The organism is Paenibacillus sp. J23TS9 (assembly GCF_018403225.1).
Taxonomy (GTDB): Bacteria; Bacillota; Bacilli; order Paenibacillales; family Paenibacillaceae; genus Paenibacillus_AQ.
The window spans coordinates 3,108,663-3,334,824 of record NZ_BOSG01000001.1 but is presented as its reverse complement, the minus strand read 5'-3'; the positions used below and the strand labels follow the sequence as shown (position 1 = coordinate 3,334,824).

The following is a 226,162-nucleotide window of genomic DNA, read 5'->3' as shown; positions in this document are numbered from 1 at the left end:
TCAAGATGAGATTTCCCAGTATGTAAGACCCCTTGAAGACGACGAGGTAGATAGGTTGGAGGTGGAAGTGCAGCAATGCATGGAGCTGACCAATACTAATCGGTCGAGGGCTTATCCTAAAAAGTTTACCGTAGGGAAACTTGCTTCGGAAGCGTTACGCTTTGCAACGGAGTGAGGGCTACGGAGACCATTTCTAAACACACAAATTCGTTTCGTATCTAGTTTTCAGGGAGTCAATAAAGCTTTTTAAGGCTCTAGCAGCTTTAAAAAGAAAAAAATGGCTTTTGGCATTTGGCGATGCTGATTCCTGAATATAAGCATTTTGAAAAGAATGCTCCGTTTGGTGGCGATAGCGGAGGGGTTCCACGCGTACCCATCCCGAACACGACCGTTAAGCCCTCCAGCGCCGATGGTACTTGGACCGAAGGGTCCTGGGAGAGTAGGACGCCGCCAAGCGGAAACCACATCTTTGTGGTATTTTTTTTGCCCAACACTTGCATTTACATAGTAATAATGTTCCCTGATAGCTCAGTTGGTAGAGCACTCGACTGTTAATCGAGTTGTCACAGGTTCGAGTCCTGTTCGGGGAGTCAAATCCTCAGAAAGTGAAGAGTGGCTTTGAAGCATATTCTGATCACTTTCTGGGGAACCCATAAGCATGTGGAGAGGTGTCCGAGCTGGCCGAAGGAGCACGATTGGAAATCGTGTAGGCGCCAAAAGCGTCTCGAGGGTTCGAATCCCTCTCTCTCCGCCAGCATTCATCTCTTATATATAAGGCCCGTTGGTCAAGGGGTTAAGACACCTCCCTTTCACGGAGGTAACAGGGGTTCGAATCCCCTACGGGTCACCATTAAATTTACGCTTCGATTGGGGATGAGAACCCATAAGGGTTCGTCGGAGCATGAACTTCGGTAGCACTGCATCGCAGTCTTGAGCGAAGTGAGAGTATCCCTACGGGTCACCATTTATTATTGCTTATCAAGTAATACGAATCCCATGGAGGCTTAGCTCAGCTGGGAGAGCATCTGCCTTACAAGCAGAGGGTCGGGGGTTCGAACCCCTCAGCCTCCACCATAAAACTTTATACTTTTATTACTGACGCGGGGTGGAGCAGCCCGGTAGCTCGTCGGGCTCATAACCCGAAGGTCGCAGGTTCAAATCCTGCCCCCGCAACCAATTATCTTTCTTACATAGAAAGTGTGCCTCTGTGGAACCGTGGTGTAGAGGCCTAACATGCCTGCCTGTCACGCAGGAGATCGCGGGTTCGAATCCCGTCGGTTCCGCCATTTAATTTAGCTTCAGGGATGAGAATCCTGTATTAAACAATTACACTTCGCCGGTGTAGCTCAATTGGTAGAGCAACTGACTTGTAATCAGTAGGTTGGGGGTTCAAGTCCTCTCGCCGGCACCAGATTTTTTATATGGCGGTCGTGGCGAAGGGGTTAACGCACCGGATTGTGGCTCCGGCACTCGGGGGTTCAAGTCCCCTCGATCGCCCCATTATTTTTTGACTATTGGGGATTAGCCAAGCGGTAAGGCAACGGACTTTGACTCCGTCATGCATAGGTTCAAATCCTATATCCCCAGCCATTTTTCACCTCGGTGAATATTTGAGCCATTAGCTCAGTTGGTAGAGCACCTGACTTTTAATCAGGGTGTCGAAGGTTCGAGTCCTTCATGGCTCACCAGTTATTTAAAAGTGTGCGCGTGTGGCGGAATTGGCAGACGCACTAGACTTAGGATCTAGCGTCTTTGACGTGGGGGTTCAAGTCCCTCCACGCGCACCATGTTTATGCGGACGTGGCTCAGCGGTAGAGCATCGCCTTGCCAAGGCGAGGGTCGCGGGTTCGATTCCCGTCGTCCGCTCCATTTAACTGTATTACCTCTGCATCGGGATGTAGCTCAGCTTGGTAGAGCACCTGGTTTGGGACCAGGGGGTCGCATGTTCAAATCGTGTCATCCCGATACTTTCTTTTCGATGCGGGTGTAGTTCAATGGTAGAACTTCAGCCTTCCAAGCTGATAGCGTGGGTTCGATTCCCATCACCCGCTCCATACATAAAACATAACGCCGAAAGGCGTTTTTTTATTGAGCGGTTGTGTGGGAGAGAACCCACGCAGCGTGGGGGCGACCGTCCGAGGCCTGCTTCACCGGGTAGTCCCACCGAGGACGCGCGTCAACATTTCCTCTATACCGCGAGCTGGAAGCTCGCATTTGAATCAAAATGTTGAGTATTCCCATCACCCGCTCCATACATAAAACATAACGCCGAAAGGCGTTTTTTTATTTGAGCGGTTGTGTAGGAGAGAACCGACGCAGCGTGGGGGCGACCGTCCGAGCCTGCTTCACCGGGTAGTCCCACCGAGGACGCGCGTCAACATTTCCTCTATATCGCGAGCTGGAAGCTCGTATTTGAATCAGGATGTTGAGTATTCCCATCACCCGCTCCATACATAAAACATAACGCCGAAAGGCGTTTTTTATTTGTATTGCTTATATTAGATCATAAAAAGGGCCAGTGGAGTTATCATTCCAGAGGCCCTTTTTGTGTCGTCCATGCAAAGCTACATCATAACGCGTGTGTGACCCAGAAAATGTATGGCTGCTGAAAAGCCAGCACCGATCATTGCTGCACGGCTGCCGAGTGTGGAAAATGCGATTTCAAGCTGCTGCTTATGATAGGGAAGCGTACACCTTGCTACAACTTGCTGCATCGGACCTTCTAACCATCCCCGGGCTTCGGAGAGCGCGCCTCCGATGACAATCAGCTCAGGATTGAAGCTGTTAATAAGATTGGTCAGTCCAATGCCAAGATAGGTGCCCATCACGGCGAACTGCTGGCATGCAGCGGCATTACCTTGATCGGCGTAACGGATAAGCTCGCGTGTATGATAAGCAGGCAGCTCCAAAGCTGCAAGATCATAGGCTTTTTCGGATGCATACAATTCCCAGCAGCCTCGGCTGCCGCAGCTGCACGGTGTTCCTTCCGCTTCGATGCACATATGTCCGGTCTCACCGGCGTATCCTCTGGAACCCTTGTAGAGCTCTCCACCGATAATGATCCCGGAGCCGATTCCTGAGCCTGCGCTGATATAGAGCAGATGCCTTACATCTTCACCTCTGCCAAAATTGAGCTCTCCAAGAGCACCGCTGTTGGCTTCATTGTCAATAATAACGGGGATCGAGAAGTTTTCCTCTAGCAGCTCACGCAGATGAATCTTCTCCCAACCGAGATTGGGAGCAAAGAGTACCACCCCATGCTCATCTACCATGCCTGGAACACCGACACCGATGCCTACAATACCGTAATGAGTTAATGGAGCCGCGTCTATAAGTGTGGCGATCATAGTCTTCATGGCTTCAAAGACATATGGAAGATCATGCTGGTAAAGAGGAGACTCAGCTTCGCGAAGCACGGATCCGTTCAGATCGCACAGCACAGCGGTAAGCTGTTTGACGCGGAGCTCCATGCCGATCACACAGCCGGCCATGGCATTAAAATGCAAGATGAGCGGCTTTCGTCCGCCGCTGGATTCTCCGGGTCCGGCTTCCAGCACAAGCTGATCTTCCTGCAGCTCGGCAACTAGGTTGGACACGGTTGCTTTGTTCAAGCCTGTCATTTCCGATATCCTGGCGCGGGACAGCTCGGCATGCTTGCGAATGGTATGCAGGATCAGCGATTTGTTTATTTTCTTGACGAGCGCCTGGTCACCAGTGACTTTCACGACGTATAACACATCCTTCAGGAACGTTACGATTTTTTGTATGACCCCTAGTCTAGAGTTTTCTTGCGTAAATTGCAATACAGATTACCGACGTTAACGTGAAGGTATAAAGTGCTCCAATACTTTGAACAAGGGAAATAAAATCCAGATAAAAAAACTTTGTTTAACCAATATACAAAGTGATTACATTGTGTTAGGATGTTGTTGTAAACGTTTGCGTTCAAGGAAATTTAAGGAGGAGCATACACATGGCATATTTTGAAAACGTCGGAAAAATCAATTACGAGGGCAGTCGTTCTACCAACCCCTTTGCATTCAAATACTATAATCCGGAGGAAAAGGTAGCCGGAAAAACGATGGAAGAGCATCTGCGTTTCGCCATGGCTTACTGGCATACATTGACCGCAGGCGGATCAGATCCGTTCGGTACGGATACGGCAGTCCGCAGCTGGGATCATCTTAGCGGTATGGACAAAGCGAAGGCACGTGTGGAAGCGGCCTTTGAATTTATGGATAAAATGAATCTGCAGTACTTTTGTTTCCATGATATTGATATTGCACCGGAAGGCAGCAGTCTGAACGAATTCTACGGCAATATTGATACCATTGTGGATTTGATCGAGCAGGGCATGAAGAGCTCGGGTAAAAAGCTGCTGTGGAATACAGCGAACATGTTCACGAATCCGCGTTATATGCATGGTGCCGGCTCGACATGCAATGCGGATGTATATGCACATGCAGCTGCCCAGATCAAGAAGGGCCTTGAAGTCGGCAAACGGCTTGGAGCGGAAAACTATGTATTCTGGGGCGGCCGTGAAGGCTATGAAACCCTTCTGAACACCGACATGAAGCTGGAAATGGACAATATGGCCCGCTTGTTCTCCATGGCAGTCGATTATGCGAAGGAGATCGGCTTTGATGCTCAGTTCCTGATCGAACCGAAACCGAAAGAGCCGACCAAACACCAATATGATTTTGATGCAGCTACGACGATATCATTCCTGCAAAAATACGATTTGGACCAGCATTTCAAACTGAACCTGGAAGCTAACCATGCAACCTTGGCGGGTCATACTTTTGACCATGAACTGCGTGTGGCACGTATTAACGGCATGCTCGGTTCACTGGATGCCAACCAGGGCGATATGCTATTGGGCTGGGATACGGATGAATTCCCGGTTAACATTTATGATGCTACCCTGACTTTATACGAAGTGCTGAAGAATGATGGACTTGGCAAAGGCGGCATCAACTTCGATGCAAAAGTACGCCGTCAATCCTTCGAACCCGAGGATCTGTTCCACGCTCATATCGCAGGCATGGATACCTATGCGAAAGGGCTTAAGGTAGCGGCCAAAATGCTGGAGGACGGCGCATTCGATAACTTTGTTGAAAAACGTTACAGCAGCTTTAAGGAAGGCATTGGCGCCGATATCGTATCCGGAAAAGCAACCCTAGCTTCTCTGGCTGAATATGCTCTGAATAATAATCAACCGCGTAAAAATGAATCCGGCCGCCAGGAAATGCTGAAGGCGATGCTGAATCAATATATTTTGTCTGAATAATCAAAAATATCGTACAAGTAACATGCAGCGGAGGTTGCCTGAAGACAGCATTCTTCGGCAGCCTTTTGCTTGTTTAATGGAACCGATTTAGGATATTGAAATACAACACCTTGAGCCTTAGGAGGCGGAATATGAAATATGTAATTGGAATCGATATCGGGACGAGTGCGGTTAAATCGGTGCTTGTCTCCGCGGAGGGCAAGGTGGTATGCGAGCATTCGGAGAACTATCCGCTTCACAGACCTGAGCCGGGCTGGAGTGAGCAAAATCCGGAAGATTGGGCGGATCGTACCATTGCAAGTCTTCGCAGGCTGATGGAGAAATCCGAAGCTGATCCAGCTGATGTGGAGGGCTTGAGCTTCTCGGGACAGATGCATGGACTTGTATTGGTGGACTCGAAAGGCAAAGTTCTGCGTCCGGCCATTCTATGGAATGACACTCGGACAACGCAGCAGTGCCGCAAGATTGAAAAGACGCTTGGAAGCAAGCTGCTGGATATTGCACGAAACCGTGCGCTTGAAGGGTTCACACTTCCGAAAATCCTATGGGTTCAGGAGCATGAGCCTGAGATTTTGTCACAGGCGGATTTGTTTCTGCTGCCGAAGGATTACGTGAGATACCGCTTGACGGGCAGCTTTGGTATGGATTATTCGGATGCAGCAGGTACGCTTCTGTTGGATGTAGCGAATAAGGTATGGAGCTCTGAAATTGCTGAGGCCTTTGATCTGCCGCTGTCTTTATGCCCTCCGTTGGTAGAATCCTCTGAACTGACAGGAACGCTGCTGCCGGAAGTGGCTGAAGCTGCCGGATTGCTTCCATCGACCAGGGTGTTTGCAGGTGGCGCGGATAATGCCTGCGGTGCGATCGGGGCGGGAATTCTTGGAGAAGGAAAAACGATGTGCAGTATCGGCACGTCAGGGGTTGTCCTCTCCTATGAAAGCCGCAAGGATATCAACCCGCAGGGAAAAATGCATTTCTTTAACCATGGCGAAGAGAATGCTTTTTACGTTATGGGGGTCACACTGGCCGCGGGGCATAGTCTTTCCTGGTTCAAGGATACCTTTGCCAAGGAAGCTTCCTTTGATCGCTTGCTCGAAGGCATTGAAGCTGTTCCTGCCGGAAGCGGGGGATTGTTGTTCACGCCATACATCTCAGGTGAGCGCACGCCTCATCCGGATGCGGATATCCGCGGCAGTTTCATTGGAATGGATTCCGGCCATACACTTAAGCATTTTGCGCGTTCGGTCATGGAAGGCATTACTTTCTCGCTCCGTGAATCCATAGATATCATCCGGCAATCCGGCAAGGATATCACCGAAGTGACGGCGATCGGTGGGGGAGCACAAAATGAAGTTTGGCTGCAAATGCAGGCGGATATTTTCAACGCAAATATCATTAAGCTGGAAAGCGAGCAGGGACCTGCCATGGGCGCTGCTATGCTGGCGGCATACGGATGCGAATGGTTTTCGTCTCTGGCGGAATGCGCCGGAGTGTTTATTCGTCCTGCTAAGACCTACTCCCCCGATCCCGAACAGGTAGAAGTGTACTCTGGCCTGTTTGGAATTTACCAGGATGTGTACGGGAAGACGAAAGATTTGAATGATAGACTTGCAGCTTACCGCAAGTAGGATATACAGTTGAGAGAGCTGAAGTGACAATACCTGTGAGGTTGCAAGCTTCCGGCTGAATAGAGGCCATGGGGGAAGATAGACATGTGGCATCGGATCGTCATGCTGCTGAATGATATCAAAATACGAAACAAGCTGCTTTTGTCTTTCCTGCTGGCAGCACTGCTGCCAGTGCTTCTGGTCGGTGGTTATCTAACCGTTGAAATGAAGCAAATGGCGTTTAACAATGCGATGGAGCAGGCTTCAACCAACGTGGACCGGATCAAGAAAAGAACGGAAGAAGTCATTCGCGTTTCTCTCGATATTTCGTACCGGTTATCCAATGATGCCAGACTCAAAAAGCTTGCCAACAAGCAATATGAAAGCGTTTATGATGTGGTCGAGGCCTACAGGGATTATCCCGACATGCGGGAATACCTTCGCCTTTATAAGGAAATATCGAATATTCGGCTGTATACGGACAATGCAACACTGCTGAATAACTGGGAGCTGATCAATGCTTCGGATGATATCAAGGCCAGTGAATGGTATCAGAATGCCCTGCGGCATGAAAGTCTGGTCAGCTGGAGGTACATTGAGGATGAACGGGACCATCATAAATATTTGAGCCTGGTCCGGAACATCGAGCTGGAAAGCTTGAAAAAGTATGGAGTTCTGGTGCTGAATGTCAATACCAGTATGCTGAACTCCATCCTTAACCAGGAAACCTTCGATACGATGATCGTGGACGATCAGGATTATATTATTGCGGCAAACCGGAGTGACTGGAATGATAAGAAGCTGACAGATATCTCGCTGGACAAAAACATTATGTCTCAAAGAAGCGGTACTTTCGAAGCCACATTAAACGGGATCCCTTCAAAAGTACTAATAGACGAGCTTAAGCCAGTTTCCAGCGAAAACGGTGTGCGTATCATTTCCGTGTTTTCGATTGGAAGCATTGTCAAAGAGCCGAACCAAATCATCAGACTTGCGCTTACAGTGATCGTGATCAGTATTGTCCTTGCCTTCCTGCTCATCTACGGAGTTTCTTCTCTCTTCTCGCGGCGGATGCTCAGACTCAGCAGGCATATCAACCGGGTAGGGCTCGGGGATTTTGATACGACCCTGCAAATTGACGGCAAGGATGAAATTGGTCTGCTGTCACGGCAGTTTAATTCCATGGTACGAAGCATTCATGACCTGATGGAAGAAGTTACACACTCTAATGAACAGAACAGGCTGCTAGAGCAAAAACAAAGCGAGATCCGTTTCAAAATGCTGGCAAGTCAGATTAATCCCCATTTCCTGTTTAATGCGCTGGAATCGATTCGTATGGAGGCGCATATGAAGGGTCAGACTGAGATTGCGAGGGTCGTCCGTCTGCTTGGTAAAATGATGCGGAATAATCTGGAGGTTGGCAACAGCAAGATCCCGCTCAAGCAGGAGCTCGAGATGGCCCGCTGTTATCTGGATATCCAGCAGTTCCGTTATGAAGAGCGGCTGAGGTACGAGTTCATTGTCGATCCGGGTCTTGAAGCCCTGCATGTCCCGCCGCTGATCATCCAGCCGCTTGTGGAAAATGCGGTTGTGCACGGTCTGGATAACAATGCTGAAGGGGCACTCGTCAAGGTTGAAATTACGAGGAATGGCAATGAAGCCAGATTTACGATTACGGACAATGGTATAGGCATTACAACGGAGAGACTGAGCAAGGTCATAAGTACGCTGGAAGATTCAGAGGAACGTGAAGGTGAACGGATCGGGCTGCGAAATGTGCATGTCAGATTAAAACTCACGTATGGAGAACCCTATGGCTTGTCCATATACAGTCTCCCCGGCGATGGGACGGCGATCTCCTTTAGCATTCCAATGGAGGGATAATACCCGATGATTAAAGTGTTAATTGTAGACGATGAACCCAAGCTTCGTGAAGGACTAAGAACGCTGATCCCGTGGAATGAAAAGGGGTATCAGGTGGTGGATACAGCTGCCAACGGACATGAGGCCTTGGAAAAATATAATTTGTATAAGCCCGAACTGATTATCGCCGATATCCGCATGCCGGGAATGGACGGATTGGAACTGATCCAGGAGCTTCGCAGCCAAGGCGCAGACAGCCATGTGATCATCCTGAGCGGTTATGCCGACTTTGAATATGCGAAGCGTGCCATCACATATCGTATCGATGGTTATCTGTTGAAGCCTGTGGATGAGGAGGAATTGATCTCCTATCTTGATCAGCTGAGAGATACCCTTGAGAAGGAGCATCAGTTCAGCCAGTGGCAGGAGGCGGAGCCTACCCGCAACAGGGAAGCGATTCTCAAGGAGTTACTCCAGCCTGAAACCGGTAAGGGCGATGCGGCGCAGATGCACAGCTATGCCGAATCCCTGGGTATTCCAGAGGGGCCTTGCGAAGTGGTGCTGCTCAAGCTGAAGCGGATGAATACCATCAGTGAGGACAGATTGTCAGACATCCGCCAGAATGTAGAGCAGATGATCAAGCGTAAGAATCTCGGCATGGTCTTTAATTATTCCTCCCATATTGGTATTCTTCTCATCCGGCCGTTGCAGGAGGCGGAGCGGGAGCTGTATCAGGAACTTACGCAGATCATCCACCGGGAGCATCTGGAATTCAGTGCGGCGGCTGGAGGTACTGTTTCAGGAGCCCAGGAAGCATATCGATCCTTGTCTGCAGCCAGCGAGGCCCTCAAAATGAGCTTTTTCTGCTCGAAGGATACATTCATTCGCGACATTTCTGTAGAAGCATGCGTCGATACTGGAGAAGATTTTCAGGAGATGCTGGATTATGCCGAAGCGGAAAATAGGCTGCTGCTTGTTCTTGAAACCGGCAATCCGTCCAAATTGGAACCGCTCGTTGCAAACATATGCCGCACAATGGCGCTAGACGGGATGGATGAACTGAAGCTGAAGGAGAATCTTATCCGGATGGTGGGGAGCATTCTTGCCAGGCTGGAGTCAACACATTCGGATTTGCGCCCTTTTCTGACCGAGCATGCCGCTCCAGTTGGAGCCTTCTATCAAAGCGGGCATATCCGTGATCTGATGGAGGAGACGGTTTCCTTTCTGCAGCAAGTCTCCGAACAGATCAACCGTGGAAGCAAGGGAAATGATATTCAGAAAATGATGGAGCTGATCCACAGGCGTTATCATGAGAATCTAAAGCTTGAAATATTGTCCGATTTGTTTAATTATAACAGCGCTTACTTGGGGAAAATGTTCAAGAATACAACAGGTGAGTACTTCAATACGTATCTGGACAAGGTTCGGATCGAGAAAGCGAAGGAATACCTGGAGCAGGGCATGAAAGTCTATGAGGTGGCTGAAAAAATCGGCTATATGAATCCGGATTATTTTAATATGAAATTTCGTAAATATGTCGGGGAATCCCCAACCTCTTACCGTAAGGGAAAATGACGGTAAGGGGTTTTTATGATTTTAGGGGGGAATGGATGTGATTTACCCTGTAAAATGTCTAATTTTAATATGATTTTATAACTAATTTTGAGGGTACTGCAATCGCTTACAACAGTTTAGAATAAGGGCATAGAGAGGAGGGCATTCACATTGAAAGCGGCAACAATCATACCAGACAGCACTCCGGTCAACAGAGAAAAGCCCGGAAAACCGCCTACATCACGAAAACGTTTTTGGAGGACTTTTAAGAATCAGAAGTATTTGTATTTGATGTCACTACCATTCGTCATTTGGGTGTTTGTATTCAGTTACCTTCCTCTTTGGGGATGGACGATGGCATTTCAAAAATATAAGCCGGCGCGCAGCTTCTTTGAGCAGGAGTGGGTGGGCTTCGAGCATTTCAAAACACTCTTCCACGATGACCAATTTTTATTGTCATTGCGCAATACGCTGGCGATGAGCACCATGGGGCTGATTGCGGGATTTGTTTTCCCGATTCTGTTCGCCATTCTGCTGAACGAGGTGCGCATCAGCTTCTTTAAACGTTTTGCACAAACGATTTCGTATCTTCCCCACTTTGTATCATGGGTCGTGGCCGCAGGCATCGTCACCAAGATGCTGTCTACCGATAACGGTCTGATCAATGATCTGCTGATGGGACTGGGCTTTACTCATCAGCCGATACAATTTATGGCACAAGGGCATCTGTTCTGGGGAATTGTAACCTTGTCGGATGTCTGGAAGGAAACAGGCTGGAATGCAATTATTTATCTCGCCGCTATCGCGGGAATCGGCCCTGAGCTGTACGAAGCAGCCCGTGTGGACGGAGCAAGCCGATTGCGCCAGATGTGGCATATTACACTCCCGGGAATCAGGCCGACCATTATCGTTTTGCTGATTATGTCTGTCGGCAACCTGCTGAACATCGGCTTTGAGAAGCAGTTCCTGCTCAGTAACAATCTGGTGACAGATTATTCGCAGGTGCTCGATATGTACTCCTTGAAATACGGACTCGGTATGGCACGCTATTCCTTTGGTACGGCCATTAACATATTCAACTCGGTGATCAGCGTTGTGCTCTTATTCACCATTAACGGCATATTCAAGCGTACAACCAAGGAGAGCCTATTATAACGAGGATTTTGTAATAACCTGATCGTAGGATCGCAGCATTGATCTAACATTTATGGAAAGGGGGAACGTGATTGTGGGCAAAACAGCGTTGGCACGCGGCAAATCCTGGTCTGACCGGATATTTGATGCGCTGGTGTACATTGTCGTCCTTCTCGTTGTCGTGATCACTGTCTATCCGTTCCTGAACGTGCTCGCCATATCGTTAAACGATTCCATAGACAGCGTGCGCGGCGGAATTACCATCTTTCCCCGGAAGTTTACCTGGGACAATTATATTAAAATCTTCACATTCAGTGGTTTGATTACTGGATTTAAAATTTCTGCGCTCCGTACGATCTTTGGTACGCTGCTCGGGCTGCTCAGCGCATCGATGCTGGCTTTTACGATCAGCCGTGAAGATTTTCAGGGCCGCAAATTTGTTTCAACATTTCTTGCACTGACCATGTACGTTTCCGGGGGACTCATCCCGACCTATATGCTCATGAAAGACCTGGGGCTGATGAACACGTTCGCTGTGTATATTTTGCCAGGCATCGTAAGTGCGTTTAATGTGTTCGTTATCCGTTCCTTTATTGATGGAATTCCATATGCGCTTCAGGAATCGGCCAAGCTCGACGGGGCTAACGACTTTACGATTTACTGGCGTGTGATTCTGCCGCTTACCAAGCCGGCTCTGGCGACGATATCACTCTTCCTGGCAGTAGGACAGTGGAATGCTTGGCTTGATACTTATCTGTATAATGGTTCAAGTGAATCACTGACCACACTTCAATATGAGCTGATGAAAGTATTGCAGAGCACGACAGCCGGCAGCGGCGGAGACTATCGTACGAATGTCATATCTTCAGCTGTGAATCAGGTATCTCCGGAATCGATTAAAATGGCAATCACGATCATCGTTACAGTGCCGATCCTGCTCGTGTATCCGTTCTTGCAAAAGTATTTTGTTAAAGGCATGACGCTTGGTGCGGTAAAAAGCTAAATGTGGTATCACCAGGGGTGTTTCCGGGATATCCCTGTTATACGAATAGATTTGATCGAATTCGCAATCATTCAAATCCATCAGGAGGGGTGTAAGTATGGAAAGCAAGAGAAAAATAAAAACAAAAGCTTCCGTCTTACTGCTCGTTTCTGCCCTGTTCGTCGGCATGCTTGCCGGCTGCGGCGGAAACAGCAGCAATAGTGATTCGGCGGAAAAGGATAACGGATCAAACAGTAACCAAACCACAACAAAAGATGATAATGCACCTGTTAAGTTCTCCTTATTCAGTGCCGACCCGAGTCCAAACTGGACCGGAATGAAAGATGAAGTCGGTAAGATTATTACGGAAAAAACGGGAGTAACACTGGATGCTGAATTCGCCGTCGGCGATCCACAGCAAAAGGTGGCCCTGATTGCTTCGAGCGGTCAATATCCGGATCTTATCAGCGCCAAAAATGATATCAGCAAGCTTGTGGATGCAGGAGCCATGCTGGATTTGACAGACCTGATCGACAAGTATGCACCGAATATTAAAAAAGTATTGGGCGATTCCATGAAGCGTGCACGATATAGCGATGATGACCATGCTATTTATGCTATCCCGACTTATGCCGGCGTGGATCAACAGAACTTTAAAGTAAGCGGCGGATTTGAGCTTCAGCACCGCGCCGTTGCTGAAGCGGGATATCCTGAAATCAAAACTGTGCAGGATTATGAGAACGTTATCAAAGCGTATATTGAGAAGCATCCAACGGATGAAAATGGCAATAAAAACATCGGTCTGACCCTGAATGCGGATGACTGGTACATGTATATTACGGTAACCAACCCGGCCTTCTACACCACCGGATCTCCGGATGACGGCGAATACGCTATTGATGTGGACACCCAAAAAGTAACCTATCACTTCAAACGCCCTGTGGAAAAAGAATATTTCCGCTGGCTCAATCACATGAATGATATCGGGCTTTTGGATCCGGAAAGCTTCGTGCAAAAGTACGACCAGTATAAAGCCAAAATCGCAACCGGCCGTGTCATTGGTCTGATCGATCAGGACTGGGCTTATGGCGATGGTGAGAAGGCACTGAAAACAGCTAAAAAATTCGATCAAGGCTATGGTCATTATCCTGTGACCCTGTCCAAGGAATACAAAGAAACTTCCTTCTGGCCTACTGGCTTCATGGCCGGATACGGTATCGGCATCAGTAAAGATTGCAAGGATCCGGTACGTGCAATTAAGTTCCTCGACTACCTTGCATCCGAAGAAGGCCAAGTGCTGATGAACTGGGGCGTGGAAGGCAAAGACTACAACGTTGAGAACGGCAAGCGTGTTATTCCTAAAGAAGTTAGTGACCGTAAAGTGAATGATGCAACGAACTTCATGAAAGAAACAGGCATAGGTTTATATCAAACACTTGGCGTTCACTATGGCGATGGTGTGAAGGATGCGACGGGAAACTACTACACGACGAACTTCCCCGAGCAAATCGTTACCGAATTCAACGATGTGGAAAAGAAAACGCTGGCTGCATATAAAGTAACCTCGTGGAGAGAGCTGTTCCCTAAAGAAGACGAGTTTAAAGTTAGACCATGGGGGGCTGCATGGAACATCAACATTCCTGGAGACAGCGAAATTGTTGTGCTGGATAACAAGCTGAAAGACATCACATGGAAGAAAATCCCTGAGGCCATCCTGGCGAAACCGGCCGATTTCGATAAGGTCTGGGATTCTTATATGAATGATCTGGATAAAGCAGGCGTTGCCAAAGCGGAAACACTGCGCGAAGAACTAGTAAAACAACGCGTTAAACTGTGGAATGAATAATATCATTCATTGATACTCTGAAATTCGCAAAAAACCATATGGCGGGAAGTTTTGGGGCTTGCGCCGAGGCTTCCCGCCGATTATTGAGGTGACCTTGAAATGAAATTTAGTGATGGCAACTGGTTAACACTGCCCGGCTTCGAGATTATGAGTCCTGTTCAGGCCTATGATCCGCGAGCGCAGGAAAAAGCGGTAAGTGTATATGCTTCGCCGCGTGATTTGGAGCCCCGATGGGCAATGCTCGATGTTCCTTTATTGACGGTCCGCTTATCGTCCCCAATGGAGGACGTTATTCGCGTTTCCGTTCATCATCACAAAGGAGGAGCACCGCTGAAGCCTGAATTTCAGATTCATGAAGAAGAGGACGTTCCGGTAGAAACGGGATTGAATGAGGAAGAACTGTGGATTCAAAGTGGAAATCTGAAAGCAAATATCCGTCGTGGAGGCGATTGGGGTATTTCATTTTATAAAGATGGCAAGCGGATAACAGGCAGTGGATTAAAATCACTGGGCTATATCACACGTGAAGATGGCCAGACTTTTATGCGCGACCAGCTTGATCTTGGTGTAGGTGAAAATATATACGGGCTTGGAGAACGGTTTACGCCTTTCGTTAAAAATGGGCAATCGCTGGATATTTGGAACCGTGATGGCGGGACAGGAACGGAACAGGCCTACAAAAACATTCCATTCTACCTGTCAAGCAAGGGCTACGGCGTGTTCGTGAACAACCCTGGGCTCGTTTCCTTTGAAGTTGGTTCTGAAAAAGTCTCAAAGGTTCAGTTCAGCGTCGAAGGCGAGAAGCTTGAGTACTTTATCATCAGCGGTGAGACGCTGCGTCATGTGCTGCAAAATTATACGGCTTTGACTGGAAAGCCAGCATTGCCTCCGGCCTGGACTTTTGGTCTGTGGCTGACGACATCCTTTACGACGAATTACGATGAAGAGACGGTTATGAGTTTTGTGGATGGCATGAAGGAACGTGATCTTCCGCTGCATGTATTCCATTTTGACTGCTTTTGGATGAAGCCGCTTCACTGGACAGACTTTGAATGGGACGAAGCCGTATTCCCGGATCCACGCGGGATGCTTGAGCGTTTGAAGGAAAAGGGACTGAAAATTTGCGTCTGGATCAACCCGTACATCAGTGAACAGTCAAGATTGTTTGATGAAGGGGAGCAGCGCGGCTATTTCCTGAAAAACAAAGATGGCGGGGTATGGCAGTGGGACCGCTGGCAGCCAGGCATGGCAATCGTCGATTTTACCAATCCGGAGGCCTGCCGCTGGTACGGGGATTACCTGCGTGAGCTTGTGGATATGGGCGTGGATTCCTTCAAGACGGATTTCGGTGAGCGGATTCCGACCGATGCGGCATACTTCGACGGTTCGGATCCGCACCGGATGCACAATTATTATACACAGCTGTACAACAAGGTTGTATTCGAGGTGCTGGAAGAAAAGCTTGGCAAAGGTGAAGCGGCACTGTTCGCCAGATCTGCTACAGCCGGCGGGCAGCAGTTCCCCGTACATTGGGGCGGCGATTGCTCGGCCAACTATGATTCGATGGCGGAAAGTCTCCGCGGTGGCCTGTCCTTAGGCTTATCCGGCTTCGGCTTCTGGAGCCATGACATTGGCGGCTTCGAAAGCACGGCTCCTGCGGATGTGTACATGCGCTGGGCAGCCTTTGGATTGCTATCCAGCCACAGCCGGCTCCATGGGAATCAATCGTACCGTGTGCCATGGCTGTTCGGTGAGGAAGCGGTGGATGTGATGCGCTTTTTCACGAAGCTCAAATGCCGCCTCATGCCTTATTTATTCGGAACAGCTGTAGACGCATCTAAGCTCGGATTGCCGGCGATGCGGGCGATGGTGCTTGAGTTCCCTGAAGACCATGGATGCCATACGCTTGACCGCCAGTATATGCTCGGTGATTCCTTGCTGGTTGCACCGGTCTTCAGCGAAGACGGACAGGTGGACTTCTATCTGCCCTCGGGTACATGGACTTCGTTTCTGACTGGTGAGACCGTACAGGGAGGAGGATGGTTATCTGAGCAGCACGGCTTTATGAGCCTGCCGCTTTATGTGCGTCCAGGAAGCATTATCCCGGTTGGCGCAGCGGAAGACAAGCCTGACTATGACTATGCAGACGGTGTGGAGCTTCACATTTTCGCTCCGGAGGAAGGAAAAGAAATGCAAGTGACTGTTCCTGATATGAAGGGACAGCCAGCATTAACAGTGACTGCAGTGCAAACCAGTGGTAAGCTTTCCGTCAAAGTAGAGGGTGCCGGGGCGAGGGCTTGGAAAGTGCTGCTTCGCAGCAGTAAGCGAGCTGCAAGCGTAGACGGAGGCATTATGGAAAGTACAGATCAGGGACTGCGGGTGATGCCAAATTCCGGGGTCACCGAGATGTCGATACAGTATTGATATTCATCCAAACCCGTAAGAATTGCCGAGTATGAATCCGCGAATCAAGGCAGGAAACCTTCACACTCCTATGGAAGACCCATGGTAGTATCGTGAGTTCTCAAATCACATGGGAAGGAGATGCAGCATGAACATTAGCAGAAAAAGGCTTTGGTATACCAAACCTGCTGAAGTATGGGAAGAGGCGTTGCCCATTGGAAGCGGCAGAATAGGAGGAATGGTCTTCGGGGGTGCCGGCAAAGAGCTGATCCAGCTGAATGAGGATACATTGTGGTCCGGTTATCCGAGAGACACGATGAACTACGAAGCTCTCCGTTATCTGGCTCCGGCTAAGGACCTTGTGGTGCAAGGCAAGTATGCAGAGGCCGAAACGCTGATTGAAGCGAAAATGATTGGGCGCCGGAGCGAATCCTATCAGCCACTCGGAGATCTTCATATCGTCTGGAATACAGACGGGACCTATCAAAACTACCGCCGCATGCTGGATCTGGAGGAAGCCGTCGTATCAGTCAGCTATGAAACAGGAGATGTCAGAGTCATCCGTGAAATGCTGGCCAGCCATGCGGATGATGTTCTGACCGTACATGTCCGTGCCGAGAGAATAGACGGAAGCGGAGCTGCAGTGATACCTGACATGGAGGTATGGCTATCGTCACCGCATCCTTGCCATGTGGAAGGCGAAGACGCCGGCAGGCTTGTTATGACAGGACGTTCGCCATCACATGTGGCTAATAACTACCAGGGAGATCATCCACGCTCCGTTCTTTATGAGGATGAGCTGGGGCTCAGTTTTTCGGCCCTCCTAACGGCCCGAAATAAAGGCGGAGCAACGGAATTGAGGGAAGGACGCCTGAGCATTCGTCATGCGGAATCGGTAACGCTGCTTATCACTGCCGCTACCGATTTTGCGGGCTATGATGTCATGCCTGGGGAGGATGGCATTCAGCCATTGTCCGTGTGTTCGAATATTATGCGGAAGGTGCCCGCTGGATATGAGGAAGTGCGGGAGCGCCATGTCATGGACTATCGTTCTTTGTTCGACCGCTGCGATTTGAACCTTTTTTCCGGAAAGGGACAGGAAAGTGCTGGGGAGCTGCCGACGGATGAGAGGCTGAACGCCTATCGGGACGGAGCAGCCGATGCTGAACTGGAAAGCCTGCTTTTCCATTATGGGCGATACCTGATGATTGCCGGCTCGCGTCCGGGAACGCAAGCCCTGAACCTGCAGGGAATTTGGAATCCGCATCTACAGCCGCCATGGAACAGCAATTATACGACCAATATCAATGCCGAGATGAATTATTGGCCTGCTGAAATCTGCAGCCTTGGAGAATGCCATGAGCCCCTGCTGGATCTCATCCGTGAGCTGAGCATCAGCGGCAGTCGTACGGCAGCGATCCACTATGGATGCCGGGGCTGGGCTGCGCATCATAACACAGATTTATGGCGTATGTCTACGCCGTCTGACGGGCATGCGATGTGGGCGTTCTGGCCGATGGGAGGCGTATGGCTTTCTAGGCATCTGTGGGAACGCTACGCATTCCGTCCGGACAATGAATTTTTAAGGGAAACGGCGTATCCCATTCTGAAGGGAGCCGCGCTCTTTTGTCTGGACTGGCTTGTGATGCGTCCGGATGGGAAATGGACAACGCCGCTGTCCACGTCACCGGAAAATGTTTTCCGAACAGCTGACGGAACTCCTTGCAGTACAGCCGCAGGCTCCGCTATGGATATGGCACTGATTGGGGAACTATTTGCAAATTGTGTGCAGGCATCGGAGCTTTTGGATACCGACAAGGAGTTACGAGACGAGTTGATCGCTCGTGCAGGTCATCTTGCTCATCCGGGAATCGGTCCCGATGGACGACTGCGGGAGTGGAGCGAGGACTTCGCTGAGCATGAGCCAGGCCACCGCCATGTCTCTCATTTATACGGTTTGTTCCCTGGCAGTTCCGTGAGTATGCATGAAACACCAGAACTTGCGGAAGCCGCTGTACGCTCACTGTCAGCCAGATTGGCAGCGGGCAGCGGCCATACCGGATGGAGCGCAGCCTGGCTGATCAACCTGTTCGCCCGGCTGGGTGACGGAGACAGCGCCTACCGCTGTGTACGCCGGATCCTGACCGATTCGAGCCTGCCGAATATGTTCGGCAATCATCCGCCTTTTCAAATAGACGGTAATTTTGGCTCAGCGGCAGGCATTGCCGAGATGCTGCTTCAAAGCCATGCGGGCGGAATACATCTGCTGCCAGCTCTGCCTGACGCCTGGATGGCCGGCGAAGCTAACGGACTGGCTGCGCGCGGCGGATTTACCGTTGATATCGCATGGGAAGACGGCAGGCTGACATATGCCCGAATTACGTCTGCACATGGCCAGACATTCCGTATGCTAAACGGGACAGGTCTGATCGTGCATAGGCCTGACGGCATCGCCATATCAGTTGAAGCAGAATTTGCGACAATGGCCGGTGACATATTTACGGTTACACCAATACATGCCGAAGAAACCAGATAAGCATATTTCAATGCAGCGGAATAACTGCCGGATACATCAAAGAAACGTCCAACAGATGTCTAGCTGATTAGCCTGAAGGATAAAGGGGAAGGAAGTGCTGAGCTTGATCAATAAAAAACTGCCGAAAATGTGGTACGGGGGAGACTATAATCCGGAGCAATGGGGACCTGAGGAGTGGAAAGAGGATCACCGCATGTTTAAGCTGGCCGGCATCGATGTCGTGACGATCAACGTATTTTCCTGGGCGCTTAATCAGCCCGGCGAGAATACATATGATTTTGCCTGGCTGGATGAAACGATGGACCGGCTGCATGCGGAGGGACTTGGAGTGGTTCTGGCCACCAGTACAGCAGCTCATCCGGCCTGGATGGCCAAGCGCCATCCGGATGTGGCCCGGGTTGATTTTTACGGGCGTAAACGGTCCTTTGGCGGGCGTCATAATTCCTGTCCGAACAGCCTTACTTACCGCAAATATTCCGGCCGGATGGCCAGCAAGCTGGCAGAACGGTATCAAGACCATCCGGCGCTGCTGCTGTGGCATGTTTCGAACGAATACGGCGGATATTGCTACTGCGATCATTGCGCGGCCGCCTTCCGCGTGTGGCTTCAGGAGCGCTATGCCACACTGGAGGCCGTTAACAAGGCGTGGAATACGCGCTTCTGGGGACATACGTTTTACGATTGGGATGAGATCGTTCTTCCAAACGGGCTGAGCGAGGAAGGCGAAGGCAATGTCAGCGCATTTCAAGGGATTTCCCTTGATTTCCGGCGCTTTATGTCAGATAGTTTGCTGGATTGCTACAAAATCGAAGCGAATGCGATCCGCGAGTACAGCAAGGATGTACTGATTACAACCAATCTGATGGGAACATTCCCGCAGCTGAACTATTTTGACTGGGCCAAAGAAATGGACATCATTTCATGGGATAACTATCCTTCGCTTACGACACCTGTCAGTGAAACCGCGATGGTGCATGATTTGATGCGAGGACTTAAGGACGGTGCGCCATTCATGCTGATGGAGCAGACGCCAAGCCAGCAGAACTGGCAGGCCTACAATTCCTTGAAGCGTCCCGGGGTTATGCGTCTCTGGAGTTATCAGGCAGTCGCGCGTGGAGCGGATACGGTGATGTTCTTCCAGATGCGCCGCTCTGTCGGTGCATGCGAGAAGTATCATGGCGCTGTAATCGAGCATGCGGGGCATGAGAACACAAGGGTATTCCGCGAAGTGTCTGAGCTTGGCGAGGAGTTAATGCAGCTTGGCGATACGCTTCTGGATGCACGTTCCGATGCTAAGGTAGCCATCGTGTATGATTGGGAAAACCGCTGGGCCATCGAGCTTTCGAGCGGACCAACCGTCGAGCTGCAGTATGCGAACGAAGTGCATAAATACTATGATGCACTCTTCAAGCTGGGTATTCAGGTAGACATGGTTCGTGTGGAAGCCGATTACAGCAAGTACGATATCGTGATTGCGCCGGTCATGTATATGGTCAAATCAGGCTTTGCCAAAAAAGCAGAAGAATTTACTGCCGCGGGCGGGACATTCGTAACGACCTTCTTCAGCGGTATTGTCAATGAAAACGACCTTGTTACGTTGGGAGGATATCCAGGAGAACTCCGCAATCTGCTTGGCATCTGGGCAGAGGAGATCGATGCACTGCCAGCGGGTCAATTCAACCAAATCGTGATGAAAGAGCCTGTAGGCCAACTGGAGGGCTCCTATAACTGCGAGCTTCTCTTCGACCTTATCCATACGAAAAGCGCCGAGGTGCTGGCTGAATATGGCTCCGATTTTTATAAGGGCATGCCTGCTGTAACGGTCAATTCATTTGGCAAAGGCAAAGCCTACTACGTGGCGACCAGTGCATGTGCAGACTTCCTGCAGCCATTCCTGGCGAAGCTGTGCTCTGACCAAGGGATTCAGCCCCTGGTAGAAGATGTCCCTGCAGGGGTCGAAGCCGCTAAACGGGTAAAAGAGGGACGATCATTCCTGTTCCTGCTGAACCATAACGCCGAGCATACAAGCGTCAATATTGGAGAAGGCAAGCTCCGGGATCTCCTGTCCGGAGAAATACTGCAGGGGACAGCCAATCTTCCTGGCCGGGGAGTAATGATTCTGGAAGGCATTGAATAAACAAGACGGATAAAGCTTAATATATCAAGACCATACCTGATTGACCGGGGATGGTCTTTTCTTTTCAAAGGTATTAAAAAAATGCGGGCTTTCCATCTACGGGGAAATTTGTTAGAATGTCATCAAGCATCTCATCCTAATGAAAAGAGGTAACCACACATCCGATGGATACACATGACTGTTCTCTCTAATCTGCATGCCAACATCAAAATGTTGCAAACAGGCAGCTCTGCGCTTGCGTAGGGAAGAGGATTGTTATGTCTATTTTAGGAGACTCGTGGACCTTGTTCATGGATGCGGGAATGCTTTTTTTTTTCTGCGTTCTTCAGCGGATCGTCTAGGCTTTTACATGCCAAAGCGATGAATGCCGCTGGTCCGCTTGTTCAGTCATAGACATCTAAATTCCAAATCCCTACCGTAGGCAGCCCTGCCTGCGGTTTTTCCATTTCTACTCAAAAGGGTGATGCGTTTATGATGAATATTTTAAAAGCGAAAAATTTGGCCAAAGAATTTAAAGGTAAAACCATCTTTGAAAAGGTGGATTTTGAAATATATGAAGGTGAAAGACTGGCTCTGTTCGGCGTTAATGGAGCAGGGAAAACTACGCTGTTGAAGGTATTGACCGGGCAGCTTGAGCCGGATCGGGGAACCGTGGAACGTGTTTTGCCGCTGGCGCAGTGGGGGATGATGGAGCAAAGCTCCGAATCCTTACTTTCCTTGACGACGCTTGCGGCGGCTGGCTTCGACAGCGGCGAGCTGTATGAAGTGAAGCAAAAGCTCAACCAGCTGGAAAAAGAGCTGGCGGATTCCGAAGCTTCGGAGGACAGTAAGCTGCTTGAAGCTTATGGTCAAGCGCTCGAGCGCTATGAACAGCTGGATGGCTTCCAGTGGGAAATTGAAGTAGAGAAGGTACTCAACATGCTGAACATCAGGGCGGAATTATGGCAGGTACCCTTTTCCGAACTGAGTGGCGGGCAGAAGACAAGAGTCCGGCTTGCAGCCCTGCTCGTCAAACGTCCAGCGTTCCTGCTGCTTGATGAGCCGACCAACCATCTGGATGGAGACAGTATGACCTGGCTAGAAGAGTGGCTGAACCGCTATGAAGGCACCGTGCTGTTCGTATCGCATGACCGGATGTTTCTGGACCATGTCGCGACGGGAATCTGCGAGCTGACGGATAGCGGGGTAAAGAAATATAAAGGCGGTTATTCGGATTACAAACGGGAAAGGGAACGTGAGCTGAAGGAACAGGAGGCGCTTTACAAGAAGCAAAAGCAGGCGAGGGAAGCACTGGAGGAGTCGATTCGCCGATACCAGGAATGGTTCCACAATGCCGAAAAGTCGGCAGATAAAAATACCGAAACCAAAGCGGCTACTCCTTATTACAAAGCGAAGGCCAAGAAAAACATTTCCAGGTATCATGCCAAGCAAAAAGAATTGGAACGTCTCGAGCAGAATAGCGTGCAGAAGCCGAAAAATGCTCTCACCATGAACATGCAGCTGGGCGAAGGAGGATTCGCTGCCCGCGTACTGCTGCGACTTGAACATATCTCTTTTGGTTATGAGGGAAGGCAGCTGTTCAAGGATTTGAATCTGCAGCTGTCCCGCGGCGACCGGCTTGCGGTGCGAGGACCGAACGGAAGCGGGAAATCAACGCTGTTGAGGCTGGTACTTGGCGAATTGGAGCCGACCGAAGGCAGGGTGTGGATGCATCCTGGCGTAAGCACGGGATATTTTTCACAGGAGCTTGAAGGCTTGAGGGAAGACGAGACGCTGCTGGACAGTTTGCTTCGCCTGCCTGAAATGACGGAGACACATGCGCGTACGATTCTGGGTTGTTTTCTCTTTTCCAGGGAAGATGTGTTTAAAAGGATTGGTGACCTCAGCATGGGTGAAAAATGCCGGGCTGCTTTCGTACAGCTCTATTTCAGCGGTGCAAACCTGCTCGTGCTGGATGAGCCGACGAATTACTTGGACATTTCGACACGTGAGGTAGTGGAGGAAGCGCTAGCCGCATATCCAGGGGCACTTCTCGTTGTGTCGCATGACCGTATGCTCGTCCGCAAGCTGGCCAACCGTCTTTTGACGCTAGCCCCCGAAAAAAAAGAGCCGGAGCTGTTTGAAGGCACGGTGGAGGAAGAGGAGGAACGGCTGATACGGCATCGCGGCGGTTTAAAGGAAGATACGGAGAAGGAGAACCGGAGGCTTGCGCTGGAGTGGGAAATTACGAGGCTGCTTGGCGTAGAAGAACCGGAAGGCAGTCAGGAGCGCATACTGGAAATCCGTGAGCTAAGAAAGGAATTGGAGGGCTTGTAAGCAACCAGCAGCAGGTACACAGGATGACTTGCCAGAGCCGCCTTTTTTACTTATAATAGTTGACTATAGTGTGTCGCTTGAATATAACGCAGATAAGAAGAGTTTTGACAACAATATAAATGCCATGATGGAGACAAGTAAGCAGTACCACTTTACAGGGAGGAGACGCCGCAGATTGAGAGCGTTTCTACAGTAACAGGCTGCTGAAATTCCCTCCGGAGCAGTTCCTTGAACCCTTTGACCGATATAATCGGTTTAATGCCAGTAGGGGATACCGGTCCTCGAACCGTTACAACGATTAAAGTGAGAACATGCATATTTACCGACTAAGGGAATCATGCTGTTCTAACAAGGGTGGTACCACGGTCTTTTCGTCCCTTTTTCGGGAGAAAAGGCCTTTTTTGTTTTCTGCAAAGCTTTGGAGCTAAAGTGCATCACTCGTTGATCCGCTTTTTTGAAGCTCTGAATATGCGGTACGTTTTACTTTGAGAAGGAGGCAGGAAGAGATGAAGGAAAAACTCGAAGCGCTGCGGCAGGAGGCCCTCGATCAGCTGCAAGGAGTAGAGGATGTACAGAAGCTGAATGATCTGCGCGTTAAATATTTGGGTAAAAAGGGCGCGCTGACTGAAATTTTGCGTGGCATGGGCGCGCTGAGCGCAGAAGAACGTCCTGTGATCGGCCAAGTAGGCAACGAGGTGCGCGGGGCCATTGAAGCATTGATTGAATCCAAACAGGATGCATTTCAGAAGGCTGAGACCGAGCAGCGCCTGCAGGCGGAAAAGATCGACGTTACATTGCCTGGACGCAAAATGGCTCAAGGCGGCGTTCATCCGCTGAACAAGGTTATCGAAGAGATCGAAGAAATCTTCATCGGGATGGGCTATCACATTGCCGAGGGTCCCGAGGTGGAAACAGACTATTATAACTTTGAGGCACTGAATCTTCCGAAAAACCATCCTGCGCGCGATATGCAGGACACGTTCTATATTACGGAAGAGCTCCTGATGCGCACGCAGACTTCCCCTGTGCAAATCCGTACCATGGAAAAAATGGAGGGCGAAGTGCCTGTGAAAATCATTTGTCCGGGCAAGGTTTACCGCCGCGATGATGATGATGCCACGCATTCCTTCCAGTTCAATCAAATTGAAGGTCTGGTTATTGGCGAAAACATCCGCATGAGCGATCTGAAAGGCACGCTGCTTCAGTTCGTACAGGAAATGTTTGGACCTAACACGCAAATACGCCTTCGTCCCAGCTTCTTCCCGTTCACCGAACCAAGCGCGGAAGTGGATGTCACTTGCGTAAAATGTGGCGGCAATGGATGCCGGATGTGCAAGCAAACCGGATGGCTGGAGATTTTGGGCTGCGGCATGGTGCATCCGAAAGTGCTCGAAATGGGCGGCTATGATCCGGAGAAATACAGCGGATTTGCATTCGGTATGGGTGTGGAGCGGATCGCAATCTTGAAATACGGCATTGACGATATTCGTCATTTCTATAGCAGTGATTTGGCATTTTTGAAGCAGTTTGCCCGCATGTAAAGCGGACCTCGAAAAGGCAAGCGAATAAGGAAAGAAGGAAGGGATCGGCATGAAAGTATCAACAGAGTGGTTAGCGGATTATGTTTCGCTTGAAAATGTGGCAGCCGAGGATCTGGCTGAGAAAATTACGCGTGCAGGGATCGAAATCGACGAGATTGAAAACCGCAATAAAGGGGTAACCAAGGTCGTTGTCGGCTATGTGAAAAGCAAAGAAAAGCATCCGGATGCGGATAAGCTTAATATTTGCATCGTTGATGCCGGTCAGGAAGAAGAGCTCCAGATCGTATGCGGCGCCAAAAATGTGGATGCCGGCCAAAAGGTGCCTGTAGCACTTGTGGGAGCGAAGCTTCCGGGTGGACTGGAAATTAAAAAAGCCAAGCTTCGCGGTGCTCTTTCCCAAGGCATGATTTGCTCGGCCAAAGAGCTTGGAATGAATGATAAGCTGCTGCCAAAGGAACAGCAGGAAGGCATTTTGGTGCTGCCTGAATCAGTACATGTCGGAACGCCAATCAGCCAGGTGCTGGGACTCGATGATGAGGTACTGGAATTCGATCTAACGCCGAACCGTTCGGACTGCTTGAGCATGATTGGTGCGGCTTACGAGGTTGGAGCGATCCTGGGACGCGATGTCAAGCTGCCGGATATTGAAAAGGAGCTCGTGGAAGTCAGCGATGCAGCCGGGGACCATATTTCTGTGAAAATCAGCTCCCCGGAACATTGCAGCCATTATGCCGCCAGATATATCACCGGCGTAAAGATCGGTTCGTCGCCGCTCTGGATGCAGAACCGTTTAATGGCCGCAGGAGTGCGTCCGATTAATAATATCGTAGATATTACCAACTATGTGATGCTGGAATACGGGCAGCCGCTGCATGCATTTGATGCGGACCAGCTGACGAACGGAGCCATCGATGTCCGTCTTGCCAAGGAAGGCGAAACGATGGTTACACTAGACAACCAGGAACGCAAGCTTGAACCGCATATGCTGCTGATTACCGACGGTGTGAAGCCTGTTGCTCTTGCCGGTGTCATGGGCGGTTTGAATTCCGAAGTGACGGACAATACGGTGAATATTTTACTGGAATCCGCCAAATTTGACGGCGGTACCGTACGTAAGACCTCAAGACAGCTGGGTCTCCGTTCCGAAGCGAGCCTTCGTTTTGAGAAAGAAGTAGATCCGGGGGCTGTTATACCTGCTTTGAACCGTGCAGCTGCATTAATATCACGTTATGCAGCGGGAACCGTTCATAAAGGCATCGTGGAATCCGAGTCGGTTTCTGTGGAGGACAAGGTGATTGTGCTTTCTTTTGACAAGCTGAACCGCTTCCTCGGCACGGATCTTTCGATGCTTGAAGTGAAAACCATCTTCAACCGTCTGCATTTCAGCTGTGCGGATACAGCGCAAGGTATTTTGGAGGTTCAGGTGCCAACACGCCGCGGGGACATCACCAGTGATGTGGATCTCATTGAAGAGATTGCCCGTTTGTACGGGTATGACAATATCCCGACAACAGCGATCGAAGGACCGACAACGCCAGGCGCTTACACGAAACCGCAGGCTCTGCGCCGTGATGTCCGTAAATTGTTCACGCATGGGGGATGGCAGGAAGTGATCAGCTATTCCTTTACGCATCCGGATCTGACAGCCCTATTCCCTGCTTTGACAGAAGGAAGCCATGCGATCAAGCTTGCGATGCCAATGAGCGAGGAGCGGAGCGTGCTTCGAACCAGCGTGATCCCTCAGCTTCTGGATGTTGCTGCCTATAACGCAAACCGCAAGCAGCATGATCTTGCGATGTTCGAGATGGGAAATGTATTCTACAGTCAAGAGGAGCAGCTGACTGCACAGCCGAAGGAAATCTCTGTGCTTACCCTTCTGCTTTGCGGCAGCCGTGGCCAAAAGCAGTGGAATCAAACACCGGAAAAAGTGGATTTCTTCGATCTGAAGGGTGCGCTGGAAACATTGTTTGAATATCTGGGACTCCAGAATTCGGTCAGCTATGTGGCCAACAAGCCGCAGGGCTATCATCCAGGCCGGTCAGCATCTGTATATCTGACCAATGATGGCGGTGAGCAGCTGCTGATTGGTACACTCGGTCAAGTCCATCCTCAGCTTCAGCAGGATCGTGGTCTGAGCGATGTATATACGGCGGAAATTCTGCTTCAGCCGCTCTACGATTATGCGAGCGAAGATATCCGGTACCGCGAACTACCTCGCTTCCCGGCCTCCGAGCGTGATATCGCCGTGGTCGTTGAGGACAGCGTTGAAGCGGGTGCGATGCTATCCGTCATTCGTGAAGCTGCCGGGGAATTACTGCAATCTGTACAGGTATTCGATGTATTCACAGGCAGCAAGCTGGGTGTAGGCAAAAAGAGTGTAGCCATCGCTCTTGTGTACCGCCATAACGAGCGCACGCTTACGGATGAAGAGGTTTCAGCCGCGCATGCAGCCGTAGTCAGCCAGCTTGAGCAAACTTTTCATGCAGAATTGAGAAAATAGCAGGAATTGAATGAAGTCACATCGAATCCATGTACATAAAGATTCGATGTGGCTTTTTTGCAGAATAACAGACATCTCAGAGTCAACACACACATATGAAGGAGGGCACAACTGTGACTACACCTGATCGTACACGTGTCTCCGTAGAAATCTACGGGACTTCTTATAAACTGGTAGGCAGCAGTGCCGACTATATGAAAAAGGTTGCCACTTATGTCGATGAGCGAATGAACCTCATATCCAAGAGCCATTCCCGGTTGGATACGCCAAAATTGGCCGTATTGGCTGCTGTACATATGGCTGAGGAAGCGATCCAGATGCAGGATATTCGCAACGAAGTCAAAATGCTGACCGGAGAAAGAAGTGAGCTCCGGAGTGAGCTGGCTCAGCTTCAGGCTGCGCGGACAGAGCAGCAGGAATTGTATGCGAAGCTTAAGGAAGAGCATTCGACGGGCATAAAGGAGAAGGAAGAGCTCCGCAAACGGTGGGAAACCGAGAAAGCGGGACTTGAGAAGCAGCTCGAGGAAATAAAGGCGTCGTTGACGGGAGAGCTTCAGAAAACCCGGACAACGCTAAGTAAAGAACTCGAGGATACCCGTATTTTATTGAAAAAGGAAACGGAAATAAAGGAGTCCCTGCAGCGCAAGGAGAAGCAAGCCGCAGAACAGCTGCAGCGGGACAGGCAGTCCCTGGAAGCAAAGCATAAAACGGCCATGCAGGAGCTTGAGCGCGGGCATGCCGCGACACTTCAGTCAGCGCAGCAGAAGCATCAGGAACTTCTGAAGAGTACGGAGGAGAAGCATCAAACCGTATTGAGAGAATCCCAGCAGAAGTATGAGACTTCTCTGCAGGAATCGGAGAAAAAGCATAAGGCAGCTGTTGATGGGCTGAACAAGCAGCTTGATGAATTAAGGGGAGGAAGCTCTCAGCTCCAAGGCAAGCTTCGGAGTTTGCAAGAGGAGCTGCAGCAGGCGAAAAATGCATATGCCAAGCTTCAGGAGCAGCATCAGGCAGCACTGAAGAAAGAGGAGGTCTCCCAGACCGAGCTGAAGACGCTCAGAGAGCAGCAGATCCGTCTGAATGGACAGGTGGGCCGTTTGAAGGAGGAAGCTGTACACTCGGAAGAGGAGCATCGTCGGATGCAAAAGCTGCTTGAAGAATATAGTACTTCTTCCAATAAACAGAAGTCAGAGCTTGAGGAGCTGCACACAGAAGCGGCATCCTGGCGGACTCAAGTCGAGAAGCAGAAGGAAGAGATCGGTGAGCTGGAGCTTCGCGTTCTGGAAGCAGGAGAACAGAACGATGCACTTGAAGCCGGTATGAAGTCGCTTCATGACGAGCTCAGCGTATTGAAGGAACAAGCGGATAAAGATTCGCAGAAGCTCGCATCTGCAGACCAGAAAGCCTTGGAATATCAAGGTAGACTCGATGAACAGCAGCAGCTGATCCATTCGCAGAACAAGAAGCTTGACGATCTGGATGAAACGCTACAACTGCAGGAGCTTTCGATTGAAGAACAGAAGGAACTTCTGGTGGAGAAGGAAAAGCAGCTTCGGGAGCATCAGGCCAAACTCGAGTCGAATGAGGCACTGGTACAACAGTTGCAGCAGTCCTTGAAGGAGAAGGAAAACCAGCAACAGCAGCTAGAGCAGGCGCTCGAGGACAGAGAAGAGCGGTATCTCAAACTGCAGCAGACGCTGGAAGCAAGCGAAACGCAATCTTTGGAGCTGCAGCAGACGCTGGAAGCAAGCGAATTGCAAACTCTGGAGCTGCAGCAGTCGCTGGAGGCAAGCAGAGCGCAAACTCTGGAGCTGCAGCAGACGCTGGAAGCAAGCGAATTGCAAACTCTGGAGCTGCAGCAGTCGCTGGAGGCAAGCAGAGAGCAAACTCTGGAGCTGCAGCAGTCGCTGGAGGCAAGCAGAACGCAAACTTTGGAGCTGCAGCAGACGCTGGAGGCAAGCAGAGCGCAAACTCTGGAGCTGCAGCAGTCGCTGGAGGCAAGCAGAACGCAAACTTTGGAGCTGCAGCAGACGCTGGAAGCAAGCGAATTGCAAACTCTGGAGCTGCAGCAGGTGTTAGAGGCTGCAGAGGAACAGTATCTAGAGGCCCAGCAGACAGCAGAACAAAAAGAAGTCCAGCTTCTGAAGCTGCAGAAGTCCATGGAAGAAAAGGAAGAACAGTACCGGAAACTGCAGCGGCAGCATGGCGAAATTTTGCAGCAGCATGAGGTGCTGACAGATCAATATGAGCTGCATATGCTCGAGCATGAAGAACTGCAGGAGGGCATTGCAGAGAACAAACGGAAATACGAACAGCTCGGCGAAGAGCTCGCAGAGCGGGAATCGGCTTATCAGGAGGCCAAACGCCAACTTAAGGAAGCAGAACAAAACCATGTGAATATGGACCGGCTCTATCAGGAGCATCTGAAACAGTATGAACATTTGAAGCAGCAGTATCATGGCTTGCAAAAGCAGTATGACGAGCTTCAACAGAAGGGCAGCGATATGAAACGCCAGCAGGAGGATGCCGAAATCGAGTACCTGATGGTACTGGAGGAGAAGGATCAGGCACAACAGAAGGTGAATGAGCTTACCCGGCTGCTGGATGATGCTGCGAGCAGAGAAAATGAACAGCGTGAGCTGATGCGAAATGCGGAGCATTCGATGCAGACCTACCAGGAAAAGCTTGAGGATATGATGAACCGTCAGCAAAACTGGAACAGCAGGGAACAGGAGCTGCAGGATGAGCTGGAGGAATGGAGACGTCAAATTGCAGCAGGCGAAGATCAACTGGATAATCTGCAAAATGAGAAGGAACAGACATCTGCCCAGCTTCGGGAGGTTGGCGAGAACTTTGAATTGATGGCCAATCAGTACCGACTGCTTCAGGCGGAACTCGAGCTTCAGCAGGAAAAGACAGATAAGCTGCAGGAAGAACACAGCCAGCTACAGGATGAATACGGCAAGCTACAAACGGAGTATAACGAATGGATCGAGCTTATTGAGCAGGATCAAAGCTGATTGCTGTTGCAGAACAGACTAAAAAAATCCCCTCACAGACCGCAAGGCAGGAACATTAAGGCATTCGTTCCTTTTGACGGAGCTGGAGGGGATTTGCTGTGCTGCTAGGGGAGAAGACTATTCGTCCACAATGACTTTGGCGAGCATGGCCGTATGTCCCGCGCCGCACATGACGGAGCAGGTCATTTCGAAAGTGCCGGCTTTCTCCGGCGTAACGACCATGGACTTATGTTTGTTGTCGAGCTGTAATTCAAGTGCGGGAATCAATACGCCGTGGGTACCTTGCTCGTTGTCGAGCGAAATTTTTACGGGAACTCCCTTTTTAAGATGATATTCTTGTTTATCAAACGCAAAGTTCTTTGCTTTGATGACTAATTCTTCGCTAGGGGCAACGCCCGTGTCGCTGACACCGCTGCTTGCAGTCGAAGCGTCTTCCTTTGCTGCCCCGCAAGCGGAAAGTACCAGAAGAAGCATGCAGGAGAGAACAAAAGCTAGGGTCTTCTTCAATGTGATCCTCCTCAAACTTTAATTTTTTGTGACAATTCTAGTAGTCATCATACCCCAAAAATGGAATTCCGGAACATTACTGTTTTGAATAATTGGTGAACTTGCCGATAAGGTTCAACCAAACCAGGCATAACAGGGGTATATTTCAAATTCCTTACAGATCCAATGATGTATTTGTCTTTCCATTAAGATATAATTATAATCACAGTTTATATTGGTTGTTGTCATTTGAATTTATTCTTTCCTAGAGTAGGGGATTGACTTTTCAATGGACAGGAAAAATATTATTTTGGAGGACCGGTGGCACCGTAAAATTCTGAATGCCTACTGGATCGTTATGCTAATGTTCCTTGCGGCACAATCCGTTTTTTTACTGTCGGGCGGAGTCTTTCCTGATACAGTAGGAATGGATGCAAGCTCATGGACCCGACTGGCGGGATCCAATGGTTTTACCATGCTGATTCTGGTAGCAACCGAAATATGGTTGAGATATTGGCCGAAGCATCATAAAAAAGCTATTGTGGGTTGCGGTTTTTTGTTGTCTTACATGTTCTATTTTATTATAGAACCGTCAGCAGACGGGGCACAGATGGCTTTGCTGCTTCCTGTGTTGATTTCTATTGTTTATTTTGATCGGAAGATGTTGTACGGATTCGGTGTGTTTACGATTCTGATCTATGGATTTTTATATTTCCTGATGGAGCGTCCATGGTATCACAAGCCTATTCAGGAATTTATTCAAGTAGAAAGTGTATTCATAGTCAGTCTGATTATCGGACGTACTATTTTGGTCAGGGTAAAGGAATTTATCAGCTATCTGAAGTCTGTAATGAAATCCGAGCAGCAGCTGCTCGTGGAGAAAACCATATCGGACAAGCTCCTGAAGATGGATGCTTTGACCGGACTCTATAACCATAAAACGTTTCATGAATACCTTGATGCTCTGCTGGAGCACTCAGAAAAATATCATCTACCTCTGCAGCTGGCGATTATTGATATCGATGCCTTTAAAAAGGTAAATGATACATATGGACATTGGGTGGGAGATCTGGTGCTCAAGCAAGTGGCCTCTACCATCACGTTGATTATGATGCCGAATGATTTTGCCTCACGTTATGGCGGAGAGGAATTCGCGGTTATTTTTGCAGATAAAACTTTGGCGGAAGCACAGTCGATAACAGAAGATCTGCGTAAGGGGATTTCCATTGTAGAACATTCGAATATGAAAGGCAGACCGGTTACGGTAAGCATCGGTTTATGTGATTACCAGCCTGGAGATGATAAGGAATCCCTGTTCCGCAAGGCGGACAGTGCTCTTTATCAAGCAAAGCGAACGGGTAAAAATAAAGTGGTGACAGCTTCTGATTCGATACTTTCGGACTCGCTTGAGGGCAAGGTTGCTTCCATCTGATCCATGACAGGCTAACCATGAAAACCCCCTGTTCCGTGGGAACAGGGGGTTTTTGGAGCGGATATCAGCTTCGCTAGATGGTGATATCCATTCCTGGTGTAGAATGAACTACAACTTGTTTCGTTCATTCCATACAGCCGGGATGGTTATTTATGGTCTTTGGCTGCATTGAAAGGAGTTACCGGAATGAACAGGTCGATGATCCCGATGACGAGGGCAGCGAGGACGGCACCTAGGATGGTGACGCTAACGCCTCCAACGATAAACTGGGCGATGTATATGACCACCGCACTTACGATAAAGCCGACAATGCCTCGACCGAATGGCGATACTCTTTTCCCGAAGATTCCTTCCACAACCCAACCGAGCAAAGCAATGACCAGAGCCAGCAGTAAAGCGCTCCAGAATCCGCCCACGGAGAATTGCGGAACGATCCAGCCGACAATCATAAGCACGATCGCGGAAACGATAAATCGTACAACATGCCCTAGAAAATGCATGCAATTGGCCTCCTTTTGTGTAAAAGATACGTTGATAAATCATTTCACAATGCTTCGCTTCATTCATTATGAAATGGATTCAAATATCATGTCATAATGCGCCCGCTTGTATCATTATGAAATGATTCTATATGCAAGGTTTATTGTATTCAAATCGTGAAATCTTATGTATCAGAATGATGGATTTTGCTGGAATTTGATAAGACTGGCTTTCGTAAATAGCGAAGCCACAGAAGTTTCGTATATAATAAAGGCAATGTATGAGAGGAGTAGTGAAATTCTTGGACGATAAGATTTTGCATACGCTGGAATACCGCAAGATTTTAAATAAATGTGTCAGCTATGCCCAGACTCCCATGGGTAAACAAATAACGGAAAGCCTGAAACCCGATACAGATCTAGAATCGGTAAAACGGCTGCTACAGGCGACCGATGAAGCATACACTGTGGATCGGCTGAAGGGAACGCCTTCCTTCGGTGGGATCAGCGATATATCAGCTGCGTTGAAACGGGCAAAGATTGGCGGCACATTAAACCCTCATGAGTTGCTGGCAGTTAGTAACACGACGAATGGGTCAAGACGTATTAAACGTTTTATCACCCAAATGAATGAAGATGAGCCACTGAAGCTGCTTATGGACATCAGCGAAAATATATCGGAACAAAAAGTGCTTGAGGATGCCATTAAAGCATGCATATCGGATGAAGCTGAAGTGCTCGATTCGGCGAGCCCTGGCCTTGCTCAAGTTCGGCGTGAGCTGCGCTCCGGTGAAGTGCGTATTCGTGAAAAGCTTGACAACATGATTCGCTCATCCTCTGTGGCCAAAATGCTGCAGGATCAGCTTGTAACCATTCGTGGTGATCGGTTCGTTATTCCTGTAAAGGCAGAATACCGTTCTTATTTTGGCGGAATTGTCCATGACCAGTCCGGCTCCGGCGCAACCTTGTTTATCGAGCCTGAATCCATTGTGGCCATGAATAACAAGCTGCGCGAGACCCGGATGAAGGAAGAACGCGAAGTTGAAATTATTTTACAGAAGCTGACGGCATTAGTTGGCGACGAGGCTGATCTGATCGTATTTGATCTGGATTTGGTGGGACAGCTTGATTTTATATTTGCAAAAGCCCGTTTGGCTCATGTGATGAAAGCAACAATGCCAAGAATGAACGACCGCGGATATTTAAAGCTGCGTAAGGGGCGGCACCCCCTCATAGAGATGGACAAGGTTGTTCCGATCGATGTGGAGCTTGGAAATTCGTATACTTCTATTATCGTGACCGGCCCAAATACAGGTGGTAAAACGGTAACGCTGAAGACAATCGGTCTGCTGAGCTTAATGGCGATGTCGGGTTTGTTTGTACCGGCCGAAGAAGGCAGTCAGCTCTGTGTATTTGATGCCATTTATGCCGATATTGGGGATGAGCAAAGTATCGAGCAAAGCTTGAGCACATTCTCCAGCCATATGACCAATATCATCCGGATTCTGAAAAATATGACGCCTAAAAGCCTTGTTCTTCTGGACGAGGTTGGTGCAGGTACGGATCCGGCTGAAGGTTCCGCACTCGCCATCTCCATTCTGGAGCATATTCATCAGACGGGCTGCCGCATGATCGCTACGACTCACTACAGTGAGCTGAAGGCTTATGCTTATGAGCGGAAAGCGGTCATTAACGCAAGCATGGAGTTTGACGTCAATACCTTAAGCCCGACTTACCGGCTGCTTGTAGGGGTACCAGGCCGAAGCAATGCATTCGCGATTGCCGAGCGGCTCGGACTGCCGAACCAAATCCTGGATTATGCGCGCGGAGAAGTCAACGAAGAGGATCAGCGCGTTGAACATATGATTGCTTCCCTCGAGGAAAACCGCCTGGGTGCTGAAGTGGAGCGCGGGCAGGCGGAAAAGCTGCGTCAGGAAATGGAACAACTGCGCACCCGTCACCAACAGGAGCTGGAGAAACTCGAGCAGCAGCGAGAGCGTATGATTGAAAAGGCATCGGCAGAGGCGAGAGAGGTCATTGCCAAAGCGAAACGTGAAGCTGAGGAGATCATCACTGACTTACGGCAGCTGGCGAAGGAAGAAGGAGCTTCCGTCAAGGAGCATAAGCTGATTGCTGCTCGCAGAATGCTGGATGAAGCCGAACCGCAGCAGCGTAAGAAAACACCTGCACGGAACAAGGTCAAGACTCCTCGTAAGATTGAAGCAGGGGATGAAGTCATGGTCTACAGCCTGAACCAGAAAGGTAATGTTGTAGAGCTCGCAGGCTCAAAGGAAGCAGTCGTGCAGCTAGGCATTATGAAGATGAAGGTCAGACTAGATGATCTGGAACTCGTCCAATCGCATGAAGCTATAGCCAAGCAAGGACAGAAGCAGGCTACGATCGTGAAACGTACACGAGACGAGAATATCCGGAGTGAACTGGATTTACGCGGAGCGAATTTGGAGGAAGCATTAATTGAGGTGGATCGCTTTATAGACGAAGCCTTCCTTGGCAATTTAGGCCAGGTTTATTTGATCCACGGAAAAGGAACAGGCATACTCCGAAACGGTATTACAGATTACCTGCGTAAGCATAAGCATATAAAAAGCTTCCGTCTAGGCAATTATGGCGAAGGCGGCACAGGTGTAACCGTAGCAGAACTGAAGTAAAGCTGCGAATATGCTCAGGGCAGATATGAAGGGGGCAGGAACATGAAGAATTGGGTTGATCAGCTGCTGGCTCATCCCCTGGGAACGCTGATCGGTTATTTCTCGGTGGCCATATTGGGCTTAATTGTATTTTTGTACCTGTTTGAGCTCGTGGCCAGGTATAACTGCTGGAATGAGATCGGCCGCGGAAATGTCGCGGCTTCTCTGGCTACCGGCGGCAAAATTTTCGCCATTTGCAATGTGCTAAGGTATAGTATTGAGGCGAAAACCTCCATTTACGACACGATGAAGTGGGCATTTTTCGGCTTTATTCTTCTTTTTGCAGCGTATGTACTGTTTGAGTTTTTAACTCCTGTTTTTTCGGTTGATGAGGAAATTCGGAAGGATAACCGGGCTGTAGGGATCATCTCCCTGCTGATTTCCGTATCGCTGTCCTATGTTATAGGAGCTTGTATTTTTTAGAATTATCATTGAGCTCGTTTTTCTGGGAGGAAGGCATGAAAAATCTGACGAGAATTCTATTTGTGGTGGCTGTAATCTTTTTTGCAGTCGGCATCTTTTATTTAATGAAACATTGAGGAGATGAATGGCAATGGAAACCACCGTTTGCCCATGGTGCCAGACAGAGATTGTCTGGGATGAAGAAATTGGACCTGAAGAGAATTGCCCTTACTGTCACAATGAGTTGAAGGGATACCGCACCTTGAGTATTCAAATCGGTGACGAGGAAGAAGAAGAGGGCACGGAAGAAAGCATGGATTGGGAAGAAGATGCGGAGGAAGGAGATGGATCTTCTTCATTCTGGGCGCAAGAGGATATGCAGCATCAACTTCCGCCATCCATCCGCACATTGGATAAATTTGAAGAAAGCCATGACCTGATGAATTATGAAGAGAGCGTGGAAAAGATTTTGGATGAACAGGAAGAGGTTCCCGAATGTCCAAAATGCCGCGACTACATGATTCTTGCAGGAGCGCAGGAAATCTCGGGTCAAGGCTTTGTCCCAACTCAGTTCAGCGCCCTGAAGGCACCGGTTATACAGCCTCCTTTCCGTGTCAATGTGTATATCTGCACAGGCTGTTTTCATGTGGAAACCAATTTGATGGAAGAAGACCGTTTGCGTATGGTCGATCATCTGAGCCGTCAAAAATCCTGAGCAAGATTTAACGGAAATTAAGCTCTGCCTGAAAATGATATCCCTTCCTTTGGGGCATGTTAAGACAGAACATGTCCGGTAAGCAAGGGGGGACTTATGAAAACGACGGTACATTTAGACCGCCAATCGCAGCTGTTGCTGGCTGTTAATGGGTTGATTGTTCTGGCGGGAGCCCTTTCCGGTACCTTTTTGAATGTGTACTTATGGAAAAGCAAACAGGACTACGCCATGATCGGCTGGTTTACGGTAGCCCAGCAGGTAGCCGTAGGCCTTACGTTTTGGCTGGGCGGCAAGTGGGTAAAGGAATACAACAAAATGAACACCCTGCGTGCAGGGATTGTTCTCTCGGGAATGTTTTATTTACTCGTATTATGGGTCGGTTCGGATGTGGTTCGCTTTATTTGGCCGCTGGGGATATTACTCGGTATTTCGATCGGACTGTTTTGGGTCGCGTTCAATGTCGTTTATTTTGAAGTGACAGACCGTGAGAACCGTGATTTATTTAATGGCTGGGTAGGCCTGCTGGGCTCGTTCACCGGAATTGTGGGACCATGGTTCTCAGGAACTTTGATCACATGGCTGAAGGGTGACAAGGGGTACAGGCTCATATTTACGATTTCATTGGTCATATATGCGATATGTGTGGTACTCAGCTTTTTTCTTAAAAAGAGGGAGAAGGGCAGCAGCTATCACTGGATGGAACCAATCACGCAGCTGCGTAGCAAGGACAGCCCATGGCGTCTTATGTCTTTAGGGCTTGTGGCGCAAGGGATTCGTGAAGGCGTATTTGCTTTTCTGATTGGTCTGCTGGTGTTTGTCGCTACCAAGCAGGAGGCTAGACTAGGGCAATTTACGCTGATCACATCCGCCATATCACTATTGACTTACTGGTTAGCAGGAAAATGGTACAAACCTAAATTCAGAAGCCCGGGTATGCTCGTCGGTGCATTACTTTTGTGGATTGTGATTATTCCACTGCTCTGGAAGACAAGTTATGGAACACTGCTAATTCTGGGGATCGGCTCTTCGTTGTTTATGCCGCTATATATTTTGCCCATGATCTCATCCGGTTTTGATCTGATGGGAACCAGCGATGAAACCGTAGGTAAGCGTGTCGAGCTTGTCGTGCTGCGTGAACTTAGCTTGATGGTTGGGCGTCTGGCGGGTACCTTCATTTTTATTATCGTATTAATGATAAGCAAAACACCTCTGACGATTACGATACTCATGCTGATCCTTGGAGCATCGCCGATTTTAAGCTGGTTTTTCATAAGAAAACTACTGCAGGGCGAACGATCGGCATAAGCTTGGCCGGCAACCATTTTTTAATAACGGGAAATATGAACCCTCAGGGTAGCACTGTAAAGTGGCCCTGAGGGTCTTTTTGTGCTGCCGATTTTTAAGGATCATTGATATTACGTTGTTCGTATTTTTCATATTTAAGGTTTATGTAAGGATTGCATTAAAATGCTGTAAGGTACAGACGTTATGATTACATCTGTGTTCGTTATTACATGCCATTTAAGGAGATTCTCATATGAAAAACATTCTGCAAGCAATCAACGTTAACAAAACATTTGGTGCAAAAGGAAACATATATACGGCTCTGCAGCATATTAACCTGCAAATTCAGGAAGGCGAGTTTGTGGGCATCATGGGCCCATCCGGGGCGGGGAAATCCACGCTACTGAACATATTTTCTACCATTGATACACCAACTTCCGGTGAGATTACAATCGACGGTCAAAATATTGTAACTATGAGTGAAGAGAAGCTGTCGGATTTCCGCCGGAATAAGCTGGGTTTTATATTTCAGGATTATAACCTGCTTGATACATTGACGGTCAAAGAAAACATTTTGCTGCCGCTAGCCTTGTCCAAAGTGCCGCCTGCAGAAATCGAGGTTCGGGTAAACGAAATCGCCGACACATTTGGCATTCGTCAAATTCTTGATAAATACCCGTATCATATCTCGGGTGGCCAAAAGCAGCGGGCAGCGGCTTCAAGGGCGATCGTCGCCAATCCCAGTCTGATCCTGGCAGACGAGCCGACCGGTGCACTTGATTCGAAATCGGCAACTAGCCTGCTGGAGAGTCTGAGCAAGCTCAATGACTCTAATCAATCGACAATTATGATGGTTACTCATGATGCGTATGCCGCCAGTTACTGCAAACGCGTCATCTTTATCAACGATGGTCAGCTCTTCAAAGAGCTGCATAAGCAGCATAAGACGCGGAAAGAGTTTTTCCAACAGATCCTGGAGGTTCTGGCGTCACTCGGAGGTGGGCAACATGACGCTGTTTAGTATTGCCGGGAAGAATATCCGGAAGAATTTTACCAACTACTTCCTTTACTTTGCATCCATGATTTTTAGTATTGTGATCTACTTCACCTTTGTTTCACTGAAGTATGACAGCACCATACAATCAGCATCGGACTCATCGCCTAAAATAAGCTCTGCCTTTAGCGGCGCTGCCGTTGTGCTTATTATTTTCGTTGCGATTTTCATCTGGTACTCGAATTCCTTTTTTACACGAAAGCGTAAGAAAGAGGTCGGACTGTATTCTTTACTGGGAGTCCGGAAAAAGCAGATCGGACGCATGTTGTTTTATGAAAATTTCCTGATGGGCGTACTTGCGCTTATTGTGGGGATTGCTCTAGGCTCTCTGTTAAGCAGGTTTTTCGTATCGATCCTGATGAAGGTGATGGGTTACGATGCCATAAGTCATTTCTCTATTTCTGCGGCAGCGATCTTGAACACGTTCATTGTATTCATGGTCATTACACTCATAACCTCGCTTCAGGGCTACCGGCTGATCTACCGTTTCAAATTAATTGAACTCTTCCATGCAGACCAGCAGCATGAGAAGGAGCCGAAGGCTTCCTTGCTGACCGCCCTTTTATCTCTGGTTCTCGTAGGCCTGGGTTACTGGCTGGCTCTGCAAAATCTTATGAATTCGAAAGCATGGGCGGCACTTGGTTTGATGATCACACCACTTGTTATTCTGATCACCGTGATTCTTGGTACGTATTTGCTGTTCAATACGTTGACAGTGACTTTACTGAAGCTGTCCAGAAAAAACAAGAAAAGCTATTGGAAAGGTCTCAATATCATCGGGACCTCCCAGCTTTTGTACCGGATTAAAGGCAATGCCCGTACGTTAACGATCATCGCCGTACTGAGTGCAACCACATTAACCGCTGTCGGAACAGCCTACAGCCTGTATTACAGCAACCGAAGCGCTGTCTCGCAGGTTAATCCAAACAGCATGATGTTTATTAACACAGACAGTAAGGCAGTGAGCCAGGCCGATAGAATCATCCAGGATTCTCCGGATCACAAGGTTCTTTACCATGCTTCGCTTCAACTGCTCGGGGTGGATGCCAATACCTCCGGACTGGATCAAAACAGCAGCTCGGATGAACAAACCTTCACCGTCCTGTCCAGTCATGACTTCAACAAACTGGCTAAGCTCCAGGGAAGGGAGGATTCATTGAGCCTGCAGGGGGACGAAGCCGCTGCGCTGGATCCGATGTATATCAAAGGGATTTCTCCACAATATGTAGGTTCGGCAATTACGATAAGCGGAAAAGGAATCAATGAAAAGATCAAGTTTAAGGAACTGAAAAAATACAGTGTTCTGAACCAAGGCACCGTATATTCCACCATCGTTGTTAGTGATGAACTGTTTGCTGAATTGAAGCCCAAGTTCCCAATGATGGTCGTTGAGGCTTACGGAATCACACATCAGGACAAAGCCAAACAATTATCGAAGGAGCTGAAAGGCGTTTTACCCGAGAAAGCTGAATTCTCAAGCTTTTACGGTGATTATGCCCGGGGAATGGAATCATCCGGATTGATGATTTTTATGGGCGGATTCCTTGGACTTGTCTTCCTGGCTGCGACTGGCAGCATCATTTACTTCAAACAGTTAACCGAAGCTAATTCCGATAAAGAGAGATATCAGATTTTATATAAAATCGGCGTGAAGAAAAGAGAGATCCGCAAAACGGTTGCTAAGCAGGTTCTGTTTATCTTTGCACTGCCTCTGATTGCCGGGATCGCCCACTGTGCGGTAGCTTTATCTGCGCTATCCAGACTGATGCAAACAAACCTGGTCATTCCAGTGGTCGTTTGCATGGGGATTTACACTTGCATTTATCTGATCTATTACTTCATGACAGTGAATGCTTACTATAAAATCGTAACGAATGCAAAATAACTTAAACATAAGGAGTAAAACAATGAAAAAAGGACTTATTGTTGGTGTTGTGATCTTAGTTATTCTCATCGGAGGTCTTGTATTCATTCAAAATGTGAATCTGAACCGTCTCGGCGCGGACCAATATTACGTGCAAATCCAGGACGGCAAGAAAATGGAAGACAAAGCGAATGACGGCAAAAAGTATATCTACTACGAATACACTCTGGAGGGCTTCGACAAAAACGGGAAGGAAAAGACCGTAACCTTTACAGCAAACAAGGAGCTGCGCAAGGAAGCGTACCTGAGTGTTTACATGAAGGGCGATAAAGCAGGTTCCTACCAAGAGGTGCAAACAAGCGAACTGCCGGTGCAGGCGAAGCAGAAGCTGGAAGAGCTAGGGAAGTAGTGCAGCCTGCCATCATGGAGTAATCAGCGATCGGAAGAATGATCATGGATTGAGCGGACGTAAGAGGAAGTTTTTTAGTTGAATTACATGGCAAAGGGAGAGAACCAAATGAACAATCTCAATTGGACATCCATATCCAAAAAAGCAATGACATACTCGCTGGCATTCATGCTGGCAGCGTGTCCTGTGGCAGCTGGCACAGGACACGCACTGGCAGATCCATTCTCTGCTTCCCAGCAGTCTGCGGACAGCGCCATGACGCACACGCCAATTCAATATCAGATCAATGCCCGCCTGGACGAGAAAAGCATGCATATCCAGGGAAGTGAAACGGTCACGTACCTTAACACTTCGAGTGACACGCTGAAGGAGCTGGTGTTCCACACCTTTGCCGATGCTAACCGCTCTAAATCTACCCAGGCCAGCATGTTCCAGAGAACCAATGCAGAAATCCTGAAGAACAATCCCGGCCTCAAGCCGGAGGTCTTTCTAGGCGGCATTGATATCCAGGTTGTGAAAGTAGGGGGGCGATCCATAACATTCAACAACTCCGACCAGGCGCTGACCGTTCAGCTTCTGCAGGGACTTAAGCCCGGCGAAGCGGTAACGCTTCAAGTAGAATTCGAAGTGAAAATTCCATATGGCTCCGAACGGTTATCCTATTATAAAGACATCATCAACGGCGCTCACTGGTTTCCGGTGATGTCCGTGTATGACGAATCCAAGCATATGTGGGATAAAACGCCTTATAGCACTTCCTTTGAAACCGACTATTACACCTCTTCGGACTTTGAGGTTCACTTTAATGTCCCCGCAGCGTATCAAGTATTGATGCCAGGGACGATCAGCACTCAGGAAGATAGGGAGGCCGGTCGCAAAATCGTCTCCACGGTGGCCAACAACACGCGGGAATTTGTCTTTTTCGCAAGCCCGAACTATAAAGTAGATAGCGTGACCCGAAATGGCCTGACCGTCGAATACTATTATTTTGACAACACGCCGAACAAGAAAAAGATCGTTGACGAATACGTGGACCAAGCCTTCAAGGCGATCGAATTCTTCAATGACAAGTACGGAAAATATCCGTATCCCGAATTTCGCATTGCTGAATCGTATGTTGAGGGATTGGCGGTGGAATTTGCCCGCGTGATTCAGATGGGCATGATCGGTAATAATGCGGATCCGGTGCATGATTCGGTATTCGTGCACGAAATCGCTCATCAATGGTTCCATGCCGTGATCGGCAACAACTCGGAGAAGGAATCGTTTCTGGATGAAGGCTTTGCCGACTTCTCAAAAATCTATTTCTCCGAGAAACAAGGCGATAAGCTGAACGGGTTCAAAGCGCTCCAGTTTGATGACACTTCCTTCGATGTGCCCATCGCTTCGACCAATCAGGAGGTTGGTGATAATGCCAGTCCTGTCTTTTATGAAAAGGGCCGCCAGGCCATTTACCAGCTGTATCGGATGGTTGGCGAAGAGAAATTTGATGCGTTCATGAGAGAATATGTCAAGCGGTATGCATTTAAAAATGCAACGATGGACGGGCTCCTCCAAACCATCGAGGATACACTGGGGAAAGAAGCCCGAAATGAGATGGACAAGTCCCTGCATCAGCCTAATTTTGTCCTGAAGCCTGAATACCGCTTGAGCAAGCAAGAGACAGCCGCATATTTTCATGAGCAGTTCAAAGAGCTATACCGTTCTTCTCTCGCACAGATCCCGGAACTACCGTTTGAGACGATGAGCCGGATTGAGGATAAAGCGCTCCAGGGCGAACCGCTGACCATTGTACTGAGTGACCAGGCGAGTAGCAAGGCGAAAAAGCAGCAAGAGATAATTCTGAATCAGCTGATAGGAACGTTTGAGGTTTCGGGCATTAAGCCAGTCATTATTACGGAGCGTCAGGTATTGAAAAAACAATTGGAAAAGGAAATCGGAGGCAGCAATCTGATCGTGATCGGCAGCGCTCAAACAAATGGTCTGATCCAAGCGCTGAAACCTGGTATTATTCTAAAATCCAAGGATATAGGTTTTGATTGGAAGAGCATGATGAATAAAAAAGACACAGCGGGCGCTTATATCATCAAGCATCCATTGAACAAGAACCGTTTATTGCTCCATTTCTATTGGAACGGGGATGCGCTTGCGGACGGGATGGTTGAGCCGTTTGGGAAGCAAGTGCTGAATGCGCTCAGTTTTACCACTGATTTTTATCAATATTACGAGATGAACAAGACAGGGAAAGTGACTTCAGATCAGAAGACGGCTAACCCAATGTCCAAATTTTTCGCGGAGGAGTAAACAAGCAGGGCTCGTGTTACGATAAGAGCTTGTATAGTGATTTTTGGGGTGAGGAAGCTGAGTATTGCTTAAGCTGTTCCGGTTAAGGCAGTTTTTCCGGATGCTCACCCACGGTAAGGGGGGGGGATAGTTTTGACGTTCAATCAAAAAATCCTCATCGTGGATGATGAGGCGGATATCGTGAGACTTCTTCAAACTGTATTGATTAAAGAAGGCATCGAGCAGGTATACACAGCCGGTACGGCAGAAGAAGGATGGACCGAATTTCAGAAGAGGCAGCCTGACATTGTCGTACTGGATATCATGCTTCCGGATGGAGAAGGCTATGATGTATGCAAAAAAATTCGCAGTGTTTCCAATGTTCCTATATTCTTTTTATCCGCAAAGACAGAAGAGATTGATAAAATTCTAGGCTTTGCCATTGGCGGGGATGACTATATCACTAAGCCTTTTAGCCCGAAAGAGGTGGCTTACCGGATCAAAGCCCGTTTTAGAAGAAATGATATTCCCCAAGATGGAGAGAAAATGGATCATATCATCAAGGCTGGACCTTTCGAATTGGATGAACAAAAAATCGAGCTGAAAAAGAACGGAAGTATCATTGAATTAAAGCCAAAGGAGCTTGGCTTACTCACCCATTTATTGAAGCATCCCAACCAAATCATCAGCAAGGAAAGCCTATATGATCATGTTTGGGGCGAAGAGTTTTTTGGATTTGACAATACGGTGATGGTACATATCCGGAGGCTTAGGGAAAAGATTGAGGAAGACCCTTCAAATCCGCGGTATCTGGTTACGGTGAAGGGACTGGGTTACAAGCTTGCTGTAGAGGATGAGTAATCGATGAAATGGAGGTTAACCGGGAGGTATTTGGTATCCGTTGTCCTTATTGTCGTGATCGTCATTGTCATCAATATCATGGTTATACTGGGGTTGTATATCTTGCAAATGGTAAACAAGGATCTCTTGTTTTCCAGCCATGAATCCTCTGCCGATGCGATAACACGCTCCTTTCAAAATGACATCGTCATCAATCCGGATGGGATAAGTATTACGGAAAAAGGTAAGAAGGTGCTCGAGCAGAATCAGGCATGGATTCAAGTTTTGAATGAGGATGGCAAGCAGGAGTACGGCTATCTTGTCCCTAAAGAGGCGAAAGTGAAATATACACCCATGGACATGATTCAGACGTATAAGTATTTCGAAAAAGAGTTGCTTTCGACTGTGTTTGTTGGAGGGAAAATAGCGCAGAATCACCAATACAGTTATTTGATAGGGTTCAAAAGTCGATATATACAGAGGCAGGTTCTGACCTTCGATTATCGGAAAGTCGGACAGGCACTTAAAATGGGAAGTATCATCCTGATCATTATTGATGGACTCATCGCACTTTGCATTGGCTACATCTTCAGTAAAATACTGACGAAGCCGATTCATACATTAATTGACGGGATCAAACAGCTGGCCAACAAAAAATACAATAAACATTACAAGCCTGCGGGTGTTTATAAAGATGTTTTCCATAATGTTAATCTATTGTCGGAAGAGCTTAGGGCAGGTGAAATGGAAAGAAAGAAGCTGGATCGGATGAAGGAAGAATGGATCGGCAATATATCGCATGATATAAAAACGCCATTAGCTTCGATTCAGGGTTATGCAGAAATGATGAAGGATAAGGATTATCAGTTCTCTATCGATGAAATGAGGGACTACGCCGAGATTATTGAACGCAAGTCACTGTATTTGACGGAGTTGATCGAAGACTTGAACCTGTCCACTCGTCTGAAAAATAAAAAAATGACGCTGAACAAAAAGACCGTGAACATCGTGAGTCTTCTCCGTAATGCCGTGATTGACACGTTAAATGACTCCCGTTATGCGAACCGAAATATTGTCTTTCAGTGCAGTGACGAGGTTATCAAAATGAGCGTCGATGAAATTCTGATCCGCAGGGCGATCAATAACCTCATTTACAATGCGATTGTGCATAATGATGAAACGGTTGTCATTGAAGTGAGTGTGGAGAAGAGCGGGGATCAGGTATTCATCCGTGTCCAAGATAACGGTAAAGGGATCAGACAAGAAGAGGTCGAGCGGATTTTTGACCGCTATTACCGGGGAACAAATACGGGAGAACTGCATAAGGGCTCCGGGCTCGGCATGGCCATTACGCATGATATCGTCGAAGCGCATGATGGAGAGATTAGCGTACACAGCAAGCTGCATGAAGGAACCCGAATGGTCATACGAATGAATGTATAAAGAAGCAGGCAATCTCTTTTAAAGGGACATGCCTGCTTTCTTTATATCTCGGTTCAGGGACCTGCTTCCAACGGTAAACCTTTTTTTATCTCAAAGTCAGCGGCTTATGAGGCGATGGCTTGCTGGTCCGCTGCAAAGAGAGCAACTCCAGCTCAGGCCGATCTTTTCCGGTCAGCACATCACCCAATATATCCGCAGCAATCATGCAGTATACTGTCCCGTTTCCGCCGTACGCCTCTATAAAATAGCTGTTTGGATAATCAGGATATGTGCCGATCATCGGCAGTCCATCATGTGTTGAGCCGAAGATAGAGGCCCAGGCGTAGTCAGCCTTAAGCTCCTTATAACGGGGAAACAGCTTTCTTACCTCGTCCAGCAAAGCCTCGCTTTTATGCAGAGCGCGGCCATCGCGCTCCTCCGGAGCTGGAGGATGCTCGTCCATTCCACCCACAACGATGCGGTTATCCGGTGTAGTTCGCATATACAAATAGGGTCTGGCTGTTTCCCAAATCAAGCAGCGTTCATGCCAGTCGGATAGATCCTTTACCGGGTTGGTAAGCACCGCATAGGATACCTTGAGCACGGCATTTCTGTCCTTTTTGATTTCCTGGGTTTCATACCCCATCGTATAAATGACCTTTTTGGCACGGATCCTATGGGTTTGAGTATGGCATGTAACGCTGTTCTCATCATAATCAAAGTGAACGGCTTCCGTATGCTCGAATACCTGTGCTCCATGCCGGGCAGCTGCTTCAACGAGCGCATGTACCATTCGAAACGGATTAACCTCAGCATCTCCATGGGTATAAAGCGCTGCAGGCTTCGAGAAAGGCATGTTTTGTTCAATCTTGGCTCGATCCCAGTAATCAACATGAAATCCGTATCTTCTGAAATTCTCATACTCCTCCTGCAGCATAGCCACATCATCTTCATGACTGGCGTAGTAGAAGCTGCTGCGGGGGATGAGATGAGGATCGATATTTAAACGGCTGCCTGTATCAATCAGCTTTTGCATTGCGCGTTCACACAGCTTGTAAAATGTAACACCGATCTCCTCGCCGAATGTGTTCATCATTGAGGTGAGCGTTTTGTCATTGGAAAACTGAAGTAGGCCTGTATTCGCTGAAGAGCTGCCGCCCCCGATACTTCTTTTGTCGATCACTATCGTGCTCAGTTTCCGCTTGGTTAGTTCATAGCTCAAAGTTGCTCCGCTCATGCCGCCGCCAACGACGAGAACATCACAGTCCAGATCTTGGTTCAGTACTGGGTATTCAGGAACGGGGCTCAGTGTATGGGGCCAAGCCAGTTTTCCACTATTCAAGATCATCGTACTTCGCTCCTTTTCTTCATTCATGCTTCAGTATTTGCTATTTAAAAGCTGTTTATTGGTAGGTACATAGAAAAAAAAGCCCGGGACATAATATGCATGAGTTAAACATCCCCAGAGGAGGCAAAACACATATGCAATCCGGTCAAATGCAGGCAATTACGGGCAAAGAGCTCGAGTATATTGTCGATTCGATTTCCAATGAAGATTTGCTGATTAAGCAGTGTGCGGCAACGGCTGCAACCAGTCAAAATCCAACCATCCAGCAGGCATGCCAGCAATATATCCGTTCTATGGACCATCATCTGGAGATGCTGGTTCAGGCTCTGCAGCAGCATCAGTCGCTGGCTCCGAACCAGCCTCAACAATAATCCATTACGGGAGGTACGCCGAATCATGTATTATCAAAATCAAAATCAAAACAACTCTGCTTTCATGCAGGATGAAGACCTGCTATATACCATCCTCGCGGATTTGAAACGAACCGTTAGAGAATATACGACAGCTACCACTGAATCATCATGTCCGACTGTACGCCAATTGTTTACACAATTGACCAACGATACGCTGCGGATGCAAGGGGAGCTCTATAATTTGATGAAACAGATGAACATGTACTCTACTTCTTCCAAGGCGCTGCGCCAGGACGTGGACAAGCAGATCCAGGATGCGCGTAATACGCAGCAAAAGGCACGGCAGTTTGTCCAACAAAAAACAGGTGGAATGGGTCAATACGCCCAAACTCCGAATGTTCCGCTTCATCAGCCGAATATTCACAATCCGTACTATATGTAACCGTCGTTCTGTGGGCAACCCAAAAAGCAAAATTGCTATAATATATGTAACCCTCAGGTACTTGCGGTGAAGCATGGCACTTTTTAACCGTCTCTATTTCGGCCCACGCCGTAGAGACGGTTTTTCTTTGCATGCTTCATAAAGTATTGTAATATTAATATTAATCTCTTTCCCGGGTATGACATGATCTGTAAGCAACCCGTGAAATGAATGCTGGAGGATACTGTATGAAAGAACTGACTGAATTGAAATTAAAGGTTCTCGACCTGTTGAATGAAGACGCGAGACGGTCTCCCCAACTTCTCTCAACGCTGATTGGTGTCGAGGAGGAAGCGGTTAAAGAGGCGATTGCCGAGCTTGAGGCGGACCATGTCATTGTAAAATACGCGGCCGTGGTCAACTGGAGCAAGATCGAAGAAGAAACGGTTACAGCGCTCATTGAGGTACAGATTACCCCAGAACGCGGCCGCGGTTTTGAAGGAATTGCCGAACGTATTTATTTGTATCCACAGGTCAAATCCGTATATCTGATGTCCGGAGCATATGATCTGCTGGTCGAAGTAGAAGGCCGCAACTTGCGGGAAGTAGCGAACTTTGTTTCCGAGAAGCTTTCCCCGATTGATTCTGTGCTGTCCACGAAAACCAATTTTATTTTGAAAAAATATAAACAAGACGGAATTATTTTTGAAGACCGTGAAGAAGATAACCGTCTCATGGTCTCACCGTAAAGGAAGATGTTGTCATGATCGTGAATGAAGATACCAAACAGCAGCAAGTCAAATCGATGAATTCTTATCTTGCCCCACTGGTCAGGGATATTCCCCCATCCGGGATCCGCAAATTTTTTGATCTGGCCAATGGCAGCAAGGATATCATCACACTTGGGGTGGGTGAACCCGATTTCACGACTCCTTGGCATGTGAGGGAGGCCTGTGTATATTCCCTGGAACGGGGAGTAACAGCCTATACCTCCAATGCCGGAATGATTGAGCTCCGTGAAGCCATCTCGCAATATTTGCATGAAAGCTTTGAGGTTGGGTATGATCCACAGAATCAGATTATCGTAACGGTCGGCGGCAGTGAAGCCATTGATCTGGCGCTGCGTGCACTCATAGAGCCAGGCGACGAAATCTTGATTCCGGAGCCTTGCTACGTATCCTATTCTCCGATTACATCGATTGGCGGCGGGGTGCCTGTAGGCATTGAAACCTATGCAGAGGATAATTTCAAGCTGACTGCGGAAGCGCTTGAAGCTCAAATTACACCGAAATCCAAAGTATTGATTCTTTGTTATCCAAGTAATCCGACCGGCGCGACTATGACCTATGAGGATTGGCTCCCCATTGCCAAGGTAGTTGAAAAGCATGATTTGATCGTCATCTCCGATGAAATCTATGCAGAACTGACCTATAATCAAAAGCATGTCAGCTTTGCGGCGATTCCTGGCATGATGGATCGTACCGTTCTGGTCAGCGGATTCTCCAAGGCGTTCGCTATGACCGGCTGGCGGATGGGATATGTATGTGCCCATCCGGATATCATTGCCGCAATGCTCAAAATTCACCAGTATACTGTAATGTGTGCGCCGGTGATGGGTCAGGTAGCCGCACTGGAGGCACTGAAGAACGGCATGGGGGAGAAGGACCGTATGGTCGAATCCTACAACCAGCGCAGACGGCTGATCGTTCAGGGATTCCAAGATATCGGACTTCAGTGCCATGAGCCTCAGGGAGCATTTTATGCTTTCCCAAGTATTGTTTCAACGGGACTCAGCTCGGATGAATTTGCCCAGAGGCTGCTGCTTGAAGCCAAGGTTGCCGCTGTACCGGGTACGGCTTTCGGAGCAGGAGGCGAAGGATTTTTACGTTGTTCCTATGCGACTTCCGTAGCCCAATTAACGGAAGCTCTGGATCGGATCGGAGCATTTCTACACAAGCTTAAACAGGAATCATGATTCAAGAATGGACTGGAGCCTATATGAGCTCCAGTTTATTCATTCTTTATAACGTTTTATTCTGTTTTTTGTATAATTTAACAAAAAATTCACTTTATTTTATGGATTTGTATGTTATAATTTTGCTTTAGGAGCAAGAAAAGACTTACCAGGGAGGGATTACCTTTGTTTTGTGCTGAATATGATTTGCCCTCATATCGCGGTGACTACACTGCCGAAGGCGATCAACGCGGTGATTGGTCAACCAAAACGACGGATTCTATTAAGAATATATCCTTGGAAGATGAAATTCTGATGCTCCGCAAAAAGATGGAACAGATATTTCTGCAGGAGCAGTCCTTTACTTCGGAAATCGTCATCGAAATCAGCAGCCTGCTGGATTTAAAGATTAATGAATATATGAAATTATGTCCCAAGAAGAGTAAAGCTTAAAGTACATATAGAATTACAATCCCCCCCGGTTTGGCAGTAAGCCAGAGTTCTCGTGATGAATTCGGTACTGCTGGCCGGAGGGGATTTTTGTGTCATTCACATTTGGTTCGGGGTAAGTTTCATGATACAATATTAATCTGTTTTCAGATTCAGGGAGCAGATAAATCTACAACCCGGAGGGATTGGCCATGGTAAAGTATCAGGATATTATCCCCTATATGGATCAAGTTCGAGCCCAATTCATGCAAGTATTGAACTCCTTCGGACCGGAAGAAAAGCAATTACGCGAGAAACCGGATGGCTGGAATGTAACAGAAGTGGTAGAGCATCTGGGTAAGCTTGAAGGTGTCATTCAATATCAAATCAAGCAAATGTTGGCCAAAGAACCGGTTCTGCCATCTGAGCCGCTGGATGAGAAGAAGACGGATGTCATGGATATCGTGAAGAGCAGCGGCATTATTGGCGCCAAGATCGAAGCCCCCGCTCCGACCCGTCCGAGTGGAACACTTAGTTATGAGGAAGCGATTGAAAAGCTGAATGAGGTACGCTCAGCAACAAAGGCACTAATCCCTAAACTGGCCGAGCGGAACACAGACGAACTTCTTTATCGCCACCCGTTCGGTTTTGAATTGAACGCATCGCAGTGGGCGCATTTTATTGCGATTCATGAGACAACCCATATCCGACAGCTCCAGCGTATTCGTGAAGCAAACCAGTAATATTGTTGCATTACTATATATAAAAACAGAGTCCGGATGCCATCGATCCGGGCTCTTCTTTTTTGTCTCTGCCAGGTGTGATATATTGAACCTATTGGAGAAAAGAGGGGGAGCAGAGATTGAAGGCATACGGTAAACTGATGCTGGTTATACTTGCTGTTTTTATGCTTGCAGGTTGTGGGAAAGATGACAAACCAGGTGTTTCGGTATTTATGATTGATCAGAATTCCGATCCAACGGAGGTGTCTGAGCAGCTGCAGAAGACACTTCAGGATAAACTCGGTCCTGACATCAAGGTTGAAGTGGTGGCAAGTCCCTTGTATAATCCGCAGAAGCTGATGGTTGAATATGCTGCGGGCGGACATGATATTATGATTTTACCCGAAGATGACATGAAAAATTACGGTAAACTTGGCGGCCATGTCGCACTGGATGACCATTTCGATACCAAAAAGTATCCAGACGGCGTCTTTGCCAGCCAGGAAGAAAAGGATGATAAGACCATCGATAATACCAAGCATCTGTATGGCATCCCCGTAAAACAATTGAAAGTTTTTCAGGATCTGAAATATACGCCTGAAAAACTGTATGTCACCATTCCTGTCTCTTCAAAACATGTGGACGACGCATTGAAGGCAATTCAGGCTATGACGGAATAAATAACGGTATCTTTTGCATAGGGGGATTCTGAAAAATGAAAGTGTATACAAGAACAGGCGATGAAGGCCAAACATCCGTAATTGGCGGACGTGTATCCAAGGACGATCTGCAGGTAGAGACCTATGGCACGATCGATGAGCTGAACAGCTATGTCGGACAGGCTGTCAGTCTTATGGAGGGGGAAGCGTTCGAAGATTTGCGCCAGAATCTGCTGGAGATTCAGCATGAATTATTTGATTGTGGATCGGATCTTGCCTTTGTTAAATTAAGTGAGATCAGATATAAAGTAAGCGCCGAAATGGTGGAGCGGCTGGAACAATGGATGGATGCTTATGAAGAAGAGAATCCGGAGCTGGAACGTTTTATTTTACCGGGAGGATCTCTGTTATCGTCTACTCTGCATGTTTGCAGAACCGTATGCCGCAGGGCTGAGCGCAGAGTTGTAACCTTGGGTCAAGCGAAGGATATTAATCCGGAGGTCCGTCGTTATTTGAACCGTCTGTCGGACTACTTCTTTGTGATTGCCCGTACGGCCAATGTCCGCAGCAACGTCCCGGATATCGAATATATCCGTAGTAAAAAGGTGTTTGGCAACAAGAAATGACATCCTATTATCCGCCCATTACTTATATCATACCCGAGGCTGAGGATGGCTGGCTGCTCAAGACCATCCTGTTTCGGCGCATGCATGTGTCACGCAAGCTGCAGTCCCGTCTGAAGCAAACAGAACAAGGCATTACATTGAATGGCAAGAGGGTATACATCAGTGTGCATGTTCAGGCCGGAGATGTGGTAGAAATCAGGATGGAGAAGGAAACCTCCGAAGATATTCTGCCCCAGCCAATCCCTTTTGAGATTATATATGAAGACGAGCATATCTTAATTGTAAACAAAGAAGCGGGGATGATTGTCCATCCTACACATGGCCACTATACAGGCACGCTCGCGAACGGAGTCGTGGACTATTGGCTTAAGAAGGAGGAAGCATTCCGTTTTCGCGCAGTTCACCGCCTGGATCAAGAGACAACCGGCGTGCTTGCGATTGCCAAAAATCCTTATGTGCATCAGCATATTTCCGAGCAGATGATTGATAATCGCGTGGACAAGAAGTACCTGGCAATGGTGCATGGTACGCCGAATCCGGAGCAGGGAGAGATAGACGGCCCGATTGACCGGGATCCGGAAGAGCCTCACCGCCGGATTGTCACACCTGACGGATATCCTTCGCTGACGAAATATACGGTGCTGGAAAGCTGGGGTAAGGGATCGCTTGTTCAACTCAAGCTGGAGACGGGAAGAACGCATCAAATCCGTGTACATATGACAAGCATCGGCTGCCCTTTGATCGGTGATAAATTGTATCGCCACTCCGTTTATGAGGAGATTGAAGGAACCGTTGATCCGATTCTCGCGGATGAAGCTTTACTGGATTCATTGGCTGAATCCGCCCAGGAAATTGTCCGGCTTGATCAATCCATGCCGCGGCAGGCTCTGCATGCTTTCGAGCTTTCCTTTGAGCATCCGGTGACGCATGAGATGATGACTTTTCAGGCACCGTTACCTGAGGACATGAAAGAGCTGCAGCGCAGGCTGGATTCCAGGTGAAAGAGCTGTCACCCGTAATAAATACGACAGAGAGAGTTGACTACGATGAGCAAACTAGAAGTTTACCAATATCCGAAATGCGGCACATGCCGCAGCGCCGTGAAATGGCTTCAAGCTCACGGACATGAGCTGGAGCTTCATCATATATTCGATGAGCCGCCTAAACCGGAAGTACTGGCTGAACTGATTAAGCTGAGCGGACTTCCGCTTAAAAAGTTTTTTAATACGAGCGGCGAGGTTTACAAGGAGCTGGGTCTGAAAGACAAGCTTGCCGGCATGGACGAAAAGGAACAGATTGAGCTTCTGTCATCGAACGGCAGATTGATCAAACGTCCGATCGTAACGGATGGCAGCAAAGTGACGGTTGGGTATAAAGAAGACCAATACGAATCCACTTGGAGATAACAGGAAAGAGCCCAAAAGCTCCCCGGAGTTGTGTTATACTAGAGGCAGAATTGCCGGACCCTGTAAAGGGAATAGGGCAGACAAGGGGAGAAACGAAGATTGATACCTAATGCTAAACGCCAATCTGTCATGCTCGTTGATGGGATGGCCTTATTATTCAGAGCTTATTATGCGACCGCCACCAGCGGATATATCCGCCGTACCAAATCAGGAATCCCGACGAACGCGATTTACGGATTTATACGGTATTTTTGGGATGCTGTTCAGAATTTTGACCCAAGTCATGTCATCTGCTGTTGGGATCTCGGAGGCTCGACCTTCCGCGGACAGCAGTTTTCCGCATACAAGGGAAACCGTCCGGAAGCGCCGAATGATCTGGTGCCGCAGTTTTCCATCATCCGTGATGTCATGGATAGCATGGGGGTACCGAATATCAGCGCCGAGGGATACGAGGCCGACGATTGCATCGGTACGCTGGCTACGCAGTTCAGTGAAGAAATGGATGTCATGATTTTAACAGGTGACCATGATCTGCTGCAGCTTGTCAGTGACCGTACGACGGTTATTATTATGAAAAAAGGCCATGGCAATTATAAGGTCTACACACCGGAATCCTTGTATGAAGAGAAACAGCTTCAGCCGCGCCAAATTATAGATGTAAAAGCCCTGATGGGGGATGCCAGCGACAATTATCCGGGCGTCCGCGGCATCGGTGAGAAGACAGCCCATAAGCTGGTTCAGGAATATGGATCGGTTGAAGGTATTCTGGACAATCTGGATCAGGTAACGAAGAGTGTCCGCGTCAAAATTGAAACGGATCTCGAAATGCTGCATCTGTCCCGTAAACTGGCGGAAATTCATTGCTGTGTGCCTGTGGCATGCGAGCTGGATATCTGCGAGCTGTCACTTGACGAGCAAATGGTAGCGGATAAATTCGAGGAACTCGAGATGAAGAGCCTTTGCCATCTTCTCGGAGTTGTTGTCTAAGCAGAATATTGCGGTACAAAACCATGCGCTGGGGATGCTGGCATCAACGCCGGCATCTCCTTTTGCATTTTAACTGCGTATCATTGGAATGGTTAAGTAGGTAAGATGTGCGCGGTTGAATTGACTTTTTTTGATAAACTGGGCTATAATGCCCGTGGTTATGGATAGGATTCATACTTGATACCTCATAAAAAACAGACAATGAGAATGGTGCAGGAGGGTTTACAAACGATGAGTATTCTGGGAGCAATTGAAGCCGGGGGAACTAAATTTGTATGCGGAATCGGCAAGGAAGACGGAACTGTGCTTGAACGGGTAAGTTTTCCAACGACAACACCGGAAGAAACGATGGCACAGGTGGTCGCGTTCTTTCAAAATAAAGGCGTGGAAGCCATTGGTGTCGGCTCGTTCGGACCGATCGATCCCGTCAAAGGAAGTCCTACATACGGACGAATTACAACAACACCGAAACCACATTGGAGCAATTTTGATATTGTAGGGCATTTGGAATCCTATTTTGAGGTGCCTATCGAATTTGATACCGATGTGAATGGAGCAGCGCTTGGCGAATATACATGGGGCGCAGCGCAAGGATATGACAGCTGTCTCTATATCACAGTAGGAACCGGAATCGGAGCTGGAGCTGTGGTCGGCGGCGAGCTGGTCCACGGGCTTTCTCATCCTGAAATGGGACATATTCTGGTACGCCGTCATCCGGATGATAAGTTCGAAGGCTTTTGCCCGTATCATGGCGACTGCCTTGAAGGCGTGGCTGCGGGTCCTTCTTTGTCGAAAAGATGGGGAGTTCAAGGCGTGGAACTCACTCCGGATCATCCTGCATGGGAAATGGAAGCCTACTATCTTGCGCAGGCTCTGATGAATTATATCCTGATCCTGTCCCCGCAAAAAATTGTTATGGGCGGCGGAGTGATGAAGCAGCAGCAGCTGTTTCCGCTGATTCATTCCAAACTTCAGGAGCTGCTGAACGGTTATGTCCAGCTTCCTGCGATTAATGATCAAATTGCTGATTACATTGTTTCTCCGCAGCTTGGAGACAATGCCGGACTATGCGGAGCGCTTGCACTGGCCAAAAAGGCCTTGGCAGCCGTTTCTGTGTAAGCTTATAAAAAGCAAACAAAAAAAAGGACAAGGTCACCTTCAAAGGGGCCTTGTCCTTTTTATATCTGTCCTAATCCGTAAAATACGGTATGCCGACGACCATGCTCAGAAACTCCCGGAGCTCCGCTGCCTCCGCTTCAGAAAGCTTGAAGACGGATTCGAGATATCCAGGCTCCTCCACATCATCCGCACCAATAACGGCACTGATTCCCTGCTGTAAATCAGCCACAAGGCTTTTTCCGTAGAATAACGCTGTGTTGGTTACGGCGAGATCAAAACGTTTGAGGGATGGGCCCAGAAAAGTGACAAACCTTGTAGAGGTCTGCTCTGTGCTGTCCGCTAAAAAATCCAGTTCTCCATGCTGAGGCATGCTGTTCATATCACTCCTTGAATCTAAAGGTTTCATCTTCCTGTTATTATAAAGCAAAAATCACAGTTTTTCATTGACCAATTATGATGATGTGGTATGATCTTGAATAACAGCATAATCTTATTTCGGGGAAGCACCTCTCTTGCATTTTAAGAGAGGTGCTTTTTGTTGTGCTGATTTTATGATGGAGGTCACAAGAATGCAGATTGTTTTTATGAATCGTTTGGTCAAGGAAAGCGGGGGCGACGAAAGCAAGGCAGAAGTATGGATTGGAGAAGCCGAAGGTGCTTGGAAACTGGGCTGGAGGGATATGCATAGCAGCGGGGAGGTTCAGGAAAACATTTGGTATGAAGGCGGCTCGTGGAATGAAATGCTATACATTTACCGACATGAGCTCGCGGTTAGGCTTGGTCAAGGCTTCAGGCCATTAATCGATGGCATGCTGCTTGATGAGGAGGGTCAGAAGGGGAGAAGCCAGCCCATCCAGAAGCTCTACTGCTACAGTGAACTGAACTACCAAGAGGCGCTATACAATGAGCTATGTGCCTGGAGACGCAAAAAAGCAGCGTCAGAACGAAAGGCACCCTATTTCATTGCGACCAACAGGCTTCTAAGACTCATCAGTACTTTTATACCGATGACTTTGGAAGAGCTGCTGCAGCTTCCGGGCGTAGGAGAGAACAAGGCTGTGGAATATGGAGCGGATATTCTGAACTTGACTTCAGGCCATGCGCGCAGCCATAGCTTCCCGCTGGACTGGGCTCTGGACATGCTGGATGAGCATACTTATGAATCCTGGGTTTACAAGCAGAAGGAGCTGAAATACAAGCAGGACCTGGATAAATACCGGACCAAGCAAATGCTGCTAAGAGGCATTAGTGAAGGCAAACGTCTGGAGCAGATGGAGCAGGAAAGCAGTCTGACAAGACGTGAGCTGGTGGAATCGCTGGAACAGTTGGAGAAGGAAGGCTATGATGTGGATCCTTTGATCGCAGGAGAACTGCAGGAGATGCCGCAGTCAGAACAGTCAGAGGTCTGGAACGCCTTCGAAGAACTGGGTGATGGGCTTTTGAAGCCAATCCTGCAACGGGTATACGGTCAGGAAGCAGCGGCAGGTTCTGTGATGGAGCTGCGCTATGAACGTTTGCGTCTGATCCGGATGCGTTTCCGCAGGGAAGGCGAGAGCAGAAGAAACGCGGGATAATCAGGAGCGGCTGGAGTCGAGGCATCTTGGAAACGCAAAAAGGACGAAGTAGCTTTTATTGTTAAAAGCATAACTTCGTCCTTTGTACGTGGGAATCCGAATTCTTTCAGATCCAGTCCTTTTTCCGGAATATGAGCACCATGCTGATGCCAAGCAAAACCATGACGCCGATGATGGAGTAATAGCCGTACTTCCAATGTATTTCAGGTATATAATCAAAGTTCATCCCGTAAATCCCGGTAATAACGGTCAACGGCATGAATATCGTCGTAATGGCAGTAAAAACACGCATGATTTCGTTGGCACGATTGGCGATACTGGATTGGTAGGCCTCACGAAGGTTACCCATCAGATCGCGGAATGTGTCAAAGTTTTCGGAAATCTTCACGGCATTTTCGTAAATGTCGCTGAAATATTTTTGCAGCTGATCATCAATCAGCCGGAGATCTCTTTTATTCAGAGTATTGATGACTTCCTTCTGAGGGACCAATACCTTTTTCAGCCATAAAATCTCGCTGCGCAAACCGATGATTTCATTCAGATGGGATTTTTTCGTATGCATCAGGATGTCTTCTTCCAGCTTCTCAATCTTGGCCTCGATCCGGTCGCCGACTGTAAAGTAATTGTCCACAACCAAGTCAATCAGCAGATATAAAAAGCGGTCCGGTGTGCTGACTTCCTGTTCCCATAAAATCGGCTTAAGAGAGCGCAGCTCATTAATCTTTTGCTTGGTCACCGTAATGATAAAATGGCGGCCCAAAAAGACGTTGAGTGCACGCATGAAAATTTCCTCGTCATCAAAACGTATAGAGCTTACAACGATAAAATAGTGGCTTTCGTAAATTTCGATCTTGGGACGCTGTTCTTCCTCACTCAGACAGTCTTCCACCGCCAAATCATGCAGGGAAAACAAAGGCTGCAATAGGGTAAGGTCGTCAACATCCGCATCGATCCAGTAGAATCCTGCGGGTGGGGCTGTTAGTGCGGTTTGAATGTCGTCGATCGGGCTGAAAACGCCGTCGTTCACCAACCGGATTTTCATATGATTTCACTCCTCCATCCCCTCACGCGATGCATGATCAGGGAAACGCTTGTTTAGAGCACAGGAAAGAAATCAGCATTACCGGCCGGAAATAGAGGGTTAGAGAAGGAGTACATTGACAAAAGCAACGAAAACTTCCCTATGCCGGCAAGCTGATATCAGTTCTATGCAGTTGTGTTCATTTGCATTCAGCTTCGGGCTCGGGTCGCCTTCCATCTTACATGTCACCTCTGTCATATAGGTTTAAACACTTGTCTAGTATAACGCCGGGCCATGGACCTTTCAAGAAGAAAATGGCTCGCCCGGCGATCCCGCTTACAGCGTATGACAAAGGCTGGAAATAGGTGAAGAAAAAATTTAAGGTCTGACCGTGAGCATCTTGACGAAGGATAGGATAATGAATTAAAGTAAGGAACATGATCCATATTTAAATCAAAATTTAATATTGCGAAATCTTATCAAGAGCAGGTGGAGGGACTAGCCCGATGAAACCCGGCAACCGGCGTATGTTACGCACGGTGCTAATTCTTGCAGGAACATGATGCAGCTAGCAGCTGTTTCCTGACAGATGAGAGAGGCGTATGAATTAACGTGATGACCTTTCTCTATGCAATGAGAAGGTCATTTTTTGTTATATACACCTTGCTCCCCGAATGATTTTCGCCACCTTAACAAAAAAGGAGTGTTGAATCATGCCGATTAAAATTCCGGATACCCTGCCGGCCAAAGAGATTCTAAGCGGAGAAAATATTTTCGTGATGGATGACAGCAAGGCTTACCATCAAGATATCCGTCCCCTGCGGATCGCGATCCTGAACATTATGCCGACCAAGGAAACGACCGAAACGCAGCTGCTGCGCCTTCTGGGCAACTCACCGCTACAGGTCGAGATCACGCTGCTGCATCCAAGCTCGCATACATCCAAAAATACCTCTCAGGAGCATCTTGAGGCTTTTTATAAGACGTTTGACGAGGTGCGCCACCGCCGTTTTGACGGCATGATTATTACCGGTGCTCCCGTGGAGCAGATGGATTTTGAAGATGTGAATTACTGGGATGAGCTTCAGGAAATTATGGATTGGTCCAAAACCAATGTCACCTCGACGCTGCATATCTGTTGGGCCTCGCAGGCAGGATTGTATCATCATTTTGGTGTTCCGAAATGGGATCTGGCGAAAAAATGCTTCGGCGTATTTCCACACACGACTAATCAGCAAAACGTCAAGCTTTTGCGCGGATTTGATGAAGTCTTTTATGTACCCCAGTCCCGTCATACAGAAGTACGGCGCGAGGACATCGAGATCATTGATGAGCTGGAAATTTTGTCGGAATCCGAGGAAGCAGGAATTTATCTGGTGGCTACCAAAGACGGCAAACAGATTTTCGTGACGGGCCATTCAGAATATGATCCGTATTCCCTGAAATGGGAGTATGAACGCGATATTGCCAAGGGCATGGAGATGGAAATTCCTAAGCATTATTACCCGAATGATGATCCGACTAGGATTCCTCCTACGGTATGGCGGGCCCATGCAAACTTATTATTCTCTAATTGGCTGAATTACTATGTATATCAGGAAACACCTTATGACATTGAAGAGGCTGCAGAAGTTTGGCCGCAGATCTGATCAAAGCATCCATTAAAAGAGAATATGGGGGAGACCTTTATGGAGAAGAAACCATTAAACATTGAAAGTAGACTTGCACAGATTGGCTCGCTCGAAGATCCGGCGACTGGAGCAGTGAATTTTCCGATTTATCAGGCGACAGCGTTCCGTCATCCCAAGCTTGGTCAAAGCACGGGGTTTGATTATGCAAGAACGAAGAGCCCGACCCGTAAAGTTCTGGAAGATGCTTCTGCGCAGCTGGAATCTGGAGACGCCGGTTTTGCGTGCAGCTCCGGTATGGCGGCGCTGCAAACCATCTTTTCATTGTTCGGGCAAGGTGACCATCTGATAGTATCCCTGGATTTGTATGGTGGTACATACCGCATGCTCGAAAGAATCTTTTCAAAATTCGGTGTTGCTGCGACATACATCGATACGAATAGCCTGGATGAACTCGAGAAATGCAGACGTCCGGAAACGAAGGCAGTATTTATTGAGACCCCAACGAATCCATTGATGATGATCACGGATATCGAAAAGGTTGCAGCCTGGGCCAAGCGACATCAGCTGCTGACCATTGTGGACAACACGCTGCTTACGCCGTTCTTCCAGCGTCCGATCGAGCTTGGAGCCGACATTGTCATCCATAGCGCAACCAAGTATTTGGGCGGGCACAATGATGTGCTGGCAGGTCTGATTGTGACCAAAGGTAAAGAGCTGTCGGAAGAAATGTTCTTTCTGCATAACTCTATCGGCGCTGTACTGGGAGCCAGTGATTCTTATCAGCTGATGAGAGGGATGAAGACCCTTGCGCTGCGGATGGAGCGGCATGAGAGTAACGCCAAGGTGATTGCTGAATTCCTGAAGACACATCCTGCAGTTGACGAAGTGTTTCATCCGGCTTTCCCGGATCACCCGGGGCATGATATTCAAAACAGGCAGTCCAGCGGGAATACGGGAATTTTCTCCTTTAAAGTGAAGGATGCCAGCTATGTGGAGCCCATTCTCCGCCACATTCAGCTGATCGCATTTGCCGAAAGTCTGGGTGGAGTGGAATCTCTGATGACCTATCCGGCTGTTCAAACCCATGCGGATATTCCAGAAGAAATTCGTAAAGCGGTAGGCGTGGACGACAGACTGCTGCGATTCTCGGTCGGTATTGAACATATCGATGATTTGATTGCAGATCTCGGAGGGGCGCTGGACGCTGCCATAGAGGAAATTGAAGGGGGAAAGCATCATGAGTGATAACGGTAAAGAGCAAAACAGCCATGAAAATAAATTAAAGTTTGCAACCAAGCTTTTGCATTTTGGTTCCGAAATTGATAGCACCACCGGAGCATCAAGCGTACCGATCTACCAGGCTTCAACCTTTCACCATGAGGATGTTTTCAATCCTCCGGTTCATGACTACAGCCGTTCCGGCAACCCGACGCGCCAGGTGCTTGAGGATTACATCGCTCTGCTCGAAGGCGGAGTTCGCGGGTTTGCCTATTCCTCCGGCATGGCCGCCATCTCCAGCACTTTCATGATGCTGTCCGCAGGCGACCATATGATTGTGACGGAAGATGTATACGGCGGTACATATCGTTTGCTCACCAGCATTCTGAGCCGTCTTGGCATTGAAAGCACCTTTGTGGATATGACGGATCTGGATCAGGTTAAGGCAGCTTTGAAGCCAAATACCAAGGCTGTTTATATGGAAACACCATCGAATCCTACCCTGAAAATTACCGACATTGCGGCGGTTACCTCCTGGGCACAGGAGCATGATCTCCTGACGATGCTGGATAACACGTTTATGACGCCATATTACCAACGGCCGATTGAGCTTGGGGTTGATATTGTGCTGCATAGTGCCACCAAGTTTCTGGGGGGACACAGTGATGTGCTGGCAGGACTGGCCGTAGCGCGGACTCACTCCATTGGCACACAGCTCAAGCAGCTTCAGAATGGACTGGGCACTGTGCTGGGAGTGCAGGATTCCTGGCTGCTCATGCGGGGAATGAAAACTTTGCAGGCACGAATGAACCATAGTGAGCAAAGTGCGGCTGTACTGGCTGCTTGGCTGAAGGGACGCCCGGACATTGATCACGTGTACTATCCTGGTCTGCTGGATCATCCTGGCCGTGAGGTTCATGAAAAGCAGTCTACCGGTTATGGAGCTGTCGTATCCTTCGACGTAGGCTCCGGCGAACGCGCCAAACAGGTGCTGAATAAGGTAAGCATTCCGCTCGTGGCTGTGAGTTTGGGTGCGGTGGAGAGCATTCTTTCTTATCCAGCCATGATGTCCCATGCAGCGATGCCTGCCGAGGTTCGACTTGAACGCGGCATTACGGACGGTTTGCTTCGCTTCTCCGTTGGACTTGAAGATATCGATGATTTGATCGCAGATCTGGATCAGGCTTTGCAAGGGTAATGAATGTTGAGAGCACCGCTTTCTTGCGGGCTCTCTTTTTGTGTCTATTTTGTGAAAAAGAGGATAGAACATCCTTGGACTGACGGGATTTAAGCTAAAATAGAAAAGAGAAAAAAGAAAGTGAAGTTTTTCTCATAGGGAAATTATGATAAGATGGTATGGATGGTTTAAGGAAATAAGTTCTATATAATTTTTAAAATTGCCATATGATAAGGAGGCTGCCGGAGATGAGCACAGTAAATCAGATCTTGGACAAAGCGCTGCGGGGTGAACGTCTGAATTTGGAAGACAGCGTGACCCTGTTTGAGAGTGACGAAATTGAAAAAATGGGCCATGCCGCCGATATCATGATGAAAAGAAAACATCCGGATCCGATTACAACATTTGTGATTGGACGGAATGTCAACTATACAAACGTATGCGATACCTTTTGCACCTTTTGTGCATTTTACCGCAGACCGGGGCATAACGAAGGGTACCTGCTGAACGACGAGGTTATCTTTCAGAAAATCAAGGAAACCGAGGATGTAGACGGAACCGAAATCCTGATGCAGGGCGGTACGAATCCGGACCTGCCATTCAGTTATTACACGGATCTGCTTCGTGGTATCAAGCAGCGGTTCCCGAATATTACTATGCACTCCTTCTCTCCGGCGGAAATTCGCAAAATGCAGGAAGTATCCGGGCTCCCTTTGGAAGAGGTTATGAGAGAGCTTAAAGCTGCGGGTCTTGATTCGCTGCCTGGCGGAGGAGCCGAGATTCTGGATGACCGCATTCGTAAAAAAATCAGCCGTCATAAAGGCACCTGGCGCGATTGGATGGATGTCATGCAGATGGCTCATAAAGTCGGCATGAATACAACCGCAACGATGGTTATCGGCTTTGGTGAATCGATGGAAGAGCGTGCCCTGCATATGCTGCGTGTCCGTGAGGCGCAGGATGAGTGCGTGGCTAACGGCTATGACTCTAAAGGTTTCCTTGCCTTCATTCCGTTTACGTTCCAGCCGGACAATACGAGCCTGAAGCGTGAGCGTGAAACACCGGAAGCTTATCTGAAAACGGTCGCGATTGGCCGCCTTGTGCTCGATAATGTTCCGAATCTTCAATCCTCTTGGGTAACGATGGGACCTGAAGTCGGCAAATTGTCGCTCAGCTACGGCTGTAACGACTTCGGCAGCACGATGATGGAGGAGAATGTTGTTTCTTCCGCAGGCGCGGTGCATAAAGTCAATATCGCTTCAATTCTGCAATTAATCCGCGAAGCAGGCAAAATTCCGGCACAGCGTAATACCCGCTACGACATTTTGAAGGTGTTCGAAGAGGGAACTGAGATTGAACGCGATTTTGTCATGCAGAACTAATCCATTATTTTAATACTCCGTTTTTACAATCCCGCTTCTGCTGAAGCGGGATTTTTTTAACCCATCTTATTTCTGTATCTGTCATGTACAACATGTCGATTCAACCTGAGAAATGTTAGTCTGTTTTCCATTGATCACTCCCGTATATCCCCCCTGCATAGACATATACTTTGTAAGAAGGATTTTGAAAGGAGTGAACTCCATGGAACTGTTCAGCATTGCAGCCCAAACCTCCACTCCGCAGGAAGCGGAGCAATATAGCCGCATGGTATCGAAAGCGAATCAGGTTTTACATAAAAAGTACAAATCTTTAGCCATCAGCTGCACGGTCCATGAGGGCATCATGCTTTGGAGCTGCCGTGAGGATGATCCGCGTTTTTTCAAGGGGAACCAACTACAGCAGGTATACGAAACTGCGGCCAACACGGTGGCAGAGTACATTTTGCAGGAGAAAGAGCAGAAGCTGGTTGAACATATACTGCAGGAGGATTTTGACTTCCCGGAGCCTGAGGAACATGAGCAGATACTGAAGCACTGCAGGATGATTCTGGAGAGAGATCCGGAATTGAGTGAGTCCTGGAACCGCCGCTTCGACATGCTGATGCAGGGCGTCAAGCAGTGCTTGACCGAAAGACCGCTGCTGCATATCGATGGGTTTCTCACCTTCCGATCCAGGCAGTATATCAAAGAGCTGAAAGAAATTGTGGAATATGCGGTGGACGAATTTTTAATGGACCGGCAGTATGAGGAATTTGTGGGGATGCTGAAGTATTTCGTATATTTTCAACAGCCGCAGGTTCCGCTTGTGCACGTAATTCATAAGGGCGGACAGGATTTGCTGCTGCTGGATGAAGATCTGAATCCACTTGAATACCGGTATGATGAAGGCGTCATCGTGGAACGGCTGGACCAGCAGGATTTGCAGATGGAGGATGCGGTCGTTACAACCTTGATTTCCGTATCTCCGGCTAAAATCGTAATCCACACCAGGGAGCCTCATATGACGGTGATCCGGACGCTGACCCAGATTTTTGAGCAAAGGATCGAGATATGCAGGTACTGCCCTGATTGTCACGCCTATTTCCGGGAAACAGGGAAGATATAAAACTTGACGGCGGATGAACAGGGACTTATAATAACTCATAATTCGATAAAAGCTTCGACAAAGATATGGACCCAAGAGATGGACGGTGCAGAGAGAGGAAACGCTGGCTGAAATTTCCTCACGTTATTCCGCCTTTGGTCTACCCCTTTGTAGCTGTGGTTAGGAACGTTCTCCATTCGTGGATTACCAGTATGAACCGCCGGGTCATTCCGTTATGAGATGCTGATGAAGGATAGCTGCTTCTTTTTCCTGGTTTTAGGCGAAGCATGTATCAAATTTGGGTGGAACCACGGGTGCAAACACTCGTCCCTATGTATGAGGGATGAGTGTTTTTTTGTATGCTTTTTTTGGAAAATGCTATACGAGTGTGGTTTGGAAAATTTAAGGAGGAATTCACGTGTCAGTAAGTATCAAGCTTCCGGACGGATCGGTCCGGGAATACGCAGAAGGAAGTACAATTGAGGATGTGGCTGCTTCCATAAGCAGTGGTCTGAAGAAGAATGCGGCTGCCGGCAAATTGGACGGCATTGTGGTAGATTTGTCCACTACGCTCAAAGACGGAGCCCTGATTGAGATTGTAACGCTGGATTCGGAGGAAGGTCTGGAAGTGATGCGTCACAGCACAGCGCACTTAATGGCTCAAGCGGTAAAACGCCTGTTTGGAGCCAAAGAAGTGAAGCTTGGTGTAGGCCCGGTCATTGAAGGCGGATTTTATTACGATATGGACCTTGAGCATCCACTCAATCCGGAAGATCTGCAAAAGATCGAGAAGGAAATGGAACGCATCGTAGGCGAGAACCTGCCAATCGTTCGCAAGGAAGTCAGCCGCCAGGAAGCGCTGAATGTATTCGGTGAGCTCGGGGATCCTTACAAGCTGGAACTGATCAATGCACTGCCGGAAGACAGTATCATTACTATTTATGAGCAGGGCGAGTTCTTTGACCTTTGCCGCGGACCGCATCTGCCTTCCACCGGTAAAATCAAAGTATTCAAACTGATGAACGTAGCCGGCGCATACTGGCGTGGAGACAGCAAGAATAAAATGCTGCAGCGCATTTACGGAACGGCTTTTGCTAAAAAGGCTCAGCTCGATGAGCATCTTCATATGCTTGAAGAAGCCAAGAAACGCGATCACCGTAAGCTAGGCAAGGAACTCGAAATCTTCACCTTCTCCCAGCTGGTGGGACAAGGCCTGCCGATGTGGCTGCCAAAAGGCGCTAAGCTGCGCCGCACGCTGGAACGTTATATTGTGGATCTGGAAGAAAGCCTCGGTTATCAGCATGTGTATACTCCTGTACTCGGTAACGTGGAGCTGTATAAAACTTCTGGTCACTGGGAGCACTATCAAGAGGACATGTTCCCTAAGATGGAGCTCGATAATGAAGAACTCGTGCTTCGTCCGATGAACTGTCCGCATCACATGATGGTGTATAAGAGCTCCATGCACAGCTATCGCGATCTGCCGATCCGTATCGCCGAGCTTGGCATGCAGCACCGTTACGAAATGTCGGGCGCTTTAACCGGTCTGCACCGCGTACGCGCAATGACGCTGAACGATTCCCATATCTTCTGCCGTCCGGACCAAATCAAGGAAGAGTTCCTGCGCGTGATCCAGCTGATCACAAAGGTATATGAGGATTTCGGCATTCATGACTTCCGTTTCCGCCTGTCATATCGTGATCCGGAGGATACTGAGAAATACTTCCCGAACGACGAAATGTGGGAAATGTCCCAGCGCATGCTGCGTGAGGTTGTTGAGGAAACGGGAATTCCGTTCTTTGAAGCGGAAGGAGAAGCAGCCTTCTACGGACCGAAGCTTGACGTGCAGATCCGTACGGCACTTGGTAAGGAAGAGACCTTGTCGACTGTACAGCTGGACTTCCTGCTGCCTGAGCGCTTCGAGCTTGAATATGTAGGCGATGATGGTCAGAAGCACCGTCCGGTTGTCATTCACCGCGGTATCCTTGGCACCATGGAACGCTTCACTGCCTTCCTGCTTGAGAATTTTGCGGGTGCACTTCCGGTTTGGCTGTCTCCGGTGCAAGTTAAAGTGATTCCAGTATCTACCGCTTTTGAAAGCTATGCGAAGCAAGTCGCAGAACAGCTTCAGCTTAGCGGTGTTGCCGTGGAGGCCGATCTTCGCAACGAAAAACTGGGTTACAAGATCCGTGAAGGACAGCTCGAGAAAATCCCGTATATGTTCATCATCGGTGAAAATGAGATGAATGCGGGCTCCGTTTCCATCCGCAAACGCGGTGAAGGAGATCTAGGGGCAATGCCTTTGAGCGAAGCGGTTTCCATGCTGAAAGAGCAAATCGTAAATCGTGTAATTTTCTAAAAAATAAAGTGGGCTCAACATAATAATTTGTTTATTTTGAACCCTATTCAATCCTCTGCTATGAACCTGTGTTCATAAAACATGTATAAATCCTAAATCATCTGGACATCCTCGCTAGTAAGGGGGAGGATTTCAAATGGTAAAGGTAAAAACATGGCAGAGGATTTTATTATGTATGCTTTTGTTTGGGCTGTTCGCGGATTCGCCAAACCTGTATGCAGCTGCATTTTCAATGACACCGGGTAATACGGGAAATACAAGTACGAACTCGATGATCACTTCAACGAACGATTACTATCTCAAACCATTAAAATATGCTTCGAAGCCGGAAATGTTCCAAATCGTCGATATCAACAAAAAGAAAGCTGAGCTTGCCGCGATAACTCAAAATGAGTTTATGCCCAAATTCACTTCCAAGGCATTACCGACACTGGTCAAACCGGAAACCAAGGTCAGTCCAACGGTTAAAAAGCAGGGGGTGGTTGCGGTAACGGCTCCCAAGCAGGACCAGATTATCCATACCGTAAAAGTGATGGCGACCGGATATACTGCCGGCTATGAATCGACGGGGAAGCGACCTACTCATCCGCAATATGGGATTACGTATTCAGGTGTAAAAGTACGCAGGGATAAGAACACGATCTCAACCATTGCGGCTGATCCGCGTGTATTTCCACTCGGTACCATTCTATATATTCCAGAATACGGATATGCCGTTGTAGCTGATGTAGGATCCGCAATTAAGGGACGGAAGATCGATCTTTATTTTGCCACAACCAAACAGGTTTACAAGGAATGGGGCAAAAAAGAGGTTGAGGTTCAGGTCATCAAGCGCGGTAACGGAAAATGCAATGAGAAGCTGATAAGTACACTGGGTAAGGCGATCCAGACGTACAAGTCCGTACCAGCCTCGTTACTGGAAGAAGCCATTTAACAAATATATAAGCCTTTTCCCTTTATTGGGGATGGGCTTTTTTTGTATGCCAAGCAGAAAGATTAAGCTGCATAAATTTTATGGCATTTCACATACTACGGACTGGGGCAAAGAACAATGTCTCCCCAGACATACGCAAGCAAGCGTATTGAGAAGAATCCAGGGAGGTGAAACCAGATGAAAAAGCAAAAAATTCAGGACAACTATAAAACACCAAACGAGAAGTTCAACGCTGAATTTGCTGAAGAAAATTCTTCGCAAAAGAGCACAAACGCTCAAAACAGCAATTACAAAACACCAAATGAGAAATTTAACGAGGAATTCAAAGAAAAAAATTAATTTTCGGAACATCATATGATTGACAAAGGCATCCGCTCGAAAGAGCGGGTGTTTTTTTGTCTGTAAATGTTATCCATCTGCCTCGGTCTCGAGACGGAGTACAACATCATTCCCGCGCCGCTATCCGTAAAATGCCATATTGTTGTACACTAATATCAAATCCACAGATACGTGGACATTTCCATAGGCAAAGTTTATTTTTAAAGGAGATAAAAACATGAAAAAGCGATGGTTAGACAGGCTTTTCGGAGGAATTGTGCTGATCGGAATCGGTATGATTTTCCTTTTGAATCAGCTGGAGGTAATCGATGTCAGTCTCGGTTATGTAATCGGGCATTACTGGCCGGTGATTCTCATCGTTTTGGGAATCAAGGAGCTGTTAAAGGGAAGAAAATCCTTTGTTGGCGCGGTTGTGCTTTTACTCATCGGGACATATTTTCTGGGAAGAAATGAAGGCTGGGATTGGCTAACGCCAGGCAGCTTCTTCAAAATCATTATTCCGGCAATTCTGATTATGGCTGGCCTGTATGTCATATTCAAGCCACATGATCATACGCCTCCCCCGCGTCCGGATAGGGATCATGAACCACCGGTGTTTACCCCGGAACCGCCTGAACCGGAGGATTTGACCGCAAAGTCAACGCTGGACCAGCAGTTTGAGGAGAAATTCGGAATTCCCTACACCGAGCGGAAAGAAGCCGAGCGCAAAGGCCTCCATATTGAAGTCGATGATGATGACGAGGATATGGAATTCGATGATATGGATGACGATGAAGTTAAGGATCGCTACAAGCAATATAAAAAGAAATACAAGCAGCAGAAAAAATATCAGCAGCATATGAAGCACCAGATGCGGCATGATCGACGTCATGGCAGAACGGAGTGGGAAGAGCATGGGGAGACACATTATGATGGAGGTAAGATCAACAGATCTGCTTTTATCGGAGACATTCACTTGGGCCGTGATTACTTCGAGCTCAAACCAACCAATCTGTCGCAGTTTATCGGGGATACCGTGCTGGATCTGACGAATGCCCACATTCCCTTCGGTGAGACCAAGATTAACATCTCGGCTTTTATCGGCGACATCAAGGTGTATGTTCCTGAGGATACGGATCTCGGTATTTCGGTGAACTCAAGCTCATTTATCGGGGATATGTTTATTCTGAATGAATCGCGGAGCGGGTTTATGAGCAGCTGTCAAATGAAGACTCCCTATTACAAGGATGCCCGCAAGAAAATACGAATTAATGTCAGCGCATTTATTGGCGACATCAAAGTGAATAAAGTAGGTTGATGGCATGCGGAATATTTTGAAGAATACCAAATGGGTGCTGTTGTTGTATTTTCTTCTGACCGGTCTCCTTATGAGCGCGGTTCTATATATCGGGGCGGACAGTGGATATCTGGTCGTCAAAGGAACCTGGGTTTGGGTCTACACAAGCCTGGGCTTCCTGCTGTTATCTATTGTTATTGGCTACATGGCCGGCCAGCGGATTCAGCGTAGAATCGATATCCTGGAATTCAATATGCTGCAGGTGGCGAAGGGCAATTTGTCCGTTCGGATTGAGGAGTGCGATGACCCGACCTTCACACGGCTATATCATGAGTTCAATAATTTAATGGAAGCCATGGAAAAGAAAATGATGCTGCTGCAGCGGATGGGCGAGCAGGAGGTTGTAGAGAAGGAGAAGGCAGCGGAGCGTGCGGTTCTGGAAGAACGCCGGCGTATGGCTCGTGATTTGCATGATACCGTAAGCCAGCAGCTGTTTGCCATTCATATGTCCGCCTCCTCTCTGCCTAAAGTGCTGGAGCGCAATGCTGAGCAGGGACAAGTCGTCATGGCACAGCTGATTTCGATGTCGCAAATGGCTCAGAAGCAGATGCGCGCCTTGATCGCGCAATTGCGGCCGGTTGAGCTTGAAGACAAGAATCTGGCGGAAGCACTGGAAATGTGGTTCCCGGATTACTGCCGGCAAAACGGACTGAAGGGTATGAAGGAAGTGGAGCTGCAGGGAAAATTGTCTGAAGCGATCGAGCATCAATTGTTTTTGATTATCCAGGAGGCTATGGCCAATATAGTGAAGCATGCCCATGCACGTCTTGTCAGCATGTCGCTGCGGGAGGAGCAGAGACAGGTCGTTCTAAGCATCAGCGATGACGGACAGGGATTTAATGAGGTGCCACATAAGACGGGGTCTTACGGATTATCAACGATGCAGGAGCGTGCCGAAAAACTAGGCGGTAAAGCGGAAATCATCAGCCGCCAGGGTTCCGGAACAACGATTCGCGTACATATACCTAAGTTTGAAGAAGAAATAACCGGTAAGGATCATAAGATTGGAGAGGAAGAGGAATAATGACAGACATCATTAAAGTATTGATTGTGGATGATCATGAAATGGTCCGGATGGGACTCAAAACATATCTAATGCTGGAGTCGTCCATTGAAGTCGTTGGTGAAGCCGATAATGGCTCAAAGGTTGTAGACTGGCTCAAAAATGCTGCTCCTGAGCAGTTTCCTGATCTGATTCTGATGGATTTGATGATGCCGATCATGAACGGGGTAGAAACAACCAGGGCTGTGCTTGGTGAGTTCCCATCCATGAAAATCGTTATTTTGACAAGCTTCCTAGAGGATGACTTAGTCGTGGATGCCGTGGAAGCAGGCGCTGTCAGTTATGTGCTTAAAACGGTATCGGCAGATGAGCTGATTTATGCTTTACAGGGGGCAAACCGCGGCATGCCTGTTATGACCGGCGATGTGTCACAGGCACTTACGCGCGGGATTCGCCAGCGTACCGTTCAAGGAGATTCCACCGGAATGACGGAGCGTGAGAAGGAAGTTCTGCTGTTAATTGCTGAAGGCAAGAGCAATAAGGATATCGGGGAAGAGCTTCACATCAGCATCAAGACGGTTAAAACCCATGTGAGCAACCTGTTAATGAAATGCGAGCTGGAGGATCGGACGCAGCTTGCTATATATGCACATCGCAAAGGTTGGGTGCAATCAGAGTAAGGTTTGATGTTGATCGGTCTGTCTTATGTGATTTACATCGATATTCATGTTTTCTTATCTCCTTTTTAATTGTTTTTAATCTGCTATTAAGGTTTATAGTACATGATATAAACAGTTAAACAATTCCCACACGGAAATTGATATAAAGGTACAGGAGGCATAAAACATGGACGAAAGAAACAGATCCGGTCAGCCTGAAGATGAATTTGAAAACGACACAATGAAGCGTCAAGATTCTACTGAATCGGGTTCCTCATATTACTATTCCTACGGACCGTTCCAATCGCTTGGAAAAGATAATGCCGAGCAGCATGGAATGGAAAGTCATAACCAGGAGGATGTCGAAATTACACCTCCGAATCCGGTTCGGCCGCTCCCGACCGTAAATCCTTATCTATCCACCACGGATCCCGGCAATGCCGGCAGAAACGGCGGCGGTACAGGAGGGAATGGCGGCAACAGTAATTGGCAGTTTAACCAGAAGCCTAAAACATCGGTCAAAACCGTATTGATTTCCTTTCTAGCCGGTGTAGTCGTCATATCGGCTCTGATGTTTACTTCAGACCGAATGAACCTGTTTACTCCAAATGCGGCAATGTCGTCGGCAGAGCAGCCTAGTACAACGGTATCCGCCGCACCGGAAAGCAGTGGCAACGGTGGAAATACATCAACGACTTCACTTCCTCTGAGCAAGCCGACAGATGTATCCGGTGTTGTGCAGGAAGCAGGACCAGCTGTCGTTAAGATTGAAACACTCGTGAAGCAAAGCAGCCGCAACTCCCAATCGCAAACGAATCCATTTTCGAACGATCCATTCTCTTACTTCTTCGGTGACCAATCCGGAAGCGGAAGTGACTTTGGCGATTCGCAATCAAACGGTGATTCCCAGTCCCAGTCGCAAAATCAATCGAAGTTGGTTCCATACGGAATTGGATCCGGATTTATCTACAATAAAGATGGCTATATCCTAACGAATGAGCATGTGGTCGAGAATGCAGATGTTATTCAGGTCACAATCGAGAATGACAGCAAGACATACGAAGCTAAGCTTCTAGGTAAATCCAAGGATCTGGATTTGGCCGTACTGAAAATCGAAGGCAAAAATAACTTCCCAGTGGTTCCACTTGGTGATTCCAATAGCCTGAAAGTTGGTCAACCGGTGGTTGCTATCGGTAACCCGCAAGGCTTTGACCATACCGTAACCAGCGGTGTGCTGAGTGCTCGTGAACGTTCCATCGATATCAAGGAAGAAACAGGTTCCGGTACGCGTAAATACCAGCATTTGCTGCAAACCGACGCATCCATTAACCCTGGTAACTCCGGTGGACCATTGTTGAACATGAACGGTGAAGTCATCGGCATGAACGTAGCTGTCAGTGCGGATTCCCAAGGCATCGGCTTCGCGATCCCTACCAGCACGATCAAGAATGTTGTTCAAAAGCTGGAAACCAATCAATCGATTCCAAAGGATCCAGTACCGTTCATTGGTGCAACGCTGATGACTTTGACCGATGAGGTAGCCAAGCAAATGGGAACTACGATAACCGAGGGCTGTGTTGTAGCAGAGGTTGTCTTCAAATCGCCGGCATATGAAGCGGATCTTCGTCCGTATGACATCATCACCGGTGTGAATGGCACGAGCTACAAGACTAATTCGGATCTCGTATCCTTTATCCAGAAACAAAAGGTTGGTTCCAACGTGACGCTGAATGTAGTCCGTAATGGTAAAAAAATGGACCTGCAAGTTACCGTTGGCGACAAGAACAAATATAATATTCCTTCTGAAAGTACCGATCAAGAATAATCAGAAGGCTGCGCCCACTTTGACAGCGGAAGGGAAGCTCCCTTCCGCTGTTGCTGTACAAAGATGCAAAGGTAAATATTCACTGCTACAATAGAAGTAACAACTTTTAAGTATAGAGTACAGGAACGAAGGAGCCATCCGTATATGCGATCGAAAGTATTAATTATTGATGATGACGAAAAAATTATTTCTATGCTGCGCAGAGGGCTGGCTTTTGAAGGCTACGATATTATTACGGCCAATAACGGGGCTGAAGGCCTGAAGAGCGTCCTGAACAATGAACCGGATCTGGTGATTCTGGATGTCATGATGCCTCAGGTTGATGGTTTTGAGGTATGCCGCCGCTTGCGCGAAGGTGGAATTCGTGTGCCGGTGCTCATGCTGACAGCCAAGGATGAGATTGAGCATCGGGTCAAAGGACTGGATCTTGGAGCGGATGACTACCTGGTTAAGCCATTTGCATTGGAAGAGCTGTTGGCACGCGTCCGGGCGCTGTTACGCCGGAAACCGGGACAAGAGGATGCTGAAGATCACCGTTTAGCGTTTGAGGATATTATTCTGGATGTCGATTCCAGAGAGGTGCTGCGTGGAGGCAAACGTCTGGAGCTGACAGCCAAGGAATTTGAGCTGCTGCACTTATTTATGCAAAATCCGAAGCGGGTATTGTCGCGGGATCTCATTATGGACAAGATTTGGGGTTATGATTATAGCGGCGAATCTAACGTCCTTGAAGTATATATAGCCATGCTGCGTCAAAAAATCGAAGAGCATGGAGGTAAGCGGCTTATTCAAACCATCCGTGGAGCGGGCTACATTTTGAGAGGTGACTCATAAACATGTCCATACGTTGGCGGCTAACCGCATGGTATACATGCATCTTGGCTGTAACTCTTATTTTGTTCGGGTCTGCTGTATATGGTGTGGTTCATTATAATACGTACTCCGAAATCAAAAAGAAAATTATGGATCAGCGCAAACAAATGCAGACAAATATTATTGTAGGTATATCTCAAGGACAGCTGAAATTTGATCTCGGACTTGAGACTACAACTGATTTTCAGTCTTCGCAAATTTTCGGACAGCTTCATAACTATCAAAATAACCAAAACCTTGTCACGAATAATCTCGCAAATTTGAAGAAGCTCTTTCCCATACCTGCTACAGCCAGTGCAACTAAGGTGAAGCAGTTTGAAACATATAAGCTGAACGGTAATCCATTCATGGTATATCAGGAACCGTTGATTTATAAAGATCAGTTGATTGGATTTCTGCAACTCGCTGTATGGACCGGACATGAGGAAGAATTGCTGAGGCTCCTTCGGAGTATTTTAATTATGAGTGCCACCATTATGCTGCTCATGGCAACCACCTTCGGCCTCTTCCTTGCGCGCAAATCTATAGCACCGATTGGCAAAGTCATTGAAGCAGCGGATCAAATCCAGAACGGTTCGGATCTCAGCGTACGGATTGCTTATGACGGTCCTCAGGATGAGGTCGGCCAGCTGATCAACACAGTCAATAACATGCTGGGACGCATGGAAGGCTTTTATAAAAACCTGGAAGATTCCTATGCCGCGCAGCGCCGGTTCGTATCCGACGCATCCCATGAACTGCGCACACCGCTGACCACGATCCGCGGTAATGTGGATTTGCTGCAAAAGATGTGGTCCAAGGATGATTCGGACCGTCCTAATATTGATGAGGCAACCCTTCATACGATGTCTCTGGAAGCAGTCAGCGATATAGCGGATGAATCCAAGCGGATGAGCAGGCTGGTGAGCGACATGCTGTCCTTGGCCCGGGCGGATACCGGACGGACGTTTGAGAAAGAGCCGGTCCCATTAGAAATTCTTGTTGAGGAAGTGGCCCGCCGGGCCCAAATGCTGCCGCGTCAAGCAGAGTGGATCACCGGAGATTTTTCCGTACTGAATGGTGTATATATTAACGGCAACAAAGATTATATGCAGCAGATGCTGTTCATTTTTATTGAGAACGCGTTCAAATACACCCCTGCAGGCGAAGTGGTGTTTGATGCCTTTATATTCAAAAACCAGGTAGGGATAAGGATTGCAGACACTGGAATCGGTATGGATAAGGAGGAAGTACCGTATATCTTCGACCGTTTTTACCGTGCGGATCAATCCCGCGGCGTTACCGAAGGTATCGGGCTTGGCTTGTCCATCGCCAAATGGATCATTGATGAACTGGAAGGATCGGTTGAGGTTGTAACCCGTCAAGGAGAGGGAACCACCTTCGTCATCTGGCTGCCGATCGTCTTTCCGACACCTCTCGAATAGGTTATAATGAATAATTGATAGCTTAAGCATGAGGAAAGCAGGTGGAGTCAACGTATGGAAGTCATTAAAATATCACCGCGCGGATACTGTTACGGTGTTGTGGATGCCATGGTGCTTGCGCGCCAGGCTGCACAGAATCTGGATCTCCCGCGGCCTATATATATACTGGGCATGATTGTTCATAACAGCCATGTCACCAACTCCTTTGAGGATGAGGGCATTATTACTCTGGATGGTGCGAACCGTCTGGATATACTGGATCAAGTGGAGAAGGGAACCGTTATTTTCACGGCTCACGGGGTTTCGCCTGAAGTACGTAAGATTGCCCGGGATAAGGGGCTCACTACAGTTGATGCAACCTGTCCTGATGTGACGAAGACGCATGATCTGATCCGGGATAAAGTGGCAGATGGGTATGAAGTCATTTATATCGGAAAGAAAGGCCATCCGGAGCCGGAAGGCGCCATTGGCATTGCGCCGGATCATGTGCATCTTATCGAGAAGGAAGAGGAAATCGCAGAACTCAAGATATCTTCTTCCCGAATCATCATTACGAATCAGACAACGATGAGCCAGTGGGATATCAAGCATATCGTGAAGCGACTCTTGGAGCTGTTTCCTTCGGCTGAGGTGCATAATGAAATCTGTCTTGCAACGCAGGTTCGCCAAGAGGCAGTAGCGGAGCAGGCTGGGCAGGCTGATCTGGTCATCGTGGTCGGAGACCCTAGAAGCAATAACTCTAACCGTCTCGCCCAGGTATCCGAGGAGATTGCCCATGTCACAGCATACCGGATTGCCGATATTACCGAGCTCAAACGCGAATGGCTGGAGGGCATATCGAAGGTTGCCGTTACTTCAGGGGCATCCACCCCTACACCGATTACCAAAGAGGTCATTAACTATTTGGAGCAGTATGATCCGAATAATCCGGAAACCTGGGATCTCCAGCGGACTGTGAACATGAATAAGCTGCTGCCTCCGGTAAAAACAAAAAGATAAACCGTAGAACAGGCTTTCCGATGACGGAAGGCCTGTTTTTTTATCGGAGTAAACAATTAATCGAGCCTACCCTAAGAAAAAAGGGACGTAGTCTTGACGTATGCAGACAAATGATATATAGTTACTTTAGTGATTAAAAGCATAAAAGCTAAAACGCGTTTAAGTAAATGGGTAAGAGACAAATATTATATTCTTTCCGCAAGCTTTCATTAAAAATGAAAATATAAAGCTGCGCAGCAGACTCTGCGCTTGGATACAGAAAGGAATGGTAATCATGATCGTTATTACATCCAACACGACACCGGAGGAACAAATTCAGGATATCGTTCGCGTCATTGAGAAAAACGGTTTGCAAGCTTCCATCTCCAGAGGTGCAGATCGCACGGTTATCGGACTCGTCGGCGCGGTGGATCCAACCATTGCAGAGCATCTGCGGCAGATGAAAGGCGTTGAAAATGTAGTGAAGATTACAAAATCATACAAACTGGCAAGCCGGGACTTCCATCCGGAAGATACGGTTATCGATATTAAAGGTGTAAAAATCGGCGGTGAAGAGCTCGTTGTTATGGGCGGTCCATGTGCAGTGGAATCACCAGCCCAAATTGATGAGATCGCAGCGCTGGTAAAAGCGGCAGGCGGACAGGTGCTTCGCGGCGGTGCATTTAAACCGCGTACAGGACCATACAGCTTCCAAGGCGTTGGCGTAGAAGGCCTGATTATGATGGCGGAGGCTGGTCAAAAGCATGGACTTCTGACGATCACCGAAGTCATGACACCGGAATATGTTGATATTTGTGCAGAGTACGCGGATATTTTGCAGGTGGGCACACGTAATATGCAAAACTTCGATTTGCTCCGCAAGCTGGGTACCTGCGGCAAACCCGTTCTACTCAAGCGGGGCTTCAGCGCGACATATGATGAGCTGCTCAATGCAGCGGAGTACATTTTAGCCGGAGGCAACCCGAATGTGATGCTCTGTGAGCGTGGTATCCGTACCTTTGAGAGCTACACCCGCAATACGCTCGATCTGTCGGCTATTCCTGTGCTGCAGCAGTTGAGCCATTTGCCTGTCATCTCCGATCCGAGTCACGGTACCGGACGCCGCGAGCTGGTGGAGCCGATGTCCAAGGCATCTGTCGCTGCCGGAGCCAATGGTCTTATTATCGAAATGCATACCGATCCTGACAACTCGATGACGGGAGACGGCGTACAATCGCTGTTCCCAGACCAATTTGCCGCTCTGCTGAAGGATCTGGAGAAGCTTGCTCCGATTGTCGGTCGTACGTTCAATACGGAAAAGGCGCCTGCAGAGGCATTTGTAGTCTAAGCCGTTTATTCATAACCAAACCATATATTGGCCTGCCTCACGGTTCCACAACCGTTGGCGGGCTATTTGTTTTTTGTTTTCATAGGCAAACACCCGATGTGTGAGGATACCTAACACAAATTAAAAAAATACCTGACATGGATATTGACGATGTCAGGTTTTCCGTTTTATAATGACGACATAAATATTAGATGCTGAACGTTCACGTTGAATATGTGGGTTAATGTTCGGATATTGGGAGGAAGAGATCATGTCGGTTGAAAACGTGTTGAAAACAATCAAGGATAATGCAATTGAGTGGGTAGATTTTCGCTTTGTAGATTTGTCTGGGCGCGCCCATCACATTTCTTTGCCTGCTAAAGAAGTGGATGAAGAAACGTTTGTGAACGGAGTAGCGTTTGATGGTTCTTCCATCCCCGGTTTCCGAGGCATCGAAGAATCCGACATGGTTATGATGCCTGATCCTGATGCGGCATACGTCGATCCTTTCACTGCACATCCGACATTAAACATTATGTGCAACATTTATACACCGGACGGCGAGCGTTATGAGCGCGATCCGCGCAGCATTGCAGCGAAAGCTGAGGAATTCCTGCAGGCTAGCGGCGTGGGAACAACGGCATTCTTCGCACCAGAGTCCGAATTCTTTATTTTCGATGATGTACGTTACGAAAGCACCATGAACAGTTCTTCCTTCTATGTGGATTCCGAAGAAGCCGCATGGAACACGAACCGCAAGGAAGAAGGCGGCAACCTCGGCTTTAAAGTGGGCGTTAAAGGCGGATATGTTCCGGTGGCTCCGGTCGACACCCAGCAAGACATCCGCAGCGAAATGTGCCGTTTGCTTGAAGAAGCTGGACTGCGTGTGGAACGCCATCATCATGAAGTGGCAACCGCAGGCCAGGCAGAAATCAACTTCCGTTTCGATACCTTGAAGAAAACAGCAGATAACCTGCTTGTCTACAAATATATCGTGCATAACACAGCTCGCCAATACGGTAAAGTGGCAACCTTCATGCCGAAGCCTCTTTTTGGAGACAACGGAAGCGGTATGCACGTTCACCAATCCATCTTTGACGGCGATACGCCTCTGTTCTATGAAAAAGGCGCTTATGCCAACCTGAGCGAGATGGCCATTCATTACATCGGCGGTATCCTGTACCATGCTCCGGCACTTCTGGCACTGACTAACCCGTCGACGAACTCGTTCAAACGTCTGGTTCCAGGTTATGAAGCGCCAGTGAACCTGGTATTCTCCAAAGGCAACCGTTCTGCGGCAATCCGTATTCCGGTAGCTGCTGTAACGCCAAAAGGCTGCCGCATCGAGTTCCGTACACCGGACTCCACAGCGAATCCTTACCTGGCATTCTCCGCAATGCTGATGGCCGGTCTTGACGGCATCAAGCGCAAAATCAATCCGGTTGAGCTTGGATATGGTCCAATGGACAAAAACATCTATGAACTCAGCGATGACCAAAAATCGCAAATCCGCAGCGTGCCTGGTACGCTGGACGAAGCACTTGACGCACTGAAAGCTGACTACGAGTTCCTGCTCGAAGGCGACGTATTCACAAAAGAATTTATCGATAACTTCATCGAACTGAAACGTGGCGAAGCGAAAGCCGTTGCGATCCGCATTCATCCGCATGAATATGGTTTGTACTTCGACTGCTAATCCTGAGTCATAAGAAAAGACTGTCCCGAAATATGGGGCAGTCTTTTTGTGTATGGTGAGCTTTGATGGACGCTGCGATTACGAAGCATTCCTCCAATCGCTGTTGTCCCCGAGTTTCCGGAGTATTCCTTAGTGGAAGAAACTCGGGGACAAAGGCGACCGCTGCCGCTTTTTCGGAATTGCTTCGTCCTCTCCGCTAGTTTTGCGTTGATTTCTACTTTGCTCTTATAGCAGGAGATTTTGTATGTATCTCCATCTTATTTAGGGTACGCCATTAAAGAATACAGGTTATGTTCAAGAGTATTTGAACATTTTATCGTTTCTTCGATAGCCTAATGTAAGGAATTGCACCCAAGCAACGTCCATTCTCGGAGTGTCCGCCTAAACGCCGTGTTATTAACGAATTATTCCGATAGGCTCACTGATATCATTCCTATTATCCCGTATACCTCTCTACCTCAATGGACACATTAACCAAATGAATAATACATAATTAGGAGATGTGAACAGTGATAGAGCATAATGACAATAAACATGACCACAGCGCGGTGAATCAGGCGGGGGCAAATGTCAGCAGCACAGCGGGGGAAGTGGAAAGGGATAAAACCCTTACTGACCGCCAGGGGCACCCGATATCGGATAATCAGAATGTGCGGACGGTGGGCAGCCGTGGACCGATCACGCTGGAGAACTATCACTTCCTGGAGAAGATCACCCACTTCGATCGTGAGCGTACACCAGAGCGAGTCGTTCATGCTCGGGGAGCAGGAGCGCACGGTTATTTTGAAAGCTATGGAACAGTAGGGGAAGAGTCGGTATCCCGATATACCCGCGCCAAGCTATTTCAGATCAAAGGCAAGCGTACCCCCGTGTTTGTGCGGTTTTCTACTGTGATACACGGAATGGGGTCTCCTGAGACGCTTCGTGATCCGCGCGGCTTCGCCGTGAAGTTTTACACTGAGGAAGGAAACTGGGATCTCGTCGGCAACAATCTCAAAATCTTTTTTATCCGCGATCCGTTGAAATTCCCTGATATGGTACATGCATTTAAGCCGGATCCGGTTTCCAACGTGCCGGGACCTGTCGGGATGTTCGATTTTGTATCCAAATCACCAGAAGCGACCCATATGATTACGTTTATTTTCTCACCATGGGGAATCCCGGCCAATTACCGGCAGATGCAGGGTTCGGGTGTGAATACGTATAAGTGGGTGAACGCGGAAGGCGAAGCGGTACTCGTGAAGTATCATTGGGAGCCGATTCGACAGGGCATCAAAAATTTGACGCAGAAGGAAGCCAAAGCAATTCAAGGGATGAATGACAGCCATGCGACTCAGGATCTTTATGAAGCGATCAAACGCGGGGATTATCCGGAGTGGGAGCTGTGCGTGCAAATCATGAGCGATGATGATCATCCCGAGCTTGATTTTGATCCGCTGGATCCAACCAAGCTATGGCCGGAAGATCAGTTCCCTTTTCTGAAAGTGGGCAAAATGGTGCTTGATCGTAACCCGGAAAACTACTATAACGAGGTGGAGCAGTCGGCCTTCGGTACCGGAGTGCTTGTCGACGGACTCGACTTCTCGGACGACAAGCTGCTCCAGGGACGCACATTCTCCTACTCAGACACCCAACGCTACCGGGTAGGGACCAACTATCTCCAACTGCCGATAAACGCGCCTAAGAAGCGTGTGGCGACCAATCAGCGTGGAGGTCAGATGCAGTATTTTGTAGATATGGCACCCGAGCAAAGCCCGCATGTGGATTATGAGCCATCGATGACGGATGGTCTGGTCGAAGCTGAGCAGAACGCGGCACCTCACGAGCCGGAATATCATGCCAAGCTCCAGCGTCAGAGAATCGAGCGTACCAATGATTTTAAACAGGCAGGACATACGTACCGCTCGTTTGAAGACTGGGAAAGGGAGGATCTCATTAACAATCTCGTGGATGCCCTCAAACAATGCGATCCGTCCATTCAGGAACAGATGATTCGAAATTTCACGCAAGCGGATGAAGAGTACGGACGCCGTGTTGCGGAGGGGCTGGAAAAAGCACGGAAAGAGTCTTCCGGTGATCAGCGGGAGGAAGCGGTGCATGACGCAGAGCGCATGGGCCATGAAGCGGATCCCTATTAATGTCAATATGATGACTATTGCCTGTCCGCCCTGGCGGATGGGTATTTTTTCGTGTATCAGCGGGTTGATGTCATCTCATTTGGAATGTGAATATTTAGCTTTCCTTTGGTCCGGATAAATCATATATTTTATTTCTGTAAAGCTTTATTTGAGTAAAAGAAATATGCTAAAGTGGATGGAAAGGGAATTCATTTCCGGGACAAGCGCTTGTGCATTTTGGCACTTGATGCTCCCTGGGATACCTGCTATCATTTTATAAAATCAGTTACAGAGAGAGGATGGGGAGTTATCGTGAGCAAGAGAGCTTATAATTTCAATGCGGGGCCAGCGGCACTGCCGCTTGAAGTTCTGACACGCGCACAGGCAGAATTTGTTGATTTTCGGGAAACAGGCATGTCCATTATGGAAATGTCGCATCGGGGCAAAGTCTATGAGGAAGTTCATCATGAAGCAGAAAGCCGCCTTTTATCTCTTCTGGGCAATCCTGATGGGTACAAAGTGTTGTTTTTACAGGGTGGAGCGAGCACGCAGTTTGCCATGATCCCGATGAATTTTCTGTCTGCAGGCAAAACGGCAAGTTATGTTCTGTCCGGCAGTTGGGCTGATAAAGCGGTCAAAGAAGCAAAGCTGATCGGTGAAACGCATATTGCTGCTACATCGGAAGCAGATAAGTTTATGTCCATCCCTGATCTCAGCAGCATTGAAATTCCAGAGAACGCTGCGTACCTGCATGTGACTTCCAACGAGACCATCGAGGGTACTCAGTACCAGCAGTATCCCCAAACGGGCAACGTTCCGCTGATTGCTGATATGTCGAGTGATATTCTCTGCCGTCAACTGGATGTGAATCAGTTCGATTTCATCTATGCAGGGGCTCAGAAGAATCTTGGTCCTTCCGGGGTAACGGTTGTCATTGCCCGTGAAGAAATGCTGGCCGATTCTCCGAAGCATATTCCAACAATGCTGCGTTACAGTACGCATTTAAAGAATGACTCTCTGTATAACACCCCTCCTTCCTTCTCTGTATATATGGTGAACGAGGTATTGAAATGGATTGAAGAGCAGGGCGGACTTGCGGGCGTTGAGCAGGCTAATCGCAAGAAAGCTGGCCTAATTTATGATATAATCGATAGCAGCGAAGGCTTCTATCGCGGTCCTGTCGATGCCGGCAGCCGTTCTATAATGAACGTTACATTTAAGCTGGCATCTGAAGAACTCGAGAAGCAGTTCATCAAGGAAACGGAGCAGGCAGGATTCGTAGGTCTGAAGGGTCATCGCAGTGTGGGCGGGTTACGCGCTTCCATTTACAATGCGGTACCTTATGACAGCTGCAAAGCTCTGGTGGATTTCATGGCCGATTTCCAAAAAAGTCATGGATAATGCAAGCTGACGAAAAATCAGCCTGTTGAACGCAAAGCCTTTCGCCTAATGGGTGGAAGGCTTTTTCGTTACGATAAAAGAAGAAAAAAATGATTTGAATTACAACTTAAGGATGGAGTGAATGATATGGCACTGCATATTGTGCTTGTAGAACCTGAAATTCCGGCAAACACCGGCAATATCTCAAGAACCTGCGCAGCCACAGGGATCCATTTGCATTTGGTCCGGCCGCTGGGCTTCAGTACAGATGATTCGAAGCTGAAGAGAGCAGGACTTGATTACTGGTACGCGGTTAATCTTGAATATCATGATTCGTTTGCGGAGGTCCAAGAGAAATATCCGGAAGGCCGCTTCTTTTACGCAACGACAAAAGCCGACAAAAGATACAATGATATAAAGTTCCAAGACGGGGATTTCCTTGTGTTCGGAAAAGAAACGAAAGGACTGCCTCCTGAGCTGCTGGCTGCGAATCCCGAGACTTGTATCCGTATGCCAATGACCGATAAGGTCCGCTCTCTGAACCTGTCCAACTCCGCAGCCATTATCGCTTTTGAGGCACTGCGCCAGCTGGATTTTCCTGGCATGAAGTAAGTTTCTAAAAGAAAGAAATAAAAATTCGAAATGTTAGCAGGATTCGACATCCTCATATAGAACTATTAAGAAAGACCCATTTTTTTTGGTTGGAAAGACGTTTTAACATGCCAGGGAGTACTTTCTAATCATAAAAGAAGTTGACTAGTTAATAGGAGAGGTGTAGTTGGTCTATGAAACCTGCTGGTGTAGTTCGCAAAGTCGATCAGCTGGGAAGAATTGTCTTACCCAAATCGTTGCGAAAACGGTATCAGATGAATGAGGGGGACCCTGTCGAGATTTTAGTGCAGGGAGATCATATCATCCTGGAACGTTATCGTCCCAAATGTGTATTCTGCGGCTCCATGGATGATGTGAGCGAATTTAAAGAACGTTATATCTGTGGTCAATGCCAAGTCGATATGGCGCAGCTTCAAAAACATGCATAACCATCATTTCAGGCATCACGATGATTCGTGGTGTTTCTTTTTTGTATCGGATGTCCGGTAAAAAAGACAAGAAAAAAAGGCTTCCTTGTTCAGGAAGCCTTCTTGGCCTAAAATTACAGACCTTTGGTTTTATCCTCGTTAAAACCTGCGGTTAAGATGCCAGCCAGGAACATAACAAGCACCAATGCAATAATCCAAAAAGTTAATGAGAACGACATGAAGGCCACCTCCCGCTATACTACCATGCTCATTAAGAATATTATACCCAGACTTTCACAAAAAATAAATGAGTATTGTTTTATTTGTAGAATAAAAAATGTGTTGGAACCGGCCGCAGACTTCCATCTGACGGATTATTAACCACTCTTCCGTTTACAATAAGGGATGAAGAACCACCGCCATCCAAATTATAAGCATCCTTTATGCCCAGTCCATACATCTTGTTCTGCAGCTCTTGGAGCGTAGCGCCTGAGCTTCCGCTTTCACTATACCCGTCAACTACGATGATGAGCAGCTGATCATCTTTATAATTACCAATGACGGTACGAGGGGCACGCTTCGGCGAAACCTGCCATTTTTCCGGAATCGGCATGGGTTGTCCATTTTTAAGAAGCACGGGTACGAATGTGGCTCCGAATTTTGGCTTCAGGCTGTCGAGCTCTGTTTTGTTGCTGAACTTTCCTCCGATTAGCTTGCCGGAATTGTCCATACCCACGAAGAACAGATCCTTGAAGCTTGATTCAAAACCGGTCAAGTATTGTCCGTTCATGACCGTGGTACTGAGCGGATAGCGTTTACCACCGTTGTCGGCAAAGCCTCCGGCATTGATGCCTGCTACGGCTCCGTGTCTGCTCACGGCCTGCATAGTGGTTTCAGAGCTGCCTATGTTATCCCGTCCCAGACTCATCTGCATAGCGGCAGGATCCTTGAGCTTCACCTTCATGGCGTAACCTTTGTAAACACCCGGATTTACCTTATACAGCTCGATACGGATGCGGTCGCTTTCCACCCGTTCAAAAGGAACGCCAAGCTTGGCAGTAATCCGCCGGTTGTATAAGTACTCCGGGCGAACCGCCTGTGTTTTTGCATTCGTGACAATCGAATTCATGGTTGTGGTCGTTTGCTTGTAAAGTGCCGATGTCTTGCGGATGGAAGAGATGGTCACCTTTACAGACTGGTCAGCTTTGTCCAAATCCTGCTTAAGTATTGCAGTCCGATCCTTTAGTGTAACATCAGGAACATAGGCTGCGGTATCGACCTCAACATGTACGGGTGTAAAGCTGAATAATAGAAATAGAAAAAGTCCTAAAAAGGGTGCAGTCGCAAGCAGGAAAAACCGGTTGATCTGTTTCATTTCTAAGTTCATTTGAGCAGATCCATTTTCTGCTGCAATGTATTCAGCTGTTTCTTGACTTCATTCAGCTGCGTGTACAGCTTATTGCTGTTATCCGTTTTGCTGGTGGCATTGTCTTTGGTAAACGTCAGAAGCTCATTAAACGACTGCACCTTGCTTTCAAGCTCCTTTACTTCACCGGACAAAGCTTCGAATTTTGCTTCGTAGCTCATCTTCAGCTCGTTCATCTGTTTGTGTGAATCTGCCTGAAGCTGCTGGAGCATTTCATGCTTCACATGATTGCTGTATAAATAAGCGGCTGTAATTCCTGCAGCTATGAGCAATATCCAAATAAGTAAGACGAGCTTCACTGAAGGGGATTTTTCCCGTTTTGTCCGGTTCTGATAAGGTGCGGATGGCTGTGTCGAAGATTGCATTATCATCACCCCGGTTACAACTGGATTTTTAAAAATATCAGTACTATAAACTTCTTGACCACACATCATGGTATCGCAAGAAAACTCCGCAAAACATGCACTGTCTTCTGGGAAACTCCTATAAAGAGCCTTTTCTTGCCAGCCCTCATTCTAACATTCCCCTGCTCTTTTCGCAAAAATGAATCTAAAGTCACAGAAAAGCCTAAAAAGAGATTGCACCACATGGAAGCGTTGCGATACAATCTTGTTAGATTATTTGCAGCAAAGGCATGAAAAAGCGCAACTTTAACAAAATTTACTAAAAAACACCTCCGACACCATTTTATACACTTCATACGTCTTGAAACAAGCATTTAACGCGTTATTCAACATAGCTGAATTATACGTTTATGTAATCATTCCACTCTATTTAGCAGGGGGTTTCAATTGAAATGACGAAGGTTTGGCGGGTCGTGATTATAGACAGTCACCCCACAAGTATGCTGGGAACCAAATTGATTTTGGAAGAAAAGGAAGAGCTAAAAGTAACAGGCATGGCCTCAAATTGGGATGAAGGACTGATACTCGTCATGGAGCAGCAGCCGGAATTGGTGCTGTTGGACTACCAAATGCCGGAAGGAACAGCAGAAACTCTGCTTGAAAAAATGACGCATTCATCCCCAGCGAGCCATATTATTATTTTGACGGATACTGATGGGATCAAGCTGCTGCATTCGGTGGTGAATCTCGGAGGAAGCGGAATTTTGTCGAAGCAGGCGTCCGCGGCACAGCTGATGCTTATGATTGACGGTCTGCGCGAAGGACTCGCAACACTTCCGATGGATTGGCTGAAGAACGGTATTTGGCAGGTTCAGCAACCGGTTATCGATGGTGGACTTTATCATTTGACGGATACGGAGATTTTCATTATGGAGCGGATCGTTCAGGGGATTACCTATGACAAGATTGCGACAGAAATTGCGGTCAGCCGGCGATCCATCGATAATTATTTGCGTAAGATATATGTGAAGCTGGGAGTATCCACCCGGGCGCAGGCCATTGAAAAGTTTGCACTTACAACGCGTCAAAAAAGTCCTGTTTTCAGTTAAACCACGATATATATACATGTGAGGATTTTATGGAATCCTGATATGGGCTATAGATACAAGGCAGAGAACGGTGGATTGGAACTGGAAGAAGGAGGAGATATCATGCAGTATTCCTTTGCGGAACGCACGAAGGCTATGTTGTCGTCACCGCTTCACTTCATGAGATCACTGTCTACACGGGATTCATTTATCTCTTTCGCGGAGGAGCTTCCTGCGGAGGAGTTGTTCCCGGTATCATCACTGGAGGCTGCCGCGGCAGCCGTCATATCGAAAAGCCCTGCGGCGCTGCAGTACGGCGAGCCTCAGGGCTATTTGCCGCTGCGGAAGTGGCTGTGCGCAAACTTCAAGCAGATGAAACATACGGATGTGGATGCGGCCCAAATTCTGCTCACTACAGGCAGCCAGCAGGCTGTGGATCTCCTTGCCCGTGTATATGTGGAGCCCGGGGATCCTGTACTGGTCGAACATCCGACTTCACCGGGATTTCTGCAGATTCTGAAAATGCAGGGGGCTGTCATCGTTCCTGTGGAAGGTAATGAGGACGGGATCAGTCCGGAGCATTTGCTCCAGCAATTGGAGAGTTTAAGACCCAAGCTGCTGCTGGTATCCCCAAACTTCACGAATCCCACAGGAGTTCTGTGGAGTCTTGAGCGGCGCAAGGAAGTACTGGAGATTTGCAAATCACGCAAGCTTCTGATTGTGGAAGACAATTCTTATGGAGATCTGCACTTCGGGGGAATAACCGAGAAGAAGTTTTATACCGAGTATCCTTCCTTGTTTTCGCTTGATGATTCGGGTAAGGGAGGTCAAGTGCTGTATATCGGCTCTTTCAGCAAGACGGTGGTTCCGGCGCTCCGTACAGGCTGGGCTGCGGGGAACAAGGCGATGATCGAAACCATGGTCATGGCCAAACAGCTGGCTGACTGGCAGTCGAGCCATTTTAACCAGTGCCTGCTGCATTATCTGCTTGAATCTTCGACGTTTGATATTCATGAGCATGTTCAGATGCTGAATCGTGAATACGAGACCCGGCTGAAGCTGATGACTGAGCTTTTGAAACGTCCGGCATGGAAAGGTGCCCGTTTCGAAGTGCCCAAGGGCGGTATGTTCATTTGGGTAAAGCTCCCGGAGGCACTGGACAGTGTGGCCCTCTTGAAATGCTCTTTGGATAAGGGAGCGGCCTTTTTACCCGGAACGCTTTGCTATGCAAAAGGGGAAGGCAGTGAATATATCAGGCTGAACTTTACCCATCCGGGCAGGGATGAACTGCTCCTGGGTATGAATTTGATCGGAGAGGCTATCTCAGAATTCACGGCCCGAAGCTAGCGCTTTTTAGATTTCTGTTCAACTGCCGGAGATGCAGGGGCGGTTTCGAGTACCCCCGCATATAGATTGAGACTCTCCGCACCGGCTGGAGTAAGCGCATAACGCCCGCGCCCGATCCTGTCGAACCAACCGTAATAATTGCTTCGAAGGATACTTGCTGTGTTCCCTATCCCAGTCAGATCCCGCAGTGAAGCGGGAGAAGCGCCTTCGGGCGGAGCACTTGCCAGTGCGAGCGCAACTCGCAGTGCCTTTTCACGGTAAGCAGTCATCAGCTTCGCACGGCTGCTGCCGCCGATATTGTAATCGCCGCTGCGTTCATGAAATTCATATAAGAGCCGTTCCTTACGTCTTTTCTTGATGCTTTTGACTGGTTCTTGTTGATTCGGCTCGCATAGAACCTCGACGAAAGGTTTTTTTGTTTTGAAAAAGGTAATGGTAATCAGTCCGAAGCCCAGCTTGCGGCATAACCTCGTGATCTCGCCCCAACGCTGGTTCACTGCTCCGCGCTTGGTTCTGCTGCGTTCTACCGCCAAATATACCTGTGAGCTCATTTGTTGACGTTCCATCCCCTGCAAAAGCAGTGCGAGATTGAACGTTTTTTTCATTTCGACAATCAGAGGCTCGCTTTTCTCCGGATGAACCCCAACCAGATCGCAGTTCCGAACCTCTCCCTTGATTTCATATCCTTGCTGTTCGAAAAAAGCCTTCAACGGCTCATACAGCTCGGTTTCATGCTGTACGGTCATGAACATTCCCCTTTGCTAAAAGTCGGCCAAGCCGTTCCTTCTTTCGTTTCCTATATTATAACATTTGATAAAAGACAATCCTCCTTTTGCGAAAAAATAGGTCAACTAATCCCCATAATCAGCATAGGTATGTAATACACTTTTTGATTAGGATAATGTGAAAATCGGGATCAAATGGGATGAAGTTGACCCTTGACGCTTTGATCGAATTTTTGACAACTCAAAACGTAGTCATAGGAGGTACTAGCATGGATATTTTCGAACGCGTAGCGGCCTATCGGGCAGAAAGCGATCAACTTGCGTGGAATGGCACTTTTAAAGATTATATTGAACTGCTCCGTCAAGATCCTTCAGCGGCAATCACCGCTCATGCGCGCGTGTATGACATGATCAAGTCGTACGGTGTGGAGGAGGTGGGCGGCCATAAACGCTATAAATTTTTTGAACAGGAGATTTTCGGGTTAGACCGGTCTGTGGAGAAGCTCGTAGAGGAGTATTTCCACTCTTCCGCGCGCAGGCTCGATGTCCGTAAACGGATATTGCTCCTGATGGGCCCGGTAAGTGGTGGTAAATCTACACTGGTGACACTCCTGAAGCGGGGATTGGAAAAATTTTCACGGACAGAGCAGGGAGCCTTTTATGCGATTGACGGATGCCCGATGCATGAGGAACCACTGCATTTGATTCCGCTGGAGTTAAGGCAAGAGGTAGAGCAAGAGCTGGGGGTGCGCATTGAAGGGAATTTATGCCCATCCTGCCAAATGCGCCTGAAGCAGGAATACGACGGTGATATCGAAAAGGTACCTGTGACCCGGGTGATCATATCCGAGGATGCCCGTGTAGGGATTGGTACATTTAGTCCTTCAGATCCAAAGTCACAAGATATTGCCGACCTGACAGGCAGCATCGATTTTTCAACGATCACGGAATTTGGCTCGGAGTCGGACCCGCGGGCATACCGCTTCGATGGAGAGCTGAATAAGGCCAATCGCGGCTTGATGGAGTTCCAGGAAATGCTCAAGTGTGACGAGAAGTTTCTGTGGAATCTGCTGTCACTTACCCAGGAAGGTAATTTCAAGGCAGGGCGATTTGCGTTAATATCGGCGGATGAGCTCATTGTGGCCCATACCAATGAATCCGAGTATAAGGCGTTTATATCCAATAAGAAAAATGAGGCACTGCAATCACGGATGATTGTTATGCCGATCCCATACAATCTTAGAGTTTCAGATGAAGAGAAAATTTACAACAAGCTGATTCTGCAAAGCGATATGAAGCATGTGCATATTGCGCCGCATGCGCTTCGATCCTCTGCTATTTTCTCCATACTCACTCGTCTGAAGGAAACGAAAAAGCATGGAATGGATCTCGTCAAAAAGATGCGGATGTATGACGGGGAAGAGATTGAGGGCTTCAAGGAAGCAGACCTGAAGGAAATGCAGACCGAATATCTGGAGGAAGGTATGTCCGGCGTGGATCCACGCTATGTCATTAACCGGATTTCCAGTGCTTTGATTAAGCAGGATCTTCAGTGCATTAACGCACTGGATATTTTGAGAGCGATTAAGGACGGACTGGATCAGCATGCCTCGATCAACAAAGAGGAGCGGGAACGTTATTTGAATTTTATCGCCGTTGCGCGTAAAGAATACGACGAGCTCGCGAAAAAAGAAGTGCAAAAGGCGTTTGTCTACTCTTTCGATGAGTCTGCCAAGACGCTATTTGAAAATTACTTAGATAATATCGAGGCTTTCTGCAATATGTCCAAAATTCGTGATCCGCTGACAGACGAGGAGATGAATCCGGATGAGCGGTTGATGCGCTCGATTGAAGAGCAGATCGGCATTTCGGAAAATGCCAAGAAAGCGTTTAGGGAAGAAATCATGATCCGCATTTCGTCCTATTCACGCAAAGGAAAGAAATTCGAATACCATAATCATGACCGGCTGCGTGAAGCTATCGAGAAAAAGCTGTTTACAGATTTGAAGGATATCGTCAAGATCACCACATCCACGAAAACGCCGGATGCGAACCAGCTCAAGCGAATTAATGAGGTCAGCAAACGTCTTATGGATGATCACGGGTACTGCCCGGTCTGTGCGAATGAATTGCTGAAATATGTGGGAAGCCTGCTGAACCGATAAACAATTAAACCGTCCTCGGAAGAGGGCGGTTTTTCGCTGTTTGCTATAAAATATAAAAAAAACAGTTCAAATCTAGTGGATAAGCTGTCGATATAGTCTATAATATACAAAGTTGCTGTATCAACGGAAAATTTTAGGTATAAAGAAGGAGTGCCTTTTTACATGATTAATGTAACCTCTAAACGGCAGAAACAGATTGATTATATCAGGTTGACCGAAAAAGACTTGGAGAACCTTCTGCAATTTCGTCCGGTATTCGTGAAAGTGGTAGAAGAAGTCGTGAACCATTTTTACAAGCATATCGCCACCGAACCGGAACTGATGGAGCTTATCGGGAAAACCACGACGATTGAGAGATTAAAGGACACTCAAAGAGAATATTGGATGTCGCTGGCTGACGGTAAAATTGATGATGAATATCTGGAGAAAAGAATTGCGATCGGTCTTGTGCACTCTCGCGTGGGCCTGAGTGTCGAATATTATCTTGGCAGCTACATGACATACCTGGATATCGCAACAGACCTGATGCGCCAGGTGGTGCCGGAGCAATGGGTTTCGGTTATCCATTCACTCAGCAAAATGTTCAATCTTGATTCACAGCTCGTTTTGGAAGCCTATGAACTGAAAGAGAAGGAAAAACTGAAAGATCTGGCCGATGAAAAAGAGCATGTGCTGCAAGCGGTTACAGAGGTTGTGCAGCAATTAACGGGCATGGTTGCCGAACTGAATGAGAGCGCAGGGCAAATTGCGACTTCTGCACAGGTCACTGCGGACTCACAGGAAACGGCTCATGTATTGATGGACGAGCTTCACGAGGATGTGAAGCAGATTGAAAATATGGGTGTACTCATTAAAGCGATCGCAGATCAGACGCATCTGCTTGGTCTGAATGCGGCGATTGAAGCTGCGCATGCGGGAGATATGGGCAGAGGGTTTACCGTGGTGGCAGGAGAAGTGCGCAAACTAGCGATGCATTCGCGTGAAGCCTTGGAGCAGATTCAGGACAAGGTGTCCGGCATTATGCAGCGGCTGAGCCGCGTACAGAATGAAACGGAAAAGACGACTATTCATGCCAGAGAGCAGGCCAGCAGCTCACAGGAACTCGCTTCATTTGTGACGATGATCGAGAAACTGACGCAGGATCTGGCGGAAATTCAAAATAAAAGCTAGATTCCTTCAACGGATTACTCTTTTTCCATTTTCATGCAGAAAATTCTATATCTCTGACTTATCATTTCAAGTATAATAGAGGACACATCATGAGTTATAGGGATAGAAGAACTGATTGAGCATGTATTTGCAATCCGTAGTCCGAGGTGATCTAATTTGGCTTCAATTCATGATGTAGCAAAAGAAGCAGGGGTTTCGGTAGCAACGGTGTCCAAAGTGATTAATCACTATCCGGATGTTAGTGAAAAGACGAGAAAAAAAGTCAAGAATGCGATCGAATTGCTTCGCTACAGACCCAATGTCATTGCGCGGGGTCTGGTGACCGGGAGATCCTGGACCGTTGGGGTCCTCATTAATATACCTTTTACCAATCCATATGTGGCGATGCTGCTGGAAGGCATCAAGACGGCACTGGAAAACAGCGGATATGATCTCATGCGGTTGTCCGCCCGGCTGAATGATCCCGGTTACTCTTTTGTCGATCACTGTCAGAGCCGTAATTTAGACGGAGTGGTCGTGTTCGGAGTGGAAAAGGATCATCACAGCATTCGGGAGCTGATCGAATCCGGAATTCCAACCATGTTTGTGGATATGGATGCGACCGGTCAACGGGCAGGTAATATTACGACTGAGAACCGAAATGGCGTACATATGGCGGTCCGGCATTTATACGAGCTTGGACATCAACGAATTGCCTATTTGGCGGGTGTACCAGGGCAGCCCGTTAACGAAAGCCGCTTGGCGGGATATCGTGACGGTCTTGAGACATCCTCCATTCCATATCGTGAGGATTATGTTGTGAACGGGGATTACTCCTACGATAGCGGTATTCAAGGCATGAGAATGCTGCTGCAGCTGGATCAGCCACCGACGGCCGTAGTTTGTACTTCTGATATGGCTGCCTTTGGAGTCATTCACGCGATTGAAGCTCATGGGCTTTCCGTTCCCGGTGATATATCAGTCGTGGGATTTGATAATATTTATGAAGCTGAGCTGTTCAAGCCGGGTCTGACCACGATCAACCAGAATATTCACGCCATTGGCGTGAAGTCGATTGAAGAGCTGATCTCGATGATTAAGAGCACTGAATATCCGCCTCCGGTCGTTACCGAGCCTTCCAGTCTGGTTATCCGCGAATCAACGGCACGCTATTCGGAACCATAGTGAATAAATAATAAATGGTAGAGTATGCTTGTAAAGGCATGCTCTTTATTTTTGGCTGCTGTTTCATCACAGGGCACTATTCTTTATAATAAATGAAATCAGAAAAACTTCGGTTTGAAACGGGAAGTGATAATATGGACCAGAGAAGAGTACTTGTGGTCGATGATGAAGAAAGCATTCGCAGTGCCATTACTTACGCCTTGAAACGCGAGGGCTTTGAGGTATCAACGGCAGCGGACGGGGAAGAAGCACTGCAGAAGGTAACCTCCTTCCGGCCGGACATGCTCGTCCTGGATGTAATGATGCCCAAGCTGAATGGGTATGAGGTTTGCCGCCGGCTGGAAAACGTCAAGGGGATCGGTATTCTTTTACTGACCGTCAAAAACGATATTGTAGATAAAGTGCTGGGACTGGAGCTCGGTGCGGATGACTTTATGAGCAAGCCATTTGATATCCGTGAGCTGGTGGCCAGAGTCAAATCCATTGTACGCCGATTAGATAAAGGTAGTGATCCAACGCCACCTGCAGACTCGGAGGTTTATCGCCTTGAAGGTCTTAAAGTCGATACGGTGCGCCGTACGGCGGATATTAATGGCGGGTCCATGGATTTAACACCTAAAGAATTCGATCTGCTTGCTCTCCTGGTCTCCCATGCGGGGCGTGTCTATACCCGCGAGGATTTGCTTGAACTCGTGTGGGGTATGGAGTACTTTGGCGGGACTCGAACTGTCGATATTCATATCCAGCGTCTGCGCAAGAAGCTGGGGGATGCACAATATCTTCTCCAAACTGTGTACGGCATCGGATATAAAGCGATGGAAAAATAATTTACAAGTTGGAAACACTTTGAAATATCGTGGATATAATTAAGGCATAACATAAGAATTGCGCTAGGGGAGAGTTCCCCGCTTTAACAGGTAAGAGATACAGAGCAGGTTAGAATTAGTTTTATACGAGTACGTTGGTAAATAAGAGGCAAATAAAAAGACCCGGTGGGTTCCCGGGTCTTTTTATATTGGTTGGTGTAGGCTTTAAACAAATTTACGGTGCAGCTTTTTGCCGTCATAGGTGAACATGACTTTCTTATCCTCGATTATGGTTTCCAGATGGACGGTCCGGCCCCATAACTGATAGACATGCGGCATGGTCCGTTCCATATATTTCAGATCAAGCTCGGTGCCTTCATACTCATGCCGCACGACAAGCTCTCCGTTTCGCATGAAATCACCATCGGATACAACCAGAAATGGATTACCGCCGTTCACTCTGGACACAACCAGCTGATCTCGGACACGCTCCCAACCTTTGTCGGTAATTTTCCACTCGGGTCCTTTTTTCTCGAATACATACAAATCCAAATCATTCGTTAATTCCTTTGTTAAGTAATTGCGGATAAACGAGGTATCGGAATCGTACTCACGCACCTCGAAAATTTTCTCTCGGCCTCGGCCGGGCGTTCTTCCGCCACGTTCCTGCTCTTCCTTCGTCGGGTGATCCCAGCGCCGCTCGATATCCTCGAAAATTTTAAGGCCCAGGTAGTAGGGATTCAAGCTGTTGCGGGATGGCTGTACGACAGAGGAGTTCAGTTTGGCGAACTCAATGGTTTCCTCGCTGGTCAGATCCAGTTCCCGAATGATGTGCTGATGCCAGTAGGAAGCCCAGCCTTCGTTCATGATTTTGGTTTCCATCTGCGGCCAGAAGTATAGCATTTCCTCACGCAGCATACTCATGATATCCCGCTGCCACTCCTCAAGTACCTCAGAGAATTCCTGGATGAACCACATGATATCTTTTTCCGGTTCGGGAGGGAAATGGCGTGATGCCACTGTGTTCTTGTCTTTGGTTTTGGGTTCATCCAGATTCCAAAGATCATCATAGTCGCCAGCAGGAGGCTCTTGTTTGTGGGAGTCTTTCTGCTCCTTGATCTTGTATTCCATGTAACGCTGCTTGCCGAGATGCTGTGGTCTAACCAGTTGGGGATCCACATGCTCTTGTATGCTCAGGACGGCGTCAATGAAGCTCTCGACAGCTTCGGTTCCATATTCCATCTCGTAATGGCTGATCCGTTCAGCTGTGGCGGACATGCTCTCAACCATATTGCGGTTGGAGGTCGAAAAACGGTAATTATTTTTAAAGAAGTCACAATGGGCAAGAACGTGTGCGACGATCAGCTTGTTCTGAATCAGCGAGTTGCCGTCGAGCAGAAAAGCATAGCAGGGATTGGAGTTGATGACCAGCTCGTAAATTTTGCTGAGTCCGAAGTCGTATTGCATTTTCATCTTGTTAAAAGTTTTACCGAAGCTCCAGTGCGAGAAGCGGGTCGGCATACCGTATGCGCCGAAAGTGTAGATAATATCAGCAGGACAGATCTCGTAACGCATCGGATAATAATCGAGCCCGAAGCCATCGGCTATCTCCATAATTTCGCTGATGGCATATTCGAGCTGCTTGATTTCATCACTGTTACTCATGTTTGGATTGCTCCTTCCTGTTTCTGGAAGAATGTGCGCAGGGCCTGATAGACCTCTCCTTTTTCCTTGATGACATAGTACATAAATTGCTCCATTTTAATATTACGGTAGGCCGACATGAGTGTGCTGCTCCGGTTGTACTGGTTGACCTCTCCGTATCCGAACATATTGCTCACCTTGAGCAGTTCCCCGATCAGGCGCACGCAGCGTTCGTTATCCGAGGTTAGATTGTCTCCGTCGGAGAAGTGGAACGGATAAATATTGTATTTGGAAGGCGGGTAGCGCCGGTCGATGATTTCAAGCGCCTTTTGATAGGCAGAGGAACAGATGGTGCCGCCGCTTTCGCCGCGTGTAAAAAAGTCCTCCTCGGATACTTCCTTCGCTTCGGTATGATGCGCCAGGAAAACAATATCTACCTTTTCATATTGCCGCCGCAGAAAACGGGTCATCCAGAAAAAGAAGCTGCGCGCACAGTATTTTTCAAAAGATCCCATACTGCCTGAGGTATCCATCATAGCGATAATGACAGCGCTGGAGTGGGGCACCACGATTTCCTCCCAGGTTTTGTAGCGCAGGTCATCCGGGCTGATATGATGGATGCCGGGAGTTCCGGAAGTGGCATTGCGGCGCAGATTCTCCAGAATGGTACGCTTTTTGTCGATGTTGGACTGCATTCCTTTTTTGCGGATATCGTTAAAAGTAATGGATTCGGTCTCCACATCCTGCTGCTCTTTCGGCTTCATAAAAGGAAGCTCCATTTCGTCAAAGAGCATATTCTCCAGATCTTCCATGCTGACTTCGGCTTCCATGATGTCATGCCCCGGCTGATCTCCAGCTTTCTCGCCCTGACCAGGCTTCTGAGCCGGATCACGTCCGAGTACATCACCTACTTGACTGTCACCATCACCCTGCCCCACATGCTTTTGCTTCTGGAAATTATAGATAAAACGGTATTCGTCCAGACTCCGGATGGGTACCTTGATAATCTGTTTACCGTCCGACATGACAATACTCTCTTCCGTAATGAGATCGGGCAGGTTTTGCTTAATCATTTCTTTCACTTTTTCCTGATGGCGGACTTGATCCTGATACCCTTTACGGTGCAGTGACCAGTCCTCCTTGGACACGACAAACAGCGAATGATCGTCAGATGGCATGTTCAGCACCTCCCCTATACGCATAATCAGCTTCAAAAGTCATGAGTCATTATTAATCAAGTATATTCACGCGCAGGGATGATATGTGATGAGGATGAAGTAAAATAACGAGTTCAATTGATTGTAATTTAATCCATATTCAGGATTTTCAAGTGAGTATTCGACTGTTTATGACAAATATTTCAAAAATGTTATAGTATACTGCAATTGTCCTAGTTACAAAGGATGAGAGATTTCGCAGAAATAGTTTCTAATACATATGTTTTGAGGGAGGTGTGCTCCAGATCATTCACGTGGGCAAGCAGTCCCGTAGGATAAGACAAGAAGAAGTGGATTGTGAGGAAGGAAGCAGCGCGGTTTATCTTCTGGGAAGTTACGTCGGTAGGCGTGGGCGGAGACGAAAAAATGTGATTGATAGGGAGTGTACATATGAAAAAGAGAATGATCACTTTGTTGGCTATAGCACTAATCTTTGGCGCTTGTCTTGGATGGGGGAAACCCGCATCAGCAGCGGAAGGCTCATTTAAAGATGTTCCAGCCAACCACTGGGCTAAAAAAGCTATTGATTATGCGGTGTCTAAGGGATATTTGAAGGGTGAAGGAAACGGGAGCTTCAGACCGAACGCGGCTGTTACGCGGGCGGAATTTGCCGCCATTTTGGACCGGGTATCCACGAATGAAGTGAAAGCGAATGTGGGTTCTTTTTCAGACTTGGCAGGTCATTGGAGCGAAAAAGAAGTGAACGAAGCTGCAGCAAAAGGATTTTTGAACGCTGGAGATTATTCCAATGGATTTAAGCCAGGTACGGCTTTGACACGCGTGGAAATGGCGAAATGGATGGCCTCCGGCCTGGCAGCCAAAGATGAGGATTACAAAACGGCACTGTCCGATACGAAGGAGACGATTGTGCCGGTTACGGAGTATTACAAAGGCGGCTTGAACAAGGCTGACTATCCGTATGTATCCGTTGTTCTTGGGACCGGTCTCATGTCCGGATATCCGGATGATAGTTTCGGGGCTGGTAAGACGACAACTCGGGCGGAAGTGGCAGTTATTTTACAGCGTTATGAAGGGACACAGGAGAAGGCAGCGAGCTCTTTTCAGGATTTAAGTGAGCTGAGAGAGGTTGGGCTTACAGGTACGAATGTTAAAACCATAGCTCCGCAGCTTTCAATTACTGATGGTGGACTTCTAAAAATATTTGGCAAAAATGTTAATCTGAGAAATGGTATTGCTACTATTCAGATTCATCATTATATCTTTATTCCTGGTTCAAGTATGGCCGATCTTGGAAGTGTGTATGGAAAAATGTTTGTAGATAAAGAATACATGGTTAATCCAAAGACTTATCTTGTGCTAATCGATGAAACTGTAACTCCTAATGCGGACAATTTCACATATCAAAAATATTTAGGGGCAATCGATAACGATTTTAAAGCTGGATTTAGAGTGGAGGGTGATGTATCTACAAAATTTGGATACAAAACACCACCTAATGATGGTTCTCACTTTTTTGATAAAGGAAAGGGTATTCGAATGTGGTCTGCCGGTATGTTTATCAAAACTCTACCAGAAAATAAAGATCGGTACTCTACTACAGTAACGGCTAATGATGGGACATCAATCAGTGTTGTCTATAAAAAATAGAAAATTTGAGGGTGTGAACAGACTATATGAACAAGAAAAGGATAATACCAACAATACTATCCTTTACTCTCATTCTCTTGTTAATTCAGTATGAACAGTCCGATATACCATCAGTTAACGCTGCCGCACCAACTAATTCCAATGAAGCATTTGGATATCCATATGATGCTGAAATTAGCCCAATTGGATTTCAGAAAAGACAGGTAGTTACGAAACCTGTACATGCTATAAACACAGGCAAGCCTGGTGTTTACTGGTATCAGATGGATGATGGTGATTTTCAAGCTGATCAGTATGATGGAACCAAGGTAGAGGCTAAAAACACTGGGGATAATCATGATAACCCAGTGCCTGAAAAAAGGGCTGTGACAGGGAAGGTAGACTCCTATAACTATAAACCAGGGAAATTTGAAGATAACAATAGCGTGCCGGCTAATATTGAAAAGTTCCCGTTTGACTCAATTAAATCTGCATTGACAAAAACGACACAATTTCAAACCGGAGGCGATAAATTTTACTCAAACGGATCATTAACTATAACTCCTGACAAAAGATACGTCATCTTCACGGTCACCACAGGCGGAGAGCCCTTTTCAGACAAAGTTGCTTTAACTCATATCAAGCCAAGACCTAACGGCTCAGTGAAGTACCAGTTTAACTATAACGTCCCCATTGATTTCGAATGGGAGGGCACCGTCAAAGAAATCAAAGAAATCAGCTTATCCGGCTCCAACCAAATGGCTATTGGCGAAACCAAGAACTTCACAGCCGCGGTGAAAACCAAGCCGTTTTCCGAGCCAAGTGATACCGGATTTAAATCCCCGGTTGATGTTACCACTCGTCCTGAAGCCACATGGAGTTCAGATAACAAAGCGGTGGTGGAAGTCGTTGATCCTCATTCCGGACAGGTCAAGGCAAAGGCTAAAGGAAAGGCAACGATCACCGTAAAGTGGGAAAGTGGAATGTATACGCTGTACGATAAGATCTTGATTTCAGTAGAAGACGGAGAAGTTCCTCCAACAGACCCGGAGCCTCAACCGGGAGACGTATCATGTACTGAACCGCAGCCTGCTCAATCGATAAGCGGTAAATACATGGATCCGGTCGTGACAGCTGTGATTAAGGCAGACAACCGTGGCAGCGAGAAGTTTGATGTTCTGCAGGGGATTCCGACTTCCGAAAGCTTGTACGGAAATGTGAAAGCGAAGGAATATTTGTACCAGGACAAGTTCAACCAGATGAAGGGCGTATGCACCTACACGGTAAATGTAAAAAAGACATATATTCTGGAATGGGATCCTGGAAAAACAGTAACCAATCCCGATGGGAAAGGAACACATACCGAGCCGGACCCACAGCATGATAAAGACGAAAAAGTATATAGCTACAGCATTCAGCGGCCGTATTCTTTCTGGAAAATAGATAATCTGGAAGTATACGATATTAACCACGCAACGCTCAAAAATTATGCCTGGGATGAAATATCCATCAATCCTTCTGGCTATAATCCGCCTGCATTTCAGGCCAGCCAGGACGGTAAATATTACCCGCCTGCTCCGCCGGAGGATCAGGAAGCGCCGTCGCAAACGTTAAATGGAGGCAAGTCCAGGCCGAACGTTCCTAATGAACAAGGAGCCTTTCAGGGGATGGCCGAGCAATCTGTTGGCAAGGTAGAGGTTGAGAATGATTCACTGGATTTTAACGGACTAAAGATCATAAACAACCAGCGCACGCCGGAAACGGGACCAACCCCATCGCAGATACCTGCTCCGCAGCTTATTAACGACAATGTACTTTATAGTCCCGGGCATATGATCAGCAGCTCTAAAACGAATAAAAGCAAAGAGGAAAGTACCGGACAAATCTTTTATAACATAATGACTGGAAATATTAACGGCGGAACAGACCAGGATTTTTCGATCCAAGGCATTAATCCGGTGACGGTCCACACTCCTATCGTGAACTATTCCACCGTTTCTGATGACGCGGCACATAACCAGAAAACATTTCCGAATGGGGGTCGATCTGCCCTGATTCTGGAACGTCCGTTTACGGTGTCGATTCCAACCAGCGGACAGCATACCAATTATCCTGGTTATGGCAATCGCGATTACGCAAAGTATTTTCGGATCAAGCAGGTGCAGTTCCCCTTTGACGTCTACAACGCCAACAAGACACAGTTCATACCAAAGGAAACATGGGTGGATATCCCAGTCGGTCAGCTCGATACAACCTTTTATTTACCTGTTTGGGTAAACGAAGGGGATTATCAGGTTACATTCCGCAATATTGCTGAAAATGCGCCCAGTGGTTATACCTCTCAAACGAATGCAAACACGAATTTAACGCATCATGCGGCTGAATTGAAGGTGCCTGTAGAAGTCATAGGGCGGCTGTACGACTTCCATATCACCGATATTGCCGACTACAATTGGGAAAAGGTATTCCGCACACAATCCGGCAGTGCTAATCAGACAGGCATGTCCTACTGGGTAGGCCAAAATCTTATCGACGGCGATCCCCGAGGGAACAAGGCAAAATTTACCCTGCCGATCAGACCAGGAAGCAATCCGCTGCAGGGCTATAAAAATGTATCCGTAAAAACGGGATATCACTTCAAATTCGATTTTAAAACGAAAGGCAATATGTTCGGGGCACTGGATGGCATCCGGATCACGCCAAGCTTTTTTTATGTCAGCAAGGATGGCAAAGCCTTAAATGCCAATGGCGATTCTCGTGTACCGGTGGACCTTTACTACAATACGAGCAAAAATAATTTCGTCAAGATGGGCTCCGCTGAGGATAAGGTTCAACGCTACGTAATTTTAAACGACCGTTTGCGGAACGTGCCTGCTGTAGAATTGGCCGATACGGCCAGCTACAAATACAATCATTACGGCCAAACGGGCAGCTTGAGCAAAGCCCAATACGTCCAAAATTATCTGAATGTCTTTACGAAGCAAAAAACGCCGGTCGGCAGTTACAGTCTGCTGATTCTTCCGGAGCAGGTAAGGACATTCCTAAGGCTTACAAGCAGCATACCGGCATCGGTGGATCAGGAACGAGCGAATGTCTCCATTCAAAAGTGGTATGGCGAATACAGTTTACCTGCAGAACCGTTTGTCGTAATAGCAGGAACGAATGTGGCTGAGTATGGGCGAACACATGGCGGGCTGGACAGCAAGTCACCTATCTTTCTCCAAAACGGCTATATCATCGTCAATTTCAATATTGAATCCATTCAGCAGGGAGATCTGAAAAGGCCTCATTTGCAGTACATTTATGCACCATTGATGAATCAGTGGAAGATGGAAGGCTTCAGCCGTGATATTCAGGATGCTTATGGCAACCGATTCAAGATAACGGATGGCGATATTATTTTCTACAACGCGAATCAATCCAGCCGGGATGATTTCAGCTCTCAGGTTCCGCATTAAGCAAGGCGTCAATGAAGGCAGCAAGCCTGTGGTTGCTATATTTGCCGCAGGTTTGCTATAAACTTCTTCGTATGATCCATAACCTCTTGTGTATTCATGCTGTTTTAGAAGAGGGGGGATTTTTGAACCAAAGGAGGAGAACTGTTTGGATCATGAAATCATCGTTGAAGCCACCCTGGAACTCAAGGATGTTCAGGAACTCAATCTTTTTTTCACGAGAACATCCAGAGTGATGCTGGCTGTTATATTCTTTGTGGTTTTTATTGGGATTGTCCTTTTGGTCGACGGAGAGCGGACAGGAACTGAATTTGTGATCATCGTGCTGCTGGATATACTCGTTAGCGTTATTTTATGGTTTGTGAATCGATGGAATATTCGTCAGAAATCAATGAAAGCATTCGTCAGTGATAAACTAATCAAGCAGCTCTACCGATTTGTATTTACGGGGAGAGATATTCATTATTCCTCGGAATCGGAAACGGGGAAAATGCTTTGGACAGATATCTACGAGGTTCGCGAATCTCCCAATTTGTTTCTTATTCTCCTATCGACCAGCAGATCATTAATTGTTCCCAAAGATTCCTTTGCTTCGGAGAAGGATCGGACGACATTCAGACAGTTTGTTGAAGCCAGCCTGGAAGCAGGCCAATATCACTGGAGCAGAGTACGTTAAGCATGGTTCGACGCAAATCAATGACACTAAAAATGTAAACGTTTGCAAAATTCTGCGACACCTGCCAGCCATACCACAATAAATGAGCATCAAGAATAATAAACCCGTACCGCTGCGGTGCGGGTTTATTATCTGTAGCTAAACAGCCGCAAGCTCTAAAAGCTCGCTAACCGTAACAAGTCTATACCCGTCAGCCACCAGCTCGGATACCAGAATACGAACGGCCTCAACCGTCTGCGAGCGATCTCCGAATCCGTCATGGAACAGGAGTATACTGCCAGGTCTAACCTGCGCTCTGGTTTTTTCCAATATATGGTGAACACCCGGCAGATCCCAATCATTCGCTTCTGAATTTACGGCCCCAATCATCGGGTAACCAAGACCAGTAATCAGACCGTCAACCTGTTCATTGTGATCAAAGAATGGAGGCCGGAAGGTTGCAGGCTTGATCCCAATGATATCCGATAACAAATTTTCAGTTTTCACAACTTCATGCATGCAGTCTTGTTCATGCAGTTCGGTTAAATGCGGATGGGAATAGGTGTGGTTCCCAATTTCATGCCCTTCCTGATAGACCGTACGTACGAGCGCAGGATTGTGCTGCATTTGAGTACCGATCATGTAAAAGGTTGCTTTCGCATCGGACTCCCGGAAAACATCCAGGATCTGCGGCGTATACTCTGCATTTGGACCATCGTCAAAAGTGAATGCAACGGCTTTTTCTTCCGTCTCAATTCGGTTGATTACTGTTTTGCTCGGCATGGCTAGTCCATCTCCTTATTAGCCTTTCACAGATCCGGCAGCGATTCCTTCCACAATTCGATTACTGAGCAGCAGGAATACGATGAGGATCGGCAAAATACTAATCATTAATGTCGCTCCGATGGCACCCCAATCCGTTGTGTATTGACCAACGAAATTCTGTACACCCACGGTAAGTGTCTTCAAATGATCGGAGCTGATAAAGGTATTGACGAAAATAAATTCGTTCCAGTTATAGATCATATTGATGATCGCTGCAGTCACAATAACCGAAATCGTCATCGGCAGCACAATCCCGAAAAACATCCGGTTCACGGAGCAGCCATCCATAATGGCGGCCTCCTCTACCTCACGCGGCAGGGCGTAGTAGAACCCGAGCAGAATCATAATGGTGATGGGCAGATTAAAGGCTGTATAAGAAAGAATAAGGCTGAGCTGCGAGTCCGTCAACCCTACCTTTTGGAACAGGCTGAACAGCGGAATTAATGTGGAATGAACCGGGATCATCATCCCGATCATGAATAATCCAAGAACCATCGACTGAAGCTTCCAGCGCATTCTCGTAATGGCGAAGGTAACAAAGCTGGCCAAAAGAATGGTTAGGATCACGGAAATCATGGTGATGAGGACGCTGTTCATAAAATATCGCCCGATGTTCCCCTGCAGCCATACATTTTCATAGTTTACCCATTTCGGATGACTCGGCAGGGCGAATGGAGGGAGATTGAATACTTCCTGGTTGCTCTTCAGCGAGAAGAGAAGCAGCCAAATGAGCGGCAAAATTTGAATCACGGCAGCGAAAATCAGGATGAAATAAAGGAGACCGTAGCCGATTCTGGAGCTGGCTATCCGGAACGGAGACGGAATGCCAGTACTTAGGACGGCTTGGTTTACGGTTTTCATACGATGCACCTCCTTGTCTTAGGAATATTGGATCGTGTCTTTGGAGGCCGTCGCTTTCCGGATTCCCCATGTCGCGACCATGCAGATGATTAGAAGGAAGAAACCGATGGCGCTTCCATATCCAAAATCAAAGCCCCGGAAAGCTTTATGATACATATAGGATGCCATAACCTCACTAGATCCATTGGGCCCTCCGTCCGTCATAACATAGATCAGGTCGAAGTATTTCAGCGATCCGACAACAGCTAACACGATCGTGACTTTAACAACCTCTGAAATGAGCGGCAGCTTGATACGAAGCGCAATCTGCCATGGATTTGCCCCATCAATACGGGCTGCTTCCACTAGAGAGGCTGGAATGTTCTTCAGGGCGGCGTAATAGATCAAAATGTAAAAGCCCGCATACTGCCAAAGAATCGGAATAAATAATGCGGCTAATACCAGCTTGGGATCGGATAGCCAGGCAGGCGGGTCTTCAACGCCCATCGAAATGAGAAAGGAGTTCAGTATTCCGTTGGTCGGATGATAGATTTTTAGCCATAGCTGTGCGATAGCGACAGAAGAGAGCAGCATGGGTATCAAATATATTTTCCGGAGCAAGCCTGCACCTTTGATATTGCCTGCGAGCATTAGCGCAACCAGCATATAAACAGCGAGGCTCAAGGTTGATAGCAATGCGAATAAAAAGGAATGATATACGCTGTTCCAAAAAGCCTCGTCTTTCATCAAGGCGGCGTAATTCTCCAGCCCAATGAACGACATGCTGCTGACGCCATCCCATTTCATCAGGCCATAATATCCAGTTAACAGGATTGGAAAATAGATGATGGCGAGAATGAGAAGCAGGGACGGCAGCACATATAGGGCGATGATTCCTTTGTGGGACATGACTTTATCCATAAGGCGTTGCCTCCTCACTTAGCGGATAGAGCCAAAGGACAGGACCGAGGTCCGTCCTTTGGCTCTACTGCCGCTGCTTTTATTTTCCGGCCTTGAGCACGTCTTCCTGTTTCTTGGCGAACTCTTCCGGTGTGACGGCATTCCCAAGCAGAGCCTGAACCAGGTTGTGATGTTCTTCAGAAGCAACGGGCTTCATTTGAACGTCCAGATAAAGAATGACTTTATTGGCATTGTTGAGTTCGTTCAGCACATCAATGAACATTTGCGGTAATTTGACACTGGAGGTATCGACCTTGGTTCCAGGAATAATGCCGGCATCGGTCACCGACAATTCACCCCATCTTTTCACGAAGAAGCTGACGAATTTCTTGGCATCTTCCTTCACTTTGGAGTTCTCGGATACGAATAATCCAACGCCAACGCCACCTACCCAATCATTGATATTGCCTTTTCCGCCATCATACGCAGGGAATTTGAAGAAGCCGATTTTATCCTTGAACTCCTGCGGAATATCCGGGTTGGTCGTATAGTTTGGCACTTCCCAGGTACCCATGGCGTACATTGCCGCTTTTTCGTTCATGAATTCGGACTTGGCCTCATCATTTGACAAACCGTTGAAGCCTTTAACAAAGGCATTGCTTTTTACCAGATCCTGAGCTTCTTTGGCTGCCTGGATCAGGCTGGGATCGCTGAATGTACTGCTCGCTACGGCTTGATCCTGTACATCCGGTCCGCCAATCCGGTCTGCCAGGTACATGTACCAGAAAGAGCCGGTCCACGCATCTTTGGAGCCGAGAGCAATCGGCGTCACTTTGTTGTCGTTCAGCGTCTTGATGATGTTTTTGAACTCCTCATAGGTCTGAGGCGTTTTCAGGTTGTATTTTGCAAAAATTTCCTTGTTGTAATAGACCGGTACGATATTGAGCTCCACGGGAAGCGCATACGTTTTACCGTCAACGGCATAAGCTTCTGTCGTTCCGGATACGAATTTATCCTTCAGGTCGCCCTGCAGCAGATCATCGAGCGGGGCGAACATATTGCCTTTGACATAAGGTTCAAGAAATCCGGCAGCCCAGGTAAATCCGACATCCGGCAGGCTATTAGATGCGGAGAGTACTTTGATTTTATTTTTGTACTGCTCGTTCTCGAGAACTTCGGTATCAATTTTCACGTTCGGATTGGCCTGCTCATATTCTCCGATAATTTGTTTGACCAATTTGTTTTGCGCGGAGTTGCTGCCATCCGGCCATAGATGCATCATTTTGATCGTTACCTTTTCACCAGACGATGCTTTGCTGCTTACATCACCGGAAGCGGTGCTGTTTGTTACTTCAGTCGTGCTTTTACTTCCACCGCCACAAGCGGCCAGCACCAGCGTCAATGCGAGCAGAAGCATGGATGCAGAAAACGCTTTTCTTTTCATTCGGGCCGTTCCCCCTTCTCATCATCGCGAGAGATGTATGCGCTTTCTCTCTCTGGAACAAGTGTAGCACCCCCTTGCATAGAGACATAAGGGTACAGCGTTTAGGTATTATTCCACTTTATTTGGGTGTTTGGTAATTATTTTTACGGTATAGACCCGGACTGTGCCCTTCATATTCCTTAAAGACCTTGTTGAAATATTTGGTCGTCTGGTAGCCGACACGCTCGGCAATTTCGACGACAGGCAGCCGGGTTTGCAGTAGCAGCTCCTTGGCTTTTTGAACCCTCATACGGGTCACATACTCAATAAATGTCATCTGCATCTGTTCTTTGAACAGCACGCTGAAATAGCTGGGATTCAAATACACATGATCGGCTATCTCGCGGAGACCGAAGCCCTGATTCAAATGTTCTTCCACATAGCGGATGGCTTCCTTGACCGGTTCGCTCCGGGTATCCAGATCTTCCGTCACTTGAACCAGCTTGCTATCGACGATCCGCTGCATCTTAGTAATCCGCGTGCGTTCCTCATGTGCCCCGAGTGCTATTTCCACAGCGTCAATCAGCTTGTCCTTGCGGATGGGCTTGAGCAGGTAATTGACGACTCCCAGTTGAATGGCTTGATGTGCATAATCGAATTCGGCATATCCCGAAATGAGAATCACGGACGGTTTCGTAACCAGAGACGTAGCTTGGAGCAGCTGCACCAGATTCAGTCCGCTGATCTCCGGCATCCGGATATCCGTTATGAGCAGATGGACCGGTTCTTGGTTCAGCATCTGCAGGGCATCCCTGCCATTATCCGCCGTTCTGATCTCACAGCATCCACCGCTCCAGGCATCCAGCATCGTTTTTAATCCCTGTCTTGTACGGGGCTCATCATCAACGATTAATATCGTTTTGGATTTAAACAACATGAAACTCTCCCATCTGGATTGGAATGATAAGACTGATATTTGTCCCCTCGTTATGCCCGCTATGGATGGTTAAACCGGGATGCTCCCGCCCGGTTCTGCCGTAGTACAGCCTGATCCGCTGCTGAACATTAAAAATGCCCAGGCCGGACCCCTTGGTGGAGGGCATCTTTCCTGTACTGAGCGCAGTGACAATTCGGTTCAACATGTCTTCGTCCATGCCTTTTCCATTGTCAGCTACCGTGACCACCAAATGCTTGGCATCCTCGGAAAGCACGACGTTAATGGATATGTCTCCCGGTCCGATCCTGCTTTCGACCCCATGGAGTACGGCGTTCTCGACTAGGGGCTGAATCAGCAGCTTGGGCATGGGGACCGACGAAAAGGCAGGCGGGGAAGAGATCGACCATGTCATACGTTCACCAAGCCTCATTTTCATAATCAGCAGATAACGTTCGATATGCTCAAGTTCATCCCCGAGCGTAACCCATTCCTCTTTGTTAGGTCCCGTGATGGTATACCGGAACAGATCAGCCATCGCCACCACATATTCGGCTAGTTCCTCCTCCTGCTTCTCCTGCAGAGACCAGTACAATGCTTCCAGTGTATTAAACAGAAAATGAGGATGGATTTGCGCTTGAAGTGCCTTGAGTTCGGTTCGGCTTTGTATAATTTCTTTTTCATAGACCAGTTCAATCAGCTCGTTCATATGTTCAACCATTTGATTGTACGAGTGGTTCAACTCGTTAATCTCAATGGTTGAGGATATTTGGGTTGTCGGCTTCAGGCCGCCAAGCCTCGCACTTCGCATCGTCTTGATCAGTTTGAAGACAGGGCGGGTAATGATGGTGGACAGCAGAAAAGATAGCAGGATAAAGAGCAGCGTTCCGATACCGGCAGAGACGAAAATCGCCGTACGCAAAACCGAGATTCCGCTGGTAATGGTACGAATAGGCGTAAGAATCAATAGCGTCCAGCCGGTGACTGCGGATTGCTGCTTAACCAGCATATATTTATTCTTATCAATCAACACTACCGGCTCATCGGCTTCAATCAGAGGCTTGATCTCGGATGGTGTGAACTGGTCATCATTGGCTGCAATCAGGCTGTAGTTTCGGTCAACCACAAGCATGGTTTCACGACCGTTCTCTCCCGAGAGCGATTCGTTGATTTTAAATACCTCCCGCTTCATCCGGATGAGCAGATATCCGCCCGGCCTGAACCACTGGTCCATGAGGCTGACGCTCCGAATGGCCAGTACGGATTCCGGATCTAAGGGATCGATGCCGATCCATACGATTCGGCCTTTTTCTTCTTTGGCGCTTTGTATCCATTTTTGACTGACTTTACTGTTGAGATCGCCCTCATCAAGGGGAAAGAGGCGACGGTTGCTGCTGCTGTAGAGCTCGACGGAATTGACGCCCTCGGCGTAGGTTTGCACGATTTTGATACTGGTTAACAGTGCTTGGCGCTCAGAGAAAGTGGCCTGCTTTCCGCCCAGCTCATTCAGCAAAATCTGCTGTACATACTGATTTGTGGCAACTTGCATCGTTAGAGAATCAATCTGGTTCAGTATTGCCTCAAGTCTGCCGTTAGCTTGGATAGCGGTTTGCTGGATATGTTTTTCCGCATTGTTTTTGAGCAGTCTGGAGACCGAATCAAAGTTGACGATACCGACCACGAACAAGATAATCAGCATGACAAAAAGAAACCCAAGGAGCATTTGATTTCGGAGGGTGTTGAACCTGTTCATTTTTCTCAGCACGCTGAATCAACCTTTCTGTTTCCATGGATTATTTAGGGCTAATTCCGTATGTAATTTCAGATTCCGGTTATCTGTCATTGTCCTTATTTTCGTCCATCTGTCCACTCTTTTTTTTAAATGACAGCAGGAATCCGGCATGATATAGTGAATGACTAACAGCTTCTTTTTTGTTGCTTCTCTGCTAAAATCAGGATGACTTTGCAGTTAATAACGGGAATGTCCCGAAAATAATGAATACGCTTACAGTTCGGGAATCTAACAGAGAGGAGCGAAAGGCATGCTGAACGTACTTCTGGTAGATGATGAGCCATGGGTTCTGGAAGGCTTAAGAACAATGGTTGCCTGGGAAAAGTACGGTTTTCAAGTTTGTGGAGAAGCCTTGAATGGTAGCGATGCACTCAGACAGATACAGGAATACCATCCGGAGCTTGTCATAACGGACATCCATATGCCGGTTCTGAATGGTATTGAACTGATTGAAAAGTCCAATCAAATATTATCAAAACCTCCCAAATTTGTTGTTCTAAGCGGATATGATGATTTTAGCTATGCCCGTGCAGCAATGCGTCAGCGTGCAGCCGGATATTTGCTCAAACCAGTGGATGATGAGGAAATGGGAGCTTTATTAAATAAACTCAGCAGAAAAATACGTGACGAAATCACAGCAGAAGAAGATCAGAAGAAGACGCAATTTCTTGCTGTAAACCATGTGATCAACCGCTTGCTGCAGGGAGAATATAACCGGGACTTAGAGGGACAGGCTGGTGAAACTTTAAAGCTTCAAGGGGAAGAGGAAATTGGGGTCGCTTTAATTGAAAACGTTTTCGATTATCGTGAATTGCGACCGAAACTAATAAAGCATTTTGGGATAGAGGCAGGTTTTCAGGATCGCGATGGAAAAACGGGGATCATTCTTCAGTCATCTATCTTATTCTCAGAAGGACGGTTTGAAGAGGCAATCCATGGGCTTGAGAGGGAACTGTCGGAAATGTCCAGCCAGCCGGTTATTATAGCAGTCAGTAATAAAATGAGCGGTATACGATCCATCCGGGAGATGTATTTGCAAGCCCTTGAGGTTGGAAGGATGAAACGCCGTCAGGGGCGAGGCGGCGTATTTTATTTCCGGGATCTCAGGAAAACGAAGCAGAGACAAGACCTGCATAAGGATAAATTCAAATTGCTGTATGAAACGGTGCAGGCTGGAAAGACGGAAGATATCCCTTTTTGCGTGAAAGAAACCTTTACTTGCTTTATGGATAGTCTGCTTGAGATCGAATTCGTGAAGGCAAATGTGGCTGATCTTGAACTTTCGCTTTGCCGGCTTATTGCTGAAATGAATGGGAAACCGGATGCGTTAATGGAGGAGCTGCGGAATACGCATGGGAATTTGGGCGGTATAGGCGAATATGGGGTACTCGAGAAATATGTATGCCAGTTATGCGCGCAGGCAGCTGAGGGATTGTCTGAATTAATGCAGCAAAATGAGAGTAATACGATATTTCATGTCATTCAGTACGTGGACCGCGAGTATCGGAATAAACTGCAGCTGCAGGATTTGGCGAGACATTTTCATATGAACGCTACTTACCTGGGACAATTATTTAAGAAAAATACCGGGAAGCCGTTTAACGAGTATCTGAATGAAAGAAGGATAGAGGAAGCAAAAAGGCTGCTGAAACGGACCCAGATGAAAATATCCGATGTTGCTGTCCGGGTGGGTTATCCGAACACGGATTATTTTATTAATAAATTCAAGTTGAAAACCGGTGTACTGCCATCGGTCTATAAAAATGACGCCGGAAACAAGCAGATGTAGAAACGGGAGGAGCTCCAAATGCTCAAGAGAAAATTCAAACTTAGAAAATTCGTTAATGATATCCCTTTGAATTACAAATTTTTTCTGATTTTCTTCGTTGGCGTTCTGCTCCCGATCGTCGTGATTCATTTGCTGGTGATGGACCGGATGTCGGAACTGATCAAAGCGAGGGAAGAGCAAAACCTGGAAATATCACTGGAGAGAGCCAGAAAGGATATTCACGATTTTATTGATGGAGGTGTGGCTGTCAGTCATGCCTTAAATACGGATAAGACACTCTATGAAATGCTTGATCGGGAGTATAAGGATCAACTGGATTTTTATGAAACCTTCGATGAGCAGCTTCGAAACCGGGTTACCAGCTATATTCCGGTGAATAATCAAATTCAGAGAATCAGCATATTCACAGACAATAAATCCATCGTTAACGGAGGGAATTACCATGTGATCGATGATGGAGTACTGGAAAGCGACTGGTACAAGATGTGGGAGAACTCCAGCAATCCGGTATTTGTAGCGGCATACCGGGCGGCTGAGGCGAATAATACGGCTTCAACGGTACCTTATTTGAGCGTCATCGAAAGAATGGACTATTATGATTATTTTGACACGTACAAAAAGCTGCTCCGAATCGATATTGATCTCAGTAAAATTTATGATGTTATCATGCGGGAAAAGGACTATTTGAATCTTTATTTGGTCAATGAGAACAACCAGATTATTATGTCATCCGATAGCGGTTATCAAAGAGGGAAGGTGGATGCATATCCGGTTTTTCAATTGGCGGAAAATGATAATCAGCAGGATATTCATACTCTTTCCATCGGCAGCGCGAAGTACGTCAAAGGCTGGAAACTGATCGGCATTACCCAGGGCGTCCGGATATCCAAGGCAATGATGGAAATGAGACTATACATAAGTGCGTTAGCGGCTGTCGTCACTTTGTTTACTACGACATTTATCTTTATCATGCTCAGATCCTATAATTATCGGGTTAAACGTTTATCCCGCCACATGCAAAAGGTAACCAACGAAAAATTTGATCTCATCCAAATTGATGAAGGCCGTGATGAAATTGGCGGGCTGATTCAGAATTTCAACATGATGACAACCAGAATCAAATTCCTCATCAACAACGTCTACAAACTGGAAATTCAAAAGAAAAATCTGGAGATGGAAAGAGTGCGCGCCGAGCTTAACTTTTTGCAAAGTCAGATGAATCCCCATTTTCTCTTTAACACACTTAATGCGATTCTGGTTGTATGCACGAAAAACAGCTATACGGATGTCACGGATATTATTAAAAGCTTATCCAAGCTCCTCCGCAGACTGCTCAGCTGGAAAGAAGATATCGTTACGCTTGAGGAAGAACTGATGTTCATTGAAATGTACCTCAAAATAGAAAAATTCCGTTTTAGAGATAAATTTGAGTATCAATTTGAGGTTGAAGAGGATGCGGTTCATTATAAAATTCCTAAAATGAGTATTCAGCCGCTTGTTGAAAATGCCTGCAAGCATGGGATTCAGGCGATTCAGGGCATGGGCATGGTTAAAGTCAGCGTTTTTGTCATCGATGGTCGTCTTCGTATAGTTATTTCGGATAACGGGAAGGGCATGGAGTCCAGCAGGCTTAAGGAAATCATCATGTCGGTACGCAAAGAAAATTCTACGGGAACAAGTATTGGCATCCGTAATGTGTACCGGAGACTGGAGCTGTATTATAACGACCAGGTCCGCTTCGATATCGTGAGCACACCGAATCAAGGAACAACGGTATTCTTCGAAATCCCGATTAAGTATCTTGATCAAGTCGTGTAACAGGAGGGAACTCGTGATGTTCAAAGTACTATTAATTGATGATGAGCCGGGGGCTATTGAAGGCATGCAGATGTGGATCAATTGGCAGGAGCTCGGCTTTGAAGTCTGTGGTACCTGTAATAACGGGATGGAAGGCTTGCAGATGATTCAGGACCTGGGGCCGGATCTCGTGGTTACGGATGTGAATATGCCGCTGATGGATGGGCTGATGATGATAGAAGCTTGGCAGAAGGTGGAGTCCAAACCGGTCAGGTTTGCCATTATAAGCGGATACAGTGAGTTTGAATATGCACAGAGGTCTATGCGCTTCGGTGTGAATCATTATCTGTTGAAGCCCGTTATTCCGGAAGAGGCCGAGGAGGAATTGAGGGAGATCCATCAAGAACTGCTGGATGATTCTGCGCAGCAAAGCCTGACACGGATTGCTTCGTACGAAGAAATAGTTTCTCTTATCAAAAAGCTATTGAACAAACAGTTGATTGAGGAGTCCGGCCACTCGCTTCTGAGCAAGGTGTCAGCGGACAAAGAGGAGTGGAATTTCTGCTTGATCCAGACGGAGCCGTCATCATTTGCAGAACTGCGGGGAAAAGCGGCGTCAGTGCTGGAGCAAGAGGACAGAGCCTATCTGGTTGATCTGGATATGAATAGCTTCGGGATTGTTTATGGCTATGATGGCTGCGCAAATGGGGAAAGCAGCCCATGCCGGATCATGCAAAAGCTGAAGCATCTGTATTCTCCCTACCGCTTATTCTGGGCTACCGGTGCCGGAGAGAGCACCCTGCTGCGGATTGAACGATGCTATCATACCGCAAAAGAAGCGATAAGCTATCAATTTTATGATCAGGCAGATCACCGTATGATCTTATTCAAGAACATCCGGAATAAACCATTTCATTACCATTACGACCAAGTGCAGCTGATGGAAGGGATGATTACAGCGGTCACCCTTTTGGATAAGAGTGGTTTTCAGAAGGCCGTTGAATCGGCAGCCAGCAGTTTTCGAGAAATGCTTATTGCACCGGAAATTGTAAAAAAGGTTGCCATTCATATGCTGTACCGAATCATAGAGATCGTGAGGGAAGCAAGTGACGTGCAGGCAGAGTCTCTCATTGAAAAATACAGACTGTCGCGGAATTCAGGCTCGCTTCTGACACTGAATGATGTCATGGGTGATCTGTTGTCCTGCGGTGTGGAATGCATCGACTGGCTGCTGAGTGAGCAGCTCAAGCAGTCACAAGGGATTATCCATGCAATCAACAGCTACATCCGTGAACATTTCGCCGAGTGCCTCTCCATCAAAAAGCTGGCGGAAGTGTTCTATCTGCATCCGGTTTATCTGGGGCAGCTGCTTATGAAGAAGAACGGAATCAGTTTTCATGAGCTGCTGCATGACCTGCGTGTGGAGGAAGCGGTCCGTTTGCTTGGAGAGAACAGGCTTAAAAATAGCGAAATTGCGGAGCAAGTGGGCTACAGCCACTACAGCCAATTTCTCAAACAATTCGAAGCAAGAAAGCATATGTCTCCGAATGAATACAAAAAAACCATGTTCTAAGGTTTTTAGGGTTACTCCTTTAATTGTGCTATAGTTTCAAGTTTGGTAGCGCTTTTACAATAAGGGTAGGTTACTGAAAAGGCTTACAAAAGCTTGCTGTAGCTAAAATTTGACGGAGGTGCTTTACATGGGGGGTAAGTCCAAAACGATGTTCCGGCTTGGCTTAATGCTGCTGTTGACCTTCAGCGTCGTCCTTTCGGGATGCGGGGGAAGCAAGGATACGAGTTCGAGTTCCGGCAGCGACAGCAATAAGAACACCACAGAGCAGGCAGCAACCGGGAATAACGATGATAAGGTGGAACCGTTTAATGTCAGTGTTTTTATCGGGGAAGCCGGTCAGCAGCCAACTCCGGACAACAAGATATACAAAAAGATCAAAGACGAGCTGGGAGCAACCTTTAATTTTGAATTTCTGGCAGGGGACATTAACCAGAAGCTGGGCGTTATGATTGCCGGCTCCGACTATCCTGATCTGATGACCGGTAACACCAAACTGACAGCAGCCGGGGCTTATATTCCTCTGGAGGACTTGATTGAAAAGTACGCACCGAACCTGAAGAAGCATTATGCAGATTACTGGAACATGATGAAGGACCCGAATGACGGACATATCTACATTTTGCCGAACTATGGGGTATACAACGGGAAGCTGAACAGCACATGGTATTCGGGACCAGCCTTCTGGATCCAGAAAGACGTGCTCGAGGATGCCGGATATCCGAAAGTAAAAACTCTCGACGAATACTTCGATTTAATCGCCAAATATAAAGAGAAAAATCCGAAGATTGACGGCAGTCCGACGATCGGATTTGAAATTCTGAACTATGACTGGAGAAACTGGGGCTTATTCAACGCTCCGCAGCATTTGATCGGCCACCCGAATGATGGCGGAGTTGTCGTCAAAGACGGTGTCGCAGAAATATTTGCTGATAAGGATTATGCCAAGCAGTACTATCAAAAACTGAACGAAGTAAATGATAAGGGCTTAATCGATAAAGAAACCTTCGTACAGAACTATGACCAGTACTTGGCTAAGCTGTCCAGCGGAGCGGTTCTCGGGATGTTTGACCAGCATTGGAACTTCCAAAACGCAGAGAACTCCCTGATTACCCAAAAGAAAGATAACAGAACATATGTAGGTTTGCCGCTGGTTTATGATGTAAACACGAAAGATTATTATCGTGATCGGGCACCACTCAACTTGAACAATGGTTTCGGAATCAGCGTAAACGCCAAGGATCCGGAGAGAATCATTAAACTGCTGGATAAGCTGATTACGGAAGATTGGCAAAAGACTTTGACCTGGGGTGTTGAGGGCGAAGACTACGTGGTGAACGAAAAAGGAAGATTTATGAAAACACAGGAACAGCGGGATAAATTTACGGACGGCACTTGGAAGCTGGCTAATAAAGCCGATGCGTTCTTCTCTTTTGCACCGAAAATGGAAGGCAGCTTCAGTGATGGGAATTCGACGGATGCCGCCGCCCAGCCTGAGGAATATCAAGCAGGTCTGAAAGAGTACGACAAGAAATTCCTGCAAGCTTACGGTTACAACAGCTATGTCGATTTCTTTAGCGACCCGCCTGAAAATCCTGTATATTACCCAGCCTGGACTATTGATTTGAACGAAGGCTCGGAAGCAAAAGTGGTTAATACGAAGCTTAATGATCTGTCCACTAAATTCCTGCCTAAGGCGATCCTGGCAAAACCTGCTGATTTTAATTCTGTATGGACCGACTATACATCGCAAATCGGCAAGGTGAATGTCAAAGCCTATGAAGACCGGATCAATGAACAAATCAAGTGGAGAATCGATAACTGGAGCAAATAAGTGCTGATTTGTTGCAGAAAGTGGAAGGCGTCATTCGCCTTCCACTTTCTAAAATCAGGATGCGGTAAAGGATCATACAGCATGCTGAAATAAAGGTTTGTGGGGAGAGCAACTTGCATGGAGGAGACTTTAGGGAAAAAAAGAGCTGTCCGTAATCCAAAAAAACAAAAAAAACATCCGATGACCTGGTCCCTTATTAAAAATCAGAAGCAGCTAATCTGGATGTCGGTTCCTTTGACGCTATATATTATTCTTTTTGCTTATGTTCCTATCTGGGGATGGACGATGGCTTTTCAAAATTATAAGCCTGCGCGCAGCTTTGGTGAACAAACATGGGTTGGTTTTAAGCATTTCAAATTCCTGTTTACGGACGACAATTTTCTAAGAGTACTGCGAAATACCCTTGGAATGAGTTTGATCAATCTCGTATTGGGATTTGTCACAGCGATCATTTTGGCCTTGCTGCTTAACGAAATCAAGAAAGTCTTTTTGAAAAGAACCGTGCAGACGATTTCCTACTTGCCGCATTTTCTGTCCTGGGTCATTGTAACCGGGATTGTCGCGACCTCTCTCGCTTCAGATGGAATCATCAATGATTTGCTGTTGAAGCTGCATATCATTAAAGAGCCGATCCTCTGGCTCAGTGAAGGAAAGTACTTCTGGGGCGTAGTCGGAGCCTCGCATGTATGGAAGGAAGTCGGCTGGAACACGATTATTTATTTGGCAGCCATGGCATCCATTGATCCCGCGCTTTATGAAGCAGCTGAAATGGACGGCGCGAGTCGGTACAAGAAAATGCTTTATGTAACGATACCTGGCATTAAATCCACCATCGTCATTTTGCTCATCATGTCCATCGGTCATATTTTGGACGCCGGGTTTGAGGTGCAGTATTTGCTTGGCAACGGACTTGTTGTGGACTGGGCGGAGACGGTTGATATCTTTGTTTTGAAATACGGGATCGCTCAAGGAAATTATTCACTTGCTACTGCCGGAGGCATTTTTAAAACGGTCGTCAGTGTGACCATGCTGCTGCTTGCAAATTGGACTGCGAAACGACTAGGGGAAGAGAGGCTGTTATAATCATGGGAAATCATCAACTCAGCCCGCAAAAAACAACAGGCATTGCACTGAAGAGAGGTCCCGGAGGGGGCCGGATTGAGCCGATTCTTTTTAATACATTTAACTTGGTGTTCATGATTGTTCTGGTTATTGTGACGCTATATCCTTTTCTGAATACAATCGTCGTTTCATTAAATGCGGGAAATGATACGATCCGCGGCGGAATTTACTTATGGCCACGGCAGTGGACCATACAGAATTACAAGGCGGTATTTGCCTCGGGAACGATCTATAACGCTTTCTGGATCTCGGTTGCCCGGACGGTTCTTTCCACGCTGCTTAACATATTTCTGACAACGATGCTATCGTACACGCTAAGCCGCCGTGAGTATGTTTTCCGCAAACCGATCACGATCATTTTTGTCCTGACGATGTACTTCAGCGCCGGCCTGATTCCGGGGTATTTCCTTATTAAGGATTTGCATTTGCTGAACAGCTTCTGGGTATACATCTTCCCGTCCATGATTAGCGCATTCAACATGATCGTCATCCGGACTTATATTGGAACAATTCCGGAAAGCCTTGTTGAATCGTCCAAAATCGATGGCGCCGGAGACTTTAAAATTTTTATGCGGATCATCTTTCCGCTATGTACCCCGGTGCTGGCAACGATTGCCCTTTTTGTGGCCGTAGGGGCATGGAATTCCTGGTTTGACTCATTTCTCTACACATCTTCAAAGCAGGAACTCAGCACACTGCAATATGAGCTGATGAAGCTGCTTTCTTCCAGTATGAACTCTAATAACAATCCGAATGTAGCCGCAGGCGTAGGAATGACTCAGGACAGCGCAATATCGCTTGTGACTCCGCTTTCGATCCGTGCAGCCGTGACGGTCGTAGCATCTGTGCCGATCCTCCTGGTGTATCCGTTCATGCAGAAGTACTTTGTTGTCGGATTGAATGTAGGGAGCGTGAAGGAATAGTGCCGGACTCATTCTTTTGTACACGAATCCGATTTTGCCTGACTTGTCAGGCATCAGACTTTGAAGCAGGAGGCAATGAACGTGAACCCTATGAATACGCGCACAGAGACTGCATTAAAAAGCATTTTCTCGGATGATTTCAAGATTGGAGCCGCTGTAAATCCGTTAACGATCCGGACGCAGGAGGAGCTGCTTGCCTATCATTTCAACAGTATCACAGCGGAGAATGAAATGAAGTTCGCCAGTGTACATCCGGAGGAAGAAGTCTATTCCTTTGATGATGCCGACCGGCTGGCTGCCTTTGCCCGCAAACATGGGTTGGCCATGCGCGGCCATACATTGGTCTGGCATAATCAGACAACGGATTGGCTGTTTCAGGATCATCAGGGTCAGCCGGTCAGCAAAAAGGTATTGCTGGAACGACTTCATTCTCATATCCATACGGTGGTTGGCCGCTATAGAGATGACATTTACGCATGGGATGTCGTGAATGAAGTCATTGCAGATGAAGGAGCAGAGCTGCTCAGACCGTCGAAGTGGCTGGATATTGCCGGGCCTGATTTTATCTCCAAAGCCTTTGAATATGCTCATGAAGCGGCCCCGAGCGCCCAGTTGTTCTACAATGATTATAATGAGTCCCATCCGGAGAAATGCGATAAGATTTATACTTTGGTTAAGTCACTGATCAAGCAGGACGTGCCGATCCATGGCATTGGTTTACAGGCACACTGGAATCTGTTCGATCCTTCACTGGATGATATCCGAACAGCAATTGAGAAATATGCTTCCTTAGGTATGCAGCTTCAGCTCACAGAGCTGGATATGTCTTTGTTCCGCTTTGAGGACAAACGATCTGACCTCAAAGAGCCGACAAATGGCATGCTGGAGCAGCAGGCAGAGCGCTATGAAGCCGTGTTTCGGCTGCTGAAGGAATACCGTGACGTGATCAGCTCCGTAACGTTCTGGGGAGCGGCGGACGATTATACCTGGCTGGATAACTTCCCCGTGCAAGGTCGTAAAAATTGGCCATTCCTATTTGATGAGCAGCATTTACCGAAGCCTGCCTTCTACCGGATCGCCGATTTGCATGTAAAATAAGGCTAACATTCAGCTTCACCAAACATGATGGACTGCTGACTGACTCATGCCTTCGAAAGAAGCGCCTTACAAAGGAAGAACGATTTACGAGAATAAAAGAATGTTCATACTCATAACAAAAACAGGCAGCACAAGGATATCTTGTGCTGCCTGTTTTTTAATGTTCGCCGGTATTGTGATGTTAAAGCTGTTTGCCTGAAGCATGCAATTGCAGCGGGATTTGCTGCCTGCGCTCTTGTAGATAAATGGCCAGCCCGATCAGAAATGCAAGACCGACCAGCACAGCGCCGACCCAAGGCAAGGAGGTCAGCCCCATATTGTCGATGACCCACCCGCCACAGAAAGCACCAAATGCATTGCCTAAATTACCGGCAGAATGATTGGACGTGGAAGCCAGAGCCGGCGCATCCTGCGCCATATTCATTATTTTCACTTGAATGCCCGGCATAACCGCGAAGGAAGCAGCCCCCCACAGGAAGATGGTAATGACAGCAAGCACGGGGCTTTTTACGGTAAATGTAAATATGGTAAGCAGTACGCTTAAGGAGGCAAAGATACCCAAAACCGAAGGCATGAGCTTCCAGTCTGCCAGCTTACCTCCGGCTATATTGCCGAGGGTGACGCCGATGCCGAACAATACAAGAATCCAGGTTACGCTTTGCTCGTGGAACCCTGTAACCTGCTCCAGCAGAGATGCAATATACGTAAATACCGCGAACAGACTGGAGTTGCCGATAGCGCAGGCCAGCAGAATCAGCAGCAGCTTAGGTTGAACGAGAGCTTTAAACTGCTTTGTGAGACTGGCAGATTGGTCCTGCCGGATCCGGGGAATGAAGATCATAATACCTATTAGAGCAATAATCCCCATCAGCACAATAGCGGCGAATGAAGCTCTCCAGCCAAATTGCTGTCCAACGAAGGTTCCGATCGGGACGCCGATAATATTAGCGATGGTGAGTCCCGCCATCATGATGGAGACCGCTCCCGCCCTCTTATTCGGCTTGACGAGATTGGAGGCGATGACGGCACCGACCCCGAAAAAGGTGCCATGACATAGGGCGGTAATCAAGCGTGCTCCCATGAGAATGGCATAATTCGGAGCGATCACGGCAATGCCGTTTCCGAGAATGAACAGAACCATGAGCAGGCAGAGCAGCAGCTTTTGGGGGAGCCGGTGGGTGAGGACCGTGAGAATAGGAGCACCGATGGCAACGCCCAGAGCATAGCTGGTGATGAGCTGTCCGGCGGTGGAGATGCTGACATGAAGGTCTTCAGCGACATTAGGCAGAATGCCCATGATGACAAATTCTGTCATGCCAATGGCGAAAGCGCCTACCGTCAGCGAGAGAATGGAAACCGGGAAGGGATCCTTGGTCCGGGCCTTTCCGTTGAGGGTTTGTGATTGATTCATGCTGTGGGTTCAACCTTTCTGCAAACGGGCGTGATTTATTTAATGTAATTATTGTATTTTTCATGAAAATTTTCAAGAACCAATATTTCCGTAAAGTTATTGACAGGCCTATTAAAAACAATTAAAGTTCTTTAATAACATCACTGGAGAAATTAAAGAAGGTATCAAAGTTTTGGTGATGAAATAGCAGAAAAATAGTAGCTTTATAGTGAATATATCATCCTATGTCAGATATATTTCTCCATGGGTGAAAATAATTATAGTGGAGGAGCAATCCACAAGATGCAAAAGCACGATCAGGATTTTATTAAAAGAAAAAATAGATCGACTGTTTTTGAGATGATCAAAAACAACTCACCCCTGTCACGTGCAGACATTGCCAGATTGACTGGTATGAGCCCTACCACGGTAAGCCGAATTGTTTCCGAGCTGTATAATCTAGATTTTATGCATGAGATTGAGCAGGAGACGACAAGTGTAGGACGTAAGGCGGTTTTTCTTCAGGTGAACCCGCAATCCGTTCTGTCTGTCGGAGTGGAAATTGATAAAGCCAACATCCGGATCGGCGTCATAGATTTGGATGGTAGGGTGATTGGCAGCAGGATGATAGAAAGACAGAAGAGCGAAGCGTCAGAAATTACGCTGGAGCATATTGCTGGCGGAATTAATGAGTTAATAGAAGAAGAAAGTTTTGACCGTCGCCGAATTGTGGGGATCGGTGTAGGACTTCCGGGCATTATCGATCACGCCAGCGGTACTGCTGTTTTATCAGCACAGCTGGGCTGGAAGCAAACCGATATCGCCGGAGTGCTGAAGAAACATACCGGACTTGAGGTTGCCGTGGACAATGAACTGAAGGTGAAGTCACTAGCAGAGCATATGTATGGATCAGCCAAGGGATCGAACCGCTCGGTTCTAATTGGCTTCGGCAGCGGAGTCGGATCTTCCCTCATTATTGATGGTGAGATTTACCGGGGCGAATCCAACAGTGCGGGGGAGATTGGTCATACGGTCATTGATCCTAACGGGGTTTTATGCGAATGCGGTAAAGTGGGCTGCTTGCAGACCTATATCGCTGAAGCTTCATTGATTGAACAATCCAATAAAATCAAACCGATCACGAGTCTGGATGAACTATTTCAGGCCAAGCATGATGGAGAGTTTTGGGCTTCGAGCATACTCGACCGGGCGATGACCTTTGTTGCGGTTACGATCAGCAATATTGCCTGCATGTATAATCCGGATACCGTGATTTTAACCGGTAAGCTCGTAGAGAGATTCCCGGAGGTCAGAGCGTTTATTGCGGAGAAATGTATGGAGCAATTCGTATGGGAACCGCTGCGCGGCACCTTCCAAATCGTATATTCGGCTTTTGAGAACGATGGTGTCGTGATCGGTTCAGGCCTGCTGGCGCAAAGCCGGTTCCTGGATATCGGCAGCCAAATGGAGCAAGTGGAACAAGTTTAAGGAAGTAAATCATCTTGAACAATATCAAAAGCGGGGGATAGAGATGTATTTCAAACCATTAGTTGAAGAATTTCGTGCAGGTGTGCTCGAAAACGTTCATTTGGGCGTGTTGTGCGGTGTGAATGACAAGGGCGAGCTGATTCATGAGGTAGGCAGCGCGGAGCATGTGACTTTCCTGCGTTCCGCTGCGAAACCATTCCAAGCGATTCCTGTGATGAAACAGAATATTGCCGGGAAGTACGGTCTGACCGACACCGAAGCGGCGATGTTCGCAGCATCGCATCGCGGAGAGACCTATCATATTGAAGCGCTCGAATCTATTATGCACAAGACGGGCCTGACAGAGGATCAGCTGCTGTGCTGCCCTACATATCCGCTGAATGACGAACCGAAGTTCGCTTGTATGCGTGAAGGCAAACCACCGAGAAAGATCTATCATAACTGCTCAGGCAAGCATCTTGGCATTATCGCCACGGCCAAAGAGATGGGTTATGACACCGAGACATACTGGCAGCTGTCCCATCCGATTCAGCAGGACATCCTGCATACGCTGGCTGATATGGCAGACTATCCGGTGGATCAGATTCAAATCGGTGTAGATGGATGCGGTTTCCCGATCTTTGCACTTCCGCTTCAAAATATTGCAAAGGCTTATCTGAAGCTTGCTTGCCCGGATCTGATCCAGGATGAAGAAACCCGCGAAGCTGTCAAAAGAATGACTGCTTACATGCATGCCGCGCCAGACAGCATCGCAAGCCATAACTTTATTTGTTCCGAGCTGCTGCGTGACGACAACATCGTCGCAAAAGGCGGAGCCAAAGGCGTGTATTGTTTCTCTTTAATCCGGGAACGCGTTGCCTTTGCGCTTAAGGTGATCGACGGTTCGGAAATTCCATGGCCGATTATTGTCGCTTCGATACTGGAGCAGATCGGCTACAGTAACAAGGAAACGATCGACAGACTTTACTCCGTTGTGCCGAAGGAAATCAAAAATGACAATCACATCGTTGTCGGCGAGCGGAAAGCTGCTTTTACTTTTTAACATTCATTCATCATTTATATTCTAATTTGCTTTCTTGTACATGGGTTCGTTCGTTGTTTCCGCAAACGGAAGTGACGGTGCAATCATACATCAAAGGGGAACAAAAGGAGTGGGACATGTTATGAAAAAGAAAAAGGTGGGCTTACTGGCATCGCTGCTTGTGGTATCCGCAATGTTTACGGGCTGCTCGTTTTCGGGCAGTGACAGCAAAACGGCGGACAGCGCGTCCGGTCAAACGACATCATCTGCAGGATCAGCCAAAGAATTAAAGCTGTATGTAGAGAACGAGATTAAGGATTTGGATCAGTGGAAGGCATCTGATGATGTGTCATTTACAGTCCTGAACAATGTCAATGAAGGTCTTTACCGTCTGGATCTGAAAAACGAACCACAGCCTGCCATGGCTGAAAAAGCGGACCTCTCCGAGGACAAGCTGACGTACACCTTTACGCTTCGCGACAATGCAAAATGGAGTGACGGAACGCCTGTAACAGCCCAAGATTTCAAATACGCATGGCTTCGTGAAATGGATCCGAAAACCGGAACCAACGGTTATTCCTTCATTATGACCGATTACATCGTGGGTGCTGCCGAGTATGCAGCCGGAGGTTCCGCAGATCAGGTTGGTATTGAAGCGAAGGATGACAAAACGCTAGTCGTCAAGCTGACTCAACCGACTCCTTACTTCCTGCGCCTGACTTCGCTTGCTCCATACTTCCCGATGAAAGAGGACTTCGTGAAGTCCAAAGGGGAAGGTTACGCACTTGGTGCTGACAGCATGCTGTATAACGGCCCTTATACCCTGTCTTCGGTTGATGCGGCCAGCGGCGCGGTTCTGGTAAAGAACCAGGGCTACTGGGATGCGGCTAATGTAAAGGTTGATAAAGTTGACCTTAAGGTCATTAAAGAGAAAAGCACTGCGCTTAACGCATACAAAGCAGGCCAGCTGGACCGTGTACTCTTGGCCTCCTCGGATGTGAATGCATCGAAATCGGATCCTGGATTTGGAACAGGAATCAATTTCAGAACGACTTATCTGCAGTTCAATCTGAAAGCAGATGGTGTGAGCAACATTAATATCCGTAAAGCGCTTGAATTTGGATTCGATTCCAAGCTGCTTGCAGATCAGGTCCTCAACAATGGTTCCAAAGCAGCTACAGGCCTGATTCCTGACGTGATGAGTGGGATCGACGGCAAGTCTTTCCGCGAAACACAAGGGGATCTGGTTGGCGTCGATGCGGCCAAAGCCAAGGAATATTGGGATCAAGGGGTTAAAGAGCTTGGTAAGGCTCCAAAAATCACGATGCTGGTAGCCGATACTTCGGAAGTTAAAGACGTTTCCACATTCATGCAAAGTGAATACAAGAAGAATCTCGGGATTGATGTTACCATTGATACCAAAACCAGCAAAGCACGCGGTCAATTGATGGACAACAGCAACTATCAGATGGCTATTACCGCTTGGGGCGCTGACTACGATGATGCTATGACATATCTCGATCTGTGGGCGAATCATACGCCTTACCGCGGTAACTATGAAAACGCCGATTACGATAAGCTGATCAACGGTGCGAAAAAAGAAACCGACGAGAAGAAACGCTTGGATATGCTTCTGGCTGCTGAAAAAACGCTCTTGAATGACGATGTTGTCGTTGTTCCGATCTACTTCGGCGGTTACTCCTTCCTGTTAAACGATAGAGTTCAAAACTTGGAATATCATCCGTATGGCAACCCTGTTGATTTCAAATATTCGGATGTAAAATAACGCAGGTTTCAGGGTTCGGGGAGAGGAGAGAAGCGCTGCTTCTCTCTTTCCTTTCCCACCCCTTATGAATTGTATGATTTATTCCCCATCTTCCGGGAGGTGCGACATTGAAACGTTATATCGGCATCCGAATTATTTATTTGCTCATAACCCTGTTTATTATCTCGACCGTCACCTTCTTCCTGATGAAGGCACTGCCAGGTACACCATTTGACGAGGAGAAGCTGGCCCAGCTTCCGCAGGAACAGAAGCAGATGATTTTAACGAGCTACGGCCTCGATAAGCCGGTATTTACTCAGTATGTCAACTATATCAAAAACGTGGCGCAAGGTGATCTGGGAACCTCTTTCTTCTATACGGGGCAAAAGGTTACGGATATCATCTCCGGCAGACTTTTCCCATCGGCCCTTATCGGACTTCAGGCGGTGCTGCTTGGTCTTGCCATTGGCATGATACTTGGAATTGTAGCCGCTTACCGGCATAACACCGGCTGGGATTATGCCACCATGATCATTGCAGTACTCGGCGTCTCGATTCCGAACTTTGTGCTTGCTGCGCTGCTGCAGTATTATGTCGGCCTGAAATGGGGGCTTTTGCCTGTAGCATTTTGGGAAAGCTATCCGAGCTCGATTTTGCCGTCCATTGCCTTGTGTGTTGGCGTAATTGCTCTGATTGCGCGCTTCGTCCGGACAGAAATGCTGGAAGTGCTGGATCAGGATTATGTAATGACAGCCAAGGCTAAAGGTCTTGGAACGATAAGGATTATGTTTCAGCATGTCATTCGTAACTCACTTATTTCCGTGATCACGATTCTCGGACCGATCGTTGTCAATCTGCTGACAGGTTCGCTCGTTATTGAAAATATTTTCGGTATTCCCGGAATCGGCAGCCTTTTCGTAGATTCGATTAAAATGAATGATTATTCGACAATCATGGGCATTACGCTGTTTTACAGTGCCTTCTATGTACTGGTCATGCTCATTGTAGATTTGCTATACGGCCTTGTCGATCCGCGGATCCGTCTGGCTTCAGGAAAGGGGTAAGCTTATGCCGCAGGACACACAAAACATCGATGCGTTATTTAAACCAGCTGCAGCCCGGCCTGAGGATAAGGAGAAAATCTCCAGGGAATCTCTCACGGCATTCCAGGACAGCTGGAGACGTCTCAGACAAAACAAGGCAGCAATTATCAGTCTTGTCATTCTAATAGTTATGCTGCTGCTCGCCATATTCGGGCCGTGGATTGGCCATCACAATTATTACGCTACGGATTACGGGGCGGTGTATCAGAAGCCGAACGCGGATCACTGGTTTGGTACCGATAAATTCGGCCGGGATCAATGGGCAAGAATTTGGCAGGGCACGCGGATATCTCTTCTGATCGCGGTGCTTGCTGCTGCGCTGGATTTGGTTATTGGCGTGGCCTATGGCGCGGTATCCGCGCTGCTTGGGGGCCGGACGGATAACGTGATGCAGCGCATCATCGAAATCATGACCGGTATTCCGAGCTTGATCATTATCATCCTGCTCATGATGGTTATGAAGCCCGGAATTATCACGATTATGATCGCGATGTCCATTACGGGATGGGTGAATATGGCGCGCCTGGTGCGGGCCCATATCATGAAGCTGAAATCCCAGGAATTCGTGCTTGCCGCCCGTACGCTGGGAACACCGAATTCCCGCATTATATGGAAGCATCTGATCCCGAATACAATCGGCATCATTGTCATCAATACGATGTTCACGATTCCATCGGCGATTTTCACGGAGGCGTTTCTGAGCTTTATCGGTCTCGGACTTCAGTCCCCGATGTCATCCCTGGGCGTGCTGATTAATGACGGATTCGCATCACTCAATACACAGGCTTACTTGCTGCTGTATCCTTCAATCGTCATTGTCCTGATTATGGTGACATTTAATATTCTGGGTGACGGGTTACGGGATGCACTCGACCCAAGAATGCGGAAATAGGAGGGAATGACCATGAACAGCTTGCTGGAAGTTAAAGATTTGCAGGTGAGCTTTTACACATATGCCGGCGAGGTTCAGGCGGTGCGTGACGTCAGCTTTTCCCTCGGCAAAGGAGAAACACTGGCTATCGTGGGAGAATCGGGGTCCGGCAAATCGGTCACCTCGAAGAGCATTATGAGACTTCTGGCCAAGTCCGCAAAGATCAAGAATGGATCGATCCGGTTTGAAGGAAAAGAGCTTGCTTCTCTCCCGGAGAAACAGATGCAGGGCATTCGGGGAAAAGAAATCTCCATGATTTTTCAGGACCCCATGACTTCTCTGAATCCGACGATGACCATTGGCAGACAGATTACCGAAGTCCTGCGCAAGCACCGGAACATGGGCAGGGACGAAGCGGCAAAAAGAGCCGTGGAGCTGCTGAACCAGGTCGGAATTCCGAATCCGGAAAAACGTCTGAAGCAATACCCTCACCAGCTGTCGGGAGGGATGCGGCAGCGTGTCGTTATTGCCATTGCGCTGGCCTGTAATCCTAAAGTGATTATCGCCGATGAGCCGACAACCGCACTGGACGTAACGATCCAGGCTCAAATTCTGGAGCTGATGAACCGGCTGCAGCAGCAGATGGAGACCTCGATTATTCTGATCACCCATGATCTTGGTGTTGTAGCTCATATGGCTTCACGTGTCGCGGTCATGTACGCGGGCAAAATTGTGGAAACCGGCACGGTGGATGAAATATTCTATGAGCCGAAACATCCGTATACTTGGGGCCTGCTGGCCTCCATGCCGAAGCTGCATGAGAAAAGCGAAGAGCTTCTGGCCATTCCGGGTACGCCTCCGGACTTAAGCGATCCGCCAAAGGGCTGTCCGTTTGCGGCCCGCTGTCCATACACGATGGAAATATGCTATGAGCAAATGCCGTCTTATACAGAACATTCAGGAACCCACCAGGCCGCGTGCTGGCTGCAGGACAGCAGAGCACCGAAGGTGGAGCGTCCGCTTGCAGGAGGTGAACGGTAATGCATACGGAAAAGAAACCGCTGGTGGAAGTCAGCCATCTGAAACGTTTTTTTGATGTCGGGAGGGGCCAGATTCTCAAGGCTGTCGATGATGTCAGCTTCGAAATCTACCCGGGTGAGACCTTTGGTCTCGTAGGCGAATCCGGGTGCGGCAAGTCGACACTAGGACGCACGCTCATCCGGCTGTATGACGCTACCTCCGGTACGGCATCGTTTAAAGGAAGCCCAATACATGGACATAAATCGAAGTCCGAGATGAAACAGCTGAGACGGGATATCCAGATGATTTTTCAGGATCCGTATGCTTCGCTGAACCAGCGGATGACGGTTACCGATATTATCGCGGAGGGCATTGATGCCCATGGATTGGCCAAAAACCGCAAGGAACGCCTTCAAATGGTACATGAGCTGCTCGATACGGTAGGGCTTAACCGCAGTCATGCCGAACGTTTCCCGCATGAATTTTCAGGCGGACAGCGTCAGCGGATCGGAATTGCCCGGGCGCTTGCCGTGAATCCGAGCTTTATCATTGCCGATGAGCCGATCTCCGCGCTGGATGTTTCCATCCAGGCTCAGGTCGTCAATCTGATGAAAAAGCTTCAGCGCGAACGCGGTCTCACTTACCTCTTCATTGCGCATGATCTATCCATGGTCAAACATATCAGCGACCGGATTGGCGTGATGTATTTGGGGGGGATGGTGGAGCTGTGCGAAAGCGACGAGCTGTTCGATAACCCGCTTCACCCTTATACGAAGACGCTGCTGTCCGCTATTCCGCTGCCGGATCCGAAGCTTGAGCGAAGCCGGGAACGCATGGTTTTGCAGGGCGATTTGCCAAGCCCGATCGATCCGCCAAGCGGCTGCCGCTTCCGTACCCGCTGTCCGTTTGCTATGGAGGTATGTGCCTCTGAGACGCCGAAGTGGCAGGAGGCAGCCAAGGGACATTTTGTAGCCTGTCATCTTTATAATAACGACTTGGATGGAAAGGCTTCTAAACCGGTAGCGCAAGGAGTTGACGTACATGAATTGGTATGAGCAGGCAGTTAGCCGTGAAGCCGCCATTCTGCATGATCTCAAAGGACTGCTTGGCATTAAAAGCATCTTTGATCCGGAAACAGCAGCACCAGGGCAGCCGATGGGTGAGGGAATTGCCGAAGCTCTGCGCTTTATGCTGGGGTTGTGCGAAGCAGAGGGCTTCAGGATCTGCAATCATGATGGATTGGTCGGCTATGCCGAGTACGGACCGGAAGATGCGGAGCATTACATCGCAGTACTGAGTCATTTGGATGTGGTGCCTGTGTCAGGTGCATGGATAACGCCTCCTTTTGAGCCTGCCATCCGGGACGGGAAATTATATGCCCGCGGTGCCATCGACGATAAGGGGCCGGCCATGGCTTCCTTTTATGCATTGAAAATCGTGAAGGATCTTGGACTGCCGCTCAAGCACCGGATACGCCTGATTTTTGGCACCGATGAGGAAAGAACGCACCGCTGCATGGAGAGATACAAGGAGCTTGAACCGATGCCGGCATGCGGCTTTACACCGGACGCCGAGTTCCCGATTGTATGTGCCGAGAAGGGACAGATCAATACAAGGATCATGTTCCCAACCACACAGCAGGGTCAAGAAATAAACGGAGACTACGAGCTGGTATCTTTTCATTCAGGTGTAGTTGCTAATATGGTTCCGGAAGCGGCTGAGGCCGTTGTGGCTGGCCAGGCGGATCGTTTGAACGCATTGGAGCAGGCATATCGCGCTTACTGCGGCGAAATGAAGCTTATTGGCCGCATGGAGCAAAAAGATCAAAAGATTGTGCTGCATATGGCAGGAAAAGCAGCTCATGGCATGGAACCCCATTTAGGAATAAATGCGGGCCTTGCGCTAATCCATTTTCTGAAGGACTACTCATGGAACGAAGGCTCGGGTCATTTTCTGAATACCGTCGATACGCTTCTATATGATGATGTTTATGGACATGCACTCGGTATTGCCATGGAGGATGATATCAGCGGCCCACTCACGGTTAACAGCGGTCTTCTTCAGTATGATCCGCAGGGAGAGAGCTTCTTTCATATCAATTTGAGATTTCCGATCTGCGGCACCTATGATGAGCTTCTGAAGAAGATATCAGCAAAAATCGCCGTTCATCGATTGGAGATGGAGCCACCAAGCCTGAAGAAGCCGCATCATGTGCCGGAGGATCACCCGATGATCCGGGCGCTGCAGGAGACCTATCTGGCGGAAACCGGCCAAGCCGCGGAACTGTTGTCCACAGGAGGCGGGACGTACGCTGCCCATTTCCCTATGGGTGTTGCCTTTGGACCGTTATTTCCGGGTATGGAATCTACGGCGCATCAGCCCAATGAATATATAGAAATTGAACTGCTTCTTCGCTCGACCGCTATTTATGCGAGAGCGGTGAGCGAGCTCGGGAATTTGAAGCTTTAAGCTTGGGATAACAAATCTTTTTGCAAAGGGATGCATGGATGATGGAAATTACAACGGGAACAGAGCAGAAGGCAGAAGTGCTGATTGAACTGGTATTCAGTGATGGAGGATATGCACCCGAACTTCCGGTCTCCGCAAAAATGAAAGAACGCGGGGCTCAGGCCTGGTTTTACGGCCGCAGTCCCGGTGAACAGGATATTGTAATTATTGGGCTTGGAGCCCGCAATCGGTTTAGTATGGAGATTTTGCGCGAGGCCGCCGGGAGTGCGGGCCGCGCGATTCAAGATATCGGGAAGAAGACGGCTGCGGTAAATCCGTCATGTCTTCATGAACTTTTCGGCTCCACGTTATGGCCGCAAGAGGCGGTTACTGCATGGGTGGAGGGCTGGCAGCTCGGGACGTATCTCTTCAATAAATATAAGTCCGTCGAAAAACAGCTGCCGGTTGAATGGATTCAGTTAAGCCAGGACCAGCAGCAGGATTATGCCAATGCCGCTGAGCTGGGACACATCCGCGCCGTAGCGACATCCCTGGCCCGTGATTTGTGTAACGAGGCAGCAAGTGATTTGAATCCGTCAGCCTTTGTTTCGCGAATCCAGCATATTTTTGCCGGTCGCGACGTGAAGATTCATGTTTATGAGGGCGAAGAGCTGAAGCAGCGGCAAATGAATGGACTTCTGGCCGTGGGTGCAGGCAGCAAGTATCCTCCTGCCATGGTCGAGATTAGCTATACGAGTGATCCTGATGCTGAACACCTTGCATTGATCGGCAAAGGCGTCACGTTTGATATGGGCGGAATGAACCTGAAGGATGCCCGTGATTTGAGTGATGCCCGGTTTGATATGGGCGGTGCGGCAGCCATTATCGGTGCAATGGATGTTTTAACGCGCCTGAAGGTTAGAGCCCGGATCAGTGCCATCATCCCGATTGTGGACAATGTGCCGGATGGAGGCGCATTTCTCCCTTCCGATGTCGTCCGCTATCCGAATGGACTTACTGTACAAGTGGTTAATACGGATGCTGAAGGCCGGCTGATTCTGGCAGATGCGATTCTGCATGCCATCCGCAGCGGCGCAACACAGGTCATTGACGTGGCTACATTAACAGGCGCTGTCGGTCATGCGCTGGGGCTGAAGGTTGCCGGTGTGTGGGGAGATGCGGAATATGCCGAACAGCTGATGCAGATCGGTGAACGCAACGGCGACCGGATCTGGAGACTACCGCTTGTGGATGAAGACGAAGAGCTGCTGAACAGTCCTTACGCCGATTTGGCCAATCTGGCATCCAATCCATATGGCGGTGCGAATATGGCTGCGCTGTTTTTACGCCGTTTTGTAGATTCAAAAGCACGCTGGTGCCATATTGACATGGCCAATACGGCACAAGTGCCTTCCACCCGCGGCTATAAAGTATTAGGAGCAACAGGCTATGGAGTAAGACTTCTTGCCGATTTTGTATGCGAACGGATTTCGGCAAGTGAAAGAGGAGGGAATTCATGAAGCTGGAGGTCATTGCAACGAATTTGACAGATGCCATCTTAGCTGAGCAGGGCGGTGCTGACCGGATCGAGCTCGTGACCGGTATCATGGAGGGAGGGCTCACCCCGGGACCTGGGCTAATCAAGGAAGCGGTGCGTCATTTACATATTCCGGTTCATGTCATGGTCCGTCCTCATAGTCAGTCTTTTGTTTATGATGAGCATGACCTGCAAACGATGCGGGAGGATATCGCTTTTATCAAGGAGAGCGGTGCGGCAGGCATTGTACTTGGCGCTTTGACTCCTTCGGGAGTGGTGAATACAGAGGCACTTGATCTGCTGCTTCAGGATACGGCGGGATTGAATGTGACCTTTCACCGGGCATTTGACGAGATAGAAGATCAACTGTCCGCATTAAAGGTTCTCTCCCGCTATCCGCAAATCAACCGCATTCTGACCTCTGGCGGCCCTCTGCCGGCTCCGAAATCTGCACCGCAGATTGAGAGGCTTGTAGAAACAGCCCGGGGGACGGGAATCCGCATTCTCGCTGGATATGGACTTAGCGTGCCGGTGCTTCAGAATTTTGTACAAACGACAGGCGTGGAGGAAGTTCATTTCGGATCTGCCCTGCGCATAGACGGTGATCAATTGAAGCCGGTAGATCCTTTCCGGGTCCAAGCCGCCAAACAGATTATTAATGACTTACTACAGGGAATGACAGGATAGATAAAAAAATGATGACTATTGTGGTGAATACAACATTGGAAAAAGAGAACAGAGCGGTTATCGGTGTAGACTTGGGAGGAACAAAGATTGCGACGGGAATGCTGGATCAGTCCGGCAGCCTGCTGGCACGCAGCCAGAAGGCAACAGCAGGCTTGAAAAGCGCTGACGAAGTCATCTCTACGATTGTAGACACCATTAATGAAGTACGTGGAGAGCAAGATATTGCCGGTGTAGGTGTGGCTTCACCGGGGATGGTGGACAGCAAGAACGGCATCATTTCAAATGGAGTCAATTTGCCGGATTGGGATGGGATTTCCCTGCAATCGGAGCTCGAGAAAAGGCTCGGCATTTCGGTTCGTTTGATTAATGACGCGAATGCTGCTGCTTGGGGTGAATATGTATACGGAGCGGGCCGCGGATCGCAAAGCATGGTCTATGTGACATTAAGCACGGGAATCGGTTCAGGCCTTGTACTGGACGGCAGGCTCTTCACAGGCTCATCCTCATTTGCCGGAGAATTGGGACATACGGTAATTAACCCAGCCGGCATTCAGTGCGGCTGCGGCCAGCGGGGCTGCTGGGAGACTTATTCCTCGGGCACAGCTATTGCCCGCCTCGCCCGGGAAGCTATTGCGGAAGCCGGGATCAAAACGCATATGACGGTGCTGGCTGAAGCAGAAGGAGTGTCTGTCAGCGCGAAGCATGTGTTTCAGGCTGCCGGGCAAGGAGATAAGGTGGCTGCGGAAACACTGGAACAGGTTATCCACTATACCGGACTCGGACTCATGAATATTATTCATAGCTTCAACCCGGATCGGATCGTTATTGGCGGAGGAGTCAGCAGGGCAGGGAATGCATTCTTTGAACCGCTGATCCGGAAGACGGAAGAGCTGATCCTTGAGCCTTATCGGGGAACATGTACGATCATACCGGCTGAACTGCGCGATGATGTGGGCATTATCGGTGCAGCAGCATTATTTGTTGATTAATCATTAATTCATGAATAGCTTGAATAAAGTTGAACGACCAAAAAAGGAAGCAGCAAGGGTTCATTACTTGCTGCTTCCTTTTTTTTGTTAAGGTGAAAGTTATCATTAAAGTCACTTTTTATCTTGCAGAAGGTATACATTCGTATGAAATGTAAGCGCTATTTCAAGGATGTACGCAGACTATTTTGAAGAAGGATCCTGACTCTGCCAGCCCATATCCCTTGTATGATTAGAACAATCCATTCTTGATGAACCATGAAAGAGAGGTACGCTAATGAAAAAGGGGAAGTCAGTACTGCTGCTGCTCACGGTTACGATGCTTTTGCTCTCAGCCTGTGCGCCGAGCAAGACGGATTCAGCGAAAGAAAATGAAATAGCCGGGAAGACAACGAAGACAGAAACCGTAGTGAAGATAGACCCATTCCGTCTGCCTGAACAGGTGGAGGTGACCACGATCAAATCGGTCTCGCCGAATGAGAGAATACCTCAGGGCGACACCATCGAGGATAATTTATACACGCGCTATTTTACCGAACAGACAAATGTGAAATTCAAGTATATGTGGTATGCCTCGGGTGATGACTATACACAGAAATTAAAACTGGCGGTGGCCAGTAACGATTTGCCGGATGCGATGGTTGTGGATGAAAGGACCTTTTTGGAGCTTGCCGATGCCGACCAGCTTGAGAATTTGACGGATGTGTTTCAAAAGTATGCGTCCGATCAGGTCAAGCAAACCTATGACATGAATAATGGATTGTCTTTGGCCAAGGCCACGATTGACGGCAAGCTGCTGGCGATTCCGAACATTGTGCCAAAGGGAGACTCCTTTCAGGAAATATGGGTACGTCAAGATTGGCTCGACAAACTGGGTCTTCAACCTCCGAAGACGATAGCGGATGTAGAAAAGATAGCCGAAGCTTTTATCAACCAGGACCCGGATGGCAACGGAAAAAAAGACACGATTGGTTTGCCGGGCAATAACCAGATGGTCACGACAGATTATGGCTGGAACTATGACTTTAAGGCGCTGTTCAATGCATTTAATGCCTATCCGAGCATCTGGCTGAAGGACAACTCAGGAAATGTGGTATACGGTTCAACAACACCTGAAGCGAAGCAGGCATTGGGCAAATTGGCGGAGTGGTATAAGAAGGGAATCATCGACAAAGATTTTGCCCTTCGCAAAAATCCCGATGAACTGGTTGTCGGCGGTCAAAGCGGCATTTTCTTCGGTCCATGGTACATGCCGTTCGGCACCCTGACCAACGCCATGATGTCCAACCCGGACGCCAAGTGGGCGGCATATGCAATCGCAGACGATAAGGGGCAGTATAATGCTACCGTGGTTCCTCCGAGCAGCAGCTTCCTCGTTGTGAAAAAGGGCTTCAAGCATCCGGAAGCGCTTGTCACGTACTTCAATTACAACACGCGTTTCCTGCAAACTCCGACCCCGGATGATAAAAAGCTGGATCAAACCTATGTCAGCCTGCGTCCGATGGATCTAAATATCGGAGATCCGGATGCCGTGCTGAAGAAGCATGAAATGATCAAGGGCGCGATTGAAGGTAAGCTTACGGCAGACCAGCTGTCGCAGGAAATGCAGGGGCATCTGGAGCGCTGGAATAAATATAAAGCCGATCCGAAGGCCAATATTGGTGAATGGGGACCTCCTTTCTCCTATCTGGTTGGCGGGCAGCCGATGGAGGACGTGAAGTTCAACGAAGTTTACTCACTCTACACAGCCACCACGAAAACCATGGAAAAGCGCTGGAGCAATCTGCAAAAGCTCGAAACGGAAACCTATTTTAAAATCGTACTCGGTGAACTGCCGCTGGATGCGTTCGATCAATTCGTTGCCGAGTGGAAAGCTCAGGGCGGGGAGCAGATTATGAAAGAAATCCAAGAGGCTGTGAAGTAATGAGGGGAAATATCGAAGGAAGCCGCCTTACGATCCAGCCACGGGAGCGTTTTTCCATGTTAAAGCCAGGAAAAAAGCGCCGGAAGTCGTTCCAAGGGCATTACCACTTGATGCTGCTGCCCGGCGTGATCCTGCTCGTCATCTTTTCCGTTATTCCGATGTTCGGTCTTCTAATGGCTTTTCAGGATTATAAAATCAGCAAGGGGATCTTCGGATCTCCTTGGGTCGGAATGGAGAATTTCACTTACTTCTTCGAGCTGAGCGACAGTAAAGTCATTATTTACAATACGTTGTTTCTCGCCATATCCAAAGTCATTGCCAACCTGATTGTCCCGCTGGTTTTTGCTGTTCTGCTCAACGAAGTCCGGCAGCGGGCGTTTAAACGGACCGTTCAGACGATCGTCTACCTGCCGCATTTTCTGTCCTGGGTGATTCTGGCGGGAATATTCTCAGATCTGCTCCTTACCGACGGGATGGTGAACCGGATCCTAGGTTCATTTGGCGTAGAACCGATTCAATTTATGGGGGATAACCGCTATTTCCCTTACATTCTGATTGGCAGCGACGTGTGGAAAGAGTTCGGATTTAACACGATCATTTATTTGGCCGCACTGGCCGGCATCGATCCCAGTCTCTATGAGGCAGCGTCCATCGATGGCGCCAATTGGAGGAAGAGAACCCGGCTCATTACGTTGCCCTTGCTCAGAGCCACGATTATTTTACTCGCGACACTGGCGATCGGAAATATTCTCAATGCCGGATTTGACCAGATTTTTAATATGTATTCGCCGGTGGTTTATGAATCTTCCGATGTGATCGATACCTATGTGTACCGGGCGGGAATTCTGGACGGTCAATATGGCTTTGCGACGGCCATCGGCCTCATGAAATCGGTGATCGCATTTATACTCATCATTCTTTCTTATAGGCTGGCGTACAAGTATGCGAATTATCGCATTTTCTAAGGGGGTGATTTCATGGTACGCAGCCAAACGGCTTCAGCAAAAATATGGTATGCGGCATTAATCTTCGTGATGCTGTTCATTGCCTTGTCGTCTATCGCACCTATCATTCATACCGTAGCAGTTTCTTTCAGTAACAAGGCATACGCTGCCGCAGGCTCTGTCATGTTCTGGCCCAAAGGATTCAACCTCTTTGCCTATAAGCAGATCATGGCAGACTCCAAGTTTTCACATTCTTTTATGGTGTCCCTGGAAAGAGTGCTGCTGGGCGGAGCGATCAATTTTTTGATGACCACGCTTATGGCTTATCCGTTGTCCCGCAGCAGTGAGCAATTTACCGGCCGCAATGCTTACATGTGGTTTCTTGTTTTTACGATGCTGTTTAGCGGTGGAATTATCCCTCTCTATATTTTAGTGAAGAGCCTGGGATTATTTGATTCGATCTGGGCTCTGGTGCTGCCAAGTGCGGTTCCGATCTTTAATGTGATTTTGCTCATGAATTTCTTCCGCAGCATCCCGAAGGAGCTGAATGAGGCCGGCAGCATGGATGGAGCAGGACCCTGGTACATGTTATTCCAGGTGTATATCCCGCTGTCGATGCCTTCGATTGCCACGGTGACCTTGTTCAGCATCGTCGGACATTGGAACTCGTTTTTTGACGGTATGATTTTCATGAGAAGCGTGGAGCATTATCCGCTTCAGACATATATCCAGCAGCTTGTCGTGCAGATGAGTATCAGCACGATGAGTTCGGATCCGAACAAATATGAGTTGATGAGACAGCTGTCTAACCAGACACTGAATGCGGCGAAGATCGTCGTTGCCGTTATTCCTGTTCTGGTCGTGTATCCATTTTTGCAGAAATACTTTATACAGGGCATTTTACTCGGATCGGTAAAGGAATAGCGGCTAAGTTCTTAAATGGAAGGAGTGGCGTTGATGAAACAAGTAACCGTAGCCTTGATCGGTGCAGGCCTGCGAGGAGGGATATATACCGGTTACGCGAAGCATTTTCCTATGGATCTCAAGGTGGTGGCGGTTGCCGATCCGGATCCTGTTCGCCGCGAACAGATCATGAAGGATCACGGTATCCCCGAAGAGAACAGCTTCACCGATTGGAATAAACTGCTGGCAGTCCCGCCAGTTGCCGATGCCGTACTGATCTGTACACAGGACCGGATGCATTTTGAACCGACGATGAAGGCACTTGAAGCCGGCTATCATGTCATGCTGGAGAAGCCGATGTCGCCGAGTCTTGAAGAATGTATTCAAATGAAGGATCAGGCGGATCGATACGGCAGGGTGCTGACGATATGCCATGTGCTGCGCTATACTGTGTTTTTTCAAACGATTAGGCAGCTGCTGGATCAGGGAGCTATCGGAGATTTGATGTCGATCCAGCATAACGAGAATGTGGCTTACTGGCATCAGGCCCATAGCTTTGTCCGCGGTAATTGGAGAAACTCCAAGGAATCGAATCCCATGATATTGGCCAAATCCTGCCATGATATGGACATTCTTCTGTGGTTAGCCGGTGATGATTGTATTAGCCTATCCTCTTATGGGCATCTGTCGCACTTTAAGGCGGAGAATGCGCCGGATGGGGCGCCAAAGCGCTGTCTGGACGGCTGTCCTATGGCCGAGGAATGCCCATATTATGCGCCTAAAATATATTTAACGGATGAGCCGACTTGGATGGACATGGCGGTCACGCATCATTATAGGAGCTACGAGGCCAAATATGAGGCTCTCCAAACCGGTCCTTATGGACGCTGCGTCTATCACTGTGATAACGATGTGGTTGATCATCAGGTGGTCAGCATGGAATTCGCCAATGAAGTAACGGCTGTCTTTACCATGACGGCATTTACCGAGGAATGCAACCGGACGCTGAAGCTGATGGGAACGAAGGGCGAAATCCGTGGCCATATGGAGAAAAATGAAATTGAATGGATCAGCTTCGGCACTGGCAAGCGTGAAATAATCAGGCTGGGCAATCAGGGCGGCCATATCGGTCATGGTGGAGGCGACTATGGATTGATTCGTGATTTTATCCGGGTGATTCGTGGGAATGGCCAAAACGAAGTACTGACGTCTGCTGCTAAATCCGTAGAGAGCCATATGATGGCTTTTGCCGCTGAGCGCTCACGACTGGAACGACGGACCGTCCATCTATCGGAAATGAGCATCATACCCGGCTGAAAGCAGTCATAGGGTTCAAAAGTAAAAAGTCCATTTCATGAAATCACGGAGGCGATGATTTTCCATGCGAAGAAAAATTCCGTCTTTCCTACTAATCATGATTTTATTGCTGTCTGCGGCTCCCGTTTCATATGCAGGCCATGGCGAGCTCGATGTATGGGTTGTGAATTCCCTGAAGACCGTATACCGGACCAGTGCACTTCCTCAAAATCCGGTAACGAGTATCCAAATCGTATCGGCTAAAAACGAATATGAAAGCTCGCAAATTGCCGTCAGGGGAGCTTCGGATTTTAAGATCACCAAGGTTCAATTTTCGGACCTGGTATCTGCCAACCGGAAATCCATAGCAAGCAGTAATCTGCAATACCATTTCGAGGAGTATGAGCTGCCGGATACGGTACAGCCTAACTTGTTTAATCCTGAACGGGTAGGCGAGCAGATTTATCCCGAATCGGATATACCCGATCCTCTGTCGAACGAGAAATCCATGAAGACGGCCGCGAACTCGACGCAGCCCATTTTTATTACGAGCTACGTGCCGTCTTCAGCAGAACCCGGGGTATACCAAGGGAATGTGACCATCAAAACCAATCGTGGCGACTATACTGTACCGCTGCAGGTTGAAGTGGCTAACGTGGAGATTCCCCAAACCTCAGAGGCTCATTTTATGAACTATATTTGGGCGATGACCAACGGTTTTACGTGGGATGGCATGCAATTTGGCGATGCTTCCTCAAATGCCTTTGATGTCGGCCAATATTATTACGGCGTGAAAACATACAGCAACAAATGGTTTAAGCTGATGGATAACTTCGCCAAAGTAATGACGGAGTACAGGCAAAATATGATATGGGTGCGGACGGATCTGTTTTTAAAGGAGACGGGAACGAATCTTTCCGAGTTTGTGAACGGCATTCCGGACGATATCGATTGGTCCCTGTTTGATAGATACATGCAGATCTTCATAGACAGAGGAATGAAGGATTTTGCGAATGCCCATTTAATCCATATCTTGAACTATATGCCGGCGAGCGAAAAGCCCGATGCCTCCTGGAATACGAAGCTGCCGGATGCACTGCCTCAGACCGATGCTTTTCTGGAAAACTACTTAACCGCTCTGCATGATCATTTGGTGGAAAAAGGCTGGACAAAAGAGAACGGCTTCACCTGGTACCAGCATATCCGGGATGAGCCGATCGACGACAATGCAACCAATTACTGGACCTATATCGCGAAAAAGGTGAAGCAGATTGTCCCTGATTTCAAGACGGTCGATGCTGATCCCAATGGCATTCTATTAAATGAGAAGACGAAACCGTATGTGGATGTGTGGGTCCCCTTAACTCCAGCTTTTCAGGAGAAAAAGGATCAGTATAAGGCCGAGCAAGCAGCAGGCCAGGATTTGTGGGTCTATACCTGTGAAGTGAACCAACCGCCATGGCTCAATCGCTTTTGGACACAGCCGACATTAACGGGCAGACTACTGTATTGGAATCTCTTTCAGGATGGTGTGCAGGGTCACCTGCACTGGGCTTGGAACGCTTGGTATGTCGGCAGCTGGTACGGAGACTCGACGATCGTCTACCCTGACACAAAGAATATGACGGTCAAAAGCTCCGTTCGCTACGAAGCTCAGCGGGATGGTCTGGAAGAGTATGAGCTGCTGTACAAAATAAAAGAGACCCGTCCGGAGCTAGCGGCGCAGATTGCCGACCTTGCAGTCAGCCCGGAGGATGCTAGAAAATACACGCTTTCACCAGATTACGTCAAATCGCTTCATGACTATATGGTCCGTGCAGCAGCCGGTGAACAAGCGGGAGATATTCCCATTCCGGAAAGTCCATACGACGGACAGGAAATGCCCCTCACTTACATGGTGGATAATTCGAGCGGCGATCTGACCTATACCGGGAACTGGTTTGATAAGAGCCGCCAATATGCCTACCAGGGTGGTGTCCGAGTGACGGAAACGGCGAATGATGCGGTAGAGTACGAGTTTGAAGGCACGGGGATCGACGTCGTTGTGGAGAAAAATGATAGCGCCGGAAAAGTCGCAATTTCAATCGATGATGCAGAGCCGGTGATCGTGGATGCATATGAGAAAGTGCAGCATGATTATTTTACGATCTACCATGACCGTAACCTGTCACAAGGCAGACATAAGATCAAGGTAGTCAATATGGGCAACAAAAGCCTGCATTTTGATGCTTTCCGCGTACAGATGTACGATGGCCAGCAAACGTATGACGCATCTCTTAGCAGCATCATGATCGATCCGTTGCCATCTTTCCAGTTTGACAGTGGCATCAGAGAGTATAAAATTCTGCTGCCAGAAGATGTGAATGCCGTAACGGTTACTCCGAAGCAAAAGGATGGGAACGGTACAATGCTTATCAATGGGAAGCCGATTGCAGCGGGTGAGGCCGGGACAGCCAATATTCCAGATGGAAAGAGCCGTATCACCATTCTCTCCATGGCATCCGATGGGAAGACGACGAAGGAATATACGCTGAGTCTTATAAAAGGCAATAATAACGAACCTGGATCCAATGCAGCTCGAACCTACTCATCGATTACAGCCACCGCGGCGCGTACTGGAGACCAGGGCGTGACCTACGGTCCTCAGAAAATGGCCGACGGCGACTATGGTACGATGTTTGCCAGTCCACAGGGTTACAACGACACCCATCCGTTTCCGCATGAAATTGTCGTGACTTGGGATCAGCCGCAATCCTTTAATACGATTGTTATGGCGACGACCTCCGGCCTCCTTCAGGGAATTAATGATATGGATGTACAGATATCGTCAGATGGTACGAACTTTGAGACGGTATCCCGTCATGTTCCGGTGGAGTGGAGAAGTGATAAGGACGATAACGTGATGGAGAAGACGTACGCCAGTATTCCGGATGTGAGCCAAGTGCGGAAATTGAAAATTATAATTAACGATGCCGATTTCAGGACTTGGAATATGTATGCATTGTATGAGCTGGAGCTATACCAATTACCGGATCATGGAGAGCTGGATCTTCAGATCACAGATGGAGCATGATGTGAGGGTGTCCCAAAGGCAGGCTTTAAGCCTTTGGGGACACCCTCTTTTTGTGGATTCAAGTCCGTTTTTATCCACTGAAGGTTCAAATTCGTCTTTTTTTAGCAGCCGAAGCTCGGCACCGAATGCAACGCGTCAGGAGTAGAATCCTGACTTTGCGTGGCTTTAACTGGGATATAATAAAGGAAAAAACAAATTATAAGGGGCGGTAGGTATATTTTACCTTGATGCCGATGGCAGGGCTCCATATAATCAACTCATATCTATAATTGAAAGCGGATACATAACATGGAATGACATATCTCTCGGGAGGATGGTATGGAGAAATGGAATAGGTCTGTGCTTCGTCTGTTTAAGCTGCCTTATTCTCTGCGGAACCGCCTGCTGATCATTCTATCGCTGACTGCATTGCTTCCGCTTGCTATTCTTGGAAGCATTTCGTATTACTCCATGCTGTCCTTGCAGGAGAACAAAACGAAGGCAGGCGTGATCAATCATCTGCATGAGGTAAGAATGTCGCTCGACAACACCTTTTCCCAAATGAATCACGTATCCCAGCAGCTCGCTTTTGAGGGCAAAGTGGGCCAGGATGTCGAGAAATATCTAAATGCAAAAGCCTACGGCAAAAAAGCGCTGCAGGATGAAATCGAAAGTGAAATTGGCGTCATTAGTTTTACGAATCCGAACCTAGGAATGATCTTCTACTTTTCGATAGAGACGAATGAACGGTACTTTGAGAATTATATGGCGGACCCGAAGTTCTCCTTGGACAAATTGCCGCTGCTGCTAAAGGCGAATCGGATATCTTATTACGGCCCCCATAAGTCATTTAATCCGCTTGACGGTCATCTGGTTTTCTCCGCAGTCCGCAAGGTGGATCTAAAAGAAAGAGACGATATCTATGTTTATATCGAGACGAACTATAAATGGGTGGAGGCATTGATCCAGAACCAGGAGGGAACTGAAGGTTATGAGCATTTAATTGTGGATGCGGAAGGACGTATTGCCTTCAGTGAGGTGCAAAACGATTTCCCGGAGGGAACCCGGTTTGCTGATGTTGGGGAGAACAAAAGCCTGGTCAAAGGTTACTTTGCTTTCTCCGAACCGAGTAATCAAGGCTGGAAAGTTGTCACAGTGATTTCAAAGTCCTCCTATGAATATGAAGTGAATAAGTGGATCAGAAAATTTACGGGTACGGTTATTGTAGCTTTGTTCATTAGCTTTGTGTTTGCGCTGTTGATTTGGCGCATGTTTTACAATCCACTGCGGGGGCTGATCCGGGAGATACGGGACGTGAAAAATCATAAGCTGACGAACCGTCCGCGCCGTCCGAGCAATTTGGAATTTGACATGATTCACGGACAGTTTGATCATATGCGTACCCGGATTACCTGTTTAATTGAAGATATTGAGAAGAGTGAACGAGAAAAATCAGAGCTTGAGCTGGAAAAGCTGATGAATCAGATCAACCCGCATTTTATTCACAACACGCTGGATACGATTCGTTGGATGGCAAGAGGCGAAGGACAGACGCAAATCGACAGGTTGGTATCCACACTCAATAAGCTGCTTTATTACAATCTTGGCAAAGGTGGCGAACCGACGGTGCGGGCGGAGCTGGAGGCCATCCGAAGCTATATTTCCCTGCAGGAAGTAAGGTATAACGTTTGTTTTGAAATTCACATTGAAGCCGAACCCCATGTGCTTGATTTGCCTATTCCACGTTTTATTTTACAGCCGATTGTAGAAAATGCTCTTTACCATGGCCTCGATGGAGATGGCGTTATCGAAGTGGAGATTCGTGAGGTGCAAGGCGCAGAGGAACTGCTGGGAATTGCCGTCCGTGATAACGGAAGAGGCATGGATCCGGAAACGATCCGGCGCTTGATAGAGGGTCACAAAGAAAAGGAAGGCAAAGTAGGAATGGGCATCGGACTGCAATATGTGGTGCGTATGCTGAAAAGCCATTATGGCGGCAGAGCCGCCTTCACCATTGAAAGTACCCCGGGGGTTTCCACTACAGTTATGTTGACCATACCCATTCAGGATAAAGGAGATGCTGCATATGACGAGTGTGCTGATTGTGGATGATGACCATCTGGTGAGAAAGGGATTTATCGGGATTATGCCATGGCAAAAATACGGCTTTACGGTAGCTGGAGAAGCGAGTAATGGTGAAAAGGCACTGGAGCTGCTGGAAATTACGGAGGTAGATCTGATGATAACCGATCTGGCGATGCCCGTTATGTCCGGTCTGGAGCTTATGAAGGAAGTTAAAGCAAAGTATCCCCACATCTGCATGGTGGTGCTTACATTTCATCATGATTTTACGCTGATCCAAGAGGCGCTGCGGCTCGGAGCGGTGGATTATATTACGAAAATAGAATTGGAACAGGAACAGCTTGACAGCATATTGATCCGAATCTCAGATCGCATTCACACGGGGAAGAGCGGAAATGCCTCTGACCCGGATGAAAGCATGGAGCTGATCTTAGTTGAAGAATCATGCTCTGCCTATTCTGAGGAAGTTCAGGAATGTATAAGCAATGCCAAGGGCTTGATCCGGGAGTATTTTCAAACTGAATTATTGCTGCCTGATGTAGCTCAAAAGGTTAACATGAGCCGTAGTTATTTCAGCCGCTGTTTTAAGGACATTGTCGGCAGAACATTTCATGATTATGTGCGTGAGCTTAGGATTGAGCATGCCAAATCGCTGCTGCGGCAGACGAATAAACCGGTGCAGTGGATTTCTGTACAGTCCGGTTACCCGAATGAAAAATACTTTTTCAAGGTGTTTCGGGATATTACAGGTTATCTGCCGGGTGAGTACCGAAAAAAAACGCGCAAGGAATCGGGAAGAGCTTCTTATACGATAAGCAGAACGTAGCCCATAAAAAGACAAGGTTAACAGTGGATATGAAGAAAATGGCATCCGGATACATAAGGCTTTCTTATAAATAGGTTTTCTACTTCATAGGTAAATCCTTATTTCATTTATTCGCTTCAAATCAATTGAAGATGATAAGTACTGCTGAATTTTTGCAAAAATAAATCATTATTATGATTGAATATTTCATTATGGTGAAATATAATGTCATTATAACGACTCATCATTACATTATTAAAGACTGGGGTGGATATTTAGTGTCAGAACAGTATGGTGTATTGACGTATCCGGAAATCGGAGGACAAAGCGAAGCACTGGCTGCCGCTTGGAAGCAGCTGGAGAAGCAGCAGGACTGGGTAGACCAATATTTCAAGAGCGACAAATATGACGAGGTGCTCTTTATCGGATCGGGAACCTCTTACTATCTTGCATTGACTGCAGCAAGCACCTTCCGCAAATGGACCGGAAAGAGCGCAAGCGCGCATCCGTCTTCAGAAATTTATCTGTTTAGAGAGCAGGCCGTGGCTGCAAAGAAAGAAGTGCTTCTCGTTGGAATTTCCCGTTCCGGTGAATCCTCTGAAGTGATTTTGGCGCTGAATTCGGTTAAGGATCTTGCCGGCTGGACGACTTGCGGCATGACCTGTGATGAAGAGAGCACGATGGCGAAAAATGTGCCATGTCTCGTATCTCCACTGGGCAAGGAAAAAAGTACCGTCATGACGAAATCCTTCAGCAGTATGACTTTCATGCTGCAGGCAGCGATGGCGAAAGCAGCTGGGAGCGAAGCTCATCTTGCCGAACTGAAAGAAGTGATGGAACTCAGCAAAGATATCGTCGTTAATGGAGATGCAGCAGCCAAGGCGGTTATTGACGGACATCCGGAGCTTAACAAGTTCATCTACCTTGGTATGGGCGCTTATAACGGTCTTGCTCAGGAAGCTTGTCTTAAGTTGAAGGAAATGTCCTGTGTATGGACGGAAAGCTTTGGTACAATGGAATTCCGGCATGGTCCTAAATCCGTTGTGGAACCGGGTACGATGGTATGCCTGTTCCTCTCTGAGAATGCCAGAGCCTATGAAGTAAAGGTAGCACAAGAAATGAAAGAATACGGCGCGTTTGTGGTTATTGTGACAGCTGAAGCGGGAGAAGATACATCCTTTGCCGATTTGGTCTTTGCCACAGGCGGGCGCAGCCTCAGCGATGAAGCCAGATCGGCTCTGAATATGCCGCTGGTTCAATATATCGGTTACTATACAGCTTTGCGGGAAGGAAGAAACCCTGACAGCCCGCGGAATTTGACCCAGGTGGTCAAAATCTAAATTAAAGGAGCGGAACAGTTTTGCGTGAACGAAATGGATCGAAAGAAGAACGTCAGGAACAAATACTTGAATATATTCTACAGTACGGTTCTATTTCTCTTCAGGAGGTCGTCCAGCACTTTGAGTGCTCGGAGGCGACGGCCAGACGGGACCTCGAAGCTTTGGAAAAGGCAGGAAGGGTTATCCGGACGATGGGCGGCGGAGCGAAGTCTGCCGGACTGGTCTCTGGAAGGGAGATTCCATTTCATGAAAAGCAAAATAAGCTCTACCGGGAAAAAGAAAGCATTGCCCAATTGGCGGCATCCCTTGTCGAAGAAGGGGATGTGATCGGTTTGACTGGGGGCACGACAACCTATCTGATTGCCCGTGCTCTCAAACACCGCCGCAACATCACTGTGGTGACCAATGCGGTGAATATTGCAATGGAACTGTCTGAAAATGAGGATGTCCAAGTGGTATTGACCGGCGGCATGCTCCGCAGTAAGAACTTTGAGTTATGCGGACCGCTGGCTGAGCGGACACTGGAAGCGCTGAATATCCATACGATGTTCATGGGCATTGACGGCTTTTCTGTTGAACAAGGGGTTAGCACGTACTCGGAACTCGAAGCCAATACGGCCAAAATGATGATGAAGCGGACAGAGCGGACGATCGCCGTATTTGACCATACGAAAGCCGGACGTAATTCCCTGTTCCAGGTAGCTCCGGTGACAACACTCTACGGGATCATTATTGATGAGGAGCCCGGAGATGAGCTTCGCGAACGGCTCGCGTCGGAGCAAGTAAAAGTCTTTGTGACAGCCAAATAAAATATCGATCAAGGCAGGGCGGGTGTGAAGATGGAAGTATATGCTGGCGTTGATGTTGGAGGAACCAACATTGTATGCGGTTTGGTCACCTCTTCCGGCGAGGTCATGTATCAAATCAAACGCGCAACGGAAGTCTCGAAGGGACCGGACGCGGTTTTGGAAAAAATCGCAGCCATGATTGAAGAGGCGGCGGTTGGTTATGCCGAACAATCAGGTGCGGATATTTCTGTCATCGCAGCAGGCATCGGCCTGCCGGGATTCGTGGATCCTGATGAGGGAATCGCCCGGTTTGCAGGCAATCTGGGCTGGCGGAATTTGCCGGCAGTGCAGAGGCTGCAGGCCAGACTGAATCTGCCGGTCTATATCGACAATGATGTACGCACATACGTATACGGAGAAGCCGTGTATGGAGCGGGCAAGGGCTATAATGACGTACTCGGAATCACGGTGGGTACCGGCATCGCTTCTGCTATGGTGAATGACGGCAAGCTGTTTTATGGCTTCCGTAATATGTCCGGAGAACTCGGACATATTGTGATGGAAGGCCTTGCCGATCCTTGCCCATGCGGTCTGCATGGATGCCTGGAAACCTATGCTTCGGCATCCGGTATGGTACGTCAGGCCAAGAAGGGACTCCGGAGTGGGGAAGCATCTATTCTGCAGAGCTGGTTTCCGGGTGAACAACTGGAGGAGCTTGCCGCAGCGGATCTTTCACGCGCCTATGATCTTGGTGATCCATTCGCCAATTCCATCATGGAAAAGGCCGGAACCCTGCTTGGACGTGCCTTGTCCTATGCTGTTTCAATGGTCAGTCCGGAACTGATCATCGTGGGCGGGGGCGGTGCCTTGGCTGGGGACCGGCTGCTGTCACCGCTGAAAGAGGAGCTTTACAGCCGGATTCTGCCGGACTACCGAGATCATCTGAAAGTGGTAACAGCTCTGAATAATGACGATGCAGGTGTGACCGGAAGCGCCATGTATGCCAAGCAGAAGCATATTAGCACAACAATATAAGTAGTTCTATCATATAAACGAATTCAAACATGAAGGGGAAATTAACATGGCACTCGTTTCTTCTACTTCTTTATTGCAAACCGCAAGACAAAATAAATATGCAATCGGCGCGTTCAACGTGCATACCCTCGAAATGCTGCAGGCTGTGGTGGAAGCGGCAGAGGAAGCTCAGTCTCCGCTGATCATTCAATCCACGGTAGGTACGGTTAAGCATCTGGGAGCGGACTATATCGCTGCCGCAGCAACCGTAGCGTCCAATCGTGCCAGTGTGCCCATCGCGCTGCATCTTGACCACTGCTCCGATTTTGCTGTGATCATGAGCTGTATCCGTGCCGGCTATACTTCCGTCATGATTGATGCTTCCCATTCACCGTTTGAAGAGAATGTAGCCATCACGCAAAAGGTTGTGGAAGCCGCGAATGCGATTGGTATCAACGTAGAAGCTGAGCTTGGCAAAGTTGGCGGCGTAGAGGATGATATCGTCGTGGACGAAAGAGACGCCCTGCTCGCTGATCCGGCTGAATGTGCAGAGTTTGTGGAACGTACAGGCGTTCATACGCTTGCTCCTGCGATCGGAACGGCGCATGGCATTTATAAAGGTACGCCGAACATTGATTTTGACCGTATTAAACGCATCGCAGATGTGGTGAGTGTTCCTCTCGTTCTGCATGGCGGCTCTGGTATCCCTGAGGAGCAGGTGAAGCGCGCTGTATCGCTGGGGATGGCCAAAATGAATGTGGCAACCGAGCTGCGCATCATTTTCTCGGATGCCATCAAAGCCGTCTTTGCTGAAAATCCGGAGGAAAATGATCCACGTAAATATATGGTGCCGGCAAAAGAGGCGCTGAAAAAAGCTGCTATGGAAAAAATGCAGCTTTGTGGTTGTGCCGGACGCGCAAGCGACTTCCGTTAATCAGCAAAATACGCGTGGGTTTTTTAAGAAAAGCCTGTCTCATCCTGATTCGATATCAGGGCGAGACAGGCTTTTTCCATTTCACACCAAATTAATGCGGCTTCAGGTATTCTAAAAAAATATTTTTTACAATCGTAAGCTGTACGATCATATCCGGGTCAGCCTCAAACATGACAATATTGCTCTGAAGAGACAGCTTTTTGGAGAAAATGCCCAAAGCATTCACCAAGGTGGCCAGTGTCTCGTGTACTGGAATATCGGAACGGATAGAACCGTCATCGATACAGTTTTGAATGATCTTTTTAAAGATGCGGTATACCTTGCGGGTAGCCTCATGGTAATCCTCTATACCATCGAGCGGCTCAGCCTGCTGGGCGGCATAGCTTTCAAATGCTTCGATCAGTTTGTTGCGGTTAAGATATGCTGAGGAGGTATCTGCAATAAAGTGATCAAAGAGCATCTCAATTTTTTTGATACCTATTTCGGACTGTTCAGATATGGACTTAAAGGCTTCGGCCTCCATGTCGATGATCCTTGATGCTACAGCGACCACAATTCGATCTTTTTTGGGAAAGTATCTGAAGACCGTGGCAATCCCTACATTATCTTCGGCGGCAATGTCACGCATGGTAGCTTTATCCAAGCCTTTTTTGACAAAAACACGCTCAGCCGCTTCAATAATGCTGATCTCCCGCTGCTGCTTGGCTTCCTGACGCTCCTGTTCCCATCTGCTCTTTGGATCCATAATATACGTTCACGACCTTTTGGAATGAATTCTTACTTATTATAATACAGTGCCTGACGTAGCGCTCGATTTGTAGAATGCTATCAGACGGATTTTTGAAAGTCAATAAATTGTAAATTATCCCCTGTTTTGCTCCGAGTTATGTCATTGCTATTGTTTTGATGTGGTGATATAATCGATATCGTAATGATAGTCATTATATCACGACTCCGGAATATTGTACCCGGATCCTTAAAATTTGTACAAATATTTCGGTATAGACAGGTAAACCTAACCAATATTTCTAATCATTGAAGGGAGTTTTTGATAATGGGTAGAGTATCAGGCAAAGTAGCAATCGTTACAGGCGCAGCAGGCGGAATGGGTAAAGCGGACGCTATGATTTTGGCTCAAGAAGGAGCAAAGGTCGTTGTAACCGACATTCAGGAAGACAAGGTTAACGAGGTTGTTGAGGAAATCAACAAAAACGGTGGCGAAGCCATCGGATTCCGTCATAACGTTACCTCCGAAGAAGAGTGGCAGCATATCGTTGACGAAACCGTGAAAAAATGGGGAAAAATTGACGTTCTCGTCAATAATGCCGGTATTTCTCTGGCTAAGAAGCTCGTAGATACAACTGCCCAGGATTGGGACAAAGTCATGGCAATCAACCTGACTGGCGGATTCTTCGGACTGAAGCATGTGATCCCTGTCATGCAGAAGAACGGCGGCGGCTCTATCATCAATATTTCTTCGATCGCTGGCCTGACAGGCAGCAACGGCGCAGGCCCTTACACAGCAAGTAAAGGCGCGGTTCGCATGTTAACGAAAGCCGTAGCGATTGATTACGGTAAGGACAATATCCGCTGCAACTCAATTCACCCTGGATATATCGAAACTCCAATGACAAAAGACCTGCTCGCTGACGACAACATGACCAAATGGTTTATCTCCAACACTCCGCTCCCACGTTTGGGTAAACCGGAAAACATCGCGCAAGGCGTATTATTCCTGGCTTCCGATGAATCTTCCTTTATCACGGGCGCTGAGCTTGCCATCGACGGCGGCGTGTCTGCAAGATAATCTCTTTAACAAGCAAAGCTCTTCGGGATGTTCCCGGGGAGCTTTTTTTATGCCCCTGCAACCTTCCAAATACTGGACTCGTTAGTAAATATAAGAGAAAACCACAAGTATTCAGGGGGGCTATTTATGAAAAAGTGGGGGTCATGGATTGCAGGGTTAATGTTTATTGTCATGCTGGCTAGCGGCTGCTCATCCGCTTCACAGGACAAGAGCAGCGGAACTGAAGCGAAGGCTGTAGAGACTTCCATGTTGGACCAAGCGGCCAGTAAAGCAGATGGAGGAGACTCTCAAAGTAAAAATGAAGCTGCAAGTAAGGATAGCGCAAGCAAGCAAGAAGCGCCTGCCAGTCCAGATCCCAAGCTTCCTGATTCATCAGCACAGACTATGGAAGGGACAGCGGGATTTAATTCCCAGGACCTGTCCAGCGGGCTGAATAAGAAGCTGATGTACAAGGCCAATATTGTGATGGAGATTCTGGATTACGGAAAAGCGCAGTCGGAGATCCGAAATATGGTTACGCTGTCCGGCGGATATATCGTCAATTTCAGCGAAACCCAGTCAACCAGTGAAAAAGGCGGGACGTTTGTCATCAAGGTGCCTGCTACCGGCTTTTCTCCTTTCTTAAACAGCCTTGAGAAAATCAAACATGAGAATCTTCAGCGGAATATTGAGGGTCAGGATGTAAGCGAAGAATATGTTGATCTGGAGTCCAGACTCAAGGCCAAACAGATCATGGAGGAACAGTATGTCGCCTTCATGAAAAAAGCAACCAAGACCAATGACCTTGTGTCCTTTGCAAATGAACTTGAGCGCATACAATCCGAAATCGAACAAATCAAGGGCCGGATGCGCTATATCAACCAGAATGTATCCTATTCAACCGTAGAAATCCGTATCTTTGAAGAGGTTAAGGAACCTGAAAAACAAAAGGAGGAGGAAATTCAGGCATCTCTTGGCAAACGAGCTTCTACTGCTTTTCAGGGAAGTATAGATGTCATCACTCTGGTCATTCAGTGGATCGTTGTTATCCTCTCGGGATCTCTGCCTATTCTGATTATTGCTGCAATCGTATTGTTTGTTCTTTGGCTGGTGAGAAGATCGAGACATCGCAACCAGGAGGAAGCGGCCAAAAGACGAAGGGAACTGAATGCTGGTTCAAAGGCAGAACCTAATGGTGAAACAAGTATAAGCGAAGAACCAAAGGATGAGCAGTGATAATAGGGTCTTATTATATATAATATCGAAATAACCGTACACAATATGATTGTGTGCGGTTATTTTTTGGGTATATACGTCTAGAGACGGAGCATGCTATATAAGTGGTGATCCTTCGAAATTAATTGCTTTAACAACTTTATTGCACTATTATAAGAAGGAGAGATTCGTTATGTATACTACAGATCATACCAACCAGATTGCTTCTTACACCGCCAAGCTTCTCCGTGACAGATTTGGAAAAGGCCCTGAGTCGATATATGTGTCTGTAAACAAGCAGTGTATTACGATGCATCTGCGGAATTTTATCGGCCCTGTGGAACAATTTCTTCTAAATCAGAAGGAAGAGCAGGTCTTCCGTTACACGCGGGAGCTGATGATGCAGTCTTTACTTCCTGAGCTGACCGGATACCTTGAGCGTGAAATGGATATTAAACTGGACGATCTTTACTATGATTGGGGACTGCATGACGCGTCCGGAATCATCGTTGGGCTTTTTGCAGATCATTCGCATACATCGGAAGTATACAATGGAAGAGACGAAGTACATAATCAAATCAACCGGGTGACCGGTATCGTGCAGAAACGGCCGGAAATGGTCTACTCGTGGTGGGTTAATCCCAAGAGTTTGGTTGTGATTCGGGAAGGTCTTCTGATTTTGATTGAAAAGGAAATGATTCATCTAGGGTACGACGAGGTGCTTCGCACCACGAAACGGAAGCTGGAGAAAAGATATTTTGAAGAGGAAGCTGCGATCAGCACAGCCGTAGGCCGTAAGCTGTCGGAGCTCTATGTGGACTGGGATTTTGAACGTGATAAAAGCGTGATTGTGTGTTTATTTCATGATTAGGTTTTGATTGGCAGGAATGAATCAGACATGTAGTTATACATGAGCTGGACATAAGCCAAAGGAAGAGCTGTCAGCTCTTTCTTTGGCTTTTTTTTGTGGGGAGGAGGAGAATGATGAGAAGAGATCATTACATCATATTATGCGTCGAGGACAATCCGATCAACATGGCTCTTATGCATCATATATTCAAAAAATACCCCCAAATTCAATTATTAAAAGCAGACTCAGCTGAACAAGCATTCGAACTCGTGGAAGAGGAAAAGCCGGATTTGATCATTATGGACATACAGCTTCCGGGAATGGATGGATATGAGGCTTTGAATTATTTTAAAAACAAGAAGGATACCCGCCATATTCCAATCATGGCTGTCAGCTCTTATGCGATGGATTCAGATATTGCCCGAGGTCTTAAAGCCGGCTTTGCGGAATACATTACCAAGCCGATTGATTTGAAATTATTTCTCGGCAGAGTCAGAGAACTGATCTTGGAGACAGAAGCAGCTGTGAGTCTGGAAGAATGATCCTCAGACATTCATATAACAATAGAAATAGAACATTGTGGATGAGGGGCATGAAAAATACACATAACTTTGCCTGCGCTGTGGCATATTACCTCTAGTTTGTGAATTCAGACAATTCATTGATGGAGGGGTGAATATCCACATGAAGCGCTTTGTAATCGTATTGGCTGCGGTTCTGCTCCTGTGCTGCGGTTTCCAGCAAACGGCGTCTGCGGACGGTCCTTACCATTTCGGCTTCAAAAAAAGCAAAAACGGACAGCTTCCTTCCATTAACGAGGAGGGCTTTAAGAGCGTTCTGCAGAAAAACGATGCTATTTTTTTGGGGGACACTGCCCGGAAGGAACTGTTCCTGACATTTGACAACGGGTATGAGAATGGGTTTACACCCAAGATTCTGGACGTGTTGAAGGAGAAGAAGGTTCCGGCTATTTTCTTTCTCACCGGTCATTATGTCAAGGATAAGCCCGAGCTTGTGACAAGAATGGTGACGGAAGGCCATCTCATCGGCAACCATTCCTGGTCTCATCCTGATATGACGCAAATCTCCAACATGCAGCTGAAGGAAGAGCTGGAGAAGGTTAAGCAGGCTGTGACGGATACAACCCGGCAGCAGGCCATGGCATTCGTACGTCCACCGCGCGGGATTTTCAATGACCGTACGCTTGCCCTGAGCCGCTCTGAAGGCTATGTCAGCGTATTCTGGTCGGTAGCCTACAAAGATTGGGACGTGAATGACCAGAAGGGTGCGGACTATGCTTACAGACAGGTTATGGCTCAGCTTCATCCGGGAGCTGTCATCCTGCTGCATTCGATCTCCAGGGACAATACGGAAGCACTTGGGCGCATTATCGACGGAGCCAGGCAGCAGGGTTATGAATTTAAAAGCCTGGATACGTTGAAAGTGAAAACCTACTAAAGATCAGCGGGTGGAGCTGGAATATAAAAGGAGGCATTCCCAGGATAGGGGATGCCTCTCTTTTGTAGTGGAAGTAAGGGTTAATTGCCATTGATCTTCTTGAGATTTTCCTGCCATCTAGCTGTTTCGAATTTCAGCAGTTTTTCATACCCTGCTTTTTGGGCATCCTGCTCAGCCTTGTCAAGCAGGGAGACAACTTCCTGCTCATCTTTGGCAAACAAAGCTTTTGCCCGCACCTTATCGGCGATATCGGATACGCGCTGCAGGATCATACCTTCATCCGAATCCGGAAGGGGCTGGATATTGCCAAACTCCGTCGCATCAAAGGAGGTTTTCCAAGCGATGCCGATTTGCGAGACAGTGGCCCAGTCACGTTTGTCCTCAGGCAGGTTCATTTCATTTTCGGCTTTGGACCCGTCAATAAACGCCGTATTACCCGCCCATTGGAAAGTATCCCAGATAGCCATGAGCTTGGAACGCTCTTCAACTTCGTTTTTGTATTTATCCGTGTAGACCGGTGCACCTTTATCGTTGGTACCCTGCCAATACATACCTTCAGGACCCCAGAAAATAACGCGCTCCCCTTCTTCGCCCGTCAGCCAGTCAAGATAAGCGAATATGCCTTCGGGATTCTTGGCTGATGTTGTAATGGCACTGACGTTCCAGCCGAGAGAGTCGAATTCGTTAACCCACACCTTTTTCGGATCGACGCCGTCTTTATGAAGCGGCCAAATCATGGTGTACCCGCCTTCAGGGTCCTTGGCCCGCAGCATGCTGTTGGCTTCCGTGCCCAGAACAGTGGTATCGAAATCCCCATAAATCGCTACGCGGCCGTTATTCACCTTTTCCTTCACCTGGTCGCGGGTTTGTGTGATGGCATCCTGGGTGATCAGCTTTTCCCGGAACAATTTGTTGGCGAAAATCATCGACTCCGTGTAGATCGGATCACTGAACAGAGATTTTAGCTCATTTCCAGCTGGAACTACGCGAAGGGAGACCTGACCGACATTCCGGTCTTCCGCCATGCCTGCATATAGGAAGTCGATACCTTGTCCCTGCAGGCCAACCTCGAATGGAACCACCTCTGGATATTTTTCTTTCACCAGCCTCAGGTAGGCGTACAGGTCATCAAAGGTTTCAAGCTTCGGTGATCCGAGCTCCTTGTAGATCTTATTGTTTATGGCATAACCGCCGTTGCCCATCGGATTCTTTGTATACCAGTTCGGAAACTGATACAGTTTTCCATCCTCGGAGCGGAGCATGTTAAGTGTTTTTTCGCCTGCCCATTTTTTCAGGTTGGGATATTTCTCAAGATACGGATCCAGCTCGACGAGCTTGCCTGCCTTTCTGAGTTTCTCCACATCCGTTCCACGGTCCCCCCATATGACATCGGGCAGTTGGCCGGAGGCAATCATCGTATTGAATTTCTGCAGGGCGGCGCCACCGGATTGGATCGCTTGGACGGTCACCTTCTTATTATCCTGTATCCATTTGGTTGCCGGGTCCTGGCCCCACGGATTCATGGTATACCAGTCGTAATTGCCGTAAAAGGAAAAGGTTAGCGGCGTTTCTCCAAGCACAAAAGGTTTGGATGGGTCTGCTTGAGCAGTGTCCTTTCCTTCAGGCTTTGTTGCGTCAGTGCCGCTGCTTCCGCTGCATGCTGCAAGCATCATACTTATCCCCAGCATACAGACTAGCAGCAGGGTAGACGTTTTTTTGGCTGACATCTTCATACCCCCATATGATTGTTGTTTATATGTACAAGCCTTTCAGAAGACTTTTACATCGATCATATCCGGCTTCATTCTTTAATGGAACCGATCATGACGCCCTTGGTAAAATATTTTTGTAAAAATGGATAAACCAGCAGAATCGGTATCGTCGCTACCAGCATGGTTGACATGGTAAGCGATTTGGTAGTGACGCTTTGAAGCTGGGACATGTGGCTGCGTGCTGCAGCGTTGGTCTGCATCATCTGCTCGGACATAATGTTGGAGCTTAAGATTTGCTGGAGCAGCGTTTGGATCGGAAGCAGATGCTCCGTCGTGATGTAAATGCTGGCCGTAAACCAGTCATTCCAGTGCCAGACAGCAGAAAACAGGGAGAGGGTGGCGATGACCGGACCTGAAATCGGGACGACGATTTTGAAAAAGATGCCCCAGTGGCCGCAGCCGTCGATTTTCGCAGATTCCTCAAGTCCTTCCGGCAGCTCCAGAAAAAAAGTACGGAAAATGACCATGTTCCATACGCTGATAATATTGGGTACAATCATTACCCAGAAATTATCCATCAGGCCCAGCTCGCGATTAATCAGAAAGGTGGGAATCAACCCACCGCTAAAATACATGGTGATGATGCACAGGATCATATACCATTTCCGTCCCATGAGCTGCTTTTTGGACATGCCATAGGCGAAGACTGCCGTGCACACGATGGACAGAATCGTACCGATCACTGTTCTCAGGACAGAAATAAGGAAGCCTGTCATTAACCGCTTATCCTGAAACACAACATTGTAGTTCTCAAGCGTGAACTGTCTGGGCCAGAAGGTGATCCCGCCTCGGGTCGTATCCGAGCCAACATTCAAAGAGATAACGATAGAATTCCAGAAGGGATACAGCATGGCTAAGGCCATAAGTAAAAGTGATGCATAGATCAGACCGAGAAAGATGCGGTCGGAGAAGCTGATTTTCATGTCGATATCACCTGCATTTCAAAAAATGTAGTTGCCTTTGCTGGGTACTACCACAGACTTCGTCCCAGCTTGCGGGCCATCATATTGGCAGCCGTCAGCAGAACGACGCTGATCACTGATTTGAACAATCCGACGGCGGCTGCATAGGAGAAGAGTGAGTTCCGGATACCAACGCGGTATACGTAGGTATCGATCACATCGGATACATCCTGCAGCACAGGGTTTTTGGCGAGCAGCAGAATGTCCTCAAAGCCTGCGCTTAAGATATCGCCAACCGCGAGAATCATGAAGATTGTGATGACGCCGGTAATGCCGGGCAGGGTAATGTACCACATTTTCTTCAAGCGGCTTGCGCCGTCAATGGATGCTGCCTCGTAAATTTCCGGATTAATGCCGGCAATGGCAGCCAGATATACGATGGCGGAGAATCCAATCTCCTTCCAGATGCCTGTTCCGATCAATATGGCCCAGAAATACTCAGGTATGGAGAGGAAGTTGACCGGTTCATTCACCAGATGGAGCTTTTGCAGCAGCATGTTAATGCTTCCGTTATCAGTCGCGAGCATGGAGGCCACAAATCCGGACACGATGACCCATGACAGGAAGTGAGGCAGGTAGCTGACAGTCTGAATAATCCGTTTGAAGCGCAGATGGCTAATCTCGTTTAAAATGAGCGCGAGCAGTATCGGTGCCGGAAAACCGATGAGCAGCCTCAACGCGCTGATCACAAACGTATTGCGCATCACAGTCCAGAATTCAGGGGCTTCGAAAAACATTTTGAAATGTTTGAGTCCCACCCAGGGACTATGCAGAAAACCCTGGAAGATATCGTAATCTTGAAAAGCCATCAGCACCCCGTACATCGGCAGATACGAGAAAATCAGGATAAGAGCCATAGCCGGGATGACCATCAACTGGAGGTCCAGTTGCCTGGAGAACCTGAACCAGAATGATTTGTGATCGGCCCCCGCAAGCGAAGCGGTTGTGGTGCGTTTTTTCATGTGAGCACTTCCTTTGCAAATTTACTCTGCTGAAATTTATGGTATAGGAGCCTTCCCTGCAAAAATACTGACTTGAACAACGATTTATAGACTTCTGCAATGAAGTTGCAGCGTTTTCAACATGTTAAAAATGAAATGTTATATGATGGGTTCAATAGAACGCGGTAGCATTGAACTTGCGGGTGACCCGGGAGGAATAGCATGCATGTATAACGTATTGCTGGCAGATGATGAAGTACTGGATTTAAGAGGGATGGAGCGGTTTATTCCGTGGAAGGAGCTTCAGATGAATGTGGCGGCGGTAGTAAGCAGCGGCTTCGCCGCGCTGGATTATATCAGGCAGCATCCGATTGATATTCTGATCACAGATATCCGGATGCCGATCATGTCAGGTTTGGAGCTTTCCCGTGAAGCGCTGCAGCTGCTCCCGCAGCTGAAAATCATATTTGTGAGCGGATATGAAGATTTTCATTATGCCAAGCAGGCGATGGAGCTGAATGTGCAGAGCTATGTCCTGAAGCCCGTAGAGGATGATGAGATGATCGAGGTCCTCCAGAAGGTGAAATGCCAGCTTGACCTTGAGGAGCAGCAGTCGAGGCTGAAATCCGATTACTATAAAACACTGCCTACACTGAAGAATGATCTGCTGCTTGGACTGCTGGACGGACAGCATGGCAGTGAGAGTACGCACTCAGATGATCTGCTGCTTGAACAATGTGGAATCAGTCCCTTCATGCCGCACCGGATAGCCGTCATTGAAATCGATGATGTGGCCTGGAAACTGAACGCTTTCAGCGAGATCGAAGCGAAGCAGATCATCCATCGACTCTATCAAACGATTTTGGATTATAGCACCGAGCACCGGGTTCGATCGCTGTGCAAGCTATCCAGCCGTGAATTTGCCCTTGTACTGCAGGCCGAGCATCTCACTGCATGCGAGAAGATGCTGAGCGGATTAATTGAATACATCGAAGTCCGTTTTCCAGTCACGATCACAGTAGGGCTGAGCAGCACAGCAGCTTCGCTCGATTCTATTCAGGCGTCCTATCATCAGGCTAAGCAGGCGCTGGATTATAAGATGCTGGCAGGCAAGAGTAGGCTGATTCCGTTTGCTGAGCTTGAGTCGGGCAGTTTCGAGGAGATGCAAAGTCTGGAAATGCGTCTTGATGCTCTTTTCGCTGAAATGTCGAATTACAGGCTTGTACAGATACATGATGAACTTGAGCATGTTTTCACCTTGATCCGCCGGATGAAGTCCAAATCCACCGTGTATAACTTCGCTATCCAAATAATATCCAGACTGGATGCCTATCTGGCAGGGCTCAATGAGAACTTGTTCCAGATGCTCGGCATGCGGATGGAAAACCTGGACATTTTGTTCAAATTCGAAACGATGGATGATATTCAGTCCTGGCTGCGCCGGAGAGCATTCGAAATCTCTGAAATGCTGCATGTGAAGAAGCAAAAGAAGAACAACAAACTGCTAGAATCGGTCTGTGCATATGTGGAGGAGCATCTTGCTCAGAATATTGCGCTCAGGGATGTGAGCAACCTATTTTCTTTTTCCCCGAATCATCTTGGAGTTCTGTTCAAGCAAGGAACAGGGATCAACTTCAGTGATTATGTCGTAGAGAGGCGGATGGAGAAAGCCTGCGAACTGCTTCGTGATCCTCATTTTAAAATATTTGAGGTTGCTGGGCGTGTGGGCTACAAGAATCTGACTTATTTCAGCCGGCAGTTTAAGGACAAATACGGCATGACGCCTGGCGAATACCGCAAGCAGTGCTGAAAGAAAGAGAGCAGGATTTCCCATGATGCGGAAGAAACGATTTCTGTCATTCGGCTATAAGCTGATGATCTCATACATTGCTCTGCTGATTGTACCGGTAGCCTTTGTAGGCATATTCGCCTATAACACCTCCGTAGAATCCATCCGAAAACAAACAAAGGCCAACATCCGCGGTACGCTTCAGCAGATTCAGGACAATATTCATTACAAGGTGGAGGATATTCAGCGTTTAACGGATTTGCTGTATTATGACCGAACGTTGGCAGATTCCCTGAGACGTTATGATGACGGCTGGTACAGCTTCGACACACTGCAAAGCTATCTGATGCCAACCCTGCAAAATACGATTCACGCGACAAACCGCAATATCGCGCTGTCTGTGTTTATTCAAAATGATACCATTCCGGAAGTCTATTACTCCTATGAAGGCATCGACCCGCTAAGTAAAGGAAGATTCTACGAGCTTTTCCATCAAAAACGCATTGTGGACAAAGCCTGGTTTAAAGATCTACCGCAGGAACGGTATGGGGTGACCATGAAGTGGCGCCAGATTGAGGAAGATGACAGGTACGGGAACATTTCTCTGCTCCGCAGATTGATGGACACCTATGAGCCAACCTCACCCAAGCCTTTCGGATTTGTGCGTATCACCGTAAAGATTGCTGATCTGCTGGAAAGTGTGAATGAAGATAAGTTCCGAAACGGAAGTACTCTGTACATAGCAAATGACAAGCAGGACATTATCTATCTTTCTTCGGCGGATAAAAGCATGCGGCAGGAGCAAATTCCTCTGCTGGAACGCAAGGACTATCTGCAGATTAAGGTACCGATTGAGGGCCTGAACTGGACGCTTGCTGCCAATATCCCTAACCGGGTGATGGAGCAGGATATCCAGAAAGTCAAAAGCGTCACGATCATCGTATGTATCATCATGATTATTCTATTTTCCGCGGCAGGCTGGCTGCTCTCCAGATATTTTTCCAGACGGGTTGTCAAGATCGTCTCCGTGCTTCGTTCGTTTCAAGAGGGAGATTTGCATAAGCGACTCCGCTACGGGGGACAGGATGAATTCAACCAAATTGCACTGGCGCTTAATGACATGGGTGAGAACATGAATCGTTTGATCCAGGAAGTGTACTTATCCAATTTGCAGAAAAAAGAGGCGGAGCTGGAAATTCTTCAGGCACAGATCAACCCGCATTTTTTATACAATTCGTTTTCTTCCATTAATCGGCTGGCCCAGTTCGGAGAAATCAGCAAAATCCGCTCGATGGTCAGCGGGCTCGCAAAATTCTATCGGCTGACGCTGAATGAAGGCCGGATGATGATTCCGGTCGAGAAGGAGCTGCAGCAGGTACAAACTTATATTGAAATTCAAAAAATCAAGTATGAGGACCGGCTTACCTTCAACATCGACATCGACGAGAAGGTGCTTGGCTTCGATACCGTAAAGCTGATTCTGCAGCCCTTTGTGGAGAATATTCTGGAGCATGCTTTTTACGGTGATAACATCCATATCCGCATCACGGCTGAGGCCGGAGACCGGGCAATCCAGTTCAAAATTATTGATGACGGTATCGGCATGAATGCGGAAACCATCCGGCAGATTTTCTCACCAAGCGGTATTAAGATGGGCTACGGCATCCGCAATGTCGATCAGCGGATTAAGCTGCAGTTTGGCGATTCTTACGGTGTTATGCTCTACAGCCGGCTTGGAATCGGGACAACGGTTCAATTGACCATCCCCTATTTTCATCATACAGAATCTAAAGACATCGGCCGGACGGAGGGATGAGGAGAGCTTTTGAAGCTTTCCAGTAACGGCTGCGAGAGGAGGATCAAAAGACACCTTGGTCAGGCTTCCTACAAAACCAAAACGAATCCCATTTGAGAGGTGGATGAACAATGATTAAACATAAGAGAAAGCGGGCGCTCTTATTGGCTTTGCCCGCGCTGCTGATGAGCTTTATGCTATCCGTTCCGGCCCAGACAACGTCGGCGCAGAGCGGTCCTTTCGTGTCTGAAATTATCGTGCGGACGGTCGCTAATTTTAAGAACCATAATGAAGTCGTCAGCTTTGTAAACAATGCTGCCAAGCGCAGCATCTCTGTCATCAATCTGAGCGTGAAACAGGATGAGGATGATGAAGTCCCGTCAGGTTATGTATTTTATAAGAGCAAAATCGCTCCGATCGCTTCCGGATACTCCAATTTTGACGCGGTCAAGGATGTCATCACCGAGGCGCATAAACAGAACATTCAAGTACGGGCCTGGATTCCGCAGTTCCATGATAGAGCAGCCTTTGACAAGAATAGTGATTGGCAAATGCGTTCTCTTGTCAATGGTAAAGTAAAGCCTTTTACAGGATCCAATGGCAGTGAATACTTCGTGAATCCGCTCCATCCGGATGTTCAGGCATATGAGCGTTCCATCTTAAAGGAAGTTGCCACAAACTATGATGTCGACGGGATTGTGCTCGACTGGATCCGCTTCGATGATTACAACATGGATATGGGAAACTATACCAGAACGCAGTACAAGAACATATACGGCTATGACCCCATCACGATTAATTTTAATACAGATAATGCAAAGCGTAAGGAATGGAATGAATGGAGAACGACTAAGCTCGGAGAATATGTTCGCGATGTGAGAAGTGATTTGAATGGTATTACACCGGGACTTTTTTTCGGAGCCTACATTTTACCGCCTGAGTTTGTGGAATGCGGACAGGATGTTGCGAAATTCATGCCTTATATGGACTTCATCTCACCGATGGCTTATTTTGATGATTGGGAATTCCCTCAAAGCTGGGTATATGATGGCGATGGCATATTGAGCCAGACCCGGCAGAAAATTGGCAGCGCCGAAATCATTGCAGCTTTGGACACAGACTGGACCGATGCGCAGTATCATAACGTCCAGCAGGGAATCCGCTCGAATTTCCCTGACATCTCGAATCTCGCATTTTTCGTTTATGGAAAATGGACGGATAACGAGATGAAGAAAATCAATATCCGCGCAAACTGGTAGAAGAAGCATGAAGCCGTCCGCCCTTATGGGGCGGGCGTTTTTTTTGCTGTACAAGAGCTGGATTTGAATGCGGCAGCGAAAATCTATTATACTGGACATCATACCATCGTCTTTTTGGTAGAAATATTGATTGTATGAGCATTTACTGCAGGAGAGGAGAAGATTATTATTTCTTTGTTTTCATGGGATTACTCGTTGTTTAGCTGGATCAATAACGCAGCGGGCAATCATCCGGCCATCGACGTGATCATGCGATTCTTGTCCAAGGACGCGGAATATTTATTTTACTTGGCCGTTATTGTGTATTGGTTTACCCGGAAGAGGGAGAACCGGAAGATGGTTGTGCAGGCTCTGGCCTCCGCTTGTCTTGCCTTTGTGATTGGAACTATTCTCAGCCATCTGTTCTATCGGGATCGTCCTTTTGTTGCCCATCAGGTCCACCAGATGATTGAGCATGCGGCCAACGCTTCGTTTCCGAGTGACCACTCGATTGGTTCCTTTGTGATTGCGTTCTCGATTTTTCTGTTCCGTAAAAAGGATGGAGTGCTCTGGATGCTGCTTGCGGCTTTGATTGCCTTTTCACGGATTTGGAACGGAGTCCACTATCCAACCGATGTTCTGAGCGGCGCTATTCTCGGTATTTTGTCGTCCGTGGTAGTTTATCAGCTGTTCACGAAGCTTGCATGGCCGCGGAAAATGCTGTCTGGTGCCATCAATATATATGAGAGCGTGGAATTCCGCATCTGGCGCAAGTCATAGACCAAAAATGGCCTATTTTGGCTTTTTTACGAGAATTTTGAAACATTTATTTCCTGAAATGCGTCTATTCTACAAAAGCATCGCTATGGGGGAAATTATACGATGGAGCAAGCATCACTGCCAAAGAGATCCACGGTAAGGCAGCAAAAAAGTACTCAACCCGTTAAAAATAAGAAGCGTAAAAAACGTAAAAAGGGCTTTGGATGGTTCTTTTCACGGCTGATCTGGACCATGCTTATTGTTGGAATGATAGGGGCAGGCTGGTTTTTTCTGACACCGTCCGGCAACCAATACCGTTTTCTAGCAGCGGATACATTGATAACGACTCAGCATCGTTATTTGGCTAAATATATCATCGGGCAAGCCGAGCTCGACCGCAGGGTCGCAGAGTACAATAAACGGTTTGAATCCATGGGTGAGGAAAAGGATACCCATCAGATCCAGATTCCGGCTCCGACGCAAACTTCTTCTGAAACTTCCGAAACGAAGAAGCAGCTCGTTGAAGTGGAGGAGATTTCGGGCAAAGGCTATCATGGATATGTAATGACTGTGAATGATCCGACGAAAATACGCCTTGGCGTGCCTCAGGCCCGCGGCAAGGGCGAAAAGGTCTCCAGCATGGTAAAGCGAACCGGAGCCATTGCCGGAGTCAACGGAGGCGGTTTTGCCGATCCGAACTGGAAAGGTAACGGCTTTAAGCCCATTGGCATTGTCATTTCCCAAGGGAAGCTGTATTACAACGGTCTGGGCAATAACTCATCGACTCAGGTTGTCGGGATTGATAAGACCGGTAAAATGATTGCCGGCCACTATTCCCTGAATGATTTGAACAATATGGGAGTTAAAGAGGCTGTTACGTTTCAGCCGCGTATTATCGTTAACGGCAAAGGCTTGATCAAGAATGCCAGCGAGGGCTGGGGCATTGCGCCGCGGACGGCCATGGGACAGCGGGCGGATGGTGCTATTCTGTTCGTCGTGATCGACGGCCGCCAGCCAACTTATAGTATCGGGGCGAATCTGTATGACGTTCAGCAAATCATGCTGAAGCATGGTGCCGTCATTGCTGCCAATCTCGACGGTGGATCATCTACGGTGCTTGTGAAGAACAATGAAATCCTCAATAAGCCTTCCTCCGAATATGGGGAGCGTTATCTGCCAACGGCGTTTCTTGTATTTGAAAATCCGGAAGAAGCGAATATTCCCAATGTCTGGGCGGGTTTGAATCCAAAGGATATCGATCCGGGTAAGAAGAAATAGAAGCAAAGGACAGCCGATATGGCTGTCCTTTGTTTTTATACGCATATATGTCGAGCTCTGCTAAAGAGTCTTCGGATCAGAAAGAATTAATAATAGCTTTATGCTTTCTTGCAGTACATGATGCCGATGGTTTTGGGACCACAGTGACTGGATATAACGCAGCCTGCGGTTGAAATTGCCACTTCACTCGCATTGGTATTTTCCTGAAGCAGCTTTTGCAGATATTTGGCTTCATCCTCAGCAAAGGAATGGACGACAATGATCAGATCATTATCCATCAGGTCATTTTTCTCGAGGGCATTCTGAAGCATCTGATTCATTGCTTTCTCTTTTTTGCCTCGTACTTTGTAGGCAGGTATCATTTTTCCGTCAATAACCTTGATGACCGGGCGGATATTTAATAGACTTCCCAGCAAATTCTGTACGCCGGAACAGCGTCCGCCTTTATAAAGGTATTCGAGCGTGTCGATAACAAACTCCGTTTCAACCTGTGGACGAACGGTCTCCAGCATGCTGACAATCGAATCTAAGCCCTTGCCTTCACTGGCAGCATGAACTGCTTTCATGACAAGCAGGCCTATAGCGCTGGACAGGTTGCGGGAATCGACGACACGGATTGAAGCATCCGGATATTCAGCTGCAGCAATCAACGCATTCTGGTAGGTAGCGGATAGCTCAGAGGACAAGCTGATGTACAAAATTGAATCTCCCTGCAGGATATGTGGCTCAAATGCAGCCATAAAATCCGCGGGAGAAGGGGCAGCAGTCTTAGGCAGGCTTCCGTTTTGGGCTACTCGTTCATACAGCTCGGCCGTTGTGATATCTACTCCGTCTCGCAACTGCTCGTCCCCAAACACGACATACAGCGGAATGATTCCGATCTCATACCGGTCGACCCATTGCTTCGGCAGATCGCTGGTGCTGTCCGTGAAAACTTTAAGATTTGGCATGAACATCTCCCTTAAACGTATGTTGCTTTTAGGTCAGAATGTATTCGTTCTGATTGGATATTACTTTAATGGATAATTAATTTTCTGACAAGCGGGAAAACGGAAGTGGCACTTATAAAAGAAAAACAGCCCGCATATGTCTATCGTACAAGGTGTACGAGTCTTCATGCAGGCTGACATAGTCATATGTTTTTTTCGCCGAGCTATTCCTTTTTTACATACAATATACCGATTGTTTTTGCTCCGCAGTGGGAGGAGATGACGCAGCCGGCATCCGAGACGGCCACCTCGCGGGCACGGGTCTTTTCTTCTAGAATGTGTTTCAGCTTTCGGGCATCCTCTTCAGCGAGGGAATGGGTCACAAAGATAAGATCATTGTCCATGTGATCCCGCTTTTCCAAGGCATTGCTCAGCATTTGCTCCAGTGCCTTTTCCCTTTTGCCGCGGACCTTATAGGCCGGAGTCATTTTGCCGTCGATCACTTTAATGACCGGGCGGATTTTGAGCAGGCTGCCGACCAGATTTTGCATTCCTGAGCAGCGTCCACCCTTATACAAATAGTCCAGGGAGTCAATGACGAATTCCGTTTCAACAAGCGGCTTGATATGCTCAATCAAAGCAGCGATTTCCTGTGGAGACATTCCTTGCTCTGCTGCCTTGACGGCTTTCATGACCTGAAGTCCAATACCCGTGGATAAGTTCAGTGAATCGATTACCGTTATTTTTCCTTTCGGAAATTCTTCCGCGGCAATCACCGCATTCTGATATGTGGAGGAAAGCTCCGACGACAGGCTGATGTATACGATATCCCGGCCTTCTTCTATAGAAGGGGAAAAGGCCTGTATAAAGTCCGCTGGAGAAGGTGCGGCAGTCTTCGGCAGGCTGCCTGTTTTGTCCACCTCAGCATATAGCTGCGGAGTTGTGATATCCAATCCATCCTTGTAGGTCTTATCGCCAAAGGTTACATATAGAGGTATAAGTCCAATATCATAATCCCGAAGCCATTCCCGGGGCAGATCGCAGGTGCTGTCGGCAAAAACTTTAACCTTGGACATATCTATCCCCTTCCAGCTCTAAGCATCAGAATGACAAACATCAGACCAAAGCTTAAAATAATTACCGTATTCAGAGCTAGTCCAAGGATCGCGAAGATTTTTTTACGGTTTCGGAGCACTGTGCCTATAATTCCCAGGACAATGCCAATAATATTGGCGGCGAACAATCCGATCAGAATGATGGTAATAATCGTGACGCCAGTCGTGGAGCTATCCGACCATGAAAGGCCTTCTCCATTCAGACTGGAAGAAAATATGGCTCCCATCGCACCCACGCTAATGATATAAGCCAGCATCGATACGAGACTGATAATAAATGAAGCAATCCCGGGGCCGGAATGTCGTTTAATCTGCGGCGAATGCTGGGGAGGCTGTTGTGATTCCATGGTTATGTCTCTCCTTACCAAAATGAAATATGTATGGTTATTACTCTTCCATATTATGAATCAAAAATCAAGCTGAATGGATGCTTCATAAAGCGTTCACAGAGCGTTCACAGTGGAAAATGATATACTGTATAGGGTAATATGAATGACAGAATAGACAAACGAGATGACAGGATAGGAGTGATAAGTCTTGCAGCGTAAATTTATGATTATTGGTTCATTGATGGCCATGCTTTCCGTGGTGATCGGTGCTTTTGGAGCCCATTTACTAGAGCCGATTATAGGCGAGTCATCGATGAAGGTGTATGAAACCGGAGTTCAGTACCATATGGTGCATGCACTCGGAATCATATTCGTTGCCATCGCTGCCGGATTCTGGGGAGATTCGAGGAAACTGGCTTGGGCTGGCTGGCTCTTGTTCGCCGGTATTATTTTGTTCTCTGGCAGCTTGTATCTATTGGCCATTACAGGAATCAAGCCTTTAGGTATTATTACCCCGTTTGGCGGCGTGGCTTTCATAATCGGCTGGATTTGCCTGATGGCTGAAGCCATTTCAAAAAAGAAAAAGTAATCATTAAAAAGCCCTTGCCTGTCCTTTTCTCGGACGACAAGGGCTTTGATCGTATTAAACGACTTCAATGATTTCATTAAGCTTGAATGAATATACCTGCTTCTCATCCACATGATAAACGTTCAGCAGCTGATTGATTTCGTCAAAATTCAAAATACGACAGGGCATGCTGGATGGTTGTCCGCCGCGGTTTGCTGTCAAACGGATTAGCCGGTTATCATGAATGCAGTCCGTGATCCATTCATGCAGCTGGGAGCTGTATTCAGTGGTGTTAATCTTTTTCTCAGCGGGGGAGCTGGTGCTTGCGGCCGGTTGTTCAGTCTTTGCCTTCAGTTTAGTTCTATAATCAGATAAAGGCGATGGCGTTACCGTAGAAGCGCCCGATTTGTTAATTAGAGATTTCCTTTTAACCTGCAGCATGGACTCGATAAGCTGTCCAAGTTCCATTCCTGATTTAATCCGGAAATCAGCGATATTTTCATTTTCATTTAGCATTTCAATTATAGCCTGCAGAGCGAGTGCGTTCGAGCGGCTTTTAACCAGAATATCTACATTGAATAAATATCCAGAATCTTCATTAGATTGTTTGTTTTCCATAAATCCCCCAGCCTATACCATGTGCAAAAAAATAAGTCTTGAACTTTATAAATCATATCATGAACATGTAATGCTGGATAGTCCTAATGTCGGAGTGAAGCATAACTTTATTCCTAGAAAAAGGTTCTATTTTTATCCCTCGTTGCATACACGCTGAGCCCCTAGCAGGAATACACATATTCAGAACACTTTATCCAAAGAGGGAGGTGTGAGCCTATGGTGACTATGGAGCCCATTCCGGTTGGAGAACATACGCTTGTCGGAGTGGAGGTGAAGCTGCCCAAGACTACATTACTGACAATCAGTACCTCGCGTGGGTATATCATGTGCGGGGCACTTGATGTAGGACTTTTGAATGACCGCCTGGGCGACCGTAAAATTATTGCCGGCAGGGCGGTAGGTGTAAAGACACTGAAGGAACTGCTGGAGGCGCCGCTCGAATCTGTAACTATGGAAGCAGCCGTTCTTGGAATCACCCCGGGAATGCCCGGATATGAAGCACTTCTTAAAATGCTGTAATTGGCTCCAGATGGACATATGATTGAGCCTGCGTTTTCAACAAAACCTAACAACCCAGTCCCTGCAGGGACTGGGTTTCTTCTAGTTGAATCATAGAACCGCGTCTTGGAATGATGAAAAGCGAAGCTTTCGAATAAGGCTGAGCTTGTTTGACAATGATACTTTTATCACTGCAGCTGTGTTCTGCAATATGGAATACTAAATTCAGATTGCAATCGCCAATTTCCTGATCCTTCAGCTTTGCATCTGCCGGAAAACGACCGGGATTATACCGCTAACAGGTTGAAGTTATTCACTCTGATGTCACATGTATGGATTTCCATGAAGATTGGGATGCGTTTTTGTTTCGTACCAAGGTGTACAGGGTAAAATATAAACAGAGCCCCTGAGGCGGTTAAGACCGCTGATTGAAGCCACTTAATGCATAATTTCAGAACGGTCTACAGATGGCCAGTTCTTACTATTAGAGAAAAGGAAGGGATTAAACAATGGCTAAAACAACATCTAAATCCAAAACAACAACACTCGAACAAATATTGAACCAGCAAGTTGCAAACTTGAATGTACTTTACGTGAAAATCCATAACTTCCACTGGTATGTAAAAGGGGAGCATTTCTTCACGCTGCATGTGAAATTTGAAGAGCTCTATGATGATATCACCCTGAAAATGGATGAAGTAGCTGAACGCCTTCTCACCATTAAAGGCAGTCCTGCCGCAACGATGAAGGAATATCTGGAACTGGCTACCATTCAAGAAGCTTCCGGTAAGGAAGATGCGCGTAAGATGGTACAAACCCTGATCGAGGACTTTGCAACCGTCTCTGAGGAAATGCATGAAGGCATTCATCTGGCGGAGGAAGCAGGAGATCATCCAACAGGAGATTTGTTCATTAAAATTAAAAATGATCTTGAAAAGCATATGTGGATGCTGCGCTCTTATCTGGGATAAGAAGCAGCGCTTATTTACCGGATAGCTGAAAAGGAACACCAAAGCGGGTGCGCCGGTCTTTTTCCGGAGCGCCTTTTGGTGTGAAACGTTGCTATCTGATGACCGGTGTTTCTTAAACGAGAAAATCGAGGCAAGAATCGGCATCATGTACTGGAAGCAGGGATACGGACTCATTCCTCATCATTATCCTGATACATACGGTGTGATCTTATGTTCTAAGTTCATTCTTTTGTGCTGAGCGCCTTCACCGGTTTTGAAAGGGTCCGCTTCATGGTTGCTGTATAAAAAAATTAATGAAATGTTATTTCCTTTATATGGTCTATGCGTAAGCCAATATTTAAGCACGGAAGGATATTGAATAAGCCAGCTGGTGACGAGCAAAAGAAATGCCGGTACCGGATGATGCGCAAATATCCCCGAAAAAGTGCAGGTTTCAGCAAGCATGACAGTTATGGGAATAGGAGAGTACCCATATTAAAGCAGACTCGGCTTTTCGTAAGCTGAGCCTGCTTTCTTCATTTATTTAAATTCTTGCAAGCAGGGGCGGTTGATATGAGCCTGACTTTATTATAGAATTAGTGATAATCAATGAGAATCAATTTAGATTTATTTTAAATTGATAATTATGATTGCTTGAAATCAGGGTAGGTCATCCCTGTTTAAATAGACTTTCTGATTTCGGTAAATCAAAAAACGGAGGGAATAACGTATATGGCTACTCACTTTACCATTGAAGGACTTAAGGCGGAAATTGAAGGCAAAGAAATTCTCAAAGGAATTAATTTGGAGATGAAAGGCGGAGAAATTCACGCCATCATGGGACCTAACGGTACCGGTAAAAGTACCCTCGCTTCAGCGCTTATGGGTCATCCTAAATATGAAGTAACTGAAGGCAGTGTTACGTTGAACGGAGAAGACGTTCTGGAAATGGCTGTCGACGAGCGCGCTCGCGCAGGTCTATTCCTCGCTATGCAGTATCCAAGCGAGATCACGGGCGTGACAAACTCTGACTTTATGCGTAGCGCCATCAACGCCCGCCGCGAAGAAGGACAGGAAATCTCCCTGATTCGTTTTATTCGTCAAATGGAAACAAAAATGAAAGAACTGGACATGAATCCCGAATTTGCACACCGTTATTTGAACGAGGGCTTCTCCGGCGGTGAGAAAAAACGGAATGAAATTTTGCAAATGATGATGATTGAACCCAACATCGTAGTATTGGATGAAATCGACTCCGGTCTGGACATCGATGCTCTCAAAATCGTTGCCAACGGCGTAAACACAATGCGTAGCGAGGATCGCGGGTTCCTTATTATTACCCACTATCAGCGCCTGCTTAACTACGTTAAACCGGACTTCGTCCATGTAATGATGCAGGGCCGTATCGTTAAATCCGGTGGTCCTGAGCTTGCTGAACGTCTGGAAGCAGAAGGTTATGACTGGGTTAAAGAAGAGCTTGGCATTGAAGATGAGACTGTAGGTCAAGAAGCGTAAAAAAACGGAAGGAGGAAAACATTATGACAACACAAACCATTCTTCCGGTTAACGCTGAAGGCTTGAGTCAATTGTCCAAACAAAGACAAGAACCAACCTGGCTTACGGAAAATCGTCTCAAAGCATTGGAGCTTGCTGCAAGTCTTGAACTGCCTAAGCTCGAAAAAATGAGAATTGAGCGTTGGGATATCCAAAATTACGGAAGCTCCAAGGAGAGTGGAAGTATTTCATCCCTGACGGAGGTTCCTGCCTCCATTCAAGAACTGGTGAAGGATCAGGAATCCGGAAGCCTGATTATCCAGCGCAACTCCGGTGTGATATACACCAAACTGGCTTCTGAACTGGCTGAGCAGGGTGTGATTTTCACAGATCTGAATACGGCCATTAAAGAGCATGAGGAGCTTGTTAAAGCTCATTTGCATACGGCAGTTACAGCGGATGAGCATTCCGTTGCCGCATTGCATGCCGCACTTTGGAACGGAGGCATCTTCCTCTATGTTCCGAAAAATGTAGCAGTATCGATGCCTCTGCAGGCTGTACTGCTGACCGACGATGAAGAGGCGACCTTTGCCCCGCATATCCTTATCGTCGCTGACACGAACAGCTCTGTCACATATGTAGATAACTACGTGTCCGGCGATAGCACAAAACCCGTTACTCATAACGGAGCGGTTGAGATTTTTGCGAAGTCCGGTGCGAAGGTGCGTTATGCAACCATTCACCAAATGGGAACGAATGTAACGGATCTGAGCTACCGCCGAGCTGTAATCGACAATGATTCATCCATGGAATGGATCGTCGGTGAAATGAACAGCGGCGACACCATGAGCGATACGTATACGATTCTAAAAGGAAACGGTTCGACTTCCGATTCCAAGATTATCGCAGTCGGCTCTGGCTCTCAGAAGCTGAACTACACGACTCGTGCGAACCACTTTGGTAAATCTTCAGAAAGCCAAATGATCACCCGTGCAGTGATGCGCGAAGAAGCAACGGCGATCATCAACGGTATTACGAAGATTGAAAAGGGTGCAACGAAATCCGATGGCCAGCAAACGGAAAAGGTGCTCATGCTGAGCCCTAAAGCCCGTGGTGACGCGAACCCGATTCTGCTCATCGATGAAGATGATGTAAAAGCAGGCCACGCAGCATCGGTTGGTCAGGTCAATCAGGAACAGATTTACTACCTGATGTCCCGTGGTATCTCCCGCGAGGTTGCCGAATCACTCATTATCTATGGCTTCTTGGCCCCTGTCGTTTCCCAAATCCCGCTGGAGGGCCTCCAAAAGCAACTGCAGGCTGTCATTGAAGGGAAGCTGGGACAATGAATAACGCCATTCGCGAGCAGTTTCCGATTCTGAAGCAGGAAATCAACGGTCATCCTCTGGTATATCTGGACAGCGCTGCGACTTCGCAGAAGCCGCTGGCCGTGATTGAAGCGCTGCGCCATTATTATGAATATGATAATGCGAACGTGCACCGTGGTGTGCATACGCTCGGCAGCCGTGCTACCGATGCTTATGAGGGCGCACGCGAAAAAGTGGCGAAGTTCATTCATGCAAAGAGTACCAAGGAAATTATTTTTACACGCGGAACGACGACAGCGCTGAATATGGTTGCTTCGTCATACGCACGCTCCGTACTGGCAGAAGGTGATGAAATTATCCTGACACCAATGGAGCATCATAGTAATCTCATTCCATGGCAACAGGTGGCAAAAGTCACCGGTGCCGTGCTCAAATATGTTAAACTACAAGAAGACGGTTCGGTTACCTTATCTGAAGTTGAGAAAGTGATATCGGACAAAACGAAGATTGTATCCATGGCTTACGTTTCCAATGTTATGGGTGTCATCAATCCGGTGAAGGAAGTTGCGGCTCTCGCACACCGGCATGGTGCCGTAATGGTGGTTGACGGAGCTCAAAGCACCCCGCACATGAAGGTGGATATGCAGGATCTGGATTGCGATTTCTATGCTCTTTCAGGTCATAAAATGTGCGGACCTACCGGCATTGGTGTGCTGTACGGCAAAAAAGAGCTGCTTGAATCCATGGAACCCGTGGAATTTGGCGGCGAAATGATTGACGATGTAGGTCTTTACGACTCCACCTGGAAGGAACTTCCATGGAAGTTTGAGGGCGGTACCCCTATTATTGCGGGGGCCGTCGGGCTGGGAGCTGCGATTGATTTTCTCGAAAGCATCGGAATGGATGCCATTGAAGCGCATGAGCATGAACTGGCTTCCTATGCAGTAAGCCGTTTGTCCGAGATTGAGGGACTCAAGCTTTATGGACCGCGTGAGCGTAAAGTGGGCTTGGTGACATTTAATCTGGGTGATGTTCATCCGCATGATGTGGCAACCGTCCTGGATGCCAGCGGCATCGCCATCCGTGCGGGACATCACTGCTGCCAGCCGCTGATGCGCTGGCTGGAGGCAAGTTCAACGGCCCGTGCAAGCTTTTATCTGTATAATACCAAAGAAGATGTGGACCGTCTGATCAGCGCATTAATCCAGACAAAGGAGTATTTTGGCTAATGCAACTTGATGACTTGTACCGGCGCGTGATTATGGATCATTACAAAAATCCGCGCAACCGGGGTAAATTCGAAGACGGAACCGTTACGGTGGATCTGAACAATCCGACCTGCGGCGACAAGATATCGCTGCAGCTCAAGGTGGATAATGGAATCGTACAGGATGCCAAATATACTGGTGAGGGCTGCTCCATCAGCATGTCTTCCGCTTCAATGATGACCGAAGCCATTAAAGGCAAGACGGTTGAGGAAGCACAGGATATGGCAACCCGTTTCTCCTCGCTGATGCAAGGTGAAGACGTCCAATTTGACGATTACGAGGATATTGAAGCTCTGTCCGGAGTTAACAAGTTCCCTGCCCGCATCAAATGCGCCACCTTGGCGTGGAATGCACTGCGGAAAGGAATTGACGAGGATCAGCATAATCATAAATGATAGGGAGGTTCAAACCCATGGCTAAAAAGGCTCCTGATATTGAAGAATACAAATACGGGTTCCGCGACGAACACAAAGCGGTTTTCCAAACGGGCAAAGGTTTGACCCGTGAAATTGTCACCGAAATTTCCAAAATCAAAAACGAACCGGAATGGATGTTGGAATTCCGGTTGAAGTCTCTGGAGCAATTCGAGAAAATGCCAATGCCTAAATGGGGCGGCGATCTCGACGAGCTGGACTTTAACGATATCCAGTACTACGTAAGACCTTCTGAGAAGCAAGGTAAGACTTGGGAAGAGGTTCCTTCCGAAATCAAAGAAACCTTTGATAAGCTTGGTATTCCGGAAGCGGAGCAAAAGTTCCTCGCTGGTGTATCTGCTCAGTACGAGTCCGAAGTTGTATATCATAATATGCAAAAGGATCTTGAGGACCAAGGCGTTATCTTTACGGATACCGACACGGCGCTCAGAGAGCATCCTGAAATTTTGAGAGAGTATTTTGCGACGGTGGTTCCGCCATCCGATAACAAATTCGCAGCTCTGAACAGTGCAGTTTGGTCCGGAGGAAGCTTTATCTATGTTCCTAAAGGCGTGAAATGCGAAATTCCGCTGCAAGCCTATTTCCGGATTAACTCCGAGAACATGGGACAATTCGAACGTACACTCATCATTGCAGACGAAGGCAGCTTCGTTCACTATGTTGAGGGCTGTACCGCTCCGATTTACAGCACGAACTCGCTGCACAGCGCGGTTGTTGAGATCATTTGTAAAAAGGATGCACGCGTTCGTTATACAACGATCCAAAACTGGGCACCTAACATTTACAATCTCGTGACCAAACGTGCCGTTGCCGAAGAAAATGCAACCATGGAGTGGGTTGACGGTAACATCGGCTCCAAGCTGACCATGAAATATCCTGCGGTCCTGCTCAAAGGACGCGGCGCGAAAGGCATGGTATTGTCGATCGCAGTTGCAGGTAAAGGCCAGCATCAGGATGCCGGTGCGAAAATGATCCACCTGGCACCAGATACAACTTCAACGATCGTTTCGAAATCTATCAGTAAGCATGGCGGTAAAGTAACATACCGCGGTCTGGCTTCCTTCGGACGCAATGCGGAAGGCGCGAAAGCCAACATTAAATGCGATACGCTGATTCTTGATAATGAATCCACTTCGGATACCATTCCTTACAACGAGATCAAGAATGACAACATCGTTCTTGAACACGAAGCAACGGTTTCGAAAGTATCCGAGGATCAACTGTTCTACCTCATGAGCCGTGGTTTGAGCGAAGCGGAAGCAACGCAAATGATCGTTATGGGCTTCATCGAGCCGTTCACGAAAGAACTGCCGATGGAATATGCGGTAGAAATGAACCGCTTGATCAAATTCGAAATGGAAGGAAGTATCGGTTAACCTTAGTTATATTAGGTTTCCGGATTCCTTCAAGAGCTTAACCTTGCAAATACGTGTCTGTTGCGGCTCATGCACTCCGGTGTACTAGTCGCACGGACGCGTTTTTTATTCGACAAAAAACGACCGCTTCCCGGTATATCTACCAGAAGTCGGTCGTTTCGTGTTTTATAACCATATTTATTCACATCATTCAAGATATCGATATCTGGTCAAATCAACCGGGATATGTCATTAGAAAACGATAAAATTATAAAAAGATCTGCTCAATACCAATGTTTGCTTCGGAAGACAGGTCGACAAAGCGGTCTTCCGTTTTGACTAATGGACGAAAGAAGTCGGCCGGGTTGGTCATAACAATGGTGCCTGTTTCTCCAGTTGAGAGAATTACATGTTTGCCGATGAAGTTAGGCAACATGTGGCGAATAAATGCCTGGGTTGCATTGGCGCTCAGCTTGCCGAAGCTCATACTGTGCAGTTCACGCATGACTGTGAGTAATTCCTGTTTGGACTGATAAACGCGGTTCATGCTCATCGCGCTGAATACATCAGCCACGGCGGTAATCCGTGAGAATGGATGAATTTCCTTTTTGTCGATTGCATGGGGATATCCGCTGCCGTCATCACGTTCATGATGCTGCAGGGCAACCAGTGCAGGGATGGAATCTATTGTGGAGGCTCGGATGATGTCATGTCCGTATATCGTATGTCGTTTCATTTCTTCGAACTCTTCTGGAGTAAGCTTGCCTGGTTTGTTTAACAGGCTCCCCGGGATTTGACACTTGCCGATGTCGTGAAGATAGCCAGCTCTGCCTGCTTCGTAGGCTTCCTCTTTGGAGAATCCAAGCCAGGATGCAATGTAATAGGATAGAATGCCCACCTGCATCGAGTGGTTGTATGTATAATCATCATTCTGATCAATGCAGAGCATGAGAGACACAATGTCTTTATGTTCCTTCAATTGATCGACCAGGGGCTCCATGATATCGTCTACCACGGTTTCATTAAAGCGGCCGGTTGCTAACGCTTCCAAATACATGGACTCAAATCCGTCTACGGCTTGCTCAAGGAAAGGTTTGGTTTTATGTAAAAGCTCATGCTGCTGTGTGTGAATCTTAGTGATCTCAAGCTGATAAACAGCAGGCTCAATGTCCGCATAGTCCACACCGTGCTGCATCAGCTTTCTGATCCCTACTTCATTCAGTTCCGTTCCTTTTTGCAAAACGTGAAGACCCAGTTCATTAAAAGTATCGGCCAGCAGTCGGTCGCCTGGTTTTAAGTCTGTGACATGCACTTTCAAGCAATAAGTCACTCCATTTCTTCAAAATTCGACATCTGTTATCAACTATCATATCAAGAAAAAAATGGATTGACAATGCCAATATTCCCAGAGCTACAGCCTTACAGTTGGGTCCCATGGCCCCTTTTGATGGCCCTTCCATTCCGAACCATCGTCCCAAATCTCCTTTTTCCAAATCGGGACGGATTGTTTCAGCTTTTCAATGGCATACCGGCTGGCTTCATAACAATCATCACGGTGCCCTGTAGAGATCGCAATGATCACGCTGGTCTCCATAATGTCCACCTTACCGATCCGGTGTGAAATCGCGCATAAGGTGCCAGGCCAGCGGGTATCAATATCTTTACCGATAGCTTCTAATTGGGAAAGCGCCATGGGGATGTAGGCTTCATATTCAAGATGCACTGTGCGCTGTTCACCTGTCATTTCTCGAGTGGTACCAACGAAAGAGAGGGTGGCTCCGTGATTGGGATCCAGCACTTTGGACGTCACATCATCAATAGATAATGGCTGGTCAGTAATACAGTAGCGGCCGTCCGCAGACAGGACATGGACGGATGCTTGTCCGTCGCCTCCGGAAACAGGAGGAATAAGGGCGATTTCTGCATTTTCCGTAATAAGGTAGTCCCCTGGAGCATACTCCTGATTTACGGCTACAAAAGAAACGGAGATCTGCGAGGCAGCCTCCGGATAGGATATGGACAGCGCTATTTTCAGTTCATCAGCAGTAATTTCAGACTTTGGAACCGAATAGGAAAGAACGGATGTCTGCAAACGTTCTGCAAGACCCGCGAATAATTGAATGCGAAGAAGCATATTTTTCACCTCGAACATGGATGTTAGTCTCTTCAATATACCATATCCGCCTTGAAAATGTTATGCTTATGCCCTAGAGGCCAGCTTGTGATTTGGCCCAATTGCACCCGGGAAGAAAGGGAGGACTTTAGCAATGCAGAGGAACCAGCCTAAATCTAAATCCATTACCATATTGCATACAAATGACATCCACAGCCATTTTGAAAAGGTGAGTTCCATTGCAGCACTGATTGCCAGCGAGCGAGATGCGGAAGGTGAATGTCCTCTGCTGCTGGTGGATATCGGAGATCACATGGATCGGACGGCTATGGAAACAGAAGGTACGATGGGCGGGGCTAACGTCGATATTTTGAATTTAACCGGCTATGACGTGATTACAATAGGCAACAATGAAGGACTAACGCTGACGCCTGAAGATCTGAGCAATGCTTATGCAGGGCTTCTGGCGCAGGTGGTATGCTGCAATATTATAGAGGAAGCTACTGATACTCCCCCGCATTGGATGAAGAAACATACGATCATCGAAAAAGGAAAGATCAAAATTGGTATCACGGGGGCTACAGCTCCGTTTGCTGCATTCTATGAGCTGCTGGGCCTTATGGCATTAGAGCCGGAAGCTGCAATCAAACGGGAAGTTGAAGAGCTTCGTCCCCATGTGGATATTGTGATCGTATTGTCTCATCTCGGGCTTGCGACCGATCAACGGCTTGCAGAGCATCTTCAGGGCATTGATGTAATCCTGGGCGGCCATACCCATCATCTGCTTGAAGAGCCGCTTCTGATTGGCAATACGGCGGTTTGCGCAGCAGGCAAGTTTGGCAGCTATGTCGGTAAAATACGGATGGAGCAGCAATCTGACGGGAGCTTCCGTGTCACGGAGGGGAACTGCATGCCCGTAGATACAAGTATTCTGGATGAAATAGTCAGCGGCGCACTGGAAGGACATCGTATGCATGCCGCCGAGGCGTTGAGCGAGACCGTAGCGGTTACGGACCGAACGCTACCTCTGAGTTATACGGAGGAATCCCCGTTTGGGAACTTGTTGGCGCAGGCCGTAAGGAGATATACGAAGACCGATATCTCGATTGTGAACACGGGACAACTTCTAGGTGAGCTGCCGCAGGGAGGCATTTCAGCTGGAATGCTGCACATGTTGTGTCCGTCACCGATTAATGCCTGTGTCGTCAAGCTAAAAGGGCAGGATATTCGTCATTCCCTTGAGCAAAGCCTGCTCTCCGAATACTGGAGCCGTGAGATCAGGGGCTTTGGCTTCCGCGGTGAAATCCTGGGAAATCTAGCGGTTGATGGCTTGCAAGTCTTGTATGATGTAGGCCGTATCCCTTATGATAGGATTGTCCAAATTTCATTCATGGGAGAGCCGCTGGAGGACGAACAAGAATACGAGGTTGGAACGCTTGACATGTTCACTTTTGGCATTGGCTATGAGCGTATTGCTTTGGGACAAAGTCCCAAGTTTATGCTGCCTGACTTTCTGCGTGATCTGCTGCGCCTGGAGCTTCAGCATCCGGGAAGTCTTGACCAAAGTGAGCAGTGCAGATGGGAGATATCCCATTAAAATTTCCTGGGGGAGGAAGAAATGGATACAATTACGGCGGTCATATTAGGGATAGTGGAGGGAATTACGGAATTTATTCCGGTTTCTTCAACCGGTCATATGATTCTGACATCAAAGCTGCTTGGCTACAATGACCAGGATCCGACCATGAAAACCTTCGAGGTGGTCATTCAGCTAGGCGCGATTCTTGCAATCGCATTGGTATACTGGCGGCGCATACTCGATTTATTGGGTATCAAAAGGATCAATTCAGCACCAAACAGTATCATTCCGACCAAGCGTCTGAATCTGCTGCATGTCATCATTGGTATCGCACCTGCACTCATTGTTGCGTTTTTCGCCAGGGACTTTATCAAAAGCCTATTCAGTGCAAGCACTGTTATTTGGGCATTGATAGCCGGTGGTGTGTTTATGATCTTTGCGGAATGGTTTAATAAATCTAAAGCTAGAATTACAGCCGAAACCATGGATGATCTGAGCTACAAGCAGGTTTTTCTCATCGGTATATACCAAATTCTTTCCGTACTGTGGCCAGGATTTTCACGCTCAGGATCAACCATTTCCGGCGGAATGCTGTCTGGAGCAAGCTACAAGGCATCGGCGGATTTTTCATTTTTGATTGCCATTCCAATTATGGTTGCAGCTTCAGGATATGAGATGCTGGATTCTTATAAAAACTTGACTAGTGATACGCTGGGATTGTTTGCCATTGGATTCATTTTGGCTTTCGTCGTTGCTTATATTGTCGTGATTATATTTATGAAATTGATCCAAAGAATAAGACTTACCCATTTTGCAGTATACCGGTTCATTTTGGCCATCGTTTTTTGGCTCTTCATTATGCGGTAATTCCGATTTTTGCCTGGCCAAGGAAGGCTAGCATGGAATAACGGTATTGGCATCTGATCATCAATTATACAATGTGGTATATGGTTTTAAAGTATACAGATTAAAGCGAATAACGGCGCCTTGGCCGCCTATAGTCCGTTATTCAGGGCAGGAGAGGATATGCTTTGCGTTTGGTACCCGTTCGTAAGCTTCAGGAAGGAATGAGGATCGGCAAAAAGATATACAGTGACGAGGGAGTCATTCTTTTGGCCGATGGTGTTGAGTTGACAGCCACGCTGATCCGGCGGCTCATTGAGCTGGATATCGGCTATATTTATATAGAAGACGGGTTGACAGAAGGTATACATATTCCGGAAATGCTTCAAGAAGAAACACGCCGCAATGCCCTGCAGAATATTCGCAAGAATTTTCAGCGCCTGTCTGAAACTTCAAAGATGACAAAGGGGTATTTTCATCTGGGAAAAGATTTTAGCAAAGTGATGGAATCCATCCTGAGTGATGTCAGCTCCCAGGAGGAATCCATGATTTTGCTAATGGATATGAATACAGCGGACCAATATTTGTATAAGCATTCCCTGAATGTATGCGTGTATACACTCGTTCTCGGCATAGCCAACGGATATACGGAGGAGCAGCTGATGGTGCTTGGACTCGGGGCTCTGCTGCATGATATTGGAAAAACACAAATCCCGCAGCGTGTACTGGTCAAGCCGCAAAAGCTGACGGATGAAGAGTTTCGGATGATACAGGCCCATACGGATATCGGCTATAAGATATTAAAGGATGAGCCGAACATCCCTCTTCTTGCCGCGCACTGTGCATTTCAGCATCATGAACGTCTGAACGGGAGCGGATATCCGCGTGGAATTCAAGGGAACGACATCCATGAGTACGCGCAGTGGGTAGCGCTCGCGGATTCCTATGATGCGATGACCTCACATCGTGTATACAGACCCGCCATGCTGCCGCATCAGGCCGTTGAGGTTCTGTATGCGGGTTCAGGTACTTTGTATGAACAAACAAAGCTGGAGTTGTTCCGGGACAGGGTAGTTATTTATCCGCCGGGACTGACCGTAAAATTAAGCACAGGCGAAACAGGCGTTGTATCCAGAATCCATCGGAGTACGCCGCATCGTCCTGTCATTCGAATCTTCGGCGATGCGGAAGGTCAAACTTTGCATACGCCTTATGAAATGGACCTTGCTCGCTCGCTGTCTGTAATTATTACAGAAGTGGATGCAGCGGATGCACAGCCCATTTCCTTGGAGCACTAAGGAGGCAGATCCATGAAGGAGCGACAGATCAAAGCACCGATTCGGCAGTGGGGCAGCATTATTTTCCGCTACCGCTGGGCTGTCGTTTTTGCATGGGTCTTTTTGATTTGCTTTCTCGGATTTTTTGCTGTTCGTACGCCTTCCTTGCTTCAAGACAGCGGCTTTACACCCACCGGAAGTTCTTCTGAACGCGGTATTGTTTTTCTGGAGGAAAAACTGGGGATGTCGGCTGCTTCATTGGATATCGTGATGGAAAGCACATCCGGTGAAAATCTGACCACTTCCGAAGCACAGGCAAAAATATGGGAAGAGCTTGCTCCATTACGCGGTCAGCCGTTCGTTCAGGATATGTATGGTAGCATCGTCTCCCGGCGTACGGGTGAAGACGCTGTTACAGCTTTTACCGTACTGCTCAATGAGACATCGAATGAAGCTTTAGGTCATTTTGAAGAGATTAAAGCAGCTGTACCGCGGATAAGCGGAACCCATACATATATTACCGGCAATCTTGCCGTCTATCACGATATGAGCAGCGCAGTCAGGCATGATATTGTCCGGGCCGAGTCCTTCGGGATTCCGGCAGCTCTTCTGATTCTGCTGCTCTTGTTCGGCACGCTTCCCGCTGCGCTCCTGCCCATCGCGGTTGGACTTGGAAGTGTTGCCGTGACGATGGGCAGCCTTTATTTTGTGGCGGTCCAAGACGTACCGCTGAGCAACTTCCTGCCGAACATGGTGACTATGCTTGGACTTGCTGTAGGTATTGACTATGCGTTGTTCATGGTAAGCCGTTTCCGGGAGGAACTGAAAAACAGGACGGTAGAAGAAGCGCTGAATACGTCATGCAAGACTGCTGGCAGATCCTTGATGTATTCCGGTGGGGCTGTTATGGCCGGCTTGCTCGCACTGAATTTCATCCAGCTCCCTGTCTTCCGTTCCCTTGCCTTGGGAGGAATGCTCGTTGTGCTTACATCAGTACTGGCTGCAAGTACGCTTCTTCCTGCACTGCTTGGCATCTTAGGATACAGGATATTTGCCTGGCCGGTCAGATTTCGGAAAAAGAAGGAACATAATCGCGTCAGCAGTCAGGCCTGGATCCGGATTTCAGAGGTTATTATGGCACGCCCTGCCGTGGTCGCCGCCGTGGTTACGGCTGCCCTATTGGCAGCTATATTTCCAGCTCTGCATATGAAACTGGGGATTCCTTCAGCAGAGGTGCTTCCGCCGTCGTATGAATCCCGGTATGGTGTAGAGCTGATGAAAAAGGCCTACGATATGAAAGAAGCTAATGCGATCACGGTTGCTGTCGAATTGAATCAGGATTATAAGGAGCCGGAGTCGATCCGGCAGATGAAATTATATATGTCCAAGCTCAGAGAACTCTCCGGGGTCCACCGAGTTGAAAGTTACGCCAGCTTCCTAAAGGAAGATTCCGATGTCATGAGCACGCAGCTGCAGAACGAGATAGAGAAGCGTCATGCTGCCAGGGGTCATGCTGCGGTTATTGCCGTTGTGCCGGAAGGCGGCGAAACGGATCCGGCTACGGTGAAGCTGGTGCAAGAGCTCCGGCAGCATCCACCAAGAGAAATGAGTATCTATGTAACCGGTCCCCCGGCTTATAAGCTGGATATCATGGTTAGAATTCAAAGCGGAATTCCTTATGTACTTATCACTGTGCTGCTGCTGACCTATATCATTCTTTTTGCTGCTTTCCGGTCGGTTCTGCTGCCGCTGAAGGCGGTTGTGATGAACTTGTTGAGCCTTGGAGCCAGCTTCGGTCTGGTTACACTTGTTTTTCAGCGAGGGTATGGGGCTGACTGGCTTCAAGTCAGTTACACCGGCAGCGTGTTTGCCGTATTACCCGTTCTCATTTTCTGTGTGGTATTTGGAATCTCGATGGATTACGAAGTGATGATGCTGTCACGGATTGCGGAGGCATACAGTAAGGAAAGGAATAATGAACGGAGCACAGCCATAGGATTGCAGAGAACCGGAGGGATGATCACCGGGGCGGCCCTTATACTCGCTGTTGTAGCAGGTGCGTTCATGTTTACTGACAATGAATTAATGAAAGCATTGGGGCTTGGTCTAACCGCCTCTGTTCTGATTGATGTGTCGATCGTCCGGATTCTGCTGGTGCCTGCTTTGATGAAGCTTTTGGGCAAAGCCAACTGGTGGCTTCCTGGCTGGCTGTCCTTTTTTGCGAGGTCCGAGCACGAAGCTGTGCAGGGAGAGCCTGATCGCTAAGGAAGGCGACGGAGAGTTTTTGTTCACTTCATGGTATGATAAAAGGAAGCATATCTGCCGAATTGTGTTTCCAGACCGGAACACGCCTGAAGAAACAGTCTGCTATAAATGCCTGCTTGGATGGGTTAAATAAAGAAATAAGGTGAGGAAAAGAATGAATACTGTAAAACTGTCGCCTATCAATGATCCTTGGGATCCTATTGGTTCGCTCAGAGCATATGGACGTCATGTGCTGACGAGTGTGGAAATGACAGTCACTCATTTATGCAACATGCGTTGTGAGCATTGCGCCGTAGGAGACATGCTCGTTATGAAAGAAGCGGATTTTTTGCCGCTTGATCTAATGCTGAAAAAATTGGATGAGGTCGAGCATTTGCAAACGATCAGTCTGACGGGGGGAGAGCCGTCCTTCCGCGAAAAAACCGTGAATGAGGTCATTGTGCCTCTGCTCCGCTACGCCAAAGAACGCGGCGTCCGGACGCAGATTAATTCCAATCTGACTCTGGATATTAGCCGATACGAGAAAATGCTTCCGTATCTGGATGTGATGCATATTTCATTCAATTATTTAAACGGCGACGATTTCCATGAGGTGGGCTTTGCCAACAGCAATCATCCAGTTCCGAAGGAAACGGCTTACCGTATGTACGATAAAATGATGGAGAATTCCGTCAAGCTCAGCGAAGCGGGGATGTTTATTTCAGCCGAGTCGATGATTAATTATCGTACGCATACAAAGCTGGCTGGAATTCACAAACTAATACAGGAAATGGGCTGCAAGCGTCATGAAGTTCATCCGATGTATGCTTCCAATTTTGCCAGCGCCCTGCCGGTGCTTTCGCTGGAGGAAACTCGGAAGGCTATTGATTCTTTGCTGGACGTCCGTGACCCGGAGATGTGGATGTTGTTTGGAACCCTGCCGTTTTTTGCGTGCAGCAGTAATCCGGATGAAATGAAGCTCATCCGCCGTCTTGCGTCGGAGCCGAACGTAACGGTCCGAAATGATCCAGACGGGCGCAACCGTGTCAATGTCAACTTGTTTTCCGGTGATGTATATGTGACCGACTTTTCAGATGTTCCTCCATTCGGGAATATTCAGACCAGTCGGCTTGATGATATTTTCAATGCATGGCAAATGGATCATCCGCTGAACAAAACGATTAACTGCCACTGTGATGCGGCAGGATGCTGCGGACCGAATTTGCTGGTGAAGGACATGTATTATAAGAATACGGATTTTAGCATAAGGCAAGCTAACATATTATAAGAAATGGGGCGTTTCATTTGGACGGGGAGTTAGAAATAGGCAAGCTATTATACAACCTTTTCCTGGTTTTGCTGCTTGTATTCTTTAACGGAGTATTTGTCGCGGCGGAGTTCTCGCTTGTAAAGATGCGCCAGTCCCGGCTGACGCAGCTGGTGAGCGAAGGCAACCGCATGGCAACTTATGCTTTAAAAGTAAACAATAAGCTGGATGCCTATTTATCCGCTACCCAATTTGGGATTACGCTGGCATCCCTGGGACTGGGCTGGATTGGCGAGCCTGCCATATCGCATCTCCTGGTACAGCCGCTCATGTATAAAGCAGGGATTACGGACAGCACGTTGATTGCGACGGTGTCCGTTATTATCGGCTTCTGTATTATTACCTTCCTACATATCGTTCTTGGAGAGCTTGCACCAAAGTCTCTGGCGATTCAGAAAACAGAAGGGGCAGCGCTGCTTTTATCCGCTCCATTGATGCTTTTCTATAAAATATTTTTCCCGTTCATTTGGCTGCTTAACGCATCCGCTAACGTGATTTTGCGGTTATTCGGCGTACAGCCGGCAACGGAATCAGAAGCTGCGCATTCTGAAGAGGAAATCCGCATATTAATGAATCAGAGTGCCAAAAGCGGAGTGATCGACAAGGATGAGATGAAGTTGATGGACAACATCTTTGAATTCTCCGATCTGCTGGCGCGCGAAATCATGCTGCCCCGTACGGATATGGACTGCCTGTTCACGAACAATACGCTGGAAGAGAATCTCAGAATCATCAATGAAACGAAGCATTCCCGCTATCCTATTGCCGTGGAGGACAAGGATCAGATACTCGGATTTGTGCATATTACTGATTTTTTACTTGCAGATGAGGAGCATCAGAAAGAACTGACTTCGCTCGTGCGGCCGATCCTGAATGTACCCGAGTCAATGGAGATCAGCCATGTACTCCGTCTGATGCAGAAGAAGCATGCTCAGCTGACACTGGTTGTGGATGAATACGGAGGTACGGCGGGGATACTGACCGCTGAAGAAATTCTGGAAGAGATCGTAGGCGAGTTGTATGACGAATTTGAAGATGAGCGGCCTGATGTAGAGATTCAGGAGGACTTCATCTCCGTTGACGGACGTATGCTGATTGAAGATGTGAATGATCTGACAGGCGTTATTATCGAGGATGATGAAGTGGATTCCATAGGCGGCTGGCTGTTCAAGGAATTGCAAGGCAATCCGGTTAAGGGCATGATGATTCAAATGAATAATTTTATTTTTGAGGTCGAAGAATCTACTAGACTCCGGATTACCCGGGTCAACATCCATCGCGTTGCCGCAGCCGACACATCAAGCGAAGGAGAAGGGGCGGACAACGGGGATTAAGGGGTGATTAATGTCAGGGAAACAGCTGCTTCTCATCGGAATCGGGCTTTTACTGCTGTATATTCTGTTTACGGCGGGAGCACCGTTTCTGCTGGCTGCCCTGGTTGCCATTTCACTCGAGCCTATTCATGGCATGATGATGTCCAAATTGAAATGGAACCGGGTTGCGGCCGCTTCCCTCACATGTACCTTGTTTCTGCTTCTGGTTCTGCTTCTGGTGTACATGCTGGGACTGCAGGTATTTGGTCAGCTTGTGGATTACTGGAAGAACGCCCCTTCGTATTTTGCGGCTGCCAACGATTTTGCGCAGAATACCATGATACAAGCCCGGGGGTGGCTTGACCGCATTCAGCCTGATCTGGCTGAAAGCCTAAGAGTCTTTCTTTCGAATGTTACACAGTACGCGGAGTCTTTTGCGAACACTTTATCTTCCACGTTTTTGAATTTTGCAAAAGGTATTCCCGGTACTTTCGTGTTTTTCGTCGTATTCTTTGTCGCAGTGTACTTGTTCAGCTATGGTCTGCCCACGCTTCGCTCAGGACTGCTATCCCTGTTTGAAGAGGAGATGCAAGGGCAGATTCAGCAGGTACTGCAGAGCTTGAAAAGATCAATTTTCGGTTTTATACAGGCCCAGATGATACTCAGTGCCTTCACGTATGTCGTCACGTTGACAGGTCTGCTCATTCTAAACATTCATTACCCGCTTGCAATCGCCATGCTGATTATGTTCGTGGATATTTTACCAATCCTTGGCGTGGGCTCTGTCCTCATTCCATGGGCTGCCTATTTGTTTATTGTGGGGGACTCTTATACAGGCTTCGGGCTGTCACTCCTCTTTATTGTCATTACCGTGGCAAGGCGGGTCATCGAACCGAAGGTTATTGGCGATTCCGTCGGGATCGGAGCGCTTTCGGCGCTGGTAAGCATGTACATTGGCTTTAAATTGGTCGGTGTGATTGGTGTATTCATCGGCCCCCTGGTGGTTATTATCTATTCGGCTATCCGCAAAGCGGGATTATTTCAGATCAAAATCAAGTTATAAGATCAAGAACTCCCTGGACAAGTTTCGGCTTGTTTCGAGGGAGTTCTTTGGTTTTTTCGTAAATTTTTGTTCAGTTTCCACGAATGCCTCATATGTTAGTTACGAAGAGACTGATGGCTTTTTCGTGTCATCGGCCTGATACCTTGATACAGAAGGAGGAGCCTTTGGTGAATGTGAACAACCAGGTGCGAGTCTATAAGCCCTTCATAGGGCCGTTTGATCCATGTCCGCCAATGCTTTACAGAACATACGTCGTTCCGCCGAACCAATATATCACTTTTCAACCACTGGATTGGCCGCAGTTCAGCCTGCAGGAAGCTTTGACTAGAGGGACGCTGTGGCCTAACTTGTACAGCCCATACAGTCCGAACCGGAGCGCACAGGAGGGGGGAGCCTGATGTCGGAAAATCTGAAGCCTGAACATGTAAGTCCGGCAAATATGAAACCGGAAACGCAAAAGGGTGCAGCGATCGATCAGCGGTATTATGAGCTTTTGGAAAAGATCCAGGTCGTTGATTTTGCTTTGGTCGAGCTGAACCTGTACCTGAACACTCATCCGGATGATTTGAAAAGTGTTGAGCAGTATAACCGGCTTGCCCAGGAACGGATTCCGCTTGTCAGGCAATTTCAGGAGTTGTACGGACCGTTGATGAATTTTGGGCATGCCTATTCCCGGTTTCCGTTTGAATGGCCGCAAGCACCTTGGCCTTGGCAGGTATAACGAGATTATATTCTTAAAGGAGGCTGTCCAAACTCATGTGGGTGTATGAGAAGAAGCTGCAGTATCCGGTTCGTGTCAGCAAATGCGATCCGACAATGGCGAAATATTTGCTTGAGCAGTATGGAGGCGCTGATGGTGAATTGGCAGCGGCCCTGCGCTATTTAAATCAGCGCTACACCATACCTGATAAAGTTATTGGCGTGTTGAACGATATTGGCACCGAAGAATTCGCCCACTTGGAAATGATTGCGACGATGGTCTATAAATTGACGAAGGACGCCACCGTCGAGCAGCTTGAATGCGCTGGCCTTGGCGCCCATTATGCCGCTCATGACAAGGCCCTTTTCTATAATAATGCTTCCGGAGTGCCATTTACGGCAGCTTATATCCAAGCTAAAGGTGATCCGCTTGCGGACCTGTATGAAGATATTGCAGCGGAGGAGAAGGCTCGGGCTACATATCAATGGCTGATCGATATGACGGATGATGTAGATCTGCAGGACAGCTTGAAGTTTCTGCGCGAGCGTGAGATTGTTCATGCAACCCGTTTCAGGGAAGCGGTGGAGATCATTAAGGATGATCGCACTCAGAAGAGAATCTTCTGAACTAATGAAAAAAAGGCTTGGCTAGAATAAGGCGTTCCTGCCACGGGGCGCCTGTTTGTTTGGTTTACAACCGGGTAGGGCTTCCCTTATGATAGGCTATAAGCAAGGCGCCAGACCGTATGCGCACACCGAAGTGACAGAAGGGACGATGCTAATCGATGAGTAACCCAAGTAAACTGACCAGGCCTGAGGCAATGATTTTTGATATGGATGGAACGCTATTTCAAACCGAATCCGTACTTCTGCCTGCATACCACAAGCTGTTCGACACGCTGCGAAGTGAAGGCCTGTATACGTCGCCAACACCTCCGGAAGAGCGGATGCTGGGCAGCCTAGGGATGCTTCTGGAAGATATATGGAAAGTTGTGATGCCGGATGGCAGTGTACAAGCCCATAACCGAGCCAATGAACTGCTGCTTCAGCTTGAACTGGAGGGATTGGCCGGCGGTGAGACGCTGCTGTATCCGGAAGTCAAGGAAACGCTGGAAGCATTGCATAAGCAAGGTGTAAAGCTGTACGTTGCGAGCAACGGACTGGAGCATTATATCAGCGGTATCGTGGATACACATGAACTGGCTAATCTTTTTGATGGACTGTACAGCGCAGGCAAGCAGGGCACACTTTCCAAAGTGGATTTGGTGAAAATGCTGCTTGAGCAGGAACAGGTTCATTCCGCATGGATGGTGGGAGACCGCTCTTCGGACGTGGAAGCCGGAAAGAAAAATGACCTCGGTGTAATTGGCTGCGCTTATGCCGGTTTTGGTAATCATGACGAGCTAAAGGGATCGGATGTACGGATATCCTCTTTCTCGGAGCTTCTGAAACTGTATGATGAAGCGGAAGCGGTATCGATTACATAATGATATTTGACCAAATGAAAGAGGCCAACAGGCCGCAGGTTTACTGCGGTTTGTTGGTCTTTTTGGATTCTTCTCTTTGCCCATACAGCCAAACGGCATACTCCAGCGGTCTGACTATGGCCTGCCGGTACATGTCGGCATCACCGATTTGCGAAAAAACTTCCCTTGCGGGTTTGGGGTTTACCTCCAGAAGGTAAATATGCCCTTTTTTGTTTATGGCCAAATCCAGAGCCAGTTCACATAATGCGCCGTATTGACCTTCCAGAAAAGCAGCTACCCCGATGCCCAGCTTCTCTGCACGCTTCTCAACTTTTTGGCGGTTCTCCGCATCTTCTATCCATTTATCCAGTATGGAATTCATGGTTACCGCATGCCCGCCTCCATGCAAATTGGAGGTAATACTCCGCGGAGCTCCCACTCTGCCGGCTATGCCGGTGAGCTGCCAGATGCCTTCTCTGTTTTTCTGCACCAGCATGCGGTAATCATGGACGCGGCCGTCCGGAAGGTCTATAGGGATGCCCTCTTGCACCAGATAACGGTCCTTCATATTCCAGCTATGCAAAACGGATCCCAGACGGGAAGCGTGTATTTTCTGAGGTGCAATGATTTTCCGTTGCTGGTTTCTCCCTTGAATATAATATTGGGAGTTCTCCTTCAGCCGCTCAATCCGTAAAATCCCGCGACCACCCGTTCCGTTGATTGGTTTTAAGAAGATAACCGGCTTTCTCTTCAGCATTTGATGTGCATCAGTAAATCCATGATACAGATGTGTCTCCGGAAGATACTTTTTGAATTCGGGCTTACGTGAAAGCACCTCATATATCGTCCATTTGTTTCGCAGCGGCCGGTTTAAAAATAATAGATGGCTGTAGCGGCGCCTGAACTGGAGGAGCTGCGTGAACCGGTAGCCCTTCTGGATTCGGCAGCGGTCATAGATCATATGAGGGAAGCTCCGCCAGCTTCGCCCCCATGTACCTTTTTTGGCATCATACTCCAGTGCATAGATCTTTTGTTTGCTCTCATTGACGTCCATTGGTGTAAAAACAAATACATCCAATCCCACTTTACGGCCTTCAATGATCATTTTCTGGTAAACGGGCTTTTCCTCAAGATGTTTTTGTTCATTCATGTACAGCGTCAAGATACCTAAGACGGGAATCGGCACAACGTTTCACCTTCTTTAATCGAGGCCGCCTGAAGGCGAACCGTATTATTCGAATCTCCTACAAGATTCAGGAGAGCTCTTCCTGATGAATCTTTTGTCAGTGAGGAGGCGGTAAGTCCTGCGCGGAAGCAAAGGTTCAGGAAGGGAATCTGATTTAGACCTGCCTGGCATTGCATTTTCCCAAGCAGGGCAAGCTGCTCTGATAAGAGGGAGATGCCGATTCCTTTTCGTCGATAAAGCGGATGAACAGCGATCAGAAAGGCTTCTTCACCATAATCTTTAATAAAAGATGCGCCTATCAAAACAGGACCGGTCTCCCCGCGTACGGTTGCCGTAAGCAAGGAGGTGCCGGGCTGCAGTAAGATATATTCGTTTGCTTGAGCTAACTTGATATAATCTTCACGTAACGTCTGCTTTCGACCATACTCGAACAGGAACCGCATCACTTGGGCGTGCTTGCGGCTCCATTCTTTGCGTGGAAAGGAGAGCAGGGATGCAACTTGCATGTTTAAAATCACTTCCTTTGACATGACGACTTCTAGCGGCTCGCGAGATATTGGCAGTATTGGAAAATACGTTCGAGCGATTTTTGACGGATATGAGGCTCATCGAATTTCATGGGTTTAGCGTTCGCCTCAAAAAACCATATGCTGCCTGCAGCATCCATCCCAAGATCCATGGACATTTCACCATGAGCGTACCCGGATGCCCTCTCGATCTGTCTGGCGATGACAATGGCCGTCGTTTTCACCCGATTCATGATGCCAGGCGCCTTGTCTAGACCATAAACGGTTGCGAGCATTTTGTTCGGATCCTCGATGCTGCCTCCCCGCGGGACATGAGTTGTTATACTTTTGGAGCCGGCCATACGTGCGCCTATTCCTGTAACACCCCATTGGCCTTTTTCCGTCTTCTGCAGCAGGACCCGCAAATCAAACGGACGATTGTCAACGGCAGCCAGCTCAATGCCCTGCTGTATAATATAGGGGCTGACCCCGGTTTCGATCTTAATACGCGCCCATAGACGCTGTATATTCGCTCCTTTATAGGTGGTGCTGTTTTTATGATGCTGTACCTTCAGACGATAGGGAAGCAGTTTGTCCTTCTGGTATCTCAGCATCATAATACCTTTTCCGGCCTTTCCGCTTTCGGGTTTCAAATAGAGGCAGGGGTAGCGTTCGAGCATTTTTTGAAGTCCAGGATCACCGCGGAATCTTTTTGTCTTCGGCACGAGGTGCTGGGTTGATTTTGATTTTTTGAGCCATTCAAACAAATGCCATTTATTAAAAAAATAAGGATTGTAAAATTGGATGGTTGGATGCAGCAGACATTCCTTGATTTTGCGTCGTACGGCTGGCTTCTGTTCATCCTCGCGCTGCGGAATACGATTATAGATGACTTGAGGGAGTGGGAAAAGCTGCTGTTCCCACTCGTCATTTGCATTCAGCGTAAATCCCTTGATTTTCTCTCCGTTTAACTTGAGATCCCTGACGGTCACGACATAGACAGGAAATCCCATTTCCTGTCCTGTCCTGACGATATCCTGAAAGTTGGCCTGATTTCCCCGGAAAAAGCCGGGACCTCCCGGCATGGTTAAGATTGCGACGACGGGCTTGCTCTCATCAGCATTTACATTCGTCACTCAGAATCCCTCCTGCGGAATTTACTCAGATAAAGGCAGTGTTCGAGGATGTGTTCCACAGAGGCTTTCCCTTCCGACCGCAGGGAAGGATGGCTGAATATGGAGCGGCCGGGTTTGGCATTGGCTTCAAACATCCATACCTTTTCATCCTGGTCAATCCCGAGATCAAATCCAATTTCGCCTAGCAGATGCTGGTGGTGGAACTCAATACCCTCGGCAAGCGTAATAGCGATTTTTTTAGCATTTTGCAGTACCTCTTCCGATTTGGAACCAAAGGTACGACTCAGTGCCTGTTCAGGAGTCAGTAGTGATCCTCCATTTTTCAAATGTGTTGTCACGCTGCCCCGTCCTGCCTTTTTCGCACCGATTCCAACGACAACCCATTTGTTATTGCCGTTTTTATGCATATGGAACCGGAAGTCGATCGGGCAATTGTCAATTTCAACCAAGCGAATGCCCTGCTGAATCACATAAGAATCAAGTGTACGGCCATGCCTGGATTGCAGCATCCTCATCATGCTGTTGAATGTGCTGAATCGAAGCAGTACATTGCCGCTTCCCTTGCGGTAGCGTACAAAATATCCCTTTTTGGGCAGATAGGTCAGGCGGTAAATTCCCTTTCCCAAACTTCCCGCTGAAGGCTTGTAGTAGAGAAACTGGTGTCTTTCCAGCATCTCTTTGATTTTTTCCGGTGTAGGGCTCATATGGGATTCCGGTACATACAAGTTGACAGTGTTGTCGTTTTCAAGCAGGCGGTATATATCCGATTTGTTAAAAAAGCTCCAGTTAAAGTACGGAATTCTTCTGCGGCTGAGACGTTCTCTTAGCTGGTTGATTGAAGATGAGGTTTCAGCTTTTCGGCTGGGAAGACGGTTGTAGACAACATCGGGCAGAGGTACGGTCTTTCGGTAAAAGTTGCCGTTATCACCCAGAAAGTAGCCGTTCACCGTATCCTTCTGCCAGTTGATATCCCGCGGCGTAAAAGCAAAAATATAGCATTTCTTTTTTCCTTCGCGAAGCAGCTGTTTGATGAATCCCGTGCGGGATGAAAATGGCTGCTTGGTGTTCGTTGGTCCATCAGAGAGCACGCCAATCAAAGGTCCGAGTTGAACCTCATCTTCTTGCAGGTTTCGTATATAGATGCCGCCGGCGGATGGAATATGGATACCGCTCCGGACAGCCGAGCCGAGAAAAAGATGTTTGCCCGGCTTCTTGATGGATTTTACGGCAGCATGAATGGTGTCATTGCCGAGACGGAGCTGAATGTTTTTCTTGCCGGACAGCTTCAAGCTTTTCATAAGTGTATTGGATATATAGACGACTTTCTCGGGCTGCTGCGAAAAATGAACATTACAAAAAGTCAAACTCATCAATTTACCCTCCTAAGTTGTCGAAGCAATAGATAGCGGGCATAACGGAGCGGATTTTCCGAAGCGAGAACAGCGCTGTCTGGGTCACCGGCATGCCGGATGGAGGTGCGTCCTGGCTTGGAGTTGACCTCCAGCAGCCACAAATTCCCTTTCGTATCGATCCCGAAGTCGATGCCCAGTTCTCCAAGCCTGCCAAAATGACTTTCCAGAATCGGCGGAATGGTCTCAGATATCTGCCCGAGGGTTTCCGTCATATGTTCTGCCTGCTTAGCTTCGAATTGTTCGCTTAGATACGGCAGTACGGGAAGGGCTTTTCCGCCGCCGTGAAGGTTGGAGGTCATGCTCCCAGCGGCGCCCTCCCGGACCGCCATACCGGTTCGCATCCACAACCCTTTTTCATTTTTCTGCATTAACACCCTGACATCAAAAGGGCGGTTGTTCTTGCTGTACAGATGCAGAAACGGCTGGATGATATATTCGCGGTTTTCAGTAAACTGCCGAATCCACTGTAAACCGCCGGCCGTAGATGCAACGTTCTTTTCGATGAACCGGTTGAGAGAATCTCTGCCCTTAATGAGCATGGTTCCTGATTCCGGATCTTTCCGTATATAAAGTGTGTTTTTTCCTTGAGAACCGCCTTTAGGTTTCAGGAAGACCTCACCGTCAAAAGCCTCTAAATTGCTCATCAGGCTTTCACTTCCCCGGAAAATCCTGGTAACTGGGAGATGAGAGAGGAGGGAGCGCTCTTTTTTCAAGACCTGATAAACCCTCCATTTGCCCGGAAGTCCCCGGGACCAAAGCACCCACTTTTTCGCAAAGCGGGCTTCCGAAAGAAGACTTGACGCATCCATGAATTCTTTTCCCCTGTGAAACAGACAGCGATCGTATACAATGTCAGGAAAAGGGAACCGGTCTTTACGCCATTCGCCTTGCTTGTAAGTGTAGCCCTCAACGAAGCTGCGGTCCTTCGAGGCATCTGCCGGGCAAAAGACGATGACTCGTATTCCGTATTTTTTTCCGAGTACGGTCAGTCTCCTGCAGTAGCCTTCATCTGAAAAGGGTGGACTGCCGGGACGGCTGCAGCACATGATGCCGAGTGTTCCAATCGCTATGGCATGCATGACATCCCTCCTTAAAAGCCGGACAAATAGCAGCAGTATTCCAGCAGCCTTTTGACCGAGGGTCTGATTTTTTGCTCGTTAAGCGGTGTGTTATCATTTTTGGAAGGCTTGGAATTCACCTCAAGCATCCAAATTTTACCGGAGCTATCCATTGCCAAATCGATGCCCAGTTCTCCGAAATGCGCGGGGATCAAATTATCAATCCCTCTCGCAATATCCAGCGATGCGCGGTGCAGCTTTACATAAGCGGTATTTTTGACCTCTGAAGGCAGCATGCATTTGCTCACCGCATCCTTGACGGTACTGAGCGTGCCACCCCGGGCCAAGTTGGAAACAAAATGGTTTCCTCCGGCAATTCTTGCCACGATGGAGGTCACATTCCAGTTACCCAGCCCGTTTTTCTGTACGAGCGCCCGGAAATCGATCGGCCGTTTGCCATGATCAATCAGGGTAAGTCCCTGCTGAATCTGAAATCGAGTCGTTTTCATTTTGCCGGATATGCTTGCAAACAACTTGGTTATGCTCGGATATACCTGCCTGCGGGCGCCTCCCGTGGATGTAGCCAGCGTTTGGTATGTTCCGTCAGGCTGTCTTGAGATGCGGATGATACCCTTGCCAAGGCTGCCTCGTATCGGCTTTAGAAATACGACAGGGTATTGCGAGCACATTTTTTTAAGGATGGCAAGGCCGCTCAGTAAATGGGATTCAGGCATGAATTTGGCAAGGGAGGAATCGGCTTTAAGTGTGTCAAAAACCTCATTTTTGTCCAGAAACCTTTCATTAAAAACATGAGCGCCATAGCGGGATTTTACTTCTTTCATAAAATACTGTACGCTAGGTTTATTCTCCATTTTGCGTGTTGTGAGACGGTTGTTGATGACATCCGCGATGGGCATTGCCGTTTGGCGCCATCCGTCGTCATATACCCAGCCATGTATACTGTTTGACCCTTCCTGGATGTGATCCGGTGTAAAGAAGTATACATATGCACCCTGCTTCCGGCAGGCGTTAACAAGCTCCCGGCAAAACATGGATATGGAGCCGAACGGTTTATCGGGCTGATCTGGATTGTCTCTGCTGATAAGCACGCTGATCAGAGGTCCGAGCCTGAGTGTACGGCTTGAGGAATTGTAAGTCGCCCTCAGTACCGGACGAGAAAAAAGCCCCATTCGGTGGGCCAGAGGCTCACTGATACGCAGTCCGCTGGTTTTGGCTGCGGCGATAACGGTGATCTCTTGTCTGAAGGAACCAAATGCCAACTGCAGAGGACGGTCGGTAGGAATCTTCCACTTTTTGACCAGCTTCTCTCCGAGAACAATGGCGTTTTCCCTAAAAGCGCCCGGAGTGAACATTTGGACCGGTAGCATTTTTTTGGACATCGTGGATCTCCTTCCAACAGCAACTTGATGTCAACAGGGCAGATAAGGAGCATCTGCATTTTGCATGTAATGCATCATATGAGGACATATATCCCTTGGTGATTGACCCATTTTTATAAAAAAGGGATTTGCAGCTTTCATTTTTCAGAGGAGGAAGGACACACATGAATATTTACGACAAAGCGAATGAATTGGCAAAAGCCCTTAAAGAGTGCCAGGAGGTTCAGGATATTACTTCGGCGATGAGCCTGATTGAAAAGGATCAAGAGAGCAAAATCATGCTCGACGATTTCCGCAACCGCCAAATGGAAATTCAGCAGCGGATGATGTCTGGTGATATGCCTTCCCAGGAAGAGATGGAAAAGATGGAGAAGCTCTTTGACGTGCTCAGCCTGAACCTGAATATCCGCCGTCTGTTTGATGCCGAACGCCGCCTCAGCACAATCATTGAGGATATTAATAAAATGATCTCCGACAGCCTTCAAGGTCTGTATGGAGGACAAAGCCTGTAATGATATAAATTTGATATCACAGGATTTTTCTGTTAACTTGTCTCATATTTTTCGTCAGACCTTCATAGAGTAGAAATATAGATTCACTTGTGAAGGAGCTGCCGAAATGAAAAAAAGAAACAAATTCAAACATTTCCTGTATCTGATTCTGGCGCTGGCCATGCTGATGTACGCCCTGCCTTTAATTTCTTTTAGCGGAGGCTGGTCGTGGGCATCAGCTTTCGGCGGAGCATGGGCCCTGTTCGCTTTTCTGGTGATTGGAGCGCATTTGCATTATTTGCTTGGTGTGGATGAAGAGAAGCAAAAGGCACTCGACCGCATCAAGGCAGCCAAGCTGCGTCAATGGCAGATGAAATGGCCGGAAGAGAAGCAGCAGAGACAAGAAAATATGTAACCGTGAATGCTTAAAAAAAGCTGGGGCAGCTGCTGCTTCAGCTTTTTTTGTATGGAATAGAATGCTATGATATAGATACAGAATAGTACAGTTGGATGTGTGGGGGTGTAACAGTTGGAAGGCCGCGATGATGCGATTACAAAGCATGAACAGCTTTTGCTTCATATCGAAGGACTGAAAGTGGGGAGTAAGATCTCCGTCCGCAAGCTGGCCAGAGAAATGTCAGTCAGTGAAGGTACGGCCTACCGCGCGCTCAAAGATGCGGAGAATCTGGGAATTGTTATTACCAAGGAGCGTATTGGAACCGTCCGGGTGGAGAAAAAACCGCGTAATATTTCCGAACAGCTTACTTTTGCCGATGTGGTTGACATCGTTGAAGGACATGTGCTTGGAGGTGCGGACGGGCTGCATAAAAATTTGCATAAATATGTGATTGGAGCGATGAAGGTGGACGCCATGGTTCGGTATATTGATGCCGGCAGCCTGCTCATTGTCGGTAACCGTGACAATGCGCATACGCTGGCTCTTGAGCAGGGGGCGGGCGTGCTGATTACCGGCGGTTTCGGAACCAGTAAAGAGGTTAAAATGCTGGCAGACCAGCTGAACCTGCCGATCTTCTCTTCGCGTCATGATACCTTCACCGTTGCGTCGCTGATCAACCGGGCAATCTTTGACCGGCTCATTAAGAAAAAGATTATGATTGTGGAAGACATCGTGGGCAGCAAGCCTAAGATTCACGCCCTGAAGCTATCCAGTACCGTGGGAGAGAGCATGGCGCTGTCCGAACAGAAAGGTGATCCGCGGCTGCCGGTCGTTGATGAGTGGAACCGTGTGCTGGGAATCGTAAACCGCAGTGATATGAGAAATCTGCCGGAAGAGCAGAGCATTGAGAAGGTGCTGATCCGTAACCCGGTTACAGCCACACTCCAGACATCACTGGCTTCAGCCGCGCAGCTGATGATGTGGGAGGGCATTGATTTCCTGCCGATCGTGGACCGCAACCGCAAGCTGGTGGCAACCGTTTCCCGCAAGGAAGTGCTGCAGGCGATGAGAGATGCCCGCAAACAGCCTCAGCTTGGAGAAACATTTGATCACCTCATTTGGAATGGTTTTGCGGATGAACGGGATGAGGAGGGACGCCTCTTTTTCCATGGCTTCATTACGCCGCAGATGGCGACGGATCTGGGGACCATTTCCGAAGGGATTCTGACGACAGTGATGACACAGGCTGCGCTGCGCGCGGCCAAGGATTTGACCGGCAATGATTTCGTGCTGGACAATATGTCAACCTACTTTGTACGTCCCGTCCAGATTGAAGATCCAGTCGCCGTCCTTCCTCGGCTTCTGGAGGCAAGCCGCAGGACATGCAAGCTTGAAATTGAGATGACGCATATGGACAGCCTGGTCGCGAAGGCCGTGCTTACGCTGCAATCGATAGAACACGGTTAAGGCAATCCGATGCGAGGCAGATCAGAGGCTTCATGAATGAAAACAGCCGGACGCTCCCTAAAGAGTGCCCGGCTGTTCAAATTTACATGTTGTTTGATTTCATTCGGCTGTAGTAGCCGCGGTTGCGGATACCGGCAAAAATATTAAAAGCGCCGAGTACGAGGAAAATAGCTTCAATGATAATGGCAACCGTCGAGCCTTGAAAGATAAACATGAAAATCAATGCCAGCATGATTAGCATGATTCCCATGAAAATATTCGTAACAGCCCCGTACAGGCCTCTTTCACGGGCGTCCTTCGAGCGCCGGGAACGGCTGCTGTAGAGGGCAGCGCAAATGCAGGCGATGACCAGCAGCGCATAAAGCAAATAGCGGATGACAGAAACCATCAGATGCTGCAGCTCCTTCTTTTCGATCCATTATAGAGGTAGTTTAATAGCAATATTGTACCATGAATCTATGGATTTCGCACTTGAACGGTATGCACTTCCACCCAGATTTGGAGCATGCCCTCCATCAGCAGCATCGTCTTGATTTCAACCGAATATTCCTTTTCCCTCACTTTATAGATTTTCTCCTCAAGGAGCGTGCGCACAACTTTGCTGTAGGTGTCAATTTCGAATACGTTTTGCCCCCGAAGCACGCCTAAATCCTCGCCAAGCTGAACGATTATAGCTTTAACGACAACCGGATCGATCGGAGGATCCTGCCGCTCATTGCGGATTTTAATCTCTCGGATCACGGTTTGCTGATTCTTGTAGTTCTTCAACGTCTTGATATCTTCTTCATATTGCTTGATCTGGCTCTCCAAATCCAGATTGGACAACCAGAGTGTATTGTAGCTTGAGTGGAAGACAACGTTATAGACAACGCTGCCGATAATGGCACCGAGCACGAATACAGCGGCGATTTGTGAAATATGACGGTAACGCTTGAATGGAGGAATCCTCATGGCTACTCCTTACCGCCGCAAACCCACTTTACGAGCTCACTGCCCATATGTGCTCCGAGAAAGGCAGATACCAGAAATAAAATCTGCTTGATCGCCGGAGACATATTTCCTCCCAAAAAATTACTCTCTATGACCCGCATCGGATCGATTGTGCCGCCAACAGCTGCAGCCAGGGCCCAAATTTTGATCCGGTCTGCGACATCAAGCATAGTCTGGGTTGGCGGCTGCAGGGAAATGACAGCACCTACGCCACCGACCATCGCTCCCCCGATGACAATCCCGAAGGCAATGAAGAAATCCAGAATCGCTTTGGATAAAAATGCACTCATCATATCCAGTCCTTTCAGAGGGGTATGCTTGCATACCGCCTGTCCGATGATCTCCTATTCCATTCTATGGGCGGTGCCTTGCGTAATATGATAAAATAATATAAAGAGATGAAGACTACTTTCCGAATCAAAGCGGACAAAAAGGAGAAGAGATATGAGTTCATTTGTGCATCTACATGTGCATAGCGAATACAGCCTCCTGGATGGAGCGGCACGGATCTCGGACCTTGTCCGCCAAGCCGCCGAATACGGGATGAAGGCGCTGGCACTTACGGACCACGGGGTCATGTACGGTGCCGTGCCTTTTTATAAAGCTTGCTCCGCCGCCGGCATCAAGCCGATTATCGGCTGCGAGGCATATCTGACTGCCGGCTCGCGCAAAGAGCGCGGAAGCCGCAAGGATCAGCCGATTTACCATCTGATCCTCCTGGCCAAAGATGAGACCGGCTACCGTAATCTGATGAAGTTATGCTCCATAGGACACTTGGAGGGTTATCATTATAAACCGCGGATCGACATGGATGCTCTGAAGGCACATCATGAAGGGATTATATGCCTTAGCGCCTGTCTGGGCGGTGAAGTGCCGCAGCATCTCCTGCACGGCAGAACAGATGAAGCGCGCAGGGCAGCCATCCGTTACCGCGATATTTTTGGGGAAGACTTTTACCTTGAACTTCAGGATCATGGCCTGCCTGAACAAAAACGTGTCAATCCGCAGCTGATTCAGCTGGCCGAAGAGCTGGGGATTTCGCTCGCGGTCACCAATGATGTGCATTACCTGAATCGTGAGGATGCCGCCATGCAGGATGTGCTGATCTGTATCGGGACAGGCAAGACGGTTGAAGACGAGGAAAGACTGCAGATTCCGACCGACCAGCTGTACTTTAAGAGCGGGGAAGAGATGAACCGCCTGTTTCCGCACGTGAAGCAGGCAATAGAAAATACGTCTGCAATCGCGGATAAGTGTAATCTGGAGCTGGAATTCGGCAGATCTATTCTTCCGGAATACCGTCCGCTGCCTGAAGAAGTGGATTCCGCGCAGTATTTGCGTTCTCTCTGCCAGGAAGGCCTTGCTAAGCGCTATGAAAATACAGAGCTGTGGACAGCGCCCGGTGGACAGGAAGAGCTGAACAAGCGCCTGGATTATGAGCTCAGCGTCATTGGAAGCATGGGCTTCAACGATTATTTCCTCATCGTTTGGGATTTCATTGCTTACGCCCACAGCCAAGGTATCGCTACAGGACCCGGAAGGGGCTCATCGGCGGGCAGCTTGGTGGCATACGTACTTGAGATTACGAATGTGGATCCGATCAAATATCATCTTCTTTTCGAAAGATTCTTGAATCCGGAGCGGGTGACGATGCCGGATATCGATATCGATTTCAGTGATGAGCGGCGGGATGAAGTTATCCGATACGTCGCCCGTAAATATGGACATGAGCATGTGGCACAGATCATTACATTTGGTACGCTGGCTGCGAGAGCAGCGGTCCGTGATGTGGGACGAGCCTTGAATGTGCCTTACGGGGATGTGGATAAGGCTGCCAAGCTGATTCCGGGTTCCCATGGAATCAATATTAGGAAGGCGCTTGAGCTGAGTGAAGAGCTGCAAAAAAATTATCAACAGAACGGGAAAATCCGCGAATTATTAGATATGGCGATGAAAGTGGAGGGCATGCCGCGTCATGCTTCGACACATGCCGCGGGCGTTGTCATTTCACGCGATCCGCTGACGGATGCGGTGCCGCTGCAGGAAGGCAGCGAGCACACCGCCTTGACTCAGTACTCGATGGAAAATCTGGAAAGTATCGGCCTGCTTAAGATGGACTTTCTTGGACTTAGAACCTTGTCTATCATAGAGCGCTGCATGAACTGGATTAGCGAAATGACAGGGGAGATGCCGGATTTTCAAAGCATCCCCGATGATGACAAGCTGACCTATGACATGCTGGAAAGCGGGGAGACCACGGGGATATTCCAGCTGGAATCCGCGGGCGTGCGGAGGGTTCTGAAGGATCTGAAGCCTTCTGCTTTCGAAGATATTATTTCGGTTGTGGCGCTATATCGTCCGGGTCCGATGGAATTCATCCCCAAATATATTCAGGCCAAGCATGGCCAGATTGATGTGGAGTATCCCCATGAGGACCTGAAACCACTTCTTGTGGATACCTACGGGATTATTGTTTACCAGGAACAAATTATGAAAATTGCCTCCCTGATGGCAGGCTTCTCTCTTGGGGAATCGGATCTGCTTCGCCGCGCCGTATCGAAGAAAAAACGCGAGGTGCTGGATCAGGAGCGGAGCCACTTCGTCGCAGGCAGTCTGAAGCAGGGATACAGTGAGGAAGAAGCAAACCGGGTCTATGACATGATCGTCCGCTTTGCCGATTATGGCTTTCCGCGGGCACATGCTGCGGCTTATGGTGTGCTTGCTTTTCAGACGGCGTATCTTAAGACGCATTATCCCGTGCAATTTATGGCATCTATGCTGACTGCCGTGATGGGGAGCCACCGCAAGGTCGCTGAATACGTGCTGGAGTGCCGTCGGATGGACATTCATGTTCTGCCGCCGGATGTCAATGAGAGCGGCGTGCTGTTTACCCCCGTTGCTGTGGCAGAATCGGTGGAGGCAACACGGGGGGCGGGACCAGGACATATCCGGTTTGGACTTGGCGCTGTCAAGAATGTAGGCACGCAAGCGGTCGAGAACATGATGCTGGTCAGGGAGGAGAAGCCCTTCGAAAGTCTGCTTGACTTCTGCCGCCGGATTGATTTGAGAGTCTGCAACAAGCGGGTGATCGAGTCGTTGATTCAGGCGGGGGCCTTTGATTCGCTCCCGGGTCACCGGGCGCAGCTGCTGGCGATGCTTGATGAGACGGTCGAAGCTGCTGTGAAGTGGCGCAAGGAACGCGAAGATTTGCAGATTCAGCTGTTTGATTTTGTCGAAACCCCGAACTGGGATATTGAATATCCGGATATCCCTGCTTTTTCTGCCGGGCAGCAGCTGGAGCTTGAACGGGAACTGCTTGGACTCTATCTGTCAGGACATCCGCTTGATGATTATGACGAAGCTCTCACTATTCCTGGGGTTGACCGGTTGATGGATCTTGCCGAGGCCGAAGATGAATCGTATACGGTTGTGGCAGGTATGGTTGTATCCGTCAAGACGATTACGACAAAGCAGGGAAAAGCCATGGCTTTCATGGAAGTAGAGGATCAGATTGAGCGCTGTGAGGTCGTGCTTTTTCCAGAGGTGTGGAAGCGAAGCTCACAGTATATTGAGAAAGGAGCACTGCTCGCGCTTCGCGCTAAGGTGCAGCAGCAGGATGAAGGCTTCAAGCTCCTTGCGGAGGACATGCTGAGGCTGGATCCTGCGGCGCTTGAGCAGCTGGTGAAGCGCACCCGGAGCAAGCCGGCAGCCGGCAGAAGCTACACCAAGCAAGCTGTGCAAAAGACAGAGCGAAAGCCTGCATCCGTTACCGCAGCCACGGAGGTAAATCAGGCTTCTCCGGGTTCGGGTGCGGGCGAGACGAGTGCTGCTGGAGCTGCATCGACTCCAAGACGGAATAAGCCTGCTGAGCAGCGTGTGTTTGTCAAGATCACACCGCAGGCTGAACGCAGTCCGGATTTACTAACCCGTCTGAAGGTACTTCTTCAGGAGCATCCGGGTCCGGTACAGACTGTGTTGTTCTATGAGGAGAACCAGAAGCTGCTCGCGCTGAGCGACAGCTACCGGATCAAGCCCTCCCCGCAGTTGTTTGAAAGGATGGAAGGGATTCTCGGTAAAGATACCGTAAGAATCAAGTGAAAATAGGATAAAGTCCCGGCATATGACCACAGCTGGACATGCCCGCTCCCCGGTGCAGGGGGTTAACCGAGAATTTACGAACGTTTCCCCAGGCTTCCGCATACACTTAGGAACACCTATCCTAGGGACAACATTTTATGCGGCCCCACTTTTTAATATAGCTCTTGGGGCGCGCATACGGGGGGAATAGCGAATGTCGTATGAAGCAGTGGTGGCCATGATGAACCACCGGGGAGTCAAGGTAGAAGATATTGCTGATATTGTATATCAGCTCCAGCTGGTGTATCATCCGCTTTTGACCATGCAGGACTGTACTGACAGCGTCAAAGCGGTTCTTGGCAAGCGGGAAGTGCAGTACACATTGTTTACGGGAATGGCGCTTGATGAGCTCGCAGAGCGCAGGCTTTTGCCGCAACCGCTGCAGGCGATCATGGAAGCGGATGAGCCTTTATATGGCGTGGACGAGACACTGGCACTTGGCATTACCAATGTTTATGGTATGATCGGATTAACGAGTTTTGGTTACCTCGATAAGGAAAAAACCGGAATTATCGCGGAGCTTAATGATAAAAAAAATGAAATACATGTTTTTCTGGATGATCTAGTGGCAGGACTTGCGGCGGCGGCTTCAGCCCGTATAGCGCACCGGTATAAGGGCGCGAAATCGTACCCGCTCGGCTCTGAGCTTTCCGGATCCTGAAACCCTTTTCCAACCCTTTTGACACCCCTTGATCTCTTGGGTTGTTTCAAAGCCCTTTGTTGCGGGAAAAAACAGAGTTATGTTATCATTGTTTCATTATACGGGCTCAGAACATGAGATTAGGGGGTTCTGAAAGGAATGTGGACGGTCATCTATATCGCGCCAACCGCGAAGGTAGCGGAAATGATCCAGGCCAAATTAACGGAAGAAGGATTTTTGGTGAAAAGCCGTCCGGTCAACTTATCCAAGCAGCAATTCGAAATTCTGGTGCCCTCAGGAGAGTTGGAGGAAGTCCAAGAAGTGCTGAATTCCATCTTGCATCCTTAATCTCCGGAAGAACGAGCGAGTGCGTTTATACGTGGTAGAGCGAAGATGCGGCTGAGTAAATTAACGGCTGGAGAGGTGTAGTTGTGTTTAAAGACTTGTTTCAGAAAAAAAGAAAGTACGCGACCATTCCTTCAGATCGTGCAGGAAGAGGCAGCGAGCCTGGTGAAAGCGAGAGACCTAAACGGGAAATTCCTGAAGGGCTCATGAATAAATGCGGCAAATGCGGTACCATTCAGTACAGCAAAGAGCTGGAGAAAAATCTGAAGGTCTGCCCGAACTGCGGATATCATATGCGTCTGAACGCTGTGGAACGTATTCATATGGTTCTGGATGAAGAAGGCTTTGAGGAATTTGACAGCGGTATGGTGTCTGTGGATCCGCTGCAGTTTCCGGGATACGGAACGAAGCTGGAACAGCAGAAAATGAAGTCGGGTCTGCGCGAGGCTGTAATTACCGGACAGGGAACGATTGATGGATTACCTGTGGTAGTAGCCGTGATGAGCTTTGATTTCTTTACAGGCAGTATGGGTTCGGTTGTAGGCGAAAAAATTACGCGCGCCATTGAAGTGGCAACAGAAAAGGACCTTCCGCTCATTATTTTCTCCACATCAGGAGGAGCACGTATGCAGGAAAGTATCCTCAGTCTGATGCAGATGGCGAAAACAAGCGCTGCCCTGTCACGGTTAAACGAAAAGGGCGGTCTATATATTTCTGTGATTACGGATCCTACGACTGGCGGTGTTTCTGCCAGTTTTGCCACGCTCGGTGATATTAATATTGCGGAGCCTGGAGCCGTATTCGGATTTGCCGGCAGAATTGTTATTGAACAAACCATCCGTCAGAAGCTGCCTGATGATTTTCAAACTGCAGAGTTTAACCTGGCCCACGGCCAGTTGGACCTGGTGGTCCATCGCAAGGAGCTGCGTCAAATGTTGTACAAGCTCCTCGATATGCACAGCGTGAAAGGGGGATATTAAGTGGCAGGAGAATTGCCTTTTGAAAAACCCCTTGTTGAAATGCGTCAAAAGATTAATGAGCTGAAGCAGTTCGGACAGGACAAGGGTATTGACTTCACTGATGAAATTTCCAGATTGGAAGAACGTTATGCCGAACTGGAAACCGAGATTTATTCCAATATTTCTCCCCACCAGAAAATGCATGTGGCGAGACATCAGCAGCGCCCTACCTCACTCGATCTGATTCAGTTGATCTTCAATGATTTTATTGAATTGCACGGTGACCGCCTGTTTGGTGATGATCTCGCCGTGATTGGCGGACTCGCTAAGCTGAATGGGATACCGGTTACGGTTATCGGTCAGCAGCGCGGTAAGGATACAAAGGATAATATTGCCCGTTTCTTCGGCAGTGCACATCCGGAAGGCTTCCGTAAAGCGCTGCGTTTGATGCAACAGGCGGACAAGTTTAAACGCCCGATTATTACTTTTGTCGATACAAAAGGAGCATATCCGGGTAATACAGCAGAAGAGAGGGGACAATCTGAAGCCATCGCCCGGAATTTACGGGAAATGTCGGCTCTTGGAGTTCCTGTTATTTGTGTGATCATCGGCGAAGGTGGAAGCGGCGGTGCTCTTGCGATGGCTGTAGGCAACCGTGTACTGATGCTGGAGCATGCCATTTATTCGGCCATTTCGCCAAACGGAGCGGCATCCATCCTCTGGAAGGATGCGTCCAAAGCGGATCAGGCAGCTGAAGCGATGAAGATTACCGCAAAGGATCTGCTTGGTTTTGAAGTCGTTGAAGAAATCATTCCGGAGCCGGTTGGCGGCGCTCACAGGGATTATGAATGGACTGCATCCTCGATCAAAGAGGTCCTGATCCGGCATCTGCAGGAGCTTTCCCTCATGGATAGCGCGGCTTTAAAAGAAGACAGATATCAGAAATTCCGCAAAATCGGAAAGTTCGCGTTTGAGCAATCTTCTGCTGTTGGAGTGATAGAATAAACCCTTATTGTCAAAGATGGATATGACAAAGTTCCTATACAAAATCTTTAATTTGTAGTAAATTTAATTTTTGGATAAAGATGTTTGGATAGAGAGATTTTAAGAAAAACGGAGGAAACCCTAATGCGTAAAACAAAAATCGTATGTACTATCGGACCTTCCAGTGAATCGTTGGAAAACACCAAAAAATTGATTCTTGCTGGCATGAATGTAGCCCGTCTGAACTTTTCACACGGCGATTTCGAGGAGCATGGCAACCGGATTAAAAATATCCGTCAGGCTGCCAAGGAGCTTAACAAAACAGTAGCTATTTTGCTGGATACCAAAGGACCTGAAATTCGTACGGGCAAGCTGGCTGTGGAACCGATTGAACTGGTTCAAGATGAATATATCACATTGACAACCGAAGAAATTTTGGGAGACAAGGACCGCATCTCCATCACTTATCTGGATCTTCCAAGTGATGTGGAAGTAGGCTCCACCATTCTGATCGATGACGGTTTGATTGGTTTGACGGTTGTAGGTGTTGAAGGCACTGAAATCAAATGTCGCATTGTCAATGGCGGTACAATCAAAAGCAAGAAAGGCGTTAACGTACCGGGTGTTGCGATTTCTCTGCCAGGTATTACGGAGAAAGACGCAAACGATATCGTGTTTGGTATCGAGCAGGGCATCGATTTTATCGCAGCTTCCTTCGTCCGCAAAGCAAGTGACGTTCTAGAAATTCGTCAACTGCTGGAGAAACATAACGCAGGACAAATTCAAATTATTTCTAAAATCGAAAACCAACAAGGCGTGGACAACCTGGATGAAATCCTGGAAGCATCGGACGGCCTTATGGTTGCCCGCGGTGACCTTGGCGTGGAAATTCCTGCTGAAGAAGTGCCGTTGGTGCAAAAACGCATGATCGAAAAATGTAATGTTGCAGGTAAACCGGTTATTACGGCTACCCAAATGCTTGATTCCATGCAGCGCAATCCGCGTCCAACACGCGCAGAAGCAAGTGACGTAGCGAACGCGATTTTCGACGGAACTGACGCAATCATGCTTTCCGGTGAAACAGCTGCAGGTAAATATCCGGTAGAATCCGTTCTGACAATGTCCCGCATCGCTGAAAAAGCGGAATCCGCGCTGAACTACCGTGAAATCTTCTTGAAGCAAAGAATTGCTCAGGAAACAACGGTAACCGAAGCAATCAGCCAATCCGTAGCGATCTCTGCATTGGATTTGAATGCGAAAGCGATCATTTCCTCTACGGAATCCGGTCATACTGCACGTATGGTATCCAAGTACCGTCCACAAGCTCCAATCATCGCTGTAACGACTCAGGAGCGCACGCTGCGCCGTCTTGCCCTGACTTGGGGTGTAACACCTATCCAAGGCAAAACAGCAAGCTCTACGGACGAAATGTTCGAGAACTCCCTGCAAGGCGGTCTGGAATCCGGACTCGTAAAACCGGGAGATCTGGTTGTGATCACAGCAGGCGTTCCGCTTGGACAATCCGGTTCGACGAACCTTGTAAAAGTCAGCCAGATTCCAAACGTCTAAGTGCGGATCTGATTTAACCGATAACGTTATAGATTCTTTGATTAAGAGGCTGTGCAGGGGAATTCCTGCACAGCCTTTTTTGGCATAGATCCAGGCTGCACAACCTTCCTTAGCATCCGCCTCTGAATGGATAAATGGAATCTAGCACAAAATACCTATATATGACTCATTCCCGGGTGCCTTAGCCTCAAATTCGAGAGTTGTGAAGCCCTATGTTATACTTAATACCAAGCTTTATATTTTCAATGAAGGGGACTTTGGCAAGCATGGAAAAAGACGTAGGGGGCAAGCTCAGCCGCTGGTATACGGCTTCTGTGCGGGTTCGTTATCAGGAAAGCGACCAGATGGGAGTGGTGTACCACGCCAATTACCTGAACTGGTTTGAGATTGGACGGACTGAAATGATTCGTGAGCTTGGCATTACATACCGCAGCATGGAAGAGCAAGGGGTTTTGCTTCCCGTCACAGATCTGGATATGAAGTTCATCCAACCAGCTCGTTATGACGATGAAATCACGATTTTTACGCGAATGACGACATTTTCAAAATTAAGAATCAAATACGCATATGAAATCAGAAGACTCTCGAGTGAGGAGAGAGAACATCTGCATGAGGCGCAGAACTCAGCATGCCCGGAGCTGCCCGGAGTGCTGCTTGTGTCAGGCTCGACAAGCCACGTGTGGGTGAACCGAGAATGGCAGCCGGTAAGGCTGGATAAAGGCGCTCCAGGGCTTTACAGCGCATTGGAGCAATCACTGACCGGGGGAGGAGATCGGTAGTGTGGAAATGGCTGCTTATCGTAATTATTATTGTTCCCACCGCTGAAATTTACGGCTTTAATCTGGTTGCAAGCAGGATCGGCGGAGGGAATACGTTTCTGCTTACCCTTGTTACATCCGTGATGGGTATGCTCATCATGCGTTTTGAAGGTCGCAAGGTGCTGGAGGATTCGCGGGCTCGCATGAATTCCGGACAGATCCCCGGAAGAAGCCTTGTGGATGGGCTTTGTGTTTTTATTGGTGGTATTTTACTGATCATTCCCGGTTTCCTAACCGACATTATTGGCTTTACGATGGCCTTTCCCCTCACCCGTCCGTTCTATCGTATCCTGATACTGAAATGGCTGGAGCGCAAGATCAAAAAGGGGAATATCACGATTCACCGCCGTTAAGTGAAGGATTCTGCCGGGTGATAAAAAAATCTTTATGTGTCTGATAAAACAATTTGATGCTTTTATAGGGGGCACTTATGTTCACATATCCGACAAAATCCTTTATGATAATAGTGATTCCATTACTTGGCGTGTGAATGCTAAGGTAGAATGGCGGACGGCCGTCTTTTTTCTTTTGAATAAAATGTAAATGTTTTCACGGCTCGTTTATCCTGTTTAAAAATCCGTTTTACAAAGGAGAGATATACGATGACAGCTACTAAAGGCCTTGAGGGAATTGTTGCCGCAGCTTCTTCCATCAGTTCCATCGTGGACGGCGTGCTCACATACCGCGGTTATGATATCGATGATCTTGCACTCCATGCAAGTTTTGAAGAAGTAGCCTATCTGCTGTGGTTCGGAAAGCTGCCTAATGAAGCAGAACTAAAACAGCTCCATAAGGATTTGAGTAACGAAGCTTCAATTCCGAATCAAGTGATCGAGCAAATGAAATCATACCCTAAAGATACAAATACCATGGCTGCCCTCCGTTCTGCGGTATCGGCTCTTGCCCTCTATGACGAGGAAGCCGACGATATGAGCCGTGAAGCGAACGAGCGCAAGGCGATCCGCCTTCAGGCTAAGCTGCCTACCGTAATCGCTGCTCTGTCGCGCATTCGTGAAGGCAAAGAACCGGTAGCACCGCAGGCGGGATTGTCCATTGCCGAGAATTTCCTGTATATGCTGAGAGGCGAAAAGCCGGAAGAAGTTTCCGTAAAAGCATTGGATCAGGCGCTTGTTCTTCATGCGGATCATGAACTGAACGCCTCCACCTTTGCAGCCCGCGTAACTGTGGCTACGCTTTCAGATATTTACTCCGGAGTGACTTCAGCAATCGGCGCTTTGAAAGGACCTCTGCATGGCGGAGCCAACGAAGCGGTCATGAAAATGCTGAATGAAATCGAAAGCTTGGAAAACGTCGAGCCTTATATCCAGCAAAAATTGGATAACCGTGACAAGATCATGGGCTTCGGACACCGTGTATACAAAAACGGCGATCCGCGCGCGAAGCATTTGCAAAAAATGTCCCGCGAGCTCGGCGAAATGAAGGGCGACACGAAGCTGTATGAAATGTCCGTCAAGATTGATGATCTGGTTACTAACCAAAAGGGTTTGAAGCCGAATGTGGATTTCTACTCCGCTTCTGTGTATACTCAGCTAGGGTTTAATCATGAGATCTTTACCCCGATTTTTGCGATCAGCCGTGTATCCGGATGGACCGCACATATTCTGGAGCAGTACGAAAACAACCGCATTATCCGTCCGCGTGCCGAATATGTAGGCCTTACCGATCAGAAGTATGTACCGGTTGAACAACGCTCTTAATGGACAATACAGAATTAGGGGAACTGGAACATCTCATGCATGCGATGCTCCGGCGCCCCTATGTGACTGTTTGTCTAAGGTAATCAAAAAAATATTTTAATTACAAGGAGGACGTACTAATGAAACTCGAGAAATTCGCACTTCCTACCGAAGGTGAAAAAATTGAAATAACAAACGGCAAGCTTGAGGTGCCAAACAACCCGATCATTCCTTTTATCGAAGGTGACGGTACTGGCCGCGACATCTGGAAAGCTTCCAAACGTGTGTTGGATGCTGCAGTAGAAAAAGCTTACGGCGGCTCCAAAAAAATCGCTTGGTACGAAGTATTTGCCGGTGAGAAAGCATTCAATACATACGGAGAATGGCTGCCTAACGATACGCTTGAAGCCATCCGTGAGTATATCGTAGCAATTAAAGGACCTTTGACTACGCCAATCGGCGGCGGTATCCGTTCCCTGAACGTGGCACTTCGCCAAGAGCTGGATTTGTATGTATGTCTGCGTCCTGTACGTTACTTCGATGGTGTTCCTTCTCCGGTTAAACATCCTGAGCTGGTGGACATGGTTATTTTCCGTGAAAATACCGAGGATATCTACGCAGGTATTGAGTACCAAGAAGGCTCCGAGGCTGTGAAGAAGGTTATTGAATTCCTTCAAAATGAAATGGGCGTTAACAAAATCCGCTTCCCTGAAACTTCTGGTATCGGCATCAAGCCTGTATCTTCCGAAGGCTCTAAGCGGCTGGTACGCGCAGCTATCGAATATGCCATTGAGCATGGCCGTAAGAGCGTAACACTGGTACACAAAGGCAATATCATGAAATTCACTGAAGGAGCCTTCAAAAACTGGGGCTACGAAGTGGCTGAGCAGGAATTCGGCGATAAAGTATTCACATGGGCACAATATGATGCGATTAAAGAAAAAGACGGAACAGATGCAGCTAATGCAGCTCAAAGCGCCGCTGAAGCTGAAGGAAAAATCATCGTGAAGGACGCGATTGCGGACATCGCTCTTCAGCAAGTATTGACTCGTCCTACCGACTTTGACGTTATTGCTACACTGAACCTGAATGGTGACTATCTGTCCGACGCACTGGCTGCACAAATCGGCGGTATCGGTATTGCTCCAGGGGCCAACATTAACTATGTAACAGGACATGCTATTTTTGAAGCTACGCATGGTACAGCTCCTAAATATGCAGACAAAGACGTCGTTAACCCTGGTTCCGTTGTCCTGTCCGGCGTTATGCTGCTTGAGCATCTGGGATGGCAGGAAGCGGCTGACCTGATCTACAAAGGCATGGAAACTTCCATTAACAATAAAACCGTTACTTATGACTTTGCCCGCCTGATGGACGGCGCAACGCAAGTAAAATGCTCCGAGTTTGCAGACCAAGTAATCAAAAACATGTAGGGGTGAGACTTGGACATGGCTTTGACTCGTAAAAAAATCACTGTGGTAGGCGCCGGTTTTACCGGTGCTACTACGGCTTTGATGCTGGCGCAAAAAGAACTTGGCAATGTGGTACTGCTGGATATTCCTCAGCTTGAGAACCCAACAAAGGGCAAGGCGCTCGACATGCTGGAAGCAAGTCCGGTACAAGGCTTCGATAGCCAAATTACCGGTACTTCCAATTATGATGACGCTGCTGATTCTGACATCGTGATCATCACAGCTGGCGTAGCCCGTAAACCAGGCATGAGCCGTGATGACCTCGTGAACACGAACGCAGGCATCATGAAAGCCGTCTGTGAAAATGTAAAAAGAGTCGCTCCGGAATCCATCGTTATCATTCTGAGCAACCCAGTAGACGCTATGACTTATGTAGCAAACAAAACACTGGGTTTCCCTAAAAACCGCGTAATTGGCCAATCCGGCGTACTGGATACCGCCCGTTATTGCACATTCATCGCTCAAGAGCTGAACGTATCCGTGGAAGATGTCCGCGGCTTCGTGCTTGGTGGACATGGCGACGATATGGTTCCTCTCGTTCGTTATTCGAACGTTGGCGGCATTCCGATCGATACGCTCATCCCTGCTGACCGCATTCAGGAAATCGTTCAACGTACCCGCGTAGGCGGCGGCGAAATCGTTAACCTGCTTGGCAACGGCAGTGCATACTTTGCACCGGCGGCATCGCTCGTACAAATGGCTGAAGCGATCATCAAAGACAAAAAGCGGATCATTCCCGTTATCGCTCTTCTTGAAGGCGAATATGGCTACAATGATCTGTTCCTGGGTGTTCCTTCAATTCTCGGCGGCAATGGCATCGAGAAAATTTTCGAGCTGGAGCTTACAGCTGAGGAAAAAGCGGCTCTGGATAAGTCCGCTGATTCCGTACGCAATGTTATTTCCGTTGTAAACGTGTAAGAAGCGTTAAGCCGGATCATAGTTTTACAGGGAAAACCTCTAAGTTTGTTCATATTTAGAGGTTTTCTTTTCTTTTAATTGGTGTAAAATGATAATACATGTAATCTAAATCATAGTAATTGTGGAGGGATTCTGCTCATGGCAATGGTAATGTTATTTATACATATTCTGGGCGCTGCAGCTCTGGGATTTTATCTGATTTTGCCTTTCGTTGTTGGAAAAGTAACCAAGTTGTCTTTGCCAGCACAAGAAGGTAGTGCGGCAGCGATTCGCAGCCTTAACACTTATGCGCAAATTGCTCTGGTCATTCAACTGCTTACTGGTGGATATTTGATGAGCAAAGGCGACTATTCGGTACCTTGGATGATCGTTATCGTTATTTTGTTTCTGGCTATTGGAGCCATCAGCGGTATCATGGGGAAACCGCTTCGTCTTGCAATGGACGGAGTTAAAAATAAACGTGATATCTCGGTAGAGACAGGCAAAATCCGTACACTGAGCGCTTTGCTTGCGATCTGCGTCCTCGTGATGCTGTTCTTCATGGTTTACAGAGACATCATCTAATATCTCACAGGATGGATTCATATGAAAAAGCGCCTTTCCCTTACAAAGGGAGAGGCGTTTTTTTGTTTGACATTCAGCTGAATGTGGTAAGTAAAAAACGTCAGAAGAATAAAGGAATTAATTTATGCCATCCTAATATGGGAATGTAACCCTGCGCAACGCTATAGGAATCGGAAAAATAAGAAAGCATGGAAGGAGAATGAAGGATGTCAGGAAATTCACAGAGTAAACAAACACTGCCCCCGCAGCATCAGAATCAACAGCCAGGTATCGAGTCGGAGATGAATCCGCTCCCGAAATATGAGCCGAGTGACTATATGGCCGCAGGTAAGCTTAAAGGTAAGAAAGTAATTATCACAGGTGGTGACAGCGGCATCGGGCGCGCCGTTGCGGTGGCTTTTGCCAAGGAAGGGGCCGACCTTTCGATCATTTACTTAAATGAACATGAGGATGCGAAGGAAACGAAGCATCAAGTGGAACAGGAAGGACGCAAATGTCTGCTGTTTGCCGGTGATATCGGCGATGAGGAGTTTTGCAAAAATGCCGTCAATCAGACAGTGAAAGAGCTCGGCGGACTGGATATCCTGATCAATAATGCAGCAGAGCAGCATCCGCAGCAAAAAATTGAGGACATCACGAAGGAGCAGCTGGAGCGCACGTTCCGGACCAATATCTTCGGGATGTTCAATATGACGAAGATGGCTATGCCGCATCTCAAGAGCGGAAGCTCTATCGTCAATACGGCCTCGATTACAGCTTATAAAGGCAACCCGACGCTGATTGACTACTCATCTACCAAAGGAGCTATCGTCAGCTTTACACGTTCCTTGTCCATGAGCGTTGTGGAAAAAGGCATACGCGTAAATGCGGTCGCCCCAGGTCCGATTTGGACACCGCTCATACCATCGACGTTTGATGCCAAAAAAGTAAGCGAATTTGGTTCAACCCAGCCGATGAAGCGTCCGGGACAACCGGAAGAGCTGGCTCCTGCCTATGTTTACCTGGCCTCCAATGATTCTTCGTATGTGAGCGGCCAGGTCATCCATGTGAATGGCGGGGAAATTGTTAACGGTTGAGTTGTTGGAGTATCCCCTATAGAAAAAAGGTTGAGCAGATTACCTGCTCAACCTTTTTAGTCTGAATCCGAAGCAAGCTGGGACAACTCATCCAAAGACATCTCAAAGCTCGGAGCCATATGTGTCAGAAAATAATCTGCTTCAGGGAGCTGCATCTGTTTCACCTTGGCCAGGGTTTGCTCTTTGGCTACAGCAAATTCCCGATTGCCTGAAGCGACTTCAAAGGCGCATTTCAAATATGCATCAAGGCAGTCCGCAGCCTTGACGTAGCGAAGCAGCTCCATCTGCTCTTCATCCTCGGACTCGGGACGAAGGAGATTGGCATATATCGACTGCAGTTCAGGCGGCGCCATCGCAGCCAGTCGCTTGGCAGCAATGTTCTCCATCTCGCGAAAATTTGCCAGCAGGCTCGGGTTATTATGCTTGACAGGTGTGGCAATGTCACCGGTGAATACCTCAGCAGCATCATGATACAAAGCAATCGTTGCAGCATGATCTGCATTCAGTTTCCGGTCATAATAAGTATTGCCGATCAGGCAGAGCATATGGGTTAAGAGCGCCACATGGAAGGAATGCTCTGCTACATTTTCGGTTGTCGTACTGCGCATTAGGCTCCAGCGCCTGATGTATTGCAGTCGGTACATATAAGCGGCTAACGGGAAGTTCAATGAAATTCTCTCCTTTTTAATATGGCAGGATTTATCCAGCCTTAACATTTCGCTATTATTATACTCTTATGCCGGATTGACGGGCTACTGCAAGCGAATGGTTGTTCTAAGCAGCAATCTGGCGAGAAAATAAACTTTTCATCCTTACAGTTTCAAGATAGGATAAAAGAAGAAAAATGAAAAGAAAACTCATGAAAAGGAAGACGGCAATAATGAGACCCTTTCGTATAAGACTCACCCTGATTTTAATGATTATGATCGGGATTTCCATGGTGGGCGCAGGCATTACGATGGCCCAGGTGTTTAAAAAATCCCATATTTCCGCGCTGGAAGATAATATGATCCGGGAGATCAAGCTGCTGAGCCATACCTTTGATTTTCGTTCGGAAGTTGGAGAAAGTGCGGTGACTTATTATACCCGACAATCCAGAGAGCTGTCCGCACTTACCGACTCACGGGTTACTTTTATATCGAAAGATGGAACTGTAATTGGGGATTCGGAAAGCGATCCGCTTCATATGGATAACCATAGTTCACGTGAAGAGATCGTTAATGCGGCTAAAAGCGGTTCAGGACATGCAATCCGCTACAGCTCGACGCTTCAGGAGGACATGCTGTACGTTGCGGTGCCAGTCGTTTCAGCAGGGAAATACGACGGTTTTATCCGGTTATCTGTGAGTCTTGCATCCGTTGATGAGGGCGTACGCAAGGGATGGACGCTGATGGCTGGTGGATTGGCTGTTTTGTTCATCGCGGCGGCTCTTGTCAGTTACCGTGTAGCGGCTGGGCTCACCTCCCCGCTTGAGAAGATTACAAGAGTGGCAGGCAGAATATCTCGTCTGGACTATGATGCCAGAGTCAACATGCACCGAAAGGATGAAATTGGAGAGCTGGCCAAGGCTATTAACGGCATGGCCGACAGCCTGCAGAATCAGCTGCAAACGATTCGGGATAATGAGGATTTGCTGCAGAGCGTCATGGATAATATGACCAGCGGGATTCTTCTGTTAGATGCGGAGTGTCACATTGCTTTAATCAATCCGGCTGCAGAAGGAATGCTGAATGTCCGAAGCGGCCAACTGAATGGACGTTCCATCAACGAGCTTAAGCAATACTACGAGCTGACCCGGCTGATAAAGGACGGCATTACGGAGCGGAAAATTATCCATGAGGAACGGAGCGTCTTTCGGCCGGAGGAAACCATTCTTCACCTGGATGGAGTGCCTATGTTTGGGGAGGAACAGTCGTTTAAAGGAATGCTGTTTCTCTTACAGGATGTCACTGCAATCCGCAGGCTTGAGAATATGCGCAGCGAATTTGTGGCAAATGTATCCCATGAGCTGAAAACGCCGGTGGCAGCTGTCAAGGGATTCTCCGAGACGCTGCTCGGGGGCGGTGTGAAGGATGAAGAAACGGCCAGATCCTTCCTGCAAATCATTTACGACGAAAGTGAGCGGCTGAACCGTTTAATCAGTGATATTCTGGATTTGTCCAAAATTGAATCCAAACGCTCACCGATGGATTATGCGCCTGTTCATTTAGCTTCTTTTTGCGGGTCTATCATCGATGCGATGGCTACAGTCGCCGAGAAAAAACGGATTACGCTTCATGCCGATATTCCGGAAGAGCTCTTTGTGGAGGCGGATGAGGATAAACTGCGCCAGATTCTTATTAATCTGTTATCCAACGCAGTAAGCTATACACAAGATGGCGGGAAAGTAGATCTAACCATCCATGATCTCCAGGACACCGAGGGATCCGAAAAGGTTGTTATCAAAGTATCGGACACAGGGATCGGCATACCGAAAAAAGACCAGCCGCGTATTTTTGAACGGTTCTACAGGGTCGATAAAGGGAGGTCGCGAAGCTCAGGCGGCACCGGTCTCGGACTTTCGATAGTTAAGCATCTGGTTGAGCAGCATTGTGGAGAAATATCCGTGGATAGTGAACTTGGCATCGGAACCACATTTACGGTTGAATTGCCGATGCTGCAGGAATAAGATAAACAAGGGCTGTTAAACTTGCGATTACAAATGGATAACTTTTAAAAAAAGGTGCCTTACTGCCTGCTCATCTTTACACAGGGTTAACATTTGGGTGTTACGATGGGCTTGTCAGTATCCGAAACCATTGTTTTTTGTAGAACGGGGGTATTTATTAAATGACACAGCGTTTGCTGGTTATTGAAGATGAACCGACCCTGGCCAGATTGCTATCCTATAATCTGACGCAGGAAGGTTATGAAGTCACCATTGAGGATCACGGAACATCCGGATTTGAGCGAGCTGTACAGGAGCCATTTGACTTGATCATACTGGATTTGATGCTGCCGGGAATGAATGGATTTGATATTCTGGGTAAGCTGAGAGCGAAAGCCATCGCGACTCCGGTCATCATTTTGACTGCAAAAAATGCGGAAGAAGAAGTCGTACAAGGTCTTAAGCTGGGTGCGGACGACTACATCACCAAGCCTTTTGGCGTATCTGAGCTGCTCGCCCGTGTAGGCACGGTACTGCGGCGCGTCTCGGGAGCGAAGGAAGAAGAGGTTCCTGAAACCTCGGATTCTGCAATTAGGCTTGGACAGCTGGAAATCTATCCGGAAAAGTACGAGGTCATGCTAGGCAGCACCAGCATCAGTTTAAGACCGAAGGAATTCGAAGTACTGCTTTACCTTGCGCGCAAGCCGGGAGTGGTATTGACCAGAGATGATCTGATGAATGCAGTTTGGGGTTTTGATTATATCGGAGGCCAGCGGACGGTGGATGTTCATGTCAGCTCGCTCCGTAAAAAGCTCGAGCTTGATCCGGAATCCGTGCATATTGATTCCATACGCGGTGTGGGATATAAACTGGTTATTAATAAAAAAAGAAGCTCTCATCCTCAGGAATCATGATGAGAGCTTCTTTTTTTTACAATCCATTTACCACAGCCGAATCTTCCCTTAATAATTCAGGGTTATGATGCGGCTAAAGAGGAGTTCTGAGGGGGAGTCAATCTTGAGCATTCTGCAAGCTGAGAACAGAACCAACATCACTGAACAAAAGCAATCAACCGTAATGAGCTTGATCACAGACCCCATACGGAAGGAAACAGCAGTGCCAGCTGCACACGCGCCGTCAGAGAGGGGATTATCTGCCGCGGGGAGCTGCCGAGCCGTGCCTGCATTAACTCCGCAAGTCACCTGCAGGGAAGCACTAAGTATACTGAAAGAGCAGCCTCATATTCCATGCCTGGTCGTTTGTGGTGAAGATATGCATCCGGAAGGATTGTTGATGAAAGATGCATTTTACCGGAGACTGACGGGCCGCTTTGCCGCGGATCTATATTTTGACCGCTCTGTGAAGAAATTCGCTGAAGAGGATATTCTGATTGTGGAGATCGGTGAAGATCCGGCATATATGATTCAGCGCGCACTGGAAAGACCTGAAGCCCGGTTTTATGATTGCGTGATTGTGACGGAGAAGGGCCGGTTCGCCGGTGTCCTAACTGTTCAGGATTTATTAATGATGTCGGGACTGCTGCAGACCGAGGCCGAGGAGCAGCGCAAACACACCATTTCGGAGAATTACTTCCATGTGAGCGGCATGGAGCAATCGCTGGGGAAAGTTGCGGAAGCGGCTAGCCTTACGCTTGAGGAGTGCCTCCGTATGAAGGAATGGACGGCGGAGGGAAGGATGAAGCTGGATGAAGCAGGTGAATCCTATGCGGAAGCCGTTATACATATGAACCGGAATCAAAAGCAGGTAGCTGAGCTGATCGAGGATGCAGGTAAGATATCCTCTCTTACCCAGGGTATCGCTGAGCTTGCGGATCGAAGCGGCCTGCTTGCCATCAATGCCTCCATTGAGGCTGCTCATGCAGGTAGCCAGGGCAGAGGGTTTCAGATTGTTGCGGCCGAAGTGAGATCACTCGCAGCGCAGACCCGGCAGCTGGCTGCGGATATTTCAGGACTGTTGGAGCGCATCAGCCAATCGGCTACGGAGACCGGATCATTAACGGCTTCGGGAGTCCGGCAGATCCAGACAGGAGCAGCGCAGCTGACCGAAGGAAGCCGCATGTTTGGCGAGCTCGAGCAAGCCGTCGGGCATGTGGAAAAGACCGGACGATCGGTACATCAAATGGCCAGAGATACCGCCAAACAAGCTCTTGGTGTAAAGGTGGAACTGGAGCGCACGCTAACATAAAGGAAGTAAAAGGAATAGGAGAAGCTCACATTTTACACAGAGTTTACAATTGTGGCACACAGCTTTTACATAGAGGTTATACAATCAATAGAGTCACAGGTCCAGCACTATTGACGAGAGAACATAGGGATGTCCCATTGAACGATAAGGAGACCTGATTAGGAAATGGAAAAAATCATCGAAATCGAAGACCTAAACTTATACTATGAACAGTTCCATGCCTTGAAAAATATAAATCTGGATATTCCGGAAAAGACGATTACGGCCTTTATCGGCCCATCTGGCTGCGGAAAATCTACACTACTGCGTACGTTGAACCGAATGAATGATATGATTACCGGCACTCGGATCGAAGGATCCGTCAAAATTGGCGGCTCAGGTATCTACGGTAAGGATGTATACGTGGAGGAGCTTCGCAAGCGTGTCGGCATGGTGTTCCAGCAGCCAAACCCGTTTCCGAAATCCATCTATGACAATATTGCCTATGGTCCGCGTCTTCACGGAGTCCGCAATAAAAAAACGCTGGATGAGATTGTCGAAGAGAGCTTGCGTCAAGCCGCGCTGTGGGAAGAAGTCAAAGACTATCAGAAGCGTTCTGCGCTTAGCTTGTCCGGGGGACAGCAGCAGCGCCTCTGCATTGCACGAGCACTTGCGGTAGAACCGGATATTCTCCTGATGGATGAAGCCACTTCAGCACTCGATCCAATATCTACGTTGAAGATCGAGGAGCTGGTACAGGAGCTGAAGGAGAAATACACGATCGTCATGGTTACGCATAACATGCATCAGGCTGCCCGTGTTTCCGGCCGCACGGTTTTCTTCCTTAATGGGGAGGTTGTCGAAGCGGATGAGACCAACGCTCTGTTCAGTAATCCGCGTGACTCCAGAACAGAGGATTATATCTCCGGTCGTTTCGGCTGATAGATGGAGAAACAATACATTTTATAGGGGGAAACATCAGCCATGATTCGGAGAAAAGAATTGGATCAGGATCTGGAGCAGCTTCGCTCGCTGCTTGTTCAAATGGGAGAGCATGTGGTTGGGGCGCTTGATGGAGCGGTCATAAGCCTGAAAACACAGGATTGTGTCAAAGCGCAGGAAATCGTGCAGGCAGATGCTCAGCTTAATCTTATGGAAGAGGAAATTATGGACATCGGTTCGCGGCTCATAGTTACCCAGCAGCCCGTTGCCAAGGATCTTCGCAGAATACTCGTTGCATTTAAAATATCCAGTGATCTGGAACGTATGGGCGATCTAGCACTGGATGTGGCCAAAGTGACATTGCGTTTGCAAGGGGAGAAGCTGATTAAACCGCTGATTGATATCCCGCAAATGGCCAACATCGTTAAAGTCATGATCGAAGAGGCAATTACTTCTTATTTGGACGAAAATACGGATCTTGCTTATAAAATGGCCCAGGACGATGATCAGGTGGATCATCTGTACAGCCAGATTTTAACGGAATTATACGGTCATATGAGAGCCAATCCCGATTCGATGCCGCAAGCACTGCTCCTTACGCTGGTTGGACGATATATTGAACGGATCGCTGATCATGCGACCAATATCGGGGAAAGCGCCGTGTACCTGGTTACGGGGAAACGCCCCGACTTAAACCGCTAAATCCGGCATTTGAATACTTGAAGTATCATGAAGACATCGGAATCGTTCTTTCCGGTGTTTTTGTGTTGTAGGGAACTGTATTGAAAAAGAAGATGCGCTGCCTGATTTTTTTCTAGAATGAAGTGTCATGTGTTAAGATATTAAAAGGTATAACATCGATTGAAAGTTTTCATGAATGAAGGAAGTTTAAAAAGGGAAGGTGCTGTATGAGCAAACTGATTCTTATTGATGGAAACAGTATCATTTACCGGGCGTTTTTTGCGATGCCCCCATTAACGAACACCAAGGGACTGCACACGAATGCCGTGTACGGGTTTACAAATATGCTTTTGCGACTTATTGAGGATCATAAACCTACACATATGATGGTTGCTTTTGACGCCGGGAAAATTACATTCCGCCATGAAGGCTATCAGGAATACAAGGGCGGCCGTGAAAAGACTCCGCCGGAGCTGTCCGAGCAGTTTCCGCTGCTGAAAGAGCTGCTGCAGGGCTTTGGCATTTCACAGTTTGAGCTGAGCGGATACGAAGCGGATGATATTATCGGTACGGTATCAAAAATCGCGGAGGAAGCAGGGCATGAGATTCTCGTTGTAACCGGGGACAAGGATATGCTGCAGCTGGCTTCGGATCATGTTCAGGTTGGACTTACGCGTAAAGGCGTTACGGAGATTGAGACCTATGCACCGGAGCAGATCGAGGAAAGATACGGCCTGACACCGCTCCAGATCATAGACCTAAAAGGGCTTATGGGCGATGCATCCGACAACATCCCGGGTATTCCGGGAGTTGGTGAGAAGACTGCGCTTAAGCTGCTTCATCAGTTTGGTTCGGTCGAAGAGGTGCTGGCTAATACCGGTGAACTCAAAGGTAAAATGAAAGAAAAAATTGAAACCCATGCGGACGACGCCGTGATGAGTAAAAAACTGGCGACAATCTACCGGGAAGTTCCGCTGGACAAGTCCTTTGACGATATGAATTTTGATGGCTTGAAGGAGGATACAGCAGGTCCTGCCCTCGCGAAGCTGGAGTTTAAATCTCTTCTGGAACGCTTGTCCTTCAAGGCAGACGGGCGCAGCAGCGATCAGCCGGCACAGGAGCAGGCTCCTGCGAAGGAGATTAAGGTTCAAGTCATGGACATCGATCATATCCGTGTATTGGTTGATGCGCTGGATACGATAGAAGTCATGCATGTGGAAACGAATGGGGAGAATCCGCATCGCGCCGAGGTGATCGGTACGATCTTTTCCTCTCCGGAGGAGCACTACTATGTTCCGTTCGAGCTGCTGAAGGCTGAAGCGGCAGAACCGCTGCGGAAGTGGCTCGGAGATCAGGATATTCCAAAGCGCGGTTATGACCTGCACCGGACGGATCTGGCGCTGCATTGGCAGGGCATTGCGTTTGCGGGTGCATCGTTTGATGTTCAACTGGCAGCTTATTTACTGGATCCGACGGATTCCAATCAGAATATTCACGCTCTTGCTCATAAGCATGGACTGCAATCGCTGGCTGCTGATGAGGATGTCTTTGGCAAGGGTGCAAAGTACAAGGTGCCTGAAGCGGATGTGCTAAGCAAGCATTTGGCTGCCAAATGTGCTGCAATTCTGGATCTGATCCCACTGCAGGAAAGAGAGCTGGAAGGCAATGAAATGGCTTCGCTCTTTCATGACTTAGAGATGCCATTGTCACGTATCCTGGCGGATATGGAAAAGCAAGGGATATCCGTAAATAAGGATGACTTGACGGATCTGGGCAAGGAATTTGAATCCCAAATCAAAACCTTGGTCGAAGAGATTTATGAGATTGCCGGAACGGAGTTTAATCTAAACTCCCCCAAACAGCTGGGAGAGATCCTGTTCGTAAAGCTGGGTCTGCCTGTCGTCAAAAAGACGAAGACCGGCTATTCCACAGATGCCGAAGTACTGGAAAAACTTGCTCCCTATCATGATATTGTGCGCCTGATTCTGCAGTACCGGACGATTGCTAAGCTTCAATCAACATACGTCGAAGGTCTGCTGAAGGAGATTTCTTCGGAAACAGGCAAAGTGCATACGTACTATCGCCAGACGATTGCTGCCACCGGACGCCTGAGCAGTCAATTCCCTAACCTGCAGAATATTCCGATCCGTCTTGAGGAAGGCCGCAAAATCCGGAAAGTATTCGTGCCGTCCGAGCCGGACTGGTATATTCTCGCAGCCGACTATTCGCAGATCGAGCTGCGCGTACTTGCACATATTTCTGATGATACGGGTCTTAAGGAAGCATTCTTGCATGATATGGATATCCATACGAAGACGGCTATGGATGTGTTTGGTGTTCAAGCCGAGGAAGTGGATTCGAACATGCGTCGTTCGGCCAAGGCCGTCAATTTCGGTATCGTCTATGGGATCAGTGATTACGGATTGTCACAGAACCTGAACATTACGCGGAAGGAAGCCGCACGCTTTATCGATCAGTACTTTGATGCGTTCGGCGGGGTGCGCCGCTATATGGACGACATCGTAAAAGACGCGAAGCGGGACGGCTATGTGACAACGCTGCTGGAACGAAGACGTTATTTACCAGAAATTAATGCCAGCAATTTTAATCTCCGCTCCTTCGCTGAACGTACCGCGATGAATACACCGATTCAGGGCACCGCAGCGGATATTATTAAGCTCGCTATGGTTCATATGGATGCTGCACTCGCAGAGCAGAAGCTGAAGAGCCGCATGCTGCTTCAGGTGCATGACGAACTTGTATTCGAGGTACCGGAGGATGAGCTGGAGCTGATGAAAAAGCTTGTGCCTGAGACGATGGAAAAGGCGCTTGCCTTGTCTGTGCCGCTGAAAGCGGATGTCAGCTATGGAATGAATTGGTACGAAGCGAAATAATGCCCCATAGAGTACTAACTTCCGTTATAATGGGGATGAGGTGAAGTCATCATGCCGGAATTACCGGAAGTCGAGACAGTCAAAAGAACATTAAACCAATTGGTTAAAGGTAAAGTCATTGACCATGTTACCGTAAATTTGGCGCGGATTATTCAGCGCCCTGACGATATAGATCAGTTTGCTTTTATGCTTGCAGGACATACCATTCAAAGCGTGAAGCGCCGTGGTAAATTTTTGCGTATTCTGCTGGATGATTTGGTCCTGGTTTCACATCTGCGGATGGAAGGACGTTATGGTTTATACGAAAGCTCCGAACCAGTGGAGAAGCATACGCATGTTATTTTCCATTTCAACGACGGGACCGAGTTAAGGTACAAGGATGTGCGCCAATTCGGTACGATGCATCTGTTCAATCCTGGGGAGGAATTCACCGTTCCTCCGTTGTCAAAACTGGGAATTGAGCCGCTGGATGCCGAGTTTACCGTCGAGAAGTTCAAAGCAATCTTGGCGGGCAAGACAACGAAAATCAAAGCTGTATTGTTAAACCAGGCATATGTGGTCGGCATCGGGAATATTTATGTGGATGAGTCTCTTTTCAGAGCCGGCATTCATCCCGAGCAGTTGGCGAACACGCTTACGGACGAGCAGTATCATAAATTGCATCAGGCTGTGGTAGAGACCCTGGCGGAATCGGTTGAAGTCGGAGGTTCTTCCATTAAGTCCTATGTCAATGGACAAGGTGAGATGGGGAGGTTCCAGCATCAGCTCAAGATTTATGGACGTCAAAACCAACCTTGTCAGACCTGCGGAACGATCATCGAGAAATCCGTTGTCGGCGGCCGGGGAACTCATTACTGTCCGGTATGCCAGTCGATTAAGTAATTGAACTACATCTTAAAAGTAAATTAAAGCATGGGCGTGCACCCCTTGTTTGTCCCTCCCATATACTAAGATTGAATTGAACTTCAGGGAATCGGAACGTCAAGGGCCTCTCTTTCCAAACAGGCCCGGACTGGACCGTTTCATCAAGGGGAGGGAAACCAGGGGTGCTCAGTCATGTCTTTTCACTGCTCCTGCTTGCATTTGCTTTAAGCTTAGACAGTTTTGGTGTCGGGATTACATATGGACTCAGGCAGATGAAGATCTCACCATTGTCCGTAGTGATCATTTCATTATGTTCCGGTGTCATCATTTATATATCGATGCAGGTGGGCGTGCTTTTGGCCAGGGTGGTGTCACCTGATGCCGCATCCATCGTCGGAGCTGTCATATTGATTATTATGGGTTCCTGGTCTTTGATTCAGCTTCTGATTCAGAAAGAAAAGAGCCGTGAGGATAAAGATGCCGTAACGATCAAGGCTGCAGAGATTCCAGCAGTCTTAGTGAAGGAGACTGAGCAAACCGTATTTTCACT

General features: G+C 47.9%; 188 protein-coding genes, 14 tRNA genes, 2 rRNA genes, 1 pseudogene, 1 riboswitch and 1 other annotated feature (1 of these 207 running past the window's edge). Of the genes and pseudogenes, 166 read left to right on the top strand and 39 right to left on the bottom strand.

Translation table 11 applies throughout. The annotated features are described in order from the left end of the window. The 16 genes from KJS65_RS15580 to KJS65_RS15505 form a co-directional block, all read left to right on the top strand. Positions 1-119 (top strand): 23S ribosomal RNA (locus tag KJS65_RS15580); the annotation flags it as partial. A gap of 220 nt (positions 120-339) precedes the next feature. After that, positions 340-456, top strand: a 5S ribosomal RNA gene (rrf, locus tag KJS65_RS15575). A gap of 61 nt (positions 457-517) precedes the next feature. After that, a tRNA-Asn gene (locus tag KJS65_RS15570) sits at positions 518-590 on the top strand. Positions 591-662: 72 nt separating this feature from the next. After that, a tRNA-Ser gene (locus tag KJS65_RS15565) sits at positions 663-754 on the top strand. 21 nt (positions 755-775) lie between these two features. After that, positions 776-850: transfer RNA gene (locus KJS65_RS15560), tRNA-Glu, on the top strand. A gap of 148 nt (positions 851-998) precedes the next feature. Continuing rightward, positions 999-1,074: transfer RNA gene (locus KJS65_RS15555), tRNA-Val, on the top strand. Positions 1,075-1,099: 25 nt separating this feature from the next. Continuing rightward, positions 1,100-1,176 (top strand) — tRNA-Met (locus KJS65_RS15550). Positions 1,177-1,209: 33 nt separating this feature from the next. Further along, positions 1,210-1,286: transfer RNA gene (locus tag KJS65_RS15545), tRNA-Asp, on the top strand. A 49-nt stretch (positions 1,287-1,335) separates the two neighbouring features. Further along, positions 1,336-1,411: transfer RNA gene (locus tag KJS65_RS15540), tRNA-Thr, on the top strand. 13 nt (positions 1,412-1,424) lie between these two features. Next, positions 1,425-1,500: transfer RNA gene (locus KJS65_RS15535), tRNA-His, on the top strand. A 15-nt stretch (positions 1,501-1,515) separates the two neighbouring features. Further along, positions 1,516-1,590: transfer RNA gene (locus KJS65_RS15530), tRNA-Gln, on the top strand. Positions 1,591-1,612: 22 nt separating this feature from the next. Then, positions 1,613-1,688 (top strand) — tRNA-Lys (locus tag KJS65_RS15525). Between the two features lie 15 nt (positions 1,689-1,703). Continuing rightward, positions 1,704-1,787, top strand: a tRNA-Leu gene (locus KJS65_RS15520). Between the two features lie 7 nt (positions 1,788-1,794). Beyond that, positions 1,795-1,869 (top strand) — tRNA-Gly (locus KJS65_RS15515). Between the two features lie 22 nt (positions 1,870-1,891). Next, positions 1,892-1,965, top strand: a tRNA-Pro gene (locus KJS65_RS15510). 15 nt (positions 1,966-1,980) lie between these two features. After that, positions 1,981-2,054: transfer RNA gene (locus KJS65_RS15505), tRNA-Gly, on the top strand. 510 nt (positions 2,055-2,564) lie between these two features. On the opposite strand, the gene KJS65_RS15500 is transcribed toward KJS65_RS15505, so the two are convergent. Then, the gene (locus KJS65_RS15500) at positions 2,565-3,725 is read right to left on the bottom strand and encodes an ROK family transcriptional regulator (RefSeq protein ID WP_213650570.1); all 1,161 of its coding nucleotides are present in this window, start codon (positions 3,723-3,725) and stop codon (positions 2,565-2,567) included. A 248-nt stretch (positions 3,726-3,973) separates the two neighbouring features. Between KJS65_RS15500 and xylA the strand changes: the two genes are divergently transcribed. The 14 genes from xylA (at position 3,974) to zapA (ending at position 30,729) form a co-directional block, all read left to right on the top strand. Further along, on the top strand, positions 3,974-5,290 hold the full coding sequence (gene xylA, locus KJS65_RS15495) for a xylose isomerase (RefSeq protein WP_213650569.1): 1,317 nt from the start codon (positions 3,974-3,976) through the stop codon (positions 5,288-5,290). A 131-nt stretch (positions 5,291-5,421) separates the two neighbouring features. Continuing rightward, positions 5,422-6,918 carry a xylulokinase gene (xylB, locus tag KJS65_RS15490; protein WP_213650568.1) on the top strand — a complete coding sequence of 499 codons (1,497 nt, stop codon included), beginning with the start codon at positions 5,422-5,424 and terminating at the stop codon, positions 6,916-6,918. 84 nt (positions 6,919-7,002) lie between these two features. After that, positions 7,003-8,781: a sensor histidine kinase gene (locus KJS65_RS15485; protein ID WP_213650567.1), complete on the top strand. Its 1,779-nt coding sequence runs from the start codon at positions 7,003-7,005 to the stop codon at positions 8,779-8,781. Between the two features lie 6 nt (positions 8,782-8,787). Then, positions 8,788-10,335: a response regulator transcription factor gene (locus KJS65_RS15480; RefSeq protein ID WP_213650566.1), complete on the top strand. Its 1,548-nt coding sequence runs from the start codon at positions 8,788-8,790 to the stop codon at positions 10,333-10,335. Positions 10,336-10,485: 150 nt separating this feature from the next. Next, complete coding sequence (locus KJS65_RS15475; protein ID WP_374706161.1) at positions 10,486-11,469, top strand: ABC transporter permease; 984 nt, start codon at positions 10,486-10,488, stop codon at positions 11,467-11,469. Between the two features lie 73 nt (positions 11,470-11,542). Continuing rightward, positions 11,543-12,451, top strand: a complete 909-nt coding sequence (locus KJS65_RS15470) for a carbohydrate ABC transporter permease (RefSeq protein WP_244864537.1) — start codon at positions 11,543-11,545, stop codon at positions 12,449-12,451. Positions 12,452-12,548: 97 nt separating this feature from the next. Continuing rightward, positions 12,549-14,276 (top strand): ABC transporter substrate-binding protein, encoded by a 1,728-nt coding sequence (locus KJS65_RS15465; RefSeq protein WP_244864536.1) that lies wholly within the window; start codon positions 12,549-12,551, stop codon positions 14,274-14,276. Positions 14,277-14,375: 99 nt separating this feature from the next. Further along, complete coding sequence (yicI, locus tag KJS65_RS15460; protein ID WP_213650564.1) at positions 14,376-16,700, top strand: alpha-xylosidase; 2,325 nt, start codon at positions 14,376-14,378, stop codon at positions 16,698-16,700. 127 nt (positions 16,701-16,827) lie between these two features. Further along, positions 16,828-19,215, top strand: coding sequence for a glycoside hydrolase family 95 protein (locus KJS65_RS15455; RefSeq protein ID WP_213650563.1), 2,388 nt, complete (start codon positions 16,828-16,830; stop codon positions 19,213-19,215). 103 nt (positions 19,216-19,318) lie between these two features. Beyond that, positions 19,319-21,352: a beta-galactosidase gene (locus tag KJS65_RS15450; protein WP_213650562.1), complete on the top strand. Its 2,034-nt coding sequence runs from the start codon at positions 19,319-19,321 to the stop codon at positions 21,350-21,352. A 471-nt stretch (positions 21,353-21,823) separates the two neighbouring features. Continuing rightward, complete coding sequence (abc-f, locus tag KJS65_RS15445) at positions 21,824-23,668, top strand: ribosomal protection-like ABC-F family protein (protein ID WP_213650561.1); 1,845 nt, start codon at positions 21,824-21,826, stop codon at positions 23,666-23,668. A gap of 115 nt (positions 23,669-23,783) precedes the next feature. Next, positions 23,784-24,050, top strand: a binding site (T-box leader). 124 nt (positions 24,051-24,174) lie between these two features. Then, positions 24,175-25,209 (top strand): phenylalanine--tRNA ligase subunit alpha, encoded by a 1,035-nt coding sequence (gene pheS / locus KJS65_RS15440; RefSeq protein ID WP_213650560.1) that lies wholly within the window; start codon positions 24,175-24,177, stop codon positions 25,207-25,209. Between the two features lie 49 nt (positions 25,210-25,258). Beyond that, positions 25,259-27,709: a phenylalanine--tRNA ligase subunit beta gene (pheT, locus tag KJS65_RS15435; RefSeq protein WP_213650559.1), complete on the top strand. Its 2,451-nt coding sequence runs from the start codon at positions 25,259-25,261 to the stop codon at positions 27,707-27,709. A 113-nt stretch (positions 27,710-27,822) separates the two neighbouring features. Further along, positions 27,823-30,729 carry a cell division protein ZapA gene (gene zapA, locus KJS65_RS15430; RefSeq protein ID WP_213650558.1) on the top strand — a complete coding sequence of 969 codons (2,907 nt, stop codon included), beginning with the start codon at positions 27,823-27,825 and terminating at the stop codon, positions 30,727-30,729. Positions 30,730-30,846: 117 nt separating this feature from the next. Here zapA and KJS65_RS15425 read toward each other — a convergent pair whose 3' ends face one another. Continuing rightward, positions 30,847-31,236, bottom strand: a complete 390-nt coding sequence (locus KJS65_RS15425) for a cupredoxin domain-containing protein (RefSeq protein ID WP_136604033.1) — start codon at positions 31,234-31,236, stop codon at positions 30,847-30,849. 268 nt (positions 31,237-31,504) lie between these two features. Between KJS65_RS15425 and KJS65_RS15420 the strand changes: the two genes are divergently transcribed. Next, positions 31,505-32,647, top strand: a complete 1,143-nt coding sequence (locus KJS65_RS15420; protein WP_213650557.1) for a GGDEF domain-containing protein — start codon at positions 31,505-31,507, stop codon at positions 32,645-32,647. A gap of 146 nt (positions 32,648-32,793) precedes the next feature. Here the strand turns inward: KJS65_RS15420 and KJS65_RS15415 are convergent, their stop codons facing one another. Continuing rightward, positions 32,794-33,147 carry a phage holin family protein gene (locus KJS65_RS15415; RefSeq protein ID WP_136604035.1) on the bottom strand — a complete coding sequence of 118 codons (354 nt, stop codon included), beginning with the start codon at positions 33,145-33,147 and terminating at the stop codon, positions 32,794-32,796. Positions 33,148-33,428: 281 nt separating this feature from the next. Between KJS65_RS15415 and KJS65_RS15410 the strand changes: the two genes are divergently transcribed. The 10 genes from KJS65_RS15410 (at position 33,429) to KJS65_RS15365 (ending at position 46,128) form a co-directional block, all read left to right on the top strand. Beyond that, positions 33,429-35,795 (top strand): endonuclease MutS2, encoded by a 2,367-nt coding sequence (locus KJS65_RS15410; RefSeq protein WP_213650556.1) that lies wholly within the window; start codon positions 33,429-33,431, stop codon positions 35,793-35,795. 42 nt (positions 35,796-35,837) lie between these two features. Next, complete coding sequence (locus tag KJS65_RS15405) at positions 35,838-36,257, top strand: DUF350 domain-containing protein (RefSeq protein WP_136604037.1); 420 nt, start codon at positions 35,838-35,840, stop codon at positions 36,255-36,257. 130 nt (positions 36,258-36,387) lie between these two features. Next, the gene (locus KJS65_RS15400) at positions 36,388-36,951 is read left to right on the top strand and encodes a hypothetical protein (RefSeq protein WP_213650555.1); all 564 of its coding nucleotides are present in this window, start codon (positions 36,388-36,390) and stop codon (positions 36,949-36,951) included. Between the two features lie 96 nt (positions 36,952-37,047). Beyond that, the gene (locus KJS65_RS15395; RefSeq protein ID WP_213650554.1) at positions 37,048-38,256 is read left to right on the top strand and encodes an MFS transporter; all 1,209 of its coding nucleotides are present in this window, start codon (positions 37,048-37,050) and stop codon (positions 38,254-38,256) included. Positions 38,257-38,488: 232 nt separating this feature from the next. Continuing rightward, positions 38,489-39,256, top strand: coding sequence for an ABC transporter ATP-binding protein (locus KJS65_RS15390; protein ID WP_213650553.1), 768 nt, complete (start codon positions 38,489-38,491; stop codon positions 39,254-39,256). Continuing rightward, positions 39,243-41,174 (top strand): ABC transporter permease, encoded by a 1,932-nt coding sequence (locus KJS65_RS15385; RefSeq protein WP_213650552.1) that lies wholly within the window; start codon positions 39,243-39,245, stop codon positions 41,172-41,174. Before KJS65_RS15390 ends, KJS65_RS15385 begins: the two co-directional genes overlap by 14 nt. Before the next feature lie 22 nt (positions 41,175-41,196). Then, complete coding sequence (locus tag KJS65_RS15380; RefSeq protein ID WP_213650551.1) at positions 41,197-41,562, top strand: YxeA family protein; 366 nt, start codon at positions 41,197-41,199, stop codon at positions 41,560-41,562. Between the two features lie 108 nt (positions 41,563-41,670). Then, complete coding sequence (locus KJS65_RS15375; RefSeq protein ID WP_213650550.1) at positions 41,671-43,866, top strand: M1 family metallopeptidase; 2,196 nt, start codon at positions 41,671-41,673, stop codon at positions 43,864-43,866. A gap of 132 nt (positions 43,867-43,998) precedes the next feature. After that, on the top strand, positions 43,999-44,706 hold the full coding sequence (locus tag KJS65_RS15370; protein WP_213650549.1) for a response regulator transcription factor: 708 nt from the start codon (positions 43,999-44,001) through the stop codon (positions 44,704-44,706). 3 nt (positions 44,707-44,709) lie between these two features. After that, positions 44,710-46,128, top strand: a complete 1,419-nt coding sequence (locus KJS65_RS15365) for a sensor histidine kinase (protein WP_213650548.1) — start codon at positions 44,710-44,712, stop codon at positions 46,126-46,128. Between the two features lie 85 nt (positions 46,129-46,213). On the opposite strand, the gene KJS65_RS15360 is transcribed toward KJS65_RS15365, so the two are convergent. Continuing rightward, a complete protein-coding gene (locus tag KJS65_RS15360) occupies positions 46,214-47,455 on the bottom strand; it encodes an NAD(P)/FAD-dependent oxidoreductase (RefSeq protein WP_213650547.1) in 1,242 nt (413 codons plus the stop codon). Between the two features lie 134 nt (positions 47,456-47,589). On the opposite strand from KJS65_RS15360, the gene KJS65_RS15355 reads away from it, so the two are divergent. From KJS65_RS15355 to KJS65_RS15300, 12 genes are all read left to right on the top strand, one after another. Beyond that, positions 47,590-47,826, top strand: coding sequence for a hypothetical protein (locus KJS65_RS15355; RefSeq protein WP_213650546.1), 237 nt, complete (start codon positions 47,590-47,592; stop codon positions 47,824-47,826). A gap of 25 nt (positions 47,827-47,851) precedes the next feature. Beyond that, positions 47,852-48,250: a spore coat protein gene (locus tag KJS65_RS15350; RefSeq protein WP_136604048.1), complete on the top strand. Its 399-nt coding sequence runs from the start codon at positions 47,852-47,854 to the stop codon at positions 48,248-48,250. Positions 48,251-48,477: 227 nt separating this feature from the next. After that, the gene (locus tag KJS65_RS15345) at positions 48,478-48,978 is read left to right on the top strand and encodes an Lrp/AsnC family transcriptional regulator (protein WP_213650545.1); all 501 of its coding nucleotides are present in this window, start codon (positions 48,478-48,480) and stop codon (positions 48,976-48,978) included. Positions 48,979-48,992: 14 nt separating this feature from the next. Further along, positions 48,993-50,204, top strand: coding sequence for an aminotransferase class I/II-fold pyridoxal phosphate-dependent enzyme (locus tag KJS65_RS15340; RefSeq protein WP_213650544.1), 1,212 nt, complete (start codon positions 48,993-48,995; stop codon positions 50,202-50,204). A gap of 165 nt (positions 50,205-50,369) precedes the next feature. After that, entirely contained in the window at positions 50,370-50,636 is a 267-nt protein-coding gene (locus tag KJS65_RS15335; RefSeq protein WP_213650543.1) for an aspartyl-phosphate phosphatase Spo0E family protein, read from the top strand. Positions 50,637-50,824: 188 nt separating this feature from the next. After that, positions 50,825-51,355 carry a DinB family protein gene (locus KJS65_RS15330; RefSeq protein ID WP_213650542.1) on the top strand — a complete coding sequence of 177 codons (531 nt, stop codon included), beginning with the start codon at positions 50,825-50,827 and terminating at the stop codon, positions 51,353-51,355. A 119-nt stretch (positions 51,356-51,474) separates the two neighbouring features. Beyond that, entirely contained in the window at positions 51,475-52,014 is a 540-nt protein-coding gene (locus tag KJS65_RS15325) for a hypothetical protein (protein ID WP_244864535.1), read from the top strand. 35 nt (positions 52,015-52,049) lie between these two features. Continuing rightward, entirely contained in the window at positions 52,050-52,619 is a 570-nt protein-coding gene (locus KJS65_RS15320; protein WP_213650541.1) for a cob(I)yrinic acid a,c-diamide adenosyltransferase, read from the top strand. Beyond that, complete coding sequence (locus KJS65_RS15315) at positions 52,616-53,620, top strand: RluA family pseudouridine synthase (RefSeq protein ID WP_213650540.1); 1,005 nt, start codon at positions 52,616-52,618, stop codon at positions 53,618-53,620. Before KJS65_RS15320 ends, KJS65_RS15315 begins: the two co-directional genes overlap by 4 nt. A gap of 45 nt (positions 53,621-53,665) precedes the next feature. Continuing rightward, positions 53,666-54,025, top strand: a complete 360-nt coding sequence (locus KJS65_RS15310; protein WP_136604054.1) for an arsenate reductase family protein — start codon at positions 53,666-53,668, stop codon at positions 54,023-54,025. 129 nt (positions 54,026-54,154) lie between these two features. Next, a complete protein-coding gene (locus tag KJS65_RS15305; protein ID WP_213650841.1) occupies positions 54,155-55,012 on the top strand; it encodes a 5'-3' exonuclease in 858 nt (285 codons plus the stop codon). Positions 55,013-55,243: 231 nt separating this feature from the next. Then, positions 55,244-56,131 (top strand): ROK family protein, encoded by an 888-nt coding sequence (locus KJS65_RS15300; protein WP_280531319.1) that lies wholly within the window; start codon positions 55,244-55,246, stop codon positions 56,129-56,131. Between the two features lie 70 nt (positions 56,132-56,201). Here the strand turns inward: KJS65_RS15300 and KJS65_RS15295 are convergent, their stop codons facing one another. Continuing rightward, positions 56,202-56,501 (bottom strand): DUF3055 domain-containing protein, encoded by a 300-nt coding sequence (locus tag KJS65_RS15295; RefSeq protein WP_213650839.1) that lies wholly within the window; start codon positions 56,499-56,501, stop codon positions 56,202-56,204. A gap of 199 nt (positions 56,502-56,700) precedes the next feature. On the opposite strand from KJS65_RS15295, the gene KJS65_RS15290 reads away from it, so the two are divergent. After that, positions 56,701-57,705, top strand: coding sequence for an HRDC domain-containing protein (locus KJS65_RS15290; RefSeq protein ID WP_213650539.1), 1,005 nt, complete (start codon positions 56,701-56,703; stop codon positions 57,703-57,705). 106 nt (positions 57,706-57,811) lie between these two features. Here the strand turns inward: KJS65_RS15290 and corA are convergent, their stop codons facing one another. Further along, positions 57,812-58,747 (bottom strand): magnesium/cobalt transporter CorA, encoded by a 936-nt coding sequence (corA, locus tag KJS65_RS15285; protein WP_136604058.1) that lies wholly within the window; start codon positions 58,745-58,747, stop codon positions 57,812-57,814. Positions 58,748-59,199: 452 nt separating this feature from the next. Further along, positions 59,200-59,322, top strand: a riboswitch (SAM riboswitch). A 117-nt stretch (positions 59,323-59,439) separates the two neighbouring features. Between corA and metA the strand changes: the two genes are divergently transcribed. From metA to KJS65_RS15180, 21 genes are all read left to right on the top strand, one after another. Then, a complete protein-coding gene (gene metA, locus KJS65_RS15280) occupies positions 59,440-60,375 on the top strand; it encodes a homoserine O-acetyltransferase MetA (RefSeq protein WP_213650538.1) in 936 nt (311 codons plus the stop codon). A 39-nt stretch (positions 60,376-60,414) separates the two neighbouring features. Then, positions 60,415-61,602, top strand: a complete 1,188-nt coding sequence (locus KJS65_RS15275) for a PLP-dependent transferase (RefSeq protein ID WP_213650537.1) — start codon at positions 60,415-60,417, stop codon at positions 61,600-61,602. After that, the gene (locus KJS65_RS15270; RefSeq protein WP_213650536.1) at positions 61,595-62,773 is read left to right on the top strand and encodes an aminotransferase class I/II-fold pyridoxal phosphate-dependent enzyme; all 1,179 of its coding nucleotides are present in this window, start codon (positions 61,595-61,597) and stop codon (positions 62,771-62,773) included. Before KJS65_RS15275 ends, KJS65_RS15270 begins: the two co-directional genes overlap by 8 nt. Positions 62,774-63,000: 227 nt before the next feature. Then, entirely contained in the window at positions 63,001-64,134 is a 1,134-nt protein-coding gene (gene mqnC, locus KJS65_RS15265; protein WP_213650535.1) for a cyclic dehypoxanthinyl futalosine synthase, read from the top strand. A gap of 202 nt (positions 64,135-64,336) precedes the next feature. Beyond that, positions 64,337-65,239 (top strand): putative sporulation protein YtxC, encoded by a 903-nt coding sequence (locus KJS65_RS15260; protein ID WP_213650534.1) that lies wholly within the window; start codon positions 64,337-64,339, stop codon positions 65,237-65,239. Positions 65,240-65,636: 397 nt separating this feature from the next. Beyond that, positions 65,637-67,577, top strand: a complete 1,941-nt coding sequence (thrS, locus tag KJS65_RS15255) for a threonine--tRNA ligase (protein ID WP_213650533.1) — start codon at positions 65,637-65,639, stop codon at positions 67,575-67,577. Between the two features lie 136 nt (positions 67,578-67,713). Beyond that, entirely contained in the window at positions 67,714-68,511 is a 798-nt protein-coding gene (locus tag KJS65_RS15250) for a 3D domain-containing protein (RefSeq protein WP_213650532.1), read from the top strand. 177 nt (positions 68,512-68,688) lie between these two features. After that, the gene (locus tag KJS65_RS15245) at positions 68,689-68,850 is read left to right on the top strand and encodes a hypothetical protein (protein WP_213650531.1); all 162 of its coding nucleotides are present in this window, start codon (positions 68,689-68,691) and stop codon (positions 68,848-68,850) included. Between the two features lie 217 nt (positions 68,851-69,067). Continuing rightward, entirely contained in the window at positions 69,068-70,147 is a 1,080-nt protein-coding gene (liaF, locus tag KJS65_RS15240) for a cell wall-active antibiotics response protein LiaF (protein WP_213650530.1), read from the top strand. A gap of 4 nt (positions 70,148-70,151) precedes the next feature. Continuing rightward, positions 70,152-71,210: a sensor histidine kinase gene (locus tag KJS65_RS15235; protein WP_213650529.1), complete on the top strand. Its 1,059-nt coding sequence runs from the start codon at positions 70,152-70,154 to the stop codon at positions 71,208-71,210. Then, positions 71,210-71,869, top strand: a complete 660-nt coding sequence (locus KJS65_RS15230; protein ID WP_280531318.1) for a response regulator — start codon at positions 71,210-71,212, stop codon at positions 71,867-71,869. Before KJS65_RS15235 ends, KJS65_RS15230 begins: the two co-directional genes overlap by 1 nt. Positions 71,870-72,035: 166 nt before the next feature. Next, entirely contained in the window at positions 72,036-73,673 is a 1,638-nt protein-coding gene (locus tag KJS65_RS15225; RefSeq protein ID WP_213650528.1) for a S1C family serine protease, read from the top strand. A 144-nt stretch (positions 73,674-73,817) separates the two neighbouring features. Further along, on the top strand, positions 73,818-74,507 hold the full coding sequence (locus KJS65_RS15220; protein WP_136604070.1) for a response regulator transcription factor: 690 nt from the start codon (positions 73,818-73,820) through the stop codon (positions 74,505-74,507). A gap of 2 nt (positions 74,508-74,509) precedes the next feature. Continuing rightward, a complete protein-coding gene (locus KJS65_RS15215) occupies positions 74,510-75,970 on the top strand; it encodes a sensor histidine kinase (protein WP_213650527.1) in 1,461 nt (486 codons plus the stop codon). Between the two features lie 54 nt (positions 75,971-76,024). Beyond that, positions 76,025-76,969 carry a 4-hydroxy-3-methylbut-2-enyl diphosphate reductase gene (locus tag KJS65_RS15210; protein ID WP_213650526.1) on the top strand — a complete coding sequence of 315 codons (945 nt, stop codon included), beginning with the start codon at positions 76,025-76,027 and terminating at the stop codon, positions 76,967-76,969. Positions 76,970-77,243: 274 nt separating this feature from the next. After that, complete coding sequence (gene aroF / locus KJS65_RS15205) at positions 77,244-78,296, top strand: 3-deoxy-7-phosphoheptulonate synthase (protein WP_213650525.1); 1,053 nt, start codon at positions 77,244-77,246, stop codon at positions 78,294-78,296. Positions 78,297-78,546: 250 nt separating this feature from the next. Beyond that, entirely contained in the window at positions 78,547-79,971 is a 1,425-nt protein-coding gene (gene glnA / locus KJS65_RS15200; RefSeq protein ID WP_213650524.1) for a type I glutamate--ammonia ligase, read from the top strand. Between the two features lie 548 nt (positions 79,972-80,519). After that, positions 80,520-82,109, top strand: coding sequence for a catalase (locus KJS65_RS15195; RefSeq protein WP_244864585.1), 1,590 nt, complete (start codon positions 80,520-80,522; stop codon positions 82,107-82,109). Between the two features lie 291 nt (positions 82,110-82,400). Next, positions 82,401-83,489 carry a 3-phosphoserine/phosphohydroxythreonine transaminase gene (serC, locus tag KJS65_RS15190; RefSeq protein ID WP_213650523.1) on the top strand — a complete coding sequence of 363 codons (1,089 nt, stop codon included), beginning with the start codon at positions 82,401-82,403 and terminating at the stop codon, positions 83,487-83,489. A gap of 126 nt (positions 83,490-83,615) precedes the next feature. Next, positions 83,616-84,080 carry a tRNA (uridine(34)/cytosine(34)/5-carboxymethylaminomethyluridine(34)-2'-O)-methyltransferase TrmL gene (trmL, locus tag KJS65_RS15185; protein WP_136606801.1) on the top strand — a complete coding sequence of 155 codons (465 nt, stop codon included), beginning with the start codon at positions 83,616-83,618 and terminating at the stop codon, positions 84,078-84,080. A 173-nt stretch (positions 84,081-84,253) separates the two neighbouring features. Then, on the top strand, positions 84,254-84,508 hold the full coding sequence (locus tag KJS65_RS15180; RefSeq protein ID WP_136604076.1) for an AbrB/MazE/SpoVT family DNA-binding domain-containing protein: 255 nt from the start codon (positions 84,254-84,256) through the stop codon (positions 84,506-84,508). A gap of 298 nt (positions 84,509-84,806) precedes the next feature. Here KJS65_RS15180 and KJS65_RS15175 read toward each other — a convergent pair whose 3' ends face one another. Then, the gene (locus tag KJS65_RS15175) at positions 84,807-85,874 is read right to left on the bottom strand and encodes a phosphodiester glycosidase family protein (RefSeq protein WP_213650522.1); all 1,068 of its coding nucleotides are present in this window, start codon (positions 85,872-85,874) and stop codon (positions 84,807-84,809) included. Then, positions 85,871-86,278, bottom strand: a complete 408-nt coding sequence (locus KJS65_RS15170; protein WP_213650521.1) for a hypothetical protein — start codon at positions 86,276-86,278, stop codon at positions 85,871-85,873. Before KJS65_RS15170 ends, KJS65_RS15175 begins: the two co-directional genes overlap by 4 nt. Positions 86,279-86,709: 431 nt before the next feature. Between KJS65_RS15170 and KJS65_RS15165 the strand changes: the two genes are divergently transcribed. Further along, entirely contained in the window at positions 86,710-87,366 is a 657-nt protein-coding gene (locus KJS65_RS15165) for a response regulator transcription factor (RefSeq protein WP_213650520.1), read from the top strand. A gap of 102 nt (positions 87,367-87,468) precedes the next feature. Beyond that, positions 87,469-88,692 carry an aminotransferase-like domain-containing protein gene (locus KJS65_RS15160; protein WP_213650519.1) on the top strand — a complete coding sequence of 408 codons (1,224 nt, stop codon included), beginning with the start codon at positions 87,469-87,471 and terminating at the stop codon, positions 88,690-88,692. Here KJS65_RS15160 and KJS65_RS15155 read toward each other — a convergent pair. After that, positions 88,689-89,438: a DUF2161 domain-containing phosphodiesterase gene (locus tag KJS65_RS15155; protein ID WP_213650518.1), complete on the bottom strand. Its 750-nt coding sequence runs from the start codon at positions 89,436-89,438 to the stop codon at positions 88,689-88,691. The genes KJS65_RS15160 and KJS65_RS15155 overlap by 4 nt on opposite strands. A 248-nt stretch (positions 89,439-89,686) precedes the next feature. On the opposite strand from KJS65_RS15155, the gene KJS65_RS15150 reads away from it, so the two are divergent. The 4 genes from KJS65_RS15150 to KJS65_RS15135 all read left to right on the top strand — a co-directional run bounded on the left by KJS65_RS15150 (position 89,687) and on the right by KJS65_RS15135 (position 94,743). After that, on the top strand, positions 89,687-91,582 hold the full coding sequence (locus KJS65_RS15150) for a PrkA family serine protein kinase (protein WP_213650517.1): 1,896 nt from the start codon (positions 89,687-89,689) through the stop codon (positions 91,580-91,582). 162 nt (positions 91,583-91,744) lie between these two features. Further along, on the top strand, positions 91,745-92,752 hold the full coding sequence (locus KJS65_RS15145) for a globin-coupled sensor protein (RefSeq protein WP_213650516.1): 1,008 nt from the start codon (positions 91,745-91,747) through the stop codon (positions 92,750-92,752). Positions 92,753-92,908: 156 nt separating this feature from the next. Next, positions 92,909-93,916 (top strand): LacI family DNA-binding transcriptional regulator, encoded by a 1,008-nt coding sequence (locus KJS65_RS15140; protein WP_213650515.1) that lies wholly within the window; start codon positions 92,909-92,911, stop codon positions 93,914-93,916. A 134-nt stretch (positions 93,917-94,050) separates the two neighbouring features. Next, complete coding sequence (locus KJS65_RS15135) at positions 94,051-94,743, top strand: response regulator transcription factor (RefSeq protein ID WP_213650514.1); 693 nt, start codon at positions 94,051-94,053, stop codon at positions 94,741-94,743. Between the two features lie 204 nt (positions 94,744-94,947). Here KJS65_RS15135 and KJS65_RS15130 read toward each other — a convergent pair whose 3' ends face one another. After that, on the bottom strand, positions 94,948-96,387 hold the full coding sequence (locus KJS65_RS15130; protein WP_213650513.1) for a SpoVR family protein: 1,440 nt from the start codon (positions 96,385-96,387) through the stop codon (positions 94,948-94,950). After that, positions 96,384-97,544, bottom strand: a complete 1,161-nt coding sequence (gene yhbH / locus KJS65_RS15125) for a sporulation protein YhbH (protein ID WP_213650512.1) — start codon at positions 97,542-97,544, stop codon at positions 96,384-96,386. The genes KJS65_RS15130 and yhbH overlap by 4 nt, the downstream gene beginning before the upstream one ends. A gap of 429 nt (positions 97,545-97,973) precedes the next feature. Here yhbH and KJS65_RS15120 point away from each other — a divergent pair, with 429 nt between their 5' ends. From KJS65_RS15120 to KJS65_RS15110, 3 genes are all read left to right on the top strand, one after another. After that, on the top strand, positions 97,974-99,191 hold the full coding sequence (locus tag KJS65_RS15120; RefSeq protein ID WP_213650511.1) for an S-layer homology domain-containing protein: 1,218 nt from the start codon (positions 97,974-97,976) through the stop codon (positions 99,189-99,191). 26 nt (positions 99,192-99,217) lie between these two features. After that, on the top strand, positions 99,218-102,628 hold the full coding sequence (locus KJS65_RS15115) for a DUF5704 domain-containing protein (protein WP_213650510.1): 3,411 nt from the start codon (positions 99,218-99,220) through the stop codon (positions 102,626-102,628). Positions 102,629-102,773: 145 nt separating this feature from the next. Then, complete coding sequence (locus KJS65_RS15110; protein WP_213650509.1) at positions 102,774-103,301, top strand: YcxB family protein; 528 nt, start codon at positions 102,774-102,776, stop codon at positions 103,299-103,301. 138 nt (positions 103,302-103,439) lie between these two features. On the opposite strand, the gene KJS65_RS15105 is transcribed toward KJS65_RS15110, so the two are convergent. The 6 genes from KJS65_RS15105 to KJS65_RS15080 form a co-directional block, all read right to left on the bottom strand. Continuing rightward, positions 103,440-104,063 (bottom strand): polysaccharide deacetylase family protein, encoded by a 624-nt coding sequence (locus tag KJS65_RS15105; RefSeq protein ID WP_213650508.1) that lies wholly within the window; start codon positions 104,061-104,063, stop codon positions 103,440-103,442. A gap of 18 nt (positions 104,064-104,081) precedes the next feature. Beyond that, complete coding sequence (locus KJS65_RS15100) at positions 104,082-104,966, bottom strand: carbohydrate ABC transporter permease (protein ID WP_213650507.1); 885 nt, start codon at positions 104,964-104,966, stop codon at positions 104,082-104,084. An 18-nt stretch (positions 104,967-104,984) separates the two neighbouring features. Next, positions 104,985-105,866: a carbohydrate ABC transporter permease gene (locus KJS65_RS15095; RefSeq protein WP_213650506.1), complete on the bottom strand. Its 882-nt coding sequence runs from the start codon at positions 105,864-105,866 to the stop codon at positions 104,985-104,987. 79 nt (positions 105,867-105,945) lie between these two features. Continuing rightward, positions 105,946-107,289 (bottom strand): extracellular solute-binding protein, encoded by a 1,344-nt coding sequence (locus tag KJS65_RS15090; protein WP_213650505.1) that lies wholly within the window; start codon positions 107,287-107,289, stop codon positions 105,946-105,948. Positions 107,290-107,407: 118 nt separating this feature from the next. Beyond that, positions 107,408-108,205, bottom strand: a complete 798-nt coding sequence (locus KJS65_RS15085) for a response regulator transcription factor (protein WP_213650504.1) — start codon at positions 108,203-108,205, stop codon at positions 107,408-107,410. Continuing rightward, positions 108,195-109,967, bottom strand: coding sequence for a histidine kinase (locus tag KJS65_RS15080; RefSeq protein ID WP_244864534.1), 1,773 nt, complete (start codon positions 109,965-109,967; stop codon positions 108,195-108,197). Before KJS65_RS15080 ends, KJS65_RS15085 begins: the two co-directional genes overlap by 11 nt. A gap of 277 nt (positions 109,968-110,244) precedes the next feature. On the opposite strand from KJS65_RS15080, the gene KJS65_RS15075 reads away from it, so the two are divergent. From KJS65_RS15075 to KJS65_RS15045, 7 genes are all read left to right on the top strand, one after another. Further along, entirely contained in the window at positions 110,245-111,783 is a 1,539-nt protein-coding gene (locus KJS65_RS15075) for a response regulator transcription factor (protein WP_213650503.1), read from the top strand. Between the two features lie 18 nt (positions 111,784-111,801). Further along, on the top strand, positions 111,802-113,601 hold the full coding sequence (locus tag KJS65_RS15070) for a sensor histidine kinase (RefSeq protein ID WP_213650502.1): 1,800 nt from the start codon (positions 111,802-111,804) through the stop codon (positions 113,599-113,601). 16 nt (positions 113,602-113,617) lie between these two features. Further along, complete coding sequence (locus KJS65_RS15065; RefSeq protein WP_244864533.1) at positions 113,618-115,153, top strand: response regulator transcription factor; 1,536 nt, start codon at positions 113,618-113,620, stop codon at positions 115,151-115,153. Between the two features lie 127 nt (positions 115,154-115,280). After that, positions 115,281-116,984, top strand: coding sequence for a type 2 periplasmic-binding domain-containing protein (locus KJS65_RS15060; RefSeq protein WP_213650500.1), 1,704 nt, complete (start codon positions 115,281-115,283; stop codon positions 116,982-116,984). A 117-nt stretch (positions 116,985-117,101) separates the two neighbouring features. Next, on the top strand, positions 117,102-118,067 hold the full coding sequence (locus tag KJS65_RS15055; RefSeq protein ID WP_213650499.1) for an ABC transporter permease: 966 nt from the start codon (positions 117,102-117,104) through the stop codon (positions 118,065-118,067). Positions 118,068-118,180: 113 nt separating this feature from the next. Continuing rightward, the gene (locus KJS65_RS15050; protein ID WP_244864584.1) at positions 118,181-119,029 is read left to right on the top strand and encodes a carbohydrate ABC transporter permease; all 849 of its coding nucleotides are present in this window, start codon (positions 118,181-118,183) and stop codon (positions 119,027-119,029) included. A gap of 90 nt (positions 119,030-119,119) precedes the next feature. Continuing rightward, positions 119,120-120,127 carry an endo-1,4-beta-xylanase gene (locus tag KJS65_RS15045; RefSeq protein WP_374706190.1) on the top strand — a complete coding sequence of 336 codons (1,008 nt, stop codon included), beginning with the start codon at positions 119,120-119,122 and terminating at the stop codon, positions 120,125-120,127. 181 nt (positions 120,128-120,308) lie between these two features. On the opposite strand, the gene KJS65_RS15040 is transcribed toward KJS65_RS15045, so the two are convergent. Then, positions 120,309-121,538: an MFS transporter gene (locus KJS65_RS15040; protein ID WP_213650496.1), complete on the bottom strand. Its 1,230-nt coding sequence runs from the start codon at positions 121,536-121,538 to the stop codon at positions 120,309-120,311. 282 nt (positions 121,539-121,820) lie between these two features. Here KJS65_RS15040 and KJS65_RS15035 point away from each other — a divergent pair, with 282 nt between their 5' ends. From KJS65_RS15035 to fba, 22 genes are all read left to right on the top strand, one after another. After that, a complete protein-coding gene (locus KJS65_RS15035) occupies positions 121,821-123,005 on the top strand; it encodes an ROK family transcriptional regulator (RefSeq protein ID WP_213650495.1) in 1,185 nt (394 codons plus the stop codon). Positions 123,006-123,048: 43 nt separating this feature from the next. Continuing rightward, entirely contained in the window at positions 123,049-124,047 is a 999-nt protein-coding gene (locus KJS65_RS15030) for an asparaginase (RefSeq protein ID WP_213650494.1), read from the top strand. Between the two features lie 121 nt (positions 124,048-124,168). Beyond that, on the top strand, positions 124,169-125,812 hold the full coding sequence (locus KJS65_RS15025) for a peptide ABC transporter substrate-binding protein (RefSeq protein WP_213650493.1): 1,644 nt from the start codon (positions 124,169-124,171) through the stop codon (positions 125,810-125,812). A 107-nt stretch (positions 125,813-125,919) separates the two neighbouring features. Next, positions 125,920-126,855 (top strand): ABC transporter permease, encoded by a 936-nt coding sequence (locus tag KJS65_RS15020; RefSeq protein ID WP_213650492.1) that lies wholly within the window; start codon positions 125,920-125,922, stop codon positions 126,853-126,855. A gap of 4 nt (positions 126,856-126,859) precedes the next feature. Continuing rightward, positions 126,860-127,786, top strand: coding sequence for an ABC transporter permease (locus KJS65_RS15015; RefSeq protein WP_213650491.1), 927 nt, complete (start codon positions 126,860-126,862; stop codon positions 127,784-127,786). 12 nt (positions 127,787-127,798) lie between these two features. Next, the gene (locus tag KJS65_RS15010; protein ID WP_213650490.1) at positions 127,799-128,806 is read left to right on the top strand and encodes an ABC transporter ATP-binding protein; all 1,008 of its coding nucleotides are present in this window, start codon (positions 127,799-127,801) and stop codon (positions 128,804-128,806) included. Beyond that, positions 128,806-129,840, top strand: a complete 1,035-nt coding sequence (locus KJS65_RS15005) for an ABC transporter ATP-binding protein (RefSeq protein ID WP_213650489.1) — start codon at positions 128,806-128,808, stop codon at positions 129,838-129,840. The genes KJS65_RS15010 and KJS65_RS15005 overlap by 1 nt, the downstream gene beginning before the upstream one ends. Further along, complete coding sequence (pepV, locus tag KJS65_RS15000) at positions 129,827-131,254, top strand: dipeptidase PepV (RefSeq protein WP_213650488.1); 1,428 nt, start codon at positions 129,827-129,829, stop codon at positions 131,252-131,254. The genes KJS65_RS15005 and pepV overlap by 14 nt, the downstream gene beginning before the upstream one ends. A 38-nt stretch (positions 131,255-131,292) precedes the next feature. Further along, positions 131,293-132,753, top strand: a complete 1,461-nt coding sequence (locus KJS65_RS14995) for a leucyl aminopeptidase family protein (protein WP_244864531.1) — start codon at positions 131,293-131,295, stop codon at positions 132,751-132,753. Then, positions 132,750-133,457, top strand: a complete 708-nt coding sequence (locus KJS65_RS14990; protein ID WP_213650487.1) for a copper homeostasis protein CutC — start codon at positions 132,750-132,752, stop codon at positions 133,455-133,457. Before KJS65_RS14995 ends, KJS65_RS14990 begins: the two co-directional genes overlap by 4 nt. Before the next feature lie 8 nt (positions 133,458-133,465). After that, positions 133,466-134,446 carry an ROK family protein gene (locus tag KJS65_RS14985; protein WP_244864530.1) on the top strand — a complete coding sequence of 327 codons (981 nt, stop codon included), beginning with the start codon at positions 133,466-133,468 and terminating at the stop codon, positions 134,444-134,446. 274 nt (positions 134,447-134,720) lie between these two features. Next, positions 134,721-136,367 carry an extracellular solute-binding protein gene (locus KJS65_RS14980; protein WP_213650486.1) on the top strand — a complete coding sequence of 549 codons (1,647 nt, stop codon included), beginning with the start codon at positions 134,721-134,723 and terminating at the stop codon, positions 136,365-136,367. Between the two features lie 56 nt (positions 136,368-136,423). Further along, the gene (locus tag KJS65_RS14975) at positions 136,424-137,332 is read left to right on the top strand and encodes an ABC transporter permease (protein ID WP_213650485.1); all 909 of its coding nucleotides are present in this window, start codon (positions 136,424-136,426) and stop codon (positions 137,330-137,332) included. Between the two features lie 12 nt (positions 137,333-137,344). After that, on the top strand, positions 137,345-138,235 hold the full coding sequence (locus KJS65_RS14970; protein WP_213650484.1) for a carbohydrate ABC transporter permease: 891 nt from the start codon (positions 137,345-137,347) through the stop codon (positions 138,233-138,235). Positions 138,236-138,268: 33 nt separating this feature from the next. Then, on the top strand, positions 138,269-139,531 hold the full coding sequence (locus KJS65_RS14965) for a Gfo/Idh/MocA family protein (RefSeq protein ID WP_213650483.1): 1,263 nt from the start codon (positions 138,269-138,271) through the stop codon (positions 139,529-139,531). 64 nt (positions 139,532-139,595) lie between these two features. Further along, positions 139,596-142,583: a glycoside hydrolase domain-containing protein gene (locus KJS65_RS14960; protein ID WP_213650482.1), complete on the top strand. Its 2,988-nt coding sequence runs from the start codon at positions 139,596-139,598 to the stop codon at positions 142,581-142,583. A 318-nt stretch (positions 142,584-142,901) separates the two neighbouring features. Beyond that, a complete protein-coding gene (locus KJS65_RS14955; RefSeq protein WP_213650481.1) occupies positions 142,902-144,674 on the top strand; it encodes a histidine kinase in 1,773 nt (590 codons plus the stop codon). Beyond that, the gene (locus tag KJS65_RS14950) at positions 144,649-145,470 is read left to right on the top strand and encodes a response regulator transcription factor (protein WP_213650480.1); all 822 of its coding nucleotides are present in this window, start codon (positions 144,649-144,651) and stop codon (positions 145,468-145,470) included. Before KJS65_RS14955 ends, KJS65_RS14950 begins: the two co-directional genes overlap by 26 nt. 257 nt (positions 145,471-145,727) lie before the next feature. Next, positions 145,728-146,789, top strand: coding sequence for an SIS domain-containing protein (locus KJS65_RS14945; RefSeq protein ID WP_244864529.1), 1,062 nt, complete (start codon positions 145,728-145,730; stop codon positions 146,787-146,789). Positions 146,790-146,809: 20 nt separating this feature from the next. Continuing rightward, positions 146,810-147,598 carry a DeoR/GlpR family DNA-binding transcription regulator gene (locus KJS65_RS14940; RefSeq protein ID WP_213650478.1) on the top strand — a complete coding sequence of 263 codons (789 nt, stop codon included), beginning with the start codon at positions 146,810-146,812 and terminating at the stop codon, positions 147,596-147,598. Between the two features lie 30 nt (positions 147,599-147,628). Continuing rightward, on the top strand, positions 147,629-148,612 hold the full coding sequence (locus KJS65_RS14935; RefSeq protein ID WP_213650477.1) for an ROK family protein: 984 nt from the start codon (positions 147,629-147,631) through the stop codon (positions 148,610-148,612). 46 nt (positions 148,613-148,658) lie between these two features. Beyond that, positions 148,659-149,525, top strand: coding sequence for a class II fructose-1,6-bisphosphate aldolase (fba, locus tag KJS65_RS14930; RefSeq protein ID WP_213650476.1), 867 nt, complete (start codon positions 148,659-148,661; stop codon positions 149,523-149,525). A gap of 91 nt (positions 149,526-149,616) precedes the next feature. Here the strand turns inward: fba and KJS65_RS14925 are convergent, their stop codons facing one another. After that, positions 149,617-150,270, bottom strand: coding sequence for a TetR/AcrR family transcriptional regulator (locus tag KJS65_RS14925; RefSeq protein WP_213650475.1), 654 nt, complete (start codon positions 150,268-150,270; stop codon positions 149,617-149,619). A 309-nt stretch (positions 150,271-150,579) separates the two neighbouring features. On the opposite strand from KJS65_RS14925, the gene KJS65_RS14920 reads away from it, so the two are divergent. From KJS65_RS14920 to pdaA, 5 genes are all read left to right on the top strand, one after another. After that, positions 150,580-151,332 carry an SDR family NAD(P)-dependent oxidoreductase gene (locus KJS65_RS14920; RefSeq protein WP_213650474.1) on the top strand — a complete coding sequence of 251 codons (753 nt, stop codon included), beginning with the start codon at positions 150,580-150,582 and terminating at the stop codon, positions 151,330-151,332. Positions 151,333-151,458: 126 nt separating this feature from the next. Further along, positions 151,459-152,547, top strand: a complete 1,089-nt coding sequence (locus KJS65_RS14915; RefSeq protein WP_213650473.1) for a DUF4349 domain-containing protein — start codon at positions 151,459-151,461, stop codon at positions 152,545-152,547. Between the two features lie 172 nt (positions 152,548-152,719). After that, positions 152,720-153,397 carry a Na-translocating system protein MpsC family protein gene (locus KJS65_RS14910; protein ID WP_213650472.1) on the top strand — a complete coding sequence of 226 codons (678 nt, stop codon included), beginning with the start codon at positions 152,720-152,722 and terminating at the stop codon, positions 153,395-153,397. A 110-nt stretch (positions 153,398-153,507) separates the two neighbouring features. Next, entirely contained in the window at positions 153,508-153,918 is a 411-nt protein-coding gene (locus tag KJS65_RS14905) for a response regulator (RefSeq protein ID WP_213650471.1), read from the top strand. 142 nt (positions 153,919-154,060) lie between these two features. Continuing rightward, positions 154,061-154,834, top strand: a complete 774-nt coding sequence (gene pdaA / locus KJS65_RS14900) for a delta-lactam-biosynthetic de-N-acetylase (RefSeq protein ID WP_213650470.1) — start codon at positions 154,061-154,063, stop codon at positions 154,832-154,834. A gap of 80 nt (positions 154,835-154,914) precedes the next feature. Here pdaA and KJS65_RS14895 read toward each other — a convergent pair whose 3' ends face one another. From KJS65_RS14895 to KJS65_RS14885, 3 genes are all read right to left on the bottom strand, one after another. Continuing rightward, positions 154,915-156,561, bottom strand: a complete 1,647-nt coding sequence (locus KJS65_RS14895; protein ID WP_306432975.1) for an extracellular solute-binding protein — start codon at positions 156,559-156,561, stop codon at positions 154,915-154,917. Between the two features lie 74 nt (positions 156,562-156,635). Next, a complete protein-coding gene (locus KJS65_RS14890; protein WP_213650468.1) occupies positions 156,636-157,529 on the bottom strand; it encodes a carbohydrate ABC transporter permease in 894 nt (297 codons plus the stop codon). Between the two features lie 47 nt (positions 157,530-157,576). Beyond that, entirely contained in the window at positions 157,577-158,530 is a 954-nt protein-coding gene (locus tag KJS65_RS14885; RefSeq protein ID WP_244864528.1) for an ABC transporter permease, read from the bottom strand. 205 nt (positions 158,531-158,735) lie between these two features. Here KJS65_RS14885 and KJS65_RS14880 point away from each other — a divergent pair, with 205 nt between their 5' ends. The 5 genes from KJS65_RS14880 to KJS65_RS14860 all read left to right on the top strand — a co-directional run bounded on the left by KJS65_RS14880 (position 158,736) and on the right by KJS65_RS14860 (position 165,368). Further along, complete coding sequence (locus KJS65_RS14880) at positions 158,736-160,319, top strand: response regulator (RefSeq protein WP_213650467.1); 1,584 nt, start codon at positions 158,736-158,738, stop codon at positions 160,317-160,319. Positions 160,320-160,341: 22 nt separating this feature from the next. Then, positions 160,342-162,114, top strand: a complete 1,773-nt coding sequence (locus tag KJS65_RS14875) for a sensor histidine kinase (RefSeq protein ID WP_244864527.1) — start codon at positions 160,342-160,344, stop codon at positions 162,112-162,114. A 110-nt stretch (positions 162,115-162,224) separates the two neighbouring features. Beyond that, positions 162,225-163,352, top strand: coding sequence for a family 10 glycosylhydrolase (locus KJS65_RS14870; RefSeq protein ID WP_213650466.1), 1,128 nt, complete (start codon positions 162,225-162,227; stop codon positions 163,350-163,352). A gap of 174 nt (positions 163,353-163,526) precedes the next feature. Then, a complete protein-coding gene (locus KJS65_RS14865) occupies positions 163,527-164,111 on the top strand; it encodes an undecaprenyl-diphosphatase (RefSeq protein WP_213650465.1) in 585 nt (194 codons plus the stop codon). A gap of 102 nt (positions 164,112-164,213) precedes the next feature. Continuing rightward, a complete protein-coding gene (locus KJS65_RS14860; protein ID WP_213650464.1) occupies positions 164,214-165,368 on the top strand; it encodes a phosphodiester glycosidase family protein in 1,155 nt (384 codons plus the stop codon). Positions 165,369-165,466: 98 nt separating this feature from the next. Here the strand turns inward: KJS65_RS14860 and KJS65_RS14855 are convergent, their stop codons facing one another. The 3 genes from KJS65_RS14855 to KJS65_RS14845 all read right to left on the bottom strand — a co-directional run bounded on the left by KJS65_RS14855 (position 165,467) and on the right by KJS65_RS14845 (position 167,759). Further along, positions 165,467-166,318 (bottom strand): DegV family protein, encoded by an 852-nt coding sequence (locus KJS65_RS14855; protein ID WP_213650463.1) that lies wholly within the window; start codon positions 166,316-166,318, stop codon positions 165,467-165,469. A gap of 203 nt (positions 166,319-166,521) precedes the next feature. Then, a complete protein-coding gene (locus KJS65_RS14850; RefSeq protein WP_213650462.1) occupies positions 166,522-167,373 on the bottom strand; it encodes a DegV family protein in 852 nt (283 codons plus the stop codon). A gap of 2 nt (positions 167,374-167,375) precedes the next feature. Continuing rightward, positions 167,376-167,759 (bottom strand): hypothetical protein, encoded by a 384-nt coding sequence (locus tag KJS65_RS14845; RefSeq protein WP_213650461.1) that lies wholly within the window; start codon positions 167,757-167,759, stop codon positions 167,376-167,378. A 190-nt stretch (positions 167,760-167,949) separates the two neighbouring features. Between KJS65_RS14845 and KJS65_RS14840 the strand changes: the two genes are divergently transcribed. Continuing rightward, positions 167,950-168,330: a DUF423 domain-containing protein gene (locus KJS65_RS14840; protein WP_213650460.1), complete on the top strand. Its 381-nt coding sequence runs from the start codon at positions 167,950-167,952 to the stop codon at positions 168,328-168,330. A gap of 54 nt (positions 168,331-168,384) precedes the next feature. Here KJS65_RS14840 and KJS65_RS14835 read toward each other — a convergent pair whose 3' ends face one another. After that, positions 168,385-168,927, bottom strand: a complete 543-nt coding sequence (locus tag KJS65_RS14835) for a YolD-like family protein (RefSeq protein ID WP_213650459.1) — start codon at positions 168,925-168,927, stop codon at positions 168,385-168,387. A 216-nt stretch (positions 168,928-169,143) separates the two neighbouring features. Between KJS65_RS14835 and KJS65_RS14830 the strand changes: the two genes are divergently transcribed. Beyond that, entirely contained in the window at positions 169,144-169,446 is a 303-nt protein-coding gene (locus tag KJS65_RS14830) for a YunC family protein (protein ID WP_213650458.1), read from the top strand. Between the two features lie 127 nt (positions 169,447-169,573). Here KJS65_RS14830 and mtnK read toward each other — a convergent pair. Next, positions 169,574-169,711: pseudogene (gene mtnK, locus KJS65_RS29865) on the bottom strand (S-methyl-5-thioribose kinase); the annotation flags it as partial. Between the two features lie 223 nt (positions 169,712-169,934). Between mtnK and KJS65_RS14825 the strand changes: the two are divergent. From KJS65_RS14825 to sufB, 6 genes are all read left to right on the top strand, one after another. Next, positions 169,935-170,396 carry a Dps family protein gene (locus tag KJS65_RS14825; RefSeq protein WP_213650457.1) on the top strand — a complete coding sequence of 154 codons (462 nt, stop codon included), beginning with the start codon at positions 169,935-169,937 and terminating at the stop codon, positions 170,394-170,396. Between the two features lie 711 nt (positions 170,397-171,107). Next, the gene (sufC, locus tag KJS65_RS14820; protein WP_213650456.1) at positions 171,108-171,890 is read left to right on the top strand and encodes a Fe-S cluster assembly ATPase SufC; all 783 of its coding nucleotides are present in this window, start codon (positions 171,108-171,110) and stop codon (positions 171,888-171,890) included. A gap of 23 nt (positions 171,891-171,913) precedes the next feature. Then, positions 171,914-173,218, top strand: coding sequence for a Fe-S cluster assembly protein SufD (gene sufD, locus KJS65_RS14815; protein WP_213650455.1), 1,305 nt, complete (start codon positions 171,914-171,916; stop codon positions 173,216-173,218). Next, positions 173,215-174,426, top strand: a complete 1,212-nt coding sequence (locus tag KJS65_RS14810) for a cysteine desulfurase (protein WP_213650454.1) — start codon at positions 173,215-173,217, stop codon at positions 174,424-174,426. Before sufD ends, KJS65_RS14810 begins: the two co-directional genes overlap by 4 nt. Next, positions 174,426-174,860, top strand: a complete 435-nt coding sequence (sufU, locus tag KJS65_RS14805; RefSeq protein ID WP_136604142.1) for a Fe-S cluster assembly sulfur transfer protein SufU — start codon at positions 174,426-174,428, stop codon at positions 174,858-174,860. The genes KJS65_RS14810 and sufU overlap by 1 nt, the downstream gene beginning before the upstream one ends. Positions 174,861-174,877: 17 nt before the next feature. Then, positions 174,878-176,275 carry a Fe-S cluster assembly protein SufB gene (sufB, locus tag KJS65_RS14800; protein ID WP_213650453.1) on the top strand — a complete coding sequence of 466 codons (1,398 nt, stop codon included), beginning with the start codon at positions 174,878-174,880 and terminating at the stop codon, positions 176,273-176,275. 247 nt (positions 176,276-176,522) lie between these two features. Here sufB and KJS65_RS14795 read toward each other — a convergent pair whose 3' ends face one another. Together KJS65_RS14795 and KJS65_RS14790 are read right to left on the bottom strand one after the other, a co-directional pair. Beyond that, complete coding sequence (locus KJS65_RS14795) at positions 176,523-177,572, bottom strand: HD-GYP domain-containing protein (RefSeq protein ID WP_213650452.1); 1,050 nt, start codon at positions 177,570-177,572, stop codon at positions 176,523-176,525. Positions 177,573-177,665: 93 nt separating this feature from the next. Further along, positions 177,666-178,388 carry a molybdenum cofactor biosynthesis protein MoaE gene (locus KJS65_RS14790; protein WP_213650831.1) on the bottom strand — a complete coding sequence of 241 codons (723 nt, stop codon included), beginning with the start codon at positions 178,386-178,388 and terminating at the stop codon, positions 177,666-177,668. Between the two features lie 133 nt (positions 178,389-178,521). Between KJS65_RS14790 and KJS65_RS14785 the strand changes: the two genes are divergently transcribed. The 11 genes from KJS65_RS14785 (at position 178,522) to KJS65_RS14735 (ending at position 190,199) form a co-directional block, all read left to right on the top strand. Then, entirely contained in the window at positions 178,522-179,964 is a 1,443-nt protein-coding gene (locus KJS65_RS14785) for a bifunctional metallophosphatase/5'-nucleotidase (protein ID WP_213650451.1), read from the top strand. 21 nt (positions 179,965-179,985) lie between these two features. Beyond that, positions 179,986-180,813, top strand: a complete 828-nt coding sequence (locus tag KJS65_RS14780; protein WP_213650450.1) for an undecaprenyl-diphosphate phosphatase — start codon at positions 179,986-179,988, stop codon at positions 180,811-180,813. 164 nt (positions 180,814-180,977) lie between these two features. After that, positions 180,978-182,087, top strand: a complete 1,110-nt coding sequence (locus KJS65_RS14775) for an HD-GYP domain-containing protein (RefSeq protein ID WP_244864526.1) — start codon at positions 180,978-180,980, stop codon at positions 182,085-182,087. Positions 182,088-182,099: 12 nt separating this feature from the next. Continuing rightward, the gene (locus tag KJS65_RS14770) at positions 182,100-184,331 is read left to right on the top strand and encodes an MMPL family transporter (RefSeq protein ID WP_213650449.1); all 2,232 of its coding nucleotides are present in this window, start codon (positions 182,100-182,102) and stop codon (positions 184,329-184,331) included. 154 nt (positions 184,332-184,485) lie between these two features. Further along, a complete protein-coding gene (yfkAB, locus tag KJS65_RS14765) occupies positions 184,486-185,598 on the top strand; it encodes a radical SAM/CxCxxxxC motif protein YfkAB (RefSeq protein WP_213650448.1) in 1,113 nt (370 codons plus the stop codon). Between the two features lie 17 nt (positions 185,599-185,615). Continuing rightward, the gene (locus tag KJS65_RS14760) at positions 185,616-186,971 is read left to right on the top strand and encodes a hemolysin family protein (RefSeq protein WP_213650447.1); all 1,356 of its coding nucleotides are present in this window, start codon (positions 185,616-185,618) and stop codon (positions 186,969-186,971) included. 10 nt (positions 186,972-186,981) lie between these two features. After that, complete coding sequence (ytvI, locus tag KJS65_RS14755) at positions 186,982-188,013, top strand: sporulation integral membrane protein YtvI (RefSeq protein ID WP_213650446.1); 1,032 nt, start codon at positions 186,982-186,984, stop codon at positions 188,011-188,013. Between the two features lie 233 nt (positions 188,014-188,246). Further along, positions 188,247-188,411, top strand: coding sequence for a spore coat associated protein CotJA (locus KJS65_RS29860; RefSeq protein WP_244864583.1), 165 nt, complete (start codon positions 188,247-188,249; stop codon positions 188,409-188,411). Positions 188,412-188,452: 41 nt separating this feature from the next. Continuing rightward, positions 188,453-188,734, top strand: a complete 282-nt coding sequence (locus KJS65_RS14745) for a spore coat protein CotJB (RefSeq protein ID WP_213650828.1) — start codon at positions 188,453-188,455, stop codon at positions 188,732-188,734. A 35-nt stretch (positions 188,735-188,769) separates the two neighbouring features. Continuing rightward, a complete protein-coding gene (locus KJS65_RS14740; RefSeq protein ID WP_136604153.1) occupies positions 188,770-189,339 on the top strand; it encodes a manganese catalase family protein in 570 nt (189 codons plus the stop codon). Between the two features lie 158 nt (positions 189,340-189,497). Further along, a complete protein-coding gene (locus KJS65_RS14735) occupies positions 189,498-190,199 on the top strand; it encodes an HAD family hydrolase (RefSeq protein WP_213650445.1) in 702 nt (233 codons plus the stop codon). Positions 190,200-190,239: 40 nt separating this feature from the next. On the opposite strand, the gene KJS65_RS14730 is transcribed toward KJS65_RS14735, so the two are convergent. Genes KJS65_RS14730 through KJS65_RS14705 form a run of 6 tightly spaced genes read right to left on the bottom strand, consistent with a single transcriptional unit; the run spans position 190,240 to position 196,876 of the window. Then, the gene (locus tag KJS65_RS14730) at positions 190,240-191,364 is read right to left on the bottom strand and encodes a YheC/YheD family endospore coat-associated protein (protein ID WP_213650444.1); all 1,125 of its coding nucleotides are present in this window, start codon (positions 191,362-191,364) and stop codon (positions 190,240-190,242) included. Further along, positions 191,346-191,894: a GNAT family N-acetyltransferase gene (locus KJS65_RS14725; protein ID WP_213650443.1), complete on the bottom strand. Its 549-nt coding sequence runs from the start codon at positions 191,892-191,894 to the stop codon at positions 191,346-191,348. The genes KJS65_RS14730 and KJS65_RS14725 overlap by 19 nt, the downstream gene beginning before the upstream one ends. Before the next feature lie 8 nt (positions 191,895-191,902). Further along, on the bottom strand, positions 191,903-192,955 hold the full coding sequence (locus KJS65_RS14720) for a YheC/YheD family endospore coat-associated protein (RefSeq protein ID WP_213650827.1): 1,053 nt from the start codon (positions 192,953-192,955) through the stop codon (positions 191,903-191,905). A 47-nt stretch (positions 192,956-193,002) separates the two neighbouring features. Next, complete coding sequence (locus tag KJS65_RS14715; RefSeq protein ID WP_213650442.1) at positions 193,003-194,376, bottom strand: YheC/YheD family endospore coat-associated protein; 1,374 nt, start codon at positions 194,374-194,376, stop codon at positions 193,003-193,005. Then, on the bottom strand, positions 194,376-195,497 hold the full coding sequence (locus tag KJS65_RS14710) for a YheC/YheD family endospore coat-associated protein (protein WP_213650441.1): 1,122 nt from the start codon (positions 195,495-195,497) through the stop codon (positions 194,376-194,378). The genes KJS65_RS14715 and KJS65_RS14710 overlap by 1 nt, the downstream gene beginning before the upstream one ends. Positions 195,498-195,508: 11 nt before the next feature. After that, positions 195,509-196,876 (bottom strand): YheC/YheD family endospore coat-associated protein, encoded by a 1,368-nt coding sequence (locus KJS65_RS14705; protein WP_213650440.1) that lies wholly within the window; start codon positions 196,874-196,876, stop codon positions 195,509-195,511. A gap of 164 nt (positions 196,877-197,040) precedes the next feature. Between KJS65_RS14705 and KJS65_RS14700 the strand changes: the two genes are divergently transcribed. The 3 genes from KJS65_RS14700 to KJS65_RS14690 all read left to right on the top strand — a co-directional run bounded on the left by KJS65_RS14700 (position 197,041) and on the right by KJS65_RS14690 (position 199,231). Then, the gene (locus KJS65_RS14700; protein WP_136604160.1) at positions 197,041-197,388 is read left to right on the top strand and encodes a YlbF/YmcA family competence regulator; all 348 of its coding nucleotides are present in this window, start codon (positions 197,041-197,043) and stop codon (positions 197,386-197,388) included. Between the two features lie 106 nt (positions 197,389-197,494). After that, on the top strand, positions 197,495-197,782 hold the full coding sequence (locus KJS65_RS14695; protein ID WP_213650439.1) for a hypothetical protein: 288 nt from the start codon (positions 197,495-197,497) through the stop codon (positions 197,780-197,782). 114 nt (positions 197,783-197,896) lie between these two features. Then, entirely contained in the window at positions 197,897-199,231 is a 1,335-nt protein-coding gene (locus tag KJS65_RS14690) for a DRTGG domain-containing protein (protein WP_213650438.1), read from the top strand. Between the two features lie 82 nt (positions 199,232-199,313). Here the strand turns inward: KJS65_RS14690 and KJS65_RS14685 are convergent, their stop codons facing one another. From KJS65_RS14685 to KJS65_RS14675, 3 genes are all read right to left on the bottom strand, one after another. Next, a complete protein-coding gene (locus KJS65_RS14685) occupies positions 199,314-199,619 on the bottom strand; it encodes a YtpI family protein (protein WP_136604163.1) in 306 nt (101 codons plus the stop codon). Between the two features lie 68 nt (positions 199,620-199,687). Beyond that, positions 199,688-200,182 (bottom strand): sporulation membrane protein YtrI, encoded by a 495-nt coding sequence (locus KJS65_RS14680; protein WP_213650437.1) that lies wholly within the window; start codon positions 200,180-200,182, stop codon positions 199,688-199,690. Between the two features lie 2 nt (positions 200,183-200,184). Next, positions 200,185-200,511 (bottom strand): YtrH family sporulation protein, encoded by a 327-nt coding sequence (locus KJS65_RS14675; RefSeq protein ID WP_136604165.1) that lies wholly within the window; start codon positions 200,509-200,511, stop codon positions 200,185-200,187. Positions 200,512-200,665: 154 nt separating this feature from the next. On the opposite strand from KJS65_RS14675, the gene KJS65_RS14670 reads away from it, so the two are divergent. The 13 genes from KJS65_RS14670 to KJS65_RS14610 all read left to right on the top strand — a co-directional run bounded on the left by KJS65_RS14670 (position 200,666) and on the right by KJS65_RS14610 (position 215,400). Further along, positions 200,666-204,319, top strand: coding sequence for a DNA polymerase III subunit alpha (locus KJS65_RS14670; RefSeq protein ID WP_213650436.1), 3,654 nt, complete (start codon positions 200,666-200,668; stop codon positions 204,317-204,319). A gap of 193 nt (positions 204,320-204,512) precedes the next feature. Then, the gene (locus tag KJS65_RS14665; RefSeq protein ID WP_136604167.1) at positions 204,513-205,019 is read left to right on the top strand and encodes a phosphatidylglycerophosphatase A family protein; all 507 of its coding nucleotides are present in this window, start codon (positions 204,513-204,515) and stop codon (positions 205,017-205,019) included. A gap of 138 nt (positions 205,020-205,157) precedes the next feature. Further along, positions 205,158-205,346 (top strand): hypothetical protein, encoded by a 189-nt coding sequence (locus KJS65_RS14660; protein WP_036707848.1) that lies wholly within the window; start codon positions 205,158-205,160, stop codon positions 205,344-205,346. 83 nt (positions 205,347-205,429) lie between these two features. Further along, positions 205,430-206,323 carry an acetyl-CoA carboxylase, carboxyltransferase subunit beta gene (gene accD, locus KJS65_RS14655; protein WP_213650435.1) on the top strand — a complete coding sequence of 298 codons (894 nt, stop codon included), beginning with the start codon at positions 205,430-205,432 and terminating at the stop codon, positions 206,321-206,323. Beyond that, positions 206,324-207,307, top strand: a complete 984-nt coding sequence (locus KJS65_RS14650; RefSeq protein ID WP_213650434.1) for an acetyl-CoA carboxylase carboxyltransferase subunit alpha — start codon at positions 206,324-206,326, stop codon at positions 207,305-207,307. A gap of 123 nt (positions 207,308-207,430) precedes the next feature. Then, positions 207,431-208,855 (top strand): pyruvate kinase, encoded by a 1,425-nt coding sequence (gene pyk / locus KJS65_RS14645; protein ID WP_136604170.1) that lies wholly within the window; start codon positions 207,431-207,433, stop codon positions 208,853-208,855. Between the two features lie 266 nt (positions 208,856-209,121). Next, a complete protein-coding gene (locus tag KJS65_RS14640) occupies positions 209,122-209,634 on the top strand; it encodes an acyl-CoA thioesterase (RefSeq protein ID WP_213650433.1) in 513 nt (170 codons plus the stop codon). Then, positions 209,634-210,026 carry an FxsA family protein gene (locus tag KJS65_RS14635; RefSeq protein ID WP_213650432.1) on the top strand — a complete coding sequence of 131 codons (393 nt, stop codon included), beginning with the start codon at positions 209,634-209,636 and terminating at the stop codon, positions 210,024-210,026. Before KJS65_RS14640 ends, KJS65_RS14635 begins: the two co-directional genes overlap by 1 nt. Before the next feature lie 249 nt (positions 210,027-210,275). After that, positions 210,276-211,391 (top strand): citrate synthase, encoded by a 1,116-nt coding sequence (gene citZ, locus KJS65_RS14630; protein WP_213650431.1) that lies wholly within the window; start codon positions 210,276-210,278, stop codon positions 211,389-211,391. A gap of 119 nt (positions 211,392-211,510) precedes the next feature. Beyond that, positions 211,511-212,803: an NADP-dependent isocitrate dehydrogenase gene (icd, locus tag KJS65_RS14625; protein WP_213650430.1), complete on the top strand. Its 1,293-nt coding sequence runs from the start codon at positions 211,511-211,513 to the stop codon at positions 212,801-212,803. 15 nt (positions 212,804-212,818) lie between these two features. After that, positions 212,819-213,760, top strand: coding sequence for a malate dehydrogenase (gene mdh, locus KJS65_RS14620; protein WP_213650429.1), 942 nt, complete (start codon positions 212,819-212,821; stop codon positions 213,758-213,760). 138 nt (positions 213,761-213,898) lie between these two features. Beyond that, positions 213,899-214,324, top strand: coding sequence for a hypothetical protein (locus KJS65_RS14615; RefSeq protein WP_213650428.1), 426 nt, complete (start codon positions 213,899-213,901; stop codon positions 214,322-214,324). 206 nt (positions 214,325-214,530) lie between these two features. Next, positions 214,531-215,400, top strand: a complete 870-nt coding sequence (locus tag KJS65_RS14610) for an SDR family oxidoreductase (RefSeq protein WP_213650427.1) — start codon at positions 214,531-214,533, stop codon at positions 215,398-215,400. Positions 215,401-215,456: 56 nt separating this feature from the next. On the opposite strand, the gene yfbR is transcribed toward KJS65_RS14610, so the two are convergent. Then, positions 215,457-216,068 (bottom strand): 5'-deoxynucleotidase, encoded by a 612-nt coding sequence (gene yfbR, locus KJS65_RS14605; protein WP_244864525.1) that lies wholly within the window; start codon positions 216,066-216,068, stop codon positions 215,457-215,459. A gap of 212 nt (positions 216,069-216,280) precedes the next feature. Here yfbR and pnpS point away from each other — a divergent pair, with 212 nt between their 5' ends. From pnpS to ytaF, 8 genes are all read left to right on the top strand, one after another. Next, a complete protein-coding gene (pnpS, locus tag KJS65_RS14600) occupies positions 216,281-218,068 on the top strand; it encodes a two-component system histidine kinase PnpS (RefSeq protein WP_213650425.1) in 1,788 nt (595 codons plus the stop codon). Between the two features lie 161 nt (positions 218,069-218,229). Next, positions 218,230-218,961, top strand: a complete 732-nt coding sequence (locus KJS65_RS14595) for a response regulator transcription factor (protein ID WP_213650424.1) — start codon at positions 218,230-218,232, stop codon at positions 218,959-218,961. Between the two features lie 103 nt (positions 218,962-219,064). Further along, on the top strand, positions 219,065-220,252 hold the full coding sequence (locus tag KJS65_RS14590) for a methyl-accepting chemotaxis protein (protein ID WP_213650423.1): 1,188 nt from the start codon (positions 219,065-219,067) through the stop codon (positions 220,250-220,252). Between the two features lie 165 nt (positions 220,253-220,417). Continuing rightward, positions 220,418-221,173: a phosphate ABC transporter ATP-binding protein PstB gene (gene pstB, locus KJS65_RS14585; RefSeq protein ID WP_213650422.1), complete on the top strand. Its 756-nt coding sequence runs from the start codon at positions 220,418-220,420 to the stop codon at positions 221,171-221,173. 42 nt (positions 221,174-221,215) lie between these two features. Further along, complete coding sequence (phoU, locus tag KJS65_RS14580; protein WP_213650421.1) at positions 221,216-221,875, top strand: phosphate signaling complex protein PhoU; 660 nt, start codon at positions 221,216-221,218, stop codon at positions 221,873-221,875. A gap of 206 nt (positions 221,876-222,081) precedes the next feature. Further along, a complete protein-coding gene (polA, locus tag KJS65_RS14575) occupies positions 222,082-224,748 on the top strand; it encodes a DNA polymerase I (RefSeq protein WP_213650420.1) in 2,667 nt (888 codons plus the stop codon). A 51-nt stretch (positions 224,749-224,799) separates the two neighbouring features. Next, positions 224,800-225,630, top strand: a complete 831-nt coding sequence (mutM, locus tag KJS65_RS14570) for a DNA-formamidopyrimidine glycosylase (RefSeq protein WP_213650419.1) — start codon at positions 224,800-224,802, stop codon at positions 225,628-225,630. A gap of 164 nt (positions 225,631-225,794) precedes the next feature. After that, positions 225,795-226,162, top strand: partial view of a sporulation membrane protein YtaF gene (gene ytaF, locus KJS65_RS14565; RefSeq protein ID WP_213650418.1) — the 5' portion only. Its footprint extends 325 nt past the window's final position; the window shows 368 of its 693 coding nt (coding positions 1-368); the start codon lies at positions 225,795-225,797; its stop codon lies beyond the right edge, outside the window.

Bases quoted from the DNA above. Each gene is read 5' to 3' on its own strand.
- xylA (WP_213650569.1), top strand. From the start codon at position 3,974: ATGGCATATTTTGAAAACGTCGGAAAAATCAATTACGAGGGCAGTCGT.
- xylB (WP_213650568.1), top strand. From the start codon at position 5,422: ATGAAATATGTAATTGGAATCGATATCGGGACGAGTGCGGTTAAATCG.
- KJS65_RS15485 (WP_213650567.1), top strand. From the start codon at position 7,003: ATGTGGCATCGGATCGTCATGCTGCTGAATGATATCAAAATACGAAAC.
- KJS65_RS15480 (WP_213650566.1), top strand. From the start codon at position 8,788: ATGATTAAAGTGTTAATTGTAGACGATGAACCCAAGCTTCGTGAAGGA.
- KJS65_RS15465 (WP_244864536.1), top strand. From the start codon at position 12,549: ATGGAAAGCAAGAGAAAAATAAAAACAAAAGCTTCCGTCTTACTGCTC.
- yicI (WP_213650564.1), top strand. From the start codon at position 14,376: ATGAAATTTAGTGATGGCAACTGGTTAACACTGCCCGGCTTCGAGATT.
- KJS65_RS15455 (WP_213650563.1), top strand. From the start codon at position 16,828: ATGAACATTAGCAGAAAAAGGCTTTGGTATACCAAACCTGCTGAAGTA.
- abc-f (WP_213650561.1), top strand. From the start codon at position 21,824: ATGATGAATATTTTAAAAGCGAAAAATTTGGCCAAAGAATTTAAAGGT.
- pheS (WP_213650560.1), top strand. From the start codon at position 24,175: ATGAAGGAAAAACTCGAAGCGCTGCGGCAGGAGGCCCTCGATCAGCTG.
- pheT (WP_213650559.1), top strand. From the start codon at position 25,259: ATGAAAGTATCAACAGAGTGGTTAGCGGATTATGTTTCGCTTGAAAAT.
- KJS65_RS15420 (WP_213650557.1), top strand. From the start codon at position 31,505: ATGGACAGGAAAAATATTATTTTGGAGGACCGGTGGCACCGTAAAATT.
- KJS65_RS15415 (WP_136604035.1), bottom strand. From the start codon at position 33,147: ATGCATTTTCTAGGGCATGTTGTACGATTTATCGTTTCCGCGATCGTG.
- KJS65_RS15405 (WP_136604037.1), top strand. From the start codon at position 35,838: ATGAAGAATTGGGTTGATCAGCTGCTGGCTCATCCCCTGGGAACGCTG.
- KJS65_RS15400 (WP_213650555.1), top strand. From the start codon at position 36,388: ATGGAAACCACCGTTTGCCCATGGTGCCAGACAGAGATTGTCTGGGAT.
- KJS65_RS15395 (WP_213650554.1), top strand. From the start codon at position 37,048: ATGAAAACGACGGTACATTTAGACCGCCAATCGCAGCTGTTGCTGGCT.
- KJS65_RS15390 (WP_213650553.1), top strand. From the start codon at position 38,489: ATGAAAAACATTCTGCAAGCAATCAACGTTAACAAAACATTTGGTGCA.
- KJS65_RS15385 (WP_213650552.1), top strand. From the start codon at position 39,243: ATGACGCTGTTTAGTATTGCCGGGAAGAATATCCGGAAGAATTTTACC.
- KJS65_RS15380 (WP_213650551.1), top strand. From the start codon at position 41,197: ATGAAAAAAGGACTTATTGTTGGTGTTGTGATCTTAGTTATTCTCATC.
- KJS65_RS15375 (WP_213650550.1), top strand. From the start codon at position 41,671: ATGAACAATCTCAATTGGACATCCATATCCAAAAAAGCAATGACATAC.
- KJS65_RS15365 (WP_213650548.1), top strand. From the start codon at position 44,710: ATGAAATGGAGGTTAACCGGGAGGTATTTGGTATCCGTTGTCCTTATT.
- KJS65_RS15360 (WP_213650547.1), bottom strand. From the start codon at position 47,455: ATGATCTTGAATAGTGGAAAACTGGCTTGGCCCCATACACTGAGCCCC.
- KJS65_RS15355 (WP_213650546.1), top strand. From the start codon at position 47,590: ATGCAATCCGGTCAAATGCAGGCAATTACGGGCAAAGAGCTCGAGTAT.
- KJS65_RS15350 (WP_136604048.1), top strand. From the start codon at position 47,852: ATGTATTATCAAAATCAAAATCAAAACAACTCTGCTTTCATGCAGGAT.
- KJS65_RS15345 (WP_213650545.1), top strand. From the start codon at position 48,478: ATGAAAGAACTGACTGAATTGAAATTAAAGGTTCTCGACCTGTTGAAT.
- KJS65_RS15340 (WP_213650544.1), top strand. From the start codon at position 48,993: ATGATCGTGAATGAAGATACCAAACAGCAGCAAGTCAAATCGATGAAT.
- KJS65_RS15330 (WP_213650542.1), top strand. From the start codon at position 50,825: ATGGTAAAGTATCAGGATATTATCCCCTATATGGATCAAGTTCGAGCC.
- KJS65_RS15320 (WP_213650541.1), top strand. From the start codon at position 52,050: ATGAAAGTGTATACAAGAACAGGCGATGAAGGCCAAACATCCGTAATT.
- KJS65_RS15315 (WP_213650540.1), top strand. From the start codon at position 52,616: ATGACATCCTATTATCCGCCCATTACTTATATCATACCCGAGGCTGAG.
- KJS65_RS15310 (WP_136604054.1), top strand. From the start codon at position 53,666: ATGAGCAAACTAGAAGTTTACCAATATCCGAAATGCGGCACATGCCGC.
- KJS65_RS15305 (WP_213650841.1), top strand. From the start codon at position 54,155: ATGCTCGTTGATGGGATGGCCTTATTATTCAGAGCTTATTATGCGACC.
- KJS65_RS15300 (WP_280531319.1), top strand. From the start codon at position 55,244: ATGAGTATTCTGGGAGCAATTGAAGCCGGGGGAACTAAATTTGTATGC.
- KJS65_RS15295 (WP_213650839.1), bottom strand. From the start codon at position 56,501: ATGCCTCAGCATGGAGAACTGGATTTTTTAGCGGACAGCACAGAGCAG.
- KJS65_RS15290 (WP_213650539.1), top strand. From the start codon at position 56,701: ATGCAGATTGTTTTTATGAATCGTTTGGTCAAGGAAAGCGGGGGCGAC.
- corA (WP_136604058.1), bottom strand. From the start codon at position 58,747: ATGAAAATCCGGTTGGTGAACGACGGCGTTTTCAGCCCGATCGACGAC.
- metA (WP_213650538.1), top strand. From the start codon at position 59,440: ATGCCGATTAAAATTCCGGATACCCTGCCGGCCAAAGAGATTCTAAGC.
- KJS65_RS15275 (WP_213650537.1), top strand. From the start codon at position 60,415: ATGGAGAAGAAACCATTAAACATTGAAAGTAGACTTGCACAGATTGGC.
- KJS65_RS15270 (WP_213650536.1), top strand. From the start codon at position 61,595: ATGAGTGATAACGGTAAAGAGCAAAACAGCCATGAAAATAAATTAAAG.
- mqnC (WP_213650535.1), top strand. From the start codon at position 63,001: ATGAGCACAGTAAATCAGATCTTGGACAAAGCGCTGCGGGGTGAACGT.
- KJS65_RS15260 (WP_213650534.1), top strand. From the start codon at position 64,337: ATGGAACTGTTCAGCATTGCAGCCCAAACCTCCACTCCGCAGGAAGCG.
- KJS65_RS15250 (WP_213650532.1), top strand. From the start codon at position 67,714: ATGGTAAAGGTAAAAACATGGCAGAGGATTTTATTATGTATGCTTTTG.
- KJS65_RS15245 (WP_213650531.1), top strand. From the start codon at position 68,689: ATGAAAAAGCAAAAAATTCAGGACAACTATAAAACACCAAACGAGAAG.
- liaF (WP_213650530.1), top strand. From the start codon at position 69,068: ATGAAAAAGCGATGGTTAGACAGGCTTTTCGGAGGAATTGTGCTGATC.
- KJS65_RS15235 (WP_213650529.1), top strand. From the start codon at position 70,152: ATGCGGAATATTTTGAAGAATACCAAATGGGTGCTGTTGTTGTATTTT.
- KJS65_RS15230 (WP_280531318.1), top strand. From the start codon at position 71,210: ATGACAGACATCATTAAAGTATTGATTGTGGATGATCATGAAATGGTC.
- KJS65_RS15225 (WP_213650528.1), top strand. From the start codon at position 72,036: ATGGACGAAAGAAACAGATCCGGTCAGCCTGAAGATGAATTTGAAAAC.
- KJS65_RS15220 (WP_136604070.1), top strand. From the start codon at position 73,818: ATGCGATCGAAAGTATTAATTATTGATGATGACGAAAAAATTATTTCT.
- KJS65_RS15215 (WP_213650527.1), top strand. From the start codon at position 74,510: ATGTCCATACGTTGGCGGCTAACCGCATGGTATACATGCATCTTGGCT.
- KJS65_RS15210 (WP_213650526.1), top strand. From the start codon at position 76,025: ATGGAAGTCATTAAAATATCACCGCGCGGATACTGTTACGGTGTTGTG.
- aroF (WP_213650525.1), top strand. From the start codon at position 77,244: ATGATCGTTATTACATCCAACACGACACCGGAGGAACAAATTCAGGAT.
- glnA (WP_213650524.1), top strand. From the start codon at position 78,547: ATGTCGGTTGAAAACGTGTTGAAAACAATCAAGGATAATGCAATTGAG.
- trmL (WP_136606801.1), top strand. From the start codon at position 83,616: ATGGCACTGCATATTGTGCTTGTAGAACCTGAAATTCCGGCAAACACC.
- KJS65_RS15180 (WP_136604076.1), top strand. From the start codon at position 84,254: ATGAAACCTGCTGGTGTAGTTCGCAAAGTCGATCAGCTGGGAAGAATT.
- KJS65_RS15175 (WP_213650522.1), bottom strand. From the start codon at position 85,874: ATGAACTTAGAAATGAAACAGATCAACCGGTTTTTCCTGCTTGCGACT.
- KJS65_RS15170 (WP_213650521.1), bottom strand. From the start codon at position 86,278: ATGCAATCTTCGACACAGCCATCCGCACCTTATCAGAACCGGACAAAA.
- KJS65_RS15165 (WP_213650520.1), top strand. From the start codon at position 86,710: ATGACGAAGGTTTGGCGGGTCGTGATTATAGACAGTCACCCCACAAGT.
- KJS65_RS15160 (WP_213650519.1), top strand. From the start codon at position 87,469: ATGCAGTATTCCTTTGCGGAACGCACGAAGGCTATGTTGTCGTCACCG.
- KJS65_RS15155 (WP_213650518.1), bottom strand. From the start codon at position 89,438: ATGACCGTACAGCATGAAACCGAGCTGTATGAGCCGTTGAAGGCTTTT.
- KJS65_RS15150 (WP_213650517.1), top strand. From the start codon at position 89,687: ATGGATATTTTCGAACGCGTAGCGGCCTATCGGGCAGAAAGCGATCAA.
- KJS65_RS15145 (WP_213650516.1), top strand. From the start codon at position 91,745: ATGATTAATGTAACCTCTAAACGGCAGAAACAGATTGATTATATCAGG.
- KJS65_RS15135 (WP_213650514.1), top strand. From the start codon at position 94,051: ATGGACCAGAGAAGAGTACTTGTGGTCGATGATGAAGAAAGCATTCGC.
- KJS65_RS15130 (WP_213650513.1), bottom strand. From the start codon at position 96,387: ATGAGTAACAGTGATGAAATCAAGCAGCTCGAATATGCCATCAGCGAA.
- yhbH (WP_213650512.1), bottom strand. From the start codon at position 97,544: ATGCCATCTGACGATCATTCGCTGTTTGTCGTGTCCAAGGAGGACTGG.
- KJS65_RS15120 (WP_213650511.1), top strand. From the start codon at position 97,974: ATGAAAAAGAGAATGATCACTTTGTTGGCTATAGCACTAATCTTTGGC.
- KJS65_RS15115 (WP_213650510.1), top strand. From the start codon at position 99,218: ATGAACAAGAAAAGGATAATACCAACAATACTATCCTTTACTCTCATT.
- KJS65_RS15105 (WP_213650508.1), bottom strand. From the start codon at position 104,063: ATGCCGAGCAAAACAGTAATCAACCGAATTGAGACGGAAGAAAAAGCC.
- KJS65_RS15100 (WP_213650507.1), bottom strand. From the start codon at position 104,966: ATGAAAACCGTAAACCAAGCCGTCCTAAGTACTGGCATTCCGTCTCCG.
- KJS65_RS15095 (WP_213650506.1), bottom strand. From the start codon at position 105,866: ATGGATAAAGTCATGTCCCACAAAGGAATCATCGCCCTATATGTGCTG.
- KJS65_RS15090 (WP_213650505.1), bottom strand. From the start codon at position 107,289: ATGAAAAGAAAAGCGTTTTCTGCATCCATGCTTCTGCTCGCATTGACG.
- KJS65_RS15085 (WP_213650504.1), bottom strand. From the start codon at position 108,205: ATGTTGTTTAAATCCAAAACGATATTAATCGTTGATGATGAGCCCCGT.
- KJS65_RS15075 (WP_213650503.1), top strand. From the start codon at position 110,245: ATGCTGAACGTACTTCTGGTAGATGATGAGCCATGGGTTCTGGAAGGC.
- KJS65_RS15070 (WP_213650502.1), top strand. From the start codon at position 111,802: ATGCTCAAGAGAAAATTCAAACTTAGAAAATTCGTTAATGATATCCCT.
- KJS65_RS15065 (WP_244864533.1), top strand. From the start codon at position 113,618: ATGTTCAAAGTACTATTAATTGATGATGAGCCGGGGGCTATTGAAGGC.
- KJS65_RS15060 (WP_213650500.1), top strand. From the start codon at position 115,281: ATGGGGGGTAAGTCCAAAACGATGTTCCGGCTTGGCTTAATGCTGCTG.
- KJS65_RS15055 (WP_213650499.1), top strand. From the start codon at position 117,102: ATGGAGGAGACTTTAGGGAAAAAAAGAGCTGTCCGTAATCCAAAAAAA.
- KJS65_RS15050 (WP_244864584.1), top strand. From the start codon at position 118,181: ATGATTGTTCTGGTTATTGTGACGCTATATCCTTTTCTGAATACAATC.
- KJS65_RS15045 (WP_374706190.1), top strand. From the start codon at position 119,120: ATGAATACGCGCACAGAGACTGCATTAAAAAGCATTTTCTCGGATGAT.
- KJS65_RS15040 (WP_213650496.1), bottom strand. From the start codon at position 121,538: ATGAATCAATCACAAACCCTCAACGGAAAGGCCCGGACCAAGGATCCC.
- KJS65_RS15035 (WP_213650495.1), top strand. From the start codon at position 121,821: ATGCAAAAGCACGATCAGGATTTTATTAAAAGAAAAAATAGATCGACT.
- KJS65_RS15030 (WP_213650494.1), top strand. From the start codon at position 123,049: ATGTATTTCAAACCATTAGTTGAAGAATTTCGTGCAGGTGTGCTCGAA.
- KJS65_RS15025 (WP_213650493.1), top strand. From the start codon at position 124,169: ATGAAAAAGAAAAAGGTGGGCTTACTGGCATCGCTGCTTGTGGTATCC.
- KJS65_RS15015 (WP_213650491.1), top strand. From the start codon at position 126,860: ATGCCGCAGGACACACAAAACATCGATGCGTTATTTAAACCAGCTGCA.
- KJS65_RS15010 (WP_213650490.1), top strand. From the start codon at position 127,799: ATGAACAGCTTGCTGGAAGTTAAAGATTTGCAGGTGAGCTTTTACACA.
- KJS65_RS15005 (WP_213650489.1), top strand. From the start codon at position 128,806: ATGCATACGGAAAAGAAACCGCTGGTGGAAGTCAGCCATCTGAAACGT.
- pepV (WP_213650488.1), top strand. From the start codon at position 129,827: ATGAATTGGTATGAGCAGGCAGTTAGCCGTGAAGCCGCCATTCTGCAT.
- KJS65_RS14995 (WP_244864531.1), top strand. From the start codon at position 131,293: ATGATGGAAATTACAACGGGAACAGAGCAGAAGGCAGAAGTGCTGATT.
- KJS65_RS14990 (WP_213650487.1), top strand. From the start codon at position 132,750: ATGAAGCTGGAGGTCATTGCAACGAATTTGACAGATGCCATCTTAGCT.
- KJS65_RS14985 (WP_244864530.1), top strand. From the start codon at position 133,466: ATGATGACTATTGTGGTGAATACAACATTGGAAAAAGAGAACAGAGCG.
- KJS65_RS14980 (WP_213650486.1), top strand. From the start codon at position 134,721: ATGAAAAAGGGGAAGTCAGTACTGCTGCTGCTCACGGTTACGATGCTT.
- KJS65_RS14975 (WP_213650485.1), top strand. From the start codon at position 136,424: ATGTTAAAGCCAGGAAAAAAGCGCCGGAAGTCGTTCCAAGGGCATTAC.
- KJS65_RS14970 (WP_213650484.1), top strand. From the start codon at position 137,345: ATGGTACGCAGCCAAACGGCTTCAGCAAAAATATGGTATGCGGCATTA.
- KJS65_RS14965 (WP_213650483.1), top strand. From the start codon at position 138,269: ATGAAACAAGTAACCGTAGCCTTGATCGGTGCAGGCCTGCGAGGAGGG.
- KJS65_RS14960 (WP_213650482.1), top strand. From the start codon at position 139,596: ATGCGAAGAAAAATTCCGTCTTTCCTACTAATCATGATTTTATTGCTG.
- KJS65_RS14955 (WP_213650481.1), top strand. From the start codon at position 142,902: ATGGAGAAATGGAATAGGTCTGTGCTTCGTCTGTTTAAGCTGCCTTAT.
- KJS65_RS14950 (WP_213650480.1), top strand. From the start codon at position 144,649: ATGACGAGTGTGCTGATTGTGGATGATGACCATCTGGTGAGAAAGGGA.
- KJS65_RS14935 (WP_213650477.1), top strand. From the start codon at position 147,629: ATGGAAGTATATGCTGGCGTTGATGTTGGAGGAACCAACATTGTATGC.
- fba (WP_213650476.1), top strand. From the start codon at position 148,659: ATGGCACTCGTTTCTTCTACTTCTTTATTGCAAACCGCAAGACAAAAT.
- KJS65_RS14925 (WP_213650475.1), bottom strand. From the start codon at position 150,270: ATGGATCCAAAGAGCAGATGGGAACAGGAGCGTCAGGAAGCCAAGCAG.
- KJS65_RS14920 (WP_213650474.1), top strand. From the start codon at position 150,580: ATGGGTAGAGTATCAGGCAAAGTAGCAATCGTTACAGGCGCAGCAGGC.
- KJS65_RS14915 (WP_213650473.1), top strand. From the start codon at position 151,459: ATGAAAAAGTGGGGGTCATGGATTGCAGGGTTAATGTTTATTGTCATG.
- KJS65_RS14910 (WP_213650472.1), top strand. From the start codon at position 152,720: ATGTATACTACAGATCATACCAACCAGATTGCTTCTTACACCGCCAAG.
- KJS65_RS14905 (WP_213650471.1), top strand. From the start codon at position 153,508: ATGATGAGAAGAGATCATTACATCATATTATGCGTCGAGGACAATCCG.
- pdaA (WP_213650470.1), top strand. From the start codon at position 154,061: ATGAAGCGCTTTGTAATCGTATTGGCTGCGGTTCTGCTCCTGTGCTGC.
- KJS65_RS14895 (WP_306432975.1), bottom strand. From the start codon at position 156,561: ATGTCAGCCAAAAAAACGTCTACCCTGCTGCTAGTCTGTATGCTGGGG.
- KJS65_RS14890 (WP_213650468.1), bottom strand. From the start codon at position 157,529: ATGAAAATCAGCTTCTCCGACCGCATCTTTCTCGGTCTGATCTATGCA.
- KJS65_RS14885 (WP_244864528.1), bottom strand. From the start codon at position 158,530: ATGAAAAAACGCACCACAACCGCTTCGCTTGCGGGGGCCGATCACAAA.
- KJS65_RS14880 (WP_213650467.1), top strand. From the start codon at position 158,736: ATGTATAACGTATTGCTGGCAGATGATGAAGTACTGGATTTAAGAGGG.
- KJS65_RS14875 (WP_244864527.1), top strand. From the start codon at position 160,342: ATGATGCGGAAGAAACGATTTCTGTCATTCGGCTATAAGCTGATGATC.
- KJS65_RS14870 (WP_213650466.1), top strand. From the start codon at position 162,225: ATGATTAAACATAAGAGAAAGCGGGCGCTCTTATTGGCTTTGCCCGCG.
- KJS65_RS14860 (WP_213650464.1), top strand. From the start codon at position 164,214: ATGGAGCAAGCATCACTGCCAAAGAGATCCACGGTAAGGCAGCAAAAA.
- KJS65_RS14855 (WP_213650463.1), bottom strand. From the start codon at position 166,318: ATGCCAAATCTTAAAGTTTTCACGGACAGCACCAGCGATCTGCCGAAG.
- KJS65_RS14850 (WP_213650462.1), bottom strand. From the start codon at position 167,373: ATGTCCAAGGTTAAAGTTTTTGCCGACAGCACCTGCGATCTGCCCCGG.
- KJS65_RS14845 (WP_213650461.1), bottom strand. From the start codon at position 167,759: ATGGAATCACAACAGCCTCCCCAGCATTCGCCGCAGATTAAACGACAT.
- KJS65_RS14835 (WP_213650459.1), bottom strand. From the start codon at position 168,927: ATGGAAAACAAACAATCTAATGAAGATTCTGGATATTTATTCAATGTA.
- KJS65_RS14830 (WP_213650458.1), top strand. From the start codon at position 169,144: ATGGTGACTATGGAGCCCATTCCGGTTGGAGAACATACGCTTGTCGGA.
- KJS65_RS14825 (WP_213650457.1), top strand. From the start codon at position 169,935: ATGGCTAAAACAACATCTAAATCCAAAACAACAACACTCGAACAAATA.
- sufC (WP_213650456.1), top strand. From the start codon at position 171,108: ATGGCTACTCACTTTACCATTGAAGGACTTAAGGCGGAAATTGAAGGC.
- sufD (WP_213650455.1), top strand. From the start codon at position 171,914: ATGACAACACAAACCATTCTTCCGGTTAACGCTGAAGGCTTGAGTCAA.
- KJS65_RS14810 (WP_213650454.1), top strand. From the start codon at position 173,215: ATGAATAACGCCATTCGCGAGCAGTTTCCGATTCTGAAGCAGGAAATC.
- sufU (WP_136604142.1), top strand. From the start codon at position 174,426: ATGCAACTTGATGACTTGTACCGGCGCGTGATTATGGATCATTACAAA.
- sufB (WP_213650453.1), top strand. From the start codon at position 174,878: ATGGCTAAAAAGGCTCCTGATATTGAAGAATACAAATACGGGTTCCGC.
- KJS65_RS14790 (WP_213650831.1), bottom strand. From the start codon at position 178,388: ATGCTTCTTCGCATTCAATTATTCGCGGGTCTTGCAGAACGTTTGCAG.
- KJS65_RS14785 (WP_213650451.1), top strand. From the start codon at position 178,522: ATGCAGAGGAACCAGCCTAAATCTAAATCCATTACCATATTGCATACA.
- KJS65_RS14780 (WP_213650450.1), top strand. From the start codon at position 179,986: ATGGATACAATTACGGCGGTCATATTAGGGATAGTGGAGGGAATTACG.
- KJS65_RS14770 (WP_213650449.1), top strand. From the start codon at position 182,100: ATGAAGGAGCGACAGATCAAAGCACCGATTCGGCAGTGGGGCAGCATT.
- yfkAB (WP_213650448.1), top strand. From the start codon at position 184,486: ATGAATACTGTAAAACTGTCGCCTATCAATGATCCTTGGGATCCTATT.
- ytvI (WP_213650446.1), top strand. From the start codon at position 186,982: ATGTCAGGGAAACAGCTGCTTCTCATCGGAATCGGGCTTTTACTGCTG.
- KJS65_RS29860 (WP_244864583.1), top strand. From the start codon at position 188,247: ATGCTTTACAGAACATACGTCGTTCCGCCGAACCAATATATCACTTTT.
- KJS65_RS14745 (WP_213650828.1), top strand. From the start codon at position 188,453: ATGAAACCGGAAACGCAAAAGGGTGCAGCGATCGATCAGCGGTATTAT.
- KJS65_RS14740 (WP_136604153.1), top strand. From the start codon at position 188,770: ATGTGGGTGTATGAGAAGAAGCTGCAGTATCCGGTTCGTGTCAGCAAA.
- KJS65_RS14735 (WP_213650445.1), top strand. From the start codon at position 189,498: ATGAGTAACCCAAGTAAACTGACCAGGCCTGAGGCAATGATTTTTGAT.
- KJS65_RS14725 (WP_213650443.1), bottom strand. From the start codon at position 191,894: ATGTCAAAGGAAGTGATTTTAAACATGCAAGTTGCATCCCTGCTCTCC.
- KJS65_RS14720 (WP_213650827.1), bottom strand. From the start codon at position 192,955: ATGCCGGGAGGTCCCGGCTTTTTCCGGGGAAATCAGGCCAACTTTCAG.
- KJS65_RS14715 (WP_213650442.1), bottom strand. From the start codon at position 194,376: ATGAGTTTGACTTTTTGTAATGTTCATTTTTCGCAGCAGCCCGAGAAA.
- KJS65_RS14710 (WP_213650441.1), bottom strand. From the start codon at position 195,497: ATGCATGCCATAGCGATTGGAACACTCGGCATCATGTGCTGCAGCCGT.
- KJS65_RS14705 (WP_213650440.1), bottom strand. From the start codon at position 196,876: ATGTCCAAAAAAATGCTACCGGTCCAAATGTTCACTCCGGGCGCTTTT.
- KJS65_RS14700 (WP_136604160.1), top strand. From the start codon at position 197,041: ATGAATATTTACGACAAAGCGAATGAATTGGCAAAAGCCCTTAAAGAG.
- KJS65_RS14695 (WP_213650439.1), top strand. From the start codon at position 197,495: ATGAAAAAAAGAAACAAATTCAAACATTTCCTGTATCTGATTCTGGCG.
- KJS65_RS14685 (WP_136604163.1), bottom strand. From the start codon at position 199,619: ATGGTTTCTGTCATCCGCTATTTGCTTTATGCGCTGCTGGTCATCGCC.
- KJS65_RS14680 (WP_213650437.1), bottom strand. From the start codon at position 200,182: ATGAGGATTCCTCCATTCAAGCGTTACCGTCATATTTCACAAATCGCC.
- KJS65_RS14675 (WP_136604165.1), bottom strand. From the start codon at position 200,511: ATGAGTGCATTTTTATCCAAAGCGATTCTGGATTTCTTCATTGCCTTC.
- KJS65_RS14670 (WP_213650436.1), top strand. From the start codon at position 200,666: ATGAGTTCATTTGTGCATCTACATGTGCATAGCGAATACAGCCTCCTG.
- KJS65_RS14665 (WP_136604167.1), top strand. From the start codon at position 204,513: ATGTCGTATGAAGCAGTGGTGGCCATGATGAACCACCGGGGAGTCAAG.
- KJS65_RS14660 (WP_036707848.1), top strand. From the start codon at position 205,158: ATGTGGACGGTCATCTATATCGCGCCAACCGCGAAGGTAGCGGAAATG.
- pyk (WP_136604170.1), top strand. From the start codon at position 207,431: ATGCGTAAAACAAAAATCGTATGTACTATCGGACCTTCCAGTGAATCG.
- KJS65_RS14640 (WP_213650433.1), top strand. From the start codon at position 209,122: ATGGAAAAAGACGTAGGGGGCAAGCTCAGCCGCTGGTATACGGCTTCT.
- citZ (WP_213650431.1), top strand. From the start codon at position 210,276: ATGACAGCTACTAAAGGCCTTGAGGGAATTGTTGCCGCAGCTTCTTCC.
- icd (WP_213650430.1), top strand. From the start codon at position 211,511: ATGAAACTCGAGAAATTCGCACTTCCTACCGAAGGTGAAAAAATTGAA.
- mdh (WP_213650429.1), top strand. From the start codon at position 212,819: ATGGCTTTGACTCGTAAAAAAATCACTGTGGTAGGCGCCGGTTTTACC.
- KJS65_RS14615 (WP_213650428.1), top strand. From the start codon at position 213,899: ATGGCAATGGTAATGTTATTTATACATATTCTGGGCGCTGCAGCTCTG.
- KJS65_RS14610 (WP_213650427.1), top strand. From the start codon at position 214,531: ATGTCAGGAAATTCACAGAGTAAACAAACACTGCCCCCGCAGCATCAG.
- pnpS (WP_213650425.1), top strand. From the start codon at position 216,281: ATGAGACCCTTTCGTATAAGACTCACCCTGATTTTAATGATTATGATC.
- KJS65_RS14595 (WP_213650424.1), top strand. From the start codon at position 218,230: ATGACACAGCGTTTGCTGGTTATTGAAGATGAACCGACCCTGGCCAGA.
- pstB (WP_213650422.1), top strand. From the start codon at position 220,418: ATGGAAAAAATCATCGAAATCGAAGACCTAAACTTATACTATGAACAG.
- phoU (WP_213650421.1), top strand. From the start codon at position 221,216: ATGATTCGGAGAAAAGAATTGGATCAGGATCTGGAGCAGCTTCGCTCG.
- polA (WP_213650420.1), top strand. From the start codon at position 222,082: ATGAGCAAACTGATTCTTATTGATGGAAACAGTATCATTTACCGGGCG.
- mutM (WP_213650419.1), top strand. From the start codon at position 224,800: ATGCCGGAATTACCGGAAGTCGAGACAGTCAAAAGAACATTAAACCAA.